The organism is Pseudomonas sp. KNUC1026, assembly GCF_021650705.1.
Lineage (GTDB): Bacteria > Pseudomonadota > Gammaproteobacteria > Pseudomonadales > Pseudomonadaceae > Aquipseudomonas.
Map to the genome: position 1 here is coordinate 4642501 of NZ_CP087138.1, position 230686 is coordinate 4873186.

Consider the following 230686-nt stretch of genomic DNA (forward strand, 5'->3'; position numbering starts at 1 on the left):
GGGAAAGGCGAAAAGAACCCCGGAGAGGGGAGTGAAATAGAACCTGAAACCGTATGCGTACAAGCAGTGGGAGCAGACTTGTTCTGTGACTGCGTACCTTTTGTATAATGGGTCAGCGACTTATATTCAGTGGCGAGCTTAACCGAATAGGGGAGGCGTAGCGAAAGCGAGTCTTAATAGGGCGTTTAGTCGCTGGGTATAGACCCGAAACCGGGCGATCTATCCATGGGCAGGTTGAAGGTTAGGTAACACTGACTGGAGGACCGAACCGACTACCGTTGAAAAGTTAGCGGATGACCTGTGGATCGGAGTGAAAGGCTAATCAAGCTCGGAGATAGCTGGTTCTCCTCGAAAGCTATTTAGGTAGCGCCTCATGTATCACTGTAGGGGTAGAGCACTGTTTCGGCTAGGGGGTCATCCCGACTTACCAAACCGATGCAAACTCCGAATACCTACAAGTGCCGAGCATGGGAGACACACGGCGGGTGCTAACGTCCGTCGTGAAAAGGGAAACAACCCAGACCGTCAGCTAAGGTCCCAAAATCCTGGTTAAGTGGGAAACGATGTGGGAAGGCTTAGACAGCTAGGAGGTTGGCTTAGAAGCAGCCACCCTTTAAAGAAAGCGTAATAGCTCACTAGTCGAGTCGGCCTGCGCGGAAGATGTAACGGGGCTCAAACCAGGTACCGAAGCTACGGGTGTCACTTAGGTGACGCGGTAGAGGAGCGTTCTGTAAGCCTGTGAAGGTGAGTTGAGAAGCTTGCTGGAGGTATCAGAAGTGCGAATGCTGACATGAGTAACGACAATGGGAGTGAAAAACTCCCACGCCGAAAGACCAAGGTTTCCTGCGCAACGTTAATCGACGCAGGGTTAGTCGGTCCCTAAGGCGAGGCTGAAAAGCGTAGTCGATGGAAAACAGGTTAATATTCCTGTACTTCCGGTTATTGCGATGGAGGGACGGAGAAGGCTAGGCCAGCTTGGCGTTGGTTGTCCAAGTTTAAGGTGGTAGGCCGAACACTTAGGCAAATCCGGGTGTTCAAGGCCGAGAGCTGATGACGAGCGCTCCTAGAGTGCGAAGTGGTCGATGCCATGCTTCCAGGAAAAGCTTCTAAGCTTCAGATAACCGGGAACCGTACCCCAAACCGACACAGGTGGTTGGGTAGAGAATACCAAGGCGCTTGAGAGAACTCGGGTGAAGGAACTAGGCAAAATGGCACCGTAACTTCGGGAGAAGGTGCGCCGGCCAGGGTGAAGCATTTACTGCGTAAGCCCCGGCTGGTCGAAGATACCAGGCCGCTGCGACTGTTTATTAAAAACACAGCACTCTGCAAACACGAAAGTGGACGTATAGGGTGTGACGCCTGCCCGGTGCCGGAAGGTTAATTGATGGGGTTAGCGCAAGCGAAGCTCTTGATCGAAGCCCCGGTAAACGGCGGCCGTAACTATAACGGTCCTAAGGTAGCGAAATTCCTTGTCGGGTAAGTTCCGACCTGCACGAATGGCGTAACGATGGCGGCGCTGTCTCCACCCGAGACTCAGTGAAATTGAAATCGCTGTGAAGATGCAGTGTATCCGCGGCTAGACGGAAAGACCCCGTGAACCTTTACTATAGCTTTGCACTGGACTTTGAGCTTGCTTGTGTAGGATAGGTGGGAGGCTTTGAAGCGTGAACGCCAGTTTGCGTGGAGCCAACCTTGAAATACCACCCTGGCAACCTTGAGGTTCTAACTCAGGTCCGTCATCCGGATCGAGGACAGTGTATGGTGGGTAGTTTGACTGGGGCGGTCTCCTCCCAAAGAGTAACGGAGGAGTACGAAGGTGCGCTCAGACCGGTCGGAAATCGGTCGTAGAGTATAAAGGCAAAAGCGCGCTTGACTGCGAGACCCACACGTCGAGCAGGTACGAAAGTAGGTCTTAGTGATCCGGTGGTTCTGTATGGAAGGGCCATCGCTCAACGGATAAAAGGTACTCCGGGGATAACAGGCTGATACCGCCCAAGAGTTCATATCGACGGCGGTGTTTGGCACCTCGATGTCGGCTCATCACATCCTGGGGCTGAAGCCGGTCCCAAGGGTATGGCTGTTCGCCATTTAAAGTGGTACGCGAGCTGGGTTTAGAACGTCGTGAGACAGTTCGGTCCCTATCTGCCGTGGACGTTTGAGATTTGAGAGGGGCTGCTCCTAGTACGAGAGGACCGGAGTGGACGAACCTCTGGTGTTCCGGTTGTCACGCCAGTGGCATTGCCGGGTAGCTATGTTCGGAAGAGATAACCGCTGAAAGCATCTAAGCGGGAAACTTGCCTCAAGATGAGATCTCACTGGGATCCAGAATCCCCTGAAGGGCCGTCGAAGACTACGACGTTGATAGGTGGGGTGTGTAAGCGCTGTGAGGCGTTGAGCTAACCCATACTAATTGCCCGTGAGGCTTGACCATATAACACCCAAGCAATCTGCCCAAGTGCAGATGCGGTGGTGAAGCGACACAGCCGAAAATGCGCACCGATACACACAAACATCACATACCTGAATTCGCTGCAACGCCTAGGCGCGGCAGCTACCGAATTTCTTGACGACCATAGAGCGTTGGCACCACCTGATCCCATCCCGAACTCAGCAGTGAAACGACGCATCGCCGATGGTAGTGTGGGGTTTCCCCATGTGAGAGTAGGTCATCGTCAAGATTCAAACCCGCAGAACCCCAATCGTGAAAACGATTGGGGTTTTGTCTTATTAGTAGAAGCACTAGCTTCCCAAGATTTCGCTGAAGCGCCACGGCGCGGCAGCTACCGAATTTCTTGACGACCATAGAGCGTTGGCACCACCTGATCCCATCCCGAACTCAGCAGTGAAACGACGCATCGCCGATGGTAGTGTGGGGTCTCCCCATGTGAGAGTAGGTCATCGTCAAGATTCAAATCCACAAAGCCCCGAGCGCGAATACGCTCGGGGCTTTGTCATTTACGGGCTAAAGATACCTGAGAACTGGTAACTGAGGGTCACGCTGGCGTTGCGGGCTTCGCCCATGTAGCAGTAGTTCAAGCTGGCGCAGGTCGCGATGTACCGCTCATTGGTGAGGTTATTGGCATTGAGCCTCACCTCCATGCCCTTGATGCCGGCGCGCCCCAGGTCGTAGCCAATGGATGCGTCGTAAAGCGTATAAGCCGGCACCTTGAGTGTGTTTTCGGCATCCACCCAGCTTGAACCGACATAGCGCACACCAGCTCCCAAGCTGAGGCCGGCCAGCGGCCCGCCTTGGAAGGCGTAGTCAGCCCACAGCGATGCCATGTGCCGTGGTGCCTGCGTGGGCGAGTTGCCCTTGTTATCCGTCACCCCATCGACCGTGCTGATCATTCGCTTGGCGTATTCGATATCGGTGAAGGTGTAGCTGCCCACGACTTTCAGCGCATCGGTAATCTGCGCATGGCCCTCCAGCTCGATACCTTGAGAGCGAACTTGCCCGATGGGCCGATAGAAATTCTCCTGCGGCAACTTGGACGCCAGGTTTTCCTGAACCACATGGAAGAAGGACGCCGTGAACAGGTCGCTCGTGCCCGGCGGTTGATACTTCAGGCCAGCCTCCCATTGCGTACCTTCCGTGGGCGCCAGTGGATTACCTGCTGCGTCTGAGTAAGAGTTGGGGTTGAACGACTCCGAGTAACTCACATAAGGCGCCAGGCCATTATCGAACAGGTACAGCACCCCGGCCCGTGTCGTCAGCTTGGTTCGGTCGTCGCTTATGCGTGTACCAACCGGCCGGGCTGCTTCTGCGAGGCGGTTTTCGTCAGAGGTTTTCATCCAGTCCTGGCGCAACCCGAGGGAAAACCGCCAATTGCCAAAATCAGCCAGGTCTTGCAGGTACACGCCGGTTTGCTGGAGGCGGCGAAGGTAACTGGTAGGGCTGCCATACGTAATGGCGCTGTTGCCGTATTGAGGGTCGAAGGCATCAATAGGTGCGAGGCTGCCAGTGGCCCAATCTACAACGGTCTTGCGCCGCTGATAGTCCACACCCAAGAGCGTGGTATGGGCAAGCGGGCCAGTGTCGTACTCAGCCTGCACCATGTTGTCGATAATCCATGAATGCAGTGTTTCATCAGCGCCGCTGTAGTAACGGTTCAACTCGGTGCTGGTAGGGGATGTCCAACCGTAGGCGTAGGTCTGGTCCAGTTTCACCCGTGAATCCAGGTAACGGAAGTTTTGCCGGGCAGTGAAAGTATCGTTGAATCGATGCTCGAACTGGTACCCAAAGGATTGTTGGTCGCGTTTATAACGATCAAGTCCTGGCTCGCCTTCGAAGAAATGCTCCGAGATGCGCTGGCCATTACGCTGATGCAGTGCGCCGTCGGCCGGCAGGCCGCCGTGATAGCCGCCTTCGGGGTCATGCTGCAGGTAAGCCTGCAAGGTCAGCGAGGTATCGTCGGTAAGGTTGATCGCAAGCGAGGGTACCAGGGCGTAGCGTTTTTCTTCGGCATGGTCGAACTGAGTATCGGACCGATGAACGAGGCCGGTAAGGCGATAGGCAATGCGCTTGTCGTCATCGATTGGCCCGCTGAGGTCCAGGCCCATGCTGCGAGTACCCTGCGTCCCTATGGTCGTTTGTACTTGATGATAATCCTCGAACAGCGGCTTCTTGGTCGTGAGAGCAACCAGGCCGCCTGGGGAGCTGCGACCGTAGAGCACGGAAGAGGGCCCCTTGAGAATGTCGATTCGTTCCAGGAAGTAAGGGTCGACCTGCATGGTGCTGTAGGTGCCACTATCGCCCATGGACTTGAGCCCGTCGACGTAGATGTTATCCACAGCCCCGTCATTGAAACCGCGCATGGCCACGTAGTCATAACGGTGCGTTGCGCCATAAGGGTTGGTCAGCACCCCGGGGGTGTAGCGCATGGCTTGAGCCACTGTCTGCGAACCCTGGTCGTCGATCTGCTGCCGGGTCACCACAGAAACACTTTGCGACGTCTCGGCCAGCGCCTTGCTGGTCTTGGTAGCGACCTGGCTGTGAGTGGCGTTGTAGCCGTCGACATGGCCCAAGGCGTTACCCAGGCTGAAGGCGGTTATATCGGTGCCTGGCAGGCTGATAGACGCGGTGTCGGGCATGGCCTGAAGTACGTAGGCGTCGCCTCCCTGAGATTGCGCGTAGAGCCCACTGCCCTGAAGCAATTGATCAAGCCCCTGGCTTACAGTGAACTGGCCGCGGAGCCCGCTGCTCTGCCTACCCTGAGTCAGTGCTGGAGTGGCCGCAAGGTTGATACCTGCCTGCCGAGCGAATTGGTTCAGCGCCTGGCTCAATGGGCCGGGCGGGATATCGAAACGCTGCCCAGCCGGCTGCTCGATGGCAGCGGCCGCGTGTGCAAGGTGAAGAGGTACGAGCGAAACGGCGGTGCCTAGAATGGCCGCCTGGATGGCGCGCTTGAACGGGTGCAGCGGGAAACCGGGTGTCGCGTAAGTGAGCATCGGGCCGAGTCCTTGAATGAATGTCATGAAGCGCTCAAGGACAAAGCCGTATGAACTCACAAAACCCGCCAAAAAGAGTTAGCCTGCCGCTTCGACGCTGACCCACCAGCGAGTGAGGCCACCCACGCGCACGGGCAGGGACTGCGGCAATAACTGGAGCAGGCGGTCGGTGTCCGCCAGCTTGTAGACACCCGAAACCCGCAGCTCTGCAACCTCGGGCGTATAGCGAATCAAACCTTTCCGGTAGCGCCCGACTTCATCCAGAAACGCTCCCAGCGGCATGCCCTGAGTGACGATCAAACCTTCCAGCCAAGCGGCTGGGTCGAAGGCTGGTGTAATCAGGTCGGCTTGCCCTCCGCCGGCACGTGCCACCTGGCCCGCTCCCACACGAAAACCTCCCAGCCAGGCTTCACCATGCAGTACTGCTAGCTGTGAATAACTGGCGCTCTGGCGCACGACCACGCGCGCCGAGTTCAGGCTGATCGACGTGCCGCGGCATTGCACCTGCATGGGCCGCATACTTTCCAGCAGCAGCTCGCCTTCATTGAGCCGCAGGTTGCCTTCGTGCAGGCTGTCTGCGGAGCTGTGGGTATTGAGCGTCAGCAACGCGCCGCCAGGCAGCGTAAAGCGCCCCTGTTGGCCAGTGGAGGTCGCAAAATCAGAAGCCCAGCGTCGCCAGGGTGTTTGCTCGGCCGCCAACCATCCAGCCCCCCCGACGGCAACCCCTCCGATCAGTAGCTTCAGGGTGCGTCGGCGGCTCAGGCGATGTTCACTGGTTTCCAAAGCCTGCCGTGCCCCAGGTGTTTGCCGCAGGCCCTGGTTCAGGTCGGCGCTCAGTTGGCTCACCCGTTCCCAGGCCAGTTGATGATCTGGGGCGGCGCGGCGCCACCGCTCGCACGCCTGCCAAAGCCTTGGGTCATCATGATGTTCACGCAGCCGGACCCACCATTGGGCGGCCTGGCGCACGATATCCGGCTCAGGCGTCATAGCGCAGCTGATAGCAACGAAACAGCGCCTCGGCCAGGTACCGCTCTACCGTGCGCACAGATACACCCAAGTGCTGGGCGATGTCGACATGCGCCCAGCCTTCGCACTGGGCCAGAAGGAAAGCCTGGCGAGCCTTGGCCTTCAGGCCATCGAGCATGCGCGCCACTTGATCGAGCAGCTCCAGTGCCAATTCTCGCGCTTCGGCACTCGGTACTTCACCCGGAGGAAGTGCTGCCAATGTTTCCAGCCAGGCTTTGCGCAACTCTTCGCGGCGCCAGTGATCGATCACCAGGCCACGGGCAATGGTGCGCAGGAACGGCCGTGGCGCCAATACCTGGGCTGGCACAGGCTTCTGCAGCACTCGCACGAAGGTATCCTGCGCAAGGTCAGCGGCATCTGCTGCGTTGCCCAGCCGGCTACGCAGCCACGTATAGAGCCAACCATGGTGCTGGTGATAGAGGGTTTGAACACAGGAAGGCAATTGCGTACCCGTAACAAATGATAATTAGTCTCATTGTCACGGGCGTGCCTGGGATTTGCAAGCGGGGTACTCTCAGGCACTGGCTGCCTGGCCTTTATCCTCGCGATACCGGGTGATCGCGTCGATCGCGCGCTGCAAATGGGTTTCCAGCAGCGCCAGGCATCGCTCGGTGTCATGCGCCTTGGCGGCTTCAAGCTGGTCGCGGTGGTCCTGATGAATGAGGTCAGCCAGGCCCATCTCGAACATGTTGAAACGCAGGTAGCGTTCTTCTTCCTCCAGGCCTTGGTCGATCAGGCGCAACAGGCGGCGATTGCTCGCCTTGGCGTAGAGCGCCATATGAAAATCACGATTCAATTGCGCCATCATGCTGTAGTCCTGCTCGACCTCCAGCTGGTCGATGGCCTGTTGCGCCGCAGCGAAGTCCGCCTCGTCGAGCAGCGGTACCGACAGGCACAAGGCTTCCCGCTCCAGGAGCAGGCGCAGATCGTAGGCTTCGCTGGCGCTATCGTTGATCAGCTCCGCAACTACTGCGCCCTTGTGGTGAGTCACTGTGAGCAGGCCCTGCGCCTCCAGTTGGCGCAAGGCCTCTCGCACGGGCATGCGGCTCACGCCATACAGGTTCGCCAACTCTTGCTGGCGCACCGCAGTGCCGGTTGGCAGGCTACCATCAAGGATGGCGAGTCGGATCCGTTCTTCAATGATGGCTCGAGCCAGGTGTGGTTGAAGCTGTTCGGCTTCCAGCACTGCGCGAACCGGGCTTTTTTCTTGGGCACGTGATTTCACCCCTTCGGGTTGGCGAACGCGGTTGTTTTCGACGGGAGGGGTCATCCCTTGTTTTCACCTGCCGAAACCCTGCCATACAGCAAGGCGATTACCGCTGTGTTGCCATCCTGATGCCAGCGGGCAGAAACGACTAAAAATCGCTACAGGGCGAATCGGCAATTACACCCAAAGTTCAATAACTTGGACAAGAACTTGGAAGTGCCATTCATCGCATGCGAATGATCTGATGAAAAGTGATTGCATCGTGCCATTGTTTTTTGCTGAATGTACACGCACCATGCGCTCCTTTCCAGTGCTGGGCAGGGCGGGCGCCTTGGCGAAAAGTACGAAGTTCACACGCAGGCTGGGCCAATGGTTGCTGGCATTCTGGCTTGGCATTGGGCTGCTGGCCGGCTTGCAGGCCGACTGGGACTTCAACACCATCAGCCGCAAGGCCGAGGCGCTTTACGGCCCGCTCGGTGCTGGCAAACAGCGAATAGATGCCTGGCAGAAGTTGCTGTTGGCCCAACGCCAGAGCAGCGAGATGGAAAAACTCACAGCGGTGAACCTGTTCTTCAACCGACAGATGCGCTACGTGGAAGACATCGACCTGTGGGGCCAGGTCGACTATTGGGAAACGCCGATAGAGGCGCTGTGGAAGGGCGCTGGCGATTGTGAGGATTACGCCATCGCCAAGTACTTCAGCCTCAGGCACCTGGGTGTGGCCTCGGACAAACTGCGCATCACCTACGTCAAGGCGTTGCGGCAGAACCGCGCGCACATGGTGTTGACCTACTATGCGACGCCAGAGGCGGTGCCGTTGGTGCTGGACAGCTTGCAGGACCCGATTCAGCCCGCAACCGAGCGTACCGACCTGTTGCCGGTGTACTCCTTCAATGGCGAAGGATACTGGCTCGCCGGAAGCGGTTCGAACAAACGAGTGGGAGACGCCAAGCGGCTGTCCCGCTGGCAAGATGTCATTCAAAAAATGACCGCCGAGGGTTTCCCTACGCCGGTCGAACAGTAACTGGAGCGTCGATGTCTCTGTTCAAGCAATTGCTGATCGCCATATGCCTGTTCCTGGCCGTCGCCTTCACCGGCAGTTTCATGGTCAGCCTGGAGAGCTCGCGCAGCCAGTACGTCAACCAGCTGCGCTCGCATGCACAAGACGCCGCCACGGCGCTTGCCCTGTCGCTGACCCCCAACATCGACGACCCGGCCATGGTCGAACTGCTGGTCAGCTCCATTTTCGATAGCGGCTATTACGCCAGCATCAAGGTGGTCGACCTGGCCAACAACAAGGTGATCGTCGAGCGCGAAGCCGAGCCCGACCCCAATGGCGTGCCACGCTGGTTCATCAGCCTGATCGGCCTGGACGCCGCAGGCGGCGACGCGCTGGTCAACCGTGGCTGGCAACAGGCGGCCCGGGTCGAGGTGGTCAGCCACCCGATGTTCGCCATTGCCAAGCTGTGGCAAAGCGCCTTGGGCAGCCTGGGCTGGCTGTTGCTGTGCGGCATCATCAGCGGTGTGCTGGGCGCGCTGCTGTTGCGCCGGCAGTTGCGGCCGCTGGACTACATGGTCGAGCAATCCCATGCCATCGCCCGGCGTGAATTCCTGACCCTGCCCCAGTTGCCCAGTACGCCTGAATTGCGCCGTGTGGTGCTGGCGATGAACCAGATGGTCGAAAAGCTCAAGGCGCTGTTCATGGAGCAGGCCGAGCGTAGCGAGAAGCTGCGAGTCGAGTCCTACCAGGATGCGCTGACAGGCCTCGCCAACCGCCGCTATTTCGACATGCAACTGCAAGCCCGCGTCAGCCAGGTCGAAGAAAACCGCCCCGGCTACTTGCTGCTATTGCGAGTCAACGACCTGATCGGCCTGAACCAGCGCCTGGGTGGTGCAAAGGCCGACCAGTTGCTCAAGGCTGTGGCCGAGACACTGGTGCGCCTCTGCGAGCGCCATCCGGAAACGGCCAACCTGATCAGCCGTAGCCGTGGCGGCGAATTCGCCGTGCTCGCCCCCGGCTTGCATGCCGACCAGGCACAGGCCTTGGCCGGTGCGCTCGAAGCTTCGCTGCAGAGCCTCAATGAAACCGGCGCCAGCGACATCAGCCCAGTGGCTCACATCGGCCTTGCCTCCTATGCCGCAGGTGACACGCCTCAGGACTTGCTCAAGCTGGCGGACGAAGCGATCGCCCAGGCCGAGCGCGCTGGCGGTGCGCCGTGGGTATGCCTGGAGCGGCAGGCGGTGGCAGCAGTGGTGGAAGATCATCACAGTTGGCACCGGCTGCTCGACCACGCGCTGGAGAATGGTCACTTCCAGCTGTACTTCCAGCCGGTGGTGAGCAGTGAGGATCGCGAGCGTGTCATGCATTACAAAGTGCTGTCACGCCTGCTCGGCAGCGATGGCAGCCCGATCGTCGCCGGCCGTTTCCTGCCGTGGGTCGAGCGCTTCGGCTGGGCCAAGCGGCTCGATCATCTGATGGTCAAGCTGGTGCTGCAGCACATGCACAGCCATTCCGGCCATTACGCGCTGAACCTGTCTGCACCGACGCTCGCCAGCCCGCAAGGCCTGGCGCGGCTGTTCGAGGTGCTGGGCCAGCATCCGGCACTGGGCCCACGCCTGGTATTCGAGCTGGCCGAAGAGCAGGTGCCCGAGCAAACGGTGCTCGACAACCTCACCCGCCGCCTGCACAGCCTGGGTTACGGCCTGGCACTGCAGCATTTCGGGGGGCGCTTCAGCATGATCGGCAACCTGGCGCATCTGGGCCTGGCCTATCTGAAGATCGACGGCAGCTACATTCGCGCCATCGACAGCGAAACCCACAAGCGCCTGTTCATCGAGGCTATCCAGCGCGCCGCCCACAGTATCGACCTGCCGCTGGTGGCAGAGCGGGTCGAGACCGAAGGCGAGCTGCGGGTCATTGCCGAGATGGGGATCGAAGGCGTTCAGGGCCGCTTGGTGGGTGAGCCTGCCCCCTGGGCGTGAGGCTGCCAGCCGCCACCCAAGGCCAGGAACAGGTTGACCTGCTGCATGGCCACTTGAGTATTGGCAACGGCCAACTGCCCGCGCACTTCGGTGTAGGTGCGGGTGGCTTGCAGATCCTCCAGGAATGATTGGCGCCCGGCGGTGTAAAACCTGTGGGTCTGTTCTGCCGCATCGTGGGCGGAGCGCTCGGCATCCTGCAGGGCCTCACGGCGCTGCAGGGCGGCGGTGTAGTTTGCCAGGGTGGTCTGGGTTTCGCGCACAGCATTGAGCACTACGCCGTCAAAGCTTGCCAGCGCCGCCTGGGTGTCGGCCTCGGCAGCCCGCACTCGTGCGCGAGAGCCGTTGGTGGGAATGCTCCAGTTGATCAACGGGCCGAAGCCCCAGCGGTTGGTCGAGGGCTCGCCCAGGTCCTTGGCAATCCCCACGGTGCCGACCGTCGCACCAAAGCTGATGTCCGGATACAGCTGCCCGGTCGCAACGCCGATCTGTGCGGTCGCTGCCGCCAGTTTGCGCTCGGCCTGGCGTACATCGGGCCGGCGCTTGAGCAGTGCAGCCCCGTCACCCACAGGCAGCGCCTGGGCGATTCGAGGTAGCTCGGCGCAGCTATCGGTGCCTGCGGGCAATTGGCCAACTGGGCGTGCGAGCAGCATGGCGAGCTGATACAGCCCGCCCTGGCGTTCGGCTTCGAATTTGGGAAGCTCCGCGCGCAGTGACTTGAACTGGGTTTGCGTACGGGTGACCTGGGTTTCATCGCCACGCCCGGCGTCACGCAGGCGCTGCGCCAGTTGCACGCCTTGCTGCTGGAGGTCGAGCGAGTGCAGGGCGATGTCGCGCTCTTCATTGGCTGCGCACACTTGAGTATAGGCCCGCACCACGTTGGCCACCACGCTGATGCGCGCGGTGTCGGCGCCCGCCTGCGCAGCGTCGGCGTTGGCATTGGCCGCCTCTACGCCGCGCTGGAACACGCCCCACATGTCGAACTGGTACGAAGTCTTGATCGACAGCGCGGCAATGTTGGCGACTGGCACCTTCTCAGTCAGCAAAAATGCCTGCCCCGACTCCTGCAACCGCTGCGCCTCACCGCTTACGCTGGTGCTGAAGCCGCCCTGGCTCTGGGCGACCTCAACCTGGTTCTGCGCCCGCGCCAGGTTGGCGGCCGCTACCCGCAGGTCGGTGTTGGCGGCCAGTGCCTGTTCCACCAGGCCGTTGAGCCGAGGGTCGTTGTACAGCTTCCACCAGTCGGCCGGCACCGGCGCGGACACCACATCCTGCGACTGGCCGGCCAGCGCGCCCTGCAAATCTGCGCGGTTGACCGCTGCTTGCCGGGGTAGATGGTAATCCGGCCCCATCACCTGGCAGCCGCCCAGCGCCAGCACGCTTGCTGCCAGCAAGGTCAGGCATTTGCTCATTTTGCCGCTCCCTGCGCATCCGGCAGCACCGACACGGTCGCGGTGCGCCCGGCGATCAGGCGAAAGCCTTCCGGCACCTGATCGAAGGCGATGCGCACCGGAATGCGCTGAGCCAGGCGCACCCAGCTGAAGGCTGGGTTCACATTGGGCAGCAGGTTCGAGCCGCTGCTGCGGTCACGGTCCTCGATGCCAGCGGAGATACTCACCACATGGCCGCCCAGGCGGGTGTCATCACCCATCACGCGGATGTCCACGGCCTGGCCCACGTGAATGTGGCCCAGCTTGGTTTCTTCGAAATAGCCATCGATGTGGTACGAATCGCCATCCACCACCGACAGCAGCGGCTTGCCTGCACTGGCGAATTCGCGATCACGTGGGGCGCGGTCATTGATGAAGCCGTTGACGGGGCTGGTGATCACTGAGCGGTCCAGGTTCAGCTGGGCGGCATCCACCGCGACCTGCTCGGCGTTCTGCGCAGCCTGGGCGCGGGCGACTTTCGACTGGCTTTCCTCAAGCTGCTCGCGGGCCACGAGATTGCCCAGCCCTTGGTTGCGCTTGAGTTCGCGCTGGGCCTGGGCCAAGGTTTCCTTGCGGTCGGCCAGAGCCGCCTGTGCCTGGCGCAGGGCCAGCTTGAAGCGGTCCTGGTCGATGGTGAACAGCACGTCACCGCGCTTGACCGGCTGGTTGTCGGTCACCTTCACCTGTTGGATCAAGCCCGAAACATCCGGCGCGATCTGCACCACGTCGGCACGAATGTGGCCGTCGCGCGTCCAGGGCTCGAACATGTAATAGAGCACCATGCGCCAGATGACGACGCAGGCTAATGCCACCACGATCAGGGTCACGACCAGGCGGCCAAAGGTCAGCAAAGGTTTTTTCATGTCATCAGGTTTCGGCAGATTAGGTCGACCGCGCCCAGCAGCACGGTGTAAAGGGCCACGTTGAACAGCGCCCGGTGCCAGACCAGGCGGTAGAAATGCACGCGGTTGAGCAACGCGTGAACCAGCAGGAACAGACCATAGGCCAAGGCCATGATCCCCAGCAGGGTAGGCAGGAAGATCCCGCCGATATCCAGTTCACCGATCACAGCGGCGCTCCGTCCAGGCCTTGCGGCGGCAGTTGGTGGTATTCATCCGGCTCATGCAGCATTTCCAAGCCGGGCAGCAGCGCCAGGCGTAACCCGCTGAGTGACAGCAGCAGTTGCTCGCGTGCGTCTTCAGCGCCGTCGGCCTGGCAGGCGGCCAGGTTCAAGGCTCGGCGTGCGCGGTCCATGGTCATCAAGGTGTTCATGGGCGCGGCCAGGCGTTCGCGGGCTTTGAGGCAGGCGGCGAAGTAGCTGGTCACTTCGACCACCACCTGAGCCAGCAGTGCGCGCGGTGTGCCGTTGATCCGGGGGGCGTAGGCCAGGATGTCCAGCAGGTTCAGCGCCACCCGCACGTCGCGCAGCGCCGCACCGGTGTCCTGGCCGGTATTGGCCAGGCGCGGCAGCAACTGCATCAGCCGGTCGAGCATGCGCACTGCCTTGGCGCGGTGTTCGTTGAGCGTGCCGGCCTCGCCCAGCTCGACGATCTCCTGCCAGCTGAAGCGAGTCAGGCGCCGCGCGGCCAGTTCGGTACCGAAGGGGCGCATGATCAGCGTCCAGCAGAACGCGAACAGCAGCCCCACGGGGCCGGCGATGTTCGCGTTTACAAAGTTCATGAAGTTGGCGTCGTATTCGCCCTGAATGCTGATGAAGGTGGACGTGTTGACCAGCGTCAGCAGGGTGCCCAGGTAGAAACGCGGCTGTACCGTCAGCGCACCGATTGGGATGAACGGAATGGCGAAGGCCAGCACCAGCATCGGAAAGTCATGCAGGTTCGGCAGCACCACGAACAGATAAAGGCTCGAAAGCACAACCGAGACCGAGGTCCAGAAGAAGAACCGGTAGATCTGCGGTGCCGGGTCGTCCATCGCCGCGAAGAAGCTGCACGACACGGCCGCCAGGATTACCGCGCTGCCGCCGTCAGCCCAGCCCATTTCAATCCAGATCACGGAGGCGGCGATGATTGCGGTGACCGAAGTGAGCGAGGAGTAGAGCATCATGCCGCGGTCGAAGGTCGGGCGCAGCCGGCCCAGGCGCCAATGGCGGTAGACCGCTCGCCAGTTGGCGCGGCTCTGGCGGTCGATCAGCTCGTGCAGGACGCGCATGTCCTGCCAGAGGTCGGCCAACTCGCCGAGTCGATACAGCGCGTTGGCGAACAGCAGTTCACGGCGGTCGTCCAGCTCGCCCGGCGCCGGGCGCAGGCGCTCGATGTGGGCATGCAGGTCTTGCCAGGGCCCTGGCGTGGCACCGTTAAAGGTGCCGGCCAGCCATTCACGGGTGTGCTCCAGCAGCGGCGTGAAGCGTGCCACCAGTTCCGGGGTACGCCGCTCCATCGCCACGAGGGCGTCATCGAGGGCATCGATCACCGGCAGTAGGTGAATCATCCGCCCGCGCAGTTCGCGGGTGTTGCGCATGTGATGGGGCGTGGCGCCTTCGTGGGGCAGTTGGCCGATCATCTGTTCCAGGGCGTTGAAATTCACCACCATCGAGGCGCGCAGCGGCCCGACTTCTTCGCCGCTCACACTACGCGTGAGGTAGCGCAGCGCGTAGCTGCTGGCTTCGTTGAACCACTTGTCGTGCGCGCCGCCCACCGCAGTCACCAGGCGGCGGGGCCAGAAGATCGCGCCGACTACTGCAGCGCAGAGAATGCCGATGAAGATCTCCTGGGTGCGCGAGGAGGCCACATCGAACACCGCTGAAGGGTTATCCACTACCGGTAGCGCAATCAGCGGCAGGGTGTAGCCGGCCAGCATCAGGGCGTAGAAGTTGGCGGTGCGCAGGTGCATCGACAGGTACAGCAAAGTACCGGTCCACAGTGCGATCACCGTGGCGAGCAGGTAGGGCGTCTGCACGAACAACGGCACGAACAGCACCGCAGCGCTGGCGCCGAGAAACGTGCCCACCAGCCGGTAAACGGCTTTGGAACTGGTCGGGCCGACGAAGGGGCTGGAGACGATGTACACCGAAGCCATCGCCCAGTAAGGCCGTGGCATTTCCAACTTCAGGGCGATCCACAACGCCAGCATGGAGGCGGCGAAGGTGCGCACGCCGTACCACCAGTCCTGCGCTGGCGGTACGTCGCTGAAAAAAGGCTTCAACCGGCCCATGTGCCAGGCCCTTGGATGGCGGCATCTTCGAAGGCCTGCAACACGCGTTGCGCGGCTTCGAGGTCAGCGGGGTCGATTTGCTTGAAGACGCCTTTACGCAGGCGCACCAGTTCGCCTTCGATCGCCTCGGCCAGACGGCGGCCTTCTGCCGTAAGGCTCAACGCCTTGGCGCGGCGGTCGGCGGGGTCCTCTGTACGCAGCACAAAGCCTTGGGCGCACAACTGATCGAGCAGTCGCACCAGCGACGGGCTTTCCATGCCTGACGCGTGGGCGACCGTCACCTGGCGCACACCGTCGCCCAGACGCAGGATCACCAGCAAGGGCACGGCGCAGGCCTCGGTGATGCCGTAGTTGGCCAGCACGTTCTGGCAGATGCGCCGCCAATGTCGGCTGGCCGTGACGGTGCCGCTGGTGATGATTTGCTGGAGTTTTTCGAGGGTCATCGAGGAGGTAGTACATATTCATAGTTTGCTAACTATTAATATCCTCCCAACCTATTGGAGCGTCAACCGCCGCTTATCCGTCTTCCCCCGTGGCGCCTGTTTGGTAGAGAGCCTGGGGCTTGCATGTCGCGCGGCAAGCCGCCCTCCCACTTTGTGATCTACGCCGTTGCTCAGCCTTCGTGGGAGGCCGGCTTGCCGGGCGACGCCTATTTGGTAGAGAGCTTGAGGCCCGCATGTGCACGGCAAGCCGCCCTCCCACTTTTTGATCTGCGCCGTTGCTCAGCCTCGTGGGAGGCCGGCTTGCCGGGCGACGCCTGTTTGGTAGAGAGCTTGAGGCCCGCATGTCGCGCGGCAAGCCGCCCTCCCGCCAGATAATCTGCGGCGATCCGCAAGCTTGCAGTCAAGGATTTCCAAGCGATCTCAGCGCGCCATCCCCCAGCGCTTCACGGTGTATCTCTCCAGCGTATCGAACACCAGGTTCTCCACCAGCAGCCCGATCAGGATCACAACCGCCAGCCCTGCAAACACTTTGTCGGTATACAGCTCATTACGATTCTGGAAGATGTACCAACCCAGCCCTCCTTTACCGCTGGTGGCACCGAACACCAGTTCGGCGGCGATCAGCGTGCGCCAGGCGAAGGCCCAGCCGATCTTCAGGCCCGACAGAATCGCCGGCAGCGCCGCCGGCACCAGGATCAACGCCACGAAGCGCAGCCCGCGCAGGCCATAGTTGCGCCCGGCCATGCGCAGCGTCTCCGATACGCCCATGAACCCTGAATAGGTATTGAGCGCCAGCGGCCAGAGCACCGAGTGCACCAGCACGAACACCAGGCTCTTTTCACCCAGCCCGAACCACAGCAGCGCCAGTGGCAACAGTGCGATCGCCGGCAACGGGTTGAACATCGAGGTGAGGGTGCCCAGCAGGTCTCGGCCCAGTTGGGTAGAGACGGCAAGCGTGGTCAATCCGAACGCCAGCGCGATGCCCAGCAGATACCCTTTGAGCAGCACCCCGAGTGAAACGATCACTTTCTCGGGCAACTCCCCGCTCAGCGTGCCGCTCCATAACGCCTGCGCGGTCTGGGTAAAGCTGGGCAGCAGCAAATCATTACCCTGATAGCGCGCTGCCGCCTCCCAGGCCAGCGCCACCAGCAGCAAGATCACGCCCTTGCGCAGCCAGCCTTGCTGCCACAGGCGTTGTGCCAATGGGATGTTTCGGGTCAGGGGGAGGTCGTCCAGTGGCGCGAGGGCCACTTCGAATTCCTGGCGCATGTTCTGCACTCCGGGCCGATCAGTAGGAAATGCGCACATCGGCGAAAGCACGGTCGGCGTCGAGTGCCTCGGCCGGGCTTTCGTCGAACAGCAGCCGATGAATATGCCGGGTACTGGCCTGCAAGGCCTCGCTGCCCAGGCTGTGCAAGCCGTAATGATGGCTGTGCACCTCGGCGCGCACGCGCCCGGGGTGGGGCGAGAGCAGCAGGATGCGGCTGCCGACCACCAGCGCTTCTTCGATGGAGTGGGTGACGAACAGCAAGGTGAACTTCACCTCTTCCCACAGCGCCAGCAACTCTTCCTGCATCTTGCGCCGGGTCAGCGCGTCCAGCGCAGCGAACGGCTCGTCCATCAACAGGATCTTGGGCTGCATCGCCAGCGCCCGGGCGATCGCCACGCGCGCTTTCATGCCGCCGGAGAGCTGGTGCGGGAAGGCATCGGCAAAGCGCGCCAGGCCTACCTTGCCCAGGTATTCCAGCGCACGTTCACGCGCCTGAGCCTTGCCCAGCGTGCGCGAGGCGAGCAGCGGGAACATCACGTTGTGCAACACGGTTTTCCAGGGTGGTAGCTGGTCGAATTCCTGAAACACCACAATGCGATCCGGGCCGGGCCCGGTCACCGGTTGGCCCTGCAACTGGATCGACCCGCCCTGCGGCGGCAGAAACCCCGCCACCGCCTTGAGCAGGCTGGACTTGCCGCACCCGGAAGGGCCGAGCAACACGAAACGGTCGCCCTGGTCCACTTCGAAACTCACCTGGTGAGTGGCTCGCACCACGCTTTGTGCGGTGCGGTATTCGAGATCAAGCTCGCGCACTTGCAGCAGTGCGCTCTGGCTGGCCGCGTGGCCTTGCGCATAGGCGTTCATGGCGGTCAGCTTCCGTTGAGCGGGCGGGTGTCCTGGAAGAAATAGTCTTGCCAGGAAGCAGGTTTGTTCTTGATTGCGCCAACGCGGTACATGAACTCGGCCAGTTTGTAGGTGCCTTTGGGGTCGATGCTGAACTGGTATTTCGGGTTTTCGAGGATCTTGAGCAGGTCAGGCTGGCTGATCTTGGCTTTGGTCACACGGATGTAGGTGTCGGCGGCCTGCGCCTTGTTGTGCTCGATGAAGTCAGCGGCCTCGGCCAATGCCTCGATGAAGGCGTGGTAGGTCTTGGGGTTGTCCTCGCGGAATTTTTCCGTGGCGAACAGCACTGTCGGCGAGTTGGGGCCGAGCAGGTCGTAGGTGTCGAGCACGGTGTGTACGTTCGGCGCGGCGATCTCCTGTTCCTGGAAAGGTGGGTTGGAGAAGTGCCCGGTCAGCTCAGTGCCGCCGCTGATGATCGCAGCGCTGGCGTCAGGGTGTGGAACGGCCACGGTGTACTTGTCCAGGCGGTTGAACGCGTCATCGCCCCACTCTTTGGCCGCGGCGTACTGAAGAAAGCGCGATTGCACCGATACCGACACTGCCGGCACCGCGATGCGGTCCTTTTCGGTGAAGTCTGCGATGGTCTTCACGTTCGGGTTGTTGCTCACCAACAAGTAGGGGAAGTTGCCCAGCGATGCCACGCCCTTGACGTTCTGCCGGCCATGGGTGCGGTCCCAGATGGTCAGCAACGGGCCGACGCCGGCGCCGGCGATGTCCACTGAGCCTGAAAGCAGCGCGTCGTTCACTGCCGAGCCGCCGGAAAGCTGGGTCCAGTCGACCTTGATATCCACTCCGTCGGCCTTGCCGTGCTTCTCGATCAGCCCTTGGTCGCGCACCACATTGAGCAGCAGATAGACAATGCCGAACTGCTCGGCGATGCGGATCTGCCCTTCGGCCTGGGCCGCAGCGGGCGCCAGCAGCGTGCTGCCGGCCAGCCCCAGCGCAGCGGCCAGGGTACCTATACGTTTGAACATGACGAAACTCCTGGCTTCAGAACGGGGCATCGCCCTGGATGGTGGTGCGGTGAAGGGTGCGGCGCAGATGGGCCGGGCAGCCGGCCGCCAGGTGGATCACCGAGCGGTTGTCCCAGAACACCATGTCGCCCTCGCGCCAGCTGTGGCGGTGGACGTTCTCTGGCAGCACGCTGTAGCGGTAGAGCTCGGCGAGGATCTGCCGGCTCTCGTCCTCGGGCAGGCCGACGATGTGCGTGGTGAAGCCCTCGCTGACGAACAGCGCCTTGCGGCCGGTCTCCGGGTGCGTACGCACCACCGGGTGATCCACCACCACTACTTGCGCCAGCTGCTCGGCAGTGAGGGTCGGCCGTTGATAGCCATTGATGGCAGGCTCGTTGTAACGGGCGGTGTAGGAGTGCGACGCCTTGCGCCCTTCTACGGCATTGCGCAGCTCGGCGGGCAGGGCTTCAAGCGCCTTGTGCATGTCGGCGAACAAGGTATCGCCGCCTTCGCTGGGCAGCTCCTGGGCGTAGAGCATGGAACCGAGGCTCGGCAGCTCTTTGTAGGAAAGGTCGGAGTGCCAGAACTTGCCAGCATCGGAAAGCCCGATGTTCTGGCCGTTCTCCACCACATTGGACACCCGGAGGATCTCCGGATGGCCCGGCAGCAGGAACTGCTTGAGCACATGGATCTGCAACTCGCCAAAGCGCCGGCTGAAGGCCACTTGCTGGGCGGGGGTGATGTTCTGCTCGCGGAACACCACCACGTGATAGTCGAGGTGAGCGCGGTGAATGCGGGCAAAGTCGCTGTCGTTCAGCGGCTGGGCCAGGTCCAGGCCGATGATTTCGGCGCCGGTACCGGCTGCGAACGGGCGGATTTCAAAAGGCTGCGAAGCGGGTGCCGCGAGATGGGCTGCCGATGGCATGGTGACTCTCCCCACAAGCGCGCCGACGGGCGCGCAACGATTGGACGCTCACGGGGTTTGCCCGTGTGGTTCTTCTCGTGCGGCGCACCGATTGGTCGGCTCGTACGCAGGTAGCAGAGTCTAAAGAAATAAAAACCTAAATCTAAATATCCTTAAGGAATAAGGATATTAGCTTCAAGCCACTAGCTCCAAGCTGCAAGCTAAAGCGAATCTGCTTTTACTTGCAGCTAGAAGCTTGGAGCTTGAAGCTCCTACCGCTCGTGCAGCGCTTCGGCGCGGGCGCGGATGATTGGCTTGAGCAGGTAATTCAGGACGCTCTTGTGGCCGGTGATGATATCCACTGACGCCACCATGCCGGGGATGATCACCAATGGTTTGTCGTCGGTGCCCAGGTGGTTCTTGTCGGTGCGCAGGCGAATCAGGTAGTAGGTCTGCTTCTTGTCTTCATCGGTGATGGTGTCGGCACCGATCTGTTCCAGCTTGCCTTCCAGGCCGCCGTAGATGGTGTAGTCGTAGGCGGTGAACTTGATCATCGCCTTCTGGCCAGGGTGCAGGAATGCGATGTCCTGCGGGCGAATCTTGGCTTCCACAACCAGGGTGTCGTCCAGCGGCACGATCTCGACGATGTCACTGCCAGGCTGGATCACGCCGCCGACGGTATTGACCATCACCTGCTTGATCACCCCGCGCACGGGCGCGTTGACCATGGTGCGATTGACCCGGTCTTCCAGGCCCTTGGCAGTGGCGGTGTACTTGGCCAAATTGGCGCGGGCTTCGTTGAGCTGGGTGAGCGACTCACTGCGGAACTTGCCTTTGGTTTCATCGATCTTGCGCTGCACTTCGCTGATCGCTGCCTGAGCACGCGGAATCGCCAGTGTGGTGGAGTCGAGCTGGCCGCGGGTTTCCACTTCGCTGCGCTTGAGGCGCAGGATGTCCACGGGCGACACGGCGCCCTGGGCCACCAACGGCTCGGACATGCTGATTTCCTTTTGCAGCAGGCCCAGGCTGCTGCGGTACTGGTCGGCCTTGGAGCCGAACTCACGCAGTTCCTGTTGCTTCTGCACCAGCTGCGCTTGCAGGCCACCCACTTCATCGGCCAGCTGCTGCTTGCGGCTCTGGTACAACGCCAATTCGTCATTGGCCTGGCGCGGCACGCTCTTGAGGATATCCGGGCTGATCACCAGCGGTTTATCCTCGATCTGCGCCTGCAGGCGCGCCACGCGCAATTCCATCGCCACGCGGTCGGCCTCGGTTTCGCCCACGTTGGAGGCGAAGCGGGTGTCGTCCAGGCGAATCAGCGGCGCACCGGCTTCCACGATCTGGCCTTCGTGCACGTAAATCTGCGCGACGATGCCGCCTTCAAGGTTCTGGATCTTCTGGATCTTCGACGACGGGATCGCCTTGCCCTCGCCTTTGGTGACCTCGTCGATCACCGCCAGGTGTGCCCACAGCAGCAGGAACGCGAAAAACGCGATCACGCCCCAGATGGTCAGCCGGGCGATGCGCGGTGCATCGTCGATCAGGGCTTTTTTCACTTCCGGCAGCGGTTGGCCGTCGAGGGAGTCGCGGCCTTTGAAATAAGCGCCGATCCCGCTTTTGAGCATGTTAAGCGACATTGACTTGCCCCTTGCGCAGCGCTTCCATTACCGCCGCTTTCGGACCGTCGGCCACGATCTGGCCACGGTCGATGACGATCAGGCGGTCGACCAGCGATAGCAGCGACGCCCTGTGAGTGACCAGTACCAAGGTCTTGTGCTCGATCACCGCTTGCAGGCGCTGTTTGAGGCGCTCTTCACCGGTGTTGTCCATCGCACTGGTGGGTTCGTCCAGCAGCAGGATCGGCGGGTTGAGCAACAGCGCGCGCGCCAGGGCAACAACCTGCCGCTGGCCGCCGGAGAGGTTCTGGCCGCGTTCGCCCACCTGCAATTCATAACCCTGCGGGTGGAGCCTTGCGAATTCGTGCACGCCCGCCAGCTCCGAAGCCTGCAGCACCATCTCGTCCTCGACGTAGCGGGCGCCGCTGACCAGGTTGTCGCGCAGCGTGCCGGCGAGCAGCTGGATGTCCTGTGGCACGTAGCCGATGTTGTGGCGCAACTCGCTGACGTCGATCTGGCGGATGTCCACACCGTCCACCAGCAACTCGCCTTTTTCGGCCTCGAACAGGCCGACGATCAGCTTGGCCAGCGAGCTCTTGCCCGAGCCGCTGCGGCCGATGATGCCGATCTTCTCGCCGGGGCGGATGTTCAGGTTCATCCCGCGCAGCGCTTGGTGCTGCTGGCCGGGGTAGGTGAAGTCGATGTTGCGGAACTCGATGCTGCCTTGGAGTACGGGACGGGTCATCGGCCGTTCTTCGAAGTTGCGCTCCTGCGGCAGCTCCATCATCTGGTTGACCGAGCCCATGGTCACTTTGGTCTGCTGCCAGCGAGTGATCAGGCCGGACAGCGCGCTCAGCGGCGCCATCGCGCGCTGGTTGAGCATGTAGCAGGCGATCAGGCCACCCATGCTCAGGTCGCCGGCGATGATCAGGTACACCCCGCCGATGATCATGGTCACGCCCGCCAGCGCCTGTACGAACGCGGTGAGGTTCATCGATAGGCTGGAGAGCACCTTCACGCGCAATTCGAGGCGGCTCAGCGTGCCGAGGGTTTGTTCCCAGATGTACTGGCGCTCGCTTTCGGCGTTGTTGACCTTGATGCCGTCCAGCCCGTTGAGGGTCTCGATCATGGTCGACTGGCGCTCGGCGCTCAGCGCCATGGTGCGCTCGAGGGTGGAGGTGAGCGGCCGTTGCAACAGGTGAACGATGATCAGCACCAGCGGGAAGGCCACCAGCGGAATCATCACCAGCCAGCCGCCGAGCAAGCCGATCACCAGCATGATCAACAGCGTGAAGGGCAGGTCGATCAACGTGGTGAGGGTCAGCGAAGTGAGGAAGTCGCGCAGGCCCTGGAACTCATGGATGTTCTGCGCATAGCTGCCCACACGCGCCGGGCGCACCTTGAAGGCCATCCCCACCACGCGCTCGAACAGCGTGGCGGAGATGATCAGGTCGGTCTTTTTGCCGGCAAGGTCCAGGCACAGGCTGCGAAGGCCCTTGAGCAGCAGGTCGAACACGTAGGCGCCGCAGATACCGATGGCCAGCACCCAGAGGGTTTCGGTGGCCTGGTTCGGCACAACGCGGTCATAGACGTTCATGGTGAACAGCGGCGCTGCCATGGCGATCAGGTTGATCACCAGGCTCGCTGCCACCGCGTCCATATATAGCCAGCGCGATTTCTTCAGGGTGTCCTTGAACCAGGATTTGGCCCGAGGCACCAGCTCGCCGCGCTGGATATCGAATTTGTGTTGAGGCTGGGCGAAGAACACCTTGCCGGTGTAGTCCTCCAGCAGCACGTCACGCGCTACGCGCACCTCGCCACCATCGCTTTCGCCCAGGAGCAAGCGGGCGTCGTCGCCCTCCCAGCCCACCAGTACCGCGCAGCGCCCGTCCTTGAGCATCAGCAATGCCGGCAGGGCGATGCGTGGAATGGCTTCGAGCTTGCGCACCAGCAGGCGGCCTTGCAGCCCGGCGCGGGCTGCGGCACGGCTGAGCAGCTCAGGCGACAGCCTCTGGCCGGGCAGCGGCAGCCCCGTGGTGAGCATCGCCCTGCTGGCAGGCTTCTGGTGCAGGTAGCAAAGCGCTAACAACCCGTCGAGCAGCGGATCATCGTGCAGGCTCCTGGGATCATGAATGAGTTGGGCTCCACCGGTTTCAGATTCCACGCTGCGCACTCTCTAACTGCCTAATCGGGTTGATGGGGCGGAACCGACCGTGGTCAGTTCATGCCGGGGAGTTTGACCTCCGGCTTGATGTCATGTTGCACAACCGATGCCAAAGGCGCGACGACGCCCTGGCTCTTGAGCAAATCACCCATGGCCGCCTTGATGCGGAACTGGCTGAACTGCTCCAGGTATTTCACTTCTTCCAATCGGCGGCGCGCGGTGAAACTTTCGTTCTCGCTGTCGAGCAGGTCGAGCAGCGTACGCTCACCCAGGCTGAACTGCGACTGGTAAGCGGTGCGCACACGCTCGCTACGGGTCACGTATTGCTCGGCGATCGGCCGCTGTCGCTTGGCATTGTCGTACGCGCTCCAGGCCAGGCCCAGTTCTTCGTTCAGCTGGCGCAGGGCGTTGTTGCGAATGTCCAGTGCCTGGTTGCTCAGGTAAGCCTTGGATTGCAGATCGGCCGAGTTGCTGCCACCTGCGTACAGGTTGAACTGCATGCGCACCATCGCCGACCAGCCATTGTAGTGGCCTTCTTCACCACTGACGTTGTTATCGGCGTTTTTCGCAAGTTCTGCATCGAAGCGCGGATAAAGCGTCGACTTGGCGGCGGTGTACTGCTTTTCGGTCGCGGCGATATCCGATTCGGCCGAACGCAGCACGGGGCTGCTGGAAACCATCTGGGCGCGGGCTTCGTCCAGGCTGGCCGGGAACAGTGCGATGCCGCCCGGCGCCGGGGCTACCAACTGATCAGGCGCCATGCCGACCACGCTGTAATAGGTGGTGTTGGCGTCGTTGAGGTTGGTCTGCTCGGTCAGCAGGTTGTTTTCGGCCTGTGCAACGCGGGCCTCGGCTTGATCAAGGTCGGCATTGCGGCCGATACCGCGGGAAGTGCGCAACTGGATCTGATCGAGAGTTCGGCGGTGGTTCTTCAAGTTTTCGTCAGCCAGGCGGACATATTCACGACGGGCCAGAACATCCAGGTACGCCTGTGCAACTTTCAGGGCAGTACTTTCGGAGGTGCCCAAAGAGAATAGGCACGAGAATTGGCGGTGGATTGTTGACGCGCAACTTCATTCTGCGTCGCAAAACCGTCAAAGATCATTTGTTGCAGGCGAACACTTGCTTCACCCCGGTTTAGGGTGTTGTAGCGGTCTTCGCCGCTGGCTGCGCGCGTGGTAGGGCTGTCGGTGCCTTCGCGGCCGTAGCCGGCCAGCACGTCGACACGCGGCAGGTAGCCGCCCTGGGCGGCTTTCACGGCGTAGTCGGCGGACATGCGCGCATTCACCCCGGCCTGCACCTCGGGGTGCACCTCGAGCGCGTGCTGCATGGCTTCTGGCAGGGTTTGTGCTTGAGCGATTGCAGCGGCGAGGGTCAGTGGAATGGCTGCAAGAAGTGGCGCGCGCATGAAGGTAGATCCCGAGGTTTTTTGTGCTGTTTTCAATCGCGGCCGAACGAGGGGCCGCCATGGGAATGGCAACCGAAATGACCGAATGTCGGAAGTCCGCAGGAAGGGAACTACGCATACAAAGGAAGACGATTCGCCTAAAGCAATATCAATGTGACATCGCGGCGCGGATTGTTTAGGATGGCGCGCAATTGGTCAATAGTTTGTCATCTATATAGCTTGCTAATTAATTGTCGGATTATTGGCGTCATTTAAACTTATATATTGGAACTTGCGCTCCCTCTGAAGTGGCTCGAAAAAGCAGCCAGTCGTAAGGAAGCGACCCAGAAGGTAACCCCCGGAGAAGTCCCCCATGAGCAGTGTTGTTGCCATCGTCAAAAGCATTGTTGGCCAGGTTGTCGCAGTGTCCCCTGAAGGGATCAAACGTGTGCTGGTCGAAGGCGATCGCCTTTTCGCAGGGGAGCAGGTCGAAACGGGGGCGGGCGGCGCAGTCACGCTGCAGTTGCAGGATGGGCGCACCCTTGACCTTGGCCGTGACAGCCTGTGGAGCGCATCGGCGCCGACGCGTGTGGAGGCAAGCCATGACAGCGAGCTGGCCAGCGCCGTCCAGGCGACTTCGGTAGAGGACTTGCAGAAGGCCATCGCCGCCGGTGCCGACCCGACGCAGGATCTGGAAGCGACTGCAGCCGGTAACGAGGCTGGCGACACCGGTGGCTCCGGCGGTGGCGGCCACAGCGTGGTGATGCTCAATGAAACCGCTGGCTCGGTCGACCCGACCGTGGGCTTTCAGACCTCCGGCTTCGACGGCCGTGAGCGCCTGAGCGCCGAGCAGACCGATGGCACGCCCGTGCGGCCTTCCACGCTGACCCTGAGCGCAACCTCTTCGATCACGGAAGACGGCGGCGTGCTCACCTACACCGCGACCCTGACCCAGGCGCCGCTGAGCCCATTGACTGTCACGCTGTCCAATGGCGCGACCATCGTTATCGCTGCCGGCCAGACCACCGGCTCGGTCAACGTGCCGATGGCCAACGAAAACACTCCGTACATCGACGCTCACAATCTCAATGTGACCGTTACCGGCACCAGCGGCGGTGCGGGCCTGGCGGTCACCGTCGACCCGACCCCGGCTACCACTCAGGTCACCGACACGCTGGATACCAGCTACGTGTCGATCAGCGGCTCGGCCTCGGTGAAAGAGGGCGCCGGCGCCACTTACACAGTGAGCATCACTGACGGCAACAACCAGCCGCTGGTGGCCAAAACCGACGTGACTGTGACCGTCAAATACAGCGGCACTGCCGACGGCCAGGACTTCACCGGTGAAACCCAGGTGGTGATCAAGGCCGGCTCGTCTTCGGCACAGCTGCCGGTTGCTGCCCTGAACGACAAGCTCATTGAAGGCACCGAGCACCTGATCGTCACCATCGACAGCGTTTCGCCTGCCACTGGCACTCGCGCAGGCGACTTCGAGCAACTGGCGATCGACCCACAGCGCAACAGCGTCGACACCAGCATCGTCGACCAGACCGCGCCGGCTGCTACCGGCTCGGGCGACACCCCGATCCAAGGCCGCGAAGACACCGCCACCACCCTCACCTGGGACAGCTTCAACGTCCAGAAGGGCAGCAGCAACGCTGACCTGGGTGTGCGCATCGACGGCGTGCCGAGCAATGGCACCCTGGTGCTGACCGTGGGCGGCGTGGAAACCACTCTCAAGGCCGGTGACATCGTTACCCAGGCGCAGTTGGCCAATGGCACGCTGGTATTCACCCCGGCAGCCGACCAGGCCAGCAGCCCAACCGACAGCTCGCTGTTCGGCTCCATCCAGTTCACCGCACTGAACAACGCTAGCTCCAGCGAGCCAGTGGTTGGCGAACAGGCCAAGATCGACCTGACCATCGTGGCCGTGGCCGACGCCCCGACCATCACTGTCGACCACCCGGCAACCGCCCCCTCCAATGGGGCTGGCACGCTGGTGAACGTGGCAGGCGATGAAGGCACCAGCATCGACATCGGCGGCTACGAGGTGAAGTTCAAGGACCAGGACGGCTCCGAGAACCACACCATCACCCTGAGCGGCCTGCAGGCCGGGCAAACCGTCAGCGACGGCACCCACACTGTGACGCTGGGTGCAGGCCAGACCAGCGTCGACGTGAGCGACTGGACGCTGTCGAAACTGACCTTCAACGCAGGTGACTATGTGTCGGGCAGCTACAGCCTGACCCTGACCGGCACTGCGGTTGAAAAATCGAACCAGGACACCGCCTCGACCAGCGTGCAGATCAACGTTCAGGTCAATGCCGTGGCCGACGCGCCGGCTATTCCGGTCGATCGCAGCGTCAATGGCTTCGAAGACAAGCCTATCGCCCTGGGCACGCTTGCCACCTACGCCGACAACGACGGCTCCGAAACCCATACCACGGTGCTCAGCGGCAACGCGCTGGTCACCGGTGCGCAGCTGACCGATGGCACCCACAGCGTCACCATCGGCAGCCAGACCTCGCTGGACGTCAGCGACTGGAACCTCGGTGCCATCCGCTACCAGGCTCCGCAGGACGCCAGTGGCACCTTCACCCTGACCGTCACCGGCACCTCTACGGAAGCCTCGAACAACGCGACCAGCAGCAGCGTCGGCACCATCACCATCAATGTAGCGCCGGTTACCGACATCCCGACTTTGGCGCTCGGCGACCGCAGCTGGGCCATCAGCACCAACTTCGACAGCATCGGCGCGTCGCTGAACGTGCCAGTGCGCAACATCGGTAACGGCGAATGGACCACCGGCAACAGTGGCAATCAGGTCGAAATCCAAAGTGGCAGGGCCTTCGGCCTGCCCACCGATACGCATGTGATCGAGCTGGAGCGCAACCGCGGCGATGCCAGTGACTTGAGCACCAAAGTCGCCAACACTGCGGCCAACAGTGTCTACACCCTGAACTTCGACTACTCGCCTCGCAGCGGCAGCCTGGGCAACGATTCCGAAATCAAGGTGATGTGGGATGGCAAGGTCGTTGCCACGCTCAACACCAGCCAGCTTGGCCTGCAGCACTACAGCCTGGTGCTGCCGACCAACGCCGGCGGCGACAAGACCCTGACCTTCGTGGCCAGCGACCACAACTCCGTGGGTGGCGTGCTCGGCAACATCTCTCTGAGCACTGCCAACAACACCGGCGTGCAAGGCGCGCAGATCGCCTTGCAACCTATTACCGCGCACACTGAACGACATCGACGGTTCCGAGTCGTTGAAGGTGATGATCAGCGGCCTGCCGGAGGGCGCGACCCTGCGTTCGGGCAATGACGTGTTCGTCGCCAGCGCCGGCAATACCTCGGTTGACGTCGCCAACTGGAACCTCGCCACGCTGACCTACCAGGCGCCCGCTGGCGCTGCGACCGGTGACGTGCAACTGACCGTGACGGCCATCGCCCAGGACGGCAACGCCGCACCCGAGGCGGTGAGCACGCCGTTGACCGTGCATGTGCTGGCCAATGCCGATGCCCCGGTCATCACCTTGCAAACCGTGGGCGTGACTGAAAACTCGGCCGTCGAACATCAGGTCGTCGGCAACTTCAGCACCTTCGACGCCAACGGCGACGCGGTGACTGTGCGCTTCACCCCTGGCAGTGCCGGCACTGACGCATCGGGCGCCAACACCTATTACCAGGTCGTCGGCAACACCGTGCAGCTCACTCAAGCGGGTGCCGACTACGTCAATCTGGGTAACAAACTGCCGCAGATTGGCCTGACCGTCACCGACTCGACCCTGCTCACCGGCAACACCACCGGCACCCCGATGACCACGCTGGTCAACGATGCCCCTGTGGTAACCGACAGCGGTAGCGTGTTCCAGGAAAACCACGACCCGGTCGCGCTGGTCAGCCGCCTGAGCATCACCGACGAAGACAGCGCCAACCTGAGCAAGGCCACCATCACCGTCAGCAAGGCGGCCGGCACCGACGTGATCGGCTTCCCGGGCGCCAACGGCACCTTCGAAGGCATCAGCTACAGCCAATCGTTCGCCAACGGCACCTGGACCATTCAGTTGAGCGGTGAGGCCCCGAAAAGCGCCTATCAGGACCTGATCAGCCAGCTGACCTTCAGCACCGGCGACCAGCATCCGCCAAGCACCGAACCGCGCCAGGTCAGCGTCAGCGTGACCGACGCTGGCGGCGACGGCCTGCCTGCGGTCAGCTCCGACCAGCCGGCTGTCAGCACCATCGAAGTACAGCAGCAGGTCACCTTGCAACTGGTCGCCAATGCGCCAGCCAATGCCAAGGAAGGTGACCCCATCACCTACACCGTCAAGCTGATCGACAGCGCCGGCAACCCGGTCGTGGCGACCCAGCCGATCCACGTGACGCTGGAAAAGGGCGGCGACGTGGTGATCCCGGCCGGCGCCAGCAGCTCCGCGCCGAGCCAGCCTGTGGCGGCGCCGGATGACATGTATCAAGGCGGCAGCGTTGCCGAGAACCACATCGTCAGCAACGACGCATCGCAGCCGAACCTGAAGGTCGACGGCCAGGTGAACACCCCCGTTGCCGATGACAACGACGTGACAACCGTCACCCTGACCACCGCGCCGAGCGTGAACGAAGGCCAGGTGGCCACCTTCACTCTGCAGTTCAGCAACGCCGACGGCGCACCGACCCGTAGCGAAACCACCGTGAGCCTGAGCTACTCGGGCAAGGCTGCTGACGGTTCGGACTTCACTGGCGTGACCAGCGTGAAGGTCCCGGCCGGTGTGACCAGCTTCCCGATCGAGCTGCCGATCAAGGCCGACGGCCTCATCGAGGGCGCTGAAACGCTGACCGTGAAGGTCACCGGCGTAGCCGATTCGGGTTACGAGAGCGTGGATTATTCCGCCGCTCAAGCCACCACCACCATCGTCGACGGCGACAAGCCTGTTGTGGCTGGCAATGAAGTTGAAGGTGACGAGGCGACCCCGCTGACCCTCAACTGGGCCAATTTCAACGTCAGCGGCCAGGCGCAGGACGCCTCGGCCTGGACCGTGAAAATCACCACCCTGCCCACCAACGGTGTGCTGGCCCTGGGCGGCACCGCCGTGACCGCCGGCCAGGTGATCAGCAAGCAGGACATCGATAGCGGCAAGCTGACCTTCACGCCCAAGGCGCACGAATCCGGCAGCCCCGACTACAGCGACAGCAGCAGCGAAGGCGACCAGAAGTCGCACTACGACTCGCTGACTTTCGAGGCCAGCAACAACGGCCAGAGCAGTGGCAACGCCACCTTGCTGCTGGACGTCAACCCGATCGCCAACGCCCCGACCCTGAGCGTAGCGCTGCCCGACGCAGCCCCGACCGGCTTCAACAAAGTCACCTGGCAGGTCAGCTCGTCCGATTTCGACACGCTCGGCCATGGCGGCGGCGGTGCCGCACCGCAAACGCTGGTCGATACGCTGCGCACTCCGCCCAGCGATACCACCGTGCAGCACCTGAACGGCGTACCGGCGATCGACAGCGCCGGTAACGTTGCCCAGCAGACCGCCACCAAATACTTCGGCCTGGTCTACCTCGAAGCGGGCAAGGCCTACAGCTTCGGCGGCACCGCCGACGACAGCCTGGCGGTAGTCGTCGGTGGCAAGACCGTCGCTTCGGCGCAATGGAGCTCGGTGGTCAATGGCCAGAGCGGCGGCATCAGCGGCAGCTTCACGCCGCAGGCCAGCGGCTACTACGAAGTGGACATCTACCACTTCAACCAGAACGGCCCAGGCAGCTACAACGTCACCGTTGCAGTCGATGGCGGCGCGGCCAAGAGCCTGGCCGACAGCGGCCTGCTCACCTATACCGGTGCCGATCAGCTGGGCAGCAGCGCTGCCCACCACGTGCTGAACAACGGTGAGGGTTACTACACCGTCAGCACCATCAACCATGGCCTGGAACACGAGTGGATCAAGCTGAGCAACCTCTCGGCTACCTTCGTCGACAACGACGGTTCGGAAATCCACCGGGTCAGCCTGTCCGGTGTACCGGAAGGCACCATCCTCAAGGCCTTCGACACCGCGGGCGGCGAGCACCTGATGACCTCCGACGGCAAAACGCCGCTGGACCTCACCGGGATGAACCTGAACAGCCTGAGCCTGCTGACCAAACCAGGCCAGGCCGGCAGCTTCGAGCTCACCCTCGGTGGCTCCGCACAGGAAAGCGTCAGCCCAGTGGTTGCCGAAGGCCAGAGCCAGACCTTCACCGTGGTGGTCGATGCGGTAAACCACGCACCGAGCATCAGCATCACCTCCACTACGCCAGTGGCCGAGCATGCGGCCCAGGCCGATCAGGTCGTTGCCACCTACACCGCCGCCGACCCTGACAACCAGGCACCTGTCGTTACCCTGACCAACAACGACAAGGGCTATTACGCACTCAAGGACGGCCAGGTCGTGCTGACCCAGGCCGGTGCCGACTGGGTGAATGCTGGCAACAAACTGCCGGACGTCAGCCTGCACGCTGCCGATGCGATGGACCCATCGCTGGGCGCCGATGACCGCGCGCCCGTCACCACCAACCTGGTGAACGACGCCCCGCTGGTGAGCGACGCGGCTACCGTCAACTTCACCGAGAAGCAGGCGGCCGTGGCCCTGTTCGATGGCCTGACCATCAAGGACAGCGACAACAGCACCCTGGACCACGCCACCCTCACCCTCAAAGGCTTCCAGCCGGGTGACGCGTTCAGCTCCAGCTACACCAACGGTGCAGTGCTGCAGCCTTCGGGCAGCGTGACCGTCGATGGCCAGCAGATCACTTACCAGACCGCCGTGCAGAATGGCGCGATGGTGGTGACCCTGACCGGCCCGGCCTCGATCGATGCCTTCCAGAAGCTGCTCAGCTCGGTGCAATTCTCCGTACCGGGCGACGCGCCGAACACCGCGCCGCGCAGTATCGACCTGACCGTGACCGACATCGGCACCCCGGGCGGGGACGGTTCGGACAAGGCCACCTCGCTCGTAGCCCACACCGATGTGACCGTGACCGCCGTCAACGACGCGCCGACCATCAGCATCGTCCAGACCCTGCCAGTCACCGAGCACCAGGCCAGCGCCGACCAGGTGGTGGCTCGCTACACCGCAGTCGACCCTGACGGCCCGACCCCGGCACCTGTGGTCAGCTTGACCAATAACGGCCAGGGTTACTACGCCATCAAGGACGGCCAGGTCGTGCTGACGCAGACCGGTGCCGACTGGGTGAACGCCGGTAACAAACTGCCGGACGTGAGCCTGCATGTGGCCGATGGCACGGACAGCACCTTGGGCAACGACGCCACCGCGCCGGTCACCACCAACCTGGTGAACGACGCCCCGCTGGTGAACGATGCTGCCACCGTGACCTTCACCGAGAAGCAAGGCGCCGTGGCCCTGTTCGATGGCCTGACCATCAAGGACAGCGACAACAGCACCCTGGACCACGCCACCCTCACCCTCAAAGGCTTCCAGCCGGGTGACGCGTTCAGCTCCAGCTACACCAACGGTGCAGTGCTGCAGCCTTCGGGCAGCGTGACCGTCGATGGCCAGCAGATCACTTACCAGACCGCCGTGCAGAACGGCGCGATGGTGGTGACCCTGACCGGCCCGGCGTCTATCGATGCCTTCCAGAAGCTGCTCAGCTCCGTGCAGTTCTCCGTACCGGGCGACGCGCCGAACACCGCGCCGCGCAGCGTCGAGCTGACCGTGACCGATATCGGCACGCCGGGTGGCGACGGTTCGGACAAGGCCACCTCGCTGATTGCCAAGACCGACGTCACCGTCACCGCCGTCAATGACGCGCCGGTGGCCAACGATGACCCGAGCCTGGTCAGCGGCCTCAAGGGCCAGTACTTCAGCTGGAGCGACTCGGCGCAGGGCGCCAACCTCACCAGCGTTGCCCAGGCGGTCAAGTACATCGCCGGCAATGGCCCGACCGCGACCTTCAACGCGACCCTGATCGACTTCGGCAGCGTTGCGCAGACCCGCGTGAACAACGACCTGGGCCGCTCCGACAGCACCACCGACAACCTCAGCAAGTTCCTGGGCGTGAACGTCGCAGGCGTCACGGCGCATGCCACTGACCTGAGCAGCACCCACACCAGCAGCTCGGACGCCATCCTCAAGCTGACCGGCGTGGTCGGGCTGGACGCCGGCAACTACACCCTCAAGGTCACGGCCGATGACGGTTATCAGATCCTCATCGACGGCAAGCAGGTGGCGGTGTTCGACGCCAACACCACCTCGCGCAGCGGCACGTTCGACTTCAACGTCGCCGGCAGCGGCGCCCATGACATCCAGATCATCTACTGGGACCAGGGCGGCAGCGCCAACCTCACCGTCGAGGTGAAGTCGGCCACCGGCAATTACGCCGTATTGGGCAGCAGCGCCTATCCGGTCAGCTACAACCCGCTCAGCACCACCGAGAGCCAGGCGCTGACCATCAAGGCAAGCACCCTGCTGGCCAACGACACCGATGTGGACACCGCCCACGATCAGCTGAAGATCGTCGGCGTGAGCAGCAACGTGGTCGATGCCAAGGGCAATGTGGTCGGCACCGCAGTGCTGAGCGCTGATCAGCAAAGCGTGCTGTTCACGCCGAACAAGACGTTCGTGGGCGACGCCAGCTTTACCTACACCCTGAGCGACGGCGACAAAACTGCCGCCACAGACGCCAAGGTCACGGTGCACGTCTCCGCCGCTGCCCAGCCGACCATCGCCATCACGCCGGTGAGCATCACCGAGCACGCGATGAAGGCCAACGAAACCGTCGCAACCTACAAGACCCTGGACGGCGACACCGTCGCCAGCGCCCTGAAGGTGGCTTTCGCTGACGGCAGCAACAGCAACGGCTACTACCAGCTCAGCGGCAACAAGGTCACCCTGACCGCCGCCGGCGCTGCGTACGCCAATGCTGGCAACACGCTACCAAACGTCAGCCTGGTGGTCAGCGATGACCTGCACACCGGCACTGACAGCAAGGCACCGACGGTCACGCTCACCAACGCAGCCCCTACGGTAGAAATCAGCAGCCTGTCGCCGGCGCCGCATGCGCCGAAGGCCGGCGACACCGTCGCTACCTACCTGGGCAAAGACCAGGACGGTGACAAGGTGACCGTGACGCTGAAGTCGGGTAGCGATTCGGCCAAGTACTATCAGCTGGCCAGCGACGGGGTGAGCGTTGCCCTGACCCAGGCCGGTGTCGACTATTACAACTCGCACAAGGGCGCACTGCCTCTGCTGGAGCTGACCGCCTTCGACGGCCGTGCTACCGGCAATGGCAGCGGTACCCCGACCCTGAGCAACCAGGCGCCAGAGGTGACCGTCACCGCCATCGACTCGCAGCCGCACAACGCTGCCGTGGGCACCGTGGTCGGCAGCTACAGCGCCAGCGACAAGGACGCAGGCGACGCCAGCAAACTGGCCGTGAGCGTCAAGGCCAACGCTGACGGCGTGGTGTACTACAGCCTCGACACCGCGAACCAGAAGATCACCCTGACCCAGGCCGGTGTGGACTACTACAACAGCCACAACAAAACCCTGCCGGGCGTGACCCTGGTGGCCGACGACGGCCGTGCGACCGGTGAGGGTTCGGGCACCCCGAGCCTGACCCTGAGCAACGCCGCGCCGACCCTGACGCTGGACGCCAACCACCTGACCCAGCATGCGCCAGCTGCTGGCGACACCGTGGCCAGGTACAGCGCCAACGATGCCGACGGCGACCGACTGACCGTAGCCTTCAAGGCCGGCAGCAACACCAACGGCTACTACGCGCTAGACACCGCCAACAACGCGGTCACCCTGACCGACAAGGGCGTGGCGTACTACAACAGCCACAAAGGCGAACTGCCGCCGATCACCCTCGCCGCCACCGACGGCCGCGCCACTGCTGAAGCCAGCGACACCCCGACCCTGAGCAACCAGGCGCCGGAAGTCACCGTCACCAGCATCGACTCGCAGCCGCACAACGCTGCCGTGGGCACCGTGGTCGGCAGCTACAGCGCCAGCGACAAGGACGCAGGCGATGCCAGCAAACTGGCCGTGAGCGTCAAGGCCAACGCTGACGGCGTGGTGTACTACAGCCTCGACACCGCCAACCAGAAGATCACCCTGACCCAGGCCGGTGTGGACTACTACAACAGCCACAACAAAACCCTGCCGGGCGTGACCCTGGTGGCCGACGACGGCCGTGCGACCGGTGAAGGTTCGGGCACTCCGAGCCTGACCCTGAGCAACAACCCGCCAGTGGCCAACGATGACTACCTGGTTCAGAACGGCCTGAAGTCCGAGTTCTACAACTATCAGGAAAACAGCGGCCAGGGCCGCCCGAACCTGACCAGCGTGTCGCAGGTGCTGGCGTGGATCGCCGGCAACACGCCCAACGCGACGTTCAACGCCAACAAGATCGACTTCGGCAGTGTCAGCGACAACCTGGGGCACTACGACAGCTCGAACAACAGCCTGGTCAAGTTCCTGACCAACAACTCGGCTGCCAACCAGGGCAACTACGACAGCCTCTCGGGCAAGCAGATCGACTCTTCGGACGCGATCCTGAACATGACCGGCCAGGTACAGCTGAACGCGGGCACTTATGCGCTGCGCGTAACCGCTGACGATGGCTACATGGTGCTGATCGACGGCAAGCTGGCCGCAGTGTATGACGGCATTACCTCGCAGGCGGTGAACAACTTCAGCTTCTCGGTCGCCAACTCCGGGTTGCACGACATCCAGGTGGTCTACTGGGATCAGGGCGGCTATGCCGCACTGAAGATCGAGCTGGGCAGCAGCCTGAGCACCCTCAAAGTGCTGGGTGACACGGCCTCGCCGCTGAGCCACAACCTGCTGACCGTCAGCGAGAACCTCCACAGCGACAACCTGCACAGCCTGACCATCAAGGCCGCAGACCTGCTGAAGAACGATACCGACGCCGATCAGGGCGATGTGTTGAGCATCAGCTCTGTGCACAATGGCCAGCACGGCACCGTAACGCTGGACACCAACGGCAATGTGATCTTCACGCCGGAGGCCGGTTACTCGGGCCCGGCGACCTTCACCTACACCGTGTGGGACCAGCGCACCAATGGCGTGAAAGATGCCACCGTGACTGTGCAGGTGACCCCGGTCGCCCCGGCACTGGACCTGGACAGCGGCGTTGCCGGTACCGGCCACAACGTGAGCTATGCCGCCAACCATGACGGCGTGTCGGTCAGCGACAAGGCAACCATCACCCTGGACGACGCCGGCATCAAGGGCGCAACCATCGCGATCAACAACGCGCAGGTGGGCGACCACTTGAACGTTGGCAGCCTGCCAAGCGGCGTCAATGCTGTGCTGTCTGCCGATGGCAGCCAGGTTGTGCTCAGCGGCACCGCCACCGCTGCGCAGTACCAGGACGCGATCAAGGCGATCACCTTCAGCAACACCGCCGATGTGGCCAGCGACAGCACCCGCACTATCTCGGTGACCGTGCAGGACGTCTTCGGTGCGGCCTCGAACGTGGCTAACACTACCGTTTCGGTGTCCAAGTCGGTCTACACCTACACCGACGGCTCACCGAATGCCGACACCCTCAACGGCACAAGCAACAACGACATCATCGTCGGCGACAAGGCCCAGAGCACGGTGACCCCGGCCAAGGACGCCAACGTGGCGTTCATCGTCGACGTGTCCGGCAGCATGCGCGGCAAGTACACCCAGGAGCAGGATGCGCTGGTGGCCGCGATCAAGCAGCTGCGTAACGACATGACCTCGAGCCAGAACATCAAGGTCGGGATCATCACGTTCTCTGACCATGCGCTCGACTCGACCATCGTGCTCACCAAGAACATGACGGACAGCCAGATCAGCACCGCAGTTGCCAACGCCACGAACAACTCGACCAAGGGCGGCGCTACCAACTACGAGGAAGCGTTCAAGGACACGGCGAACTGGTTCATCAACAACGGCACCTCCGGGGCGGTCAACCAGACCTTCTTCATCACCGACGGCCAGCCCAACCGCTACCTGATCAACGAAGGTACCGCTTCCGGTGGCAACGCAACGCGGGTTGCCGACGGCCATGGCGGCTATCAGATGGCTAACGAGGTGTCTGCTGCAAGTGGTTTGGCCAGCAACACCAAGGAAGGCTGGGACCTGCTCGTGGCGCAGTCGCCGACGGTCAACGCCGTGGGCTTGAGCACCGACCAGAACCAGGGCACCGACCTGAGCTCGTTGAACAACTACGACACCAGTGGCCACGCGGCGCTGAATGTGACTCTGGACAACCTCTCCAGCGTGATTGCCAGCAAGACCGTGACCGCACAGCCGGCCAACGATGTGATCAACGGCGGGGAGGGCAACGACATCCTCTTCGGCGACACGATCTTCTTCAACGGCATCAACCCGGCCGACGGCCTTGGGACCTCGGTGATCAAGGCGTACGTTGCCGAGAAGGTGGGCCACACCGCTTCCGACTCGGAGATCTACACCTACATCAAAGGCCACCTGGGCGAGTTCAACCTGGGCAGCAGCGGCGGTGACGACACCCTCAACGGCGGCAACGGCAATGACATCCTGTTCGGCCAGGCGGGCAATGACACCCTCAACGGCGGCAATGGCGATGACATTCTGATCGGCGGCAAGGGCAACGACATCCTCACCGGCGGTGACGGTGCCGATACCTTCATGTGGCTGCGTGGCGACCTGAACGTCGACACCACCGACAGCAAGGGTGCGGTGCAGAAGGGCGCTGACGTGATCACCGACTTCAGCAATGCCCAGGGCGACACCATCGACCTGACCGACCTGCTCAAGGACCACGCCGACGACCTCACGGCCAACCTCGGCAAATACCTGCAGATCGCCAAGGACAGCAGTGGTGCCACCGAGCTGTTGATCAGCACCACCGGCAAGCTCACCACGGCGGCCACCACCTCTGCCAACGATGTGCAGAAGGCGACCACCGCCAACGAAAGCCAGGCTGACGTGACGATCAAGGTGCATGGTGACGGTGCCGGCTGGACCAACAACTCGCTGGCCCAACTGATCCACGACAGCACCATCAAGGTTGACCATCACTGATGCAACCCACGCCTGGCCTTCACCGGCCGGGCGATTTATCGGTACATCGGCTAGGGCTGTATCATCCGGCCGGCGGCTGGCCTATCCTTCGCGGGCGGCCGATCGCCAGCCGTTTCTTTGAGGGCAAGGCTCATGTTTTACGTACAGCGTGACGCACACGGCAAACTGTCGCGAGTCGAGGCCGAGGCGTTCGCCGAAGCGACCGATACGCTGCTGGCTGACAACGTCGAGATTCAGGAGTGGTTCACCAGCCAGACCGCGCTGCGCAGCCTTGAGCAGCTGCGCCAGAGCGACCTGGAGATGATTCGGGTGCTGGATGACCTGATCCAGCTGCTGGTGGAAAAAGGCGTGATTACCGTCACCGACCTGCCGCAGGCGGCATTGGCCAAGCTGACCGGCCGTACCCAGGCGCGCGAATCGCTGGGCAGCGCTTCGGCGCGGTTGATCAACGATGAGGAGACGCCGTTGATCTGAAGTTTGTGTGTCGCCCGCTGCACGGCGCCCGTTACACGGCGTCCGGCAAGCCGGCCTCCCACTTCAGAACCACTGCAGTTCATCTAGACCACGGCAGTCCACCCAGTGGGAGGGCGGCTTGCCGCGCGACGCGCCGAGCTTCCAGGCACCTACCGCAGCAACCCGAACATCCCCACTGCCGCCTTGCGCACCCGCTCCATCTCGCGGCTGATAGAAAAATCCCCCGCCTCTCGGCGCCGCCGGCCCAGCTGCACATTCACCGCATTGGCATACTGCTCCTGCACCCGCTCCACCAAGCCGTGCAGGTTGAACGGCGCCTTGCCCGCGGGCAGGGCCACAGCCACCATGCCCGGTAATGCCAGCAACTGCTCGTTCCACGCCTTGGCCTCCACCACAGCCTGCGACGCGGCACTGCCGTCACTCAGGGAGAACGGTTCTTGCCAGCTCCCGGCCGGTACCAACCGGTCGATTTGATTGAGCACACCGATCAGAATCGGCGGCGAGGCCTCAGGGTGTTCAGCGAACCAGTCATCCAGCTCACGGCGAAACGCCTGATCCAGCCCACGTGCTGGCTGGTTGGCCTTGAGTACCCAGAGCACCAGGTCGCATTGCCGCACCTGCTCGAACACCAGGTCATGCACCTTCTTGCTGCCATCGAGCCCTGGCAGGTCGATCAGGCGCAAATCAGGTGCGCCCTCCACTGCGCAAGCGTGCACAGTGACGCCATCGGTAGCCGGCAGTGCGCTGATTTCCGCCCTCAAGCTATCGCTCAGCGCATTGACCAACGACGACTTGCCTGCCCCTACTTGACCCAACAACCCGATACGCACCGGGTCGAGCTCGGGCGCCTGGCGCTCCTGATCCTTCTGAGTGACCCGCCCAGGCTTGAGCTGGCCATCGTCAACACGAAAGTGCCCACCGTACAGGTCAACGGCCGCGCGCAGCACTTCGAGCAGCAGCAAATACTTCAAACGGCTCTGCAACTCCGTGCTCAGCCCGCTGAAAACCTCGCCTCGCAGCTGCGTCAGCATCTCCGCCAGCACGCCCTGCGGCGAAAACATCCGCAGCGCCCGGTAGCCCTTGAATACCTTCATCGCCAGCGGCCCGTAGCGCTCCACCTGATCGTTGAGGTTCATCAAGGTCGACAGGCGAATGTGCTCCACGCCCGGCACATGGGCCTGGAGCACTCGCCGGTAGCGGCGGCTGACCTGCTCACAAATGGCCAGCATCTCCGGCGCAGTGAACGCCCATTGTGCGTAGCGCGCATCGTCGTGATAGCGGCCGGCAACTTCACGCACTATCGCCAAGGCATGCTGGGGCAGCGCCTGCCAGGCGGGTTCCTCCTTGAGCAGGCCCGCTACCACGGGCAGGGTTTCGCGCTGGATGGCGCGATCCCGCTCGCGCCAGTAGTCCGGTACCTTGGCCTCTGCCTCCAGCGCATGCTCCACGGCGGGCGCGATGGATTGTTTGACCTTGCGCCGGGCCAGCAGCAGGCCAAGGCTCGACAGCAGAGTGCACACCAGCAGGATCGTGATGAACAGCAGCCAGCGGCCATCGCTGAACAGGCTGTACACACCAAAGCCTGCCAGCACCAGCAACGGAATCACCAACGACAGCAACGCGTAGGGCACGGCCCGGTCGGATAATCGCGCCAGGGCGCCCAAGGCACTAACGGCTCTTTTCATCGCGGGCCACCGGCACGATGTGGTCGAACGCTTGCTTGAAGCGCTCGCGCAGTTCCTGAGAGGTAATCGGCTCGCCGCGCTTGAGGCGGTAGAAGTACATGCACGCCGCCCGCCCCAGCGCGTAGGTGAAGCAGTAACTGGCCACCGCCGCTGAAGCGCCACCGACGGTCTGCCCCCACACCGGAATGAGCTTGGCCAACTGCCGCAGGCCCAGGCGCGAGGCGTACTGCACGCCGAAACCTGTCCCCATTGCAGCGGCGAACTCGCTGAGCAGCCGGCGGGTATATTCCAGCCCGTATTGATTGGCCAGGCTGTGCAGCATCTTCAACTGCACCGTGGGCACAGCCACCAGGCCCACTGCGGGTATCGCGTCGCAGGCACCGGCTGCACCGGCATACCACATCACCTCGCGCTTGAGTTCGCTGAAATTACGCTCCTCGGCATCACTGTGGCCCTGGTTGCGGAACAGCTCGAGGATGATCGGCAAACGCTCACCGAGCTTTTCCTTGAGCGCCTCAAGGTTCGCCGGCACCCCATCTGGGCCATTGAAGTCCACGGCCACGCTGTCCAGCGTGCCCCACACTGCTTCGACCTGCTGCTGGTTGTGGGCAATACAGCGCTGGCGCTCGATCTCGTTTTCGACCTGGTAGATGCCGGTATGCACCAACAGGGCCTCGCGGATGCGTCCCGAGCGTTTGATCTGCTTGAGCGCCTTCAGCACCTGCGACTGTTCGGGGTCTTCGGCTTTCATCACCACCAGCAGCGCATGGCTCGCACTTTCGCAGTTGGCGATGTCGGCGCTGGGGTCGTAGTCGGCTTCGGCCAGCCCGCGTGTGTCCATGAAGGCCAGCACCGGCGTTTGCGCCGGGTAGTCGTACTGCTCGGCTGTCAGGGTGCATGGGCGAAAGCCCGAGCCCACCTCCACCCGGTCCAGCCCTGTCAGCGCACGGATCAATGACGATTTGCCCGCACCGGTCTTGCCCAGCAGCCACACCGTTGGCAGTTGCTGGGCGCTGCGCTCGAACGCCGTTTGCGATGCGGGGTTCGCCTCCGGGTTCAGGCGGCGGTAAACGTGATCAAGGATTTTCATTCAAAGGCCCGTTCTGGCGGCTATTCCCGTTAGGTAAGCACGGCGGCGAAAAAGTCCCTGTGCCGCGCTGCGGCAATCTGACACGTGCGTATCAGGGAACTGATTGACGCTTGTCAACTCTCGGCGGCCACCGGGGAGGACAATCCTTTCAAAACCTGAGTACCCCGGACATGGCCCCGCATTTCAGCTTTCTGAAGCACCCCCTTGCTCGGGAGATAACGCTGATCCTGCTGATCAAGCTCGCCCTGATCATAGGCATCCGCAGCCTCTGGTTCAGCGCGCCGGACACCGTGACCGGCCACACCCAGCCTGTCGCTCAGCACCTGCTGGGCACCTCTTCCGCCCTTCCCGAGAAACCAAAAGATGATCTCTGAATCGGTTGTCGACCTTTCGCGATTACAGTTCGCCATGACGGCCCTGTATCACTTTCTGTTCGTGCCGCTCACCCTGGGCATGGCCTTCCTGCTTGCGATCATGGAGTCGGTCTACGTGCTGACCGGCAAGCAGGTGTACAAGGACATGGTCCGCTTCTGGGGCAAGCTGTTCGGCATCAACTTCGCCCTGGGGGTTACCACGGGGTTGACCATGGAGTTCCAGTTCGGGACCAACTGGGCCTACTACAGCCATTACGTAGGTGACATCTTCGGCGCCCCGCTGGCCATCGAAGGCTTGATGGCGTTCTTCCTCGAATCGACCTTCATCGGCCTGTTCTTCTTCGGCTGGGACCGCCTGACCCGGGTGCAGCACCTGGCCGTGACCTGGCTGGTGGCACTGGGCTCGAACCTCTCGGCGTTGTGGATCCTGATCGCCAACGGCTGGATGCAGAACCCGGTGGGTGCCGAGTTCAACTTCACCACCATGCGCATGGAGCTGACCAGCTTCGCCGACCTGATCTTCAACCCGGTGGCGCAGGTCAAATTCGTGCACACCGTGGCTTCCGGCTACGTGACCGGCGCGATCTTCGTGCTGGCGATCTCCAGCTGGTATCTGCTCAAAGGCCGCGACATCGGCTTCGCCCGCCGCTCGTTCGCCATCGCCTCGGCGTTCGGCATGGCCTCGATCCTCTCGGTGATCATCCTGGGGGATGAGTCGGGCTACGAGATCGGCGACGTGCAGAAGACCAAGCTGGCGGCCATCGAGGCTGAATGGCATACCGAGCCTGCGCCCGCTGCGTTCACCCTGTTCGGCTTCCCCAACCAGGAAACCCAGCGCACCGACTACGCGGTGAAGATTCCCTACGTGATGGGCATCATCGCCACACGTTCGGTGGATAAACAGGTCACCGGCATCAAGGACCTGATCACCGAGCACGAGCAGCGCATCCGTAATGGCATGGTGGCTTACAGCCTGCTGGCCAAACTGCGTGCAGGCGATCACAGCGACGCTACACGTAGCGCCTTCGATCAGGTCAAGGGTGACCTGGGTTACGGCCTGCTGTTGAAGAAATACACAGCGCAGGTCACCGATGCCAGCGACAGCCAGATCAAGCAGGCCGCCCAAGATTCGATCCCGCATGTGGCCTCGATCTTCTGGACCTTCCGCCTGATGGTGCTGAGCGGCTTCCTCATGCTGCTGCTGTTCGTGTGCGCCTTCTACGCCTCGGCCCGCAAGAACGAATGGAAAAAAACCTGGCTGCTCAAGTGGGCGCTGTTCAGCCTGCCGCTGCCGTGGGTCGCCACCCAGACCGGTTGGTTCGTTGCCGAGCATGGCCGCCAACCCTGGTCGATCGGCGAAGTGCTGCCTACGCACTTGTCGGCCTCGAGCGTCTCCAGTGGTGATGTGTGGGGTTCGCTGCTCGCGCTGATCGCCTTCTACACCGTGCTGCTGGTGGTGGAGATGTACCTGATGATCAAGTTCGCCCGCCTGGGCCCCAGCAGCCTGCACACCGGCCGCTACCACTTCGAGCAGGGCGAGCACGCTGCGGCGCCCATCACCGGCCAGCCCGCATCGGCCTGAGGAGTTGAACATGTTCGATTATGAAATGCTGAAACTGGTCTGGTGGGTGCTGGTCGGCGTGCTGCTGATCGGCTTCGCCCTGACCGATGGCTTCGACCTCGGCGCAGCCATGCTGATGCCGGTGGTCGGCCGCACCGACACCGAGCGCCGCGTGGTGATCAACACCATCGCGCCGCACTGGGACGGTAACCAGGTCTGGCTGATCACCGCCGGCGGTGCGCTGTTCGCTGCCTGGCCGCTGGTGTACTCGGCAGCCTTCTCCGGCTTTTACTGGGCGCTGCTGCTGGTACTGTTCGCGCTGTTCGTGCGCCCGGTGGGCTTCGACTACCGCAGCAAGCTGGAGAACACCCGCTGGCGCAGCACCTGGGACTGGGCACCTTCCGCCGGGGCCATCGTGCCGTCGCTGGTGTTCGGCGTAGCCTTCGGCAACCTGCTGCAAGGCGTGCCGTTCCAGTTCGACGACACCCTGCGCGCAAGCTACCAGGGCAACTTCTGGCAATTGCTCAACCCCTTCGGCCTGCTGGCCGGTGCTGGCGAGCCTGAGCATGCTCGCCCTGCACGGCGGCAGCTGGCTGATGATGCGTACCGAAGGTGCCATGGGCGAACGCGCCCGCCGCGCAACCTTCTGGCTGGCGCTGGTGTTCCTGATTGCATTCGGCGCGGCGGGCGCTTGGCTGGCCTTGGGCAACATCCAGGGGCTGGTGATTACGTCCTCCTTCGACCCTGCAGTGGCGCTCAACCCACTGGCCAAAACCGTCGAGGTCGGCAACCCGGGCTGGACCGCCAACTACCGCAGCTACCCGATCACCGCCTTGGCGCCGTTGGTAGGCATGCTGGGCGGCCTGCTGGCTTTCGTCGCAGCTGGCCTTGGCCGCAGCCGTACGGCATTCCTGGGCAGCAGCCTGGCGATCGTCGGTGCGATCTGCACAGCAGGCTTTGCTCTGTTCCCCTTCGTGATGCCTTCAAGCCTTGACCCGGCATCGAGCCTGACCGTCTGGGATGCGGTGTCCAGCCGTACCACCCTGGTGATCATGACCTGCGCAGCGGCGATCTTCGTGCCTCTGATCCTGGCTTACACCTCATGGTGCTACGTGAAGATGTGGGGCAAGGTCACGACTGCGCATATCGATGGCAACCCCCACGGCCTGTATTGAGAGAGGAGATAACACCATGTGGTATTTCGCCTGGATTCTGGGTGTGCTGCTGGCGTGCAGCTTCGGCGTGATCAACGCGATGTGGCTGGAGGCGTCCGGCAGCCTCGACGAGGTGCGCGATGATCGCCGCTGAAGCGCGGCGCCCCTGGCTCGGCGGGGGCGCATGGCGCGCCCTCTCACTGCTGATGGCGGTGCCCTTGAGCCTTGTGCTTTTGCTTCACCCGGTCATGATGCTGGACGCGCAAGGGCACTACAGCCACGGGCTGTTGAGCTTGATGATGTGGGGGATTGCGGCGGGTTATGCACACGGGTCGGCTTCGACCCTCGCGCTCTGGCCTGGCGGGTGGTGTTCCACCCGCTCACGGCCTGGTCATTGATGGCGCTGGGCTACGCCCAGCTCGCCCTCAACCAAACTGCGTAGCCAGCTCGCGCAGCACCTTCTCGGCTTCAAGCACCTTGTTCACGACGTCGTCGGCCTTCTCCCGAGTGAGGCCGACGCGGTCGAGCAGGGCCTGCGGAATCTCCTGCCCTGCTTCAGAGCCGATTCCGCGGCTGCGCAGCAGGCGCACTGCCAGGCACACCAGGTTCGCGTAAACCGAATACTCGCCATCGTAGGTGGGGTCGTTCTGAAAGCGCAGCGCGGTGGCCAGCTCTTCCGGCATGTCCCAATAGCCCATCAACCAGGCGCCGATCTGCTCGCGGCTGATGCCCAGCAGGTGCTGCTCGACATAGCTGTGGTTCAGGTGCGGGTTCACTTCCAGATGGCGGCACACCAGCGAGAAATGCGGCGGGAACACGTGTGCCAGCAGCAGGTAACCGAAGTTGTGCAGCAGGCCAGCCAGATAAGTCAGGCCCGCTTCGGGGCGAGATTCCCGAGGGATGGCGCGCGTAAGGCCCTCGATCACCGCTGCGGTATAGATCGACAGCTGCCAGTAGGGCGTCGCCTGCTGCGGGTTGTCCTTGGGCAGGTTGATCGACTTGCCCAAGGCAAGGCCCAGCGCAAGGTTGATGACCAGATCGAAGCCCAGCACGCGGACAATGGCGTCCTCGACCGAACGTACCTTGCCGGGTGAGGCGTAATAGGGCGAAGCCGCCCAGCTCACTACCTGCGCCGCCAGTGCGGGGTCGGTTTCGACGACGCCAGTGATGTCGTCGACGCTGGCATTGGGGTCGACCCGCAGCTTGATGATCTTCTGTGCGGTCTTGGCCAGCGGCGGGATCTCGATGGTCGACTCCAGGCGCTGCTGGATGCGTTTTGCCGTGAAGCCCTGCACCTTGGCGCCGATCTCGGCGGGCGTACGTGGCAAGGCGTCGTGCACCAGGCTCACACCCTGCATCGACTCGCCGAAACGCGCCGCGCTGCCGTTGCTCAGGGTTTTCTTGAAATCTTCGCTGCTGATTTCCAGCAGCACACCCGGGGTGCCGGAGGCGATCAACAGGCTGGGTTGGTCAAGCACGCGCTCGTCGTACAGGCAGGGTGCGGCCACCAGTGAAGGCAGGCCGGGCAATTGGACCAGGTCGTGCGGGTCGAGCATGCGCCGCAGGCGGTCAAGCGGCACCGCGGTGAGGGTTCGGCCTGTGAGTTCGGCGATGCGGTTCAGGTCGAGCAACTGGTCCTTGAGCAGCAGCACTACCAAGGTGCCTACGGCATCGCCCAGTAGAATGGCCTGGACCTTGCGCCGCTCGGCGATCGCCGGCTCGTCGATGACCTCTTGCCAGGTGATGGCATGTTTTTCCAGCAGTTGCTGGACCACCGGGGGCGCGTGAGGAATTGGTGTATCCAGGGCGACTTCTGTCATGTGCTGTGTCCAAACCTGTACAAGTTCGACAGTATACCCACGCCTGAGGCGCGGGCAGGAAAGCTTTGCGGTTGTAATTCAGCTCAAACCTGCCCGTACTGCTGCCCATGGCGAAGCCAACGATCGAGCAGCGGGTTCACGTGGTCAGGCCAGCGCGCCAACAGGGCTTGCGCCGCATCGCGTACAGAGGGTAGCAGATCGGCGTCGCGCATCAGGTCGGCTACTTCGAACTGTAGCAGCCCCGTTTGTCGGGTCCCTAGCATTTCTCCGGGGCCGCGCAGTTCGAGGTCTTTCTCGGCAATCACGAAACCGTCGTTGGTTTCGCGCATGATGCCCAGCCGTTCTCGGCTGATCTGCGACAGCGGCGGGTGATACATCAGCACGCAGTGGCTCGCTGCGCTGCCACGGCCAACCCGCCCGCGCAGCTGGTGCAACTGGGCCAGGCCCAGGCGCTCGGGGTTCTCGATGATCATCAGGCTGGCATTGGGCACGTCCACACCCACCTCGATCACGGTGGTGGCAACCAGCAACTGCAACTCGCCGGCCTTGAAGCTCGCCATCACTTCGGCTTTCTCGGCGGGCTTCATGCGCCCGTGGATGAGCCCGACCTTCAACCCTTCCAGCATCAACCCAAGGTCTTCATAAGTGGACTGGGCCGCCTGGCAGGTCAGCTCTTCGGACTCCTCGATCAACGTGCACACCCAATAGGCCTGGCGGCCTTCGGCACAGGCAGCGCGCACCCGCTCCACCACTTCTTCGCGGCGCGAATCGGCTACCAGCACGGTGTTGACCGGCGTGCGGCCGGGTGGCAGCTCGTCGAGCACCGAGGTGTCGAGGTCGGCATAGGCGCTCATGGCCAGCGTGCGGGGAATGGGCGTGGCGGTCATGATCAGTTGGTGCGGGCTCAGACGCCCATCCACGCCTTTCTGGCGCAGTGCCAGGCGTTGTTGCACGCCGAAGCGGTGCTGTTCGTCGATGATCGCCAGGGCAAGGTTCTTGAAACGTACCTCGTCCTGAAACAACGCGTGGGTGCCGACTACCATAGGCGCGCCGGCTGCAATGCGCTCGAGTGCCGAGACGCGAGCCTTGCCCTTGAGCTTGCCAGCCAGCCATGCGGTTTCGATGCCCAGTGGCTCCATCCAGCGCTGGAAGTTGATGAAGTGCTGCTCGGCGAGGATTTCCGTCGGCGCCATCAGCGCAACCTGATAACCCGCTTCCAGGGCCTGCAAGGCAGCCAGCGCGGCCACAACCGTTTTACCGGCGCCCACGTCACCCTGCACCAGGCGCAGCATCGGCTCGTGCTGCGCCAGGTCATAGGCCAGTTCAGCGGCCACCCGCTGCTGCGCGCCCGTCGGGGTGAACCCGAGGTTGGCCAGGTAACGCTGCGGCAGCACCTTGGGCGTTGGCAATGCGGGTGCGCGCAGAGTGCGCATGCGTTCGCGCAGCCGCTGCTGAGACAGCTGGTGAGTCAGCAGCTCCTCGAATGCCAGGCGATGTTGAGCCCAGTGATGGCCCAAAGCGAGTTCTTCGATGTTCGCGTCGGCAGGAGGGTTGTGCAGGTAGCGAATGGCGTCGGGCAGCGGCGCCAGGCGGTAATCGCGCGCCAGCTCGTCCGGCAGCCAGTCGGGCAGGCTCGAAGGGCCCAGCAGCGCCAGGCTTTGCTGGCACAGCTGGCGCAATCGCGCCTGCGTCAGGCCCTCGGTCAACGGGTAGATCGGGGTGAGCGTCTGCTCCACCGGAGGCGGCGTGTCGCCGGTGATGGCACGGTATTCAGGGTGGTAGATTTCCAGCCCCGAGGCGCCGGGCCGCACTTCACCGTAGCAGCGCACTTGGGTGCCGCGTTCGAGACCGTCTTTCTGGGCATTGCTGAAATGGTAGAAGCGCAGGCTCAGCGACCCGCTGCCGTCGTTCAGGCGCACCACCAGGCTGCGGCGCCGGCCCATGACCACGTCGGCGCCGCTCACCGTCCCTTCGACCACGGCATCCTGCCCGGGCCGCAACTGCCCGATCGGCACTACGCGGGTGCGGTCCTGATAGCGCAGCGGCAAGTGGAACAATACGTCTTGCAGGGTTTCGAGGCCCACGCGGGCGAGCTTTTCAGCCATCGCCTCGCCGACGCCCTTGAGTACCGTGACCGGTACCCGGGACAACTCGGTCATACCGCAACTTTATCCGTAGCGACGGGCCCCTTGGCCACCGAGCACAGGCGGATGGAGTCGGCGAGGATCTCGATCGCCTTGGGCCGCGGGAAGCTGGCACGCCAGGCGATGGCGACGGTGCGAAACGGCGCGGGCGAAGTCAGCGGCCGCACTTCGATCACCCCAGGTGCGTAATGATGGCTGTGCACCGCCGAGAGCGGCAGCACCGAAACACCCAGGCCCGAGGCGACCATGTGGCGGATGGTTTCCAGCGAGCTGGACTCAACGGTGGTATGCCGCGACGCCTCGCTGCCCTTCACGGTAGGGCAAGCTTCCAACACCTGGTCACGGAAACAGTGGCCCTCGCCCAGCAGCAGCAGGCTCTTGTCATTAAGCAAGGCAGGGTCGATGGCCTCTTCGCGCGTCCATGGGTGGTCGCTGGGCATCAATACCTGGAAGGGTTCGTCGTACAGTTGCAGGGTGAGTACATCGGCTTCGGCGAAGGGCAGGGCAATGACGACCGCGTCCAGCTCGCCGTTGCGCAATTTGTCGCGCAGGACGTGGGTGAAGTTTTCTTCGATGTACAAGGGCATCTGCGGCGCAACGCGATGCAGTTGAGGAATCAGGTGCGGGAACAGGTACGGCCCAACGGTGTAGATGGCTCCCACTTTGAGCGGGGCGGTCAGCTGGTTCTTGCCGGCCTGAGCCAACTCACGGATGCCTTGAGCCTGCTCCAGTACCTTTTGCGCCTGGGCCACGATGCTTTCGCCCACCGGGGTGAGGCGCACGGCGCTTTTGCTGCGCTCGAAGATCAGCACGCCCAGTTCGTCTTCAAGTTTTTCGACCCCCACCGAAAGGGTGGGCTGGCTCACGTGGCAGCGTTCAGCGGCATGGCCGAAGTGCTGTTCCTGGGCGAGCGTGACGATGTAGCGCAATTCGGTGAGGGTCATAACGTGCGTCCGTGTAGCGGCGGCCCCAGCATAGCGGGTGCCGCCGATAGACGCAGCGTTATCAGCGCGGCGGATGCAACACAAAAGACGTCAGCGCATGGCGTCTTTGATGTTGAAGTTGAACGGTGCCTTGATCTTGATCGAATCCTTGCCATTGCAGTGCGTCAGCCGGCGGCTTGGGCATGGGCGAAGCCCGATGCACCTGCGCGATGGCTGGCGTCATCCAGCAAGCTGTTGCCGGAGCTGGTGACGAGTGCGGCATCAAGCACCTTGCCATTGGCGTCGAGGGTGAACTCGATCAGTACAGTGCCTTCGGCTCGGCGCGAGCGCGCGCGGTCGGGGTAGCGCTTGCACTTGCCAAGGTGCGCCAGCAGATCGCTTTGCCAGGTGCGTTTGGCCTGGCTGTTGGCCGGCGGCGAGGGCGGTTGCGGCGGCTGAGGCTTGGGCGCTGCTGCCTTTTCGGATTCGGTGGGCTCGTTCTTGGCCACCTGCTCCGGCACCTCCTTGGGCGGCTCGGGCTTCTTCTCGACCGGCTTGGGCTGCGGCTTGGGCTTCGGCTTTTCGGGTTTGGGCACGGCGATCTTGGGCTTGGGCGCTTCGGCAAGCTTTGGCATCGGCGGTTCTTCGACCGGGGCACTCTGCGGCTGCACCACCGAGGCGGCGGCGGGGGGCCGGCGGCTCCGGGCAATGGCGGCAGCTCGACCATCATCGCCGCCTGCGGCAACTCCACAGGCTCGGGCGCAGGCCAGTTCAGCACGATGACGATCGCCGCGGCATGCACGCCGAGCACCAGGGCCAGGCCGCCTGCGTAACGTAGGATACTTTGGCCGTTGGATGTCATTTCTCGGCAGCCGTCTCCAGCCCTACGAGGCCGACCTTCAGGTAACCGGCCGCGCGCAGGGTGTTCATCACGTCCATGAGGTCACCGTAGTCCACGCCCTTGTCGGCCTGGAAGAAGATCGTGGTGTCCTTCTTGCCCTTGGTTTTCTCGTCCAGGTACTGGCCCAACTGCTCCTTCTTGACCGCGTTGTCGCCGATGTAGAGGCTCTTGTCGGTCTTCACGCTGCAGGAACAGCGGCTTTTCGGGCGCGGCTCGGGCTTGGCGGTGGAGGCGGGGAGGTCGACCTTGATGTCAACGGTGGCGAGTGGCGCGGCGACCATGAAAATGATCAGCAGCACCAGCATCACGTCGATGAACGGGGTGACGTTGATTTCGTGGTTTTCGGCCAGCTCGTCGCCGGCACCTTCCTTGAGATGCAGGCCCATGCTTACCCCACTTTGACCATGTGCGGATGGCTGCTGCGCTCACCGGCCGGCTGGCGATCCAGGTCACGGCTGACCAGCAGCAGCACCTGCGCCGACGCGTCGGCGACCATTGCCTTGTAGTTGGTGATCGAGCGGGCGAAGACGTTGTAGATCACAACCGCCGGGATGGCCGCGACCAGGCCGATGGCCGTGGCCAGCAGTGCCTCGGCGATACCGGGCGCTACCACTGCCAGGTTGGTGGTCTGGGTTTTGGCGATGCCGATGAAGCTGTTCATGATGCCCCATACGGTACCCGAACAGGCCCACGAACGGAGCGGTCGAGCCGATGGTGGCGAGCAGCGCCGGTGCCTGCGCTCATGTTGCGGCCGCAGGCGGCTACCAGGCGCTCCATGCGGAAGCTCACGCGCTCCTTGATGCCTTCTTTTCGCGGGTGTTGCCGAGCAGGTGCATCTCCTCCATGGCGTCGTGCACCAGCAGGTGGGCCAGGGTGCCCTTCTTGCTGGCAGCGTCGCCGGCGGCCTTGAGGCTGGCGGCCTGCTTGAGCATCGCGATTTCGCGGCGTGCACGGCGCTTGGCGCCCAGCAGCTCCAGGCCCTTGGCGATCCAGATGGTCCAGGTGATGACCGACGCGATGGCCAGGCCGATCATCACGGTTTTGACCACTACGTCAGCGTGCTGGTACATGCCCCACGGGGACAGGTCATTGCCCATGCCCAAAGTGCTGTCCTGAGCCTGCGCCGGCACGGTGTCGCTTGCCGCACCATCGGCGGCAGGCGCGTCGGGCGCTGCTGCCTCGGGCGCTGGGGCACTGGCGGCCGCCGGAGTGCTGCGGAGTGTTGGCAGGTTCGTCAGCATGAGCCACGGAAGTAACCGCCATGCCCATCAGCAGCGCTGCGATGGCGCCCCAGGCGCGAGGCTGGCGAAGGAGTAGGGATGGCGAGGCGTTCGGAGTATCGTGGTTCATGCTGGCCGGACCTGATGAGGGAATGAGGTGGCTGTCCTTGTGTGAAGGCGCGCAGAGCTGAGCCGCGGCCCTGGGACAAACGGGCTGGCATTATTGCAATTAATTCTTGTTAGCAAAAGTTGTTAAATGATTTTTTTTCAGCCACCGTCCTGGCGGTGTTAAGCCTTTTCATATCAAGGGGTATTCGATGGCATCGCCAAGTGTGTTGCTGGTGGGGTGCGGCGACGTCGGTGGCCGGCTTGCGCAATTGCTGCAGGGTGCGGGCTGGTCGGTTCACGGGCTGCGCCGGGATATCGCGCGGTTGCCCGTTGGCGTGCTGCCGGTGCAGGCTGACCTGGCCAGCCCGCTCATTCCTTCTGCCTGGCCACAGGGGCCACTGGATTACGTCGTCTATTGCGTGGCCGCCAGCCAGCACGATGAGGCCGGCTACCGGCAAGCTTACGTCGAAGGCCTGCGGCATACGCTGAGCTGGCTGGAACAGGCAGGCCAGCAGCCCCGGCGCGTGGTGTTCGTCTCCAGCAGCGGCGTGTATGGGCAAGTGGCGGGGAGTGGGTCGACGAGCACTCACTGGCCGAGCCTGCGGGCTATTCCGGGCAGGTCATGCTTGAGGCCGAAGCCCTTGCGCATGCTGGCACCTCTCCGGCGACGGTAGTCCGCCTCAGCGGCATCTATGGCCCCGGCCGCGCGCGGCTGCTGAATCAGGTACGCCAGGGTTATGCGGTCAGCGAAAACCCGCCGGTCTATGCCAACCGTATCCATGCAGACGATGCCGCTGGCCTGCTTGCATTTCTGCTGCGCGCCGATGCTGAGGGCAAGGTGCTCGAGGCATGTTATCTGGGCGTGGACGACGCTCCGGAGCCGTTGGCCGAGGTGGTGACGTGGCTGCGTGAGCGCATGGGCGTTACCCAATCCAACGGCGAGCAGAGCATCCGCCGTACCGGCAGCAAGCGCTGCAGCAATGCTCGAGCTCGCGCACTGGGCTGGGTGCCCAGTTACGCAAGTTACCGCGAGGGGTACGCCGAGCTGTTAGCGCTGGAGTAACCAGCGGCGCGCGCCGGGCTGCAGGTTCGGCATTTCGTCGTTGCCGGCGGTGTTGACCGTCTCCAGGATCTCCAGACGCTTGCCGTCGCGGCGGAAGATATAGGCGTTGCCTATCTTGTCGCGCTCCAGCCACATGCTGTCGTATTCGCCGCTCATCGCGGCGCAGTCGCCAGCCAGGCATAGCGCGTAACGGTCGAGACCCGGCAGGCCCTCAACGCGGCCATCCGGGTGGAACACCACGGTAGCACCGGTGCCCTGGCCATCGGCGATGGACCATTGGCCACCCAGAAAGGCCTGGTACAAGCGTGCTTCGAACACGGCACCCGGCGGGGCGTCGGGTTGGTCCTTGGTATCGGCCTTGACGAAGTGCTGCTCCGGCCCGTTGTCGGTGGCGGCCTGTGTCAGGTGGCTGCCATCGATGGTCAGGGTTTCCTGGCCGCTGCCGTAGATGTCCACATTCCACTGATGCGCATCGCCCTGGCTGAGGCTGCCCTCTCCCAGCTCGAAACCATTGCTGAAGGTGGCTTCCTTGGCCTGGCCGTCGATCTTCCATTCCAGGTTCGGGCCATCGGCGAGCAGCGCCTGGCGCAAGTTGCCACCCTTGACGGCATCGTCGATGGCGTTCTGGTTGATCCAGGTGCCGCTGGGGTCGGTCACGGAGTGGCTGGCGCAGCCGCTGAGCAATGCCAGCAGAGCCAGGGCGGGCAACGTATGGCGCATGCGAGGGTCCTTGCGCTTCGAAAGGGGAGGCGGGGCATGAAGCGCCCCGCGCCGGGCTTATTCCAGAACCAGGATCGCGTCCATCTCGACCTGCGAGCCCTTCGGCAGGGCAGCGACACCAATAGCCGCGCGAGCGGGGTATGGCTGCTGGAAGTAACGGCCCATCACTTCGTTCACAGTGGCGAAATTGCCCAGGTCGATCAGGAAGACGTTCAGCTTGACCACATCCTTGAGCGAGCCGCCGGCCGCTTCAGCGACTGACTTGAGGTTCTCGAATACCTGCACGGCCTGGGCTTCGAAGCCTTCGACCAGTTCCATGGTGGCCGGGTCGAGCGGGATCTGGCCAGACATGTAAACGGTGTTGCCGGCCTTGATGGCCTGGGAGTAGGTGCCGATCGCGGCCGGGGCTTTGTCGCTGTGAATGACGCTCTTGCTCATGCGTATCTCCTTGAACGATGGGCACGCGCGTCAGGCGCGCATGCGAGTGATGCGAATCACGCCAGCGAGGGCGCGCAGTTTCTTGATAACCCGTGCCAGGTGCACGCGGTCGTGAACGCTGACCACCAGCTGGACCACGCTGATGCGACCATCGCGCTCGTCCATGCTGATTTTCTCGATATTGCCATCGGCAGCATTGACGCTGCTGGCCAGCAGGGCGATCAGGCCGCGCTGGTGCTCCAGCTCCACGCGCAGCTCGACGTTGAATTCGCCGGTAACGTCCTTGGCCCAGGACAGCTGAATGCATTTTTCCGGGTTGTGGCGAATTTCGCTGATGTTCCGGCAGTTTTCCAGGTGCACCACCATGCCTTTGCCTGCCGACAGATGGCCCACGATCGGGTCGCCAGGGATCGGTGTGCAGCACTTGGCATAGCTGAGTACCAGGCCCTCGGTGCCGCGAATGGCCAGGGGGCCCTCGGGGCTGGGCAACTGGTCGTTCTCGCTCGCCAGCAGGCGCCGGGCGACCACATAGGCCATGCGGTTACCCAGCCCGATGTCTTCGAGCAGGTCTTCGATCACCTCGACCTTGTATTCGCCCAGTGCGACGTTGATGCGCTCGGCCGGGATCTTGTCGAGGCTGCTGTCGAAGCCGCCGAGTACCTTGTTGAGCAAACGCTCGCCCAGGCTGATGGATTCGGAGCGGCGTTGCAGCTTGAGCGCGTGGCGGATGTGCGTACGGGCCTTGCCGGTGACGACGAAATTGAGCCAGGCCGGGTTGGGCCGTGCGCCCGGGGCGCTGACGATCTCGACCGTAGAGCCGCTCTGCAGCGGCTCGGACAGCGGCGCCAGGCGCCGGTTGATACGGCAAGCGATGCAGCTGTTGCCGACGTCGGTGTGCACGGCGTAGGCGAAGTCGACGGCAGTCGAGCCCTTCGGCAGCTCCATGATCCGACCCTTGGGGGTGAACACATAGACTTCATCAGGGAACAGGTCGATCTTGACGCTCTCGATGAACTCCAGCGAGTTTCCGGCGCGCTGCTGCAGCTCGAGCACGCCCTTGACCCATTGGCGGGCGCGGGCATGGCTGCTCTTGGGTTGCTCGTTTTCGTTGGACTTGTACAGCCAATGCGCAGCGATACCGTTGTTGGCCATCTCTTCCATTTCGCGTGTGCGGATCTGGATTTCGATGGGCACGCCGTGCATGCCGAACAAGGTGGTGTGCAACGACTGATAGCCGTTCGCTTTGGGAATGGCGATGTAATCCTTGAAGCGCCCCGGCAGCGGCTTGTACAGGTTGTGCACGGCGCCCAGCACCCGGTAGCAGGTGTCGACCTTGTCGACCACGATGCGGAAGGCGTACACGTCCATGATTTCGGTGAACGCCCGGCGCTTGCCGCGCATCTTGTTGTAGATGCCATACAGGTGTTTCTGCCGGCCACTGACGTCGCCGTCGATACCGTCGACACCCAGGCAGTGCTTGAGCGACTGCTCGATCTTGGCGACGATTTCCTTTCGGTTGCCCCGGGCACGTTTCACCGCCTGGTGAATGCGCTCCGAACGCATCGGGTACATGGCCTGGAAGCCGAGGTCTTCGAACTCCACGCGCACGTTGTGCATGCCCAGCCGGTTGGCGATGGGTGCGTAGATTTCCAGGGTTTCCTTGGCGATGCGCCGGCGTTTTTCGCCGAGAGCACCTCAAGGGTGCGCATGTCGTGAAGCCGGTCGGCGAGCTTGACCAAGAATGACGCGGATGTCGCGCGCCATGGCCATGGCCATCTTCTGGAAGTTCTCGGCCTGCGCTTCGGCCTTCGTCTCGAAATTCATCTGGGTCAGCTTGCTGACCCCGTCGACCAGTTCGGCGACAGTTTCGCCGAATTGGGAGCTCAGGGCTTCCTTGGCGATACCGGTGTCTTCGATGACATCGTGCAGCATGGCGGCCATCAGGCTCTGATGGTCCATGTGCATCTCTGCAAGGATGTTCGCCACTGCCAGCGGATGCGTGACGTAGGGTTCGCCACTGCGACGGCGCTGGCCGTCGTGGGCTTGCTCGGCGTAATAGTACGCTCGGCGGACCAGGTTGATCTGGTCCTTGCCGAGGTAAGTCGACAGGCGATCGGCGAGTGCGTCAATGCCGGGCAAGATCAGCGCTCCTGCCTGCGCGGCACGGTGGCCGGCTGCGGTCGACTGGGCATCGATCAGATGGCCTCGTTGGATTCGTCCTCGAAGGCGGTGAACAGCGGCTCTTCATCGACGATTTCGGCTTCGGCAATTACGTCGTAGTCGATCAGGCCGGCGGCAATTTCGCGCAGCGCGACGACGGTAGGCTTGTCGTTCTCCCAACCGACCTTGGGCTCTTTGCCACCAGGTTGCCAGTTGGCGCGAACGCTTGGTCGCGAGCATGACCAGCTCGAAGCGGTTATCGACGTGGTCAAGGCAGTCTTCAACGGTCACGCGAGCCATGGTGTTCCTCGTAGCGAATACAGTGAGCAGCGCCCAAAGTGGGCGAGCGGACTCGATAGTCTAGAAAAAACCCCGCCATTAATGGAAGGGGCTGCCGCTCGGTGGCGGGGCGCCACCGCCTTACAGCAGTTCGCTCAGCAACGCGCCATGGCGTTGGGCCTGAAGTTTGTGCTGCAGCCGGTTGGCACGGAAGATCGCCTTTCAGGTCTTCCAGCGCGGTGGCGAAATCATCGTTGATCACCAGGTAATCGTATTCGACGTGGTGCTGCATTTCAGTGACCGCTTCGCGCATGCGGCCCTCGATGATTTCGTCGCTGTCCTGGCCGCGGTTGGTCAGGCGCTGGCGCAGCGCTTGCTGGCTGGGAGGCAGGATGAAGATCGAGCGCGTGCCGGGGATCAGCCGCCGCACCTGCCTCGCCGCCCTGCCAGTCGATTTCCAGAATCAGGTCGATGCCGCTTTGCAAGGTTTGCTCCAGCGTGCTCCGGGAAGGTGCCGTACAGGTTGCCGAACACCTCGGCGTGCTCGAGGAAATCGCCTTTTTCTACCAGGCCGAGGAACGCCTCGCGGCTGACGAAGTGGTAGTTCACGCCGTCGGTTTCACCTGGGCGCATGGCGCGGGTGGTGCGCGAGACCGAGACGCGAATGTCGTGCTGAGCGTCGATCAGGGCCTTGACCAGGCTGGTCTCGCCGGCGCCGGAAGGCGCAGAGACGATGTAGAGGGTTCCGGTACTGTGGGTCATGGCTGGGCCTTATTCAATGTTCTGCACTTGTTCACGCATCTGCTCGATCAGCACCTTGAGGTTGACCGCCGCCTGCGTGCTACGTGGGTCGAACGCCTTGGAGCCCAGGGTGTTCGCCTCGCGGTTGAGTTCCTGCATCAGGAAGTCCAGGCGCCGGCCAGCAGCGCCGCCGGCCTTGAGCACTCGGCGTACTTCCTGAATGTGAGCGCCGAGGCGGTCGAGCTCCTCGGCGACGTCGCTTTTCTGAGCCAGCAGCACCAGCTCCTGTTCCAGGCGTTGTGGGTCGAGCTCGGCCTTGAGCTCAGTGAAGCGGTCGAGAATCTTCTGCCGCTGCAGGGCCAGCATCTGAGGGACCAGCGCGCGCAGCGCGGCGACCTCCGCCTGCATGGCATCCAGGCGCTCGCCGATCAGCCGGGCGAGTTCCTGGCCCTCGCGCTCACGGCCTGCCTTCAACTCGGCAAGCACCTGGGAGAACAACGCAGAGGCCTCCTCGCTGAGTGCCTGCATGTCGGCACCCTCGGTTTGCAGCACGCCTGGCCAGCCCAGTACCTCCAGAGGGTTGATCGGAGCAGGCCGCGTGATCAGCGCCGATACCGCCTCGGCAGCAGCGATCAGCTGCGCAGCGCGCGCGGTATCTACCCTGGGCGCGGCACGGCTGGTTTCCTCGGCCAGGCGCAGGGTGCACTCGACCTTGCCGCGCGAAAGCTGCTGGCGCAAGGCGTCACGTACCGGGCCTTCGAGCTCGCGAAAGGTGTCGGGCAGGCGCAAATGGGGTTCGAGATAGCGGCTGATTCACCGAGCGCACTTCCCAGCTGAGGGTGCCGTGGGCGCTTGCGCGTTCGGCCCGCGCGAAGGCGGTCATGCTGTGGATCATGGCGCGGTTCTCCAGCAAGGGCAGGGCCGCGAATCATTCACGGCGGGTGGGTGCGAGGCGGTGAAGTGTAGCCTAATGGTGCATGCCTTCCCAAACCGCGGCATCACAGGGTGTGACCCAGGCGCCATGGGCTCTATACTGTGGGCCCGTTTTCAGCCAGCTACAGGTATCCAGATGAAACGTCCAAGCGGTCGCGCCGCCGATCAACTCCGCCCGATCCGCATCACCCGCCACTACACCAAGCACGCCGAAGGGTCGGTGCTGGTCGAGTTCGGCGACACCAAGGTGGTGTGTACCGTCAGCGTCGAGAGCGGGGTGCCGCGCTTTCTCAAGGGCCAGGGGCAAGGCTGGCTGACCGCCGAATACGGCATGCTGCCGCGCGCCACCGGCGAGCGTAACCAGCGTGAGGCCAGCAAAGGCAAGCAGGGCGGCCGCACCCTGGAAATCCAGCGCCTGATCGGCCGTTCGCTGCGCGCTGCGCTCGACATGTCGAAACTGGGCGACATCACGCTGTACGTCGATTGCGATGTCATCCAGGCCGATGGCGGCACTCGTACTGCTTCCATCACTGGCGCCATGGTGGCATTGGTCGATGCGCTCAAGGTGGTGAAGAAGCAGGGAGGCCTCAAGCATGGCGACCCGCTCAAGCAGATGATCGGTGCAGTGTCGGTAGGTATCTATCAGGGCGAGCCGGTGCTGGACCTGGACTACCTGGAAGACTCGGCTGCTGAAACCGACCTCAACGTGGTAATGACCAGCGAAGGGGGCTTCATCGAAGTGCAGGGCACCGCTGAAGGCGCGCCATTCCAGCCGGCTGAGCTCAACGCCATGCTGGCGCTGGCCCAGAAAGGCGTTACGGAGCTGTTCGCCGTGCAGAAGGCTGCACTGGAGGAATAAGCTACAAGCTACAAGCTACAAGCTGCAAGCTTTGAGCTTGTAGCTTGGGGCTCAGATCGTCAGCGTCCAGTCGTAATCGACGATGAACGGCGCATGCTGGCTGAAGCGAGGTTGGCGCGGCAACCGGGCGTTGCGTACGAAGCGGCGCAGGCCAGGGGTTAGCAGCTGGTAGTCGAAGCGCCAGCCCAGGTTGAGCATCTCGGCCTGTTCGCTGTCTGGCCACCAGCTGTATTGGTCGCCTTCGCGGCTGACTTCGCGCAGCGCATCGACATAACCCATGGTGCCGACGATTTCGTCCATCCAGGCACGTTCTGGTGCCAGGAAGCCGGGCGACTGCTGGCTGTCGCGCCAGTTCTTCACATCAAGCTTCTGCTGCGCCACGTAAAGCGAGCCGCAATACGATATATTCGCGGCGTTTGCGCCGCTGTTTATCCATATAGCGCGCGAAGTCGTCCATCAACTTGAATTTCTGGTTCAGGTCTTCATCGCCACCGCGCCCGGATGGGAACAACAGTGTGGCGATACTGACCTTGTCGAAATCAGCTTGCAGGTAACGCCCGAAGCGGTCGCAGGTTTCGAACCCGAGCCCGTTGATGATCGCCTTTGGCTGCAACCTGGAGTACAGCGCGACGCCACCTTGTGCAGGCACTTCGGCGTCGGCGGCATACAGGAAGTAGCCGTCCAGTTGGTAGGCTGAATCATCCAGTTCGAAGGCGGAAGCGCGGGTATCCTGCAAGCAGATGACGTCGGCATTCTGGGCCTGCAGCCAACTGAGCAAACCGCGCTCGACCGCTGCCTGAATCCCATTAACGTTCACACTGATGATCCGCATAAATGGCCTCGTAAATCTCGTGCGTGTATGATACCCGAGGTCAACTTAATTAGCTAAATCCGTAGTATTCGGGGCTTTTACATGCACGCCTACCAGCGCGAATTCATTCGTTTTGCCATCGAACGCGGTGTTCTGCGTTTCGGTGAGTTCACTCTGAAGTCTGGCCGCACCAGCCCATACTTCTTCAATGCCGGCTTGTTCAATACCGGTAGCGCGCTGGCGCAACTGGGCAAGTATTACGCTGCGGCGGTGGTCGAGAGCGGCCTGGCATTCGATGTGTTGTTTGGCCCTGCCTACAAGGGTATTCCACTGGCCTCGGCCACCGCAGTCGCATTGGCCGAGCAGCACCAGCGCGACGTGCCCTGGTGCTTCAACCGCAAGGAAGCCAAGGAGCACGGCGAGGGCGGCAGCCTGGTAGGCGCGCCACTTACCGGCAATGTGTTGATCATCGATGATGTGATCACCGCCGGCACGGCGATCCGTGAAGTCATGCAGATCATCACTGCGCAGCAGGCCAAGGCCGCCGGTGTATTGATTGCACTGAATCGCCAGGAGCGCGGCAAGGCCGAGCTGTCGGCGATCCAGGAGGTCGAGCGCGACTTCGGGATTCCGGTGGTCAGCATCGTGTCGCTCGATCAGGTACTCGAATATCTGGCCGACGACGCCCAGCTCAAGCAGCATCTGCCGGCGGTCGAAGCCTATCGCGCGCAGTACGGCATCTGATGCGCCGTTGGCTGTTCGCCGCTTTCCTGGCACTGCCGGGCTGGTCGGTCGCTGCGCCCGGTGACGCACCGGGAACGCGGCTTTACCGCTACATCGACAGCCGAGGCATCACGGTGCTCGATACGCAAGGTGTGCCGCCTGAGTACGTGTCCAAAGGCTACCAGGTGCTCAATGCGCAAGGTCGGGTGATCCAGACCGTTCCCCCTGCACCCACTGCTTCGGAGCTGCAGGCCCGCCAGGCTGCACAGGCAAAGGCCCAGGCCGACAGCGAGTTGCTGGAGCGGTATCCGTCGCTCGAAGATATGGACAAGGAAAAAACCCGGCGCCTGGCGGACCTGGATAATCAGGCAAGCCTTGCCAGGAACCGCCTGTCGTTGCTTCAACAGCAGCAAGGCTCGCTGCAAAGCCAGGCGGCGGCGATGGAACGCGGTAGCCAGGCCGTGCCCCCGGCGTTATCAGGCCAGATCGACAGCATACGGCGCCAGCAAGCCGAGATCGGCCAGCAATTGGTCGGGCTCGAGCAGCAAAAGGGGAGTGTTGCGGCGAGCTATGAGCAGCAACGGGCCAGGTTGGAAGCGTTGCTCGGGTAATCAGTAGGGCGTCGCGCGGCGAGCTGCTCTCCCACCGCTCAAGCAGTAGTACTGATCTGCAGTGGGAGGCCGGCTTGCCGGGCGATGCTTCGGGTTCAGCCCCGCTTGCGGTTGCTGATCAGCGTACCTACGCCGCTGTCGGTGAAGATCTCCAGCAGCACAGCGTTGGGCACGCGGCCATCGATGATGTGCGAGCTGTTGACCCCGCCCTGCACCGCTTCCAGCGCACAGCGGATCTTCGGCAGCATGCCGCCGTAGATGGTGCCGTCAGCGATCAGGCCATCGACCTGCTCGGTGGTAAGCCCGGTCAACACCTTGCCGTCCTTGTCCATCAGGCCTGCGATGTTGGTCAGCAGCAGCAGCTTCTCAGCCTGCAGAGCTTCCGCTACCTTGCCTGCTACCAGGTCAGCGTTGATGTTGTACGACTCACCGTTGGCTCCCACACCGATCGGTGCGATCACCGGAATGAAGTCGCCCTTGACCAGCATGTTCAGCAGGTCGGTATTCACACTGGCGACTTCACCCACATGGCCGATGTCGATGATTTCCGGTTTGGTCATTTCCGGCGTCTGGCGGGTTACCGTCAGTTTGCGCGCGCGGATCAATTCGGCGTCCTTGCCGGTCAGGCCAATGGCGCTGCCGCCATGGCGGTTGATCAGATTGACGATGCTTTTGTTGACCTGGCCGCCGAGCACCATCTCCACGACATCCATGGTCTTGGCGTCGGTGACGCGCATTCCATCGACGAAGTGGCTCTCGATTTCCAGGCGTTTGAGCAAGTCGCCGATCTGTGGGCCGCCACCGTGCACCACCACCGGGTTGATACCTACGGCCTTCATCAACACCACATCACGTGCGAAGCCTGTTTTCAGCTCTTCGCTCTCCATGGCGTTACCACCGTACTTGATTACCAGTGTCTTGCCGACGAAGCGTCGAACGTAAGGCAACGCTTCGGACAGTACTTTGGCAACATTGGCGGCGGCATCGCGATCGAGGGTCATGCAGTGCTCCTGGTGAGGGAAAGGTCAGAACGGAATTTTGATGTCGGGCTGCACAGCCTTGAGTTGTTCACGGAATACGGACTTGATCCGCTCGATCTCAACTTCGTCGTCGGCTTCGAAGCGCAGCACCAGCACTGGGGTGGTATTCGATGCACGAACCAGGCCCCAGCCTTTGGGGTAGTCGACCCGCACACCGTCGATGGTGGTCAGGTTCGCCTCGCCCCATTGGGCGTCTTTTTGTAACGCGGCAATGATGGCGAATTTACCTTCTTCGGTCACATTAATGTTGATTTCCGGGGTGGAAACATCATTCGGGAAGGTATCGAACACCGCTTCGGCGCTTTCTTTCTTCTGGCTGAGGATTTCCAGCAAGCGTGCGGCGGCATAGATGCCGTCGTCGAAACCGAACCAGCGCTCCTTGAAGAAGATGTGACCGCTCATTTCGCCAGCGAGCAAAGCACCGCTTTCGCGAATTTTTTTCTTGATAAGCGAGTGGCCGGTTTTCCACATCACCGGGCGGCCACCCCAGCCGCTGATCAGCGGGCTCAGGCGGCGGCTGCATTTGACGTCGAAGATCACGTCCGCGCCCGGGTTGCGCGAGAGCACGTCCTGCGCCAGCAGCATCAGGAAGCGATCAGGGAACACCACGTTGCCTTTGTTGGTGATAACGCCAACACGGTCGGCGTCGCCATCGAAGGCCAGGCCCAGGTCAGCGCCAGTTTCGTTGACCTTGGCGATCAGGTCTTCGAGGTTTTCAAGCTTGCCCGGGTCGGGGTGGTGGTTCGGGAAGTTGCCGTCCACTTCGCTGAACAGCGGAATCACTTCGCAGCCCAGTGCTTCGATCAACTGGGGCGCGATCACGCCGCCTACGCCGTTGCCGCAGTCCACGACTACCTTGAGCTTGCGCGCCAGGGCAATGTCCTTGCGGATGTAGGCTTCGTATTGCGACAGGATGTCGACCTTCTCGACGCTGCCCTGGCCGCTGGCCAGGTCGTTGTCGCGAATACGGTGGTACAGCTTCTGGATCTGCTCGTTGGCGAGTGTGTCGCCGGCGATGATGATCTTGAAGCCGTTGTAGTTCGACGGGTTGTGGCTGCCGGTGAGCATCACGCCCGACTTGCCCTTGAGCACGTTGGCGGCGAAGTACAGTGCACCGGTTGGCACCAGGCCTACGTCGCTTACGTGGCAGCCGGCATCGGCCAGGCCCTGGATCAGTTGCGCGACCAGCTCTGGCCCGGACAGGCGGCCATCGCGGCCCACCGCCACGTTGGGCTCACCCTCGGAAATGCTCTGCGAGCCGATGGCCCGGCCGATCCAGTACGCGGTTTCGGCAGTCAGCGTATCGCCAACGATGCCGCGGATGTCATAGGCGCGGAAATGCTGGCCGGCAGTGTAGGGGCGGCGTTTGCAATGCTGTTCATAGCGGGAGGGTGCTCCATTCGCAGGGGGTCCTGATCGTCGAGAATATCGACGTCGAGAATTTCAGAGTCCTTGAGCGACGGGGTTATCCAGCTGGGAGCCGGTGCGCCCTGGGCATCGCTGCCCGTGTCGCGGGTGCTGCCCGCTTTGGCGGCGGGGCTGCCCTGGTGTTCACGAACGGAGAAGCGAGCGAGGCTCGCGGCCAGGCCGTTCAGCTCTGCCAGGCGCAGACTGAACGCTTTGACGGCTTTACCGCCGGATAGTTCTCGGATGAGTTGAGCCAATTGTCGGGCATCTTCGCGCATCAGCCCGCGCAGCTTGCCCACCGCCAGCGAGGCGCCCAGCCAGAAGGCGCAGAGTGCCACCAGGGCCGCCACGGCCATCAACACCCAGCTCAGCCAGGGCAGTGGTGCATCGAATGCGTTCCCGGCAGTGAAGCGTGCGCTCCAGTTTGCATTGCCCAGTTCATATTGGCTGACCGGGCCATCTGCAGCGTCGCCTCGCTGCAGCAGCGTCACCGGTGCTGCATCGGCGAAGCGTTGCTGCACCTGGAACTGCCCGGCATCGGCTGCCAAGGGCGGCAAGGCGCGGGCCAGGCGCTGCATGTCGAACACCAGCAGCAGGCTGCCGACGACTCGCTCACTGCTGCGCACCGGCGCGGCGCCATAAACGAGCCAGCGCTGGCCCACTTGCCGCGCTTCCAGCGGTTGCGGGCCGCTTTCGGCGCGGCGCATCAGGTCGAGCGTCGCATAGGTGACGGGCGCTGCGCGGGTATCATCGGGCACGCCCTGGCCGCTGGGCGTGAGGATGGCGTCGATTACGCCGTCGCGAAAGCGCAGGGCGGTTTCAGCGTTTCGCAGGCGGGCGCTGTCGCCGCTTTGCAGTACCGCCGCCAGTGCCGGGTCGGCGGCCGCAGCCTGGGTGTCCGCGACCAATTGAGCCAGCGCCTGGCGTACGCTGCTGGCCTGCGCATTGCCGAAACTCTGTGCCAGTTGCCAGCGCCATGCTTGCTGCGATGGGCCTGGAAGGCCCACCCACACCAGTACCGCAGCGATCAACACGCCCAGTACGGCGGTGATCAGGGCCGGGCGCATGAGCGACGCCAGGCTGTCGGCAGGCTCGACGCCGGCCGATGGGGCTTGCTTTACGGCTTTACGTGCGATGCCTTTCACAGAGCGCCTCCGCGAGGATCTACCTGAAAAAAACGCGACTCAATGAGTGCCGGTATGGCCGAACCCGCCGCTGCCGCGCTGGCTTTCGTCGAATGCTTCCACCAGCTCGAAGCGTGCCTGCACCACCGGCACCAGCACCAGCTGCGCGATGCGCTCGCCTACAGGGATGGTGAAAGCGCTCTGCCCACGGTTCCAGCAAGAGACCATCAGCTCGCCCTGGTAATCCGAGTCGATCAGCCCTACCAGGTTACCCAGCACGATACCGTGCTCGTGGCCCAGCCCCGAGCGCGGCAACACCAGCGCGGCCAGGCTCGGGTCGGCAATGTAGATGGAGAGGCCGGTGGGGATCAGCAGGGTCTGGCCGGGTTCCAGGGTTGTGCTCTGCTGGAGCATGGCGCGCAGGTCGAGGCCGGCGGAGCCGGTCGTGGCGTAGGCGGGCAGCGGGAATTCGCTGCCCAGGCGTGGGTCGAGGATCTTGGCTTGCAGTGCGTGCATGTTCTGAAGAGGCCTGGGAGGTTCGTTCGGCGATCAGCGCCACCAGCTGGCGGGCGATCTTGCCCTTGCTGGTCTGCGCCAACACATGGGTGTGCAGGGCACGGTCTATGACGCTGCAGGCGTTTTCTTCGCTGTTGAAGCCGATGCTCGGATTGGCGACGTCATTGGCCACGATCAGGTCGAGGTTCTTGTCCTTGAGCTTTCGCGCCGCGTAGTCGAGCAGGTGTTCGGTCTCGGCTGCGAAGCCGACGCTGAACGGGCGGTCCGTGCGCCCGGCGATGGTCGCCAGGATGTCCGGATTGCGCACCATCTGCAGGAGCATGCCGTCACCGGTGGTGGGGTCTTTCTTGAGCTTGTGCGGCGCTACCACTTCGGGGCGATAGTCGGCCACGGCTGCGGAGGCGATGAAAACGTCGCAGGGCATTGCCGCTTCACAGGCCGCGAGCATGTCGCGGGCGCTGACTACATCGATACGCTGCACACGATCCGGGGTGGGAAGGTGGACGGGGCCGGTGACCAACGTCACCCGCGCGCCAGCTTCTGCCGCAGCCTCGGCGAGGGCAAAGCCCATCTTGCCGGAGCTGTGGTTGGTGATGTAGCGCACCGGGTCGATGTTTTCCTGAGTCGGGCCGGCGGTGATCAGCACGTGCTTGCCGGTGAGTGCCAGGTGCTGGAAGCAGTCGGCTGCGCACAGCGCAAGCTCGGTGGGTTCGAGCATCCGGCCCAGGCCCACGTCGCCGCACGCCTGGCTGCCGGCTGCGGGGCCGAATACCTTCATGCCACGCCCTGCCAGCCTTTCGAGGTTCTCCTGTGTGGCCTGGTCGCGCCACATGGCCTGGTTCATGGCCGGAGCCAGTGCCACCGTTGCGTCGGTGGCCAGCACCAGGGTGGTCAGCAGGTCGTTGGCCAGGCCCTGTGCCAGGCGTGCGATCAGGTCGGCAGTGGCCGGGGCGATCAGCACCAGGTCTGCCCAGCGGGCCAGCTCGATATGGCCCATGGCGGCTTCGGCCGCCGGGTCGAGCAGGTCCAGGTGTACGGGGTGGCCGGACAGCGCTTGCAGAGTGAGCGGCGTGATGAACTCGCTGCCGCCGCGGGTCATCACCACGCGCACTTCGGCGCCGTGCTCCAGAAGGCGCCGTACCAGCTCTGCGCTCTTGTAGGCGGCAATGCCGCCGCCAACGCCGAGTACGATGCGTTTTCGATACAGCCGCTGCATAGGCCTGCCTTGGTTTTGGAGGAGAGGCACGCGGCGCCGGGCGCCGCGTAAAAACCGGGCTAAGATACCACAGCGCCGTTGACGGAACAGCGGCCAGCCCAGTGAGCAAGGAGCGACCAATGAGCATACGTGACTGGCCCGCGCAGGAGCGGCCAAGGGAAAAACTGCTGGCCCAGGGTGCGGCGAGCCTTTCGGACGCCGAGCTGCTGGCGATCTTCCTGCGCACAGGCCTGCCGGGGCGCAGCGCGGTAGACCTTGCGCGTGACGTGCTGCTGCACTTCGGCGGCTTGCGTAGGCTGCTCGAAGCCGACATCACAAGCTTTTGCGCCATGCCTGGACTGGGCAGCGCCAAGTACGCGCAGTTGCAGGCCGTGCTGGAAATGGCCAGGCGGCATCTGGCGACTACCTTGTCACGCAGCGGCGCGCTGGAAAGCCCCGGCGCGGTGCGGGACTACCTCAAGGCCACATTGCGCCATGAGCCCCATGAAATCTTCGCCTGCCTGTTCCTGGATGCACGGCATCGGGTGCTTGCCTACGAGGCGTTGTTCCACGGCTCTATAGACAGCGCCAGTGTCTATCCTCGGCAGGTCGTGAAGCGCGCACTCGCTCACAATGCGGCCGCCTTGATTCTGTGCCACAACCATCCTTCGGGCGTCGCCGAGCCCAGCCAGGCCGATGTCACCCTCACGCACCGCATTCGCGATGCGCTGGGGCTGGTCGATGTGCGTGTGCTCGATCACTTCATCGTTGGCGACGGCGAGCCTCTGTCGATGCTCGCCAAGGGGCTCATGTAGCGAGCCGGGTCACTCAGCCTGCACCGGCGCGAAATACTGCCGGCCGAACGGGCTGGGCACGTAACCCTCCACGTTCTTGCGCTCCAGCACTGTCACGGTCGGGTGCGCCAAGGGCACCCAGAGGGCCTGGTCGGCGATCAGCGCCTGAGCCTTCTGGTACAGCGCCGAGCGCTTGGCCTGGTCGGTGCCGGCCTTGCCCTGGCTGATCAGCTTGTCCAGCTCCGGGTTGCAGTAGCGGGCGAAGTTGGTCCCGGACTGCACGGCCGCACAGCTGAACTGCGGGCTGAGGAAGTTATCCGGGTCGCCGTTGTCACCTGACCAACCCATGAACAGCAAGTCGTGCTCGCCGGCCTTGCCACGGCGAATCAACTCGCCCCACTCCAGTACGCGGATTTCGGCTTTGATACCGATTTTGGCCAGGTCCGCCTGCAGCATCTGGGCACCCAGGCCCGGGTTGGGGTTGAGCAGGCTGCCGGTAGGGCGCGTCCAGATCGTGGTGTTGAAACCGTCCTTGAGGCCGGCCTTGGCGAGCAGGGCGCGGGCCTTGTCGGGCGCGTAGTCGTAATGCGTGGCGCTCTTGGCGTAGCTCCAGGTGGTAGGCGGGTAGATACCGTCAGCGGTGTCGGCGGTACCTTCGAATACGGCCTTGAGATAGCTGGCCTTGTCGAATGCCAGGTTGATGGCCTGGCGTACCTCGGGCTTGTCCAGCGGCGGGTGCTGAGTATTCAACGCTACGAAAGCCGTCATGAAGGCCGGCGTCTTGACCGCCTTCAGGTTGCTGTCCTCGCCGGCAGCGACGATGTCCTGCGGCTTGGGCGACAGCGCAATCTGGCATTCACCCGCCTTGAGCCGTTGCAGCCGCACGGTGGGGTCTGTGGTGATGGCGAAAATCAGCGGGTCCGACGCGGGCTTGCCGGCGAAGTAGTCGGGGTTGGCCTTGTAGCGAATCACTGCATCTTTCCGATACCGGCCGAACACGAATGGGCCGGTGCCGATGGGTTGGGTGTTGAGCTTCTCTGGCGTGCCGGCCTTGAGCAGCTGTGCCTGGTACTCGGCCGAGTAGATAGATGCGAAGCCCATGCTCAACGTCGCCAGGAAAGTGGCATCCGGATGGTCGAGGGTGAAGCGCACGGTCATAGGGTCTGGCGCGTCTATCTTCTTGATCAGCGCGGGCAACTGCATCGACTGCGCATGCGGGTACCCGCTCTGGGCGACCTTGTGCCACGGGTTGGCAGGGTCGAGCATACGCTGGAAGCTCTGCAGCACGTCGCTGGCGTTCAACGCTCGCGTAGGCTTGAAGTACGCGGTGGTGTGGAATTTCACGCCCGGGTGCAGCTTGAAGGTGTATTCCAGGCCATCGGCTGAAACCACCCAGCTGTCGGCCAGGCTCGGCACCACCTTGCCGGCCTGGGCATCGAACTCCACCAGGCGGTTCATCAGCACGTCGGCCGAAGCGTTGGTGGTCGTCAGGGAGTTGTACTGCACCACATCGAAGCCTTCAGGGCTTGCCTCGGTGCATACGCTCAGGGGCTTTGCCTGGGCGGCAAAGGGGAGAATGAACGAGGCCAGCAGCAGCGGCTTGATCGCGAGACGCATGGGTCGGTTCCTTGGCAATGAGATGAACGGCCATCTGCCGGTGCAGTCTGGAAAAGGCTCTACCCTAGAACCGGTGGCGCCGGGCTGTCACGAAAACTTTATGTGCAAGCCACGACGAGCGGTCATCTTTACGCAGCGCCCATGGGCATGGACCGCGCGAGCCTTGAGTAAGTTTTCGATGATAGGCGCAGTTGTTGTACGCCTTGCTTTCTGATATAAAGCAGCGCTCTTTTCCGGGGTCATGGCGTTCGCACAGGTGGCGGACCCTCTTAAGAGCCCCGGATTACGGCGCCTTGGCGCCAATGACTAGAGATTAAGCGGCCAACCCATGCCGGGTTGGGCATGTGGTTTAGAGGGCTGAGGCATGTCGAGAGTCTGTCAAGTTACCGGTAAGGGTCCGGTAACCGGGAACAACATTTCCCACGCAAACAACAAAACCCGTCGTCGTTTCCTGCCGAACCTGCAGCATCACCGCTTCTGGGTCGAGTCCGAGAAGCGTTTCGTGCGTCTGCGCGTTTCCGCAAAAGGCATGCGCATCATCGACAAGCGCGGCATCGAAGCCGTTCTGGTTGACCTGCGTCGCGCTGGTCAGAAGGTTTAAGGGAGAGAATCATGCGTGAATTGATCCGTTTGGTGTCGAGCGCTGGTACTGGCCACTTCTACACCACCGACAAGAACAAGCGTACTACCCCCGACAAGATCGAAATCAAGAAGTACGATCCGGTCGTTCGTAAGCACGTGATCTACAAGGAAGCCAAGATCAAGTAATGGTCTTGCTCTCCAAGAAAAAACCGCTCTCAGGAGCGGTTTTTTCGTTTCTGGCAGGGCCTCAGGCGAAAACGAACCCCAGGATCCTGCCTTCATCATCAGCCTGCACGTGAATGCGCTGCGGGTCGAATTCCATGGTGCTGATCTCATTGGGGCCAACCACGCGCATCCGGCCAGTCAAAGCGGTAACGGTCGCTTTGGTGTGCGTTGTATAGACAGTACCCACCAGGTGAGCCAGCGTTGTGCGAACAGCGTCGTTGTTCATGTGAACCTCCTTGTGCATGAATGCCCCGCCGCCATGGGCCAGGCGAGGCCGAATGCTCAAGGCTGCGGCCAGCTCGCGAGGAAGACTTATTGCTCGTGAGCCTCGAACAGCACGTACACCTTGCGGCAGGCTTCCAGCACTTCCCAGCTGCCACGAAACCCCGCCGGGATCACGAAGCGGTCACCCGCCCGTACCGTGCGCGCATTGCCGTCGATATCGCGGATCACCGATACGCCATGGGTAATCTCGCAGTATTCATGCTCGGTGTAATTGACCAGCCATTTGCCGCATTCGCCTTCCCATACGCCGGCATGAAATTGCGCACATGGGCTGGAATAGTGGTTGCAGACCGCCTGCGTGGGCTGCCCGGAAAGCACTTTCTCCGGTGTCGGGCTGTAGCGCTCGGCGGGCGTCGTAGCACTGGCGAAATCGACGATGGCATCGATGTGCATGGTCAAGGCTCCGTGGGTGTTTAATAAAAAATACGGTTTTGCAAGAATCTAAGCGAGCTGTCAAAAATATTCAAAATCATCATGGCCGTCCACGAGGGCGATCGTCTAAGCTGTGTCAGCCTCTTTTATTCGCCGCTGGCCCATCAGGCGGGCGGCGCCCTCATCACAGGAGACCTCCAATGACCACCTTGACTCGTTCTGACTGGGAACAGCGCGCCCTGACCCTGAAGATCGAAGGCCGCGCCTTCATCGACGGCCAGTACACCGACGCGGCTGACAAGGCTGTGTTCGATTGCCTGAGCCCAATCGATGGCCGGCTCCTGGCCAAGGTGGCCAGCTGTGACCTGGCCGATGCCAACCTTGCGGTCGAAAATGCCCGCAAGGTTTTCGATTCGGGCGTGTGGTCGCGCCAGGCCCCGGCCAAGCGCAAGGCTACGCTGATTCGTTTCGCTGCGCTGGTCCGCGAACATGCCGAGGAACTGGCGCTGCTCGAAACCCTGGACATGGGCAAGCCGATCAGTGACTCGCTGAACATCGACGTCGCAGGCTCGGCCAATGCCCTGGCCTGGAGCGGCGAGGCGATCGACAAGCTCTATGATGAAGTTGCGGCGACACCCCATGACCAACTGGGCCTGGTGACGCGCGAGCCAGTAGGTGTGGTGGCGGCCATTGTGCCGTGGAACTTCCCGCTGATGATGGCTAGCTGGAAGCTGGGGCCTGCGCTGGCGACCGGCAACTCGGTGGTGCTCAAACCTTCCGAAAAGTCCCCGCTCACCGCACTGCGTATCGCGCAATTGGCGGTCGAGGCCGGCCTTCCCAAAGGCGTGCTCAATGTGCTGCCCGGCTACGGCCATACCGTAGGCAAGGCGCTGGCGCTGCACATGGACGTCGACACCGTCGTATTCACCGGCTCCAGCAAGATCGCCAAGCAGTTGATGGTGTACGCAGGTGAATCGAACATGAAGCGCGTATGGCTGGAGGCGGGCGGCAAGAGCCCCAACATCGTCTTCGCCGACGCACCTGATCTGCAAGCTGCCGCCGAAGCTGCCGCCAGTGCCATTGCCTTCAACCAGGGCGAGGTGTGCACTGCAGGTTCGCGCCTGCTGGTGGAGCGCTCGCTCAAGGCGCGCTTCTTGCCGATGGTGGTCGAAGCGCTCAAGGCGTGGAAGCCGGGCAACCCGCTGGACCCAGCCACCACTGTTGGCGCTCTGGTCGACGGCCAGCAGATGAACACTGTGCTGGGCTACATCGACGCCGGGCACAGTGAAGGTGCCAAGCTGGTGGTCGGCGGCAAGCGGATCATGGAAGAGACAGGCGGTACCTATGTCGAGCCAACCATCTTCGATGGCGTTACCAATGCCATGCGCATCGCCAAGGAAGAGATCTTTGGCCCAGTGCTGTCGGTGCTCGAGTTCGACACCGCCGAAGAGGCCGTCGCCATCGCCAACGACACGCCTTACGGCCTGGCAGCAGCCGTGTGGAGTTCGGATATCTCCAAAGCCCACCTTACCGCCAAGGCGCTGCGCGCTGGCAGCGTCTGGGTGAACCAGTATGACGGTGGCGACATGACGGCCCCGTTCGGTGGCTTCAAGCAGTCTGGCAATGGCCGCGACAAGTCGCTGCATGCCTTCGACAAGTACACCGAGCTCAAGGCCACCTGGATCAAGCTCTGAATCACACGCAACGCGCGGCCCTCGGCTCGCGCCGAGGGAATGGCAATGCGTTGGGGGACTTATTTCGCCGTGCTGGCGTCCGTGCTCAGTGTCGGGTTGGCACTGGGCATGAGCATGCCGCTGGTGTCGCTGCGGCTTGAAGCCTGGGGTTACGGGGCTTTCGCCATCGGTGTGATGGCGGCGATGCCGGCGATCGGCGTGTTGCTGGGGGCCTCGCTGTCAAGCCGCCTCGCTGCACGCATTGGTACGGCACGCCTGATGCGCTGCTGCCTGGTTGGCGGTGCTGTGTCCATCGGCCTGCTGGCGGTGTTGCCGAGCTACCCGCTGTGGGTGGTGCTGCGCCTGATGCTGGGCAGCATTCTCACGTTGGTGTTCATCCTCGGTGAAAGCTGGATCAATCAACTGGTGGTGGAGCAATGGCGTGGGCGGCTGGTGGCGCTGTATGGCTGCAGCTATGCCCTGAGCCAGTTGGCTGGCCCCTTGTTGCTGGGCGCTATCGGCACGCGCCATGACTACGGCTTTTGGTTAGCCACTGCGTTGTTGCTGGTTTCACCCGTTCTGCTTGCAGGGCGCAGCGGCGCACCATCGGCTGAAGCTACGCGGGTAACGTTCGGGCAGCTTGCGCGCTTTTGCCAGCGTATGCCTACCATCGCCTGGGCCATCGCGCTGTTCGCGGGTTTCGAGGCACTGATCCTTACGTTGTTGCCTGTTTATTGCCTGCAACAGGGCTATTCGACGCAGATCGCCCTGTACATGGTCAGTGCCGTGGTGCTGGGCGATGCGTTTCTGCAATTGCCGATTGGTGCCTTGGCTGATCGTATGTCGCGCGGCGGCCTGTTCATGGGCTGTGCGGTGACGCTTTCGCTGTCGAGCCTGATGATTCCGATGGCGATCCATCACTGGGCCATCTGGCCGCTGTGGGTGCTGTTCGGCGCCAGCGCGGGCGGGTTGTTCACGCTGGCACTGGTGCTGATCGGTGAGCGCTTCCGCGATGATGAGCTGGTGCGCGCCAACGCCCACGTGGCTCAGCTATGGGGCCTGGGTTGCCTTGCCGGCCCGTTGCTGGCGGGGGCCGGTAGCCAGTGGCTTACCGGCCATGCGCTGCCGTGGATGATGGCGGTGGGTGCGGCCATTCTGGTGGTGTTGAGCCGGGTGAACACTACAGCATTCGCTCCAGCCCGACCGCCTTGCTGACCCAGGCGTTGAAACTGCGCCACCAGCCGCCCGGTTCCTTGGTCAGGGTGTGCAGGTGGCCGCCGTCTTCAGTGACCCACACCAGTTGCCCATGGGCCAGCTTCACCTGGTAGCTCAAGGTCGGCGACATCCCTTGCAACGCCAGTTCCCGCGCGGCTTTCGCCAACTCCGGGCTATCCACCATCACGCCCACCTCGGTGTTCCACAGCACTGAGCGCGGGTCGAAATTGAACGAGCCGAGAAAGACCTTGCGCTGGTCCAGAATGATCGCCTTGGTGTGCAGGCTCGAATCCGAACTGCCATGCAGGCGGTAGCTGAACTTGCCTTCGTCGCCCGGCTGCCGGCGCAGCTCGTAGAGCTTGACCCCATGCTCGAGCAGCGCCTTGCGATAGGGTGCGTAGCCACCGTGTACGGCGGGCACGTCAGTGGCCTCCAGTGAATTGGTGAGCAGGCTGACATGCACGCCCGCGTCGGCCCGCCCGGTGAGGTACAGCAGGCCCGTTTCACGCGGCACGAAATAGGCCGAAACCAGCACCAACTCCTGATTCACCTTCAGTAATTCCGGCGCCAGCTGGGTGGTGAGCAACAGGTGCGGGTCGGGCTCGCCGCGCGAGAGGATCTTGCTCGGCGCATCCCAGAGCACCTGGGCGTTGGCCCATATGAGTTGCTGCCGCCATTGGTTGAGCTTGGGCTGCTGCTGCCAGGCCATGAGCCGGTCATAGAGCTCCTTGCGCTTGACCTGGGCTTCGCTCAGCGAAACCTTCAGGTCACTGCGCAGCCTGGCCAGGGCTTTACTGCTGGAGGGCGCGCCGTACACCTCGCTGATGGGCCGGCTGAGGCGGCTGTTCCAGTACTGATCGAAGCTGTAGCCCAATTGCTGAGCCACGGGGCCGGTGCCCAGCAAGTCCATGTCGGTGAAGTTCAGGTTCGGCTCTGCGTCGAAATACTCATCGCCGATGTTGCGCCCACCGACCACCGCTGCACTGTCGTCGGCAATCATCAGCTTGTTGTGCATGCGCCGGTGCTGGGTCGAAAGGTTCATCAGCCTACCGAGGCCGCGAGTGACGCCGTTGGCACGGCCCAAGTGCAACGGGTTGAACAGCCGCACTTCGATGCCGGGGTGGCTGGCCAATGCCGCCAGCAGGTCGTCGAGGCCATCGCTGGTGGTGTCGTCGAGCAGGATCCGCACCCGTACACCGCGATCAGCGGCGGCGAGCAGCTCGTTGAGCAGCGCGCGGGTGCTGAGGCCGTCATGCACGATGTAGTACTGCAGGTCGATGCTGCGCTGCGCGTTGTGGATAAGTTCGGCCCGCGCGCCGAACGCATCGGCGCTGCGGGGCAGCAGATGAAAACCCGACTGGCCGCCATGGGCCTGGGACTGGGCCATGACGTCTCGCCCCAGTACCGAGCTTTCAGCTGGCAACATCTCGCTGGCCTGGCGTGGGCCATAGTGCACCGAGCAGCCGGCCAGGGCCGTGAACAGCAACAGAAGCAGGGCGATTGGTTTCAAGGGGCGTGATCCGGGCCGGCCAAATGGCTATGCGACAATGCTGCCGGGCACAAGTTACCCCACCTGCGCTTCGGCCAGAAGGCGGCAGGCGGTTTCTCCGACCAGCTTTACCGCGGCCTCCAATTGCGCGCTGGGCTTGGCTGCATAGTTCAGGCGCAGGCAGTTGCGGTATTTGCCCGCCGCCGAAAAGATATTACCCACCGCAATGTGCACGCCCTTGGCCTTGATCTCTTCGTTCAGTGCCACGCTGTCGAAGGGCTCCGGCAGTTCGATCCAGAGCATGAAGCCGCCTTTGGGGCGGGTCACTCGGGCGCTGGCAGGAAAGTAGCGGCGTACCCACTCGGTCATTTCGTCACGGCTGCGCTGGTATTGCGCGCGCATGCGCCGCAGGTGCGGCTCGTAATGGCCGGCACTGACGAAATCGGCGATCGCCAGCTGTGGCTGGGTTGCGGTGCAGCCACTGCCGATGTATTTCATGTGCGTCACCTGCTCCTGATAACGCCCAGGCACCACCCAGCCCACCCGCAGCCCCGGCGCGAGGGTTTTGGAGAACGAACTGCACATCAGCACCCGGCCGTCCTGGTCGAACGCCTTGATCGCCTTCGGGCGCGGATAGTCGTAGGCGAGGTCGCCATACACATCGTCCTCGATGATCGCTACGTCATAGCGCTGCGCCAGGCTCACCAGCTCACGCTTGCGCGGCTCGGGCATGATGTAGCCGAACGGGTTATTGCAATTGGGGTTGAGCTGGATGACCTTGATCGGCCATTGCTCCAGTGCCAGCTCCAGCGCCTCAAGGCTGATGCCGGTGAGCGGGTCGGTGGGAATTTCCAGTGCCTTCAAACCAAGGCCTTGCAGGGTCTGCATCGAGCCGTAGAAGCTGGGCGAATCCACCGCCACGATATCCCCCGGCTGGCAGATCGCGCGAACGCTGCACGAAAGCGCTTCGTGGCAGCCTGCAGTAATCAGGATCTCTTCAGGGCTGACGCGGCAGCCGGCGTCTACCATCAGGCGTGCTATCTGTTCGCGCAAGGCTTCGGTGCCGTAGAGCGTGTCGTAGTAAAGGCCAGGCATGTCCTGGCGCCGGCTCAGGCGAGCGAGGCTGCGCAGCAACGGCTTGAGGGTGGGGCTGGAGATGTCGGGCAGGCCGCGGCCCAGCTGCACCACTTGCTTGCCCGGGGGCTGGCGCACCAATTCCACCACCTGGTCCCACTGCGAGATATCCACAGGCCGCTGCGTGGCCTTGCTGATTGACGGCAGCGACGGCAAGGATCTGCTTGCGGTGACAAAGTAGCCAGACTTTGGCCGGGGTTCGGCCAGGCCATCGTCTTCAAGCACGCGATAGGCCTGCTGAACAGTGCTCAGGCTCACGCCATGCTCCGCGCTCAGCGCCCGCACAGACGGCAGCCGATCGCCCGGTCGATACAAGCCTTGTTCGATACGTTCACGCAGCACATGTGCCAGTTCTGCATACAGCGTCATCAGGCGCGCCTCTGTAGCAATACAGATTCAAATGGGGATGACCGTACAGAGCCTATACCCGGATATCTGTATGCTAAATAATGTCTTTTTGTGAGTCTGTATCCAGTTGCGTCCCGAAGGCATGATTTTTCTCCATACAGATCGAAACGTGGAGGATGCAAACATGCCAAGGGCCGACGAAATCGCGTTACCACTTTCGCCTATCGCTATCGAGCGAGCACCGAGCGCGGCTGCCGAGCCGCGTGTGCCTTACCGCAACCGTTTCGCGCTGTTCGCCTTTCGCTGGCGCAGCCGCCGCCAGTTGCTGGAGCTCAGCGACGGGCAGCTCAAAGACCTCGGCCTGAGCCGCGCTGACGCCATGAGCGAGGGCAGCAAGCCGTTCTGGTTGGGCTAGCCCAAGGATTTGAAGCGATGCCAGAGCATCCCCAGCGCCAGCAGGGGCGAGCGTAGGTAACGCCCACCGGGGAAGGTCATGTGCGGCACTTTGGCGAACAGCTCGAAGCCGCCGCCTGCCCGCCCGCAGATGGCCTCCGCCAGCAGCTTGCCGGCCAGGTGTGTGGCATTGAGGCCATGGCCGGCGTAGGCCTGGGCGTAATGCACGTTGGGGTGTTCTTTCAAGGTGCCGATTTGTGGCAGACGGTTGGCGCCGATGCCGATCATCCCGGCCCATTGGTAGTCGATGCGGGTGCTCGCCAGCTGCGGGAATACCTGCAACATCTTGGGCCGCATGTAGGCAGCGATGTCTTTGGGGTCGCGCCCCGAGTAATGGCAGGCACCGCCGAACAGCAGGCGGTTGTCGGCCGAGAGCCTGAAGTAATCCACAGTGAGCTTCTGGTCGCACATGGCGGTGTTCTGCGGCAGCAGGCTGTGGGCCAGGCTGGCGGGCAACGGCTCGGTGGCGATGATGTAGCTGCCGGCGGGAAGGACTTTGCCGGCAAGCTTGGGCTCCAGATCATCGAGGTAGGCGTTGCAGGCGATCACCAGGTGGTTGGCGAGCACCCGGCCGTTGGCGGTGCGCACTCGCACACGTGGGCCGTGGTCGATGCCGAGCACCTGTGATTGCTCGAACAGCTTCACCCCAAGGCTTTGCGCTACCGCGGCTTCGCCGAGGGCCAGTTTCAAGGGGTGCAGGTGCCCCGACCCCATGTCGAGCATCGCGCCTGCGTAACCCTGCACGCCGATCACGGTGTGCAAATCCTGTTGCGGGATCAGCCGCACTTCATGGCGATAGCCCAGGCTGTGCAGCTCGGATTGATCGGCCGCGAACCCTTCGTACTCCCGCGGCTTGTTGGCAAGGTCGCAGTAGCCCCATACCAGGTCGCAGTCGATAGCGTGGCGCTGCACCCGCTCGCGGACGATCTCCACCGCCTCCAGGCCCATTTGCTTGAGCGCCAGAACCCCTTCGCTGCCCAGGGTGTTGTGGAACTGCTCCACGTCATGGCCCACACCTCGGATCAGTTGGCCCCCGTTACGCCCGCTGGCGCCCCAACCAATGCGGTGGCCTTCCAGCAGCACCACGCTCATGCCGCGCTCAGCCAGCTCGATGGCGGTGTTCAAGCCACTGAAGCCGCCGCCGATGACACACACATCAGCCTGGACGTCGCCGTCCAATGCAGGCCAGGCAGGTGCTTTGCCGACGCTGGCGGCGTAATAGGAGGCGGTATGCTCGGTGGCGGCCATGGGGCGTCCTGGGTGTTTGGAAAATTTAACGCAGGATAAGCGCGAGGCCGTGCGCAGGCAACGGTGTCAATCCGGCACGGGCAGGTTCAGGCTTTCTTTCACTTCTTCCATCACGATGTAGCTTTTCGATTCACGCACATGCGGCAACTTCAGCAGGATGTCCCCCAACAGTTTGCGGTAGGAGGCCATTTCGGAAATCCGCGCCTTGACCAGGTAGTCGAAGTCACCCGACACCAAGTGGCACTCCAGCACGTGCGGCAGCTTGAGCACGGCCCGGCGAAAGTCATCGAAGGTGTCGCCGGACTTGTAGTCCAGGCTGATCTCGACGAACACCAGCAAGCTTGCCTTGAGCTGCTGCGGATTGAGGCGCGCGTGGTAGCCCATGATGATGCCCTCGCGCTCCAGCCGCCGCACGCGCTCGGTGCAAGGCGTGGTCGACAGCCCGACCTTTTCCCCAAGCTCAGTGAATGACAACCGCCCGTCGGCCTGAAGCAAACGCAAGATGTTGCGGTCGATCTTGTCCAGCTCACGTTTGCTCTGATGCTGCGTGCGCATAGGAGATGCCCCTCCGTTGAAGCGGTTTTTGCCGAGAATTATCGCCAAATATAACCAGCTATACAGTGAAAAGCACTGGCTGAGCCTTTCTATACTGCCGCCATTGAACGTTTCAGACCAATTGGCCAGGCGGTGCAACCGCCACAGGGGAAATCATGCGTATTCTGGTGCTGGGCAGCGGTGTGATTGGCGTCACCAGTGCTTACTACCTCGCCCGCCAGGGCTATGAGGTGGTAGTGGTCGATCGCCAGGCCGACGTCGCCATGGAAACCAGCTTCGCCAACGCCGGCCAGGTTTCACCTGGTTACGCCTCGCCCTGGGCAGCCCCCGGCATCCCCTTCAAGGCCATCAAATGGCTGATGCAGCGCCACGCACCTTTGGCGATCAAGGCCACAGGTGATATCGAGCAGTACCGCTGGATGGCGCAGATGGTGCGTAACTGCACCGCCAGCCGCTACGCGATCAACAAGGAGCGCATGGTGCGGCTGTCCGAATACAGCCGCGATTGCCTCGACGAGCTGCGTGCCGACACCGGTATCCGCTACGAAGGCCGCAGCCTGGGGACTACCCAGCTGTTCCGCACCCAGGCGCAGCTGGACAACGCTGCCAAGGATATTTCCGTGCTGGAGCAGGAAGGCGTGCCTTACGAGGTGCTCGACCGCGCTGGCATCGCCCGCGTCGAGCCCGCATTGGCCGCGACCGGCGACCTGCTGGCCGGTGCGCTGCGCCTGCCGAACGACCAGACCGGCGACTGCCAGATGTTCACCGTTCGCCTGGCCGAAATGTGCCGGCAGTTGGGCGTCGAATTCCGCTTCGGGCAGAACATCCAGCGCCTGGAGTTTGCGGGTGATCGCATCAATGGTGTGCTGATCGACGGCAAACTGGAAACCGCCGACCGCTACGTACTTGCGCTGGGCAGCTATTCGCCACAATTGCTCAAGCCGCTGGGCATCCGCGTGCCTGTATACCCGCTCAAGGGGTATTCGATGACTATCCCGATCGTCGACGGCAGCATGGCGCCGACCTCGACCATCCTCGATGAAACCTACAAGGTGGCGATCACCCGTTTCGACAACCGCATTCGCATCGGTGGCATGGCGGAAATCTCTGGCTACGACCTTTCGCTGAACCCGCGCCGGCGTGAAACGCTGGAGATGATCATCAACGACCTTTATCCTCGCGGCGGCAACCTGCAGGAGGCGACCTTCTGGACCGGCCTGCGGCCGACCACCCCGGACGGCACCCCCATCGTAGGCGCCACCCCTTACAGCAACCTGTTCCTCAACACCGGCCACGGTACGCTCGGCTGGACCATGGCCTGTGGTTCCGGCCGCCTGCTCGCTGACCTGATGGCCCGCAAGACGCCGCAGATCAGCGCCGAAGGCCTCGACATCTTCCGCTACGGCAAGCACCAGGAGACCGTAAAGCATGCCCATCCAGCGCCAGCACACCAATAAGCGCATGAGTGAAATCGTTGTTCACAACGGCACCGTGTACCTCGCCGGCCAAGTGAGCAACGACGAAAACATCGGCGTCGAAGAACAGACCCGCCAGACCCTGGCCAATATCGAGCGCCTGCTCGAAGCGGCCGGCACCGATAAATCCCAACTGCTGTCGGTGACCATCTACCTGCGCGACATCGACCGTAACTTCGCCGGCATGAACAGCGTCTGGGACCAGTGGCTGCCTGAGGGCACCGCGCCGGCCCGCGCCACCGTTGAAGCCAAGCTGTGCGAGCCATGGATCCTGGTCGAGATGTCGGTCACTGCGGCCGTCAAGTAAACCGATACGTGCTGCCCGGCCACTGCCTGGCCGAGTGGCACGTAACACCAGAACACCCTGAATTCCGAAACACCAAGAAGACCGCCATGCGCCCAGCCCGTGCCCTGATCGACCTGCAAGCCCTGCGTGACAACTACCGCTATGCCCGTGAACTGGCAGGCTCGCGTGCCCTGGCAGTGATCAAGGCAGATGCCTACGGGCATGGCGCGGTGCGTTGCGCGCAGGCGCTCGAAGCTGAGGCCGACGGTTTCGCTGTCGCCTGCATCGAAGAAGCATTGGAACTGCGCGCCGCGGGCATTCGCGCGCCGATTCTGCTGCTTGAGGGCTTTTTCGAGGCCAGCGAGCTGCCGCTGATCGTCGAGCATCAGCTGTGGTGCGTGGCCCACTCGTTGTGGCAGGTCGAGGCCATCGAGCAAGCGAACCTGGCACAGCCGATCCAGGTGTGGTTGAAGCTGGATTCGGGCATGCACCGAGTGGGGCTGCAGCCGCGGGACTACGCCACTGCCCACCGGCGGCTGCTGGCCAGCGGCAAGGTCAGCAAGGTGGTGATGATGAGCCACTTCGCTCGCGCAGATGAGCCCACCGCCCCCACGACCACCGAGCAGGCAGCGCTTTTTCGCGCCGCTACCGAAGGGTTGCAGGGCGAGGTCAGCCTGCGCATTCTCCGGCCGTGCTCGCCTGGCCGCAGGTGCCCAGTGACTGGGTACGCCCCGGCATCATGCTCTACGGCGCCACGCCCTTCGAGGGCGAGCAGGCTCAGGCTGAGCGGCTCAAGCCGGTGATGAGCCTGGAATCGAAGGTGATCTGCGTACAGGAGCTCGCTGCTGGCGAGCCTGTAGGGTACGGCGCCAGGTTCATCACTGACCGGCCGATGCGCGTCGGTGTCGTCGCGATGGGTTATGCCGATGGCTACCCACGCCACGCACCCACCGGCACGCCCGTGTGGGTAGCTGGCACGCTCAGCCGTTTGATCGGCCGTGTCTCGATGGACATGCTCTGCATCGACCTCACCGATGTGCCCGGCGCTGGCGTCGGCAGCCCGGTGGAGTTCTGGGGCCGTAATGTGTTGGCCAGCGACGTGGCCGCTGCTGCGGGCACCATTCCCTACCAGATCTTCTGCAACCTGCGGCGCGTTCCGTTGACCTGGCAGGGGTAGCACACAGCCCGCACCCGGCGGGCTGTGTTGTAAATACTGAACGGGGTTGCCATGATACCGGCCAATGATCATAAGAAGCCGGTGTAGTGAGGAGGCAACCACAGTGGACGTCGGTGAGCGGCTGCAAGCCATTCGCAGGATAAAAGGCCTGTCCCAGCGTGAGCTCGCCAAACGTGCCGGGGTCACCAACAGCACCATTTCGATGATCGAGAAGAACAGCGTCAGCCCTTCGATCAGCTCCCTTCGCAAAGTGCTCAGCGGCATTCCGATGTCGATGGTCGAGTTTTTTTCCGAAGAAGTGGTTACGCACAATTCGGCGCAGATCGTCTATAAAGCCGATGATTTGATCGATATTTCCGACGGGGCCGTCACCATGAAACTGGTAGGCCGAGCTCATGGCGGGCGGGCGATTTCGTTCCCGACCGAGACCTACCCACCCGGTGCCGACACCGGCGCCGACATGCTCGCCCACGACGGCGAGGAAACCGGCATCCTCATCGAGGGGCGCCTTGAGCTTACTGTCGGCCTTGAAACCTTCGTGCTCGAAGTAGGCGACAGCTACTACTTCGAAAGCTCCCGCCCACACCGTTTTCGCAACCCCTTCGAGCAGCCGGCACGGCTGATCAGCGCCGCCACCCCAGCCAATTTCTAGATCGGATCTCCACGCCACCGGGTGTTTCGCTGATGCTCGGGGCCTGCTTGAACATCCTGGCATGCCGTTCGGTCAAAGCATCATCCCCACCCGAAAGGAGTCACCCTGGTGGCCAGGTGTTCGATCGATCAAGCCGTGGATCAGGTGCTGGAACGCCTGCCCGCGCACATTCGCATGGGCCTCCCGCTAGGGCTGGGCAAACCCAACCTGTTCGTCAATGCGCTCTATACCCGCCTTCGGGAATTGCCGGAGCGGCAGCTGACGATCTACACCGCACTGGTGCTCGGCCGCCCTGCGCTGGGTGATGGCCTGCAGCGTCGGTTTCTCGAAACCCTTCGTGGAAGGCGTTTACGGTGACTACCCGGAGCTGGATTTTCTTGCTGACCTGCGCGCGGACACATTGCCGCCTGAATGTGCGAGTCGAGCAGTTCTTCATGCAGCCGGGAGGCCTGCTGGGCAGCGCGAGTGCTCAGCAGAATTACGTCAGCAGTAATTACAGCCACGCGGCGCGCGACATCAATGCTCAGGGCCTGAACCTGGTGGCTCAGTTGGTGGCTCAACATCCAGAGCGGCCGGGCCGGCTCAGCCTGAGCTGCAACCCGGACATCACCCTCGACCTGTTGCCAATGCTGGCCAAGCGCCGAGCACAGGGCGAAACCATTCTTGTGCTGGGCCAGATACACGAGCACTTGCCTTACATGCCGGGCCCCTCGGAGCTTGGCGAGGATGCCTTCGACCTGCTGATCGATGAGCCCGACCGCAGCACCTTGTTCTCCACGCCCAACATGCCAGTGGGCACGCAGGATCATCTGATTGGGTTATATGCCAGCACTCTGATCCGGGACGGCGGCACCTTGCAGATCGGGATCGGCTCGATGGGCGATGCTCTGACCGCCGCATTGCTGGCGCGGCAAGCGAACAACGGTGAGTACCAGGCGGTGCTAGACCTGCTTCAGCTGGACCCTGCTCAGGCATTGATCGCCCGCCAGGGCGGCACTGGTCCGTTCGCCCAGGGCCTTTACGGCTGCAGCGAAATGTTCGTCAACGGCCTGCTGGTGCTGGCGGAGGCAGGTGTGTTGCGCCGCCGGGTTCACGCAGATGAAGCCAGCCAGGTACGTGCCAACCGAGGTGAAACGATAGCCGGCGGTGCTCTGGTGCATGGTGGCTTTTTCCTGGGCCCCCGGCGTTTCTACGAGCGCCTGCACGAAATGCCGATGGCGCTGCGCGGGCAGTTCGAAATGACGGCGATCAGCTTCATCAACGAGCTGTACGGTGATGAAGCACTCAAGCGCGCGCAACGCCAGCATGCGCGCTTCGTGAACACGGCAATGAAGGTGACGCTGTTGGGCGCGGCGGTATCGGACCAGCTCGATAATGGTGCCGTGGTCAGCGGTGTGGGTGGCCAATACAACTTCGTCGCCCAGGCCCATGCGCTGGAGGATGCGCGCTCTGTGCTGGTGCTGCGCAGCTGGCGCGAGCACGGAGGGGCGGTGAGCTCGAACATCGTCTGGGACCACCCGCAATGCACGATTCCGCGCCATTTGCGTGACATCGTCGTGACCGAATACGGCATCGCCGACCTGCGTGGTAAAACCGATGCTCAGGTGGCCGAGGCGCTGATCAATATCGCCGATTCGCGCTTCCAGCCGGCACTGATCGACCAGGCGCAGATGGCCGGCAAATTACCGCGAGACTTCCGGCTCGACCCTTGTTATGCAGAGAACAATCTGGAGCGCCTGGAAGCGATACGCACGGCCCATCCGCAGTTGTTTCCGGAGTACCCGCTAGGCAGCGACTTCTCTGCGACCGAGCGTGACCTGGTGCGTGCGTTGGCATGGCTTGAAGGCAAAAGCCACCTCACCGAATTGCTGGAGCTTGGCAAGGCCGCACTCGACGCGCCGCAGCCCGAGCTGTTTCCCGAGCACCTTGCGCGGATGCAGTTGGGCAGCCCCCAGGGGCTGCGTGAGGAGCTGCACCAACGGCTGCTGCTGGCGGCGCTGCAAGCTACGCAGCCGGCTGAGCCATTGGTGTTCCTGACGCGCTAGCGCGGGTTGCCGGTCGCACATCGCCCATTGCACGTCGCCCAGCCAGCCGGCCTCCCACATTTTTGAACCAAGCTGATGCTTGAGAAATTTGGCTGATCATGAAGTGGGAGATTCTATGGTTTTTGCAACCCTTGTCTCTGACCATCTTGCAGCCCCGGCGTAGCGCCGGGGTCACGCTGTCAATGGCGTGGGAGGCCGGCTTGCCGGGCGATGCGGGCCCCACAGCTGTACTCGCGCCCAGCCGTAAGCGCCGAGGTGACAGAATCGCCTCGGTTGGTTCTCACCGCTTCAAACCTCCAGCAGCTTTTTCAGGCGCTAACGGTGGCCCCATAACTTCTCGTGACGGCCTGGTACTCGGTGCCACCCTTCATCAACGCGAACGCCACACGCGCCAGCTTTCGCGCGAGCATGACCAGTACCTGTGTCGTTGCCAGCCCTCTGGCCCGGTGATGTTCGTAGAACCCTTTCCACTGTGCGGTGCGGCTGGCACTCATTCCCGCGTTGTGGAGCAGGCGTCTGATCTCACCGCAGCCTCGCTTGCTCAGGCATCGCTGGCCCTGTTTCCTGCCTGAGTCCGACACCCGCAAGTCCAGGCCGAGGAAGGCGATGAAGGCGTCGGAAGACGTGAAGTCGCCGCGGATGAAGGCCATGATCAAGCCAGCAGCCGTCAACGGGCCTATGCCCTCGATGGCCTGAATACGTTTGGCGTGACTCAGCAGATTGGCCTCTCTGAGCGCCTCGTGGATCTTCTTTTCCATGCTGCGAAGCGCAAGCCCCAGCTGCCGCTTGATCTGCGCAAGTTCGGCTTTCAGTGCCGGCTCGCCGTCCAGGCTCAGCTGCATGCACTGCAGGCTTTTAACCACCACCGCGCGCCGGCGCAAGAGGCTTTGAAGCTTGCGGTAGGCCGGTGGGGGTGGCGACCAGGGGCGCAGTTCGTCACCTTCGTTTTTCAGATAACGCGCCAGCAAACGCGCATCGCAAGGGTCGGTCTTGGCCCGCTGGCCGATTCCCTTACGGTAATTGTTCAAGCGGTAGCCATCGATCACAAACACGTCGAAGCCGGCTGCATGAGCCAGTTCCGTCACGTCATAGTGATAGGCATTGGTAGGCTCGAGTGCGATCGCGGTCTGGGCGGGCAGCGATCTGAGCCAGGCCTTGATTTGAGGTTTTGTATTGGGGATGCGCGTCAGGCTGTCGCAATCGCTGCGGTAGATCACCAGTTCGTCCTTGGCGACATCGACACCCAACTCGGTACGTTGCACACGGTTTGCCATGGTCGGCCACTCCGGTTAGCTTTGACGATACTTGAAGGGGGCACCCAGTGGCGCAGCCTTGTCGCTATCGTCGTTTACGACCGAAGCATTCTTTATCGGCGCTTGGGTGAAGGGGGAGGGACGTTTTCTCTCACTGGCTGTATTGCTGGTCAGAGCAATCAGATGGGCGGCTTGTCCCTCCTCCCCCTTCAAGTATCACCATACAAGGGCGGCTTGCCGCGCGACGTGTCCAGCCACTCTCGCGTCATCCGCACCCGGGTTGTGCGATCCTCGCCCAGCATCGATACTCCCTCGCTCACTCCACTGAGCAAGGACCCGCACAGTGCCTCCCGCACTTCCCGACTCTCTTTCCCCTCTCAATGGCATGGCGCGGGCACGCGCTCAAGCGCGTTTCGACCTGCCCAAGATGTTCGCTGCCATCGATGCCGACCCCGGTATCGTCGGTGCCGGGGTGGTGTTCATCGACGAAGAGTTCAACGTCATCACCCTGCGTGAATTCCGGCCGATCTGCAGCATTCTCCCTGAAACGCATCATCCTGCGCGCCACGCCGCGCTACACCTCACCGCAGCAATTCGTTCAGAAGGTGGAGAACAACCCGACGCGAATCACGCCTGGTGGTGGAGGCCGCCAACATGGCGTTGTCGTGCACGGGCGCGGTGCTGAGCTGGCTGGTGGTGTTCAGCGGCACGGTGGCGGTGCCGTTCACTGGCGGGGCCAGCCTGGCGCTGACGTACCTGGGGGCGCGGCTGCAACGGCGGCGACGCTTCAATGTGTCGCAGGAGGCGTACGCACCACAGCGGAGGCCACCGATCCCAGCTTCAACGACGCGCTGGACGACAGCGAGTGGTACACCACCACCATGTCGATCCTGGACGTGGTGTCGCTGGCTGGCGCAGGCGGCTCGGCACTGACTACCGTCAAGTACGTGCGCACGCTCAAGGCCACCACCGGCCGACCGTGGCGGTCGATTCCGGGCACCCTCAACCGTGCCGAGCGCAAGCGCCTCACTCAGGAGTTGCTGAAAATCAAGGACCCCACGCTCACCGGCAAGCTGTTGAAACTCGAACAGCGCGCGGGCCAGCTGCCGGTTCGCCATTCGGCCACCGAGCTGCGTCACGCAACCAAAACGATGATCAAGGACTCGCTCGGCGGTGCGCTCTCGGTGATTGGCAGCGGGGCCAGCGGCAACCTCAACTCCATCGCGCTGGCGCTGTATGAGGAAGTGCAATGATCGAACAACGGCTGGAGCTGCGGCGCTTCCTGCGGCAGCACTTCGCACTGTTCATCGTGGCGTTTTTATGCGGCGTGTTTTCCCTGGCATCGGCCAACTTTCTGCTGGGCCTGCTCCACGCTGCACGGGATGAACTGGCAGTACCGTTCTTCACGCTGATGGGCTGCGCCCTCGCCTGGGTGCTGGCGACCTTCGCGATGGTGAGAGGCTTCACGTGGGGCACGCAGGGCCTGGTGGCCATGCTGTTGCTGGGTGGCGGGGCAAATCTGCTGGCCTGGTGGCAGGCGGGGGCGGCGCTCGAACAGCGCATGGCGCTGGTGGGAATGGGGCTGGCGCTTGTGGCGCTGCTGGCAATCAACAGCCAGCGCCATCGGCAGATGCGCCAGCGCTTGCGTGAGTATCGGGCGATTCGCCAGAACATCGCGCGGCGCGGCCGCCCTCCCACTCGCTGAAGTGGAGGGGCGGCGCCACCGTGCAAGGCGCCGGGGTTACTCCGCCGAAAGGCGCGACTTGCTTGCGATCAACAGGATGAACTGCTCAAGCGTCATTTTCTGGCCATTGAAATCGACCACGCCCTTCTCGTAGTGCAGGTCGCTGCGGATGTCATTGGCATCGACGCGCGCCACCCCTTGCATCGCGGCCACACCGGCCAGCATGTTGGCAGTGCCTTCGGCGTCGCGCGCCAGCGCCACGGCGTCGGTCTGGCCGCCAAGCTGGCCTTGCAAGGTGACGAGGTCCTGGATGGTGCCTTTGGCCACTACCAACTTCATGTCGAGCTGGCTCAGCAGTTGCTCCACCAGTTCCTGGGGCGGCACTTCAACGCTCTTTGGAGCAGTGAAGTCCATGGCCAGGTTGAGGTGGCTCTCTCCATTGGCAGTCTTCAAGCCCAATGGAGCCAGCTCCAGATGGGGTTTTGCTTGCAGCAGCGCCATCACCAGCGCTTGCAACTGGGCCTGGTCCGCGTCATTCAATTCGAGCTCGAACGGTTGCCCTGCCTGGGCAGCCGCCTCGGCCTGCGGAGCGACCTTGGCCTTGTAGAACGCCAGCAGGTCACGGGTGGCATTAACGTCGAAATCGTGGAACGCCCAGCGCATCTGCAGGCTGCCCACCGGCTTGTCGGCAATGCTGCCTTGTTCCAGGGTGTAGTCGACCGAGCCCTTGAGCTTGCCATCGAGCTCCTCAAGAGAACCCAGGCCTACGAGGTTTTTCAGTGAAACCGACGGGGTGCTTGGCGTCTGCAAGCCAATCTCGCCAAAGCGGACTTCGCTGTTGCCGAGGTAGAAGCCGGATGCGCCTTTGATCCCGCCGGTTTTGAAGGTGATGTTTTTCGCCAGCATGCGCACCGGCCTGTCGCCCTCACGCGAAGCCAGTTCGATGTTGTCGACCACACCCTTGGCGTCCATGCGCGTTCCGTCGAACGAGCCATTGCCTTCGATGGTTGCGCCGGAGAAGGTCAGGATGCCCTCTTTGCTTTCCGAACCAGCGGCTGCGCGGTGAAGGTGGACTGCACGTTCTTGTCATAGCCAACGGTGGAGTGCCCCTGCAGTGGCGAAACACCCTTGGTGAGGGTGAACCAGCCCGCCATCTGTGGTGTGTTGATCATTTCGGCATGCACATCGGCCAGCACCGGCAGCAGCTTGAGGCTGCTCACCCGCGACCAGGGGAACGGGCCGTGCTCGATATTGGCGCGGATTTGTACCTCGATCGGTTGGCCGTCGTTGAGCTTGGCGGTCGTGAACGTGGTGGTGTAGTAGGCCGTGCTGCTGAACCAGCGGCGCTCGTAGCCGGTGAGGTCCATGTGGACGGAAATGTCATTGCCGGCCAGGGCCTCGGCCAGTTGTTGATTGTTGCGGTCAACATCGGCGCGCAGCAGCGGCTCGATCTGCGTGCCGGTGTACCAGGCGCCGCCGCAGGCAACGCCGGCCAGAATGACGACAACGCCGCCGATGATCGAAACAGACTTGCTCATGAACGAGGAGCTCCTTGCTGAGGCTTTCCGTAGGCCGTTGCGAACGCGGCCCTGTTTGGGCGTGCTGATTAACCTTTTTCTGGCTTCAGGTCAATGCGAGCACTGTGGCAATAGCGGGACACTCTGCCCCAAGGGCTGTACCAGATGCGCCCCGCACTGGAAACCGTGCTCCCGCAAAGCCCCGCCCCACAGGCCTCGGCGAAACTGGCCCCGGCATTGCTCGGCAGCTTGGGCGTTTGAACGCGCGTTTTTTCCAAACAACAACTTTGTTCAAGGAAAGACCATGAATAAAACAATGAAAGCTGCCGTCGTCCACGCCTTTGGCGAACCGCTCGCCATCCGCGAAGTGCCGGTGCCCATGCCAGGGGCTGGCCAGGTGCTGGTGAAGGTCGCCGCCTCTGGCGTTCGCCACACTGACCTGCACGCCGCTGAAGGCGATTGGCCGGTCAAACCCAACCCGCCGTTCATTCCAGGCCATGAAGGTGTGGGCCATGTGGTGGCTGTAGGCGCCGGGGTCACGCACGTCAAGGAAGGCGATCGGGTGGGCGTGCCGTGGCTGTATTCGGCCTGCGGCTATCGCGAGCATTGCCTGGGCGGCTGGGAAACGCTCTGCGAGTCGCAGCAGAACACCGGCTATTCGGTCAACGGCGGTTTCGCCGAGTACACCCTGGCAGACGCAGGCTACGTAGGCCGCCTGCCGGACAACGTGGGCTTCCTTGAGATCGCCCCCATCCTCTGCGCCGGCGTGACCGTCTACAAAGGCCTGAAGACGACCGAAGACCAAGCCTGGCCAGTGGGTCGTGGTCTCAGGCATCGGCGGGCTGGGCCATATGGCTGTGCAGATCGCCAAGGCCATGGGCATGAACGTGGCAGCGGTAGACATCGACGACAGCAAGCTGGACCTGGCAAAACGCCTGGGCGCTGAGGTGACCGTGAATGCCCGCAACCAGGACCCGGCCAAGTACCTCAAGGAACAGATCGGTGGCGCCCACGGCGCGCTGGTCACGGCCGTGTCGCCCAAGGCCTTCGAGCAAGCCATGGGCATGACCCGCCGCGGGGGCACCATCGCCCTGAACGGCCTGCCGCCAGGCGAGTTCCCGATGTCGATCTTCGACATGGTGCTCAATGGCACCACGGTGCGTGGCTCGATCGTCGGCACCCGCCAGGACCTGCAAGAGGCCCTGGATTTCGCCGGCGAAGGCAAGGTCAAGGCCACTGTGGCCGCCGACAAACTGGAAAACGTCAACGAGATCTTCGACAAGATGCGCGCCGGCAAGATCGACGGCCGAATCGTGATCGACATGGAAAGCTGAGGCCCTGCGCGTGGCAGGCGTACAAGGCCTGCCGCGTTACCCTCTGACGTGAAACCGGTCCACTTCCCGGCCAAGCTCTGTGGCCAGGGCTTCAAGCTCTTTGGCGGTCTGCGCCAGTTCCGACACGACCTGGCGCTGCTCGTCATTCACTTGAGCAACACTTTGCAGGTTGGCGCTGAGCACGGTGGCGGTGCTGCTTCTGCTGGTGAGTGGCGGCAGCGATGCTCGCGAATTGCTCGCCGGCAGCGCGGCTCTGCTGATCGATGTTCGACAGTGCCGCCGCGACCTTGGCATTGCGCTCCAGGCCTTCACGCATCAGCTCGTTACCCTGCTCCATGGTGTGCACGGCCTGCGCAGTTTGCTGCTGGATGCTGCCAATCATCCCGGAGATTTCATCGGTGGCCTGCCGCGTACGCCCGGCCAGGCTGCGCACTTCATCGGCGACAACCGCGAACCCACGGCCCTGCTCGCCGGCACGTGCGGCTTCGATGGCAGCGTTGAGGGCCGAACAGGTTGGTCTGCTCTGCGATCGAGGTAATCACGCTGACGATGCCGCCGATTTCCTGCGAACGCTGGCCAAGGGTATCGATGACTCGGGCGGTTTCGCCCGAAGCGCCAGCAATCTGCTCCAGCGACGAGGACGCCTGCTCCATCGATGTACGCCCTACACGGGTGTGCTCGGTGTTTTCCTGGGCGACGCGCTCGGTGTTGGCCATGTTGGTCGCGATGTGCTGGGAAGTAGCGCTGAACTCCTCCACTGCACCGGCCATGCTGGTGATCTCGCCCGACTGCTGATCCATGCCGGCGTAAGCACCGCTGGCCAGCCCATTCAGCGCCCTGGCGCGGGTATTGACCTGCGCAGAGGCATCGCGGATGTGGCGGACCATGTCTGCCAGCGCCTCGCCCATGTGGTTGAAGCTGTGGCCCAACTGGGCAATTTCATCGTGGCCGGCCACGGTGGAGCGGGCGTTGAGGTCGCCATTACCCAGCGCCTTGGCCTGGGCCAGGAGGGCATTGAGCGGTGCCAGGCGGCGGCGCAGCAACCAGACGGCCACGCCCACCGATACCAGGGTTGCGATCAGGCTGCCAATCACCAGGCGCTCGCCGACTTCCCAGGTCACCTGATCCAGCTCGGCCTTGGGCATTGTCGCTACCGACGCTCCAGGGGCCGGCGGCAAAAGGCTCGGCCAGCGAGTAGAAACTCTCCTGGCCATCGGACCAGAAAGCACCGACACCGGGTTGCTTGAGCAACGGTGCGAGCGTCTGCGCGGCTTTATCCGGCTCACGCGCGCCCAACGGCGGCACCAGCCAATGGTTCTGCGCATCGAGCAAGGCCAGCGAGCCGCTGTCGCCGATGCGGAATTGCTTGAGCTTTTCGAACTGGGCCGTTTGGGCTTCGGTGTAATCAAAGCCCACGAACAGCACCGCAATCACCTTGCCACCCGCATCGCGCACGGGGGTGTACTGGGTCATGTAGTTGCGCCCGAACAGCAGCGCAGCGCCGACGTAGCCCTGCCCCGCCAGCAGTCGCTGGTAGGCGGGGTGAGCATGGTCGAGCTGGGTGCCGATGGCCCGGCTGCCGTCCTGCTTGGTCAGCGAAGTGCTGATCCGCACGAACTCGTCGCCGCTGCGCACGAACACCGTGGCCACGCCTTCGGTCATCTTGCGAAAGTCGTCCACCAGCCCGGTATCGTTGTTGAGCACCGTACCGCCCAACGCCAATGTGGGTGTGGCAACTCCCGCCACATTCACCGGCTGGTCTGGCTGCACGGCCAGGCCCGTGCCGAAGCGCGACTCGAACAGCCCGCTCAGGCGCTGAGTGCTGATACGCAAAGTGCTCTGGAAGGTGTCGAGCTGGTCGGCGAGCAGTCGCGCTTCGCTGGCCATGTGGTCTTCGCGGGTGGCAAGGTTCGCCGCATTGAGCGAACGCAAGGCAAAAACGGTACTCAGGCTGATGACCACCACCAGAATGGCGGCCAGGGCCAGGCCCAATTGTGAAGCGATACGCGCACGTGGCTGGTTCAAGGCAATAGCTCCTGTTCGCACTGCCGGGTGGGCCCGGTCTATGAAGGCTTGCGAAGATGTAAAAATAGATTGAATGGCGCCAGATCGTTCCTGCATCGGCGGGCGCGCATGATACTTGAGTAGGTCGCTTGGAGATAAGTGGTACGCCCGTGCTACACATCTGAAAATGCTGCACATACGGCTCAACGCTTGCGGCTGGCGAAGCTTCGAGCGCAGACTCCAATGCCAGCCGATACCTGCCCGAACAATCAGAAAATGCCTCTGACCAAACGCTCCGAACTGCTTGCCCTGCTGCGCCTGGCGGCCCCTCTGGTGGCCTCGCAGCTGGCGCATATCCTCATGGTGTTGACCGATACGCTGATGATGGCGCGCTTGAGCCCTGAGGCACTGGCCGGGGGCGGGCTCGGCGCGGCAACGTATTCGTTCGTCTCCATCTTCTGTTTCGGGGTGATCGCGGCAGTCGGCACGCTGGTAGCCATTCGCCACGGGGCGGGTGACAGCGCCGGCGTTGCCCGCCTGACCCGGGCAGGGCTTTGGCTGGCGTGGCTGCTGGCGGGAGTTGGGGCTGTGCTGTTGTGGAGCTTGAAACCGCTGCTGCTGGCACTGGGCCAAACCCCGAGAACGTCGAGAACGCTGGGCATTTTCTGCTCCTGCTGCCTCTGGCGCTGCCAGGGGCGATGACATTCATGGCGTTGCGCGGCTTCACCAGCGCCGTGGGCAAGGCATGGCCGGTGATGATCATCAGCCTGCTGGGCGCCGGGCTCAATGCGGTGCTCAACCTGGCATTGATCAACGGCTGGCTGGGCCTGCCGAAACTGGGCTTGCTGGGCATCGGGCTGGTCACGGCGATCGTCTCCAACGCCATGGCCGGCGCACTCTGGCTGCTGCTGGCCAAGGCACCGGCATACCGGGGTTACTCTTTGCGCAAAGGGCTGGCACGCCCGGACTGGCCGAGCATCCGCGAGCTGTGGCAACTGGGCTTGCCCATCGGCGGCACTTACGCTGTGGAAGTCGGGCTGTTCGCCTACGCAGCGTTGTGCATCGGCACTTTGGGCAGCGTGCAGCTGGCGGCGCACCGATCGCCTTGCAGGTGGTATCGGTGGCGTTCATGGTGCCGGTGGGGTTGTCGTACGCGGTCACGCTGCGGGTGGGCCATCACTACGGCGCCGGCGCACCGATGCTGGCGCGCCAGGCAGGCTGGGTCGGCATCGGTTTTGGCGCGGCGATCATGCTGTGCTTCGCGGCCACCTTCTGGGCAATACCGGCACGCATCATCGGTTTGTTCATCGATGCAGCGGACCCTGCCTTCGCGCCGGTATTCGCGCTGGCGATGAGCCTGCTGGCCATCGCTGCCTGGTTCGAGCTGTTCGACGGTGTGCAGACCATCGCCATGGGCGCACTGCGTGGGCTGAAAGAAAGCCGGCTCACCTTCTTCATTGGCCTTTGCTGCTACTGGGTGATCGGCGCACCTACCGCCTGGTGGCTGGCGTTCCATGCCGGCTGGGGCGCCCAGGGCGTGTGGTGGGGCTTGGCGGCAGGCCTGGCCTGCGCGGCAGCAAGCCTGTGCTACGGCTTCACCCGGCGTATCCGGCGCTGGCAGCGTCGCTCGCCCGGCGCAGATACGCCTGCAGCTCCGCCATCGGCAGCGGCCGGCTGATCAGGTAGCCCTGCACCTGGTCACAGCCAAACTCTTCGAGCAAACCCAGCTGGCCGGCGGTTTCCACGCCCTCGGCCACCACGTGCAGGTGCAGGTTGTGCGCCAGGTTCACCATGGCGTGTACCAGCTTGCGGTTCTCTTCGCGGGTTTCGATTTCGGCGACGAAGCTTTTGTCTATCTTCAGCAGGGTGATCGGCAGGCTGTTGAGATGCACGAAGGACGAAAAACCGGTGCCGAAGTCGTCCAGTGAAAAGCGCACCCCCAGCCGGCCCAGAGCATCCATGGTCTGGCGCACCAGGTCGTTGCGCCGCATCACTGCGGTTTCGGTGAGTTCGAACTCCAGCCAGCGGGCGTCGATATCACGTTCGCCGATCAGCCGGCGCAAGGTCGAGAGCAGCTGGCTGTCCTGGAACTGGCGAAACGACAGGTTCACCGCCATGTGCATGGGCGCGAACCCAGCCTCGCCCAGCCGCTGCATGTCGTGCAGGGCCCGGGAGATTACCCAGTAACCCAGAGGCACGATCAAGCCGCTCTGCTCGGCCAGTGGCACGAACTCGCTGGGCGGCAGCAGGCCACGCTCGGCGTGGCGCCAGCGCACCAGGGCTTCGAGGCCGACCAGTTGGCCGCTGGCAAGATCCAGCCGGGGTTGGTAATGCAGCTCCAGCTCTTCACGCCGCAGCGCCCGGCGCAGCTCGCTTTCAAGATCGGCCAGGCTTCGCGCATTGCGGTTGATGTGCTCGTTGAACACGTGAAAGGTGCAGCCCTGGATGCCCTTGGCCTGGCGCATGGCGATGTGCGCATGCCACATCAACGGGTCGGCGCCCAAGGCGGCGCGGCCGTGAGCCAGGCCCAGGCTGCAACCGATAAGCAAGCTTTCGCCGTCTATCCAGTAGGGCTCGGCAAGCGCCTCGACGATACGCTCTGCCAACCGCTCGGCGCGCTGCGCTTCACCGCGCGTGTCGATCAGCAGGGCGAACTCGTCGCCACCGAGCCGCGCCAGCTGGTCGCACGGCTCCAGCTCGCTTTTCAGCCGCGCCACGACTTGGCGGATCAGCCGGTCGCCTGCCTGGTGACCGAGGGAATCGTTGGCATGGCGGAAGTTGTCCAGGTCCAGATGCCCGAGCACCAGGCCCCGGCCATCATTGGCCGCCAGGTAGGTGGTGAGCAGCGCATGAAAGCCTTGGCGGTTGGCGATGCCGGTGAGCGGGTCTTCTTCCGCCAGCCGTTGCAGGGTGCTCTCGAGCGATGCACGTTCACGCACGTGGCGCAGGCAGCGGCGCAGGGTGTCGCTGGTAACGGATGGGCGCACCAGCCAATCGGCAGCGCCGGCCGGGGGCTGTTCGGGTTCGGCTTCGAGCAGCAGCACCTGGGCCATTTCGCAGGCAGAGCCCTGTGGCTGAAGGGCCAGCGTCGTCAGCAGCACCGCGTTGGGGTCATTGGCAAACAAGCTGCTGACCGCCGCCCAGCTTGGCGCGCTGATCAGAACGTAAGCATCGCCCAAAGGGGCCAGGCACTCGTGCAGCAAAGTAGCCCAGGCCGTGTGCTCAGCCAGCAGCAACAGGCGCGTGGGTTGCAAAGGCAACGACACAGAGGCTCCTTATTATTCGAGGCAAACCAGGGCACAAGCGAAAAGCGCGCCAATGGTAATGGTTTTCGTTAACGGAACCAGAAAAATTTCCAATCGGAACAAAAGCGCCCGCCCGCATCCTGATGGAAAGTAACAAATACGGCAAATTTTGTTACAGGATCTTTTGCGCTACGTCAGGCAAACGCGGCAAGCGCAGCAGAGCCTGCTAAAATGCGCGGCCTTTTCTCTATCCCCGAATGTGCCCATGTCCCGACTCAACCCTCGGCAGCAGGAAGCCGTGAACTACGTCGGCGGCCCGCTGCTGGTGCTCGCCGGCGCCGGCTCCGGCAAAACCAGCGTGATCACCCGCAAGATCGCCCACCTGATCCAGCAATGCGGTATCCGCGCCCAGTACATCGTGGCCATGACCTTCACCAACAAGGCTGCCCGCGAGATGAAAGAGCGCGTCGGCACCCTGCTGCGTGCCGGGGAGGGCCGCGGCCTCACGGTGTGCACGTTCCACGACCTGGGCCTGAACATCATCCGCAAGGAGCACGAGCGGCTGGGCTACAAGCCTGGCTTCTCGATTTTCGATGAGTCCGACATCAAGAGCCTGCTCTCGGACATCATGCAGAAGGAGTACTCCGGCGACGACGGCGTGGACGAGATCAAGAACATGATCGGCGCCTGGAAGAACGACCTGATCCTCCCCGAGCAGGCCCTGGCCGAGGCGCGCAACCCGCGCGGCGAACCGCCGCCATCGTCTACGCGCATTACCAGCGCACCTTGCGCGCGTTCAACGCGGTGGATTTCGACGACCTGATCCTGCAACCGGTCAAGCTGTTCCAGGAGCATGCCGATGTGCTCGAACGCTGGCAAAACCGCGTGCGCTACCTGCTGGTCGATGAATACCAGGACACCAACGCCAGCCAGTACCTGCTGGTGAAGATGCTCATCGGCATGCGCAACCAGTTCACGGTGGTGGGCGATGATGACCAGTCGATCTACGCCTGGCGCGGCGCACGGCCTGAAAACCTCATGTTGCTCAAGGACGATTACCCGTCCCTGAAGGTGGTGATGCTCGAGCAGAACTACCGCTCTACCAGCCGCATCCTGCGCTGCGCCAACACGCTGATCGCCAACAACCCCCACGCCTTCGAAAAGCAGTTGTGGAGCGAGATGGGCCACGGCGACGAGATCCGTGTGATCCGCTGCAAGAATGAGGAAGCCGAAGCCGAGCGTGTGGCGATGGAGATTCTCACCTTGCACCTTCGCACCGAGCGACCGTACAAGGACTTCGCCATCCTTTACCGCGGCAACTACCAGGCCAAGCTGATCGAGTTGAAGTTGCAGCACCATCAGGTGCCGTATCGGCTCTCCGGCGGCACCAGCTTCTTCGCGCGCCAGGAGGTGAAAGACTTGATGTCCTACCTGCGCCTGTTGGTGAACCCCGATGACGACAACGCCTTTTTGCGGGTAATCAACGTGCCGCGTCGCGAAATCGGCTCGGCTACGCTGGAGAAGCTGGGCAACTATTCGACCGAGCGCCAGGTGTCGATGTACGGCGCCTGCGACGAGATGGGCCTGGCCCAGCACCTGGATGCGCGCTTCGTCGAACGCCTGCAGCGCTTCAAGCGGTGGATGGACAAGGTGCGTGAGCAGGTGGCATTGGAAGAGCCGATCCAGGCCTTGCGCAGCATGATCATGGACATCGACTACGAAAACTGGATTCGCAGCAACAGCTCCAGCGACAAGGCCGCCGACTACCGCATCAGCAACGTGTGGTTCCTGATCGACGCACTGAAGAACACGCTGGAAAAAGACGAAGATGGCGAGATGACCATCGAGGACGCCATCGGCAAGCTGGTGCTGCGCGACATGCTCGAGCGCCAGCAAGAGGAAGAAGAAGGCGCCGACGGCGTGCAGATGATGACGCTGCATGCGTCCAAGGGGCTCGAGTTTCCCTATGTGTTCATCCTGGGCATGGAGGAAGAAATCCTCCCGCACCGCTCCAGCATCGAAGCTGACACCATCGAAGAGGAGCGCCGCCTGGCCTATGTGGGCATCACCCGAGCCCGGCAGACACTGGCCTTCACCTTCGCAGCCAAGCGCAAACAGTACGGCGAGATCATCGACTGCCTGCCCAGCCGCTTTCTCGACGAGCTGCCGCCGGACGACCTGGCCTGGGAGGGGCAGGAGGATGCGCCGGTGGAGGTAAAGGCAGCGCGGGGGAACACTGCGCTGGCGGATATTCGGGCAATGCTCAAGCGGTGACAGCGAGCGGGGGCTTGTCGCGCGGCAAGCCGCCCTCCCACCTCGAAGCCCACCGAGCGCTCCGGGATCAGCACGGATCAAAAAGTGGGAGGCCGGCTTGCCGGGCGACGTGCAATGGGCGATGTGCGTCGCGCGGCAAGCCGCCCTTGTATGGTGATACTTGAAGGGGGAGGAGGGACAAGCCGCCCATCTGATTGCTCTGACCAGCAATACAGCCAGTGAGAGAAAACGTCCCTCCCTCTTCACCCAAGCGCCGATAAAGAATGCTTCGGTCGTAAACGACGATAGCGACAAGGCTGCGCCACTGGGTGCCCCCTTCAAGTATCGTCAAAGCTAACCGGAGTGGCCGACCATGGCAAACCGTGTGCAACGTACCGAGTTGGGTGTCGATGTCGCCAAGGACGAACTGGTGATCTACCGCAGCGATTGCGACAGCCTGACGCGCATCCCCAATACAAAACCTCAAATCAAGGCCTGGCTCAGATCGCTGCCCGCCCAGACCGCGATCGCACTCGAGCCTACCAATGCCTATCACTATGACGTGACGGAACTGGCTCATGCAGCCGGCTTCGACGTGTTTGTGATCGATGGCTACCGCTTGAACAATTACCGTAAGGGAATCGGCCAGCGGGCCAAGACCGACCCTTGCGATGCGCGTTTGCTGGCGCGTTATCTGAAAAACGAAGGTGACGAACTGCGCCCCTGGTCGCCACCCCCACCGGCCTACCGCAAGCTTCAAAGCCTCTTGCGCCGGCGCGCGGTGGTGGTTAAAAGCCTGCAGTGCATGCAGCTGAGCCTGGACGGCGAGCCGGCACTGAAAGCCGAACTTGCGCAGATCAAGCGGCAGCTGGGGCTTGCGCTTCGCAGCATGGAAAAGAAGATCCACGAGGCGCTCAGAGAGGCCAATCTGCTGAGTCACGCCAAACGTATTCAGGCCATCGAGGGCATAGGCCCGTTGACGGCTGCTGGCTTGATCATGGCCTTCATCCGCGGCGACTTCACGTCTTCCGACGCCTTCATCGCCTTCCTCGGCCTGGACTTGCGGGTGTCGGACTCAGGCAGGAAACAGGGCCAGCGATGCCTGAGCAAGCGAGGCTGCGGTGAGATCAGACGCCTGCTCCACAACGCGGGAATGAGTGCCAGCCGCACCGCACAGTGGAAAGGGTTCTACGAACATCACCGGGCCAGAGGGCTGGCAACGACACAGGTACTGGTCATGCTCGCGCGAAAGCTGGCGCGTGTGGCGTTCGCGTTGATGAAGGGTGGCACCGAGTACCAGGCCGTCACGAGAAGTTATGGGGCCACCGTTAGCGCCTGAAAAAGCTGCTGGAGGTTTGAAGCGGTGAGAACCAACCGAGGCGATTCTGTCACCTCGGCGCTTACGGCTGGGCGCGAGTACAGCTGTGGGGCCCCGCATCGCCCGGCGAGCCGGCCTCCCACGCATTGGCAGCGTGACCCTGGCGCTACGCCGGGGCTGCAAGATGGTCAGAGACAAGGGTTGCAAAAACCATAGAATCTCCCACCATCGGCGATCACCGTTGGTGGAAGGCCGGCTGGCCGGACGCCGTGTAACGGGCGACATGCGGCCTCCCATCCACTTTCAAGGCATCAGATCTTGAAGCCATCCACCAGCTGCTTGAGCCGGCCTGCCTGCTGCGACAACGCCGCGCAGTCACCCAAGGTGGCATTGAGGTTGGCCACGCCTTGCTGGTTCAGCGTGTTGATATGGGTAACGTCCACATTGAGCGTTTCCACCACGCTGCTCTGCTCCTCGGTAGCCGCCGCCACCGACTGGTTCATGCCGTCGATCTGGCCGATGCGCTGGGTCACTTCCTGCAAACGTTCGCCGGCCTGGTTGGCCACTTCCATGCTCGATTGGCTAGAGGCCTGGCTCTGGTTCATGGTCACCACCGCTTCCTGAGAGCCGGCCTGCAGCTCGCCGATCATGCCGTGAATCTCATCGGCCGACTGCTGGGTACGGTGCGCCAGGTTACGCACTTCATCGGCCACCACCGCGAAACCGCGGCCAGCATCGCCAGCACGGGCCGCTTCGATAGCCGCGTTGAGCGCCAGCAGGTTGGTTTGCTGGGAGATGCCTTTGATCACATCGAGAATCTGCCCGATGTTGTCGGTGCTGGCGTTGAGCTTCTCGATATGGGCGCAGGAGTCGCTGATTTTTGCCGACAGCGACGTCATTGCCTGCATGGTCTGCTCCACCACCGAGCGGCCAGCCTCGGCCTGATGACGCGCGCCGCTGGCCTGGCTGGAGGCGTCGGAGGCGTTGCGGGCGATTTCCTGTGCGGCGGCGCCCAGCTCGTTGATCGCTGCCGCCACACTACTGGTGCGCGCGCTCTGCTCATCGAAACCGATGATCGACGCATTGGAAGACTCCACCACCCGCTCCGACAGGTCATGCACCTGGCGCGTGGCCGAGGACACTTCCTTGATCGAGGTGTGTACCCGCTCCACGAACTGGTTGAACGCGCCACCCAATTGGGCGAATTCATCGTTGCCCTGAATGCGCAGGCGGCGAGTCAGGTCGCCTTCACCTTGGGCGATGTCCTGCATGGCGCGGCCCATGTCGGTCAGCGGGCGCATCAGCGCGCTGATCAGCAGGCTCAACAGCAACGCGATCAAGCCCACCGCCACTACCATCGCCACCAGCGCAGAGCTGCGGAACTGGCGCAGCGGTGCGTAGGCTTTTTCGGCATCGATCGACAGGCCGATGTACCACTGCGCGCCCGGCAGGCCTTCGACTGGCGTGAACGAAAGCAGCCGCTTGGCCCCGCCGAGGGTCACTTCATGCAGTGGGCGGTCGAGGGTAATGGCCTGGCCGGGGTAGAGGTCCTTGAGGTTTTTCATCACCTGGGCTTTTTCGGGGCTGACGATCACCTGGCCATCAGCGCTCACCAGGAACGCGTAGCCGATGCCGCCGAAGTCGACCGAGTTGATCATCTTGACCAGGGTATCCAGGCTTACGTCGCCGCCGGCGACGCCCACTACCTTGCCGTTTTCACGGATAGGGCTGGCCACGGTCACCACCAGGCCACCCACCGAAGCCTGATAGGGCGCGCTGATGATCGCCTTGTTGGCCTCCACGGTGCTGGTGTACCACGGGCGCTTGCGCGGGTCGTAGCCGGCAGGCATTTCTACGTCGGGGCGCTGGGTGAACACGCCGTTGTCGTCACCCACGTAGGTGAACTGGAAGGTGGAGGTGAGGCTGGGCTGGCCGATCAGCGTGCCCAGGTTGCTATGCACACCTTGCGCGGCAACGTTCTGTTGAAGGTTGTCCAGCAGCAGCACGCGGCCGCCGAGCCAATGCTGAACGCTGGTTGCGGTGAGTGCCCCCGCCTGGCTGACCGAAGCTTCGAGGTTCTGGTCGATGGTCTTGCGCTGCAGGTAATCGTTGTAGAACGTGAACAGGGCAAAGGCCACGATCACTACTGCCGCCGCGGCCAACAGGATTTTGTGACGGAATTTAAGCGTCATAGGGGGCACTCGATAGGTTTTCTTGGACCTGGCCGTCGGTTTGCGCACGCAAAGACACCGCAGTCAGGCTCAACGGTTTTTCGGCCTGCTTCAACGTTCCTTTAACCTCTTGAGCCGTTCTGGACGAATAGTGGCCAGTATCGTAGAGGCATTATTTGGTTATCGAAAAATAGCCATAAGCTAATATGCAAATGTTGCATTATCTTTTTTTGTCACTGCGCTACCATCGGCTCACTTCTAGCGCCCTGAAACGGGCCCGAGTTCATGGCGAGACCGCGCGCGCGGATCGGCCCAACCTGCCTGCAAAGGCATCTGGAGACGATTCGTGCGTTACTTCAAGAAAATCGCCGCAGGCCTTGCTGCTGCCCTGCTCAGCGCCAGTGCCCTGGCTCAGACGCTGGTGGTCGGCGACCAAAGCTACAACGCCCGTGCGGTGATGGAGGCAGCCGGCGTGCTGGACGGCCTTCCCTACACGCTGGATTGGAAGCAATTTACGGCGGGCTCGCCGGTGGCTGAGGCCCTGAACGTGGGCAGCCTCGATATCGGCCTGTTGGGCGATGCTCCACCCTTGTTCCTTGGCGCGCTGGGCGCGCCGATCAAGGTAATCGGCGTCAGCCAGCAAAGCCGGCAGGGTGTTGCGATTCTGGTGCGCAAGGATTCCGACATCCACGGCCTTCAGGACTTGCGCGGCAAGCGTGCGGCGATCTGGAAAGGCTCCTGGAGCCAGCAACTGCTGCTGACCGCGCTCGACAAAGCCGGCGTGCCGCGCGATGCCCTGCAATACAGCTACCTCAGCGCTCTGGATGCCTCCCACGCACTGGATGGAGGTTCGGTCGACGTGATCGCCACCTGGGAGCCCTACGTCACTCAGCAGGAGCGCCAGGGCGCGCGGGTGCTCGCCACCGCCGAAGGGCTGATTCCGGCGCAGAGTTTCGTGGTCGCCAACGATGGCGCCATCAAGGAAAAACGCGCGCAGATCGAAGACTTCCTCAAGCGCCTGCGCAAGGCCCGCGACTGGGCTCTGAGCGACCCTGCACACACCGCCGCCTACGCCGAGGCCTGGGCCAGGAGCAGCCGCGCCGACAGCGAGATCGCACGCATCTGGTTCGCCCGCGCGCAAACCGACGTCACCGCGCCCAGCGCCGAGACCGTGGCCAACGCCCAGAAGACCGTCGACTTCTTCGGCAGGCTTGGGCCTGATCAAAACCTACTCGGCCGCCGGGCTGTTCGACACCTCATTCTCGGGTGCGCTGGCCGGTAGCCAGGAGGTCCGCCAATGAGCAAGCGGCAGATCAAGCTGGGTGCGCTGACCATGGGGTGCGGCGGCCCCGGCCGGCATAACCTGTGGCTGGACCCCGAGCTGCCCGCCGATGCCAGCGTCAACATCGATTGGTACGTGAGCATCGCTCAGCAGGCCGAGGCTGCGCTGTTCGACCTGATCTTCATCGTCGACAGCCAGTTCATCACCCCCGGCTCGCCCTCGCATTACCTCAACCGCCTGGAGCCGTTGACCTTGCTCTCGGCACTGGCTATGGCAACCCGCCACCTGGGCTTGGTGGGCACCCTCACCACCTCTTACAACGCGCCGTTCAATGTCGCCCGCCGGCTTGCCTCGCTCGACCTGATAAGCAAAGGCCGGGCAGGCTGGAACGTGGTCACCAGCGGAGATGCCGGCACGGCGGGCAATTACAGCCGCGATGAGCATTACGACTACGACACCCGCTACGGCCGTGCCGCCGAGCACGTGAAGGTGGTGCAGGGCTTGTGGCAATCCTATGAAGACGGTGCCTTTGTGCGCGACCGCAGCACTGGCCAGTTTCTCGACCCGGCCAAGCTGCATGCGCTGAACCACAGGGGTGAGCACTTCCAGGTCGTCGGCCCGTTGAACATCCAGCGCTCGCCACAGGGCCAGCCGGTGATCTTCCAGGCAGGGGATTCGGAGCAGGGCCGCGAGCTGGGGGCCGCCACAGCGGATGTGATCTTCACTCACGCTGCAAGCATCGAGCAGGGCCAGGCCTTCTACCGCGACGTCAAAGGCCGCGCCGAGCGCCTTGGCCGAGATCCTGAGCAGTTGCTGGTGCTACCCGGCGCGGAGATCTATGTGGGCGACACCGACGAGCACGCCCGCGAGATCGAGCGCCACTACCATCAGGCCGACCACAGCTTCGAGCTGGCCCTGAAGGAGTTCGGCCGTAACTTCGGCTGGCATGACTTCAGCCAGTACGACCTCGATGCGCCGTTCCCGCAACAAAGCCTGGAGGCTGCGCGCAGCAGCTTTTTCACCAATGCCAAGCGCATTGCCGACCAGGCCCGCGAAAAGGGCTTCACTCTGCGCCAGGCAGTGGAGTTCGGCCGCCAGCTGCGCCCAGGTGCATTCGTGGGCAGCGCCGCGACCGTCGCCGAAAAGATGGCCACCTGGTTCGAGGCGCGTGCGCTGGATGGCTTCAACATCTATATCGGCCATCCTGAACAGTTTCGGCGTTTCACGCAGGAGGTGGTGCCGTTGTTGCAGGAGCGCGGCGTGTACCGAACGGCCTATGAGGGGACAACCTTGCGGGAGAGCCTGGGGTTGGCTCGGTGACCGGCCAAACGCGGCTGTTCAGCCATTTCCGGCAGGCGTGATAGCCAATGGCTTACACGCACTGGTGGCAATGTCCACTATTGCCCGAACGGCTCAGGCCCTGAATCTACACCTACCCAACGCGCTGCCACGGATTGCAGCGCGACGATCAAGGAAGGTCGACCATGGCCAGGAGGCTACCGGCAGGATGCTGGAATGGTGATGGGCACAGAACCCGCTTCGGCGGGTTTTTTTGTGGGCGCGATTTGAGCGCTGATGCTGGATGGCGCTACCTACCGGAATGGATCAGGACGCCCCGGGCGGCAACCACTGCGAACCGCCGTAACGCCGCCGCAGCCACGTTGCTGGCCACATCACCAGGCTCTGCACTGCCAGGTACTCCACGAAACGGAACGGCGCCACTACCCAGCCGCTCAGCTCACGCACCACGGCACCCTGGGCGTCGACGAAACGGAAATCGTAATTCACGGCCGTGGTGCCAGCGGCCTGGCTCACCGACTCGTGCGTCTGCAACACCGCCCCGGCCGGTGCGAACAGCCATTCCAGCGGCTGGTTGTAGAGCGGGTTGCCTCGCATGTCGAGGAACATCCCCATGTACGCGAAGAACACGATCACCAGCGCTGCGGGAACGGGCTTGTCCCAACTGAGCCGGGCTTTCCAGGCGATCAGGCAGAACACCAGTAACAAGGCCGCACTGGCAAAACCGTCGATGAACACAATGCCCTGGAATATGCCGAAGAAGGCCAGGCCGATCAGCCCCAGGCAGGCGATGCCGGCGATGGCGACCATGAAGATCGTCAGCACGGTGGTGAGCGGGGAGCGGGGCTTGGGTGTGGTCATGGGGCTAATTTAGCGTTTAGCGGTGGGTTGTGGTTTCAGTTGAGGAGGGGATGATTGTGAGTGGCGGCCGGCGCGCGGTAGATGGCACGCCGCCAGCCCCATAAGAAGCCAGTGGGCTTTCGTTGATCTGGTGTGCTTTGAGGTGATCACTACTTGCCACTCAGGCGTCGGCCGGACGCTTGCTAGTGCACAAATCCTCAATATGAACCGCGTGATCTGGAAACCTCGCGATGATTTCAAGCTGCCCACCCATCGCCTCGATCACGCGGCGTACAGAGCTCACATACATATCGGCACGCTTTTCCAGCTTAGCGACGCTGCCTTGGCTGATGTCCAGCCGCTTGGCGAGCGTTTCCTGCGAAAGCTGGCGAGCGCGACGCAGTTCGCTCAGGCTCATCTGAAGCTCCATTTGTGCCGCGCGCTCCTGTGCCACGGCACGAGCAGACGCTGGCATTGCGTCTCTTAATTCGGAAAATTTCTTAGGCATTGGATTTCTCCTCAGTCAGGGAAAAGAGTTCGGCAAGATGCTCGTCGTAGATTACGTAATTGGAGAGGTACCTCGCGAGGCCGACAGCTCAGGTCAACGGATTGAGCCTGGGCGCGGATTCCACTCCTGGATCCGCCGCAGGCTCCGTAAGTTTTCCCTTCTAGGTCAAACTGGCCATAATCACGCTCTTTACCTTATTCAGCGGAAAGGCTGCCCTCGCGTGGCGGCGCCCCCTTGCAAGGATCACTCATGAGCTTTTTCCGGAAGTTGTTAGGCCTCTCACCTAAAGCCGCTGAGCAGCCAGCACCCTCAAGTTCACAGGGCGAGCACTCGCCCAGCAGCCACAACGTCTCTGATGCAGCCAATCAGGCCGCCCGTGAGGCCGGCGCTGAATGCCTGGATCGCCACTGGCAGTCGGTGGGCACCGTGGAGCCGGATGTGCTGGCCTACCTGATGAGCCCGAGCTTTTCGGGAGGCCCGCATTGGCCATCCACTCGGCAGGCTTATCGAGTCGTGCGCCGTGGTGATTCGATCATCCTGGCGACCGAAGGCCTTTCAGACCCTTTCGATGATGAAGAAGGGCAGGGCAACGGCTTCGAGATGGAGCTGTTTCTGGAAACCGCAGACATCCCGGAACAGGCTCGCGGCACGCCGGGCGAGGTCGACCCGCTCAAGTACAGCTGGGCTTTCGAGCTGATCGAACACGTGGCGGGCACCGTGGCCGATGCTGGCGGCATCGTCGGGCAGGTCGAGCAATACGGCGCGCTGTCTCTGGAGCTGCCTGGCGTAAGCCAGTCGCGGCACATGGGCGAGCAGATTCCCCCAATGTTCGTGAGCGAAGATGACTCGGTTGGCGTTCTGCTAGGCGGCCCGGCACCTGACTTCGCGACGCGGCTGGACGGCATGCCGTTGTCTCCGGTGACGCTCATCCCCGTCGTGCTGATCACGGCTGCGGAGCTCGACTACGTACGTGCTGGCGGGCGTGCTGCTCGTGAAGATCTGGTGCAGCGCCTGCAGTCGGCCGGTGTGGGCCATCGCAGTAACTTGCTGCGTGCCAGCGTGGTTTGAGCGGGCCCTTTGCTGGTTTCACTCCAGGCCACAACAAGGGCCTACGGATACTGAGAAATGTTATCTGCACAACAAGCCAGCGCCATCGTTCTCGCCCTTTTTGATGGTCGCATCAGAGACGGCCAGCCAGAGCGATTTGTGATTCAGGCTTGCGAGCTTTCGGCGGGTGGCGATTACTGGGTGATTCGCTGCAACAGTGAAGATTATGTTGTGCATGGCAAGGCTGAGTACTGTTACGTCGGCGTCAATGCTCATCTCATCGATGTAGTGACCGGTGAGCATGAGTCAGTGGCCAGTTGCTTTAGTGTCGAGGAGTATCTTCAGGACAAGCATGCCCTCAAGGTCGCCGCCGGCAACAGCTATGTGCTATGCCCGGCCTTCTCGCGCGAAGACAAAGTTGCGCTGCTCAACCTGCGCCGAATGCTTTCGTGTTCATATCCAGAGGTTTTTGCATTGTTGTCGGGTGCCGGTCGGCAGTGGCTGACTGGAATACGCAGGCATATGGAGCATATTCAGCGATTGCTTGAGCGCCAGGGCGTCGCCACGGTCATCGAATTGGTCCCGAGCGCCGCCGGTGCTGTTTCAGTGGGGCCGGAAACCTGGCATATCGAGGCGGTACTGAGAGCCCTTCACAAAAGGTTTGGAGAGGGCGGCTGACCGCTGCACTTCCTGGCCTCTCGAAGATAGAGGCTTGGCCCATCACTCATGTGGGAATCAAGGATGAAATACGAGATACGCCGCGCCATCACCGAAGATGCTGCGCAAATCAGCCGCATCGTGATCGCCGCCCTGCGCCGGTCCAATTCGGCGGATTACCCAGCTGAGCTGATTGCTCAAGTGGAGCGCAACTTTACGCCGGAGGCGGTCTGCGAATTGCTGAGCAGGCGGGCCGTATTCGTGGCATCGCTCGATGGCCAGGTGGTCGGCACTGCGAGCCTTGAGGGGAGCGTGGTGAGAAGCGTGTTCGTCGATCCGGAATGCCACGGGCAAGGTATTGGCCGGTTGTTGATGGAGGCTGTTCACGCCTTTGCTATAAGCGCGGAGGTGAGCCTGCTGAAGGTTCCGTCTTCCATTACGGCGCAGGGCTTTTATGAGGCGCTTGGGTATCGAGCGGTTCGTGAGGTGTTTCACGAGGGTGAGCGCACTATCGTCATGGAGATGCGGTTGGAGGGGGCTCAAGGCTGAGCGGAGAGTGCGGAGAAGGCCCGGAAACGCAAACAACGCCTTGGGGAACCAAATCACGCCGTGGGCGCTTGATAAGTCGAGCTGGCTCTTCGCTGGATCAATGCGCAGCGGTAAGCGAGCTGCGGCGATCATGAGCCTGACCCAACCGGCGCACATGAACGGGCATGATTCGTATGCGTATCTCAAGGATGCACTGATGCAGTTGCCGATGCAGAAGGCTGGCGAGATCGAGCAACTGCTGCCGCATCAGTGGATGCCGGGCTGACCTGCGCGAGGGATATTTCCTTAACGCTTACTATGAACTGGCGTTCAAACATTGTGGGCTAGGCGGTGGGCTGGAGGTTTACCGCGCGTGTGATTCGATCCAGCACACCAGCTAGGCCATGCCTGTCTTGACCACAGCAAGCTTACTGAGCGTTGACAGATCGTCAACCGACGGGCCTTTGAGATCGCACTGTAGGCCCCGGGATAGAAGGGTCTTTAGTGCCTCCCGATACACAGTAGAAGAGGGTGGAACCTGATCGTCCGTAATGGCTATATCAAACCCTATGGTTGGCTAGTAAAAAATGCTAGCCTTCCTTATCTTTCGATATTTATCAATATGAGGTCTTGATGGATCCTTACCGTAACCCCTTTGCTCCCGGTGCTGGTTTTCCTCCACCCGAGCTCGCTGGCCGAGACCCTATTTTGGAGATGGCCCGCATTTCCTGCGGACGTGCAGTGAAAGGGAAGCCTGCACGATCGCTAATGCTCTTGGGGCTGCGTGGTGTGGGCAAGACGGTTCTGCTCAACGAAATCGGGAATATCGCCAGGGAGCGGGAGATGCTGGTATCTCAGCTCGAGGCGCCGGAGAAGAATGCACTCGCCACTCTCCTTTATCCTGAGCTTCGGCGGGTGATGCGTTCTCTATCGGGATTCGAAGCGGCGAAGCAGATTGCCAGCCGAGGAATGGGCGCCCTTCGTAATTTTGCCTCGATCTTCAAAATCGAAATTGGCGGCGTTGAAGTGGGGGTTGAGGCCGCGGAGCCTGGCCTCGCCGATAGCGGCGATCTGCAGCACGACCTTCCCGACCTGTTCACTGTAATTGGTGAGGGCGCAAAAGCTGTTGGTAAAGGATGGGTTCTGCTCATCGACGAGGTTCAATACCTCTCTGAAGATGATTTGTCTGCGCTGATCGTTTCTATGCATCGAATGGCTCAGCGCGGTTTGCCTGTGGTTATGGTGGGGGCAGGGCTTCCACAGGTTGCCAAGTTGGCTGGCGAGGCTAAGTCCTACGCAGAGCGACTGTTCCAGTACCCAGCTGTCGGCGCGCTTGATGAAGAAGCTGCAAAGCTTGCTGTACGCAAACCTGTCGAGGAGGAAGGGGAAACGATAGAGGATGCTGCGCTGGATTCTATTTTCGCTCGAACAAAAGGCTATCCATTCTTTTTGCAAGAGTGGGGTTCTACCTCATGGGATGTTGCAGCTGGCCCTGGGATCACCCTTTCTGATGTTGAGCGCGCTTACCCTGAAACCCTCGCCGGCCTTGATGAAGGTTTCTTCAAGGTGCGGTATGACCGGCTTACAAAGGCCGAGACCCAATTTGTGATGGCTATGGCCGCCCTTGGTGATGGCCCTTATCCCATGGCTGGTATTGCCAAGGAGATGGGACGCGACCAGTCATCGTTGGGCCCGGCTCGGGCCAACATTATTTCAAAGGGCATGATCTACAGCGCAGACCACGGCTACCTTGATTTTTCGGTTCCTCTTTTCGCTGAGTATCTTCGCCGTCGCGGCGAATGAGAGCAGTGAATACGAGGGGGCACCCTCGGAGCGTCTGGTTCGCGCCTTAACCAACGATCAAACGCACATGGATTTAAATGCGCTCAATGGCATCGAGCATGAGTTGGCGAAGCTTTTTATCGAAAAGATACAACGCAAAGGCTGAGTCGGAAGACGCGCCCGCAATGAATGCGTCCTGGCGGAGAGGTTTTTTCGTAATTGAGCAGAGGCTGATGTCGCCACGCTGGCTCCGTAGAAACTGGCGTGCCGGAAACCAGAATCCGCTCAGTCGATAGCAGCCAACCTGCGCAAGCTTGCGCTCAGCCCGCTGGAAATCAGCGACCTCCATTCCTCGGCTCGCCAGGAGTTTGGCCAGGTCGCGGTACGACCGGAACGGCTTCGGTGGAGCGAGTTGTCGCAATACCCATATCCCGGAAACGAGAAGGCCCAACCATAGAGCCGGACTTGCCGGCTCCAGAGGGCTGGGCGCGATTGCTGCAGATGGGCGTTCACATAGCCAGGTTTGTCAATTGTGGAGCTGGACTGCACTAGCCGTCTGGAGAGGGGGAACAGAGGCTGCAATGTCTCGCGCAGGGTACCGCGCACCATCAATGGGATATCTACGGTCACCGCTCGCATGCGGTCGTTTCTGAGCAATAAAAAACCCCGCGTAAGGCAAAAGCTCAGGCGGGGTTGTTCGGAGCTTGCTTTCACCTTGTACCTGCGGTGCAGGATTATGAAGGGTGATGACTCCCTGATTCGTATGGCGCACTCGGCGGGATTCGAACCCACGACCCCTGCCTTCGGAGGGCAGTACTCTATCCAGCTGAGCTACGAGTGCAACGCGGGCGCCATGATACCCATCGCGGCCGCGCGCGTCCATGCCTGAAACCTCTGCAACGTTTTAACGAGCCGGCTGCTTATTCCAGCCCCTACAACAGAAGCGTTTCAGCCGCAAATTCGGGGCCGTTCTTTTTTCGAACACCCTCTTGTCCTTTATAAGCATAGAACCTAGCATCACGTTTGAGATTTCGAACGCCCTTGCGGGCTCTGTGGTGGGCGGTGAATGATTACCGCCCCCGCGGCCTCCAACTCAGGCCCACACAATAAACAGCGAGGCGGCAGCCCCGCCCCAAGGAACCTGACATGCAACTCAAAGACGCGAACCTGTTCCGCCAGCAAGCCTACATCGATGGCGCCTGGGTCGATGCCGACAGCGGCCAGAGCATCAAGGTCAACAACCCTGCCACCAACGAAATCATCGGTACCGTACCGAAGATGGGCAAGGCCGAAACCCGCCGCGCCATCGAGGCTGCCGACAAGGCGCTGCCAGCCTGGCGCGCACTCACCGCCAAAGAGCGCTCGGGCAAGCTGCGCCGCTGGTTCGAGCTGATGATCGAGCACCAGGAAGACCTGGGCCGCTTGATGACCATGGAGCAGGGCAAGCCGCTGGCCGAAGCCAAAGGCGAAATTGCCTACGCTGCTTCCTTCCTCGAGTGGTTCGCTGAAGAAGCCAAGCGTGTCTACGGCGACACCATCCCCGGCCACCAGCCCGACAAGCGCCTGATCGTCATCAAGCAGCCGATCGGCGTGACCGCAGCGATCACCCCGTGGAACTTCCCGGCAGCGATGATCACCCGCAAAGCCGGCCCGGCTCTGGCCGCCGGTTGCACCATGGTGCTCAAGCCGGCTTCGCAAACCCCTTATTCGGCACTGGCCCTGGCTGAACTCGCCGAGCGCGCCGGCATCCCGAAAGGCGTGTTCAGCGTCGTCACCGGCAGTGCCGGGGAAGTGGGCAGCGAGCTGACCGGCAACCCGATCGTGCGCAAGCTGTCGTTCACTGGCTCCACCGAAATCGGCCGCCAGCTGATGGCCGAATGCGCTCAGGACATCAAGAAAGTGTCCCTGGAGCTGGGTGGCAATGCCCCGTTCATCGTGTTCGACGATGCAGATCTGGATAAAGCCGTCGAAGGCGCCATCGTTTCCAAGTACCGCAACAACGGCCAGACCTGCGTCTGCGCCAACCGCCTGTACGTGCAGGACGGTGTTTACGACGCCTTCGCTGCCAAGCTCAAGGCTGCGGTCGAGAAGCTCAAGATCGGTAATGGCCTGGAAGACGGCATCACCACCGGCCCGCTGATCGACGAAAAAGCCGTAGCCAAGGTCCAGGAGCACATTCAGGACGCCCTGAGCAAAGGCGCCAAGGTGATCTCCGGCGGCAAGGCCCACACCTTGGGCGGCACCTTCTTCGAGCCCACCATCCTGGCCGACGTGCCCAAGGATGCGCTGGTGTCCAAGGACGAGACCTTCGGCCCACTGGCGCCGCTGTTCCGTTTCAAGGACGAGGCTGAAGTGGTCGCCATGGCCAACGACACCGAGTTCGGCCTGGCTTCGTACTTCTATGCCAAAGACCTGTCGCGCGTGTTCCGCGTGGCCGAGGCCCTGGAATACGGCATGGTGGGTATCAACACCGGCCTGATTTCCAACGAAGTCGCGCCGTTCGGCGGTGTGAAGGCCTCCGGCCTGGGCCGTGAAGGCTCCAAGTACGGCATCGAGGATTACCTCGAAATCAAATACCTGTGCATCAGCGTCTGATGCGCACGGGCCTGGCATAACGTTCAGGCCCGCTACCCCAGGCGCCAGGGCCCACGGCAGTCGATCATCGTATGCTGCGGTGGCCCACCCTGGCGCTCAATCCTTGAACCACGCCGACGATGAGCGGCGAAAGAGGACTGTCATGAGCAAGACCAACGAATCCCTGATGCAGCGCCGCATGGCGGCCGTTCCACGTGGCGTCGGCCAGATCCACCCGATCGTTGCCGACCATGCGAAGAACTCCACTGTCACCGACGTCGAAGGCCGCGAATTCATCGACTTCGCCGGCGGCATCGCGGTGCTGAACACTGGCCACCTGCACCCTAAAGTGGTCGCAGCAGTCGAAGCCCAGCTGCACAAGCTGACCCACACCTGCTTCCAGGTGCTGGCGTACGAGCCCTACATCGAGCTGTGCGAAAAAATCAACGCCAAGGTCCCTGGCGACTTTGCCAAGAAGACCCTGCTGGTGACCACCGGCTCCGAAGCTGTGGAAAACGCTGTCAAGATCGCCCGTGCCGCCACCGGCCGCGCTGGCGTGATCGCCTTCACTGGCGCCTACCACGGCCGCACCATGATGACCCTGGGCCTGACCGGCAAGGTCGTGCCGTACTCGGCCGGCATGGGCCTGATGCCCGGCGGTGTGTTCCGTGCCCTGTACCCGTGCGAGCTGCATGGCGTGAGCACCGACGACGCCATCGCCAGCATCGAGCGCATCTTCAAGAACGACGCCGAGCCTCGCGACATCGCCGCAATCATCCTGGAGCCAGTGCAGGGCGAAGGTGGTTTCTATGTTGCGCCTAAAGACTTCATGAAGCGCCTGCGCGCGCTGTGCGACCAGCACGGCATCCTGCTGATCGCCGACGAAGTGCAGACCGGCGCTGGCCGTACCGGTACCTTCTTCGCGATGGAGCAGATGGGCGTCACGCCGGACCTGACCACCTTCGCCAAATCCATCGCAGGCGGCTTCCCGCTGGCCGGTGTGTGCGGCAAGGCCGAGATCATGGACGCCATCGCCCCGGGTGGGCTGGGCGGCACCTACGCCGGTAGCCCACTGGGCTGCGCTGCGGCCCTGGCCGTGCTGGACGTGTTCGAGGAAGAAAAACTGCTGGAGCGTTGCGTCAGCGTTGGCGAGCACCTGACCGGCAAGCTGCGTGAGATGCAGGCCAAATACCCGGTCATCGGTGATGTTCGTGGCCTGGGCGCAATGATCGCGGTCGAGCTGTTCGAAGGCGGTGATTCGCACAAGCCGAACGCAGCAGCGGTGGCCCAGGTTGTGGCCAAGGCGCGTGACAAGGGCTTGATCCTGCTCTCCTGCGGGACCTACGGCAACGTGCTGCGCATCCTGGTGCCGCTCACCGCCGAGCAAGGCTTGCTGGACAAAGGCCTGGCCATCCTCGAAGAGTGCTTCGCCGAGCTGTAAGCCAAATGTGATCCATTCGGCAGAAAAGCCCGCCATTCGGCGGGTTTTTTTTGCGCAATGGCAAAATCGGGTCGTTAATGTTCTTACCTGCTGTAAGGGGCGGTAGATATTCGCCTCTCATGGAGACTCTGGATCATGGCCGAACCACATTCTGCAAAGCCCATCGTGCTGATCGCTGAAGCCGACAGCTGGGCCCGCGAGATGCTTACCCAATTGATGCTCGATGTACGCTGCGATGCCGAGCTGCTGGTGTGCGAAGACGGGCACCAGGCCTGGGCGGGCATCGCGAGGAGCCCGCATCTGATCATCGCTGCGCGGGAACTGCCTGGCATCGATGGCCTGGAGCTGTTGCGACGCGTGCGCAAGCAACAACGGCGTTTGCCATTCATTCTGATGAGCGAACGCAGCGATGCGGCAAGCGTGCGGGAAGCATTGCCGCTGGCGCCTACCGCCTACCTCACCAAACCCATGAACGTGGAAGCCCTGCGTGAGCGATTGCATGCGATGTTGCTCAACCCGGAAGAGGAGGTGTACTGCGAAACGCCTTCGCTGATGCCGGGCATTACGCTGGACAGCTACCTGGAATCGCGCCGCGAAATCTCTGACGGTGCCCCGGTGATGGCCGATGTACAGGCCGCCGTGAAGCGCAGTTTGCAGGCGCGCAACCTCGACCTTCGGCAGCTGGAAGAAGACATCCGCACCGATCCGCAAGTGACCGCCGTGTTGATCTCCGCCGCCAACAGCGCCGCGCGTCACCGTGAGGGCGTGGCGCAAACACTGATGCAGGCGCTTACCCGCCTGGGCGCAACGCAAAGCATGAACCTGATTCTGGGCCTTGCACTCAAGCGCAGCGCGCGGCTGACGGATCCGGCGTTGTCGGGGTACGCGGAGACTTACTGGAAACTGTCGCTGCACACCGCTGAATTCGGCCGCACGCTGGCGCGGCTCACGGGCATCGATCAGGAGCGCTGTTATTGTGCGGGCCTGCTCCACTGCCTGGGTGACCTTGCGCTGCTGCGTTGCTTGCAGGAATGGAAGCTGGCCGGTGGCGCGCTGGAGGAGGGGCAGATCCAACCGGCGCTGGACCGATTCGGCGCGGGGTTCGGTTCAGCATTGCGGACTCGCTGGCGGCTGCCATTGGAGCTGCGTGAGCTGATCGCATCGATCTATGCGCTGGGCGGCGGTGTGTACTCCCGTGACAATCTCGTGATGAACCTTGCGGGGCAGATGGCTCGGATAGGGCCGGAAGACGAGCAGCTCGATGCGGTGGCCGGTGGCAAGACTGCGCGGTTGCTCAAGATAAGCCGGGTAGACCTCGGGCGCCTGCGCAAAGCGCCTCTGGTAGGGGCCGCCGCCCAGTCGCTGGAGTGAAGATCAAGGGGAGCTAAGTGGCAGGCCGGAAGCCGGCCTCCCACTCGAATGAATCCCGGTACTGCAGCATTCGACAAGAAAATCGATCAGCCAATGATGATCTGATTCTTGCCCTGCCGCTTGGCCTGGTACATCGCCGCATCCGCACGCGCATAGAGGTTATCCAGCGCCTCATCGGTTTCAGTAAGCGTGGTCAGCCCCTGGCTCACCGTCACGCCGAACTGCTGGCCATCGCAGCTGAACCCCAACCGCTGGATTTCACGCTGCAAACGCTCGGCGATCTGCTGCGCCATTTCCAGCCCGCAGCCTGGGAACACGGCAGCGAATTCCTCACCACCGATCCGGCCAAACACATCGCCCCGGCGGAAGGTAGTCTTGCCGGCCTCTGCAATGTGCTGCAGCACGTTGTCGCCTTCCTGGTGCCCGTAGGTATCGTTGATCTGCTTGAAGTCATCGATGTCCAGCAGCAGAAACGACATGGGCGTGCCGTTGAGCCGCGCCTGTTCGAATTCGCGGTGGGCGCATTCGAAAAAATGCCGGCGGTTACTGCTCTGAGTCAGCACGTCCGTGGTGGCCAGGCGCTGCAGTTCGGCTTCCAGGTGCTTCTTTTCGGTGATGTCTTCGGTGATGCCGACCACCACGACATGCTCGCCGGGCGTTTGCTGCTGGCTGATGAAGCACTTGTCACTCACCCAACGGATCTGCCCGTCGGCGCGGATGATGCGGTATTCGCGATCTTCGATGGAGCCGCGCTCCAGCACCTCAGCCAGGCTGCGCTCGGCGTAATCCAGGTCATCGGGATAGATGCTGTTGCGCCACTCGTTGTAGTCGGCGAGCAGCAGCCCGGCAGAGCGGCCGAAGATGCGCTCATAGGCAGGGCTTACGTAGATCATTTGCTGGAGTTGCCAATCGAACGCCCACAGCACAGCGTTGACGCTGGCAAGCAGGGTGCTGAACAGGTATTCACGCTCACGCAGGCGCGCGGCTTCTCCTTGAGCGTGCATCAGCGCCAGCAGCGTCTCGGCGGCTTCCGGTATCGGGGTCGCGGGCGGTTGTGGCGGATGCTTCTCGACCATCATCACGGCTACTCGTCACGGTGCGGGATAGGCTCACCGGCGGGCGCCTGAGCTCTGGCCCACAGATGTTGCAGAACATGTCGTAAGAGCGGAAAAGTGCCCCGAAGTTCCCGCCTGGCGCCCCCGCCGGGGCGCCATATTGCCCCTGATCAATGCCCTGCTGGGCGCAGCGAATAGCTCTTGAGCTGCTGCGCGAAATCACGTAGCGCCTGAATACCGCTGGCTTCAGCCTCGTGAATCCACTGGCCGGTGGCGCCCAGCAAATCGTGACCATTGGCACTGGCTTTGGCCCAGATCTGTGCCAGGGCCAGGCGCTTCTCGTAGATCACCTTCAACGCCTGGCTGTGCTCGAGCATGTGCTCGATGCGCGCCTGGTGCTGCTCGCTCAGCAGGCTGGTTTCCCGTGCCAGCAGGCGCTTGGCGCGGCGAAAACGATGGCGCACAGAGGCGTCGACCTGGCTCAGCTCCAGGCGCACCGAAGGCGCGATCACCTGGCGGCGATATTGCGCCATCAACTGGAAGCGGTTGTTCACCAGCGCCAGTGCGGTGTCCATGTCCAGCAGGCTCTTGCCTTGCACACGATGCGGCACGGGCGCTATGCGTTGTACCTTGGCAAGGCGCAGGGCGCTGAGCACCCGGATCCAGAACCAGCCGATGTCGAACTCGAAGCGGCGTACCGAGAGCTTGGCGGAGTTGGGATAGGTGTGGTGGTTGTTGTGCAGCTCTTCACCACCAATCAACACGCCCCATGGCACAAGGTTGGTGGCCGCGTCGCGGCATTCGAAGTTGCGATAACCCACCGCGTGGCCCAGGCCGTTGACCACTCCGGCAGCCCAGACGGGAATCCACATCATCTGCACGGCCCACACGGTGATACCCAGCACGCCGAACAGGGCCAGGTCGATCAGCGCCATCAGCACGATCCCGCCCATGGGAAAGCGGGTGTAGAGCTTGCGTTCGATCCAGTCGTCCGGGCAATTCTTGCCGTACATGCGCAGGGTCTGTTCGTTGTCGGCTTCTTTGCGGTACAGCTCGGCGCCGCGCCGCATCACCGTGCCCAGGCCCAGCACTACCGGGCTGTGCGGGTCTTCGGCGGTATCGCATTTAGCGTGGTGCTTGCGGTGGATGGCAGTCCATTCGCGGGTGTTCATGCCGGTGCTCAGCCACAGCCACAGGCGGAAGAAATGCTTGACCGCCGGATGCAGCTCGAGCGAGCGGTGGGCCGAATAGCGGTGCAGGTAAATGGTTACGCTGAGGATGGTGACGTGCGTCATCAGCAGGGTGGCGCCTGCCACTTGCCAGGCGGAAAGGTCGAGCAAACCGTCGTACCACATGGTCTATAACCTCGAGATTGAAGCGCTGGTTGTTGTATCGGCAGCTTTGCCTATTGCAACAGCACGTTTGGCTGATATGGGCTGCGAGCCCAAAAGGCTTATAATCGGGCGCATCTCCGTGAGGGCTTTTCTGGTTTTATGGCTTCTCCCTACCGCAGCGCCCTGCTGGTCGCCGGCTCGTATTTCAGCGCTTCCGTGCTGTGGTGGCTGCTAACCGGCCGGCTATTGAACACTCTTTTCGACGACTTCGCGGCCATTGCCCATGGGCAAATGGTAAGTGGATATGTCTGGGCTGCTGTGAGCGCGTTGATGCTGTTCGTCTGGCGCAGCCGCCTTCTGCGCCTGATGGGCCGGGAGTATCGGGCACGCCTGGCCAACCGTGAACGGCTCAACATGGCCGCCGCCGTGTTCGACAGCACCCTGGAAGGCGTGCTGGTGACCGATGCCAATAATGTCATCGTGCATGTGAACCGCGCGTTCATCGATATCACCGGTTACGGCCAGGATGAAGTGCTGGGGCAAAACCCCAGCAAGTTCAAATCCGGCCGCCACGATGCCGCGTTCTACCACCGTGTGTATACGCAATTGAACGAGCAAGGGCAGTGGCGTGGCGAGATCTGGAACCGCCGCAAGAACGGCGAAATCTACCCGCAATGGCAAACCATCCGCGTAGTGCGTGATGAGTTCGCACGCATCACGCACTACGTTGCGGTGTTTTCCGACCTGTCGATGGCAAAGCGCTCCGAGCAGGAGCTAGCCCACCGCGACCACTACGATGCGCTCACCGAGCTGCCCAACCGTGCGCTATTGCAAGACCGCGTCGAACAGGGCCTGCGCCAGGCCCAGTCGGAAAAGCACGGCTGCACGCTGCTGATGATCGACCTCGATTACTTTCAGAACATCAACGACAGCTATGGCCACGGCCTGGGTGATCGAGTGCTGCGCGCGGTCGCCCAGCGCCTGAGTGTGCCGCTGAGCCCCAGCCAGACCCTGGCGCGCCTGGGCGGTGATGAATTCGCGCTGTTCGATGAGCACTGCGGCCAACTGGCCGAGGCTGCGGCGCTCGCGCGGCGGTTGCTCGACCAGTTGGTCGAGCCTTTCGAGCTGGAAGGGCGCTCACTGTTCGTCTCGGCCAGCATCGGCATCAGCCTGTTCCCCAACGATGCAAGCGACGCCGAACAACTGCTGCGCAACGCCGATTCGGCCCTGTTCAAGGCCAAGCAGAGCGGCCGCGCGGGTTACGCCTTCTACACCGAAGCCCTCACAGCGCAAGCGCAGCAGCGCCTGGAAATTGCCACAGAGCTGCGCCGCGCGATCGAGCAGAACGAGCTGCGAGTGTTCTATCAGCCGGTGGTCAATCTGCTCACGGGCGGCCTGGCTGGTGTCGAGGCACTGGTGCGCTGGCAGCACCCGGAGCGTGGCCTGGTGCCCCCGGGCGAGTTCATTCCGGTGGCCGAACACAGCGGGCTGATCGCCGACATCGACCGCTGGGTGCTCGCCGAAGCCTGCCGCCAGCGCGTGCGCTGGATCGAAGCAGGCTGGCGCGACGGCTTCGTGGCCGTGAACCTCTCCAGCCGCCTGTTCGGCCGGCCGGAGGTGGAATGTTGGGTGGCACAAACCCTGCGAGAAACCGGCCTGCCGCCGGCCCTGCTCGAGCTCGAGGTCACCGAAAGCGCGGTCATGGATGACCCTGACACCGCACTGGAACAATTGCACCGCTTGCGTGCGTTGGGCCTGCACTTGGCTATCGATGATTTCGGCACTGGCTATTCGTCGCTGCTCCGGCTCAAGAACCTGCCGGTCAACAAGCTGAAGATCGACCAGGGCTTCGTTGCCGGCCTGCCTGGCGACGACAGCGATGCGGCCATCGTGCGGGCGGTGATCGTGCTGGCGCGCAGCATGGGCATGACGGTGCACGCCGAAGGCATCGAGCATCCCGAGCAGGCGCGCTTTCTGCTGGAGCACCAATGCGAGCTTGGCCAGGGGTATGGTTTCAGCCGCCCGGTCCCTGCGGATCAAATAGAACTGAAAGGCATATAAGCATTCTTAAACAGTATTTTTAAGAATATTCGCCTCCTCATATAGTGCGCTCATCCCGGCGGTAAACGCCGGCTTTTCCCCGTGAAAGGAGCACCTTCATGAGCGCACCACTGCGTAGCGTCGATGGGCAGGACGAAGCCGCCGTCTTGCGTGAGATCCAGGCCGCCCTGCGTGACCTGCGTTTTGGCGCTGTGGAAATCACCGTCCACAACGCTCAGGTCGTCCAGATCGAGCGCAAGGAAAAATTCCGTTTGCAGAACTCCAGCGGCAAATCGCACTGACCGCTGCTGCCTGTCTTCACGCCTGGGCTGGCCTCATACGCCGGCTGAACACAACTAACTAGAACTGCCCCACGAATTGCCATCAGGAGCAACACACCATGTCTTTGCGCCGTTATGCACTGGCTGCCGCCATCAGTGCGGTTTTTGCGGGGCCCGCCATCGCCCAGGATTACAAACTGCTGAACGTTTCCTACGACCCGACTCGCGAGCTGTACGTGAAGTACAACGCCGAGTTCGTCGACTTCTGGAAAAAAGCCCACCCCGGCGACACCGTTGAAGTGCAGCAGTCCCACGGCGGCTCTGGCAAGCAGGCGCTGTCGGTGATCAACGGCCTGAAGGCCGACGTGGTGACCCTGGCACTGGCGGGTGACATCGATGCCATCGCCGAAAAAACCAAGAAGCTGCCGGCCGACTGGCAGAAGCAACTGCCCAACGCCAGCACGCCCTACACCTCCACCATCGTGTTCCTCGTGCGCAAGGGCAACCCCAAGGGCATCAAGGACTGGAACGACCTGGTGAAGGACGGAGTATCTGTCATCACCCCCAACCCGAAAACCTCCGGTGGCGCGCGCTGGAACTTCCTGGCGGCCTACGCCTACGGGCTGAAGGCCAACGGCGGCGATGAAGCCAAGGCCAACGAGTACATCAAGGCGCTGTTCAAGCATGTGCCGATCCTCGACACCGGCGCCCGTGGGTCGACCATCACCTTCACCGAGAAGGGCCAGGGCGACGTACTGCTGGCCTGGGAAAACGAAGCCTTCCTGGCGCTGGACGAGAACAACGGCGAAGGCAAATCGAAGTACGACATCGTTGTGCCGCCGACCTCCATCCTGGCCGAGCCGCCGGTGGCCGTCGTGGAGCAGAATGCCGAGAAAAACGGCAACGCCACCATCGCCAAGGCCTATCTGGAGCACCTCTACAGCCCGGCTGGCCAGCGCATCGCTGCGCAGAACTACTATCGCCCGCGGGACGAGAAAGTGGCCAAGGAGTTCGAGAAGCAATTCCCGAAAGTGGAGCTGGTGAAGATCGACGACAAGATTTTCGGAGGGTGGGCCAAGGCCCAGCCTAAATTCTTCGGTGATGGTGGTATCTTCGACCAGATCTATCAGCCGCAATAATTCACCGCCGTAGCACGAGCCCGGATCACGTCCGGGCTTCGTTCGTTCGAATAAAGGACACCTATGTCGCGTCGCATCTCTCCTGTCATACCCGGCTTCGGGTTGACCCTGGGCTACACGCTCTTGTACCTCAGCCTGATCGTGCTGATTCCGCTGGCGACCATGTTCATCTTTGCCGCCAGCCTTACCTGGGCCCAGTTCTGGGCCATCATCAGTGCCCCCCGTGTGCTTGCGGCGCTCAAGCTGAGCTTCGGCACCGCACTGTTCGCCGCCGTCATCAACGGGATCATCGGCCTGCTGCTGGCCTGGGTGCTGGTGCGCTACCGCTTCCCTGGGCGCAAGGTCATCGACGCGATGATCGACCTGCCGTTCGCTCTGCCCACTGCAGTGGCCGGCATTGCCCTGACGGCGCTTTACGCGCCCAACGGTTGGGTCGGGCAATTGGCGACCAGCCTGGGTTTCAAGATCGCCTACACCCCGCTCGGTATCACCCTGGCGCTCACCTTCGTGACCTTGCCGTTCGTGGTGCGCACGTTGCAGCCGGTGCTGGCGGATATCCCCCGTGAGGTCGAAGAAGCTGCCGCCTGCCTGGGCGCCAAGCCGTTCCAGGTGTTCCGTCACGTGCTGGCGCCTGCGCTGTTGCCGGCCTGGCTTACCGGCTTTGCGCTGGCCTTCGCCCGTGGGGTCGGCGAGTACGGTTCGGTGATCTTCATCGCCGGCAACATGCCGATGAAAACCGAGATCCTGCCGCTGCTGATCATGGCCAAGCTCGACCAGTTCGATTACCCCGGCGCCACTTCTATCGGCGTGTTGATGCTGGTGGTCTCGTTCATCCTGTTGCTGCTGGTGAACCTGCTGCAGCGCCGTGTCGAAACACCCTGAGGGCCCCGCCATGAGTTCGAATACAACGCTCGCCAACGCGGCGCGCCGCGGCAGCCCGGCAGCCCGCATGACGCTGATCGGCCTGGGTTACCTGGTGTTCGCGCTGTTCCTGCTGCTGCCACTGGCCATCGTGCTGACCCAGGCGCTCAAGGCCGGTGTAGGCACCTTCTTCGAAGCGATGATCGAGCCTGACGCCATCAGCGCGCTGAAGCTCACCTTGCTCGCGGTCGCCGTGTCGGTGCCGCTGAACCTGGTGTTTGGCGTATCGGCAGCCTGGTGCGTGAGCAAGTACCAGTTCAAGGGCAAGAGCATTCTGGTAACGCTGATCGACCTGCCGTTCTCGGTGTCGCCGGTGATCGCCGGCCTGATCTACGTGCTGCTGTTCGGCGCGCAGGGCCTGCTGGGGCCGTGGCTTGAGGCGCACGACATCCAGATCATCTTCGCCTTGCCTGGCATCGTGCTGGCCACGGTGTTCGTGACCGTGCCGTTCGTGGCCCGCGAACTGATCCCGCTGATGCAGGAACAAGGCACCCAGGAAGAAGAGGCCGCGCGGCTGCTGGGTGCCAACGGCTGGCAGATGTTCTGGCACGTGACCTTGCCGAACATCAAATGGGGCCTGATCTACGGCGTGGTGCTGTGTACTGCGCGGGCGATGGGCGAGTTCGGCGCGGTGTCGGTGGTGTCCGGCCACATCCGCGGCCAGACCAACACCCTGCCGCTGCACGTCGAGATTCTCTACAACGAATACAACATCGTCGCCGCCTTCGCCGTGGCCAGCCTGTTGTTGATCCTTGCGCTGCTCATCCTGCTGCTCAAGCAGTGGAGCGAAGCCCGCCTTGACCGCCAGCGCAACAGCGCCGCGGAGGAATGAACCATGTCGATCGAAGTTCGTAACGTCAGCAAACGCTTCAACAGTTTCCAGGCCCTCAACGCCATCGACCTGGACATCCAGAGTGGCGAGCTGGTGGCGCTGCTGGGCCCTTCGGGCTGCGGCAAGACTACCCTGCTGCGCATCATCGCCGGCCTCGAAACGCCTGACCAAGGCAGCATCGTATTCCATGGCGAGGACGTGTCCGGCACTGATGTGCGCGATCGCAACGTGGGCTTCGTGTTCCAGCACTACGCGCTGTTCCGCCACATGAGTGTGTTCGACAACGTTGCCTTCGGCCTGCGCATGAAGCCGCGCAACGAGCGGCCGACTGAAACGGTGATTGCGCAAAAAGTGCACGAACTGCTGAACATGGTGCAGCTCGACTGGCTGGCCGACCGTTACCCCGAGCAACTCTCCGGCGGGCAACGCCAGCGCATCGCCCTGGCGCGCGCTCTGGCGGTGGAACCCAAGGTGCTGCTGCTCGACGAACCCTTCGGCGCACTCGATGCCAAGGTGCGCAAGGAGCTGCGCCGCTGGCTGGCGCGCCTGCATGAGGACATCAACCTGACCTCCGTGTTCGTGACTCACGACCAGGAAGAGGCGATGGAAGTCGCTGATCGCATCGTGGTGATGAACGAAGGTGTGATCGAGCAGATCGGCTCGCCGGGCGAGGTGTATGAAAAGCCTGCCAGCGATTTCGTGTACCACTTCCTGGGCGACTCCAACCGCCTGCAACTGAGCGACGACCGCCACGTGCTGTTCCGCCCGCACGAGGTGTCGTTGTCGAGGCATGAAGTGGAAGGGCACCATGCCTCGGACGTGCGTGATATTCGCCCGTTGGGCGCTACCACCCGCGTGACCCTCAATGTGGAAGGGCAGCCGGACCTGATCGAGGTGGAAGTGGTGAAGGACCACGATGCGCTGGCCGGGTTGGAGAAGGGCCAGGCGTTGTTCTTCCGGCCGAAGGTCTAGCCCCTGAGCACTCTGTTCGAAAAAGTGGGAGAGCGGCTTGCCGCGCGACGCCGATATCAGCACGTCGCGCGGCAAGCCGCTCTCCCACAAAAAACTTCAAAAGCATTTCGGTTATTAATAAATAATTTCTTATTCCTTAACGAATATAAACCCTCTCCTTATACTGGCAACCGTTCCCCCGCATTCCCGGAGACGCTGCCATGCACGCCGACGCCATTCGCTACCTCATCCTGCCCGGCTGGCAAAACTCCGGGCCCGACCACTGGCAAACTCATTGGGAGCAACTGCTGCCCAACAGCGCACGGGTCGAACAAGCAGACTGGCAAGCGCCCGTTCGTAGCGCCTGGGTGCAGGCGCTCGACGATGCGCTGTCGGCCAGTGACCAGCCGGCCATGCTCATCGCCCATAGCCTGGGCTGCATCACCGTGGCGCATTGGGCGGCGCTGGCCAGCCCGGCTGCCTTGGCCAAAGTGCGTGGTGCGTTGCTGGTGGCGCCCGCCGATGTCGAGCGGGCCAACTGCCCGGCCGCGTTGGCCGGCTTCGCCCCCATCCCCCGCCAGCCTTTTCCATTTCCGAGCGTGCTGGTGGGCTCGGACAACGACCCGGCCGCCAGCGCTGCCCGCGCATTGGAGCTGGCCCGTGCCTGGGGCAGTGAGGCGGGCGTGCTGGCCGGCGCCGGCCACATCAACGCCAAGGCCGGTTTTCACCAGTGGGAGCAAGGTTTCGCCTACCTGTACCGCCTGCAAACCCGGCTGCGCCAGCGCGCTGCCTGACCTGACCGGAGCCTGAGATGTCCGTTTTCCAAGCCGGCCAGGAGCCGCTTCTGACCTTTTCCGACACTGAGCGCAGCCCGCTGTCGATCCGTGCACGCGCCCTGGTGTTCATCGACCCGCGCTCGCTGCAATTGCGCCAGGACCTCGAGCGCCTTGCGCCGACCAACGTGCCAGTGCTGATCCGCGGTGAGACCGGCACCGGCAAGGAGTTGCTCGCCCGCCACCTGCATAAAGGCAGCAACCGCGCAGGGCTGTTCGTATCGGTCAATTGCGGTGCGATCAGCCCGCGCCATGCCGAAGCAGAACTGTTCGGCTACACCGCTGGCACTTACGCCAGCGCGGCGGGCCGTACCGGCTGGTTCGGCTCGGCCAACGGCGGCACGTTGTACCTCGACGAAATAGGCGACCTGCCGCTGGGGCTGCAAGCCACGTTGTTGTCGGCGCTGGAGAACCACGAAGTCACCCGTGTTGGCGCGCAACACCCCACGCCGCTGGACGTGCGCCTGGTGGTGGCTTCGAGCATCGACCTGTCGCTGGCGGTAGCAGCGGGCAAATTCAACGCCCGGCTGTTTCGTTACCTGAACGAGGGGCACCTGGCGCTGCCGGCGTTGCGCCAGCGGCCGGGTGACATCCTGCCGCTGGCGGAGTACTTCCTGGGCATCTACTGCCAGCGCCTTGATTTGGCCGTGCCGGTGATCAGCGCTGAGGCGCAGGCGCAGCTGGAGCGCCACCCATGGCCTGGCAATACCCGAGAGCTTGAGAACGTGGTGCACTTTGCTCTGCTGGTGTGCGAGAGCGACCAGATCTTGCCGGAACACCTGAATCTGCTTCAGTTATAACCACAAACGTAAATGTTATTTCGCCAGCATCGAACATGACGGTATCGTTGCCGCCACGCCCGTAACCCGAGCCTAACCACTGGATTTCTCGATGAAAAAAACAATTCTGCTGACCGCCTTCTCCGCCGCACTGTCGTTCGCGGGCCTCACCCATGCAGCCGAGACCCTTAAAGTGGGTGCCACCCCCGTTCCGCATGCCGAGATCCTCGAGCTGGTCAAGCCGGTGCTGGCCAAAGAAGGCGTGGACCTGCAGATCAAAGTCTTCACCGACTACGTACAGCCCAACACCCAGGTTGCCGAGAAGAACCTCGACGCCAACTATTTCCAGACCCTGCCGTACCTTGAGAGCTTCAACAAAGGCAAAGGCACCAACCTGGTCACCGTGGTCGGCGTACACGTCGAACCCTTCGGCGGCTACTCGAAGAAGTACAAGAGCCTCAAAGACCTGCCTGAAGGCGCCACCGTGGCGATCCCGAACGAAGGCAGCAACAGCGGCCGCGCCCTGCTGCTGCTGCAGAAGGCTGGCCTGATTACCCTCAAGGACCCGAAAAACGCACTGGCCACGCCCAAGGACATCGCCGAGAACCCCAAGAAACTCAAGTTCAAGGAACTGGAGTCGGCCGTATTGCCGCGTGTGCTGGACCAGGTCGACCTGGACATGATCAACACCAACTACGCGCTTGAGGCCAAGCTGAACCCGGCCAAGGACGCACTGATCATCGAAGGCTCCGACTCGCCATACGTGAACTACCTGGTTGCCCGCCCGGACAACAAGAACAGCGACGCCCTGCAAAAGCTCGCCAAGGCGCTGACCAGCCCTGAAGTCAAAGCCTTCATCGAGAAGAAATACGACGGCGCGGTACTGCCGGCATTCTGATCGAAACTCCTGCCCCGCTTGCAGGAACCCCATCGCCAGAGCACAGTCGCATGCTCATTGGAACCGGCGTGCAAGGGAGCCTGCATGGGGCACAGGGGTAAAAAAGCAGCAGCATCGCTGCTGTTGATGGCCACAGTGGCGCTCGCCGCCTGTGGCCGCGAAGAGCCGGTAGAGCCGGATACACCGAGGGTGCAGGTGCTGGAGGTCAAACCCGCGACCTACAACCCTCGCGTGCAGCTGACCGGCGACATCCGCGCCCGGGTTCAGACCCAGCTCTCCTTTCGCGTCAGCGGCAAGATCACCGAGCGCAAGGCTGATGTGGGCGACCGCGTCACGCCCCGCCAAGTCCTGGCCCGCCTTGATCCCAAAGACCTGCAGAACAACGTCGACTCAGCCAATGCCGCTGTGCTGGCTCAGCAGGCCCGTGTGACCGAGGCCCGTGCCGCGTTCCAGCGCCAGGCCATCCTGCTGCCCAAGGGCTATACCAGCCGCAGCGAATACGATTCGGCGCAGGCGCAATTGCACGCCAGTGAAAGCTCGCTCGCTGCCGCACAGGCGCAGCTGGCCAATGCCCGCGAACAGCGCGGCTACACCGACCTGGTGGCCGATGCCCCCGGCGTTATCACCGCACGCCACGCCGAAGCCGGGCAGGTGGTGCAGGCGACGGCACCGATTTTCGACCTGGCTCGTGATGGCGCGCGTGATGCGGTGTTCAACGTCTATGAAGCGCTGGTGGGGCAGAGCGCCGAAGGCACGCCGGTAACCGTCAGCCTGCTGGAAAACCCTGCCGTCAGCGTGGTGGGCCAGGTACGCGAGGTGACGCCTGCCGTGTCGTCGCAAAGTGGCACCTTGCAGGTGAAAGTGGCTTTGCCCGAACTGCCGGCTGCCATGCGACTGGGCGCAGTGGTCAGCGGCAGCGTCGAGACGCCTGGCAAGGCCATGGTCGAGCTGCCATGGGCCGCGCTCACCAAGGACGAGCATGACCCCGCCGTGTGGCTGCTCAAGGATGGCAAGGTGAACCTGCGCAAGGTGAGTGTGGCGCGTTACCTCACCGGCAAGGTGATCGTGGCGGACGGCCTCCAGGCGGGTGATACCGTGGTGATCGCTGGCGGCCAGCTGCTGCATCCGGATATGGAAGTGGAAGTCGCCAGGCAGGTGAATCAATGAAGCGCCTATGGCTGATAGGGCTGCTGGCGCTGGCCGCCTGCTCGAAGGAAGAAACCGCCGAGCCCGCGCCGCGGCCCGTGTTGACCGCCCCGGTCGAAAGCCTTGGCATCGCCCATTGGGGCGCTTCGCCGGTGACATCCAGGCCCGCTACCAGAGCGAGGTTGGCTTTCGCATCGATGGCCGCATTGCCCGCCGCCTGGTGGACGTGGGCGATGAAGTGCACAAGGGGCAATTGCTGGCAGTCCTCGACCCCACCGACCAACAGAACCGGCTGCGCGCGAGCGAAGGCGACCAGGCCCGCTTGCAGGCGCAGTGGCTCAATGCCCAGGCCGATGCCCGGCGCCAGCAGGAGTTGTTCGACCGTGGCGTGGGCGCACGCGCCCAGCTCGACACTGCCACAGCCAACCTCAAGACCGCAGCAGCTTCGTTGGACCAGGCCAAAGCCTCGGCCAGCCAGGCACGCGACCAGCTCACCTATGGCGAGCTGCGTGCCGACCACGACGCAGTGGTCAACGAATGGCGTGCCGAGGCCGGGCAAGTGGTTGCCGCCGGCCAGGTGGTCGCGGTGCTCGCCCGGCCCGATGTGAAAGAGGCCGTGATCGACCTGCCCGCCGAGCTGGTGGACCAGTTGCCGCCACAGGTCGCCTTTCAGGTGCAGGCCCAGCTCGACCCGGCCACCACCAGTGCCGCGACGGTGCGCGAGATCGAACCCCAGGCCGACAGCACCACGCGCACCCGCCGTGCACGGCTGACGCTGGCGGAGCAGCCGCCAGGCTTTCGGCTTGGCACGCCAATCCGGGTAAGCCTGAGCAGCGCCATCGCCGAGCGCCTGCAAGTGCCTGCACGCGCGGTGCAGGAGGTCGACGGCCATCTGCAGGTCTGGCGCCTGGACAGCGCCAGCCATACGGTCAACCCGCTCGCTGTGCAGGTGCTCGACCGCACGGCCGACAACGCCATCGTTGCAGGCGACCTCAAGCCCGGCGACCGTGTGGTGACCGCCGGCCTCAATAGCCTCAAACCCGGGCAACCGGTAAAAGCCGAACAAGGACGCGCGCAATGAGCAAGGGTTCGTTCAACCTCTCCGACTGGGCGCTGCGGCATCAATCGTTCGTCTGGTACCTGATGTTCGTGGCCCTGTTGATGGGCGTGTTTTCCTACATGAACCTGGGCCGTGAAGAAGACCCGGCCTTCACCATCAAGACCATGGTGATCCAGACCCGCTGGCCCGGTGCGACCCAGGATGAAACCCTGCAGCAGGTCACCGACCGCATCGAGAAAAAGCTCGAAGAGCTGGACTCGCTGGACTACACCAAGAGCTACACGCGCCCCGGTGAGTCGACGGTGATGGTGTTCCTCAAGGACACCACCAGTGCCAAGGCCATCCCGGAGATCTGGTACCAGGCGCGCAAGAAGATCGACGACATCCGCGGCCAGTTCCCCCAAGGGCTGCAAGGGCCAGCGTTCAACGATGAGTTCGGCGACGTGTTCGGCTCCATCTATGCCTTCACCACCGATGGCCTGACCATGCGCCAGCTGCGCGACTACGTCGAACAGGTGCGCGCCGAGATCCGCTCCGTTCCGGGGCTGGGCAAGGTGCAGGTGATCGGTGCGCAGGACGAGGTCATCTACCTGAACTTCTCCACCCGCAAGCTGGCCGCCCTCGGGCTTGACCAGAACCAGGTGGTGCAGGCATTGCAGGCCCAGAATGCAGTGACGCCGGCCGGGGTGATAGAAGCAGGGCCTGAGCGCATCAGCGTGCGCACCAGCGGGCAGTTCCATTCCGAGCAGGACCTGCGGCAGGTCAACCTGCGGCTAGGCCAGCGCTTCTATCGGCTTGCGGACATCGCCGACATCCAGCGTGGTTACACCGACCCGCCCACGCCGTTGTTCCGTTTCAACGGCCAGCCGGCGATAGGCCTTGGCATCGCCATGCAGGACGGCGGCAACATCCAGACCTTCGGCAAGGCCCTGCATGCGCGCATGGAGGAGGCGACCCGCGAGCTGCCGGTGGGCGTGGGCGTGCACGTGGTGTCGGACCAGGCGCAGGTCGTGGAAAAAGCCGTGGGCGGTTTTACCAGCGCACTGTTCGAGGCGGTGGTGATCGTGCTGGTGGTGAGCTTCATCAGCCTTGGCCTGCGTGCCGGGCTGGTAGTGGCGTGTACCATTCCGCTGGTGCTGGCAATGGTGTTCCTGTTCATGGAATACAGCGGCATCACCATGCAGCGGATTTCCCTCGGCGCCCTGATCATCGCCCTCGGCTTGTTGGTGGACGACGCGATGATCACCGTGGAGATGATGGTCACGCGCCTGGAGGCGGGCGACAGCCGCGCCGACGCGGCCACCTACGCCTACACCTCCACAGCGTTCCCGATGCTCACCGGCACGCTGGTGACGGTGGCAGGCTTCGTGCCGATTGGCCTGAACGCCAGTTCCGCAGGGGAATACACCTTCACCCTGTTCGCCGTGATTGCGGTGGCGATGCTGGTGTCCTGGGTGGTGGCAGTGTTCTTCGCGCCGGTGCTGGGTGTGCATCTGCTCAGTGAAAAAGTCAAAAAACATGAAGAGAAAAAGCCCGGCCGCGTGGCGCGCGCCTTCGATGGCGGGCTGGTGTTCGCCATGCGCCACCGCTGGCTGACCATCATCGGCACAGTGCTGATCTTCGCTGTGGCGCTGTTCTGCATGCGCTTTGTGCAGAACCAGTTCTTCCCGTCGTCTGATCGCCCTGAAGTGCTGGTTGACCTCAACCTGCCGCAGAACGCCTCGATCAACGAAACCCGCCGTGTGGTGGACCGCTTCGAAGCATCGCTCAAGGACGACCCGGATATCGCCCGCTGGAGCACCTACATCGGCCAGGGCGCCGTGCGCTTTTACCTGCCGCTCGACCAGCAGCTGGAAAACCCCTTCTACGCGCAGCTGGTGATCGTCAGCAAAGGCCTGGAAGAGCGCGGCGCGCTGATGGCGCGGCTGAAGAAGCACCTGCGCGACGACTTCGTGGGCGTGAGCGGCTTTGTTCAGCCGCTGGAAATGGGCCCGCCGGTTGGGCGGCCGATCCAGTACCGGGTGAGCGGTCGCGATGTCGACCTGGTGCGCAAGCATGCGATGGAGCTGGCCGCGTTGCTGGACCGCAACGAACACATCGGCGACATGGTTTACGACTGGAGCGAGCCGGGCAAGGTGCTGCGCATCGACATCGCCCAGGACCGCGCGCGGCAACTGGGCCTCTCATCCAAGGACGTAGCCGACCTGATGAACTCGGTGACCCAGGGCCAGACGGTGACCCAGGTGAACGACAGCATCTACCTGATCAACGTGATCGGCCGCGCCGAAGACGCCGAACGCGACTCACCGGAAACCCTGCAGAACCTGCAGATCGTTACGCCCAGCGGCACCTCGATCCCGCTGCTGGCCTTCGCCACGGTGCGCTACGAGCTGGAACAACCGCTGGTGTGGCGCCGTGACCGCTTGCCCACCATCACCCTCAAGGCTTCGGTGCGTGATGCCGTGCAGCCCACCGACCTGGTGACCCAGCTGCAGCCGGAGATCGACCGCTTCGCCGAAGGCTTGCCGGATGGCTACAAGGTTGCCACGGGCGGCACTGTGGAGGAGAGCGGCAAGGCGCAAGGGCCGATCGCCCATGTAGTGCCGCTGATGCTGTTCCTGATGGCCACCTTCCTGATGATCCAGCTGCACAGCGTGCAGAAAATGTTTCTGGTCGCCAGCGTCGCGCCGCTGGGCATCATCGGTGTGGTGCTTGCGCTGGTGCCCACCGGCACACCGATGGGCTTTGTGGCGATCCTCGGCATCCTGGCGCTGATCGGCATCATCATCCGCAACTCGGTGATCCTGGTAACCCAGATCGAGCAGTTCGAGCGAGAGGGTTATCGCCCGTGGGACGCGGTGCAGGAAGCGACTCGCCATCGCCGCCGGCCGATCCTGCTGACCGCCGCCGCCGCGAGTCTGGGCATGATCCCCATCGCCCGCGAGGTTTTCTGGGGGCCGATGGCTTACGCGATGATCGGCGGCATCATCAGCGCCACGGTGCTGACGCTGATGTTCCTCCCGGCCCTGTACGTGGCGTGGTACCGCATCAAGGAGTGATGCGCTTACGCCTTGCGCCAGGCGCTCGCCAGCCAGGGTTGCTGCTCACGTGGCAGCCCGGCGGGGCGGTAGTAGTGCTCCAGCTCCTCGAAGCCGGCGGCCTGCATCACCTGGCGCCACTGCTCGATGCTGTGAAAGGCGCCGTAGCGCTGGCCCTTGAACCCTTCCTGGCCGTCGCCGCGTGGGTTGGAGCTGAGCAGCACGCCGCCGGGCTTGAGCGTGGCGTGTAGCTGCGCGAGCACGCGTGGCAGCTCCTGGCTCGGCACATGGAACAGGCTGGCATTGGCGAACACGCCGTCGAAGCGTTCGGCGGGCAAGTCGAGCGCCAGGAAATTCTGCTCCCACACCTCGCAACCGCTGGCGTCATGCGCCATGCGCACGAACGCCGCGCAGCCATCCAGGCCAATCGGCGAATGGCCAAGCGCCTTGAAAGTGCTCAGGTCGCGCCCGGGCCCACAGCCGAAGTCCAATACCGAGGCGTTGTCGGCCGGCAGGTAGCGCAGCAGGGTCTCGATATTCTGGCTGACATCATGGCTGGCGGTGCCTTCGCGAAACGCCTCGGCCACTGCCTGGTAATCGGCCAGGGTGCGGGTGCTGATGTGTTGCAGGTCGGCCGGGCTGAGCGCCATGGCGAGCTCCTGTGTGTCAGGGGGCGGCCACTATAGCGTGCGCTCAGTGGGCGAGGAACTTGCTGAGAAACTGCCGGGTGCGCTCGTGCTGCGGATTGGCGAACAGCGCCTTGGCGTCACCTTGCTCGACGATACGGCCCTGGTCGAAGAACACCACGCGGTTGGCGACGTCGCGGGCAAAGGCCATTTCGTGGGTCACGATGAGCAACGTTCGTTTTTCTTCGGCCAGCCCACGAATGGTCTCCAGTACTTCGCCCACGCGCTCCGGGTCGAGTGCGGAAGTGGGTTCGTCGAACAGGATCGCCTGCGGCTCCATCGCCAGCGCACGGGCGATGGCCACGCGCTGTTGCTGGCCGCCGGAGAGCTGGCGTGGGTAAGCATCCTCTTTGCCGGCAAGGCCCACCTTGGCCAGCAACGCCACGGCGGCTGCCTGCGCCTGTTCCCGTGGTACGCGGCGCACCACCAATGGCCCTTCCATCACGTTCTCAAGGGCGGTGCGGTGGGGGAACAGGTTGAAGTTCTGGAACACGAAGCCCACCTGCTGGCGCAGCGCACGCACCTGGGCTTGTTGCTGGCTGAGCGGGCGGCTGCTGTCGATTTGCAGGTCGCCTACGCGCACGGTGCCGCTGTTGGGGATTTCCAGCAGGTTCAGGCAGCGCAGGAAGGTGGTCTTGCCCGAACCGCTGGGCCCGATGATCGCCACCACCTCGCCTGTATCGACGCGCAGGTCGATGCTTTCCAGCACGGGCTGGCCGTTGAAGCTTTTGCTAAGGCCTTTTACATCGATCATCGGTCAGCGCTCTGCGGCATGGCGGTTGACCCTGGATTCCAGGCGCTGCTGCAGGTGCGAGAGCACCGTAGCCAGCACCCAGTAGAGCAGGGCAGCGGTCAGGTACATAGCGAACACCTCGAAGGTGCGCGCCGTGACCAGTTGCGCCTGGCGAAACAGCTCCGGCACCTGAATGGTGGCCGCCAGCGCCGTGTCCTTGACCAGCGCAATGAAGCTGTTGCCCAGCGGCGGCAGCGCTGTGCGCGCGGCCTGCGGCAATACCGTGCGGTACAGGGTTTGCCAGCGCGTCATGCCCAGCGAGGCGCTGGCCTCCCATTGGCCTGGCTCGATGGCGCTGATCGCGGCGCGCAGGATTTCGCTGGCGTAAGCGGCCATGTTCAGGGAAAACCCGATCAGTGCGGCCGGCAGCGGGTCGAGCTGAATGCCCAGCGTCGGCAGGCCGTAATAGATCAGAAACAGCTGCACCAGCAGCGGCGTGCCGCGGAAGAACGACACATAAGCCCGCGCTATCCAGCGCAGGGGCGGCACCGACGACAGCCGCATCAAGGCCAGGCCAAAGCCCAGCAGCAGGCCGAGGAACATGCCGCCCAGGCTCAGCACAACGGTGAACCAGGCGCCTTGCAGCAGAAACGGCAGCGATTGCCAGGCGACGTTGAGGCTTTCCTGGTTCACTGAGTGACGTCGGCACCGAACCACTTGTTCGACAGCGCCGCCAGCGAGCCGTCGTCACGCATGGCTTTGAGCGCCTTGTCGAGTTCTTTGAGCAGTTCAGGCTCGCCCTTGCGCACGGTGATACCCGATTCGATGCGCGAGAACGGCTCGCCAGCGGCAGCCAGCTTGTTGTGGGTTTTCTTGACCATTTCAAGCGCTGCCAGGCGATCAACCAGCACCACATCGATGCGGCCGTTGTTCAGATCGGCGATCTTGCTGGGGTCGTCTTCGTAGGTGCGTACATCGGCCTTGGGCACGTTGGCGCGCACCCATTGCTCGTAGTTGGTGCCAAGGCCCACGCCAACCTTTTTGCCGGCCAGGTCCTGGGCGGTCTTGATGGTGCCCTGGTCGGCCGCGCGGGTCAGGGCCTGGATGCCGGATACGGTGTAGGGGGTGGAGAAATCGTATTTCTTGCGGCGCTCATCGGAGATGCTCACCTGGTTGATGACCACGTCCAGCCGCCGCGACTCCAGCGCCGCCAGCAGGCCGTCCCACTTGGTGGTCTGCAGCTTGGCCTGCACGCCGAGCTTCGCCGCGATGGCTTGTGCCAGCTCGACCTCGAAACCGGTGAGCTTGCCACTCTCATCCACGAAACTGAACGGCGGGTAGGTGCCTTCGAGGCCTACGCTGATGGCCTTGTTGGCCTGGATCTGTTGCAGTTGCTCGCCTGCTTGTACCGTGCTGGAAAGCAATCCAGCGATAACCAGAGCGGTAAGGGCGAACGGGCGAAGCGTTGCGGGTGCGGGCATGTTGGCTCCTTGGCATAAATGAATAGGCAGGGCGCCATCCGCAGCGAGGGTAGGCGACTTGCGACTATAAGTACCGGCCACGCACCGGGCAACTGCTATCGAAGCGGAACCCGCCGCAGCTGGCGGCGCTCACACAGGTGTGTGACAGCGATGGCGCGCGCGCGTGCTGGCAGTTTAGAGTGGCCCGCTATCGGCCTTTGATGCAGGAGAACGACCTTGAACGAGCGTGTACCTGGCCAGGCGCCATCGGAGCCTTGGCAATTGCAGGAGATCGTTGGCCAGTTGCGCACGGCTCGCCAGGCGTGGCGCCGGCAGAACGGCCGCAGTTGCGGTAACAGTGGCGGCCGGCAATTGCCTTCTCGCGAAGCGATGGCCGAGATCCTCGAGCAGCTGTGCAGCGCGTTGTTCCCGATGCGCCTGGGGCCTGTGGACCTGCGTGAGGAAAGCGAAGATTTTTACGTAGGCCACACGCTCGATGCCGCTCTCAATGGCCTGCTGCTGCAAGCGCGGCTGGAGCTGCGCTATGCCAACCGCCAGGGCCCTTGCGATGTCGAGTCCCTAGACGCCAGCGCCCTGCGCCTGGTGCAGGGCCTGGCGGCGGCATTGCCCAGCCTGCGCGTGCAATTGGACACCGATGTGCTGGCCGCCTACCAAGGCGACCCGGCTGCGCGCAGCGTGGATGAAGTGCTGCTGTGCTACCCGGGCGTGCTGGCGATCATCCACCACCGCATTGCCCACCATCTCTACAGCGTTGGCTTGCCGCTGCTGGCGCGCATCGCTGCTGAGCTTGCGCATTCGGTCACCGGTATCGACATCCACCCTGGCGCGCGCATCGGCTCGAGCTTTTTCATCGACCACGGCACGGGCGTGGTGATCGGCGAAACCGCGATCATCGGCGAGCGGGTGCGGATTTATCAGGCGGTCACACTGGGCGCCAAGCGCTTCCCGACCGATGACAACGGCACCCTGCAAAAGGGCCTGCCGCGCCACCCTATCGTGGAAGACGACGTAGTGATCTATGCCGGCGCCACCATTCTGGGGCGTGTCACCATCGGTGAGGGCTCAGTGATAGGCGGTAACGTCTGGCTCACGCGCAGCGTGCCGGCCGGCAGCAACATCACCCAGGCCAACCTGCAGCTGGACGACGGCACGCAGAAGTAACCTTCAGCCAGCCCCGGGGCCACACCGGGGCGCTCCCTCCTCACGCGTGCGCCGCTCGTCGGATGTCGCACCTTTCACGAAACCTGACGGCTGGTAGTGCCTCGCCACTGGAATGTCACGGTGAAGCGGCTAATGTCCTTCTGGCATTACGTTAGCTACCCGCAAACGCTGCTCCGAATCGGGCAATCACCCCTCAAGCCGCGCCAGCGCTGGCCGATAGCGCAATCACGTGATACCACTCCTTAGGCCTCAAGGTTCTAAAGGGCAGCCCGCTAATTGCAACAAGAGATATGCTTAGCTCGAAGCGGTTGATGACAACGTTTTTTTAATATGGTTTCTTATGCGCCTCGGTTCTTAACGAAATTGCAACAAATGGTTATTAGATTGTTAAAAAATCTTTAACCGGACGTTGAGACCGGCGGCGCCACAAGCGCCAGGCGACGCCAAGGGGCACAAAGACCCCCCACAACTGCAAGACAAAAACTAGAAAGCAAGAGGAGCAATACCAGTGAACAAGTCTACCTTGGCACTCGCTGTCGCCATGGGCGTGCTGGCCCAGCAGGCAAGCGCCGCCGGTTTCATCGATGACAGCAAAGCGTCCGTTAGCTCGCGCAGCCTTTATTTCGAACAAGATCAACGCCAGGGTGGCGCGGATCAGCGTCAGACCGTCACTGGCCTGAAGTTCGACTTCCTGTCCGGTTACACCCAAGGCACCGTAGGCTTTGGCCTGGACGTGCAGGCCCTGGTGGGCGTTAACCTCACCGGTGGGATCGATCACCAGAGCCCGGCTACCACCAACACCGTGACTCCGGTCGACAGCGACGGTACTCCGGTTCACAACTGGAGCCGCATCGGCGCCAACGGCAAGATCAAGTTCTCGAAAACCGAACTCAAGGCTGGTAACGCCCTGGCGCCGAACCTGCCGATCCTGGTTGCCAACGATGGCCGCCTGCTGCCTGCTTCCTACCAAGGCGCGATCCTGACTTCCAAAGAGCTGGACACCGTGACCTTTACCGCAGGTCGCCTGAACCGCGAAATCGGCCGTGCTTCGAGCAACTGGGCCGGCATCGGCGGCGGCGGTACTCGTGGCTCTGATGGCTTCAGCTTCGGCGGCGCCGACTGGAAAGTCACCAAAGACCTGACCCTGCAGTACTACTACGCCAAGCTGGACGACTACTACACCCAGAACTTCCTGGGCGCTACCCACGTCTTCCAGATCGCACCTGATCAGTCGTTCAAGACCGACCTGCGCTACTTCAACAGCAACTCCGATGGTGCCAACGGCAAAGACAGCCGTTACGCCTACCGCAACGGCTACAACTCCGGTGGCCTGGGCGAAGTCGACAACAACACCTGGTCGGCAGCGTTCACCTACACCCTGGGCGGCCACTCGCTGACCCTGGGCCATCAACGCGTGAGCGACGATGGCGGCATGGCTGCAGTCAACAGCGGCAACATCCAGGACGGCCGCCGCCGCCCTGAAGGCGAGGGTGGTAACAGCTACTACCTGTACACCGACATCATGGCCAACAGCTTCACCCGTGCCGGTGAGAACTCCACCTTCGGTATCTACAGCTACGACTTCGCCAAGCTGGGCGTGCCAGGCCTGAAAGCCACCTGGACCTACGTCAGCGGCCGCGATGCACGTGGCCTGGGTGGCGCTGGCGCCAACCAGACTCGCGCGCGTTACGACGAGTGGGAAAGCGATTACCGCCTGGACTACACCCTGCAGAGCGGCCCCCTCAAGGGCCTGGGCTTCTCGGCTCGCCATGCGACCTACCGCACCGAGCTACCGGCTGCCACTCAGCAGAACATCGACCAGACTCGCTTCTACGTGAACTACACCTACGCCTTCTGGTAACAGAGGTGGGTGTGAGTTGAAGGGAACCCCGCTTCGGCGGGGTTTCTTTTGCCCGAGTTTTTATATTTCTAAAAGTTATTTAAATAACATTATCTATTCTTTTTATTTTTTCGCTGCATCTAGCACAGTACACCCATGCCAACGCGCTCCCACTCAGAGGACACCGCACCATGGGACTCAAACTCGGCGACATCGCCCCGGATTTCGAACAGGCCTCCAGTGAAGGCGATATCCAGTTCCACCAATGGCTGGGTGACAGCTGGGGCGTGCTGTTCTCGCACCCTGCCGACTTCACCCCGGTATGCACCACCGAGCTGGGTTACACCGCCAAGCTCAAGGACGAGTTCGCCAAGCGTAACGTCAAGGCCATTGCTCTCTCGGTTGACCCGGTCGAGTCCCACGTGAAGTGGATCGACGACATCAACGACACCCAGAACACCCGGGTCAACTTCCCCATCCTGGCCGATGCCGACCGCAAGGTGTCCGACCTCTATGACCTGATCCACCCCAACGCCAACGACACCCTGACGGTGCGCTCGCTGTTCGTGATCGACCCGAACAAGAAGGTGCGCCTGACCATCACCTACCCCGCCAGCACCGGCCGCAACTTCAACGAAATCCTGCGGGTGATCGACTCGTTGCAACTGACCGACAGCCACAAGGTGGCCACCCCCGCCAACTGGCAGGACGGTGACGAGGTGGTGATCGTGCCGTCGCTCAAGGACGAAGATGAAATCCGCCAGCGCTTCCCTAAAGGCTACCGCGTCGTGCGCCCCTATTTGCGGCTGACGCCACAGCCGAACAAGTGAACCTGTCTTGCAGGGATTTCAGGGCCGCGAAAGCGGCCCTTTTTGCCTTCCCGTCACGGGATAAGCCGCCCTTGTGCAGGCTGAGGTGCTGCGCCTGGCGGGTGAGACTACGGTTTTGCTGCGCAGGCGTAACCCTAGGGCAGCCCCCGAATGGAGTAGGAGAGCGGCTGTGCCGCGCGACGCGCAGGGTTTGAGGATGGAGCGGGTCTTTTCCTCCGTTGATTCAAGCGCGTACCCGGCTGTTCGGCAGCTCAGTGCGTGGCCCGGCAAGCCACACGCCTTCGTCATGATCAGCGCCATCGCCCTCCCCGAAAAGCCGCTGTGCATGTCCCGCTATTTTCACGAACGTACAAGCAAAGCCTGAGGCCAAGCGCTTATGGTCTTCTCGGGCGCTCAGCAGGCCAATCGGCCTGCCGCATCCACTTTCGCAGCTCGAGGCTTTTTTCAGTGGTCACGGTTTCGACCCGCATCGGCACCACACCTATGCGATCGGCCGCACCCTGGCGGGCGTGCAGAGTTTCCGCTACCGCGGCGAGGCGCGACAGCCTGCCTGGCAGCACGCTGGTACTTCATCCGGATGAAGAGCATGACGGGCATGCCGGCAGCGAGTCGGGCTTTCGCTATCGCATGCTCTACATCACCCCAGCGCTTGCGCAGGAGGTGCTTCACGGCAAACCCCTACCTTTTCTCAGGGCGGCATCTCCGACGACCCGCAACTGGCGGCCGCTGCCGACAGCATCCTCCACTCACTCGACGATTCGGTCGACCCGCTGGCCGAGGATGATGCGATTTTCCAGCTGTTCACCCGGCTGCAAACCCTGTGCGGCGAACGGCCGGCCATCAACGCCAGCTGCTTCACGGCGGCGAACCTGGCGCGCGAATACATGAACGACAACCTCCACTTGCCCGTGAGCCTGGAAGACCTGGCCGAATGCACCGGCCGTGACAAATGGAGCCTGTCCAAGGACTACTGGGTGTTCTTCGGGACCAGCCCCCACCGCTACATCACCATGCGCCGGCTGGACCGTGTCAAAGCGTCGATCCTGTCTGGGCGCCCGCTGAGCGAGGCTGCGCTGGACGCTGGCTTCTTTGACCAGAGCCATATGAGCCGGCATTTCAAGAACGCCTTTGGCATATCGCCGGCTCGCTGGTGCCGCCCCTAGCGCCGGGCAACGTCCGAGAAGTAGAACTTGTCCAGCGTGTGCCGTGATTCGGTGTATTCGAACTGGCGGCCGTCCTGCAGAAAGGTCTGGTTGCTCGCCACGATCACATGGCTCTGGCCGTCCAGGTCCAGGTGCCGCTGATCGTCCTTGCTGCGGGGCATCGCTTCGATGGTGCGGCGGGCATAGCTGATCTGCAGCTGCAGGGTCTGTTCGATGTAGGCGTAGATCGACTGCTCGGCGATCTCGGCCGTCAGGCCCGGGATGAGCTCGGCCATGAAGTGGTTGATGTCGAGGATCTCTCGTTTGCCGTCGATGCGGCGCACACGCTTGATGCGGGTCACCAGGCTGCCTTCCTCGGCCTGGATGTGTTCGAGCAGGCTGCCCTGCAAGGGCAGTTGGCTGAACTCCACCACCTCGGTGCGCACGTCGTTGCCCAGCCGGGGGTAGGTTTCCTGGAAGCTGACGATACCGCCGAGCTGAAACTCGATCGGCGCGGGCGAGAGCACGAAGGTGCCCTTGCCGTGGACCTTCTGCGCGAACCCCCTTTCTTGCAACTGCTCGATGGCACGGCGCACCGTACCGCGGCTGGTCTGGTAGCTGCCCATCAGTTCGGTTTCGGAGGGCAGGCGAGCGCCTGGCTGCAGGCGTTCGGTGGTGATGCTGGCAAGCAGATCGCTGTAGATCTGGTTGTATTTGCTCATGAAGTGGGCTCGGTACCGGGTGCGCGAAGGGGGAACCATAGGGATGGCATGCGTGTTTGTCGATGGCCTTGCGACGGCCGCGTGGTAACTATTGTTGCAAACTCGTCTGTACGAGTTATTGCGCCAGCTCGTACAGACGAGTATGTTGGATGCACACGGTAGCGGCAACGCACCCCAATAACAAAAAAAGCAGGGCACAAGCATGAGCCACGATTACGCGAACATCGCCAGCGCGTTGCTGCAAAGCCTCGGCGGCAGGGCCAACCTCGAACAGGCCGCGCACTGCGTCACCCGCCTACGCCTCTCTCTGAAAGACCCAAACCAGGTAGACCGCGGCACCCTGAACCAGATCGACCTGGTCAAGGGCTCGTTCTTCAGTGGCGGCCTGTTCCAAGTGGTCATCGGCCCCGGCGAAGTCGAAAAAGTCTACGCCGCCCTGCGCGAGCAAACCGGCTTGGCCGCCCTCACCATCGCCGACCTCAAGCAACAGAGCGCCGCCAAGGTCAATGGCGTGCAGCGCCTGGTGCGGGTGCTGTCCGATGTCTTCATGCCGATCCTGCCGGCGTTGATCATCGCTGGCCTGCTGATGGGGGTGAACAACCTGATCGGTGCCAAGGGCATGTTCGTCGAAGGCCAAACGTTGCTGGAGGCCTACCCCGCGCTCGACGGCGTGTGGAGCCTGATCAACCTGATGGCCAACACCTCCTTCGTATTCCTTCCGGCGCTGGTGGGCTGGTCGGCGGCCAAGCGCTTCGGCGGCAGTGAAATCCTCGGCATCGTGCTGGGGCTGATGCTGGTGCACCCCGACCTTCTCAACGCCTGGAACTACGGCAAGGTGGTAGCCGGCCTGGGCGGGCAGGGCATGCCGTACTTCGACATTTTCGGCTGGTTCAAGATCGAGAAGGTGGGTTACCAGGGGCAGATCCTGCCGATTTTGCTGGCCGCCTACGTGATGAGCGTGATCGAGAAGTGGCTGCGCGCCCGGGTGCCCAACGCCATCCAGCTGCTGGTGGTGCCTATCACCACCATCGTGATCACCGGCGTATTGGCCCTGGCCCTGATCGGCCCGGTCACCCGCCACCTGGGCATCCTGATCACCGAGGGGCTGGTGGCGCTGTTCGACCTGGCACCGCTGCTAGGCGGCGGCATCTTCGGCCTGCTGTTCGCACCCCTGGTGATCACCGGGATGCACCACATGTTCCTTGGCGTCGACCTGCAACTGATCTCCACCCAGGGCGGCACCTTCATATGGCCGATGATCGTGATGTCCAACCTCGCCCAGGGCAGTGCCGCAGCGGCGGTGTTCTACATGACCCGCAACGCCCGCGACAAGAGCATGGCTTCCACCTCCGCAGTCTCGGCGTACTTTGGCATCACCGAGCCTGCGATGTTCGGCATCAACCTGCGTTACAAGTACCCGTTCTACTCCGCCCTGATCGGCTCTTCGATGGCATGCATCTTCCTGTCGATGAACAAGGTGCAGGCCTCGGCCATCGGTGTCGGCGGCCTGCCCGGCTTCATTTCCATCATGCCCCAGTACATCCCGGTGTTCGTAGTCGGCATGGTCATCGCCATGATCGTGCCTTTCCTGCTCACCTGCGCACTCAGCGCCAAGCTCATCCGCCCCGGCTACCGGGTGGCCTAAGCCCTGGCTCCAACCACTGAAGGATTCGCGCCATGCAAGCCTGGCAGCATTCGGTGATCTACCAGATCTACCCCAAAAGCTTCCATAGCCACGCCGGCAACCCCGCCGGGGACCTGCTCGGTGTGGTGGACAAACTCGACTACCTACACTGGCTTGGTGTCGATTGCCTGTGGCTGACGCCCTTCCTGCGCTCGCCGCAGCGCGACAACGGCTACGACATCAGCGATTACTACGCCATCGACCCCAGCTACGGCACCATGGCCGACTGCGAGTTGCTGATCGCCGAAGCCGGTAAGCGCGGTATCAAGCTGATGCTCGACATCGTGGTCAACCACACGTCCATCGAGCATGCCTGGTTCCAGCAGGCGCGCAGCAGCCTGGACAACCCCTATCGCGATTTTTATATCTGGCGCGACCAGCCCAACAACTGGGAATCCAAGTTCGGCGGCTCGGCCTGGGAGTACGAAGCCCAAACCGGCCAGTACTACCTGCACCTGTTCGATCACACCCAGGCCGACCTGAACTGGGACAACCCCAGAGTGCGCGAAGAAGTCTTCAAGATGATGCGCTTCTGGCGTGACAAGGGCGTTGGCGGTTTCCGCCTGGACGTGATCAACCTGATATCCAAACCGGCAGACTTCCCGGAAGACGCCACCGACGGGCGCGGCTTCTACACGGACGGGCCGAACGTGCACCGCTACCTGCAGGAGATGCACCGCGAAGTCTTCGAGGGCCATGACCTGGTGAACGTGGGCGAGATGTCGTCGACCCGCCTGGAGCATTGCATCCGCTATTCGCACCCGGCATCGAAAGAGCTGTCGATGACCTTCAATTTCCATCATCTGAAGGTGGACTACCCCAACATGCAGAAGTGGGTGTACGCCGACTTCGACTTCATCGAGCTCAAGCGCATCTTCTCGCTGTGGCAGACCGGCATGCAGGCAGGGGGCGGCTGGAATGCGTTGTTCTGGTGCAACCACGATCAGCCGCGGGTGGTGTCGCGGTTCGGCGACGATGGCGAGCACCGCGTCGCCGCCGCCAAGATGCTGGGCACGGCGCTGCATTTTCTGCAGGGCACCCCGTTCATCTACCAGGGCGAGGAGCTGGGCATGACCAACCCAGGCTTCGACCGTATCGAGCAGTACCGCGACGTCGAAACCCTGAACATCTATCGGCTCAAGCGCGAGGCAGGCGAGAGCGACGCCCAGTGCATGGCCACCATCATGCAGAAATCGCGGGACAACGCCCGCACGCCCATGCAGTGGAGCGGCGAGCCCAATGCCGGCTTCAGCACCGCAGCGCCCTGGATCGACCTGCCGGCCAACGCCGGGCACATCAACGTCGAGCAGCAGTTCAGCGACCCTTCCTCTGTGCTGCACCACTACCGCCGCTTGATAGCCCTGCGCCGGGAAACGCCCCTGATGCAGGCCGGTATCTACCGCGACCTCCTGCCGGAGCATACCCAGGTGTGGGCCTACCTGCGCGAAGGCAGCGGCGAGCGGCTGTTGGTGGTGAGCAACTTCTACGGCCGCGCCTGTGAAGTGGAGCTGCCTGAGCCGGTGATCGGAGCCGCCCAGTCACAACGGTTGCTCATCAGCAATTATCCCGGCAGCGAACAACGCCAGCGGCGGCTGTCGCTCAGACCCTATGAATCGTTCGTGCTGCACCTGGCCGGTAACGGCTGACACCTGCTATCGCACCGGGTAGCCAAGCGGCTGCCGTGGCGTTGGGCCCCTCTGCGGCGGGGGTTTGCCGCAGAGGGGCGCTGGGCCCGCAAGACCTTTTACAACAATAAAAAGACAGGGGTGGATTTTGAAAACAAAGATGACGTTCAAGCTGGCCGCTTCGTGCGTTTACCTGACCTTGCCGTTCTCGGCGCAGGCGCTGGATTTCGCCGGCTACCTGCGCAGCGGCCTGGGCAGTACCGACAACAACCACACGCAGTCATGCTTCGCGCTGCCCGGTGCCCAGAGCAAGTACCGCCTGGGCAACGAGTGCGAGCAGTATGCCGAGCTGGAACTGCGCCAGGCGCTGGCGACCTTCGACGATGGCTCGGTACTGAGCATCGACGGCATGGCGTCGCTGCACAACCGCTACGGCCAGGCCCTGACCTTCCAGGGCGACAACGGCACCGTGCGCCTGCCCCAGGCCTATGCGCAATGGTCGAACCTGCCCAGCCTCAATGGCGGGTCGGTGTGGGCCGGCCGCCGCTACTACAAGCGTAACGATATCCATATCTCCGACTTCTACTACTGGAACCAGAGCGCCACGGGCGCCGGGGTCGAAGACGTTAAGATCGGCGGCCTGAAATACAGCTACGCGTTTTCCCGCAAGGACAACCTCTACCAGAAAGACTACGTGACCCGGCAGGATTTCAACGTCGGCGGTTTCCAGACCAACCCCGGCGGTGAGCTGGAGCTGGGCCTGAGCTACCTCGACAAGCCCAGCCGCCGCAATGCCCACGCCGGCTGGGCGGTCACGGCCCAGCACGTGCAGCAGGACTTTCTCGGCGGCAAGAACAAATTGGCCTTGCAATACGGCGAAGGCCCAGGCACCGGGCTAGGCTACACCGGCGACACTGCGCTGGATGACAGCAACAAGAGCTATCGGGTAGTGGAGTTTTTCGATTGGCAAGTCACGCCACGTTTCGGCGGCCAGTTCGAGGCGGTGTACCAGAAGGATATCCGCCCGGACGGCAGCGACCAGACCTGGATCTCCGTAGGCATCCGGCCGGCATATGCGATCACCGAGCAGTTCAAGCTGGTCGCCGAGCTCGGCCACGATCAGGTCGATGCCCCCGGCGGCACACGCAAGCTCAGCAAGGCCACCTTCGCCCCCACCTGGTCGCCCAAGGGCCCCGGCTTCTGGACCCGGCCGGAGGTGCGCCTGTACTACACCTACGCTAGCTGGAACGCAGCGGCCCAACGGGCAGCCAACGAACTGGCCGCCGGCTCGGCGCTGTCGGACACCGGCGCGTTCGGCACGGCACTGCATGGGGCCAATGCCGGTGTGCAGGTTGAGTACTGGTGGAAATGAACGAAGGTGCCCCCCTTGGCCCGTCGAAGAACAACAACACAGGTGAAACCATGACCGACCCTCGACCCTTGCAACTGATGGCACCGCTGCCTGGGGTGCTGATCCCTCTAAGCGATGTCCCTGACCCGGTCTTCGCTGAGCGGGTGATCGGTGATGGCCTGTGCATCGACCCGACCGGCGAAACCCTCTGCGCGCCCATGGCCGGCGTCGTCAGTGACCTGCAGCGCAGCGGCCATGCCCTCACCCTCACCAACGACCAGGGCGTGCAGGTGCTGCTGCACATTGGCCTGGACACCGTGAACCTGGCCGGCGAGGGCTTCGCCGCCCAGGTCGAGCAGGGGCAAAGGGTGGAAGCGGGGCAGCCGCTGATCCGCTTCGATGCCGACTATATCGCCCTGCATGCACGCAGCCTGATGACGCTGATGCTGGTTGCCAGCGGCCAGCCTTTCAAGGCGCTGGCCAGCGAAGGGCAGGTCGAGGCCTTGCAGCCTCTGCTGCAAGTCGGTGCTGGCGACCAGGCCCCCCTCGCCGAGCAGGGCGCGGAGGAAGCGGTGTTTTCCGCAGCGATTCCGCTGCCCAACGCCAACGGCCTGCATGCACGCCCAGCGGGAACCTTCGCCCAGGCTGCCAAGAGGTTCGAGGCGCGCATCCGCCTGTATACCGAGCAGGGCAGCGCCAACGCCAAATCCCTGGTGGAGATCATGGCGCTGCATACTCGCCAGGGCGATGCGCTGCGCATCAGCGCCGCAGGCCCGGACGCGCAGGCGGCGCTGGCGGCATTGAGCACGTTGCTGGCGGAGGGTAGCGGTGAGGCCGTCGCGCCTGCCGCCGCCGCGCCCAGTGCTGCCCCGGCGGCACCCGGCGAACCTGGGCAGCTGCGCGGGGTCTGTGCCTCGCCCGGTGCAGCCTTCGGCCAGGTGGTGCAAGTGAGCGAGCGGTCCTTGGATCTGCCGGAAACAGCTGCCGACCCGGCCGCCGAGCGAGCCAGCCTGGCCCGTGCGCTTGCCGAGGCGATGCAGGCCTTGCAGGCATTGCAAGACAGCGCCGGTAACGAGGCTCAGGCGCAGATCTTCAAGGCGCACCAGCAATTGCTGGACGACCCCAGCCTGGTCGAGCAGGCGCACGCGCTGATCGGCCAGGGCAAGAGCGCCGCCTTCGCCTGGCGCGAGGTGACCGAGGCCACCGCAGCGTTGTTCAAGGCCGGTGGCAACACCTTCATGGCCGAGCGCGCGCTGGACCTGCAAGACGTTGGCCAGCGCGTGCTCAAGTGCCTGCTGGGCGTGCAGGACAACGGCTTGGCCCTGCCCGACCAGGCCATCCTGATCGCCGATCAGCTCACGCCCTCCCAGACGGCCGCGCTGGATACCCGCAAGGTGCTGGGCTTCGCCACGGTGGCCGGCGGCGCCACCAGCCATGTGGCGATTCTGGCGCGAGCGCTGGGCATCCCGGCATTGTGCGGGCTACCCAAGGCAGTGCTGGAGCTACCAAGCGGCGCCGCCGTGCTGCTGGACGCCGACCTGGGTGAGCTGCGGGTCGACCCCCCGGCGGCCGTAGTGCAGCAGTTCCAGGCCAGGCGCCAAGAGCAGCAGCAGCGCCAGGCCCACGAGCTGGCGCAGGCGCCCTTGGCGGCCAGCACCCGCGATGGCCACCGTTTCGAAGTCACGGCCAATGTGGCGTCGGTGCTGGAAACCGAACATGCCATGGCGCTGGGCGGGGAGGGTGTCGGGCTGCTGCGCTCGGAATTCCTCTACCACGAGCGTGCCAGCGCTCCCACCCCGGACGAGCAAGCCGCGGCCTACGCCGCCATCGCTCGCGCGGTAGGGCCATCGCACAACCTGGTGGTGCGCACCCTGGATGTGGGCGGCGACAAGCCCCTGGCCTACCTGCCCATGGACAGCGAGGCCAACCCGTTCCTGGGCATGCGCGGCATCCGCTTGTGCCTGGAGCGCCCGGATCTGTTGCGTGAGCAGCTGCGCGCCATCCTGGCCAGCGCCGGCCTTGCGCGGCTGCACATCATGCTGCCGATGGTCAGCCAGCTCTCCGAACTGCGCCAGGCGCGGCAGGTGCTCGAAGAAGAGGCCCGCGCAGCCGGGCTGCAGGCACTGCCCAAGCTGGGGATCATGGTGGAGGTGCCGTCTGCGGCGCTGATGGCCGACCGTTTCGCCCCGGAAGTGGACTTCTTTTCGATCGGCACCAACGACCTGACCCAGTACACCCTGGCGATGGACCGCGACCATCCGCGCCTGGCCAGCCAGGCCGACAGCCTTCATCCGGCCGTGCTGCGGCTGGTCGCGCGTACCGTGGAGGCTGCCCACGCCCATGGCAAGTGGGTGGGCGTGTGCGGCGCGCTGGCGTCGGAAACCCTGGCGGTGCCGGTGTTGCTGGGGCTTGGGGTGGACGAGCTGTCGGTCAGCGTGCCGCTGATTCCTGCGGTCAAGCAGGCGATCCGTGAAGTCGAATTGAGCCGCTGCCAGGCCCTTGCCCAGCAGGTGCTGGGCCTGGATAGCGCCGAGCAGGTACGCGAGGCCTTGCGCGGGCAAGCGCAGGCTGCGCGAGTCGTTTCTCACGTAATGGAGAGTCGAGTATGTTAAGGAAGCTGCAAACTGCGTTCTGGAAAGCGCTCACCCCGGACCTGGTACCCGACGGGCCTGGGCCCGTGGCGGCTGCCGCCGATCCCGAGCTGCCGGTGGCCGTGCTGAAGGCGCTGGGCGGTGCGGCGAACCTGGCCTCGCAACAGCGCGTGGCCGTCACCCGGCTGCGGGTGCAACTGCGCGACGCCAGCCAGCTGGACCCGCCGGCCTTGCAGGCGGCGGGTATCGCCAGCGTGATGGTGCTCGCCGAAGGGGTGGTCCACCTGCTTTCCCCTGTCCCCACCGCGGCGGCTGCCGCGCACTGATCCTTCGTCCATTTCTATACCTATTGACCAGATCCGGGGCGGAACCACCGCCCTCGCATCGAAGTTGGCCAACTGCGTGATAGTCAGAAACTTTCTACTGTGTAGAGGTCATGAGTATGCATGCTGGCGCTTTGTTCATTTCGTTCGATGCTGTCGCTGTTTCCGGTATTACTGTCGAAGCGTTGAAAACTGCCAAAAGCCTGGAACCCAAAGGCGTAACTTGTTACCTGGACCTGGGTTACGACATCAAGGTCGACAAAGGCAACTTCAATAAACCCTACGAGGAGGAAAACGCGCTGTACCGAAACGTCTTCACGCTGGTGCGCGTCGAAGACGTCGATACGCTTCCCCACTACAGCGCCGCGTTCATCGAGCAGGTGAACGAGGTGTTGATCAGGCAACGCAAAGCCGTTTCCGAGCAAGAGCGACAGCGCCTGCTCGAGGCCGTCAACGAAAGCGCCCAGGCGCTGGCCGTGCGCATGGTGCAGTTGTGGCAGCGGCTCAATATCCGCTACCTGATCGTCGAAAACGGCACCCTGCCGGAAAACATCATCTACACCCGGGCGCTGTACCTGGCGATCGACATCCACGGTGCGCGCCAGGGCTTGGGCAACTTCGTGATCTGGCGCGATCACGACCTGATGTGGAACAGCGAGCAGGGTGCTCTGAAATACGGCCCGGAGCCCTACCCGCATGCCGTCAAGCCGGTGCCCTCGCCCTATATCACCTATGTGACGCTCAACCAGCACCTCAAGCACAAGCTCGAGGCCTGGTGCGATCAGGCGGTGCAAGTGCAGGTGCGCAAGAATACCTACGACTTCGGTGGCCAGCGCAGCGGCCGCAGCCTGCGCCCGCAGCTAGACATTCGCGACAGCGACCTGCTCATCGCCCGCACCACCCGGATCATCGAGCAGAAGCGCCAGGACCGCGACATTCACCTGGTGGCGCGGCTGAACCGGCTGTTCGCCGAAGCCGGGAGCCAGCGCAAGGTGTATCTGGTGATCGCGGGCGACCCTCAGGAGCAGCCGGCCTATTTCCAGCAACTTCAGGCGCTGGCTGTGCAACTGCAAGTGGAGCCGTTCATCAAGTTCATTGGCTCCTTGCCCCACGCTGACCTGTGCCATGCCCCCGAAGCGATCCGCATCGAAGACCTCTACCACGCCTGCGACCTGGTGTCGTTCCTGACCTCCTGGGGCTACGACAGCTACGGCAACCCGGTGGGCGAAGCGATCAGCCACCAGCGGTGCTACATCACCACCGCCTATGAGTACTACCAGGAGGTGTACGGCCAATATGGTTTCGAAGCACCGGTGATGGCCGTTTCGCAGGAGGCCGATGGGCTGCCGGACGAAGCCTTCGTTCGAGCGGTTTACCAGTTGTTGAATGACCCGCCGCGCCGGCAGGCCATTGCCCAGAAGAACTTCGCCCTGGGCCAGCGAACGCTCTCCAACAACCTCATTGCAATGCTCGACTTCAACGCCGCAGGAGGCACCATGCGTGAACAGGTTTTTGTATCGGTGGTATTGCCGGTCTACAACGAAAGTGACCGCATCGACGCCGTGCTGCGTTCGCTGTATCAGCAGCAAACCCACAATGGGCTGATGACGCATGCCAGCTATGAACTGATCATCGTCGACAACAACTCCACCGATGATTCGGTCGCCAAGGTGGAGGCGTTCAAGGCCGAGCACCCGTCGCTGGATATTCATGTCATCCGCGAGACCACGCAGGGGGTGTCGTCGGCGCGCAAGTGCGGCATGGACTACGCCGCCATCCGCTCACGCGCCCGTGACCTGGCGCTGGGCACCCACCGGCGGCACTACATCGCCTCTGCCGACGCCGATTGCACCGTCGACTCCTACTGGCTGCATGCGCTGATCGAGAAAATGATGGCCGAGCAGGCAGACCTGGGCACCTGCAACTACTACTACGACCCCGCCGCCTTCGCCGAGCGGCCCAATCTGTTCAATGAAATCCAGAAGACCCTGCGTTGCCGGGGGATGTCGTTCTCGCTGTTCGGCGGCTTCCCCGATGGCAAGGGTTTCGCCGTGGAGCGGGAGCTGTACGAGCGAGTGGGTGGCATCGAGATCTTCTACCAGCTCGACCAAGGCCGCTTCGTCGAGCACCTCTCCGATGACTGGGACTTCGGCATCCGCGTGATCGCCTGGGGCGGCAAGCCGGTGTACGCCCACGGCTCGCGGGTGGAGATCAACAGCCGCCGGGTCGACACCCTGCTCGACGAGGTGATCACCGGCAATGCCTATGGGCGCGACGGCATCATCGTGATGAAGGACGTGCGCCCCGGCCAGCAACGCGGGCCGGGCTTCTGCGACACCAGTGCCGAGCAATCGCGGCAGGCCTGGGACTACTCGATCAAGGACTACGTACCCAAGAACATCGTGCTGCCGGTGCTGCTCAACCCGCAGTGGCTGCTGGAGCGCGAGGAGATCCGCGCCTTTTTCCACGGGCCTGTGGCCGACCGCCTCTACGAGCGGATCGCTCAAATCGAGCACGAAACCCGGGTCATCGACTTCAAACCGATCCACGCCTACAAGACCCCCGCCTACCGCCTGTATTTCGAGTTCCGCGACGAGCTGTTCAGTGCGCTGCGCCGCGCCGTGGGCGATGACATCGGCTACCCGCCGCCGCTGCCGGCCTGCTTCGAAGGCGTGGCGCCCGAAGACTTCTCACGGTTCGCCTACTACTTCTGCGAAGACCGCGAATCGGGCGAAGCCCACAACTACTTTGCCAATGGAGGGGTGTTCTGATGAATGCGCAAGCGCTCGGCTCGCTCAACGATCTGGACCCGAACTACCCGGTGCCACGGGTGTATGACTTTCTCGCCGACCCTGCCAACAGCGCGATGCTCGACTACGTGTACAACGACCCGTTCGGCTGCCACGTGTTTCCCGGCGACATCGAAGGCTACCCGCTGGGCCAGTTCTTCCAGGACATGAACCAGGAAATCGGCCAGGCCCGGCAGATCCACCTCTGGGCCTACATTCCCACCTGCCGCTACCGTTGCCACTTCTGCCAGTACCCGACGGTGATCCTCAACCCCAAGGCGCCTTCTTCGCAGCAAGTGTTCACCGATGTGGTGGACTACAACATCAAGGAAGCCAGCCTCTGGTTGCAGAAGGTGCCGGCCCTGGCGCATGCGCAGGTCGGGGAGTTCAACATCTTCGGCGGCACCCCCTCGCTGTTGCCCGAAGCCGAGCTGCGGCGGCTGATGGCGTTCTACCGCAGCCATTTCAACTTCGACGAAGCCACCCTGCGTTTCGAAGGTGAGCCGGGCACGCTCAACAAACCGTACCTGAGCCTGCTCAAGGAGCTGGGTTTCACCAAGATCAGCTTCGGCGCGCAGTCGTTCGACGACCGCATCATCTCGGCCTGCGGGCGCATGCACTCGGCCCAGGAGTGCGTCGACACCATCGAGTACGCCCGGGCGATCGGGCTGGAATGGGTGAGTGTGGACCTGATCTACGGCATGCTCGGCCAGGCGGTGGACGATGTGAAATACGACATGGAGAAAACCCTGGAGCTGGACCTGTCGCACGTGGTGATCGCCAAGCTGCACATGGAGGAGTTCATGAAGACCCGCACCGGGGTGTCGGGCGAGCGGCAGAGCCACTGGCAGCGCAAGGGGCTGATCAACATCGGCGACATGACCTTCCCCGGCCTGGGCAAGCAGTACCAAATGCGCGAGCTGGTCGAGCAATACCTGGCGCCGCGTTACCACGAGCGGCCGACCATGTATTTCCATCAACAGCACCAACCCCGGAAAAATGGAAAGGGCTGATCACCAACCTCGACACCCAGTACCCCGAGGTGGCGATCGGGCTGGGCGGCAGCTCCAAATGCACCCGCGCCGAAGCGATCAACATCACCGGCTACAACGCCTACAAACAGGCGCTGGACGAGGGCCGCCTGCCCATCGACCAGAGCCGCGGGGTGTCGCCGCTGCACCGAGAGGTCAACGCCTTCAAAATGGCGCTCTCCACGCTCATTCCGGTAGACGACCAGGTGTTCCGCCGGCGCTTCGAGGGCCGCAGCTACCACGACAACCCGATCATCAGCCAGGCCCTGCAAGGGCTGCAGGCCAAGCAACTGGTGTGCGTGGAAAGCGACCAGGTGCAGCTCACGCCCAATGGCGTGACCTTGGTCGAGGCCGTGATCAACACCCAATTCGCTGCCGCGCAGGCCTGAGGACCAAAGCCGATGACACATGACGACAACGCCGGCTCGCCGGTTTTCAGCTTCTATTACATCGCCATCGACACCGAGGCCGGTGTCACGCCGGAGCAGTTCGAAACCTTCGTGCGCGAGCAGGGGGTGAAGATCCCCTGCTACCCTGGCTGGAGCTGGACGCTGCTGCGCGGCCTGCGTGCCGAGCGCACCGGGCAGTACCTGATGCTGTTCGAAATCGCCAACGCCGCCCAGCGCGACCGCTATGTGGCGGCCGATGGCAACCAGACGCCGCTGGCCCGGCACTTCTGGCAAGAACATGCCCATGCGCGGCCGCTGATCGAGCAGTGGAAGCGCTACGCCACCTTCAGCGAGCTGCCGACCCTTTTCACCGACTACCGGCTGCTGGCCGAAAACATCCACAGCACCGTGCCGCCAGGGCCGCGCTACCAGGAGCGGCCCGGCCAGGCGCCGCTGGCGCGGGTGATCGGCATCCACACCATCGCCCTGCGCGCCGATGTGCAGCCGCACACCTTCGAAACCTTCATCACCGAGAACCACCACCGCATCGTCGACTACCCGGACTGGAAGTTCCGGCTGCTAAAGGGGGAGCGGGGCAACCGCCTGGACCCTTACGTGGTGCTGATGGAAATCGCCAACCTGGAGGCGCTGGATGCGTTCTACCCCGAGCCGGACATCGCCACCGACAAGGCGGCGGTGTTCGCCCAGGCGAACCGCGACACCAAGCAGATGTACGAAGAGTGGAAGCAGCTGGCGTCGTTCTCCGGCTCGCCCCAGCTCTACACCGATTACCTGGCCGTAGCGCAGAGCCAAGGGGGATGAGCATGGACCGGCCGGTTGTTTCCAACCTTCGCCAGCAGCACGCCACACGCGGGGTGTTCTTCGTCGCCGGGCTGGCCATGGCCGCCTGGGCGCCGTTGATCCCCTACGCCAAGGCGCGCCTGGGCATCGACGAAGGCACCCTGGGGCTGTTGCTGTTCTGCATCGCCGCCGGCTCCATGCTGGCGATGCCGCTGGCCGGGCGAGCCATCGCCCGTTTCGGCTGCCGGGTGTTGATCCTCGCTTGCGCCGTGGCGTTCTGCGCGGTGCTCCCGCTGATGATGCTGGCACGCTCGCCGGTGGAGATGGGCGTGGTCCTGCTGCTGTTCGGCGCCGCCAACGGCTTGCTCGATGTGACGATGAACGCCCAGGCGGTGCTCGTCGAGCGAGAAAGCGGGCAGGCGCGGATGTCGGGCTTTCACGGCTTCTACAGCCTGGGCAGTGTCGCCGGGGCAGGGGGCGTGAGCCTGTTGCTCGCCGCTGGTGCCGGGCCCTCCTTGGCGGTGGGTGTGGTGGTGGCCGTGATCGCGGCGATCGGCATACCGGCCCGTGGCGCGCTGCTGGGCGTGCGCCCTGGTGACAGCGGCACGGCTGGCGGAGCCTGGCAGGCACTGGCCCGGCCGGGGCTGCTGTTCATCGCCGGGCTGTGCTTTTTCATCTTCATGATCGAAGGCGCCATGCTTGATTGGTCTGCCGTGCTGCTGCACAGCCAGCATGGCCTGGCCACGGACCGCGCGGGCCTTGGCTTTACGCTCTACGCCACTGCCGTGGCGCTGGCCAGGCTCTCGGGGCGACCGCCTGGTGAACCGGCTCGGCCGGGCCCTGGCGTTGGGCCTGGGCGCTGGCTGCGCGGCAGCAGGGCTGTTGGTGATCGTGTCGTTCGCCGAGCCCGGGCTAGCCCTGGCCGGTTTCGCCCTGGCCGGCGTGGGCCTGGCCAATATCGTGCCGGTGCTGTTCAGCAGCGCCGGCAACCACCCCGGCTTGCCTTCGAGCACGGCCCTGGCGGCGGTCACCCTGGTCGGCTACACCGGCCTGCTCAGCGGCCCGGCGCTGATCGGCATGGTGGCCCGCCACATCGGCTTGCCCGCCGCCTTCAGCGCCGGCGTGGTGATCCTGCTGCTGGTGTGTGCCAGCAGCCGATTCATTTCCTTTCCTCGCACACAGGCCATGGAGCTTTCATGAACACTCCTTCCCCGGTTTTCAGCCTGCACTACGTGGGCCTGAACCTGAAAAAAGGCGTTACCGCCGATGACTTCGAACAGTTCGCCCGCGAGCAGGGCACGGCCATTCCGGCGTACCCGGGCTGGCGCTGGACGCTGCTCAAGGGCCTGCGCGGGGAGCGGCAGAACCAGTACCTGATGCTGCAACAGGCCCCCAGCGCCGAGGCCTACGGGCAGTACATCGACGCCCAGGGCGACCCGACCCTAATGGCCCGGCAATTCTGGCAGGCAAGGCCGCAGGCCACCGAGCTGATCGCGCAGTGGAAACGCTTCTGCACCTTCGCCGAGCGCCCGACCATCTTCTCCTACTACACCCAGGTGGCCGAGAACGCCGCCAGCACCTTGGCCGACGGCCCCAACTACCAGGCCAGGCGCGGCCAGCCCCCGGTGGCGCGGGTAGTGGGCCTGCACAACCTGGCGCTGCAACCGGGCGTCACCCCCGAGACCTTCGAGCACTTCATCACCAGCAACATCCACCGCATCGCCGACTACCCTGGCTGGAAATTCCACATGCTCAAGTGCCAGGGTGGCAGCCGCCTGGACCAGTACCTGGTGATGCTGGAAATCGAAAGCCTGGAATCGCTCAATGCCTTCCACCCAGAGCTGGACGTTTCCACGCCCAAGGCCTTGGCCTTCGTCGAGGCTCACCAGGATGCCGAGCGCATGAACGACGAGTGGCGTGAGCTGGCCTCGTTCTCCGGAGCGCCGCAGTTGTATACCGACTACATCAGCGTGGCCGGCAGCGCCGATTCCTGAGCAGCTCAGCGGAAGGGGTGCAATGCCCCTTCCTTGACTGTTACGGCCCGCCATTGCGGCCGGCTTCCCCGCCTTGCATCAATCCCTCCCTCACCTGATACGCCTGGCCCGGCGCGAGCCTGCGAACCGGCCGCTCAACGGCGGGGATTGTGCGCCGGTTCTCAATTAGGCGATGCGGCAAATGTATCCACACTGAAACACCTGACGAACGGGCTGGGCCTCCGAAGGACGAGCCTCTAAAATGCCGCCCGCTCAAATGATGACGCTTTAACATTACATGGAAGTAAAATGAAACACCTCGTAGTAGCCGCCGCCTGCCTGCTCGCCAGCCTGGCCGCCCACGCCGCCCCCACTCCCGGCGAACAAGACCTGCTGCTCGAACGCCAGCAGCGCCTGCTTGACGACCAGCAACGCCGCCTCGACGACCTGCGCAACCTGCCCGGCGAAAAAAAAGCCGCACCCGCTGCGCCAAGCGATGCGCCTGCCCGTTGCTTCACCATCGAGGGTGTACAGTTCGAAGGCATCACGCTGCTGCCGCTGGCTACCCAACGCCGCCTGGTCGCGTCGTACGAAGGCCAATGCGTAGGCGTGCCGCAACTCAACGACCTCCTCAAGGCCATCACCGGCGAATACATCGCCCGCGGCTACGTGACCAGCCGCGCCTACCTGCCCAGCAAGATCTGGGCAGCGGCGTGCTGCGTGTGCAAGTGGTCGAAGGCAATCTGGAAGGCGTGGCCCCGGCCCAGGGCAGCCAGCTCTCGCCACGTGAAGTGGGCATGGCCTTCCCCGGCCACGAGGGCGAGCCGCTGAACCTGCGCGAGATCGAGCAGATGGTCGACCAGCTCAACCGCCTGCCCTCCAACCAGGTGCAGATGGACCTGCTGCCCGGCGAGCAGGTCGGTGGTAGCCAGGTACAGGTCAAGAACACTCCGGCCAAGCCCTGGCGCGCTTCGCTGTCACGCAACAACAACGGCCAGCGCAGCACCGGTGAGCAGCAGTGGGGCGCGGGCCTGGAGTGGGACAACCCGCTTGGCCTTGCCGATCAACTGCGCCTGCGCGGCGGCCATGATGCGGTAAGCGACCACACCCGCACCTCCAGGAACGGCAGCATCGACTACAGCGTGCCTTGGGGCTGGTGGACCTTCGACTACAACTACAGCCAGAGCGACTACCGCTCCAACATTAATGCCCAGGGCCAGACCTTTGCCCAGACCGGCGACAGCCAGACCCACAGCGCCCGTGCCGAGCGTGTGATTCACCGCGATGCCCTCAGCAAGACGTCCCTCAGCACCGGGCTTTCGGTGCTGCGCGCCAACAGCTACATCGACGACACGCGCCTGAACCTGAGCAGCAACCGCATCACCGAGGCGCAGTTCGGCTTCAACCACGGCCGGCGCATCGGCACCGCGTTCGTCAACCTTGACCTTGGTTGGCAGCACGGCATCGGCGCCTTCGACGCCCAGGGTGAAGGCGACCCCGGCCCGGGCGTGCCCACCGCGCGCTACAACAAATACACCGGCACCCTGAGCTACCTGCAAGGCTTCGACCTGTTCGGCGAACGCCTGCAATTCACCAGCCTCGGCACCTGGCAGCACAGCGAAGACGCCCTATACAGCCCGCAGCGCATGAGCCTGGGCGGCCAGGCCTCGGTGCGCGGCCTCAAAGACCAGTACCTGACCGGCGACACCGGCGGTTACTGGCGCAACGACCTGCGTTGGGTACGCCCGGTCACCCAGCCTGCGTTGCAGCCGCTGTTCCAGCAGTACGGCGCCGGCATCGGCTACGACCAGGGCGTGATCGAGCACGGCCGCTACAACAGCGGCGCCAGCGGGCGGGTCACCGGCAACGCTTTCGAGCTGTTCGCCCGCGGCCAGCATGTGGCCGTGAGCCTCACCTTGGCCCGCTCGCTGGAGCGCCCCGAGGCGCTACCCAAACGCGAGCACCCGCTGTACTTCAGCGTCGACTTTTACCTGTAACACCGCTTAGCGCTCTTTAAAGGAAACGACATGGACGCCTTCCCTCGCCAGGCCACCTTCTGGGGCCTGCCCACGCGCGGCATTGCACTGCTGCTGATCAACGCCCTGTTCTGGCAACCCATCTGGGCGCAGGCCGCCACCGGCATCGTGGTGAGCAACAGCGCCACCCAGGTGGGCCAGGCTGGCAATGGCGTGCCGGTGGTGAACATCGCCGCGCCCAACGCCAGCGGCCTGTCGCACAACCAGTACCAGGCCTACAACGTCGGCCAGGAAGGGGTGATCCTCAACAACGCCACCGGCAACGTGCAGGCCACCCAGCTGGGCGGCATCATCGTCGGCAACGCCAACCTGCAAGGCCGCGCCGCCAGCACCATCCTCAACGAAGTGAACGGCGGCAGCCCCAGCCAGCTCAACGGCTACACGGAAGTGGCCGGGCAAGCCGCGCGGGTGATCGTCGCCAACCACTACGGCGTGACCTGCAACGGTTGCGGCTTCATCAACACCCCGCGCGCCACCCTCACCACCGGCAAGCCGGTGCTCGACGGCAACGGCAAGCTCGACCACTACCAGGTGGACGGCGGCCAGGTGAGCATTGAAGGCACCGGGCTGGACGCCAGCAACATCGACCAGTTCGAGATCATCACCCGCTCGGCGAAGATCAACGGCGAGATCCACGCGCGCAAACTGGCGCTGGTCACCGGCAAGAACGATGTAGACGCCGAAAGCCTCAACGCCACCGCTCGTGCCGCTGACGGCAATGCCCCAGCGCTTGCGGTAGACGCCTCTGCACTGGGCGGCATGTACGCCAACACCATCCGCCTGGTGGGCACCGAAGCCGGTGTGGGCGTGAAGCTCGACGGCAACCTCGCCGCCAGTGCTGGCGACATTCAGCTCGACGCCAACGGCCACCTGAGCGTGGCCCAGGCCGCTGCCAGCGGCAATATCGACGCCCACGGCCGCAGCGTCGAGCTCAACGGCCCGGCCTATGCCGCAGGCAACGTCAACGCCCGCGCCGACAACGCGCTGGTGAACCGCGGCACCCTCGCCGCCGCCGGCAACATCAACCTCACCGCTGGCGGCACGCTGAGCAACGGCAGCACGGTGGAGGCCGGGGTTAACCCGGACAACAGCCGTAATGCCACGGCTGACGTGGTGCTGCGGGCGGGGGAGATTGCCAATAGCGGGAAGGTGATCGCCAGCCGTGACCTGGATGCCCAAGCCACCGGCACGCTGCGTAACACCGGCGCCCTGAGCGCTACGGGCCAAGCGCGTGCCAAGGCTGCAACCCTGGACAACAGCCAGGGCAAGTTGCTGGCAGGTGGCAACCTCACGGCTGAAGCAGGCACCTTTTCCAACCAGAACGGCCAGGTCATCACCGATGCCAATCTGGCCGTCACCGCTGCGGCCCAGAACAACCAGGCCGGGCTGCTTTCTGGCCGCAAGGGTGTAACGCTCAGCGGCCAAGACCTGGACAATCGCCAGGGCGGTACCGTTTCCAGCCGTGAAGGCAACCTCAGCGCCACCTTCGCAGGCAAGCTGGACAACCGCGAAGAGGGTGCGCTCGCGGCTGGCGGCACGCTTGAGGCCACTGCCCGGCAACTGGATAACCGCCGTGGCACTGTCGAAGCACAGGGCCCGGTTACCCTTGGGCTGGCAGGCGATAGCCAGAACGACGGCGGCAGCATCTACAGCGCCACCTCTCTGAACATCGACAGCAGCGGCCATGCCCTGAACAACCAGGGCGGCAACCTCAAAAGCGCTGGCAGCCTGGGCCTGCTCGCAGGCTCTTTTGACAACAGCCAGGGCGGCAGCGTAGCCAGTGCCGGCTTGCTGAGCCTGTTGATTGCAGGCCAGTTGAATAATCGCGGCGGCCTGCTCTACAGCCAGAGCGCCGGTGTTGGCATCGAGGCGGGGGAGTTGGCCAACCAGGGCGGTACGGCCCAAGGCGAAACCCTTAGCCTCACCGGCACCACCGCCCACAACCAGGGCGGCAACCTCATCGCTCGCAGTGGTGCGGCGCTGGTCACCGTCGGGGCGTTCGACAACGGCACCGGCACACTGGCGGCGCAAGGCTTGCTGAAAATCGTCGGCGACAGCTTTGCCAACCACGGCCAGGTCGCTGCGCACGACATCGACACTCAACTGACCGGCACCTTCGACAACCACAGCGGTGTAGTGGAAAGCGCCGGCAACCTGGACCTTGCAGCCGCAGGCCTGGACAACGCAAACGGCCAATTGCGGGCCCTGGGCGATGGCACCAGCAGTGTCAGCCGTTTCAGCCTCGCCGGTGCACTGAACAACCAGAACGGCAACCTTGAAACAGCCGCGAATCGGCTGGAAGTAACCGCCGCAGGGCTGAGCAACGACGGTGGCAAGGTACTGCATCTGGGCGGCGGTGCCTTCGGCCTGAGCGCAGCGTTGCTTCAGGATGCCGGCGGCACGCTTGCAACCAATGGCAGCCTGCTGATCGAAGCCGATCAATGGAGCAACAGCAGTGCCCTGCAGGCCCGTGACCTGACGGTTCGCGTGAAGCGGCTCACCCAGGCAACCACTGGCAAGCTGATTGCCAGCGGCACATTCACAGGTAGTGGCGACGACTGGGCCAACGCGGGCACCCTCGCCAGCAATGGCGCATTCAGCCTCGACCTCAGCCGTAGCTTCACCAACGCCGGCCGGCTCATCAGCGGCGCCGGCCTGAACCTCGGCGCAGGCAGCGTGCTCAACCAAGGCACCTTGGCCGCCAACGACACGCTCAGCCTCACCGCCAGTGGCATCACCAACGACAAAGGCCTGCTCACCAGCGGCGGCAACATGCAACTGCTGGCCGATACCTTTACCAACCACGAGGCGGACGTCTACAGCCTCGGTGATCTGTTGATCGCCCGGGACGCCAGCGGCACGCGCGCCAGCCTGATACTCAACCAGTCGGGCAACCTCACCAGCGACGGTGCCATGGCCTTGGCTGCAGATACTGTCCGCAACGAGCGCACGGTGCTCGCCGTCGACCCGTCACGCCCGTGGAAAGGCCTGATTACCGAGATCGACTGCAACTATCCTGGCGGCCTGGACTGCAGCGGCAGCCGCCGGGAGCACGTATGGCGCATCGACCAGTACGATCGCCAGACCGTCAGTGAGGCCAGTGCCGCTTCGAGCATGACTGCCGGTGGCAGCATGGGCATTCAGGCCGATACGTTCACCAACAGCAGCAGCTCCGTTGCCACCGGTGGCGATTTCATTGCACGCGTCGGGGCGTTCAACAACCAGGGTGTGGTGACCGGCGAAACGCTGACCTCGCGCATCGTGCGCAGCGGCCGCAAGACCTCCTACGGCGCAGCCAGCGCCCAGGCCCAGGCGTTCAATGATCGCTATTCCGAGAATGGCAGCGCGTTCGACCCGAACGACAGCAGCGGCTATGCCCAAGGCCTGGCAGGTTTTTACTACGAAGGCGAGTACTTCAATTACAAAACCAGCAGTGAACTGAGCCACGACGCGCAAACCTACGGGGCAGTCATCCAGGCCGCCGGCCGAGTCGACGTGCAGGCCAGCAATGGCATCGACAACAGCGTAGTGAAACCGGGCTACCTGTTCGTCAGCCCCGGTACACCGACTGGCACCCACAACCCCGCAGGTGTTTACGGTGTGCAGGTTGCCGTGAACAGCCAGCTGCCCCCAGACCTTGCCCAGCAGCAGGTGAACCCCACCACGCTGCCTGGCTTCAGCCTGCCCGGCAGCGGGAACGGCCTGTTCCACCTGAGCGACCAGGCCGCTGGCAATCAGGCGCCCGCCGGCGCGGGTAGCGTCACCACCGCAGCCAACCCGAACATCCCGCATCGCTACCTGATCGAGACCAACCCCGCGCTCACCGACCTGCGCCAGTTCATGAGCTCCGACTACCTGCTCGGCCTGCTCGGCTACAACCCCGACAGCAACTGGAAGCGCCTGGGCGACGGTTTGTACGAGCAACGCCTGGTGCAACAGGCTGTGATTGCCCGCACCGGCCAGCGCTTCATCGACGGCATGGCCAGCGACGAAGCGCAGTTCAAGTACCTGATGGACAACGCCATCGCGAGCAAGGCGGCGCTCGATTTGAGCGTAGGCGTGAGCCTGACCTCCGAGCAGGTCGCGGCGCTGACGCACGACATCGTGTGGATGGAAGACCAGGTCGTGAATGGCCAGCACGTGCTGGTGCCAGTGCTCTACCTGGCCCAGGCCGAAGGCCGCCTGCGCCCCTCGGTGCTCTTATCCAGGGCAGTGATATGGCCCTGATCAGCGGTGGCAACCTCGCCAACGCCGGCACGTTCAAAGCCGGCAGCACGCTCAACGCCCTGGCCAACGGCAGCCTGGCCAACAGCGGCCTTATGCAGGCCGGCGGTGCCCTGAACCTGGCAGCGAACAACGACCTCAGCAACCGCGCCGGTGGCGTGATCGCAGGGCGTGACGTCAGCTTGAGTGCCGCCACGGGCACCCTCACCAACGAGCGCACGGTTGTCAGCTACCAGAGCCAGATGGGCAACAGCACCTGGCGGCAGGATTTCGCCAGCGAAGGGGCGCGCATCGAGGCCAGCAACGAACTTGCGCTCAAAAGCGGGCAAGACCTGATCAACCAGGGCAGCACCCTGCAAGCCGGGCGCAACCTGGCGGCTAACGCCGGGCGCGACCTGAACCTGACTGCCACGCAAACCCAGGTGAACACCGAGCACGGCGCCAACCTGCGCAGTGGCCAGATCACGCAAACCGGCGGCCAGGTAAGCGCAGGCAACGACCTGGCACTGATGGCCGGTAAAGACCTGAACACCATTGCCAGCGAGATCAAGGCCGGCCAGAACGCCAGCCTCAAGGCGGGTGAAAACCTGTTGGTCGGGTCGGCGGCCAATGAAAGCCACAGCTACTTCAAGGGTGGGCATTCGAGTTCGCAGGAGGATCATCTTCGGCAGGTGGGGTCGGGTGTCAGTGCCGGGGGCAACCTCAGCCTGGCCGCCGGCCAGGACATGGGCGTCGTTGCCAGCCAACTGACTGCGGGGCAGAACCTCAAGCTGGATGCCGCACGCGATCTGGTGATTGGCTCCGCGCAGAACGAAGATTTCTCGGCCAGTGCGAAGAAGCATAAAGGCAGTTTCGGCCGCAGCAGCTCCAAGGAAAGCCAGAGCTATGCCAGTACCAATGTCGGCTCCGTACTTGAGGCAGGCAACGACCTGACCATCAACGCGTCGCAGGGCAGTGACGGCAGTGTCAGCCTCGATGGAGGCCGCAACGTTGCGGTGGTCGGTAGCAGCCTGAGCGCTGGCAATGACCTGTTGGTCGGTGCCACCGGCGATGTGCTTATCGCTTCTGGCCAGAGTGAAAGTGGCTCTTCCAGCCAGAAGAGCAAGTCCGGCACCTTGGGCCTCAACGAAAGTGGCAAGAGCCTGGAGCAACGCCAGCTCACACAGGTGGCGAGCGAGCTGAATGCCGGCAATGACGCCATCGTGATGGCCGGCCGTAATATCCAGATGGCCGCCAGCCAGGTGATTGCCGACCACGATGCGCAGCTCAGTGCCGGCGTAGTCGATGGCACTGGCGATGTGCAGCTCGCTACGGCGCAGAACGAGGCTTATTTCTACAGCAGCGCCTGGAAGAAAAAGACAGGCCTGTTCGTAGGCGGCGGCGCGAGCCTCACCGGGAGTGGCGGTGAAAAAGGCTTCAGCGTCACCTTCAACCAGAAGAACAAAGAAGGCCAGCGAAGCCAGGAAAACACGGCAGTTGGTAGCCTGGTCAGCGCGGGCAACGACGCGACCCTCGAAGCCGCACGCGATGTGAACCTCAGCGGCAGCCAGGTCCAAGCCCTGAACACGCTGGGGTTAAAGGCCGGCCGCGACGTCAACATCAATGCTGCAAGCAACAGCAGCAATGCCAGCCAATGGTCGAGCAGAAGCGCTGGCGGCTTCAGCCTGGGTGGTGATCGCAACGGCTTCACGCTGTTCATCGGCAGTGAAGAGGCTGCCAAGGACGCAGGCCAGGGCCACGTGAGCGCCGCGCCAAGCGCGCTCAGCGGCCGTGATGTGCAGGTCGAGGCGGCTCGGGACATCCACCAGAACGGCTCGGATGTATACGCCAGCCGCGATGTGACCTACACCGCCGGGCGCGATATCCAGGTGGGCGCTGCCGCGCAGCAGGACACCGCCAACGAAAGCGCGCGCCTTTCACGCTCTGGCCTGGGCCTGACCGTCAACCACAACATCGGCAGCACCGCCGATGCCATCAGCGATGCCGGGAAAAGCGAAGACGGCGTCAGCAAGGCTTCAAGCGTGCTGAAGATGTTCGACGCGATCGGCCAGTTCCTCTTCGGCGCGACCTTCGACGGCATGTTGGGCAACAACCAGAACGCCCAACACGCCAGCAGCAGCCAGACCAGCATGCGCGGCTCCAGCCTCGAAGCGGGCAACGACGTGAACCTGGTGGCAGGCAACGACCTGTCGCTCAACGGCACGCGTGCTGGCGCGGGGCGCGACATCAACCTGGCTGGCCGAAACGTTGAGCTTGGCGTCGCGCAGGGCGGCGATGATCACGACGACCAGCAAACGCAGAGCAACGGTGGCATCAAGGGCGGCACCACCAACGGCTTCAAGATCGGCATCGGGGGTGCCTCCGGCATTGCGACCCAGGAAGGTACGCGGCAGAACTCGTTGCCCACCGAACTCAATGCCGGGCATGACATCAACGCAGCCGCCACCAACGACCTGACGCTGGTGGGCACCCAGGCCAACGCCGGACGCAACATCCAGCTCGAAGCCGCCAATGATGTGAACATCCTGGCGGCGCGCAACACCAGCAACAGCCAGGACGCCCGCCATAACGGCGGTGCCGAGGCCGGCCTGATGGTGGGCAGCCAGGGCGTGGGCGTCTACGCCAGCGTGAACATCGGCCGTGGCAACCTCGACCGCACTGGCGAACAGGCGCAAATGGCGCACCTCAACGCCGGCGAGGAACTGGCGGTGACCAGCGGCCGCGACACCACCGTGGCAGGCGCGCGCCTGGAAGGCGACACCGTGAAGGTGGACACCGGCCGCAACCTCACCGTGACCTCAGTGCCCGACACCGGCAAGGTGACGGGCAAGGAGATGGACGTCAGTGCCACGGTGGCCGTGGGCTTCGGCTGGGTGAGCGTGAGTGGCTCGGCCGGTTACGGCCAGACCACGGGCAAGACCAACTGGGTCAATGAACAGACCGCCATCGTCGGCCAGAACGGCGTCGACGTAAAAACCGGTGAGCACACCCAGATCAACGGCGGGCTGATCAATGACGCCAGCGGCAAGCTCAAGATCGACACCCAGACGCTGGGTTACGCGGACCTATCCGGGCTGGATGTCGAGCACGGCTACTACCTCAATGTGGGCGGGAGCTGGACCAGTGGTGGCGGCGGTGGTAGCCAGGACGCCAGCCAGACGGGCAAAGGGGATCCCGGCAAGAACAACTGGAGCGTCCAGGGCTACAACAACACCAGCGACCGCCGCCAGGAAGTGCGCGCCACGGTGGGCCAGGGCGAGATCGTGGTGCGTGGGGATGCGGGCACCGGCAAGGACTCGACAGCAGGGCTGAACCGGGATCCGTCGCTTGCGTATGAAGTGACGCGGGACAAGGAGCACAAGACGCAGGTGTATGCGACGTCGAGTTCTTTGGATGCTGCGCTCAGTCCGGTCAGTACGGCAAGTCAGTGGGGCCGGCAACTTTCGCAGTATGGGGAAAATGCCCAAGCTACGCTGGCCGATGCGGCCTATATGGTGGATAGCGCCAGACGGGTAGCGGAGCTGACGTGGCGGTCGATTGAAGCCCAATCCGTTTCGGTCGATCAAGTCCCAGAAACTGCGCGAGAAAAATTCGGAGACGCGCTCGCTCTTTCAATAGCAAAAAACTTTGTGCGGAATGGAATTGATCCTAAAGAGTTGGGTGCGCTGACAGACGAGGATCTTTTTCAGATTGGCTATATCGCTGAGAAGTTTAGTGAGTTCAGCGCTGCAATTACTCTTTGCTCGAATAGTGGATGTGCTACTTCGTCTTCTCAAAATTCACAGCAGTCGGACGGGGAGCGTATAACCCTTAATGACGATGGCACTCTTCGTGACGTTACGAAAGTCGGCCTTAACCCAAACAGTCCAAGTGAAAAGCTGCTGGCGCAAACTTCACTGGTTGGTGAGTATCTAACTCAGCTTCGGGAAGATAACCCTGTCAAGGCAGAGCTGGTTACTTTGGCAATGCAAGCCTCGATGGGGCCTGCCAAAGCAGCAGTGGGGCTGGCGGGTAACGTTGTCGTAGAGGCCTTGGTTGGGGAAAAGATAAAAGCGTTAAAGGACGGTGCGGCGTTAACAATCGCTGATGAGTTAAGCAGCAAAAGCCGGCAGGAGCTGGCTGAGAGTGATCGCAACTTCCAGCTTGCTCATGAACAAGGCAAGGTCGAGCAGACTCGTAATCCTTATGTCTTGGGCGCTAATACCATTTTGGATGTTGCTCTGAGCACGGGGCTCTCAATAGGCACCAAGGTTGGGGGGCGGATAATCACGTCCTCGGACGCGCCGAAGGTTCCCCCATCGTCGGGTAAGCCTTCTCGTTCAGAACCGGCCCTAGGCGAAGCCGGCACGCCAGTGACGAAGGGCCCTTGTTGCTTTGCTGCGGGTACGAAGATTTCTACGCCTCAGGGCGATCGCACTATCGAGTCGCTGAAGGTGGGAGATGTTGTTTGGAGCAAGCCTGAGAAAGGGGTAAGCCGTTCGCGGCTGCGATTCTGGCCACGCATCAGCGTTCGGATCAGCCGATCTATCGGCTCAAGCTTAAAAGTGTGCGTGGCACGAGCGCAGCGGCAGGCGAGACCTTGCTGGTCACGCCGAGCCACCCCTTCTATGTCCCTGCCAAGCGCGACTTCATTCCCGTCATTGATCTCAAACCAGGTGATCTGCTGCAGTCATTGTCCGATGGCGACAGCGAAAATACGTCGTCGGAAGTCGAGTCGCTTGAGCTGTACCTGCCAAGGGGCAAGACCTACAATCTGACGGTTGATGTGGGGCATACGTTCTACGTCGGCGAGCTGAAAACCTGGGTTCACAACACTGGGCCCTGTGATTTGCCTCCGGATTATTTTGGGGGTGGAGCGAAGGAAGCAGCAGCTAGAGCTGCGACGGGCGGGGGGAAGTTGCTGAAACGACAGGAACGTTTCCAGACGAGGTGTTCACTGGGAAGAAACCGCATCAGACGACTCCTGGAACAGGGAGTGTGACACAGGAAAGGTACAACCCCGCAACTGGAAAACTGGAAGAATCTGTGATCGAGTACGACCAATATGGCCGACAGGTTAAGAGAACGGATTACACCAATCATGGATATGGGAATCCAGAAAATCCTGCGGAATATCATTCCGACCCCCACACGCATACCTATGAATATGGTCCAGGCTATGGGGCCAATGGGAAAGAGACGAGGATCAATAATGAATAATCTTCCAGCGTTGAATGAATTGCTTGTTGCACACAACTGCCTACATGCACTTTCTGTTCAGTTGGACTTTGGCGATATGGCTTATAATTTATCTTTATCAATTTCAGCCTTTGAAAGCTTAGGGGTTGATGTGGTGACTATCAGGTTCATTGATGTTAGCCAATTTACTGCTCATGATTTTGGGGGCGGATTAACTCAACTGATGCACATGCGCGTTGAAAGGCTAAGTTCTGGCTTCGATAGAATGCGTTATCGACTGAGTGATCTTGAAGATAAAAAGCTATCGTTTTGTTTCTCATCATTCTCGATTGAGTAACTGAAGCGCACGTAGCTGTGGGGTATTACCGCTCACGCGGCTGATGATATCAAGTTTTCGCAAATTACCGTTTCATCCAATAAAAGTGACTGGCCAGCAGGTATTGACTACACGTACAACCAGCGGCGCATTGGTGCAGGGCCGCGACGTCAGCGTGACCACCCTGACCGGCGACATCAGCAACACACGCAGCATCACACTGAATGTGGCTGATTAGGAGGAGTGATGCGTGCTGTTATAAAAGGTATTTCTAATGATGTTTTTGATGTTGACACTTACTGCCCTGAGAACGTAGACAATTTTTCTTTGAGTCTTCGTATTCGAGTTGGGCTTGATTGCACGCAAGGAGCAGATGATTTTGAGCTTTTCATCTGCACTCCAAAGTGGCTAGAAGAGACAGTATGGGAGGCTCGTTGGGGGAGAGGCCTATTAATTGTTCGAGAATATAATTTTTCGACTATTAATGGGTTGATTCATGATTATGTGAGCAGCTGCGACGGAGACAGCTGGGAGACTATCGTGATACAGCTAGGAAAGGTATTTTCCTGGGAGTTTGATGATTACCAAAACTAGTCAATAGGGGTATTTATTCAACACCGGCCATGCGTCGGTGTTGTTTTATCTGCTTACTGCAAAACCTCCCGTCCTTCGCTGCTCGCTTTGGTCGTGGCTTGAACGATCAGGGCATCAGGCATCTGCGCAACGAATTTCTGTTGGCTATTGGGTGGTTGGTCGATGGCCTCCAATTGCTGCTGCCATTTCGGAGCCGGGCCACGCTATGTACCTGCCAACCGCGACTTCATTCCGGTCATTGATCTGAAACCGGGTGATCTGCTGCATTCATTGGCCGAGGGCGACACCGAAAATACGTCGTCGGAAGTCGAGTCGCTTGAGCTGTACCTGCCAAGGGGCAAGACCTACAATCTGACGGTCGATGTGGGGCATACGTTCTACGTCGGCGAGCTGAAGACCTGGGTTCATAACACCGGGCCTTGTGATTTGCCTCCAGATTATTTCGGGGGTGGTGCAAAAGGTGGCGCTAAGACTCCAAAAACTGTAGAGGAAATATCAACCCCCCACAGGCACCTATCATTCCGTCGGGCTGGGTCAGCCGACCGGGGCGAAATGGTGGTGAAATTTACTTTTCGGATGGTACTTATCCTGCCAAAGGGGAGCACATTAGGGTCATGCCACCTGGCTCATCAGCTGTTCCAGGATATGAGTATGGATACTGGCGCTGGCAGAATTCCGGCAAGCAACCAATGAATCCGGTGACAGGTAGGCCGGGTAAAGGGCAGGGAGATACACATGTTCCACTTCCACCGGACCTTTACCGCCTGTTCGTCGTTGAAGTGCATTGCTTCAATCAGGAGAAGACATGTACTTATTGCCAGATGATTTTGATTTTCGGCTGCTTTCCGGGTGTTATTTGGAAATGGTTTGTTTTGGTATGCGTGTCACAACGCTGGATTTTCACGCCCTCAAACAGCGCCTGGTGTCCCTCCATATCAGGTTTCCTTCTGTATTGAGGGAGGACTTACGTATCAAGTTGGTAGTGTTTCAGGGAGGAGAGAGTTTGCAGACTCATCTACCAGTACCCCCTTGTTAGATTTCTTGTTGCGAGATGTTGTTTTGGTTGAAAAGGCGGAACGGCTACACTTTCAGTGTTATTTGGGTCGGACAATAAAATCGTAATCGAGGGCTGCGGCGGCTACTACGAATCCTATTCGATTTATTTAAATTCTGGTGACATCATAGTTGTTTAGTTCATGCAAAAGTAGGGGGCGCCACGCCGGTAACGAAGGCCCTTGCTGCTTTACTGCGGGTACGAAGGTTTCTACACCTCAGAGTGACCGCACCATCGAGTCGCTCAAGGTGGGGGATGTTGTCTGGAGCAAGCCTGAGAAGGGGGTAAGCCGTTCGCGGCTGCGATTCTGGCCACGCATCAACATTCGGATCAGCCGATCTACCGGCTCAAACTTAAAAGTGTGCGTGGCGCAGGCGCAGCGGAAGGCGAGACCTTGCTGGTCACGCCGAGCCACCCCTTCTATGTCCCTGCCAATCGCGACTTTATTCCCGTCATCGATCTCAAACCGGGTGATCTGCTGCAGTCATTGTCCGATGGTGACAGCGAAAATATGTCGTCCGAAGTCGAGTCGCTTGAGCTGTACCTGCCTAGGGGCAAGACGTACAATCTGATGGTCGATGTGGGGCATACGTTCTACGTCGGAGAACTGAAGACCTGGGTTCACAATACTGGGCCTTGTGATTTGCCTGCCGGTAAGTTTGATTATTTGTTCGGTCGTGTGTCTAGCAATTCCCATAATGCTCCTCGTTCGAACCAGCTCGCGCTTGAAATGAAAAGACTAGGGGGCCCGGATAATGCAGTTGCCCGTCAAAAGCTGACTGATCATTTAACAATTTCCGCCAAAGCTGAGGAGGATGTGGTTAATGCTCTCACCAATCAGTACGGTAATTTTGAAGTTAGAGAGTCCCTTTTCATCAGGGCCGTCAGGGAAAGCTGCTAATTTTCAAAGTACCTTCCAGGTTCTAGATGATGGGACCTGTAGGCCCAGTACATTAATACCGCTTCGTTGAGGGTTGCTATAATGGTATTTCCAAGCACAAATGATTTTTTAGAGCAGTTTGGTATCGAGCCTGTTGAGGTGGATTCGAACTTGGCTTTTTGTCGTTACATAAAAAAGTCAAAAGATAGTGAGATTGAGGTTGATATTTCCTTCAGCGCTACAATGGCCTCTTTTCAGGTTGTCCTGAGAGTTGCAATGCACGAGTTGGCAGTTATTTCTTCGGAGAGCGTCGAGACTATTGAGTTGTTGCGGGATAGCTCAGAGGCGGGCGTTCGTGTCGTTTTTAATTTGTCCAATTCAACCTCGGAAGCTCGGGTAATATTTGAGCCTGAAGTCAGCTGTCGGTGGTGGACATTGCGTAATATTTAAGCCGGCCAAAAAGCGGGGTGCCGCAGTACCCGACGAGGATGATGGCTTTTTGTGGAGGTCCATTGATGCCTCAAAGCTAGGAAAAGAAGCGTTATCTAAAAGTTTGATTCAATATGGCTCTATTGCAGGGGGCGTCACGTTTAGGGTTTATTTAGATAAGGCCGCAAGGGTTGTGACAAATTTCCATCCTAAGTAAAGGTGAAGTGTTTATGAAAGAACTGTTCGGTCAGCCGTACGATGGGGCAGATCCTTATCGGGCCGTTAAAGGTTATTTTGATAGAATGTATAGCGATGGATACTTTGTTGAGGCGATTGGCTATATCATTAAAAGGTGGGGGTTCAGTACGGATGGGGCTTGCTGTAACTTCCCTGATGAAAATAGTATGTTTGTTGAAGATCATTTTGAGGGGTGGAATTTGCGTATGGCTATTTGCCTACGGATGAAGATACAGTGGTCGTAAGTGAAGCTGTTTGCTCTGAATATATTCGATTAGCTTGTGAGATTTATCTTCAACGCCACCCTGGAGATACTCAAAAAATAAAAGAACTGCTGAGCCATATTCATTTTTGAATTTGAATAAAAACAGCCTGGGCCGAGTGAGCTGTTTGATTTGAAATGTTTGAGATGTGAAAAATCTTTCGTTCGCCGGCCGAGCGCTACAAAAACACGGTGGGCGAGAAGGCAGTGCATTTCCGAGTGCCAAAGGGGTCCCCTCGGAAATAAACAAGCGAGGTCAAAAGGTCGTTGATGATATTCTTAACAACCCTGCTTCTACGGTAACCTTCAAAAATACCAGCAGGTTTGGACAGGTTATGGATATATTCGCTCCTGATGGAAGGGGAGTGCGCTATGATTCTGATGGAAAGTCTATCGGTCTATTGGAGCCTCCGAAGCTATGACAAATCTATCATCATTAGTAACCAGTCCTCCAGATCGCGAGAATCTGGTATTCGAAATTTGGTCGGGGAGAGATCAGATGGCTGAGGTCTCCCGTGAGCCTGGCCAGTCATTTAGAATTGAGATTTACCCGCCTGTCGAGGGAAAGAAGTGGGCTTTGGAACTCAAAGATTTTTTATCTCTCTTGAATCAATCAATGGAGAGCCTGAAATAATATCTGAGGGTTGGCGAATTAAGGCGTCGCCGAAGGTTAGAATTTGTGTGGGATTGGCAGAAATCCAGCTAGCGTAGTGTTTCAAAAAAATGCCACTGAAAATTAATGTGTGGCCGCGTCCCAGTTCAGCAATAGCCTGTACCATCACGCCAACCACAACAGCAGCGGTTTTACCCAGACCTGCTTGACCGTTGTGGCCGGGCAGGGCTTAAGCATCCAGGCCGGCCGCGACATCAACCCAGATCGACGGCACTTATGAAAATGAATTTTCAGTAATAAAAAATATGTTTAGCGCGTATTTGAATCAGGATTTTGATCTGGATTTTGTTAACGCAGATGATGCGATTGCAGCGTTTTCCAGTCATGCCAGTCATATTGAAATAGAGAGAGCTTTAAAAGAGCTGGATATGCTGCTGAACGCTGACATGAATGAGAAGCAGCTAAGAAGTATAATTTTTGACAGATTCGGATGCGGCTATTTTTATCCTGCGGATTGGGTCGGGGGAGCAGTATGGTTAAGACATGTAGAATCATTGCTAAAAAAGTAGGTTGAGGTATCCAGATTTATGCAAAACTTTTAAATTGGAATGGTTTGAGTGTGTGCAGGGAGGGACCTGAAGTTTTTATGTAATTGAGCTAATTATGTTGTTGCAGAGAACCATTGTAAGTTGACATGTCAATAGTTGTGTGGGTTTTCGATAATGGAGTGCGTAAGCCCAGCATATTCCTGCCGTCTCGTCGAGGGTTGCTATGATGGTATTTCCAAGCATAAATGATTTTTAGAGGAGTTTGGCATCGAACCTGTCGAGGTGGATCTAGGCTTGGCTTTGTATCGTTATATAAAAAATCAAAAGAGTTTATTCTACTAATAAGTGGGTGCCGAAATGAAGAATTCTAATTATTTTTCAATATCGTGGACGGCTCCAATTGTGCCATCCATATCTCTTGCAGGCATACCGCTGGGGATCGATGCAGAAGTGCTGGCTCATGTGTTCCTTAATTACTTAATTGATGCATCCACTCAGCTCTATGAATTTGAAAATGCGCCAGGTCTCCGATTAGGGACTCACAGCCTAGATGAGTTCGGAAATGGCGGTTACTCTTTCTCTTTATTCGATGAGTCCGCTATTAATAAGCTGCTAAAGGGGACCCCTGCTTTATCAGTAATGATTAGGAAGTGGAGGGTTCATGCTGTTAAAGTTTACGATTTCAGTTTTCCTGGGGAGGTTTTACAAAAACTCGTTTACAGAGGCCTTCTGCCGGAAGGCATTGGGTTAGGTGATATGGTTTCCAGTTTCTTGGCGTTTACGAATTTGGATTTTGATAGTGCTGAGGATTGGTTCTATACCGACCAGGGCTATGGTGGGCTGAGAGGTCACCGGTTGGGGAGCCCCTCTGGAAGACCATCCAGATCAAATTGTTACTGCTTTATGTGTGATATCAGGAGCGACCGCGAAGGTATGAGTGGGACGTACTTTACTAATACCGATCTTGTACAGGTATTTTTTACAAAATTTTTGCTCCCGAGAAAAAGTACGACCCTGACGCCTATAGGCAATGCTTCGCAAGCACGGAAGGCAACTTTGTAGCGATTGAAAAAGGTCATCAATCACACTCCTATCTATTATCTTTGATGGTTGTTCCGAATATGTCAATGAGCAGGTCTTTGAGCAACTTGCCGAAGCAATTGCACTCTCATGGCGGTTGACGTTACAGGATAGATTTCCTGGCAAAGCCTTCAAGCTCGAATTATCAAACACAGATCAGGATTACGGGCCAGTCGTGACTTTCTACCAGCTTCCCGTGCTTTAGATATGAAGATGGCAGTGCGATTCCTGCCATTTGACTATATGGCCACGTTTCGTTTCTTGCGCCTGAAAGGCTGGAGCCAATGGCTCTTCTACCCTTCCTCAATCCACTCCCCCGGCACCCCATCCGTCAACCAGACCCCATTCTCCGCCCGATAGAACACAAATCCCGCCTCATGCATCCGCCGCGCCGCCACCTTTAGCACCACCGGCTCCCCATACCGCGTACCCACTTCCACCGCAGTCGCAGCCTCTTGCGCCAAATGCACATGGTGCCGCTCACCGGCAATCAACCCCTTCTCCCGGATCGAAGCCAGAAACCGCCTCGCCGTGCCGTGATAAAGCACTTCCGGCGGAACCTGCTGCGCATGTTGCAGGTTGACCGAGGCCGTGGAGTGCCCCTGCACCGCACGAATGCGCTGCCCATCGGGCGAGAGGGCAAAGCGCTTCTTCGCGTTGGATTGCACTACTTGCTCAATGAGTGCCGTGTCGAGTGCGCGGCCTTGAGCCGCCGCCCCCGCAATCAATTGGTCGATGGCAGCCCAACCTTCGCTGTCGAGTTGCAACCCGATGGCGTGGGGCTCGTGCCGCAGCACGTAACTGAGGAACTTGCCGGTGTCGGTAAGGCGTTTGCTTTCCATGGCGCTCGAACATTGGGAATTCAGCTGTTTTAAGGCAGACTCCGCGCGCTCGGGTGCGCAGAGCTGATGTGCGGTGGCACTCTACCATTTTGCGTGGCGGTCACCATGCGCCATCCCGGGCCAGGCACCTCACTTATACGGACATACCCATGCTTCCCCTTCTTGTCACCCTCGTAGCGCTATTACTTCTCGGCTTTGGCCTTTTGCGAGTGCTTAAGGCAAGGCCTCGTTATACCTTCTACGCCCTCATCGCCATGGCCATACCCGCAGGCGCATTCATCGCCTTGGTCGGGGTCTACTCAATGCCCGCCGGCTCGATGGAGCCGACCGTGAAAGTGGGCGATTACTTTGTCGTCAACAAGATGGCCTACAGCACGCGTGCACCTTGGTTCGGCATTCGCCTCGGTACTTTTGCCACGCCACAACGCGGCGATGTGATTGTGTTCGAATTCCCCTCTGATCGAGCGGTCATCCATCTCAAACGGGTTATCGGCGTGCCGGGCGACAGGATCGTTTACACCACAGCCAAGCAGCTCTATATCAACGATGAACTTATCCCCGATATGGCCGCAGGGGAGGCGCGCGCAGGCCTGATTCAGGGCAAGGTACTTGAAGAGCGTATTGGGCAGGCGAGGTTCTCGATCCAGCAACTGGAAGGCTTGAACAGGCAATGGCCAACCAAAAGCTGGGTAGTCCCCGCCGGGCATTACTTCGTGATGGGCGACAACCGCGACAACTCCAACGACAGCCGTTACTGGGACGACGAGGCCATTGCCCCGGAGCTGCGCGCGATGGTGCCGGAGGAAAATATCCTGGGTAAGGCAGTGTTCCTGCCGTTGAAGCTCTCGCGAGTGCATTGAAACCCGCACCACGCTCTACGCCAACTCGCTCTCGGCCCCAAGCTGCTGCCGAGTCCATAACCGCCAGTAATACCCTTGCTGCGCCAGCAATTCTCCATGCGTACCGTCTTCGACCAGCCGCCCTTGGTCGAACACCACGATCCGGTCCAGATGCGCCACCGTCGAAAGGCGGTGCGCAACCACGATGACCGTGCGCTGTTCCATGATCTCGTCGAGCTTCTCCTGGATGTAGCGTTCGGTCAGTGAATCGAGGCTTGAAGTCGCCTCGTCCATCACCAGGATCGGCGCGTTCTTCAGCAACACACGGGCGATGGCGATGCGTTGGCGCTGGCCCCGGAAAGCTTCACGCCACGCTCGCCCACCAGCGAGTCGTAGCCTTGCTCCAGCCCTTCGATGAAGCTGTGCGCACCCGCGCGCTCGGTGGCTGCCAGCAGCTCGGTTTCATCAGCGTCGAGGCGGCCGTAGTGGATGTTTTCACGAATGCTGCGGTGGAACAGGCCCGGGTCTTGCGGAATGAGGCCGATCTGCTGGTGCAGCGATTGCTGCGTCACTTCGCGGATGTCCTGGCCATCGATGAGCACGCGGCCGCTGTCGACGTCGTACAGGCGCAGCAGCAGGTTGAGCAGGGTCGACTTGCCGGAGCCTGAAGCGCCCACCAGCCCGACGCGCTGGCCGGCGGCGATGCGCAGGTCGAGGTTTTCGAACACCGGCCGGCCCGGCAGGTAGCCAAAGCTCAAGTGCTCGAAGCGGATCTCGCCGCGCTCCACCTTCAAGGGCTGGGCCTGGGGTGCGTCGGTGATGTCGTGCGGCCGCACCAGCGTGCGCACGCCGTTGGCGATGTTGCCCGAGGCTTCGAACAGCTCCATCAAGCGGCGGGAGAGGCCGGTGACGTCGCTGATGATCACCATCGACAGGCTGCTGGCCATCACGAAGGTCGCCACGTCGATGCGGCCGGCCTGCCACAACCACAGCGACAGCCCGAGCATGCCGGCCTTGAGCAGCACGCCGCAGAGGTTCTGCAGCCAGCGAATGCGTTCCATGTAGCCCAGCGAGCGGTGTGCGGCGGCGACTTCCTCATCGAGGTAGCCGCCCAGGTAGTGGTGTTCGAAGCGCTGGCGGGCGAACAGGCGCACGTTGCTGAGGTTGGTGACGGCGTCGACCACCTTGCCGGTGGTGGTGCTGCGCGCGGCCGAATGCGCGCGTGCCAGCGGGTGGCTGCGCCGGGCGAGGAACCAGCACAAGGTCAGGAAGCCTGCCGCCCACGCACCCATGGCCAGGCCCAGCCAGCCGTCAGCGCTGCTCAGCAGCACCACCGACAGCACCAGGGTCACCAGCAGCGGGATCAGGTCGAAGATCAGGATCACCAGCGTCTGGCTGGTGCCCATCGACACCTCTGAAATACGGTGCGCGAGGGCGCCGGCGAATTCGCTGCTGATGAAGCGGTGGGAGTGGCGCTGCAGGTAGCCGAACAGTGCATGGGTCACCGCCCGGCGCTGGCGGGGCAGGGTGCGCACGTTGAACCAGCTGGCCAGGCGCAGGCTGCACATCTCCAGCACCAGCAGGCAGACGAAACCCGCCACCGGCCAGGCCAGCGCATGTGGCGCAGCCCCTTGAGTGACCAGCCGGGTGATTTGCCCCAAGGCCCAGGGAATGCCGAGCGTGAAGATCACCGAGGCGGTCTGCAGCAGCAGGATGGCCAGGTACGCCCAGCGGAAGCGCCCTACGAAATGCAGCACGAAGCGGTAGGGTTCGGTGGGCAGGTGGTCGGGCGGTGTCTCGGTCATGATGGGCGCATACGCGGGCTGGGTTGCCGTTGGGCCATGGGCCGGCGGTGGGGTTCAAACCTTGAAGTGCTTGCCCACCGCCGGGGCGAAGTGCGTGCAGTTGATACGCAGGTAGCGCCGGTAGTCCCGCCCCACCGAAAACGAAGCCCCCGGCATCAGCAAAATGTCGTGCCGCTCCAGCCGGGTGATCAACTCGGCCTGGTCCTCCACTTGCGGGTGCCAGGCCCAGAGGAACATCCCGCCCTGCGGCTGCATCTCCAGCTCCCAGCCGTGCCGCGCCAGCGCTTGCTGGGTGCGAACCTGCTGGGCGATGAGCTTTTGCTGAAGCTGCTTCATGTGGCCTGCGTAGGTGCCGTCCACCAGGATGGTGTTGACGAAGCGCTCGCAGAAGGCCGGCACCGCCACGCAGGTGAGCAGTTTCAAGCGCGTGAGCGGCTCGACCAAGTGCGCCGGGCAGGCGATGTAGCCCACCCGCAGCGACGCCGAGAGGCACTTGGAGAAACTGCCCACGTAAAGCGTGCGCTCCAGGTTGTCCAGCTCGGCGAAGGTCTGGCGCAGGTGCGGATTGAAGTCGCCGTATACGTCATCTTCCACCACCATGAAGTCGTGTTCGCTGGCCAGGCGCAGCACTTTGAAGGCGTTGTGCGGGCTGAGGTTGCCGCCGGTGGGGTTGTGGTAGGTGCTGTTGCAGTAGAAGGCCTTGACCTTGTGCCGGGCCAGGTACTGCTGCATTTCTTCGATGTCCGGGCCGTCTGCGGTGCGGCGGATGCCCACCACGTGGCCGCCGGCCAGCTGGATGAGCCGCACCAGGTTGCCGTTGCACGGCTCGTCGACCAGCACGTGGTCACCGGGCTGGATCAACAGGCGAGTGATCAGGTCCAGCGCCTGGGTCGCGCCCAGGGTGGTGAGCAATTGGTCGGGTGGCACGTCCAGGCGCGTCTGGCGCTTGAGGTGCACGCTCAGCTGTTTGCGCAGCGGCAGGTAGCCGGAGATGTCGCCGTATTCGGCCAGCGCGCTTTGCTCAAGGCGCGCGGTGCGGCGGATGGCCTTGGCCAGCAGCTCGGTGTCACGCCAGGCCGCCGGCAGCCAGCCGCAGCCGAGTTTGGTGAGGTGCGGGCCGCCTTGCAGCAGCTTGAACAGCGCATCGCCCTGCATGCGCACCGGCGCTTCGCTGGCGCTGACGGCCGAGGCCTGCGCCAGCGGGGTGACGAAATGGCCACGGCCCGGTTGCGCGCTCAGCAGCCCTTCGCTTGCCAACTGCGCGAAGGCGCGGGTGACCTGGTGATAACTGGCATTGCCCTCGGCCACGAACTGGCGGATCGACGGCAAGCGCTGCCCGGCAGGCCATTCCCCGGCTTGCAGGCGCGCCTTCAACGCGGTGTGGAACGGGTCGGCAAGCATGGGCAGCTCTCACTGTTAGAAGAAACAGCCTAACAGTTCGTGGGAAACGCCGTCGACTGTTCGCCCCGCGCGCGGGCGGCGGTGCAATGATCGCCGGGTCAATCATCCAGGAGCGCTGAGCGTGACCCCGATGCCCGAACCCTGCCGCTTGCCCGGCAAAACCTGGCTGTACTTCACAGCCCAGTCGATCAACCTCACCACCGCCGTGATGTCGGTAACCATGGCCGCGATGGTCGGTGCGGCGCTGGCGCCCACGCCGGCCTTGGCCACGGTGCCGTATGGCTTTCAGTTCCTGTTGCTGATGCTGGCGACCTACCCTGCGGCGCGGTTGATGGCGCGCCTGGGGCGCAAGCGCGCGTTCATGCTCGGGTCGCTCGCGCTGGTGGTAGCGGGCCTGAGCGGCTACCAGGCCGTAAGGCTCGGCAGCTTCGCCCTGCTGGTGCTCAGCCACTCGGCATTGGGCGTGTACGTGGCCTTCGCCAACTTCAACCGCTTTGCCGCCACCGATGGGTTGCCTGCCGTGCTCAAGCCACGGGCGTTGTCGCTGGTGGTGGCCGGGGGTGTGGTGGCGGCGTTCGTTGGCCCGGCGCTGACCGGCCTGCTCAAGGACGCCGGCGGTTACCCGGCGTTTGCGCTGTGCTATGCCAGCTTCATTGCGCTGGCTGTGCTGGCGTTCGCAGTGGCCTGGGTGCAGCCGCAGGCGCCACGCCCGGCGCAGCCCGTTCGGCGCAACGGCGGCAGCCCGCTGCCGGTGCAAGCGAAGTTGGCCATGGCCATCGCTGCCTTGGGCTACGGCATCATGAACCTGCTGATGATTCAGGCCTCGTTGCACATGAACCACATGCACACCGGCTTCGACGACATCCGCAGCGCCATCCAGTGGCATGTGATCGCGATGTTCGCGCCGTCGTTCTTCACCGCTGCGCTGATCCGCCGGATCGGGCTCAAGGCGCTGCTGTGCCTTGGCCTGGTGCTGCTGGCCGGCAGCTCGGCGATGAACCTTGCGGTGCAGCGGGCACCAAGGCCTGGCCTTGGCGCTGGTGGTGCTGGGGTTGGGCTGGAACTTCACTTACGTGGGCGGCGGCGCGCTGCTGGCGCAGGTCCTGGGCAACACGCCCCAGGCCATGGATGCCCAAGGCAAGAATGACCTGGCCATCGCCATCTGCGCGACGCTTGGGGCATTCCTGCCTTCGGTGCTGATCGGCCTGGTGGGCTGGGCGGGCAGCAACCTGCTGTGCCTGATGTTGCTGGCCGCCTTGTTGCTCGCTACCTGGCGTTTGCTGCCCGGTGCGCGAAGCGTCAGTACACCTGCGGCACCAGAATCTGCTCAGGCACCGGCTGGCGCACGTAGTCCTCGTGGCGCGCACGTGGGGGCAGGGTAACGGTGGGCAGCTCGACACCCTCGTAAGGCACCTGGTGCAGCAGGTGGTGGATGCAGTTGAGCCGGGCGCGCTTCTTGTCGTCGGCCTCCACCACCCACCAGGGCGCCTCGGGGATGTGCGTACGTTCGAGCATCACTTCCTTGGCCTTGGTATAGGCCTCCCAGCGCCGCCGCGACTCAAGGTCCATGGGGCTGAGCTTCCACTGCTTGAGCGGGTCGTGGATGCGCGCGGTGAAGCGCAGCTCCTGCTCCTCGTCGGTGATCGAAAACCAGTACTTGATCAGGCGGATGCCGGAGCGAGTGAGCATGCGCTCGAACTCAGGCACCGAGCGGAAAAACTCTTCGTACTGGTGGTCGTTGCAAAACCCCATCACTTTTCCACACCCGCGCGGTTGTACCAGCTGCGGTCGAACAGCACGATCTCGCCCGCGGCGGGCAAGTGCGCCACATAGCGCTGGAAATACCACTGGGTCTGCTCACGGTCGTTGGGCGCAGGCAGCGCGGCCACGCGGCACACCCGTGGGTTCAGGCGTTGGGTGATGCGCTTGATCACGCCGCCTTTGCCGGCAGCGTCGCGGCCTTCGAAAAGGATCACGATCTTTTCGCCGGTTTTCACCACCCAGTTCTGCAACTTCACCAGCTCGCCCTGCATGCGGAACAGCTCGGCGAAGTAGTGGCGGCGCTGGAGCCGCTCGGGGGCATTCGAAAGGTCGGCGCTGAAAAAAGCGTCCAGCTGGAAGCTGTCGTCCGCCAGCTCCAGCTCGAGCTCTTCGTCGAACTGGTCGAGGCGGTCCTGGCGCAGGCGGGTTTGTTGATGATTGTTCGAATCCACGATCTGGCCCTCGGTAAGGTGTCGATAAGGCGAGCCTACGCGCGGCTCGTGTATGCCCTGTGACTAGTCGGTGTCGGTACGTTTTCGAAACGCCAGGCGGCCGGCCAGCAGTGTGAAGCTGGCCACGATCACCACCAGAATCCAGAAACCATGAGGTGAATCCGAGAGCGGGATGCCGCCGACGTTCATGCCGAAAAACCCTGCAACTGATATTTATTGGCAGCGCCAGCACCGTGACCAGGGTCAGGGTGAACAGGGTTCGGTTGGTCTGCTCGTTCTGCAGGGCGGTGATTTCTTCCTGAATCAGCTTGATGCGCTCCAGCAGCGCCGCCAGGTCGTGGATCACCCGGGAGAATTCCTCGGTCTGCGAACGCAGCGCCTGTACCTCTTCCTCGCCGAACCAGCGCGGCGGGCGGTTGAGCAGGCGCATCAGCGAGTTCGGCTCCAGCGCCAGCAGCCGCTGCATGCGCACCAGGGTACGGCGCACGCCGCTGAGCTCGGCGCGGTTGTAGGTCAGGCGCCGGGAAAGCAGCTGGTCTTCGATGCGGTCAACGTTCAGGTGCGTGTCGCGGATCATCTGGGTGAGGATCTCGGCCTGGTCATCGATCAGGTGCTCCAGCAACTCCAGGGGCGAATCGAAGGTTTCGCCGCGCTTGACCGCAAAGCGCAGGCGGTCGGCCGAGCGCAGCGGTTGCAGGCGCACGCTCACCAGCATGTTTTCGCGCACGCACAGCCACAACGTGGCGATGTCCGAGGACGGCTCTCCGAAGCGGAACACCACATCGTTCACCACCGCCGTCAACGCGCCCTCCACGTGCTCCAGGCGCGTGGAGCGCGAGCCTTCGCTGAGGGTTTCGAAGAAATACTCCGGCAGGTCCAGGTGCTGCAGCATCCAGCGCTTGCAGCCGGCATGCGCCATGTTCAGGTGCACCCAGATGAACTCATCACCCACGGGCAGGTTTTGCACGGCGTGCAGGGTGGCCTGGGCGTCCATTTCATCGCCGGCGACGCCGGCACGGAAGCGGAAACCACAGATCAGGCCATAAGGGTCGGCATCGGCTGCCTTGGGCGCGAGGGTCGTTTGCATGATGGCTAAATATCACCAGCGTGTGACAGCTACATGACGAAACCTGAGCCATATATTCGATATGGAAATAAACAAATGAATAAATATGATTTAAGGATATAAAAATCCGTTGTTAAGGTGAGCGCCATTCAGTCACGCAACGAAGTGGAGCAAGCGATGTTGGTCGTAGCCGTCAGGGGGCAGCCCCAGTGCGCGTTCACGTTCCGGAGTGTTGCTGGAGCGGGCGAGCCAGTTGTTGCAGGCACGGGGTGTGGAAGTCGCGACGTTTCAGGTGCGCGATTTCGACCCGGCCGACCTGCTTCACGCCCGGTTCAACAGTGCGGCGGTGCTCGAATGGCAGGATGTGGTAGATCGCGCCGACGGCGTGATCGTGTCTACCCGGTCTACAAGGCCTCGTTCAGCGGCGCATTGAAGACGCTGCTGGACCTGCTGCCGGAGCGGGCGCTGGAGCACAAGGTGGTGTTGCCCTTCGCTACGGGCGGCAGCATCGCCCACATGCTGGCGGTGGATTACGCACTCAAGCCGGTGCTGGCGGCGCTCAAGGCCCAGGAGGTGCTTCACGGCATCTTCGCCGACGACAGCCAGATCGCCTACGGCGAGGGGAGTGCGGCACCGCAACTGGCCCCGGTGCTCACGCAGCGTCTGGAAAGCTCCATCGAAACCTTTCACAGCGCCTTGGCGCGCCGGCCCCGGCCGGTCGAGCCAGGAACGCTCAATGACCGTTTGCTCAGGTCGCGTTTCAGCATCTGAGCCTTTTTATTCCGCCCTGACCTTCTGACCCGATCACGGGAAGCAGGCGCCGGCACCCCGATCAGTATCAGGAGAGCGCAATGCGCACATTCTTTTTGCGTCAGGGGCTGGTCGCACTGTTTGCCGCGACCGTTTCCCTCGGAGTAGCTTCATTCGCACAGGCCGATACCCTGCGTATCGGTTACCAGAAGTACGGCACCCTGGTGCTGCTCAAGGCCCGCGGCACCCTGGAGAAAAAGCTCGCCGAGCAAGGCGTACAGGTGCAATGGACCGAATTCCCCGGCGGCCCGCAGCTGCTTGAGGGCCTCAACGTCGGCTCGATCGACTTCGGCGTGACCGGCGAAACACCGCCGGTGTTCGCCCAGGCCGCAGGCGCCGACCTGCAGTACGTGGCCTATGAGCCGCCAGCGCCCAAAAGCGAGGCGATCCTGGTGCCCAAGGATTCCGCGATCAAGTCGCTTGCCGACCTCAAGGGCAAGAAGATCGCCCTCAACAAGGGCTCCAATGTTCATTACCTGCTGGTGCAGGCACTGGCCAAGGCCGGCATCGCCTACAACGAAATCACCCCGGTATACCTGCCGCCTGCCGATGCCCGTGCGGCGTTCGAGCGCGGCAGCGTCGATGCCTGGGTGATCTGGAACCCTACCAGGCCGCCGCCGAGCAGCAGCTTCAGGCGCGCACCCTGCAGGACGGCACCGGCCTTGTGGATAACCACCAGTTCTATCTCGCCGCTCGCACTTACGCCAAAGGTCACCCCAAAGTGATCGAAGCGGTCGTCGAGCAAGTCCGCGAGATCGGCCAGTGGGCTTCGAACAATCCGCAAGAGGTGACCGATCAGGTCGCACCGCTGCTGGGCCTTCCAGCGCCCATCACGCTGACCTCGGTGAAACGCCAGGGCTTCGGCGCCGGGTTCATCACCCCGGAAGTGACCCAGGCCCAGCAGAAGATTGCCGACGCTTTCTACAACCTCAAGCTGATCCCCAAGCCCTTGACCATCAAGGACGTGATCTGGACACCACCCGCCAATGTGGCGGCCGCCCAATAAGCGTGCCCTCAAAGGAGACCACTTCATGAGCCTCAACATTTTCTGGTTCCTGCCCACCCACGGCGACGGCCACTACCTTGGCACCGCCGAAGGCGCGCGTGCCGTGGACCACGGCTACCTCACCCAGATCGCCCAGGCGGCCGACCGGCTGGGGTTCGGCGGGGTGCTGATCCCCACCGGCCGTTCCTGCGAAGACTCCTGGTTGGTCGCCGCGTCGCTGATCCCGGTGACCCAGCGGCTGAAGTTTCTGGTAGCGCTGCGCCCGGGGATCATTTCGCCGACCGTTGCCGCCCGACAGGCTGCCACGCTGGACCGTCTTTCCAATGGCCGCGCGCTGTTCAACCTGGTCACCGGTGGCGACCCGGCCGAGCTCGAAGGCGACGGCCTGTTCTTGACCCATGAGGAGCGCTACGAAGCCTCGGTCGAGTTCACGCGCATCTGGCGCCGTGTGCTCGAAGGCGAAGTGGTCGATTACGACGGCAAGCACATTCAGGTCAAAGGCGCCAAGCTGCTCTATCCGGCGATCCAGAAGCCGCGCCCGCCGCTGTATTTCGGCGGTTCATCGGACGCAGCACAGGACCTGGCTGCCGAGCAGGTCGAGCTGTACCTGACCTGGGGCGAGCCGCCTGCCGCTGTGGCCGAGAAGATTGCCCAGGTGCGTGAAAAGGCTGCCCAGCAAGGCCGCACAGTACGCTTTGGCATTCGCCTGCACGTGATTGTGCGCGAGACCACCGAAGAGGCCTGGAAAGCCGCCGACCGGCTGATCGAGAACCTCGACGACGACACCATCGCCCGTGCCCAAGCCTCCTTCGCCAAGTTCGACTCGGTGGGCCAGCAACGCATGGCCGCCTTGCACGGCGGCAAGCGCGACAACCTGGAAGTGGCGCCCAACCTCTGGGCCGGCGTGGGCCTGGTGCGCGGCGGCGCGGGCACCGCTCTGGTGGGCGATGGCCCGACCGTAGCGGCGCGGGTGAAGGAATACGCAGCGCTGGGCATCGACACTTTCATCTTCTCCGGCTACCCGCACCTGGAAGAGTCTTATCGCGTGGCCGAGTTGCTGTTCCCGCACCTGGACATCGCCCGCCCCGAGCAACCGGCCAGTGCCGGCTACATCAGCCCGTTCGGGGAGATGGTCGCCAACGACATCCTGCCCAAAGCGGCATCGCAGAGCTGAGGGGGCGAACATGAGCGCAACGAAGCGAACGCTCGAGCGCCTCGCGCCCTGGGCCCTGCCGGTGCTGCTGCTGGCAGCCTGGCAGGGGGCAGTGGCAGCCGGCTGGCTCTCGACACGCATCCTCCCGGCGCCCAGCGCTGTGGTGGAGGCCGGTGTGCAACTGGTGCGCAGTGGCGAGATCTGGACGCATCTGGCCATCAGCGGGTGGCGGGCCGGCATCGGCTTTTTGATCGGCGGGGGCATCGGCCTGGTGCTGGGGCTGATTTCGGGGCTTTCCAACTGGGGCGAGCGGTTCCTCGACACCTCGGTGCAGATGATCCGCAACGTGCCACACCTGGCGCTGATTCCGCTGGTGATCCTGTGGTTCGGCATCGATGAGTCGGCGAAGATCTTTTTGGTGGCCCTCGGCACGCTGTTTCCCATCTACCTGAACACGTATCACGGCATCCGCAACGTCGACCCGGCGTTGGTAGAGATGGCGCGAAGCTACGGCTTGTCCGGTTTTTCGCTGTTCTGGCAGGTCATCCTGCCGGGTGCCTTGCCGTCGATCCTGGTCGGCGTGCGCTTCGCCCTGGGCCTGATGTGGCTGACGCTGATCGTGGCCGAGACCATTTCGGCCAGCTCCGGCATCGGTTATCTGGCGATGAACGCCCGTGAATTCCTGCAAACCGATGTTGTGGTGTTGGCCATCGTGCTCTACGCAGTGCTCGGCAAGCTGGCCGATCTCGCTGCGCGCGGCCTTGAACGTGCCTGGTTGCGCTGGCACCCGGCGTATCAGCCCAAGCGAGGTGCCGCATGACCGCTTTCAATCAATCCAGGCCAGTGCGCGGGGCAGATCTGCGCATCGAGCAAGTGAGCAAAGCGTTCGGCACGCGCCAAGTGCTGCATAACATCGATTTGAGCATTCCTGCTGGCCAGTTCGTTGCAGTGGTGGGGCGCAGCGGTTGCGGCAAGAGCACCTTGCTGCGCTTGCTGGCTGGCCTCGACAAGCCCACCGGTGGGCGCCTGCTGGCGGGCGAGCAAAGCCTGGAGGCAGCCCGCGAAGACACGCGGCTGATGTTTCAGGACTCGCGCCTGCTGCCGTGGAAACGAGTGATCGACAACGTTGGCCTGGGCCTGAAAGGCGACTGGCGGCCCAAGGCGCTGCAAGCCTTGGAAGCGGTAGGGCTGGCGGAGCGTGCGCATGAGTGGCCGGCGGCGTTGTCGGGCGGGCAGAAGCAGCGTGTCGCGCTGGCTCGTGCGCTGATCCACCAGCCCCGCCTGCTGCTGCTCGATGAGCCGCTCGGCGCGCTGGACGCACTGACCCGCATCGACATGCAGCAATTGATCGAACGTCTGTGGCAGCAGCATGGCTTTACGGTGCTGCTGGTGACCCACGATGTTGCCGAAGCGGTGGCCGTGGCTGATCGAGTGATCTTGATCGAAGACGGCCATGTGGGCCTGGACCTGGCAGTCGACCTGCCGCGCCCGCGCCCACGCGGCTCCGCCACATTGGCGGCGCTGGAGGCTGAAGTGCTGGCCCGTGTCCTGCAATTGCCCGGCGAAGACCCTGTCGCCGAGCCTGTGACCCCTCTGCCCACGCAACTGCGTTGGGCTTACTGAACCCTTGTTCCTATCTGGAGTTTTGCCATGACCATCAAAGCCATCAACGTTCGCAACCAGTTCAAAGGCACCGTGAAGGAAATCATCGAAGGGCCGGTGCTGTCGGAAATCGACGTGCAGACTGCGTCGGGCATCGTCACTTCGGTGATCACGACTCGCTCGGTGCGCGAGCTTGAGCTGGGTGTGGGTAGCGAGGTAATCGCGTTCGTGAAATCCACCGAAGTCTCCATCGCCAAACTGTGAGGTTCACAGCCCTGGGGCTGCCTGGCCAGATAAGGCGGCAGGTACAGCCCCAGGTAGGCGTCGAACACGCGCAGCCCTTCCTCCGCCAGCCGTGGCGTAATCACGCCGTGCAGCTGCATTGACCGGGCATAGACCCGGTCGCCCAATTCCATCGCCAGGGCGAACACGTCCACGTCATCCGGCAATGCCGGCAGCATGAAGTACCGCCCGAAAACCTGGCGCATCAGTTGCCCCAGTTCGGCGTCGTGTTGGCGATCCGCTTGCATCACCTCACTCAAACCGTGCTGGGCCAGGATCAACTGCCGTGCGGCAGGGTCCGCCTGGTACACCGCCAGCATGCGCTGCTCCAGCGTTTTGGATAGATCGCGCCAGGTGCTGGCCTCGGCAAGTTCGACCGGCGCCTGCAAAGTTGCCCGGAAGGCGGCGTGCACGTCCTGAGTGAGCGCGTGCAGCAGGGCCGGGACGCTGGCGAAGAAGTGATACACGGATGAAGGCGGCATGCTGGCATGTTCGGCTACGGTGTGGATCGACAGGTTGGCGGCGCCTTCGGTCGCCAGGAGTTGGCGGGCTGCGTCGAGGATCGCGCCGATACGCGCCTGGCTGGTCGCACGAGGTTTGCGGGGAGGGCATATGAGCGTCCAGTGCGTCCGTCGCCCGGCAAGCCGGCCTCCCACGATTTTGCCAAGGTGGGAGGCTGGCTTGCCGGGCGACACGGGAGGTTGCAGTTGGGCGCAGTCTACACGACGGCTACCAGTAATCCGGTTTGATCGCAGGGCGTTTATGCGTTGGGACTTTGTCAGGGGAGTGGCTACGGATGACATGCTTCAGCAGTCCATCGAGGTTCAACTACTCGAACGCCGTACCCGTCGGTAGCCCTTGGAAGAGGTTGTAACCGTTCAGTGCGTCACGTCGCCGGCAAGCCGGCCTCCCACGATTTTGCATAAGTGGGAGGCCGGCTTGCCGGGCGATGCGGGAGGTTGCGATGGAGCGCAGCTTACACCGTATGCAAATACCAGTTGTACTCAAGGTCCGAGATCGAGTGCTCGAACTCCTCCAGCTCGCTTTCCTTGCAGGCCACGAAGATGTCGATGTATTTGGGGTCGATGTAGCGGGCCATGATCTCGCTGTCGTCCAGTGCACGCAGGGCGTCGCGCAGGTTGTTCGGCAGGCTTGGCTCGGTCTGCTCGTAGGCGTTGCCCTCCAGCGGCTCGCCGGGTTCGCATTCGTTGGTGAGGCCGTGGTGGATGCCGGCCAGCACCGAGGCCATGACCAGGTACGGGTTCGCATCTGCCCCCGCCACCCGGTGCTCAACACGCACCGCGTCGGCGGAGCCAGTGGGCACGCGCAGTGCCACGGTGCGGTTGTCCAGGCCCCAGGTCGGTGAGTTGGGCACATAGAACTGCGCGCCGAAGCGGCGGTAGGAGTTCACGTTCGGGCACAGGAAGGCCATCGAAGCGGGCAGGGTCTCGAGCACACCGCCGACCGCATGGCGCAATGCGGCGTTCTGCTCGGGATCCTCACTGGTGAAGATGTTCTTGCCGGTCTTGTCCAGGATCGAGATATGCACGTGCAGGCCATTGCCCGCTTGCCCTGGATAGGGCTTGGCCATGAATGTGGTGTCCATTTCATGGTCGTAGGCGATGTTCTTGATCAGCCGCTTGAGCAATACCGCGTAGTCACACGCCTTGAGCGCATCGGCCACATGATGCAGGTTGACCTCGAACTGCGCCGGGGCGCTTTCCTTGACGATGGCGTCGGCGGGGATGCGCTGCTCCTTGGCACCCTCGAGGATGTCCTGCAGGCAGTCGACGTATTCGTCGAGGTCGTCGATCAGGTACACCTGGGTCGACTGCGGGCGCTTGCCCGAGATTGGCGAGCGCGGCGGCTGCGGCCGGCCGTTCACGTTCTCCTGGTCGATCAGGTAGAACTCCAGCTCGAACGCGGCGCAGATGGTCAGCCCCATGTCGTCGAACTTCTTCACCACCTGGCGCAGCACCTCGCGCGGGTCTGCGAAGAACGGCTCGCCTTCGATCTCGTGCATCGTCATCGACAGCTGCGCGGTCGGGCGCTTCTGCCAAGGCTCGTTGCTCAAGGTATTGGGGATGGGGTAGCAGATGCGGTCGGCGTCGCCGATATCCAGGCCAAGGCCTGTGCTTTCGACGGTGGAGCCATTGATATCGAGAGCGAAGAGCGAGGCGGGCAGGTTGATGCCCTTTTCGTAAACCTTATGGAGGCTGGTGCGCTCGATGCGCTTGCCGCGCACCACACCATTCATATCCGCTATCAGAAGGTCAACGTACAAAACCTCAGGGTGTTCCTTGAGGAATGCGTTCGCCTCGTTGAGTTGAACGGCACGCGGTGGGACCGACATGATGCAACACCTTTTGTTAAAAATCTCAATCAATGACTGACAGCCAGCTCAGTCAATCCGAAACCCGCATGCAAGTCAAGACGGGCAGTTCGTGCTTCCATTCAGGGCAAAAAGGCGCTTGAGGGGCCAAAATGGAGCATTTTCGCGCTAAATAATAATTCAGCTTTTGCGCGTACGAGCAGGGCGTATAAAATTATTTACGGCCTGTTGTGTAATAAATTGAACAGCGCTAAGCTCCGATGCATCCCAAAACAGCAAAAACAACGGGGACCCTCATGGCATGCCAGCACCTTGGCGGCTCTAGCACCGCGCCTGCGAACCGCCTGGCAAAGGTACACATGCCGCAGGCGCCGCTGGCAGATATTCTGACGATGCCAGCGCCTGCTTGCAGCGTGCCACAGTCTTGGCCGTTCATCAAAGCCGGCTATGGCACCTCGACGATCTTTCACAGGCTCGCGATTATCCTCTGCCCAAACCTGCCCGCTTACGGTTCAATGCATCTGTTGTGCCGGCGCTGCGTCGCCGTGCCTCAACTGTAGTGCCTGCTCCGCAGGTTCGCCCCGCCATTGGGGCCACCCCATGCCACGTCGCCTTCTGAGGTATTTATGAGCAGCAACCTCGACCAGCTCACCGATTGGTTGAAAAAACACAAGATCACCGAAGTGGAATGCCTGATCAGCGACCTGACCGGCATCACTCGCGGCAAAATCTCGCCGACAAACAAGTTCATCGCCGAAAAAGGCATGCGCCTGCCCGAGAGTGTGTTGCTGCAAACGGTGACCGGCGATTACGTCGAAGACGAGATCTACTACGAGCTGCTCGACCCGGCCGACATCGACATGTTCTGCCGCCCTGACGAGAATGCGGTGTTCTCGGTGCCGTGGGCGATCGAGCCAACCGCTCAGGTGATCCACGACACCTATGACAAGCAGGGCAACCCCATCGAGCTGTCGCCGCGCAACGTGCTCAAACGCGTGCTCAAGCTCTACACCGACCGTGGCTGGCAGCCGATCGTGGCACCTGAGATGGAGTTCTACCTGACCAAGCGCAGCGACGACCCGGACTACCCGCTGCAGCCGCCGATCGGCCGCTCGGGGCGCCCTGAAACCGGCCGCCAGTCGTTTTCCATCGAAGCCGCCAACGAGTTCGACCCGTTGTTCGAGGACGTCTACGACTGGTGCGAGGCGCAGAACCTCGACCTGGATACGCTGATCCACGAGGACGGCACCGCGCAGATGGAAATCAACTTCCGCCACGGCGATGCCCTGCACCTGGCCGACCAGATCCTGGTGTTCAAGCGCACCATGCGCGAGGCTGCGCTCAAGCACAACGTTGCCGCCACCTTCATGGCCAAACCCATGACCGGTGAGCCGGGCAGTGCCATGCACCTGCACCAGAGCATCGTCGACATCAAGACCGGCAAGAATATCTTCTCCAACGAAGACGGCACTATGAGCCAGCTGTTCCTCAACCACGTGGGCGGGCTGCAGAAGTTCATTCCAGAGGCACTGCCGCTGTTCGCGCCGAACGTGAACTCCTTCCGCCGCTTCCTGCCCGACACCTCGGCGCCAGTGAACGTGGAGTGGGGCGTGGAGAACCGCACCGTCGGCCTGCGCGTGCCGGATGCCACGCCGCAGAACCGCCGGGTGGAAAACCGCCTGCCGGGCGCTGACGCCAACCCCTACCTCGCCATCGCCGCCAGCTTGCTGTGCGGTTACATCGGCATGGTCGAAGGCATCAACCCCAGCGCGCCGGTACACGGCCGTGGCTATGAGCGCCGCAACCTGCGCCTGCCGCTGACCATCGAAGATGCGCTGGAGCGCATGGAAAACTGCCGCACCCTGGAGAAATACCTGGGCAAGAAATTCATCGTCGGCTTCGTCGCGGTGAAACGTGCAGAGAACGAAAACTTCAAACGAGTGATCAGTTCCTGGGAACGGGAGTTCCTGCTGTTCGCGGTCTGATCGGGCCCGGCGCCCGGGGCGCTGGGGAACAGGAGAGAGCAATGAGCGACAACGCAGCGCAAACCCAAGCCTGGCAAGCCCTGAGCGGTGAGCACCATTTGGCCCCTTTCAGCGATTACCAGCAGCTCAAGCAAAAGGGCCCGCGCATCATTACCAAAGCTCAGGGCGTGCACCTCTGGGACAGCGAAGGCCGGCAGATCCTCGACGGCATGGCTGGGCTGTGGTGCGTGGCGGTGGGCTATGGCCGCGAGGAGCTGGTGCAGGCGGCTGCCCGGCAAATGCGCGAGTTGCCTTATTACAACCTGTTCTTCCAGACCGCCCACCCGCCAGCACTCGAGCTGGCCAAGGCAATCACCGACGTGGCCCCGGCGGGCATGAGCCATGTGTTCTTCACCGGCTCCGGCTCCGAGGGCAACGACACCGTGCTGCGCCTGGTTCGCCATTACTGGGCGCTCAAGGGCAAGCCAAACAAGAAGACCCTGATCAGCCGCATCAACGGTTATCACGGCTCTACCGTCGCCGGCGCCAGCCTGGGCGGCATGGCTTACATGCACGAGCAGGGCGACCTGCCGATTCCAGGCATCGCGCACATCCCGCAGCCGTACTGGTTCGGCGAAGGCGGCGACATGAGCCCGGATGCGTTCGGCGTATGGGCTGCCGAGCAGCTGGAGAAAAAATCCTCGAGCTGGGCGAAGAAAACGTCGCCGCGTTCATCGCCGAGCCGATCCAGGGCGCAGGTGGCGTGATCATTCCGCCGGATACCTACTGGCCCAAAATCAAGGAAGTGCTCGCCCGCTACGAGATCCTGTTCGTGGCCGACGAGGTGATCTGTGGCTTTGGCCGCACCGGCGAGTGGTTCGGTAGCGATTACTACGATCTCAAGCCTGACCTGATGACCATCGCCAAAGGCCTGACCTCGGGCTACGTGCCCATGGGCGGCGTGATCGTGCGCGACGAAGTGGTGAAGGTGATCGAGCAAGGCGGCGACTTCAATCACGGTTTCACCTACTCCGGGCACCCGGTGGCGGCGGCTGTGGGGCTGGAGAACCTGCGCATCCTCAGTGAAGAAAAGATCATCGAGCGTGTACGCAGCGAAACGGCACCGTATTTGCAAAGCCGCTTGCGCGAACTTCAGGCCCATCCGCTGGTGGGCGAGGTTCGCGGCCTGGGCATGCTGGGCGCCATCGAGCTGGTGCGCGACAAACAGGCCCGCACGCGTTACGAAGGGCGCGGTGCGGGAATGCTCTGCCGGCAGTTCTGTTTCGACAATGGCCTGATCATGCGCGCAGTAGGCGACACCATGATCATCGCCCCGCCGCTGGTGATCAGCCGTGGCGAGATCGATGAGCTGGTGAGCAAGGCGCACAAATGCCTGGACCTGACCCTTAATGCGCTGCAGGGCTAAATGCTAGGCTGTGCGCCGGCGCGGGGGCAGTGCCCCGCGCCCACACCGCACGCCCGTTGCCAGGGCCGCGCACCGAAGGACGGATTGGTTTAAACACTATTTGGAGCACTACGCATGAATAAGCTGGGCAAATCGCTGCTGGCCATGGCGCTGATGGGGGCGATGGCGGGTGCCGCGCACGCTGACGACAAGGTTCTGCACGTCTATAACTGGTCCGACTACATTGCCCCGGACACCGTCAAGAAGTTCGAAGAGGCCAACCCCGGCGTGAAGGTGGTCTACGACGTCTACGACAGCAACGAGACGCTCGAAGCCAAAATGCTCGCTGGCCACTCCGGCTACGACATCGTGGTGCCGTCGAACAACTTCCTGGCCAAGCAGATCAAGGCCGGCGTGTACGAGACCCTCGACAAGTCCAAGCTGCCCAACTGGAAAAACCTCAACGCCGGCCAGCTCAAGGCCGTAGGCGACGCCAGCGACAAGGACAACGCCCACGCCTTCCCGTACATGTGGGGCTCGATCGGCATCGGCTACAACCCCGAGAAGGTCAAGGCTGCACTGGGCGTCGACAAGATCGACTCCTGGGACGTGCTGTTCAAGCCTGAGAACATCGCCAAGCTCAAGAGCTGCGGGGTGAGCTTCCTTGATTCGCCGACCGAGATGATGCCGGTGGCGCTGCACTATCTGGGCCTGAAAACCGACACCCAGAGCAAGGACGACATCAAGAAAGCAGAAGACCTCTACTTGAAGATCCGCCCGAGCATCCAGTACTTCCACTCCTCCAAGTACATCTCGGACCTGGCCAACGGCAACATCTGCGTAGCCGTCGGCTACTCGGGTGATGTGTACCAGGCCAAATCCCGCGCCGAAGAGGCCGGTGGCAAGGTCAAGGTCGCCTACGCCATTCCGAAAGAAGGCGCTGGCAGCTTCTATGACATGGTCGCCATCCCCAAGGATGCCGAAAACAAAGAGCTCGCCTACAAGTGGATGAACTTCATCCTTCAGCCTGAAGTAATGGCCGAGATCACCAACGCCGTGCGTTTCCCCAACATCAACGACGCTGCAACGCCCATGGTCGACAAGGACATCACCTCCGACCCAGGCGTGTACCCATCAGCCGACGTGAAGGCCAAGCTGTACGCGATCGCCGACCTGCCGCAGGGCACACTGCGCGAGTTGACCCGCAGCTGGACCAAGATCAAATCGGGCAAATAAGCCCGTGGCGAGCACAGGTGGCGGCGCTCCAGCCGCTACCTCGTGCACTGAAACAAAAATTTTTTTTGCTGGGCAGGTTCATCACAGGTAAGTTGCGCGCCGGTTTTGGATTAACCGGCCGGGCTGCTGCCATCCTGGAAACACACTGCGGGGGAACTGCACTTGTCTAAATCTTTGTTCTTCAAGGCCCTGGCACTGGGCGCAGGCCTGTTGGCCGGCACTGCTGCGCAAGCCGCGGGCGAGGTCCATATCTACAACTGGTCCGACTACATCGGCGAAAACACCCTCAGCGAATTCCAGAAGGCCACCGGCATCAAGCCGGTCTATGACGTCTTCGACTCCAACGAAACCCTTGAAGGCAAGCTGCTGGCCGGTCGCACCGGCTACGATGTCGTGGTGCCCTCGAACCATTTTCTGGGCAAGCAGATCAAGGCGGGGGCATTCCAGAAGCTCGATCGTTCGCAGTTGCCCAACTGGAAAAACCTCGACGCTGATCTGATGAAACGGCTGGAGGCCAACGACCCGGGCAATCAGTACGCCGTGCCGTATCTCTGGGGCACCAACGGCATCGGTTACAACGTCGAGAAGGTCAAGGCGGCGCTGGGCACTGACAAGATCGACTCATGGGCTGTGCTGTTCGAGCCTGAAAACATCAAGAAACTCAGCAAGTGCGGCGTTGCCTTCCTCGACTCGCCGGATGAGATGATCCCGGCGATGCTCAACTACATGGGGCTGGATCCCAACAGCACCAACCCGGACGACTTCAAGAAAGCCGAGGCCAAGTTTCTGAAAGTGCGGCCGTACGTGACCTACTTCCATTCGGCCAAGTACATCTCGGACCTTGCCAACGGCAATATCTGCGTGGCCGCCGGTTTCTCGGGTGATGTGTTCCAGGCGCGCAACCGCGCCGAGGAAGCCAAGAACGGCGTTCAGGTGGCCTATGCGGTGCCAAAGGAAGGCGGTGCACTCTGGTTCGACATGCTTGCGATTCCGAAGGACGCCGAAAACGTCAAGGAGGCGCATGCCTTCATCGATTTCCTGTTGCAACCCAAGGTGATCGCCGAGGTCAGCGATGCGGTGGGTTACGCCAACCCTAACCCGGAGGCCAAGGCCGACATGGACCAGAAGGTTGCCACCGATTCTTCGGTTTACCCGACACAGGACGTACTGGCTAAGGCCTATGTGAGCCATGAGTTACCGCCGAACATTCAACGCCTGATGACCCGTTCCTGGACGCGGATCAAGTCGGGCAAATAAAACCAGTGGCCCGCCCGTGCAGCGGGCCACCTGAACCACCGATGGGAGTGTCGTTAATGGCCGTTGCCTCCAGTGCCTACAAAAAAGCCCTCGAAGGCAGCCAGCAGCCTAAGCAGGTGCTGGTGAAAATCGATCGGGTCACGAAGAAATTCGACGAGACGATCGCCGTGGACGATGTGTCCCTGGAAATCAACAAAGGCGAGATCTTCGCGCTGCTGGGCGGCTCGGGCTCCGGCAAGTCGACCCTGCTGCGCATGCTCGCCGGCTTCGAGCGGCCTACCGAGGGGCGCATTTTCCTCGATGGCCAGGACATCACCGACCTGCCGCCCTATGAGCGGCCGATCAACATGATGTTCCAGTCCTACGCCTTGTTCCCGCACATGACCGTCGCGCAGAACATCGCCTTCGGCCTGAAGCAGGACAAGATGCCCACCGCCGAGATCGACGCCCGTGTGGCCGAGATGCTCAAGCTGGTGCACATGAGCCAGTACGCCAAGCGCAAGCCGCACCAGCTTTCCGGTGGCCAGCGCCAGCGGGTGGCATTGGCCCGCTCGCTGGCAAAGCGCCCCAAGCTGCTGCTGCTCGACGAGCCCATGGGCGCGCTGGACAAGAAACTGCGCTCGCAGATGCAGCTTGAGCTGGTGGAAATCATCGAACGCGTGGGGGTGACCTGCGTGATGGTGACCCACGACCAGGAAGAGGCCATGACCATGGCCCAGCGCATCGCGATCATGCACCTGGGCTGGATCGCGCAGATCGGCAGCCCTGTGGATATCTACGAGACCCCGACCAGCCGCCTGGTGTGCGAGTTCATTGGTAACGTCAACCTGTTCGACGGCGATGTGGTCGAGGACATGGAAGGCTATGCGCTGATCTCCACCCCTGAGCTGGAACGGCCGATTTACGTGGGCCACGGGGTGAGCACTGCCGCAGAAGACAAGCGCGTGACCTACGCCCTGCGCCCGGAAAAACTCCTGGTGACCACCGAGCAACCGCAAACCGAGTACAACTGGGCGCGTGGCAAAGTCCACGACATCGCCTACCTGGGCGGCCATTCGGTGTTTCACGTCGAGCTCGCCAGCGGCAAGATCGTTCAGAGCTTCGTCGCCAACGCCGAGCGCCGTGGCGCGCGGCCGACCTGGGACGATGAAGTGTTCGTATGGTGGGAAGACGACAGCGGGGTGGTGCTTCGGTCATGAAAGCGCGAAAAGTGAAGCGGTTCCTCAATCGTTGGGTGCCGAACGGCCGCCAGGTCGTGATCGGTGTCCCGTTCATCTGGCTGTTCCTGTTCTTCATGCTGCCGTTCTTCATCGTGTTGAAGATCAGCTTCGCCGAAGCAGACGTGGCCATCCCGCCCTACACCTCGCTTGTGGAGTTCGCCGAGGACAAGATCAACATCGCGCTCAACCTGGCCAACTACTTGCTGCTGGGTGACGACGACCTGTACTTCGCTGCGTACTTCGGTTCGCTGAAGATGGCGTTCTTCAGCACCCTGATGTGCCTGCTGATCGGCTACCCGATGGCCTACGCCATCTCCGTGGCCAAGAAAGAAAGCCAGACGGTGCTGTTGCTGCTGATCATGATGCCGACCTGGACGGCGATCCTGATCCGCGTTTACGCCTGGATGGGCATCCTCAGCAACAACGGCCTGCTCAACGGGTTCCTGCAGTACATGGGCCTGATCGACCAGCCGCTGCAGATCCTCAACAGCAACACAGCGGTGTACATCGGGCTTGTGTATTCGTACCTGCCTTTCATGATTCTGCCGCTGTTCGCCAACCTGGTGAAACACGACCACACGCTGCTCGAAGCCGCCGCCGACCTGGGCTCCAGCCGCTTCAACAGCTTCTGGAAAATCACTGTGCCGCTGTCGAAGAACGGCATCATCGCCGGCTGCATGCTGGTGTTCATCCCGGTGGTAGGCGAGTTCGTCATTCCCGAGCTGCTCGGAGGCCCTGAAACGCTGATGATCGGCAAGGTGCTCTGGCAAGAGTTCTTCAACAACCGCGATTGGCCGGTGGCCTCGGCGCTGGCAGTGGTGATGCTCGGCATCCTGATCATCCCGATCCTGCTGTTCAACCGCAGTCAGGCACGTGAAATGGAGGGCAGGGCATGAAACAGGGCGTTCGTTTCTCCACCATCATGCTGTGGGTGGGCCTGATTTTCATCTATGCGCCGATGGTCATTCTGGTGATCTACTCGTTCAACGCCTCGCGGCTGGTGACGGTGTGGGGCGGCTGGTCGGTGAGCTGGTATGTGAGCCTGCTGGACAACACCCAGCTCATTTCCGCCGTGTTCCGCTCGCTGGAAATCGCCATCTACACGGCGGTCTCGGCGGTGGTGCTGGGCACCATGGCGGCTTTTGTGCTCACCCGCGTTTCGCGCTTCAAGGGCCGCACGCTGTTTGGCGGCCTGGTGACTGCGCCGTTGGTGATGCCCGAGGTGATAACGGGCCTGTCGCTGCTGCTGTTGTTCGTTGCCATGGCGCAAGCCATCGGCTGGCCGGCCGAGCGCGGCGTTACCACGATCTGGATCGCGCACACCACGTTCTGCACGTCCTACGTGGCAGTGGTAGTGTCGGCGCGGCTGCGTGAGCTGGACCTTTCCATCGAGGAGGCGGCGATGGACCTGGGGCGCGGCCGCTGAAGGTGTTCCTGTTGATCACCATTCCGATGATCGCGCCGTCGCTGGCAGCCGGGGGCATGATGTCGTTCGCCCTGTCGCTGGATGACCTGGTGCTGGCGAGCTTCGTCTCCGGGCCTGGCTCGACCACGCTGCCGATGGAGGTGTTCTCGCAGGTTCGCCTGGGTGTGAAGCCCGAGATCAATGCCATTGCCAGCTTGATCCTGCTGGTGGTGTCGTTGTTTACCTTCCTGGTGTGGTTCTTCACCCGCCGAGCCGAGGAGGCGCGGCGCAAGGCGGTTCAGGCAGCTATCGAGGAAGCGGCTGTAGCCAACTCCTCCGGCATGACGCACACCGGCGCACTGATACGCCGTTAAGCCTTGCCAGTACGGCCCGTGTGACAGAACATTGCGATCACGTTCTGCCACACGGGCCGTTTTCATGTCTGCGATCTTTCAGCCCGATAGCCTGCGCCAGAGCCTCCGGGCCTTGGCCAAGGGCGATGCACTGTCGCGCGACGGGCTGGCTTACCAAGGCTATTACGGCCTGGGCATCGCCGGTTGCGAGGCCCGCCTGGGCCTGTTCGAAGCGGCGGGGTTTCAGCTGGTTGCCCAGCTATGGAGCCCGCCCCGGCCGCGCGGCACGTTGATTCTCCTGCACGGCTATTACGACCACATGGGGCTTTATCGCCATGTGATCGAGTGGGCATTGGGGCAGGGGTTGGCGGTGCTGGGTTGCGACCTGCCCGGGCATGGCCTGTCCAGCGGAGAGCGCGCCAGCATTCGGGATTTTGCGCATTACCAGGCGATGCTCGACGGCCTGCTCGCAGAGGCGAGCGCCAATGGCTTGCCCAAGCCCTGGCACCTGCTGGGGCAGAGTACCGGCGGTGCGATCGCAGTGGACCACCTGCTCAACAATGCCGGCAGCCCGGTGGACGGCCATACCATCCTGCTTGCTCCGTTGGTGCGGCCGCGCGCCTGGGGCTGGTCGCAGTTGAGCTACCACGCCCTGCGGCCGTTCGTGGGCAGCATCGCGCGGCGCTTCAGCGAAAACACCAATGACCCGACTTTCCTGCCGTTTCTGGAGGCTGACCCGTTGCAACCACGCCGGCTGCCTACTGCCTGGGTGGGTGCCCTGGCCAAGTGGGTGCGGCACATCGAGCGCTCGCCAGCCAGCACGCGCAGCCCGTTGATCGTTCAGGGCGAACAGGACATGACCGTCGACTGGCGGCACAACCTTGCGGTGCTTGAGCGCAAGTTCGCCGGCCCGCAGCTGCTACGCCTGCCCGGTGCTCGGCATCACCTGGCCAACGAGTTGCCGGAGCTGCGCCGCGAGTACTTCGACTATCTGGCGCCCTACCTGGCCTGAGCCGGTCAAGGCGCCGGCTGGCCCACCGCCAGCCCGGCCTTCACCGCTGCCAGGGCCGCCTGGTAGTAGGCCTTGCCGTCTGCCGACTCGGCGAAGCTGACGAACTCTTCCAGCTCCGGGTCCGAGAGGTCGCGGTATACGTACAGGAGCGTGTTGTTCATATCGTTGCCGATCTGCTGCATCAGCCGCGCGCGCTGGCTGTCGAGCAGATTCTGGCTCGAGCCGCCGCCCAGCAGGCCCGGAATCATCGAACTGAGGCTATCGGCAGCCACACCTGCGATGGCCAGGCTCACTTCGGCGCCGGCCTCACGGGCGGGCAGGGCGCGGGCCAGATGGCCGATCAGCAGTTGGCGGGTATCGGAGGCCTGCATGTGCGGCAGGCCGCTGGCATTTTTGGCAAGCTGATCCGAGCGAGTAGCCAGCAACTCGGCGCTCACGATCTTGCGCCCCAGCGGGCCCTGGAAAAAGGCCAGCGCGGGTTGGGGGTTACGCAGAGCCTGGCGCAGGCGGTTTTCGGCGCGCTGGTCCATCGCCTGGGCACCAAAACGCTGGTTGCTGTTGTTGACCAGGGCCTGGAACACCGCAGGTGGCAGGCTGTTCTGGTAGCGCTGCTGGGCCGCCCTGAGCGCGTCGTTGAAGTGAGCGCGCTGGTCGGGCCAGCCGGCAGCCTTGTACAACTGATCGTAAGCATCAGCCCAGGCCGGCAGGGCGCAGCAGATCAGCAGGATGAAAAGAAGGCGACGCATGAAAGACTCCTGTCGGCAGGCCGCTATTGTCCGTGGGCTGAACAACTTTTGTCGAGAGACGCGCGATATGCGCGCGCATTTGCATGCAAACAGCGCTGTGGCGGTGAGTGCCGTGAGCTACTATGCGCGCCATGCATACATCCTTCGATGAAACCCTGCCGCAACGCATTGTCGATGACCTGGCTGAATACGGCTGGTCGCGGCAAGACTGCTTTTTGCCTGAGGCTCTGACCGCTGCGCTGGCCCTGGAGTGCCGCCGGCGTGCCGCCGTGGGCGAGCTGGCACCAGCTGCAATAGGCCGTGGCGATGCGCAGGAGGTGCGGGAAAGTATTCGAGGCGACCTGACCCAGTGGATCGACCCCGGGCAAGCGACGTGTACGGATGAATACCTGGTGTTGATGGATGGGCTGCGGGAAGCGCTCAACCGTGGCCTGTTCCTGGGCCTCGAGGATTTCGAGTGCCACTTCGCGTTGTACCCGGCAGGGGCGTTCTACAAGCGGCACCTGGACCGCTTCCGTGACGACGATCGGCGCATGGTGTCGGCGGTGTTGTACCTGAATCACGGCTGGCGAGAGGGTCATGGCGGTGAGCTGCGCCTGTATTTCAAGGACGGTAGCACCCTTGACGTTCCGCCGCGTGGCGGGTGCCTGGTGGTGTTCTTGTCGGGGGAGCTGCCGCACGAGGTGCTGCCGGCAGGTTGTGAGCGGCTGTCATTGACGGGGTGGTTCAGGCGGCGGGGGAGCGAGCCGTTCTAGAAGTCAGGCTCTGCACTCGGATGCGGGAGGCCGGCTTGCCTGGCGGGGTAGCGTCGCGCGGCAAGCCGCCCTCCCACTTCCACTCTGCTTGAGCAGCGAATCCAGGGTGGGCCAGCTTCACACACCTGACCTGCCCTTGAGCATCGCCCGGCAGCTTCCTCCCACTTCAACCCTGCTTGCAGAGAATCGAAGTGGGAGGCCGGCTTGCCGGGCGATTCGGCTTAGAACAACACTCGGCTGCGGATGGTGCCCTTGATGTGCTGCAGCTTCTCCTGCGCCAGGTCCGAGTACTCGGCGTCAACGTCGATCACTACATAACCCACGCTTTCGTTGGTCTGCAGGAACTGGCCGGAGATGTTGATGCCGTTCTCGGCGAACACCTTGTTGATCTCGCTGAGCACGCCCGGGATGTTCTGGTGAATGTGCAGCAGGCGGTGTTTGCCAGGGTGTGCCGGCAGGGCCACCTCGGGGAAGTTGACCGAAGACACCGAAGTGCCGTTATCGCTGTACTTGACCAGCTTCTCGGCCACTTCCAGGCCGATGTTGGCCTGGGCTTCGGCAGTGGAGCCGCCGATGTGCGGAGTGAGGATCACGTTGTCCAGGCCGCGCAGCGGGCTTTCGAAGATCTCGTCGTTGGAGCGAGGCTCTACCGGGAACACGTCGATGGCCGCGCCGATCAGGTGCTTGGCCTTGATCGCTTCGGCCAGGGCTTCGAGGCGAACCACGGTGCCACGGGCAGCGTTGATCAGGATGCTGCCCTTCTTCATGGCGGCGATTTCGGCTTCACCGATCATCCACTGGGTGGACGGCAGTTCTGGCACGTGCAGCGACACGATGTCGGCCAGGCCCAGCAGCTCCTTGAGCGTTGGCACCTGATTGGCGTTGCCCAGCGGCAGCTTGGTCAGCGGATCGTAGAAGTACACCTGCATGCCCAGGCTTTCGGCCAGTACCGACAGCTGGGTACCAATCGAGCCGTAGCCGACGATACCCAGCTTCTTGCCGCGGATTTCGAAGAGTTGGCCGCGCTCTTGATCCAGCCACCGCGGTGGCAGGAAGCGTTCTTCTCCGGAATGCCGCGCAGCAGCAGGATCGCCTGGCCCAGCACCAGCTCGGCGACCGAACGAGTATTGGAGTAAGGGGCGTTGAACACCACGATGCCGCGTTCGCGGGCAGCGTTGAGGTCGACCTGGTTGGTACCGATGCAGAAGCAACCGACGGCGATCAGCTTCTTGGCGCAGTCGAACACCTCAGCGGTAAGCTGGGTGCGGGAGCGGATGCCGATGAAGTGGGCGTCGGCGATCTTTTCCTTGAGCTGGGCATCGGGAATGGAGCCAGTGAGGTACTCGATGTTGGAGTAACCGGCCGCCTTGAGCGTATCGACGGCATTTTGGTGAACTCCTTCGAGGAGAAGGAACTTGATCTTGCTCTTGTCGAGAGAAGTCTTGCTCATCTGCTTTAAACCTGCGCTCCGGAGAGTAAAGTAGCGTTATGAAGGGCTTGCCAAGGGCTGGCCAGAGGCGCTGCGGCCTGCGTGGCGGGCGCCTATGCTAGCATAGTTGCGACATTTGACGGCCAGTATGCGACGTGAAGGCTGTTCATCTGGACGATGAACAAATCACGTGGAAGGCTTGCGCCGGCATCCTCAAAACGAGTGGAGTGGCTCATGAGTTACCAGCATCAATACGTCGATGGCACGCGCATCCATTTCCCCCTCGGCAAGGTAGTGTGCATCGGCCGCAACTATGCCGAACACGCCAAGGAGCTGAACAACCCGGTGCCCAGCGAGCCACTGCTGTTCATCAAGCCTGGCAGTTGTGTGGTGCCAGCCGATGGCGGCTTCAAGGTTCCCCAGGGGCGCGGTTCCGTTCACTACGAAACCGAAATCGCTGTGCTGCTGGGCAAGCCACTTTCCACTGCGCCCAGCGAAGAAGAAGTGCTCGATGCCATCTCGGGTTTCGCACCGGCACTGGACCTCACGCTGCGGGACGTGCAATCCCGCCTCAAGGAAAAGGGCTTGCCGTGGGAACTGGCCAAGTCCTTCGATGGCGCCTGTGTGCTGTCGCCCTTCGTGGCTGCCAGCCAGTTCACCGACTTCACCGACATCCCGGTGCGCCTGACGCTCAATGGCGAAGTGCGCCAGGACGGCAGCAGCGCGATGATGCTCAACCCGATCGTGCCGATGATCCAGTACATGGCTGCGCACTTCAGCCTGCAGGCAGGTGATGTGATCCTTACCGGCACGCCGGCAGGTGTTGGTGAGTTGGCGGTAGGTGATGAGCTGGTGATGGAGCTGCCGGGCGCGGCCCGCGTCGAAACGCGCGTGCTGGAATAACCTGCAGCCTTTACCGTTTTTTTCACACGGCACCCGGATAATGCGCCGCTTCGCTTGACGTTATCCGGTCCCCTCATGCCCGAAAAAACTTTCACCAAAGTACCCGCAGGTGCCAAAGCCAAGCGCAAGCGCTGGCTGGCCGGGGTGTCGCTGGCCCTGCTGGCGAGCTACGCGCTGGCCGTAGCCATGCATTGGGACGACCGTGTGCGCTGGTCTTTGGCCGAGTGGAGTACACCTGCCCAGGAACGGGCTACCGCAGTGTGGCTACCGGCCTACAAGGCCGACATCGACGCCAGGCTCATGCCGGGCCTGGAAACCGACGAAGCCTCCGACCTTTCCTACGACCCTTCGAGCAAAACCCTCTACAGCGTGATGGGCAAGCACCCGTTTCTGGTGCAGTTGAGCCTGGAGGGTGAGGTGCTGCGCAAGATCGAGCTGGTGGGGTGGGCGAATCCCGAAGGCGTTGCGGTGCTCGAAAACGGCCATATCGCCATCACCGATGAGCGCAGCCAGTTGCTCACCATCGTCACCGCGCCTGCCGGTGTTGCGGCGCTGAACATCAAGGATTTCCCGCAGTTTCCGCTGGGCAAGGCCCGTGAAAAGAACAAAGGCACTGAGGCAGTCGCCTGGGACGCGCAGGGCCAGCGCGTGCTGTTCGGCCAGGAGCGGCCGGCGTTTCTCGAAAGCTGGCGCAGTGACGGCACCACGTTGATCGGCCAGCCCATGACGCTGGCAGGTGGCCCGCTGGACCTTCGCAACCTGTCGGGCATGGATGTCGATCGGCGCACAGGGCACCTACTGCTGGTTTCGGCAGACTCGCACCTGATTCTGGAGACTGACTCGGCGGGCAAACCGGTCAGCTACATGACGCTGCTCGGGCACCTCAATGGGCTGAAGCAAACCATCCCCAGGGCGGAAGGCGTTGCCACGGACGAGCAAGGCAACCTGTACGTGATCAGCGAGCCGAACCTGTTCTACCGGTTCAGGCATTGATCTGAAAGCGCCCTGTGGTTGGGGGCAAATTCAACCGCTTGTGCTCAAATCCCGGCCTTCCCCATCCGAGGCCTCGCCATGGCGCGTCTGTCTTCGCTTCACCGGTGGCTTGTGCTGCTGGCACTCTTTCTGATCACCTTGGCCGCCGTTGGCCAGCATTTTCGCTGGTTCGAGCGGGGCTGGTTCAACCTGGTTCATTGGCTTGCGCCCGCCGAGCACGCCCTTGGCCTGGCTGACTACCGTGTGGTGGTGGAAGGCGAGCCCTTGGCGGGCGTGCCTTCGGATGTGTCAGCCCTGACTTACCACACCGAGCGCAAGACGCTGTTCACCATTACCAACCAACGCCCCGAGGTGATCGAGCTGTCGCTGCAGGGTGAGGTATTGCGGCGCGTCCCCGTCCAAGGCATCGCCGACCCGGAAGCGATCGAATACATCGCTGGCGACACGTTCGTTGTCACCGATGAGCGCGAACAGCAATTGGTACGGATCGAGGTGGGTGAAGGCGCCCTTGCCATCGATGCCAGTACCGCCCCGCGCCTGAGCCTTGGGCTGGGCCGCAACGGCAATAAAGGTTTTGAAGGCCTTGCTTACGACCGCCAGGGCCAGCGGTTGTATGTGGCCAAAGAGCGCGACCCGATGCGGATTTTCGAAGTGGAGGGGTTTGCCGAGCCAGGCTTTGCAGGCAGCGTACACATCCAGGAAAACCCTGAGCGTGACGCGCGGTTGTTCGTCCGCGACCTTTCAAGCCTGCAGTTCGATGAAGTCACGGGGCATTTGCTGGCGCTGTCGGATGAGTCCCGGCTGGTGCTGGAAATCGACACTTCCGGGCAGGTGGTTGGTTCACTGGCACTGCATGGCGGCGCCTCGGGCTTGTTGCGTGCGGTGCCCCAGGCCGAAGGGATGGCCCTGGACGAGCAGGGCACCCTTTACCTGGTCAGTGAGCCGAACCTGTTCTACGTGTTCAGGAAGCCTTCAACGCCTTGACGCCTTCGGCCGTGCCCAGCAGCAGCAGGTCGGCCGGGCGTGCTGCGAACAGGCCGTTGGTGACCACGCCGACGATGGCATTGATATCACGCTCCAGAGCAACAGGGTCGGTGATGCTCATGTTGTGAACATCCAGAATGATGTTGCCGTTGTCGGTCAGTACGCCTTCGCGATACACCGGGTCGCCGCCCAGTTTCACCAACTGCCGCGCCACGTGGCTGCGCGCCATCGGGATGACCTCGACCGGCAACGGGAACGCGCCCAGCACCGGCACCAGCTTGCTCGCATCGGCGATGCAGATGAAGGTACCTGCCACGGCGGCAACGATCTTCTCGCGGGTCAGGGCCGCACCGCCGCCCTTGATCAGGTTCAGCCGCTCATCGCTTTCGTCAGCGCCATCGATGTAGAACTCGAGGTCGCCCACGGCGTTGAGCTCGTACACCGGAATGCCATGGCCCTTCAAGCGTGCAGCGGTTGCCTCGGAGCTGGCCACGGCGCCGTCGAATGCGCCCTTGTGCTGCGCCAGGGCATCGATGAAGCAGTTCGCGGTGGAGCCAGTGCCCACGCCGACGACGCTCTTGTCGGTGAGTTTGGGCAGGATGAAGTCCACGGCGGCCTGGGCCACGGCCTGTTTGAGCTGGTCTTGGGTCATGATGCGAGAGTCGTGTGGTGCGAAAGGGCGCGCATTATAACAGCCGCCAGCGCTGCAAGCGCTGCCCCCGGCTGGTAGAATCGCCGTCCCTGCCTTCGCCCAGCCGTGACGTTTTCCGATGCTTGAACAGTACGTAAAGAAAATCCTCACCTCGCGCGTTTACGACGTTGCCGTCGAAACCCCTCTGCAGCCGGCCGGGCAGCTTTCCAAGCGGCTGGGCAACCGGGTGTTGCTCAAGCGTGAAGACCTGCAACCGGTGTTCTCCTTCAAGGTGCGCGGCGCTTACAACAAGCTGGCGCAGCTCACCGACGCTGAGCGCGCCCGCGGCGTTGTAACGGCCTCGGCCGGCAACCATGCCCAGGGCCTGGCCCTGGCGGCGCGCGAAATGGGCGTGAAGGCCACCATCGTGATGCCCAAGACCACCCCTGAAATCAAGGTCGAGGGCGTGCGCTCACGCGGCGGCAAGGTGGTGCTGCATGGCGACTCATTCCCCGAGGCGCTGGCGTACTCGCTCAAACTGGTGGGAGAAAAGGGCTACGTCTATGTGCACCCGTACGACGACCCCGACACCATCGCAGGCCAGGGCACCGTGGCCATGGAAATCCTGCGCCAGCATCAGGGCGAGCTGGATGCGATCTTCGTACCGGTGGGCGGCGGCGGGCTGATCGCCGGCATTGCGGCCTATGTGAAGTACCTGCGCCCCGAGGTGAAGGTCATCGGTGTCGAACCGGACGATTCAAACTGCCTGCAAGCGGCGCTTGCGGCCGGTGAGCGCGTGGTGTTGCCGCAGGTGGGGCTGTTCGCCGACGGGGTTGCCGTGGCACAGATCGGCCTGCATACCTTCGAGATCTGCCGTCACTACGTTGATGAGGTGATTACCGTCAGCACCGACGAAATCTGTGCAGCGATCAAGGACATCTACGACGATACCCGCTCTATCACCGAGCCTGCTGGTGCATTGGGCGTGGCGGGGATCAAGAAGTACGTCGAAGCCCGCAGCGCCAGCGGGCAAACGCTGGTCGCCATCGATTCGGGCGCGAACGTGAACTTCGACCGCCTGCGCCACGTGGCCGAGCGCGCCGAGCTGGGCGAGGGGCGCGAGGCGATCATCGCCGTGACCATTCCCGAGCGGCCCGGCAGCTTCAAGGCGTTCTGCGAAGCGGTAGGCAAGCGGCAGATCACCGAATTCAACTATCGCTACCACACCGGTACCGAGGCGCACATTTTCGTTGGCGTGCAAACGCACCCCGACACCGATCCGCGCAGCGCGTTGATCGCCGGCCTGCGCGAGCACGGCTTCCCGGTACAAGACCTCACTGACAACGAATTGGCCAAACTGCACATTCGCCACATGGTCGGCGGCCACGCCGAGGCGGTTGGCGACGAAATGGTGCTGCGCTTCGAGTTTCCCGAGCGGCCGGGCGCGTTGTTCAACTTCCTGAACCGCCTCGGCGGGCGCTGGAACATCTCCATGTTCCACTACCGTAACCACGGCGCCGCTGATGGCCGGGTGGTCGCCGGTTTGCAGGTACCAACGCATGAGCGTGAGCAGGCGTTGGCGGCGCTCGCCGAGATTGGCTATCCCTTCTGGGATGAAACCGATAACCCGGCCTACCGGCTGTTCCTGGGCTGACTGAACTGCGCGAGGCACCATGGACACTCTGATCACCCTCAAGGCTTTTCATATCGCAGCCACAGCGTTGTTGCTCGCCAGTGTTGCCGCCGTAATGTGGCGCAGTGTGAGTGCCTGGCGCGCCGGTGACCGCCGTCTGTTCGCCAGCTCCCTCGACCGCCCGTGGTACCTGGCTTGGGTAGTGATGGCGCTGTGCATGGTGAGTTTTCCGGTCAGCGGCTGGTGGATGGTGCACACCGTCGGCTGGCCGCTGGGGCAAACCTGGCTGCTGGGCGGGGCGTGCTTCTATATTGTTGGCGCACTTGCCTGGTTGTGGCTGCTGATGCGGGTCCGGCGGTTGCGGGCAGTGCCGGAAGGCACCGAGCCGTCCGTGCGGCATCAACGCTGGGTAGCAATATTGGCGGTGCTGGCCCTTCTGGCGCTGGTGGTGTTGCTGGTACTGATGACCGCCAAGCCGGTTTGAACAGGCGGAAACACTACAGGGCTTTGCATAAACCCCCTACTTAAGGTAGGCACCTCGTTGCTGGGCCGGCGAGCTTTGTGGAACAATGCCCCGACATGCGTTTGCGAGGTTGTTGCTGTGATCGACCCCGATGGTTTCCGTCCCAATGTTGGCATCATCCTTACCAATGATGCTGGCCAGGTGCTATGGGCTCGACGCATCAATCAGGATGCCTGGCAGTTTCCGCAGGGCGGCATCAACCCCGACGAGACACCCGAACAGGCGTTGTATCGCGAGTTGAACGAAGAAGTGGGCCTGGAGCGCCAGGACGTTCAGATCCTGGCCTGCACCCGGGGCTGGTTGCGGTATCGCCTTCCACAACGGCTGGTGCGTACTCATAGCCAGCCGCTGTGCATCGGGCAGAAGCAAAAGTGGTTCCTGCTGCGGCTGGTTTCCAACGAGCAGCGGGTAAGGATGGACCTGACCGGCAAGCCAGAGTTCGACGGCTGGCGCTGGGTCAGTTACTGGTATCCCTTGGGCCAGGTGGTGACCTTCAAACGTGAAGTCTACCGCCGGGCCCTCAAAGAGCTTGCGCCGCGCCTGTTGGCACGCGACTAGACGACGGAGTCCGAACCCCAGCCATGCTCAATACGCTGCGCAAGATCGTCCAGGAAGTGAACGCCGCCAAGGATCTCAAGGCGGCGTTGGGCATTATCGTCTTGCGTGTGCAGGAGGCCATGGGCTCACAAGTCTGCTCGGTCTACCTGCTCGATCCGCAAGCCAATCGCTTCGTGCTGATGGCCACCGAAGGCCTGAACAAGAGCTCGATAGGCCAGGTCAGCATGGCACCCAACGAAGGCCTGGTTGGCCTGGTGGGTACCCGCGAAGAGCCGCTGAACCTCGAAGACGCCGCCGCTCATCCCCGTTATCGTTATTTTGCCGAAACCGGTGAGGAGCGCTTTGCGTCCTTCCTGGGGGCACCGATCATCCACCACCGCCGTGTAGTCGGCGTGGTCGTGGTGCAGCAGAAGGAACGCCGCCAGTTCGACGAGGGCGAAGAAGCCTTTCTGGTGACCATGAGTGCCCAACTGGCGGGTGTCATTGCCCACGCCGAAGCGACCGGCTCCATCCGCGGGTTGGACAGAGGCGGCAAGCGTACTCAGGAAGCCAAGTTCGTCGGTGTGCCAGGTTCGCCCGGCGCGGCGGTCGGCACTGCGCTGGTGGTGCTGCCACCGGCAGACCTGGACGTGGTGCCGGACAAGCCCGTCACCGACATCGACGCGGAACTGGCGCTGTTCCAGAACGCCCTCGAAGGGGTGCGCAATGACATGCGCACCCTCTCGGCCAAGCTTGCGACCCAGCTGCGCCCCGAAGAGCGCGCGTTGTTCGACGTCTACCTGATGATGCTCGACGACGCCTCGCTCGGCAGCGAAGTGACCGAGATCATCAAGACCGGCCAGTGGGCCCAGGGCGCACTGCGCCAGGTGGTCACCGAGCACGTCAACCGTTTCGAGCTGATGGACGACGCCTACCTGCGCGAGCGCGCTTCGGACGTCAAGGACCTCGGCCGCCGCCTGCTGGCTTACCTGCAGCAAGCCCACCAGCAGGCGCTGGTGTATTCGGACAACACCATTCTGGTCAGCGAGGAGCTGACCCCGGCGATGCTCGGCGAAGTGCCTGAAGGCAAGCTGGCGGGCCTGGTGTCGGTGATGGGCTCTGGCAACTCGCACGTGGCCATCCTGGCGCGGGCGATGGGCATCCCGACGGTCATGGGCCTGGTGGACTTCCCGTATTCCAAGGTCGATGGCATCGAGCTGATCGTCGATGGCTACAACGGTGAAGTGTTCACCAACCCCAGCGAAATTCTCACCAAGCAATACGCGACGGTGGTTGCCGACGAGCGCGAGCTGGCCAAGGGTCTGGATGCGCTGCGCGAGCTGCCCTGTGTGACCACCGACGGGCACCGCATCCCGCTGTGGGTAAACACCGGCCTGCTCGCCGATGTGGCCCGTGCGCAACAGCGCGGTGCTGAAGGCGTTGGCCTGTACCGCACTGAAGTGCCGTTCATGATCAACCAGCGCTTCCCCAGCGAAAAAGAGCAGTTGGCCATTTACCGTGAGCAATTGCAGGCCTTCCACCCGCTGCCGGTGACCATGCGCAGCCTCGACATCGGTGGCGACAAGTCGCTCAGCTACTTCCCGATCAACGAGGAAAACCCGTTCCTCGGCTGGCGCGGCATCCGTGTGACCCTCGACCACCCGGAAATCTTCCTGGTGCAGGCGCGGGCCATGCTCAAGGCCAGTGAAGGGTTGAATAACCTGCGCATCCTGTTGCCGATGATTTCTGGCACCCACGAGGTGGAAGAGGCAATGCACCTGATCCACCGCGCGTGGGGCGAGGTGCGCGACGAAGGCACCGACGTGCCGATGCCGCCAGTGGGCGTGATGGTCGAGATCCCGGCTGCGGTATACCTGACCCGCGAGCTGTCGCGCCAGGTGGACTTCCTTTCGGTCGGCTCCAACGACCTGACCCAGTACCTGCTGGCGGTCGACCGTAACAACCCGCGCGTGGCAGACCTCTACGACTACCTCCACCCGGCAGTGCTGCAGGCGCTGCAACATGTGGTCAACGAGGCTCATGCCGAAGGCAAACCCGTGAGCATCTGCGGCGAAATGGCGGGGGACCCGGCCGCTGCAGTGCTGTTGATGGCCATGGGCTTCGATAGCCTGTCGATGAACGCCACCAACCTGCCCAAGGTAAAGTGGATGCTGCGCCAGGTGAGCTATGCCAAGTCCCGCGAATTGCTGGCGCAGTTGATGAAGATCGACAATCCGCAGGTCATTCACAGCTCGCTGCAACTGGCCCTGAAGAATCAGGGCCTTGGCCGGATGATCAATCCTCAGGCGCCCAAGACGCTCTGAAGCGTACGTCAGCCTCGCCCTGGGGCTGGCCGTGCGGCCCGAAGCTGCGTTCAAGCAGGCGCCGATCGCCGTTTTCCCAGGCGTAAACCAAGGTGCTGGCTCGCGTTCCGTAATGTTCGCCCTGAATGAATGCGCTGCTGAGCATGCGCTCACTCTCAAGCCCTATGCCGGTGTCTGGCAATTGGTCGTCTGCTGGCTGCGTGGTATCTGCCAGTAGCCGGAACAACGCCTCAGGTTCGGGATGTTCCAGTTCGGCCTCCAGTGCCTGGCGGGCTTTGGTCAGCTTTGGCCAGGGCGTGCCCAGTTGCGCGTTCGACAGCCCGTAGATGCCTTCAGTGAGCCACGTCAGGCGATGCTGGCTGATCCAGCACAAGCGCTTGCCGTCACCGAGGAGCAGGTTGAAACCGGTGTATTGCTCGCTTTGGGTGAGTACGCGGGCTGCGTAACGGTCCAGCGTGTCGGTGCCGGCCAGCCAGCCACGAGGCAGCTCGCCCCGCGAGCGTGGCCCTTGGGTTTGAGAGGGGTCGCGGACATTGGTTACCGCTGCGAAGCGGCCGTGGGTGCTCAGGCCCAGCCAGGTGCCTCCAGCCTCCAGGTCGCGCCCGGCATAGACGCCGGGCGCATCATCCCACTGCGCCGCCGGGGCGCTGGGGCGCCTATGGAATTCATCGCGGTTGGCTGCCACCAGCAGCGGCAAGGCATGGCCGGGGCGCCATGCAAACACGATCAAGCACATATCACTTCCATGGGTCTAAAAAGTGGCTCAACTCTACGCCAAGGTGACGCTTGGGGTAACATGTGCGCCGGTTCGCAGTCGCAGCCGAGTAACTTTTCTTCATCCAACAACGCTAGGGCCTGGCCCGGCTTGTAGCGCATAGTTTCGGGCTTTGCGCCTGTTCGAGGATTCCGCATGCTGCCTTACCCGCAGATAGACCCGGTCGCTGTCGCGATCGGGCCCCTGAAGATCCACTGGTACGGCTTGATGTACCTGATCGGCATCGGCAGCGCCTGGCTGCTCGCCTCACGCCGCCTGTCGCGTTTCGACCCCACCTGGACCCGCGAAAAACTCTCCGACCTGGTGTTCTGGTGCGCCATGGGCGTGATCGTCGGCGGCCGGCTGGGCTATGTGCTGTTCTACGACCTGCCAGCCTACATCGCGCAACCCACGCTGATTCTCGAGGTGTGGAAGGGCGGCATGTCGTTCCACGGCGGTTTCATCGGCGTGATGCTGGCGGCATTGTGGTTCGGCAAGCGCAACAACAAGTCGTTCTTCGAGCTGATGGACTTCATCGCGCCCTTCGTGCCGATCGGCCTGGGTGCTGGCCGGCTGGGCAACTTCATCAACGCCGAGCTCTGGGGCAAGCCCACCGACCTGCCGTGGGCGATGGTGTTCCCACCCTTCAGCGACCCGGCACAGCTGCCGCGCCATCCGTCGCAGCTCTATCAATTCGCCCTCGAAGGCGTGGCACTGTTCGCTATCCTGTGGATCTTCTCGCGCAAGCCGCGCCCGACCATGGCTGTATCCGGCATGTTTGCGCTGTTTTACGGGCTGTTCCGCTTCGCGGTCGAGTTCGTGCGCATGCCCGACGCGCAGCTGGGTTACCTCGCGTTCGGCTGGGTGACCATGGGCCAGGTGCTTTGCCTGCCGATGATCATCGGCGGCCTGGCGCTGATCTGGCTGGCCTACCGCCGCCAGGGGCAGCTCGCAAAAGCTCATTGATTCACCCGGCGGGGCGCATAGCCCCGCCCATTTTCTGGAAAAACCATGAAGCAATACCTCGACCTGGTCGCCCACGTCATCCAGCACGGCAGCCGCCAGAGCAACCGTACCGGCATCGACACCATCAGTTTCCCTGGTGCCATGCTGCGTTTCGACCTGGCCGAGGGCTTCCCGGCGGTGACGACGCGCAAGCTGGCGTTCAAGTCGGCCGTGGGCGAGATGTGCGGCTTCCTGCGCGGGGTGAACAACGCCGCCGAATTCCGCGCGCTGGGCTGCAAGGTCTGGGACCAGAACGCCAACGAGAACAGCCAGTGGCTGAACAACCCGTTTCGCCAGGGCACCGACGACCTGGGCGAAATCTACGGCGTGCAATGGCGCAGCTGGCCGGCCTACAAGCGTGTGCCGCTGAGCAACGGTGCGGCCATCGCTCAGTGCCTCGCTCAGGGCTATGTGCAACTGGCCGAAGGCGAAGAGGGCGGCTCGCCCTTTGTGGTGATGTACAAGGCCATCGACCAGGTGCGCCAGTGCCTGGACACGATCCATAAGGATCCCGGCAGCCGGCGCATCCTGTTCCACGGCTGGAACTGCGCCCAGCTCGACGAAATGGCCCTGCCGCCGTGCCACCTGCTCTACCAGTTCCACCCCAACCCGCAGACGCGCGAGATTTCGCTCACGCTCTACATTCGCTCCAACGACCTGGGCCTTTTATACCCCCTCCCAGAAACCGCACAGTACGCAATGGCCGCGTAGCAAGGCTTCACCTTCCAAGCTCATTTATTGTGCCCTAATACGAAATGCACATTGTGTATAGTACGGGCCGCTTTGAGGAGGGTGGAAAGCGTGAAAGTCATCGCAGTTAGGGGTAAGCCCCTGGATTTCAGTGAGTCCCCAACCAGGCGGGACGATAAATCCGAAGAATCGCAGGTTCAGGAAGCCGTGAAGGTCACAGGGGCAGCCGTCTTTGATGAGGATGAGCGCCTGATGCCTCTGGTCTCGGGTTACCTATCCCACAGCCTCAAGACCGCCCAGATTGCCGAGCAAACCGCCATCACCTATGGTCGCAACCTTGGGTACACCTGTGAGTACCTGATGCACCGCCCTGAATTTCGGGACTGCGAGCGTGACTCCGCGTTCCTAGAGATCCGAACCCATGTCATTGAGGAGTACTTCGCCAACCTGCGCGAGGCAGAGGGTATCTCCAAGAAAACGGTGCGTAATCGAGATTCGTCGCTTATGGCGTTTTTCAATGATTCACTGTGCAAGGGAGTGGACGATATGCCTGCGCCTCGCACCGCGCCCAATCCCTACACTGGCGGCTATCTGTCTCCCCGCCCAAACAAGGGTCTGGTGGTGGCCTGTTCCCTGAATGACCTCACAGCGCTCATCTTGTCCACGCAAAGTGAGCGTGAGCGCTGCTTGCTCCAGTTCATGTACGACGCAGGCGTGCGACGTTCAGAAGTCCCGCGAGTGACGCTCAAGGCCATTGATGACGCCATACAGTTCCAGGACACTCTATTCATCTCGCCTGGTGTGACAGAGCCGGTGAACGCGGACTACTGCCCCCTGCACATCGATGGCAGCAAAGGCCCTGCAGACTCCTTCAAACCTCGTCAGACGTTGGTCAGCCGAGCCACATTGCTACGCATTAAGAAATACCATGCTTCGCCGCTTTACAAGATGTGCAAGCGGCAGTTCAAAGGCGCTGAGAACACACCTGCCTTCATGAATGCGGAAGGGGGTGAATACACCCCCCGTTCGATCTCCAAGCTTTTGGAGCGGGTGTCCGAGCGGGCGCTGAATCTTCTGAAAATCGACAGGATGATCTCTCCGCACAAGTTGAGACATGGGAACGCCTATGCCCTGCTGAGGACGCCAGACATAGGCAGTGACCACCTTGATCGGCTGGTCACAGTGCAGAAGACGCTTGGCCACTCTCGGCTCAGGACTTCTGAGATCTACACCCAGATTCCCTACGACCTCTATCAGAAGCTCGTACGCCCCGGAACTGAGACCAAGACGAAAGCAGGTGAGATGACTGAGCTTTCTCAACAGACGCGCATAAAAATTGATGCGGGAGATATGAAATGAGTCGGCTTAACAGTCTCGGGGTGGACGCAGTTATTGAGTCGTTTGTGGCACGCGTTACCGATGATCGTGCGTCGTTGCTGAAGGTGTGCCTCAGTAGCGGCGAAGATTTGGCGGTATCCCGCAATTACATCATTGAACAAACCAGTCTAAGCCCAAGTACTGTCTCAAATCGTGCCTCAAGCTTTGAGCTTATCTTAGATGCGATGCGTGCTGAAGGAATCATCGTCCCTGGTCATTCATCCACAGCCTGTGATTGGCGTCGCCGCCTGCTCTATTGGTATGAAGGGATGCCAGTAGAAGAAAAGTTTACCATTCCAACTTTTGGCAACGGCATCAAGGAACGCGGTTTTTTGAGCGAAATCTCTGAGCTGGCGGGTTTCAGTGCGGCGAGGACAAAGTTCGAACTGGTGCGGATCACGTACGAAGAGATCCTCAATGACCTTCGCGAGCTTGGTGTTCTCAAGGCGAACTACCAAACCGTCGAGCAGCGTATTGCCTCCAAAGTAGTAGTCGAAAAGACTGAATCATTGCGAGACGCCTTCCAGGCTTTGCGCACAGTCCACATTCATCGCCTTTCCGACTTGGCAAGCCCGGAACAGGATCGCCCCTTCCAGCACCTACTGCATATCTTCAGTGCGTCATCAATGAAGGCCAGCAGTGCGTCAGGTCAGGGCAAATTCATTGAGGCTTTCAAATATTATCGGGCTTACCTCCAGGAAGCTAATTACACGGGGTTGGAAAGTATCCAAGAGCTCGTAACTCCCTACACCCTTCCAAAATTCAGGGCATATCTACAGGACAAGATCCTCGAACGTTTGCTGTCGACTAGTCATTGCAGTTCGATGATGAGTGCGGCAAGGATGATGATGGCTCGTGCAGTCCAAGTCGAAGGCTTGGGGATGACCGGCTTTGTGAAGACTGCGGGATTCGATACTGAGCGTGAAACCGACCAGTACAAGCCCTATCCGCAAAGCGTGCGTAATCGTATTTCGCAAGCCATTGAGCAAGAGATTGAGGAAACCAATCGACGAGCCCAGCCTTACGTCCGAAGCCATGTAGGGGAAGACCCTATGGGCCCTAATGGAAAGGTACGACGGGGGGCTGGCACGCTTGATAACGCTCGATGGATTTTTGAGAACAAGCTCGACTGCAAGCCACTGAGCTTCGAGTCTGTAGATCGTGATGATCGTTATCAAAAAGCATTTATGAGGATAATTGACAAATCTTCATCTTCCATCTTTGAGATCTATAAATCTTGGGGGGTTCATTATCAGATTGATGGTCGCACCATTGCACCTTATATTGCTCGTCTCGCCCAAATTACCGGCATGAATACTGACACGCTGCTAGGTTTGGAGTTAGATGATTATATTGAGTGCCATGATTTAACCGATCGCCCTTGCCTGTTGTATTGGAAAGAGCGATCTGAAGGCGAGAAGATGCTCCATCTTGACCTGTTCCACGCGGAAATCTCTTGGCTGACAACCTCCCAAGGACGTGCGGTGAAGCAGATATTTGATGATGTAAAACTTCTAACTCATGACGTACGGCTCAATGCTTCGATTGGCGTGAAGAACAAGCTGTTCATTTATCGTTCGAGCTCTCCCAGGCAATATGGTGTCATTAACTCCTTTGAGAAGTCTGGCGATAGGATGCTGCACAAGGCTCTGCAGAAACTCTCGCAGGATCACGGACTGCTCGACGAAGATGGTAGTCCTCTCAAACTATCACCATCGCGATTTCGACCCAGCTTTGTGAGCGAGCTGATTGAGCGTGGCGTCTCTCCTCGCGAAATTCAGGTGCTTCTTGGACACAAGAGCCTCAGTACCACCATGGGCTATCTTGATCGGATGGACTTTAACCCCATGGCGCGCCGGACGCTGAATAAGTTTCTCCATGAAATGCATCAGGACACGCTGGAGGAGGCTCCAAAGCTCATTCCGACCAAGACGATCGAGCCAACACCGAAGGGGATTCCGCTGCAGTCTGGCTTGGCGACCTGCATGAACGTGTTTGACCCACCAGATTTCATCAAGGCCTTGGCAGGGTACGATCCGAGTAAGCCCTGCTCGCTGTTCAACAAGTGCCTTTCATGCAGCAACAGCATCATCACCGTGTCGCACCTGCCTGATTTGTTTGCCATGAGGCGTGGCTACCAGCGAATGATTGAGACCAACCGAGTGCTCGATACGCCTTATGCAATCGTCATCCTGGACAACCTTGATGTGCTTAACAACATCCTCGACCCGGAGACCTCCGACTTTTCTGCCGAAGAGTTGGCCAAGGCTGAGCGTCTCTCTGAAAACGTTCAGCCCAGCATTCTGGCTGAGGGGGTTGCGCTATGAGCCGAGTCCAGACCCAACCTCTGTTGCCTGAGCTGGCTGCATACAAGAAATGGCGGACAGCCGCTCACACCCTCATGCTGGGGGTGCACAGCCACATCGTTGATCCGACCCCAGTGTCGCTGGAGGCGCTCTCCTGGTATCAGGCGCTGATGGCATTACCTGTCAGTAAGACGTCTGTACTGGGTGATCCTGTCTGGGACTTCAACGAGGATTATCCGAACGCTGCCATGAACGTCCAAGGAGCCAAGCTACGGCTAAACTTTGAGTCGTACCCCCTGGTCAATCAGTCCGCGATCCTGGAGGTCAAGGTCGCTCTCTATTGTTGGTTGAAGATGCCGTCGGCACTGCGCACGTTTGCCTCTCCACGGAGCATCAAGGCCAACACCGCCCTAGCGTGCATGAAGGCGGGGCTGGCATTTCTGGAAACGATGTCTGGACAGGCGCGACACCTTCTGACGAATGAATTTTTTGAGGTTGGATATCATGGCCTGATGTACTTCGACGCTGGCATGTACCGCGATGCAGCTCGCATTCATTCGTATGCGTTTGGCCCTAATCTCAAGAAGTTTTTTACCCTACTTAGGTCGCCTTTTCTGCAGGAACAGATCTTCGACAAGCCCTTGCCTTATGTTGAGCTTGAGGCACTAACCTGGGCCAGAGTCGCCAAGTACGTCGATGAGTCCGAGAGGACGTGCAGGATTCTTCCAAACGAAATATTCGAGAAGGCTTCTCGGGAAGCCTCATTCGCAGTCGTCGACTTCCTGAGCGCACTTGGCAAGCCTGTTGACGATCTGGTGGCTCTGACCCGACAGAATGCCAGAGGTTGCTCGCTGGCCACCGATCAAGGATTGTCGACTTACAATTTCGAGTTATACGTCGCGCTGAGGCTGCGTCGAAATGGCTATGATTCCAACGCGATGGCAAATGCACTGTCCGCAGCTTTCGGCTATGTCCCAGCAGACTTTGAGTCTGACTCTGGTCGACACGACTTCAAGGCCGTCCTAACGTTACTCAATCTTTCAGATGCGAATCTGGACAATGATTTTCGTCTCTACATTAATTTTGTCTCCTACAGCGCCTGCTATCTCGTGGCGCAATACACCGGCATGCGGCCCTCGGAGCTTGCCGAGATTTTGGTCGAGTCGTGTTTGGAGCAAGAAAACGACTACTGGCTGCTGATCAGCAACGTGATCAAACACCGCCAGGGCCTAACGAAGCTGTTCGATGACAAGTGGATTGCCATTCCTATCGTTCGTGATGCTATACGAGCTAGCCGCCTCATCGCTAAGGTAAAGCAAAACCCTTACCTGTTCTCGAACGTGGACACTGTCGCACAAGGGGCTGAACCGACTTCGATGGCATCGCTTGGGATTGCTCGCCAGTTCAGCGCTTTCTTCGAGGAGATCCTGACGGACGAGGAGTTCGAGACCCTTAAATTCTCGCCTTACACATTGCGCCATACCTTGGCTTATCACATGGCAAGGGCAGAGCTTGGCCTTCCCTTTGTCTCACATCAGTTGAAGCACTTTGGTGATCTCGTCGGAGGAGCGGGTCAGAATAAGGCGTTCAGCGAGGTAACGTTGGGATATGGAGCGATTGCTGAGATCCTGTCCAAGGGCGGGCGTTCTTCGAGTAGAACGCCGACTCAGATGGCAGAAGAGGAATACATCCTCAGTTACTGCGATCCGGATGGAAACTACGCCGGGCCCAATGCAGAGAAGCACAAGGCGAAGATGCAGAAGGTATTCAACGGGTACATGGCGGCTGGCTATACCAAAGAGCAGATCATCACCCAAATGGCCAAGAGGCGCATGGCGATCATCAACGTCGGAAAAGCCTTTTGCTATGGCGGTCAGCGAGAAGATTTTGATGAGTCTCTACCATGCATTGGGGGCTGCGTTGCAATCCTAATCGCTGCCCGAATGCCGTGGTTACCAAGGTACACGCTCCTAAGTGGCGGGAAATCTACGTGCAGAACAGCTTGGCACTGAACTCTCCAAACTCCGCAGGCGTTGAGGAGGAATTGAAGGCAGCCATGGAGGAAGCCCTAGGGGTGCTTGAACACTTGGGCGAGGAGATCGAGGTATGACCGGCCAGGCGTTTGATGTCAAAAACAAGCTCGACTACGACAAGAATACCGAGCTGTTGGCTCAAGGGATCATGCGGATTGCTGCTGATCCGAAGCTGCGGCCAACGATCGCTGAGCTCAGTCGCATCACTGGCATTCATCGCAACACTATCCGTCAGCGTGACTTTCCGTCGGAGCGGCTTGAGGCGATCAAGGAGAATCGCCGCATTGCAGTGATCGCTCAGAGGGTCAAGGCGGAGAAGAAGCAAGATCCCAAGACGGTTCTGATGCAGCGCCTTGAAAAGAGCCGACTGGAAGTGCTTTATTGGTTCAATAGGCACCAGGAATCTGAGAACACCTGCGCCACGCTCGACAAAAGGTTAGCCACCATCCGCGAGTCCAGGGACTACTGACGTCCAGGTCGTAGATGGGCTGCGCAAGAAGATCAAAGAGCAAGAAACTGAAATTTTGAAACTGCGTGACGCGCTGGACTTGGTCAGCGCGAACCTTGAGGATCCGAAATGAAGATGTACCACGATTTGCTGGCCGACGTGCTGGAGAACGGCGTCGAGAAAGGCGATCGCACGGGCACAGGCACGCTCAGTGTTTTTGGCCGCCAATTCCGCCACAACCTGGAGGATGGCTTCCCGCTTCTCACCACCAAGAAGCTGCATTTCAAGAGCATCATCAATGAAATGATCTGGTTCCTGAACGGTGACACCAACACGAAATGGCTGAAGGAGCACGGTGTCAGCATTTGGGATGAGTGGGCGACCGAGGACGGCGATCTCGGCCCGATCTATGGCAAACAGTGGACGGCCTGGCCTACCCAGGACGGCAATACCATCAATCAGATCGATTACGTGGTTCATACGCTCAAGACGAACCCGAACAGCCGTCGCATCCTCTTCCACGGGTGGAACGTTGAGTACCTTCCCGATGAATCGGTAAGTCCACAGGAGAATGCGCGAAATGGGAAGATGGCTCTTCCACCTTGCCATTTGTTATATCAGTTTTATGTGGCAAATAATAAATTGTCAGCACATTTATACATAAGGTCGTCAGACTTGCTACTCGGAAATCCCTACAATTTAGCAGGGGTCAGCTTTCTAACTCATATGTTGGCCCAGCAGTGTGATTTGGGTGTTGGTGAAGTTGTGGTCACAATGGGCGATGCGCATATTTACTTGAATCATATTGAGCAAGTAAAGCTCCAGCTGACTCGTGAGCCACGTCCGCTGCCTAAATTGGAGTTCAAGCGTAAGCCAGATAGCATCTACGATTACAAGTTTGAAGACTTCGAGATTGCCGGGTATGACCCACATCCCCACATTCCGGCGCCTGTATCGATCTGAATGAGCCAGTACCTGGCCAGCCAAAACTAGGTTGGCCAGGATGGGAGTTCTGATTAGTCGAGGCGAGGTACACCGTTAGAGCATCGGCGAAACCGGCTAAGCTTTTGGGCGGGCGAGGATAGCCAGTCAAAGGATTTGACGGTCGATGTAAACCAAATTTTTTTACCGTTAAACCTTCCAGGGTTACAGCGTAAAAAACTGGGTTACAGCGTTGTGGGCGGGAGGTAAGTCCTTTCAACATCGAATGCTAGCCGCACGGCTAGTAACGTTGATAGGCAGGATGCCTGCTCGATGCAAGCGCGCATTCTATAACAATTACTCCGGTCTGTGGAGCGATATCGACCAACACCCTATTAACGCACATGCTAAGGCCCGGTCGCAAGGTGCGCCCTCAATGCTTCTGCAAGCTCTTCTAGCGCGTTATCAAGACGGCGATCCTCTCGTACATCCCCTGTCTGTGCTTGATAGGACTCGCAATGTCTGAGCAAGGCTTCCGCGTCATTTGTGTTCAAGTCAAATGTGATCATGGGGCGCCTTCATGTGTAGAGTAAGGGGATGTCAGGTTCAACCCGCTGCCGGTGCGCATAGGGCCTGGTCGCCCTATCCATGCTGCCGGTAACGGAGAAAAGTCATGCCGCGGGATGAAGATAAGCCTTCTGAGGCGAGTGCTGACAATGCTGTGCAGGACTCGCGTCAAGATTGGCCGAAAGACAACCGGAGGGCCATAGACCACTACAATAGGCGTGTCGAAGAACATGGGGTCTTCAGCGACGGCCTACGAAGTTTTTGAGGCCTTATCGGCGCAGGCCAGTGAGATCAAACGCCAAGGCGCTTCTCGACTGCACTCCGTTTGAAGAGTGGGTACAGCTATCTCGCTCGTGGGCTGCCTACCCCTAGAGCCCCAATTCGATCCGAAATTTGACCTCAGACAGGCGTGGAGTCAGATGATCCTCCGGTACCCGGCTGAGGATTCCGCCCGCAATCGCAAACCTGATGTCCTTCAAAGCCCGCAAATGCTCACGACGGAATGATCGAAAGTCGTGCAGCAGTGGACGCCTTCCTTGTGTGATGTCTTCCAGCAGATGGCCGGCGACTTCTGACATGCCCTCAGCGCTAGCGAGCCTGGGAATGTCGCAATCGCGCATGCCAGTTTGGATATGCTCGATGCTTTTGAACACGAAGCTCTGCAGCACTGGTACGGAGAATAAATCCAGCGCACAGGCCCAAATCAGTCGTTCTTCCTTGCGATCCATTCACTCATCTACGTTCCGAAGTTCCTACCCTGCAGACCTGTTCCAGTGTCGGCCAACCGTGGATGTCGAAATGCCAAGCGACCTTGCGACCTGTGCCTGGCTAAGACCCTGACCTTTGAGTTCCAAGACTGCGTGGGTGGTTTCAATGCCTCTGGCTGTCAGGGGGTGGACAAAGTCGGGCACCAGAGTCGAAACCTGAATATCCAGGAAATCCTGCAGACCAAGCTCCTCACTGACCAACTTCAAGGCGTCGTGTGGGGTAGAGCCTGCCTTGATCGCGTATGCGAGCGTGAGCAGCGTCAAAGGCTGAATTTCCAGTGCTTGGGCCAGCAGGTCGATTGATTCGAGCGTGGCCGCACTCTGGGCCCTTTCCAGTCGGCTTACCTGGGACGCATCTAGCTCTACGGCGAGCATGCGTTGTGTAACCCCTTTGCGTGTCCGGAGCAGCAGCAGGGCTTCAGCAAGGGCTTGGCGAAGCAGCATGAGGCATTCCTGCAAATCCGACTGTATGCCGCGTTTGAATTGGCCCTCTCAAATGTATATATTCACCAAAGCGGGATGATCCTGCCTGGTGATGCGCGGTATCGTGAGTCGCCGGAGGCGCAGTGAGCAATTTATGCCTAATTCGCGATTCGAAACAGGTGCTGGACTCGCATGAGAATTTTGATTTACTCCGATCTCCACCTGGAATTCGGTGCAGGCTTTGAACCTCCAGATGTAGGGGCTGAGCTAGTGGTCTTGGCTGGAGATATCAGCAAGGGCGTCAAGGCGGTTCAGTGGGCCAACGACGCCTTTGAATACCAAGTGGTGCAGGTCGCGGGCAATCATGAGTTTTACTCAGGTCATCTCCATCGAACCTGGCAAAAAATGAAAGACGCAGCCGCTCCGCACGTGCGGCTCTTGGAAAACGAATCGTTCGTCTGGAAAGGCCTTCGTGTGCTCGGCTGCACTGCATGGACTGATTTTTCGGTCACGGGTGATGCCGTGGCAGCAAGCCGCCAGGCGTTGGAGCAGATGAATGATTACAAGCGTATTCGCATCGACGACAACTACCGCAAGCTACGTCCAGCAGATGTGATCAAGCGAAATCGAGCTGCCTTCACCTGGCTGACCAGTGAGCTGGGCAAGCCGTTTGACGGCCCGACCATGGTGGTGACCCATCATGCGCCTGTGCCTGATGTCATGGGTGACGAGCACGAAGGGCACCTCAGTGCCGCGTACGCTAACGACTGGCCTCAGCTGTTGGCTCAGGCGGACGTTTGGGTGTTCGGTCACACCCATCGAGCGGTCGATACGTACCTACATGGATGCAGGGTGATCTCAAATCCGAAAGGTTACCCAGGTGAGAGCACAGGCTTCAGCCCTGCCTTGGTGATTGATCTTTGAGTTTTGCCAGGAATTGATGTGGTGGATAAAGAAAACATACCTGCTGATGTGAAGAGGGCTGCCTGTATCGAATGGGGCGTGCTGATCGACGGCTACCTCACAAACGCTGCGAGGGTCGGCAGTCGACTCACTGCAACGCTCTTTTTGGATTGCGCCCGTCTGATACGCAACGGAGAGACGGTAGTAACCCCGCCTGTACGCAAGCTAACGTCACGTGGAGATTTCTGCCTGGTGCAGAGCGAGTCCGGAAATGATCACTACGTGATTGTTTCCGAGCTCGCCTCCCTGCGCCTTCAATCAGTCTGAGCAGTCTGGGCGAGGCTGCTGTGTATCCACGACCGCTGTCATGTGCGGCACCCGTTGAAAGCTTGATCAGTACGCAAATTCAAATGAAGCAGGGGGGATAAGTAGTGCTGGACGTAATGAACGCACTGAAGGCTTCGTTATCGCCATCTTTGCACTGCCAGGTGACGGCGGTCATGAGCCAGGTCTATGTCTGGAACGGATACTTATGCGGCGAGATTCATGGCGACAAAGAAAAGCGCCTCCGGGATGGCGCTCGCATCATGAGCTCAAGGATCAATTTTGGGTTTGAGATCGCCGGCCATAGACTTTTTCTCACCCAGTCTCGCAGCCTCTATCTGGTCGCCAGCTGGCGAAGCTTTGACGAAGCCGTAGACGGCCTGGATTTTTCAGAGGGCATCAGCCCCATCGACCTCATGTTTTTGGCTGATCCGGATCGCCAACCTGATTTCTCGAATGAGATCGAGCTTGCAAATGAAGATGAGGTAAAGCTGATCAAGGTCGGACTTCCGAACCTACGCAGCAGAAGGGTAATCCCGGCGTCGGACGAAATGGGCGACCCGCCAGAGTGCGATCGCAACGCGGAGATCTTCAGGCTTGCACATGATCTGATGGATCCGGAAGAGCTGAAGACTACGCTTGAATCTGCCCGAGATGACTTCATGGTGTTGGAGAACACCCAGGTTCTCATCGAATACACAACGCGTCGCGCTGATCCGTTCTTCCTTCGGCTTTTGTCACTGGGCTACCTGCCTGAGTGGCAGTCAGTCCTCGTGCTGGATGGGCAGTTCAACGTTTCCACCAAGGCAACGAATCATGCTGCTATCCGCCTGTTAGTCGCGCTGCCGGCCTGTGCGCTCAGTGATGAGCTCCGCGATCTCAAGTTCCAGGTTGACCTGGGTATTTAAGGGCGCCAAGGGATTCAGGCCTCCATGCGGCCTAAGGCGATAAACAATGCAAACCGCTATCATTTTTGACGTCTTCGGGACGCTCATCCGCATCGAAGACCGGCGGAACCCTTACCTTCAACTGCTCAAGTATGGTCGCTCCCAAGGAGTCTCCCCTTGCGCCGAGCATCTCCAGTTGCTCATGACCCGTGAGCTTGACTGGAGGGAAGCAGCCGAGGCATTGGGTATCCGTGCGGGGTACGTGAAGCTCTATGGCCTGGCTCGGCAGCTACAGGAAGAGCTGTCGAGCATAACGCTTTACCCCGACGCATCCGACGCCCTTGAGCTTCTACAGGGGGCAGGCATCAGAATCGCTTTGTGCTCAAACTTGGCTTCGGGCTATGGCCCGGCTGTTCGTGCGCTGCTGCCAGGTTTGGATGCGTACGGTTTCAGTTACGAAGTGGGTGTGGTGAAGTCGAATCCAATCATCTATCAGTCGGTGTGTCGCGACCTCGGTGTTCAGTCGGGGCAGCAGATGTGGGGTGATCGAGTCTACATGGTTGGGGACTCGATCAGATGTGACCGGGATGGGGCCAGAGCTGCTGGGATTGCGGGGTTTCATCTAAGCCGTACGGGTAGAGGGGATTTTTCTAATCTGGCCAAATTTGCTGAATGGGTGTTGAAAGGCTATCGGTTCGAGCTGCCTTCCTGATTGTATCGATGCTGGTGAGTGTGTCTTTTCAAATTATTCTCTAGAGCATTTGAGCTGCGCTGGGCTAACTGACTTACCTACGGCACTAGATCGTTTTCATTAGGGAGAGCTTGGCAAGTGATGCACTGCAATAGAACCAGTCGAAGAATTTTCGCTGACTCGTCGACAGCGCTGACTGTATTGCTTTTAATTTTTGCTCCATGTACAGCAGCAGAGCGAATATTGTAGAGCTTTTTGATGGTTTCAAATGTGTCCTTGCACTTAATTTGATCTTCATGATGTAAGAAGCGGGCTATGTACAGGCTGAGCCGAAATCTGATTTCTGAGCTTGCGCCAAAAATTCCCTCGATACCTGCCCACAGTATTGCTAGCTTTATCCTGGGCATTGAATGCCATCGATATGAAGCGAGGCAATGTATAGCAGTTTGAAAACGATCATCATCGAGAAGTTTTCTTGCATCCGCGAAATGGGTTTTAATCCAAGATAGATCTTCAGTAGAGAGTTTATATGGTTTTTCGGAGTTTAGCCCTCGCATGTGAAGGCTAGTTGAATTCAAATGACTGTCCTTATTTATTTTGGATGCTGTAGTGTCTGACTGAATATTGAATCCAACCTCTGTGTGAAATATTGCGCTGAGTATGAGGACGTCCCATATGGAGTTCCAGGCGCGTGCAGTCAACTCTTCCTTCGTGTTAGCAGTTATCTTTAACTGTGCTGTAATTCGAGGTATATATGCTGCTATGACGGCTATGTCATCTGGCCTTCTGCAAGTTTTAATGGCTGTATCAAAATCCAAATGAGAGGTGTCTGCAGGTTGCAGGCAAATATTGTCATCGAGCAGTACTTCTTCATGTGCAATTATTCCGTTTAAAAGTATGTAGGTTGGGCTTCCATTTGTTAATATCTGCACCAGTAATCCTCAGTTTCAAAGAAAGTCAGTTTCGTTGATCTTTCACATGTTTATAGGTGGGCTTAGACAAGCAAGGCCAACGGTGTCCATCAGTGAGTAATTATTCAGCATGCTGTCGGCTTCTGTCTAGAGACAATCGGAGGTAGCAAACGCGATGGAGTAGTGGTTTAAGGCAGATTTTGCTGATTTTTAGCAGGCTGCAGGGTCGTCTAAATCGGTTATAGCCCTCATTGTTAAATTGATTGCCCTGTGACCAACTTCGACCATCGGGTTTTAGTATTAGGCATCAACCGGTCGCCGGTATTTACGCATGCTATTGATAAATCATCGAAAAGCCGCAGCACCGAAGATATCATCTCCTGCTCATGTAATCAGAGGTAGATTATGGTCAACCTGCGGACTTCGGGTTGGTAAGTTTCGATAATTGCAGTCATTTCTGAAAAGCTAAATCAGCTAAAGTATCTGATTGAGGGCAAAAGCGACTCTACGGTAAAAGGCGATATCCATGCCCAAATAGACCGGCTCGAAGCCTTCTGGATTAACGTTGAGCACTATCAATACTTTGACCACCCAGGCCGGCCATCAAGCTCTTCCAGAAGGTCATCGTCGTCACTTCTAGCGCGATAGCTGTCCGACACAGGGCGAGTATCCATCTCTTCGAAATTCAGGATCGATTGTGTCTGTCTGGTGGGAGCATGGTAGGTAGCTTGTTCGTAGCAGGCGAACCGCCGAGCATCATTACTGGTACTCCAATCAGTTCCTTCGATGTCTGCCTCATGAAGGCCGCTGATGCCGGCCTTGTGCGCTTTGGCTGCGGCGGAGTTTTGGGGAAGCGGAATCCCCTTAGAGATCCACACTCTTGCATCTCGCAGGGCCTTTGAGCCAATGGAGTATTTGACCACGCCATCTTCTGCGACAACGAAAGCCAGATGTCCCTCTGAGGCCTGTGCGAACTTGGATGCGATGCAGGAGCGGGATGCTTGGAAGTAATCCGCCAGTTCGGCAAGGCTCTCCAAGGAAAAGTCTCGCTCCTCAGTAAATGGCTGGATCATTGCCCAGGGAACCAAGCACTCGGAAGCGAAGAGGTCACACGAAACCTCTTCCGGGTGACGCCCTGTGAAGCGCTCTAGCTCATCACCGGGCACCTTCAGGCCATGTTTGGACGGGAGCTCAAGGACATGGTGCGCGATCTCATGCAGGATCGTGAAACGCTGTCGAACCGGGCTGTCCTTTTTGTTGACGCAGATGTGCTTCTGCCCACGTCTTTCGAAAGTGTTACCTGCTTCACCCTCCTCAAGCTCCACGCGTGAGACCTTGAAGCCCAAGTGGATCGCAAGCGCTTCAACATCAACTGGAGCTGTGTTGATGCCGGCGTCTTTCAGCAGTTTTCTAGCTCGTGAGATGACAACGTTTTCGTCCATGAAACCCCTCGCAGTTACATTTGCTGGATGAGTTGGATCCTCTTGAGCCAAGCCTCTTCCGTGTTCGGGCGTTCACCTCTGAAGCTCATCGTTGCGACGTCTTCAAAGTCCGCCCATGGGATGTCCATTCGAGACACCATCAGTCGGTACAGGGAGTCCTCGACAGTAACTGACTTGGCCAGCAGCTTGAACACCTCACTTTCGCGGTCATCCAGCTCGAGTGCTTGACTCAGGCGGTCGACGACCTCCTCAGAAGGGGCCGCTCGGTCTCCCTTCTCAAGTCTCCAAATGTATGCGTGATCCAGATCGCCTGCGCGTTTCTCCAGGTCACGGAAGCTCAGCTCTTTCGTTCACGCATGGTAGCGATGAACCCGGCCAAATCCATTTTTTCTCCAACCTCTTGCATTGCCCAAACGGGCGGGAGTAGTCTGTTGCCTAGTCAGACAACAGCTCGTGATTCATGATCCATGATAAGCGGCTTTTTTTTGAAGTCCACTGTTGTCTGGATGGACAACGACCGTTGGGTCGTTTTTTTAGGACGGTGGTGTTGTCTGCGTGGACAACAGCTCATTTGGTTCAGATACGAGGATTCACCTATGAGTCAATTGAACGATTTTGAGGTTGAGGACGTGGCTGCCGCCCTCTTGGGGGGCCGCGAGGTGCGTGACCATGGCCCGTACAAAATCCAGCTCGGCAACGAAGCGCTGGAGTACCGGCCACTGGTGATCGTAGATCCTGTTCCGACAGGGCAGCAGGTATTGGAGGCTGCTGAACTCCGTCCAGTGGACGAATACCTGCTGTTCCAGGTACTCACCAACGGCCACTTGGAGCTGCTTAGCCCTGGTGAGACCACTGACCTGCGCCAGGCTGGCATCGAGAAGTTCTTGGCGTTCAAAAGTGATCGCACCTTCCGCTTCTTCATTGATGGGCGGGCACAGGACTGGGGGCACAGCGCATTTCTGGGCGCACCTTGAAAGCGCTCGCCGGCGTCGATCCGAAGCTGTACGACATCTTCTTGGTGATCCCAAGTGATGACGATGAGCTGATCGAAGACCGCGACCTGTTCGACTTGGCGCGCCCTGGGGTCGAGAAGTTCGCTGCGGTGGAGATCAACATCAAGGTCTTCGTAAACACGGAGCCGGTGTTCGTCCATTCGCGCAACCTCACCTACTGGGAAGTAGTACGGCTGGCCTACCCGGAAGCCGTACCGGATCCGAACGCCCAATTCACCGTTACGTTTGCGAAAGGTCACGAAGGTAACTCCATGACCAACCTGGTCGATGGCCAACACGTCCGTATCAAGAAGGGGATGCACTTCAATGTCACACCAACTGATAAGTCGTAGTCCTCACCTCCTGCGCCTGCGTAACGAGGGGTACAACCTGGAGACCAAAGAAGGTTATCTCTTGGTTCGAGATGTGCCCTACGTGAACGCTCAGCGCCAGGTGTGCAAAGGCGTGTTGGTCATGGCGCTCAATCTGACCGCTGATGTAGCGGTCAGCCCGAGCGACCATACGGCACATTTCATTGGTGACTGCCCTTGCTATTCGCAAGGGCGTCCCCTCGAGCAAATCATCAACAGCAGTGGTACCAATCAGCTGCTGTCGGATTTGGTCGTGAACCACTTCTTCTCGGCCAAGCCCAAGACGGGCAACTATGCCGATTACTACGAGAAAGTCTCGATCTACGTTTCGATTCTGAGTGGCCAGGCTCAGGCGATAGACAAGGAAGTCACTGCCAAGACGTTCGCACCGTTCCGATCCGATGTCGAGGATACGGTTTTCGCTTACACCGACACGGCCTCGGCACGTGCTGGTATAGGAGCACCCACCGGGAGGTTCAAGGGGCTGAGGGTAGCAGTGGTTGGGCTGGGTGGTACCGGGGCTTACATCTTGGATCAAGTTGCTAAGACGCCTGTGGCAGAGATCCATCTGTACGATGGTGATGTGCTCCAGCAGCACAATGCGTTTCGCTACCCTGGCGCTGTGTCCTTCACCGACCTTCAGCGGGGAATGAAGAAGGTGGAGTACCTCAATGAGAAATACGGGGTGATGCATCGCAGCATCATTCCCCATCCCTGCATGATCACTGCTGGGAATGTCGCTGAGCTGGGCGCTTTCGACTACGTATTCCTCAGTGTCGATAGTGCTGCCGTGCGGGATTTGGTGGTGAAAGCACTCCGGGGCACGCGAACCTCGCTTCTTGATGTCGGCATGGGTGTACACCTGGTGGGCGATAAGCAACAGGTCTGGGGAATGTGCCGCGTAACGACGCTCACGCCTGGGCATCATGAACACGCGAATCGCACCATGCCGCTCACCGAGAACTCTGCAGAAGATGCCTATCGTTCGAACATTCAGATCGCTGACCTGAATGCCCTCAACGCGGTACTCGCGGTTGGCACCTGGAAACGGCTCTGTGGGTTCTACGTCGACCAAGTCCAGGCCGACCACTTCACCTACTCGACCAACTTGAACGAGATGGGCAACAGCGAGGAGCGCCCATGATCATCAAGAGCCTCACGCCTCAGTTCGTTGAGAGCTTCCCCCAGAAACTGGAGCCAGGTGAGCTTTACCTGGCGATGGAGTTCGCAACCGCAGCGCACCTGTGTGCCTGTGGTTGCGGCAATAAAGTGATCACCCCGTTCTCACCAACCGATTGGCAGATGTCATTCGATGGTGAAACGGTGTCGCTCAAGCCTTCTATCGGCAACTGGTCGTTCAAGTGCCGCTCTCACTACTGGGTACGGTCTGGGCGGATAGAGTGGGCCGGCGACATGTCGCAGGCCGCGATCAACGCCGGGCGCAACCGTGATGCCGAAGCGAAAGCACGGCTGCAATCGAGTAGAACGGAGGAGGTTGTGGCTCGTCAGCCGGCGCCTCAAACCCAAGAGCAAGTCGATGAACCGTCCTTGATCGCCAGGTTCAAGACGTGGCTCGGGTTCTGATCTTGGACGACCAGCCACATGCCTATAAAGGAGGGGGCCCGCACTGGAGGAATAGGGCCCTTCGATGATTTTCATTCCCCCATCTCCTCCTGTCCGCCAAGTCCCGGCATCATAGTCTGAGGCGTAAAAGCTCAGGTTATTGGATGATTTGCACTATTTTGGTGCAAAATTAATGGTAAACTACACTTTAAGTGTATGAGTGCCATATGCCATACTCGGTTTATCCAACGATTTTCGCCCGGCTAGGGCACCTCTGTGATGGAGGTTTTGGCGTTGCAACGCCGACTAGCAGGGGAGAACCGTCAAAATTTTGTTGGGAAGCAAAATTATGATGGTGCTACCGTTTGGCGGATCTTGAGGCTGTTGGCTCATGAACCTTGGAGCTTTAGCTCGGTCTGAACTACAGTCGTGATACCGCTTGTCGGCTGACCACAGGTACTGCTTGTGAGCCTGGCGACCGGAATTGATAATCCGCGCCCCCGCGCAAACGCTTCGGTACGACGTTGCTGTCCAGTGGAGTCAGCGGTCGCGCACTTGGATTCGTTGATGCATCGTGGAGCCAATATTCTTAGAGGATGGAACTATGACTCTGGAGCGTATGATCGAAGAGGCCCGTAACCGGAAGGGTTCTCATGAAGCCAGCCTGAAGGCGGCTCGCGACCGCATGGCCGACACCAACAATCGTCTGGTACGTGAATTCGCTAAGCAAGAAGTCACCGCGACACTGCTGGCCAAGACCTGCAGCCTCTAACAAATCTCTTTATACGAAAGCAGCCTGATGGGCTGCTTTTTTTTGCGCGATCATAATGACTCCATATCTCATCACCAGCTTCGAGGAAGCGACGCTGGCAGCTTTGATTCATGAGCCTTATGGCTACGATCATGCTGACATTTTCGACAAACCTCAGATCACGTACATCTACAACTATCTGAAATCCTTCATGCCAGAGATTCCGAAGGACAAGAAGACAGTAGGGAGCATTCTGCTCGAGCATGAGTATATCGACCGAGATTTCCTTGAGGACTACTCCCGCTTTTATCTAGGGCGTTTCGGCAACGACGGCTATAAATGCGCTCGGCTTCACTTCTTCAATTGCGATCTGACTCATAAGCGGCTTGATGCCTTGCTTGCTGGCGATGCAGGTGTGGTGCTGGCCGATGACGACGATGAGAACGCGGTGAAGACTGTAGAGCAACTGCAATCTCACTACCTCGGCTTCATGGTGATCAAGCCGCTCACTCGAACATTCGTGGGTAAAACCTGCCTGCGTGTGAGCGGTGACCGAGGTGATGGCAAGAAAAAAATCGATAAGCCCTACGATGTGAACCTCTTCGGCATCAAGCTTACGATCAATTCGATTGCCTTCCAGGAGCAGGACAAGGTGGTGGCTGCTTGTGCCACCACCGCCATTTGGACAGCGCTGCACAGCCTGCCAGGTCGAGGGGTCAAGGACATCAAGTCCTGCAGCGAAATCACCACTGCTGCGTTGAATTTTGTGGATGGCTCGAGTAACGGCTTCCCTAACAAAGAGCTGACCAACAAACAGATTCAGCGAACGCTTGACGTTGAAGGACTGCGATATCACAGCAGTAGCCTTGAGGAGTCGAGCCAGAAATCGTTTCGCGAAGCCCTTGTCGCCCATATCGATAGCGACCTGCCTGTCATTTTGACCGGTACCGTATATGGTGTGGAACCTAACGAATCGGGTGAGTATGTCAAAGCAGGGCACGCCATCACCGCCCTTGGCTATGATTTCCGGGGAGACTCAAAGTGGGTGTATGTCCATGACGACCGCCTTGGCCCGTACGCTAGAGCCGAGATGGTCATGGTTGAGGCCATCTTGAAGGAACGTACCCCAGAGGCTGCAAAAGGTCGATGGGGCTTGGCGATGTCTGTTCGCGAGCCGAATGCAACCACGTGGGTTCCCCCCCATGAGATCATCGTTCCAGACATTTCGATCATCCCGGCAGATAGAAAGACCCGTATCGATTTCAAGTTTGCGCACGGCACCGCTGAGCGCATCCGTGACCAAGTCGCAGGCTACCTCAAGGATGAGATGTGTCCCGAACTGGGCATTGAGGTGCCGGACGTCAGCTATAAGGTCAGATTGGCGTCTATTGCTCAAGCGCGGGATGTTGTTCGGTTACATCGTACCCACCGGAAGGTGGGTGATATGCTGGGCAGCTACACTCTTGATGAAGAGAGGATGATTCGCTGGCGGAAGGAGAAACTCAGTTTCCTGACTGGCAACCTGGCGCGCCTGCAGTGGCAAATTGACGTCTACTGGAATTCAGAACCGGCCTTCCGTGTGTTTTTGGATGCCACCGATATCCCATTAGGCAACGCGGTTTCGGGCATTTACATTCTTGACCCGATTTTTGCCGATGCGATGTTGGCCGGATTCATTGGCCAGGAGAGCCAAGTCGCCGGTCTGGATGACCAGCACTTCTTTCCAGCATTCACCAGAGCCGTCAAGCAGCGCCGAGATGACTACGAAAGCCATCTCAACAGCATGTATGGCACGCTGCGTGCGCCCAACCACATTAAACAGAACGAGGTGGCGCGGAACGGGAAGGGTACTAACCCGACCGCGAAAAAGTTCTGGGATCCTCAGCAGATTCGATTGGTTGAGGTTCATGAAGCGTACAAAAAATTGGCTGAGGCAGTGGCCAGCGACCCAAGCTCAAAAAGCCAGCTCATCTGGGCCATCGGCAAGGATGGTGAGCTGTTTATCGCTGAGGACATTCCCAAACCGGATGAGCTCGGCCATCCCAGTATGACTGGTATGCAAGCTGCTCGGATTGCTGGTGAAATCAAGCCTAAGGACGGCTATTGGGAAGTTAACTTCTTCTCGGGTAGATACAGTGGTGACTACGCCGATGCGGAAAGGACGCAGTTCCTGACCAATGCGGTGTACAAGATTCGGTCACTTTTTCCATATGATAAGTTCGAGGCTTTCTACCCTGACGCTCCTGCCTCAAAGGTCTGATCGTCGACTGATCAGCGGTACCGGCAAGCGGTAGCGATGCTGAGAAAAAGGCATCGCGGACACCTAATGTGGAATGAGCCCGCCCCTAGAGATAGGGCTGGCTCAGGGGCTGATTGGTGCGGTACAGGATTGTCCGCTCATCACGTGTGCGCGGACGTCGCCTGTCTTACGAGTCGATCACCGTAGGAGCGAGGTCTGCCAGGGTTAAGCTCGTCAAGCGGAAATGGCACGGCTCACGCCTGGCTTTTCGTCATTATCTTCACGTTGAATCGGACAGGTATCACGCAGGTGTCAGCCCTGAACTGGTCGACGACCGGATGCTTTTTAGCGTGAGAAGCCCCAACTGTCTGTCTATAATCCGCGCATGTTGAATCCGACCGAAATCCGCCCAATCCTCAAGCAGTGGGTCACGAAAGCGATGTCCCACGACGAGAGTGACGTCTTCATTGAGGAGCTGTGCTTCATCGATAAGGCCAGACGCGCCGATCTCGTTCACGCCAATGGGAAGCTGACCGCTTTCGAAATCAAGTCGCATGCTGACACCCTGGTGCGCTGGGAGGGTCAGCAGCAGGCTTACATGGCGTGCTTTGACGAGGTCTGGCTATGCTGCCATTCGAAGCATTTGGTGAGGGCTCTTGAGTCCTGTCTTCCGCATGTTGGCGTACTCGTCGTCGATGACTATTCTGGCATGGCGATGATCCGAAGGGCGAAACCCAACAAGCTCCAGGATAAATTTCACCTGACGGGATTCTTGTGGCGTAGCGAGTTGGACGCACTCGCGAGCCAGAATGGGGTGGCAACGAAAAGTCGCGACCTCATAAAAGAGGTGCGCCGCCAGCTGTGCGACGCCCTCTCCATGAGCGTGATCAGATCACATGTATTGGATAGCTTAAAACAACGTTACCGTTAAATTAGGTCATCGTCGTCAAGGTCATCAAAACCGTCGGTATCTACAATGGACTGGATCAT

General features: G+C 61.7%; 162 protein-coding genes, 1 tRNA gene, 3 rRNA genes and 41 pseudogenes (2 of these 207 running past the window's edge). 126 read left to right on the forward strand and 81 right to left on the reverse strand.

Annotated features, from left to right (window positions below; all coding sequences use genetic code 11):
• The 3 genes from LN139_RS21925 to rrf (LN139_RS21935) all read left to right on the forward strand — a co-directional run.
• Positions 1-2431 (forward strand): 23S ribosomal RNA (locus LN139_RS21925) (it extends 457 nt beyond the left edge of the window).
• A gap of 131 nt (positions 2432-2562) precedes the next feature.
• Positions 2563-2678, forward strand: a 5S ribosomal RNA gene (gene rrf / locus LN139_RS21930).
• Between the two features lie 113 nt (positions 2679-2791).
• Positions 2792-2907 (forward strand): 5S ribosomal RNA (gene rrf / locus LN139_RS21935).
• A gap of 48 nt (positions 2908-2955) precedes the next feature.
• Here rrf (LN139_RS21935) and LN139_RS21940 read toward each other — a convergent pair.
• The 4 genes from LN139_RS21940 to LN139_RS21955 all read right to left on the reverse strand — a co-directional run bounded on the left by LN139_RS21940 (position 2956) and on the right by LN139_RS21955 (position 7744).
• Positions 2956-5448 carry a TonB-dependent siderophore receptor gene (locus tag LN139_RS21940; RefSeq protein ID WP_236356946.1) on the reverse strand — a complete coding sequence of 831 codons (2493 nt, stop codon included), beginning with the start codon at positions 5446-5448 and terminating at the stop codon, positions 2956-2958.
• A gap of 78 nt (positions 5449-5526) precedes the next feature.
• Entirely contained in the window at positions 5527-6435 is a 909-nt protein-coding gene (locus LN139_RS21945) for a DUF4880 domain-containing protein (protein WP_236356948.1), read from the reverse strand.
• The gene (locus LN139_RS21950; RefSeq protein WP_236356950.1) at positions 6425-6916 is read right to left on the reverse strand and encodes a sigma-70 family RNA polymerase sigma factor; all 492 of its coding nucleotides are present in this window, start codon (positions 6914-6916) and stop codon (positions 6425-6427) included. Before LN139_RS21950 ends, LN139_RS21945 begins: the two co-directional genes overlap by 11 nt.
• A gap of 72 nt (positions 6917-6988) precedes the next feature.
• Complete coding sequence (locus LN139_RS21955) at positions 6989-7744, reverse strand: GntR family transcriptional regulator (RefSeq protein ID WP_236356952.1); 756 nt, start codon at positions 7742-7744, stop codon at positions 6989-6991.
• Between the two features lie 199 nt (positions 7745-7943).
• On the opposite strand from LN139_RS21955, the gene lapG reads away from it, so the two are divergent.
• Complete coding sequence (lapG, locus tag LN139_RS21960) at positions 7944-8705, forward strand: cysteine protease LapG (protein ID WP_236356955.1); 762 nt, start codon at positions 7944-7946, stop codon at positions 8703-8705.
• Positions 8706-8716: 11 nt separating this feature from the next.
• Positions 8717-10663, forward strand: a complete 1947-nt coding sequence (gene lapD / locus LN139_RS21965; RefSeq protein ID WP_236356957.1) for a cyclic di-GMP receptor LapD — start codon at positions 8717-8719, stop codon at positions 10661-10663.
• Here the strand turns inward: lapD and LN139_RS21970 are convergent.
• From LN139_RS21970 to LN139_RS22025, 12 genes and pseudogenes are all read right to left on the reverse strand, one after another.
• Positions 10624-12072, reverse strand: a complete 1449-nt coding sequence (locus LN139_RS21970; RefSeq protein ID WP_236356959.1) for an efflux transporter outer membrane subunit — start codon at positions 12070-12072, stop codon at positions 10624-10626. The two genes, lapD and LN139_RS21970, sit on opposite strands and share 40 nt — an antisense overlap.
• Entirely contained in the window at positions 12069-12953 is an 885-nt protein-coding gene (locus LN139_RS21975; RefSeq protein WP_236356961.1) for an efflux RND transporter periplasmic adaptor subunit, read from the reverse strand. The genes LN139_RS21970 and LN139_RS21975 overlap by 4 nt, the downstream gene beginning before the upstream one ends.
• Positions 12950-13159 (reverse strand): DUF1656 domain-containing protein, encoded by a 210-nt coding sequence (locus LN139_RS21980; protein WP_236356963.1) that lies wholly within the window; start codon positions 13157-13159, stop codon positions 12950-12952. Before LN139_RS21980 ends, LN139_RS21975 begins: the two co-directional genes overlap by 4 nt.
• Positions 13156-15261 carry an FUSC family protein gene (locus LN139_RS21985; RefSeq protein WP_236356965.1) on the reverse strand — a complete coding sequence of 702 codons (2106 nt, stop codon included), beginning with the start codon at positions 15259-15261 and terminating at the stop codon, positions 13156-13158. Before LN139_RS21985 ends, LN139_RS21980 begins: the two co-directional genes overlap by 4 nt.
• Positions 15249-15704, reverse strand: a complete 456-nt coding sequence (locus LN139_RS21990) for a MarR family winged helix-turn-helix transcriptional regulator (protein WP_236356967.1) — start codon at positions 15702-15704, stop codon at positions 15249-15251. The genes LN139_RS21985 and LN139_RS21990 overlap by 13 nt, the downstream gene beginning before the upstream one ends.
• Before the next feature lie 420 nt (positions 15705-16124).
• The gene (locus LN139_RS21995; RefSeq protein WP_236356969.1) at positions 16125-16973 is read right to left on the reverse strand and encodes an ABC transporter permease; all 849 of its coding nucleotides are present in this window, start codon (positions 16971-16973) and stop codon (positions 16125-16127) included.
• Positions 16974-16992: 19 nt separating this feature from the next.
• Positions 16993-17838 carry an ABC transporter ATP-binding protein gene (locus tag LN139_RS22000; RefSeq protein ID WP_236356971.1) on the reverse strand — a complete coding sequence of 282 codons (846 nt, stop codon included), beginning with the start codon at positions 17836-17838 and terminating at the stop codon, positions 16993-16995.
• A gap of 5 nt (positions 17839-17843) precedes the next feature.
• The gene (locus tag LN139_RS22005; protein WP_236356973.1) at positions 17844-18851 is read right to left on the reverse strand and encodes an ABC transporter substrate-binding protein; all 1008 of its coding nucleotides are present in this window, start codon (positions 18849-18851) and stop codon (positions 17844-17846) included.
• A 16-nt stretch (positions 18852-18867) separates the two neighbouring features.
• On the reverse strand, positions 18868-19755 hold the full coding sequence (locus LN139_RS22010; RefSeq protein ID WP_236356974.1) for a TauD/TfdA dioxygenase family protein: 888 nt from the start codon (positions 19753-19755) through the stop codon (positions 18868-18870).
• A 251-nt stretch (positions 19756-20006) separates the two neighbouring features.
• Positions 20007-21371 (reverse strand): HlyD family type I secretion periplasmic adaptor subunit, encoded by a 1365-nt coding sequence (locus LN139_RS22015; protein WP_236356976.1) that lies wholly within the window; start codon positions 21369-21371, stop codon positions 20007-20009.
• Positions 21361-23514 carry a type I secretion system permease/ATPase gene (locus tag LN139_RS22020; protein ID WP_236356978.1) on the reverse strand — a complete coding sequence of 718 codons (2154 nt, stop codon included), beginning with the start codon at positions 23512-23514 and terminating at the stop codon, positions 21361-21363. Before LN139_RS22020 ends, LN139_RS22015 begins: the two co-directional genes overlap by 11 nt.
• Before the next feature lie 53 nt (positions 23515-23567).
• Positions 23568-24922 (reverse strand): annotated as a pseudogene (locus LN139_RS22025) (TolC family outer membrane protein).
• A gap of 352 nt (positions 24923-25274) precedes the next feature.
• Between LN139_RS22025 and LN139_RS22030 the strand changes: the two are divergent.
• The 3 genes from LN139_RS22030 to LN139_RS22040 all read left to right on the forward strand — a co-directional run bounded on the left by LN139_RS22030 (position 25275) and on the right by LN139_RS22040 (position 38427).
• Complete coding sequence (locus LN139_RS22030; protein ID WP_236356980.1) at positions 25275-28223, forward strand: retention module-containing protein; 2949 nt, start codon at positions 25275-25277, stop codon at positions 28221-28223.
• Positions 28177-37953: a cadherin-like domain-containing protein gene (locus tag LN139_RS22035; RefSeq protein WP_268944885.1), complete on the forward strand. Its 9777-nt coding sequence runs from the start codon at positions 28177-28179 to the stop codon at positions 37951-37953. Before LN139_RS22030 ends, LN139_RS22035 begins: the two co-directional genes overlap by 47 nt.
• Before the next feature lie 132 nt (positions 37954-38085).
• Positions 38086-38427 carry a tryptophan synthase subunit beta gene (locus tag LN139_RS22040; protein WP_236356982.1) on the forward strand — a complete coding sequence of 114 codons (342 nt, stop codon included), beginning with the start codon at positions 38086-38088 and terminating at the stop codon, positions 38425-38427.
• A gap of 149 nt (positions 38428-38576) precedes the next feature.
• Here LN139_RS22040 and LN139_RS22045 read toward each other — a convergent pair whose 3' ends face one another.
• Complete coding sequence (locus LN139_RS22045) at positions 38577-40112, reverse strand: GTPase family protein (protein ID WP_236356984.1); 1536 nt, start codon at positions 40110-40112, stop codon at positions 38577-38579.
• Positions 40096-41202 carry a YcjF family protein gene (locus LN139_RS22050; RefSeq protein WP_236356986.1) on the reverse strand — a complete coding sequence of 369 codons (1107 nt, stop codon included), beginning with the start codon at positions 41200-41202 and terminating at the stop codon, positions 40096-40098. The genes LN139_RS22045 and LN139_RS22050 overlap by 17 nt, the downstream gene beginning before the upstream one ends.
• A 170-nt stretch (positions 41203-41372) precedes the next feature.
• Between LN139_RS22050 and cydP the strand changes: the two genes are divergently transcribed.
• The 5 genes and pseudogenes from cydP to LN139_RS22075 all read left to right on the forward strand — a co-directional run bounded on the left by cydP (position 41373) and on the right by LN139_RS22075 (position 44733).
• Positions 41373-41576 carry a cytochrome oxidase putative small subunit CydP gene (cydP, locus tag LN139_RS22055; RefSeq protein ID WP_236356989.1) on the forward strand — a complete coding sequence of 68 codons (204 nt, stop codon included), beginning with the start codon at positions 41373-41375 and terminating at the stop codon, positions 41574-41576.
• Positions 41566-43158, forward strand: coding sequence for a cytochrome ubiquinol oxidase subunit I (locus tag LN139_RS22060; protein ID WP_236356991.1), 1593 nt, complete (start codon positions 41566-41568; stop codon positions 43156-43158). Before cydP ends, LN139_RS22060 begins: the two co-directional genes overlap by 11 nt.
• Positions 43159-43168: 10 nt before the next feature.
• Positions 43169-44312, forward strand: a pseudogene (gene cydB / locus LN139_RS22065) (cytochrome d ubiquinol oxidase subunit II).
• 16 nt (positions 44313-44328) lie between these two features.
• Positions 44329-44445, forward strand: coding sequence for a cytochrome bd-I oxidase subunit CydX (cydX, locus tag LN139_RS22070; RefSeq protein ID WP_236356993.1), 117 nt, complete (start codon positions 44329-44331; stop codon positions 44443-44445).
• Positions 44432-44733 (forward strand): annotated as a pseudogene (locus LN139_RS22075) (cyd operon YbgE family protein). Before cydX ends, LN139_RS22075 begins: the two are co-directional and overlap by 14 nt.
• On the opposite strand, the gene LN139_RS22080 reads toward LN139_RS22075, so the two are convergent.
• The 6 genes and pseudogenes from LN139_RS22080 to exbB form a co-directional block, all read right to left on the reverse strand.
• A complete protein-coding gene (locus LN139_RS22080; protein ID WP_236356995.1) occupies positions 44717-46111 on the reverse strand; it encodes an aminoacyl-tRNA deacylase and HDOD domain-containing protein in 1395 nt (464 codons plus the stop codon). The pseudogene LN139_RS22075 and the gene LN139_RS22080 sit on opposite strands and share 17 nt — an antisense overlap.
• A gap of 83 nt (positions 46112-46194) precedes the next feature.
• The gene (gene recG / locus LN139_RS22085) at positions 46195-48270 is read right to left on the reverse strand and encodes an ATP-dependent DNA helicase RecG (RefSeq protein WP_236356997.1); all 2076 of its coding nucleotides are present in this window, start codon (positions 48268-48270) and stop codon (positions 46195-46197) included.
• On the reverse strand, positions 48267-49199 hold the full coding sequence (locus LN139_RS22090; protein WP_236357000.1) for a hydrogen peroxide-inducible genes activator: 933 nt from the start codon (positions 49197-49199) through the stop codon (positions 48267-48269). The genes recG and LN139_RS22090 overlap by 4 nt, the downstream gene beginning before the upstream one ends.
• Positions 49200-49289: 90 nt before the next feature.
• Positions 49290-50040 (reverse strand): annotated as a pseudogene (locus LN139_RS22095) (energy transducer TonB).
• Positions 50037-50465: a TonB system transport protein ExbD gene (gene exbD, locus LN139_RS22100; protein ID WP_236357002.1), complete on the reverse strand. Its 429-nt coding sequence runs from the start codon at positions 50463-50465 to the stop codon at positions 50037-50039. The pseudogene LN139_RS22095 and the gene exbD overlap by 4 nt, the downstream one beginning before the upstream one ends.
• A gap of 2 nt (positions 50466-50467) precedes the next feature.
• Positions 50468-51429: pseudogene (gene exbB, locus LN139_RS25895) on the reverse strand (tonB-system energizer ExbB).
• Between the two features lie 187 nt (positions 51430-51616).
• Here exbB and LN139_RS22115 point away from each other — a divergent pair.
• Positions 51617-52470 (forward strand): annotated as a pseudogene (locus LN139_RS22115) (SDR family oxidoreductase).
• On the opposite strand, the gene LN139_RS22120 reads toward LN139_RS22115, so the two are convergent.
• The 6 genes and pseudogenes from LN139_RS22120 to LN139_RS22145 all read right to left on the reverse strand — a co-directional run bounded on the left by LN139_RS22120 (position 52456) and on the right by LN139_RS22145 (position 57703).
• Positions 52456-53190, reverse strand: coding sequence for a hypothetical protein (locus tag LN139_RS22120; RefSeq protein ID WP_236357005.1), 735 nt, complete (start codon positions 53188-53190; stop codon positions 52456-52458). The pseudogene LN139_RS22115 and the gene LN139_RS22120 overlap by 15 nt on opposite strands.
• Before the next feature lie 57 nt (positions 53191-53247).
• Positions 53248-53628, reverse strand: coding sequence for a RidA family protein (locus tag LN139_RS22125; protein ID WP_236357007.1), 381 nt, complete (start codon positions 53626-53628; stop codon positions 53248-53250).
• A gap of 30 nt (positions 53629-53658) precedes the next feature.
• Positions 53659-55767: pseudogene (spoT, locus tag LN139_RS22130) on the reverse strand (bifunctional GTP diphosphokinase/guanosine-3',5'-bis pyrophosphate 3'-pyrophosphohydrolase).
• A 56-nt stretch (positions 55768-55823) separates the two neighbouring features.
• Positions 55824-56088 (reverse strand): annotated as a pseudogene (rpoZ, locus tag LN139_RS22135) (DNA-directed RNA polymerase subunit omega).
• Positions 56089-56208: 120 nt separating this feature from the next.
• A pseudogene (gene gmk / locus LN139_RS22140) lies at positions 56209-56829 on the reverse strand (guanylate kinase).
• A gap of 9 nt (positions 56830-56838) precedes the next feature.
• Positions 56839-57703: pseudogene (locus tag LN139_RS22145) on the reverse strand (YicC/YloC family endoribonuclease).
• 174 nt (positions 57704-57877) lie between these two features.
• Here LN139_RS22145 and rph point away from each other — a divergent pair.
• Positions 57878-58600 (forward strand): ribonuclease PH, encoded by a 723-nt coding sequence (gene rph / locus LN139_RS22150; protein ID WP_236357009.1) that lies wholly within the window; start codon positions 57878-57880, stop codon positions 58598-58600.
• Positions 58601-58651: 51 nt separating this feature from the next.
• Here rph and LN139_RS22155 read toward each other — a convergent pair.
• Positions 58652-59432: pseudogene (locus LN139_RS22155) on the reverse strand (exodeoxyribonuclease III).
• Positions 59433-59513: 81 nt separating this feature from the next.
• Between LN139_RS22155 and pyrE the strand changes: the two are divergent.
• On the forward strand, positions 59514-60155 hold the full coding sequence (gene pyrE, locus LN139_RS22160; protein ID WP_236357011.1) for an orotate phosphoribosyltransferase: 642 nt from the start codon (positions 59514-59516) through the stop codon (positions 60153-60155).
• Complete coding sequence (locus tag LN139_RS22165; protein WP_236357013.1) at positions 60155-60745, forward strand: DUF4124 domain-containing protein; 591 nt, start codon at positions 60155-60157, stop codon at positions 60743-60745. Before pyrE ends, LN139_RS22165 begins: the two co-directional genes overlap by 1 nt.
• A gap of 95 nt (positions 60746-60840) precedes the next feature.
• Here LN139_RS22165 and argB read toward each other — a convergent pair whose 3' ends face one another.
• From argB to coaBC, 4 genes and pseudogenes are all read right to left on the reverse strand, one after another.
• A complete protein-coding gene (gene argB / locus LN139_RS22170) occupies positions 60841-61746 on the reverse strand; it encodes an acetylglutamate kinase (RefSeq protein ID WP_236357015.1) in 906 nt (301 codons plus the stop codon).
• Between the two features lie 24 nt (positions 61747-61770).
• A pseudogene (locus LN139_RS22175) lies at positions 61771-63167 on the reverse strand (phosphomannomutase/phosphoglucomutase).
• Between the two features lie 1209 nt (positions 63168-64376).
• A complete protein-coding gene (gene dut, locus LN139_RS22180) occupies positions 64377-64832 on the reverse strand; it encodes a dUTP diphosphatase (protein ID WP_236357017.1) in 456 nt (151 codons plus the stop codon).
• Positions 64833-64845: 13 nt separating this feature from the next.
• A pseudogene (coaBC, locus tag LN139_RS22185) lies at positions 64846-66048 on the reverse strand (bifunctional phosphopantothenoylcysteine decarboxylase/phosphopantothenate--cysteine ligase CoaBC); the annotation flags it as partial.
• A gap of 119 nt (positions 66049-66167) precedes the next feature.
• On the opposite strand from coaBC, the gene radC reads away from it, so the two are divergent.
• Positions 66168-66842, forward strand: coding sequence for a RadC family protein (gene radC / locus LN139_RS22190; protein ID WP_236357019.1), 675 nt, complete (start codon positions 66168-66170; stop codon positions 66840-66842).
• Positions 66843-66851: 9 nt separating this feature from the next.
• On the opposite strand, the gene LN139_RS22195 is transcribed toward radC, so the two are convergent.
• Positions 66852-68438, reverse strand: a complete 1587-nt coding sequence (locus LN139_RS22195) for an ABC transporter substrate-binding protein (protein WP_236357021.1) — start codon at positions 68436-68438, stop codon at positions 66852-66854.
• A gap of 364 nt (positions 68439-68802) precedes the next feature.
• On the opposite strand from LN139_RS22195, the gene rpmB reads away from it, so the two are divergent.
• Entirely contained in the window at positions 68803-69039 is a 237-nt protein-coding gene (rpmB, locus tag LN139_RS22200) for a 50S ribosomal protein L28 (protein WP_097084339.1), read from the forward strand.
• Positions 69040-69050: 11 nt separating this feature from the next.
• Positions 69051-69206 (forward strand): 50S ribosomal protein L33, encoded by a 156-nt coding sequence (gene rpmG, locus LN139_RS22205; RefSeq protein WP_012703270.1) that lies wholly within the window; start codon positions 69051-69053, stop codon positions 69204-69206.
• A gap of 61 nt (positions 69207-69267) precedes the next feature.
• On the opposite strand, the gene LN139_RS22210 is transcribed toward rpmG, so the two are convergent.
• Together LN139_RS22210 and LN139_RS22215 are read right to left on the reverse strand one after the other, a co-directional pair.
• Positions 69268-69471 carry an I78 family peptidase inhibitor gene (locus LN139_RS22210; protein WP_236357023.1) on the reverse strand — a complete coding sequence of 68 codons (204 nt, stop codon included), beginning with the start codon at positions 69469-69471 and terminating at the stop codon, positions 69268-69270.
• Between the two features lie 86 nt (positions 69472-69557).
• Positions 69558-69923 carry a cupin domain-containing protein gene (locus LN139_RS22215; RefSeq protein WP_236357025.1) on the reverse strand — a complete coding sequence of 122 codons (366 nt, stop codon included), beginning with the start codon at positions 69921-69923 and terminating at the stop codon, positions 69558-69560.
• 179 nt (positions 69924-70102) lie between these two features.
• Here LN139_RS22215 and LN139_RS22220 point away from each other — a divergent pair, with 179 nt between their 5' ends.
• Positions 70103-71596 (forward strand): aldehyde dehydrogenase, encoded by a 1494-nt coding sequence (locus LN139_RS22220; RefSeq protein ID WP_236357027.1) that lies wholly within the window; start codon positions 70103-70105, stop codon positions 71594-71596.
• A 45-nt stretch (positions 71597-71641) separates the two neighbouring features.
• On the forward strand, positions 71642-72790 hold the full coding sequence (locus LN139_RS22225) for an MFS transporter (protein ID WP_236357028.1): 1149 nt from the start codon (positions 71642-71644) through the stop codon (positions 72788-72790).
• Here LN139_RS22225 and LN139_RS22230 read toward each other — a convergent pair.
• Together LN139_RS22230 and LN139_RS22235 are read right to left on the reverse strand one after the other, a co-directional pair.
• Positions 72756-74300 carry a phospholipase D family protein gene (locus LN139_RS22230; RefSeq protein ID WP_236357029.1) on the reverse strand — a complete coding sequence of 515 codons (1545 nt, stop codon included), beginning with the start codon at positions 74298-74300 and terminating at the stop codon, positions 72756-72758. The two genes, LN139_RS22225 and LN139_RS22230, sit on opposite strands and share 35 nt — an antisense overlap.
• Positions 74301-74354: 54 nt before the next feature.
• Positions 74355-75782 carry an aminotransferase-like domain-containing protein gene (locus LN139_RS22235; RefSeq protein WP_236357030.1) on the reverse strand — a complete coding sequence of 476 codons (1428 nt, stop codon included), beginning with the start codon at positions 75780-75782 and terminating at the stop codon, positions 74355-74357.
• A 163-nt stretch (positions 75783-75945) separates the two neighbouring features.
• Here LN139_RS22235 and LN139_RS22240 point away from each other — a divergent pair, with 163 nt between their 5' ends.
• Positions 75946-76176, forward strand: a complete 231-nt coding sequence (locus LN139_RS22240; RefSeq protein WP_236357032.1) for a DUF1127 domain-containing protein — start codon at positions 75946-75948, stop codon at positions 76174-76176.
• Here the strand turns inward: LN139_RS22240 and LN139_RS22245 are convergent.
• Complete coding sequence (locus LN139_RS22245; RefSeq protein WP_236357034.1) at positions 76173-77462, reverse strand: NAD(P)/FAD-dependent oxidoreductase; 1290 nt, start codon at positions 77460-77462, stop codon at positions 76173-76175. The genes LN139_RS22240 and LN139_RS22245 overlap by 4 nt on opposite strands.
• Before the next feature lie 66 nt (positions 77463-77528).
• Positions 77529-78017, reverse strand: coding sequence for an Lrp/AsnC ligand binding domain-containing protein (locus LN139_RS22250; RefSeq protein ID WP_236357037.1), 489 nt, complete (start codon positions 78015-78017; stop codon positions 77529-77531).
• 155 nt (positions 78018-78172) lie between these two features.
• Here LN139_RS22250 and dadA point away from each other — a divergent pair, with 155 nt between their 5' ends.
• The 5 genes and pseudogenes from dadA (at position 78173) to LN139_RS22275 (ending at position 83652) form a co-directional block, all read left to right on the forward strand.
• Positions 78173-79474, forward strand: a complete 1302-nt coding sequence (dadA, locus tag LN139_RS22255; protein WP_236357039.1) for a D-amino acid dehydrogenase — start codon at positions 78173-78175, stop codon at positions 79472-79474.
• The gene (locus tag LN139_RS22260) at positions 79446-79799 is read left to right on the forward strand and encodes a RidA family protein (RefSeq protein ID WP_236357041.1); all 354 of its coding nucleotides are present in this window, start codon (positions 79446-79448) and stop codon (positions 79797-79799) included. The genes dadA and LN139_RS22260 overlap by 29 nt, the downstream gene beginning before the upstream one ends.
• Before the next feature lie 86 nt (positions 79800-79885).
• Positions 79886-80955 (forward strand): annotated as a pseudogene (gene alr / locus LN139_RS22265) (alanine racemase).
• Between the two features lie 103 nt (positions 80956-81058).
• Complete coding sequence (locus tag LN139_RS22270; RefSeq protein ID WP_236357042.1) at positions 81059-81607, forward strand: cupin domain-containing protein; 549 nt, start codon at positions 81059-81061, stop codon at positions 81605-81607.
• A 105-nt stretch (positions 81608-81712) separates the two neighbouring features.
• Positions 81713-83652: pseudogene (locus LN139_RS22275) on the forward strand (acetyl-CoA hydrolase/transferase C-terminal domain-containing protein).
• A 308-nt stretch (positions 83653-83960) separates the two neighbouring features.
• Here the strand turns inward: LN139_RS22275 and LN139_RS22280 are convergent.
• Positions 83961-84926, reverse strand: coding sequence for an IS110 family transposase (locus tag LN139_RS22280; RefSeq protein ID WP_236357044.1), 966 nt, complete (start codon positions 84924-84926; stop codon positions 83961-83963).
• A 364-nt stretch (positions 84927-85290) separates the two neighbouring features.
• Here LN139_RS22280 and LN139_RS22285 point away from each other — a divergent pair.
• Both LN139_RS22285 and LN139_RS22290 read left to right on the forward strand, forming a co-directional pair.
• Positions 85291-86158: pseudogene (locus tag LN139_RS22285) on the forward strand (NAD synthetase).
• Positions 86155-86610, forward strand: a complete 456-nt coding sequence (locus LN139_RS22290) for a hypothetical protein (protein ID WP_236357046.1) — start codon at positions 86155-86157, stop codon at positions 86608-86610. The pseudogene LN139_RS22285 and the gene LN139_RS22290 overlap by 4 nt, the downstream one beginning before the upstream one ends.
• A gap of 36 nt (positions 86611-86646) precedes the next feature.
• Here the strand turns inward: LN139_RS22290 and LN139_RS24995 are convergent, their stop codons facing one another.
• Both LN139_RS24995 and LN139_RS25000 read right to left on the reverse strand, forming a co-directional pair.
• Positions 86647-87618, reverse strand: a complete 972-nt coding sequence (locus LN139_RS24995) for a YdgA family protein (RefSeq protein WP_329611057.1) — start codon at positions 87616-87618, stop codon at positions 86647-86649.
• A complete protein-coding gene (locus tag LN139_RS25000) occupies positions 87612-88127 on the reverse strand; it encodes a DUF945 family protein (protein ID WP_268944785.1) in 516 nt (171 codons plus the stop codon). Before LN139_RS25000 ends, LN139_RS24995 begins: the two co-directional genes overlap by 7 nt.
• A 283-nt stretch (positions 88128-88410) precedes the next feature.
• Between LN139_RS25000 and adhP the strand changes: the two are divergent.
• A pseudogene (gene adhP / locus LN139_RS22300) lies at positions 88411-89440 on the forward strand (alcohol dehydrogenase AdhP).
• Positions 89441-89582: 142 nt separating this feature from the next.
• Here adhP and LN139_RS25900 read toward each other — a convergent pair.
• The 3 genes and pseudogenes from LN139_RS25900 to LN139_RS25910 all read right to left on the reverse strand — a co-directional run.
• Positions 89583-89970 (reverse strand): annotated as a pseudogene (locus tag LN139_RS25900) (methyl-accepting chemotaxis protein); the annotation flags it as partial.
• A 420-nt stretch (positions 89971-90390) separates the two neighbouring features.
• A pseudogene (locus LN139_RS25905) lies at positions 90391-90447 on the reverse strand (hypothetical protein); the annotation flags it as partial.
• The gene (locus tag LN139_RS25910; protein WP_442964353.1) at positions 90422-91465 is read right to left on the reverse strand and encodes a Cache 3/Cache 2 fusion domain-containing protein; all 1044 of its coding nucleotides are present in this window, start codon (positions 91463-91465) and stop codon (positions 90422-90424) included. The pseudogene LN139_RS25905 and the gene LN139_RS25910, both read right to left, overlap by 26 nt.
• 255 nt (positions 91466-91720) lie before the next feature.
• Between LN139_RS25910 and LN139_RS22310 the strand changes: the two are divergent.
• Positions 91721-93122, forward strand: a pseudogene (locus tag LN139_RS22310) (NorM family multidrug efflux MATE transporter).
• On the opposite strand, the gene LN139_RS22315 reads toward LN139_RS22310, so the two are convergent.
• Positions 93040-94710 (reverse strand): putative bifunctional diguanylate cyclase/phosphodiesterase, encoded by a 1671-nt coding sequence (locus LN139_RS22315; RefSeq protein ID WP_236357049.1) that lies wholly within the window; start codon positions 94708-94710, stop codon positions 93040-93042. The pseudogene LN139_RS22310 and the gene LN139_RS22315 sit on opposite strands and share 83 nt — an antisense overlap.
• A gap of 244 nt (positions 94711-94954) precedes the next feature.
• On the opposite strand from LN139_RS22315, the pseudogene LN139_RS25255 reads away from it, so the two are divergent.
• The 3 genes and pseudogenes from LN139_RS25255 to LN139_RS22325 form a co-directional block, all read left to right on the forward strand.
• A pseudogene (locus LN139_RS25255) lies at positions 94955-95691 on the forward strand (UvrD-helicase domain-containing protein); the annotation flags it as partial.
• Between the two features lie 75 nt (positions 95692-95766).
• The gene (locus tag LN139_RS25260) at positions 95767-96963 is read left to right on the forward strand and encodes a 3'-5' exonuclease (RefSeq protein ID WP_329611058.1); all 1197 of its coding nucleotides are present in this window, start codon (positions 95767-95769) and stop codon (positions 96961-96963) included.
• A gap of 352 nt (positions 96964-97315) precedes the next feature.
• A complete protein-coding gene (locus LN139_RS22325) occupies positions 97316-98281 on the forward strand; it encodes an IS110 family transposase (RefSeq protein WP_236357044.1) in 966 nt (321 codons plus the stop codon).
• Positions 98282-98571: 290 nt separating this feature from the next.
• Here the strand turns inward: LN139_RS22325 and LN139_RS25915 are convergent, their stop codons facing one another.
• Together LN139_RS25915 and LN139_RS25920 are read right to left on the reverse strand one after the other, a co-directional pair.
• Positions 98572-99168, reverse strand: a complete 597-nt coding sequence (locus LN139_RS25915; protein WP_442964458.1) for a methyl-accepting chemotaxis protein — start codon at positions 99166-99168, stop codon at positions 98572-98574.
• 309 nt (positions 99169-99477) lie between these two features.
• Positions 99478-100452, reverse strand: a pseudogene (locus LN139_RS25920) (cache domain-containing protein); the annotation flags it as partial.
• Positions 100453-100777: 325 nt separating this feature from the next.
• On the opposite strand from LN139_RS25920, the pseudogene LN139_RS22335 reads away from it, so the two are divergent.
• A pseudogene (locus LN139_RS22335) lies at positions 100778-101732 on the forward strand (ABC transporter substrate-binding protein).
• Positions 101729-103033: an LLM class flavin-dependent oxidoreductase gene (locus LN139_RS22340; RefSeq protein WP_236357053.1), complete on the forward strand. Its 1305-nt coding sequence runs from the start codon at positions 101729-101731 to the stop codon at positions 103031-103033. Before LN139_RS22335 ends, LN139_RS22340 begins: the two are co-directional and overlap by 4 nt.
• A gap of 285 nt (positions 103034-103318) precedes the next feature.
• On the opposite strand, the gene LN139_RS22345 is transcribed toward LN139_RS22340, so the two are convergent.
• Both LN139_RS22345 and LN139_RS22350 read right to left on the reverse strand, forming a co-directional pair.
• Positions 103319-103873 (reverse strand): hypothetical protein, encoded by a 555-nt coding sequence (locus LN139_RS22345; RefSeq protein ID WP_236357055.1) that lies wholly within the window; start codon positions 103871-103873, stop codon positions 103319-103321.
• A 160-nt stretch (positions 103874-104033) separates the two neighbouring features.
• Entirely contained in the window at positions 104034-104360 is a 327-nt protein-coding gene (locus LN139_RS22350) for a helix-turn-helix domain-containing protein (RefSeq protein WP_236357057.1), read from the reverse strand.
• A 249-nt stretch (positions 104361-104609) separates the two neighbouring features.
• On the opposite strand from LN139_RS22350, the gene LN139_RS22355 reads away from it, so the two are divergent.
• The 5 genes and pseudogenes from LN139_RS22355 (at position 104610) to LN139_RS22375 (ending at position 108395) form a co-directional block, all read left to right on the forward strand.
• The gene (locus tag LN139_RS22355; RefSeq protein ID WP_236357059.1) at positions 104610-105428 is read left to right on the forward strand and encodes a suppressor of fused domain protein; all 819 of its coding nucleotides are present in this window, start codon (positions 104610-104612) and stop codon (positions 105426-105428) included.
• A 57-nt stretch (positions 105429-105485) separates the two neighbouring features.
• Positions 105486-106085 carry a hypothetical protein gene (locus LN139_RS22360; protein ID WP_236357061.1) on the forward strand — a complete coding sequence of 200 codons (600 nt, stop codon included), beginning with the start codon at positions 105486-105488 and terminating at the stop codon, positions 106083-106085.
• Between the two features lie 63 nt (positions 106086-106148).
• Positions 106149-106613, forward strand: coding sequence for a GNAT family N-acetyltransferase (locus LN139_RS22365; RefSeq protein ID WP_236357063.1), 465 nt, complete (start codon positions 106149-106151; stop codon positions 106611-106613).
• Between the two features lie 31 nt (positions 106614-106644).
• Positions 106645-106878: pseudogene (locus LN139_RS22370) on the forward strand (transposase domain-containing protein); the annotation flags it as partial.
• A 347-nt stretch (positions 106879-107225) separates the two neighbouring features.
• On the forward strand, positions 107226-108395 hold the full coding sequence (locus LN139_RS22375; RefSeq protein WP_236357065.1) for an ATP-binding protein: 1170 nt from the start codon (positions 107226-107228) through the stop codon (positions 108393-108395).
• Positions 108396-108468: 73 nt separating this feature from the next.
• Here the strand turns inward: LN139_RS22375 and LN139_RS22380 are convergent, their stop codons facing one another.
• On the reverse strand, positions 108469-108723 hold the full coding sequence (locus LN139_RS22380; RefSeq protein WP_236357067.1) for an Abi family protein: 255 nt from the start codon (positions 108721-108723) through the stop codon (positions 108469-108471).
• 415 nt (positions 108724-109138) lie between these two features.
• A tRNA-Arg gene (locus LN139_RS22385) sits at positions 109139-109215 on the reverse strand.
• 305 nt (positions 109216-109520) lie between these two features.
• Here LN139_RS22385 and gabD point away from each other — a divergent pair.
• From gabD to LN139_RS22400, 3 genes are all read left to right on the forward strand, one after another.
• Positions 109521-110969 (forward strand): NADP-dependent succinate-semialdehyde dehydrogenase, encoded by a 1449-nt coding sequence (gene gabD, locus LN139_RS22390; protein WP_236357069.1) that lies wholly within the window; start codon positions 109521-109523, stop codon positions 110967-110969.
• A 142-nt stretch (positions 110970-111111) separates the two neighbouring features.
• The gene (gene gabT / locus LN139_RS22395) at positions 111112-112389 is read left to right on the forward strand and encodes a 4-aminobutyrate--2-oxoglutarate transaminase (protein WP_236357071.1); all 1278 of its coding nucleotides are present in this window, start codon (positions 111112-111114) and stop codon (positions 112387-112389) included.
• Between the two features lie 135 nt (positions 112390-112524).
• On the forward strand, positions 112525-113760 hold the full coding sequence (locus tag LN139_RS22400) for an HDOD domain-containing protein (RefSeq protein WP_236357073.1): 1236 nt from the start codon (positions 112525-112527) through the stop codon (positions 113758-113760).
• 86 nt (positions 113761-113846) lie between these two features.
• Here the strand turns inward: LN139_RS22400 and LN139_RS22405 are convergent, their stop codons facing one another.
• Entirely contained in the window at positions 113847-114836 is a 990-nt protein-coding gene (locus LN139_RS22405) for a GGDEF domain-containing protein (RefSeq protein WP_236360572.1), read from the reverse strand.
• Between the two features lie 149 nt (positions 114837-114985).
• Positions 114986-116170, reverse strand: coding sequence for a delta-9 fatty acid desaturase DesA (desA, locus tag LN139_RS22410; protein ID WP_236357075.1), 1185 nt, complete (start codon positions 116168-116170; stop codon positions 114986-114988).
• A gap of 138 nt (positions 116171-116308) precedes the next feature.
• Between desA and dibA the strand changes: the two genes are divergently transcribed.
• From dibA to LN139_RS22470, 12 genes and pseudogenes are all read left to right on the forward strand, one after another.
• The gene (gene dibA / locus LN139_RS22415; RefSeq protein WP_236357077.1) at positions 116309-118210 is read left to right on the forward strand and encodes a phosphodiesterase DibA; all 1902 of its coding nucleotides are present in this window, start codon (positions 116309-116311) and stop codon (positions 118208-118210) included.
• A 98-nt stretch (positions 118211-118308) separates the two neighbouring features.
• Complete coding sequence (gene oscA / locus LN139_RS22420; RefSeq protein WP_236357079.1) at positions 118309-118491, forward strand: sulfur starvation response protein OscA; 183 nt, start codon at positions 118309-118311, stop codon at positions 118489-118491.
• 98 nt (positions 118492-118589) lie between these two features.
• The gene (locus LN139_RS22425) at positions 118590-119609 is read left to right on the forward strand and encodes a sulfate ABC transporter substrate-binding protein (RefSeq protein ID WP_236357081.1); all 1020 of its coding nucleotides are present in this window, start codon (positions 118590-118592) and stop codon (positions 119607-119609) included.
• 63 nt (positions 119610-119672) lie between these two features.
• Complete coding sequence (cysT, locus tag LN139_RS22430; protein ID WP_236357083.1) at positions 119673-120491, forward strand: sulfate ABC transporter permease subunit CysT; 819 nt, start codon at positions 119673-119675, stop codon at positions 120489-120491.
• A 10-nt stretch (positions 120492-120501) separates the two neighbouring features.
• Positions 120502-121362, forward strand: a complete 861-nt coding sequence (gene cysW, locus LN139_RS22435) for a sulfate ABC transporter permease subunit CysW (protein WP_236357085.1) — start codon at positions 120502-120504, stop codon at positions 121360-121362.
• A 3-nt stretch (positions 121363-121365) separates the two neighbouring features.
• Complete coding sequence (locus tag LN139_RS22440) at positions 121366-122334, forward strand: sulfate/molybdate ABC transporter ATP-binding protein (protein ID WP_236357087.1); 969 nt, start codon at positions 121366-121368, stop codon at positions 122332-122334.
• A 200-nt stretch (positions 122335-122534) separates the two neighbouring features.
• Positions 122535-123107: an RBBP9/YdeN family alpha/beta hydrolase gene (locus LN139_RS22445; RefSeq protein ID WP_236357089.1), complete on the forward strand. Its 573-nt coding sequence runs from the start codon at positions 122535-122537 to the stop codon at positions 123105-123107.
• A 17-nt stretch (positions 123108-123124) separates the two neighbouring features.
• A pseudogene (locus LN139_RS22450) lies at positions 123125-123934 on the forward strand (sigma 54-interacting transcriptional regulator); the annotation flags it as partial.
• 103 nt (positions 123935-124037) lie between these two features.
• Positions 124038-124823: a MetQ/NlpA family ABC transporter substrate-binding protein gene (locus tag LN139_RS22455; RefSeq protein ID WP_236357091.1), complete on the forward strand. Its 786-nt coding sequence runs from the start codon at positions 124038-124040 to the stop codon at positions 124821-124823.
• A gap of 84 nt (positions 124824-124907) precedes the next feature.
• Positions 124908-125990: an efflux RND transporter periplasmic adaptor subunit gene (locus LN139_RS22460; RefSeq protein ID WP_236357093.1), complete on the forward strand. Its 1083-nt coding sequence runs from the start codon at positions 124908-124910 to the stop codon at positions 125988-125990.
• Positions 125987-127050: pseudogene (locus tag LN139_RS22465) on the forward strand (efflux RND transporter periplasmic adaptor subunit). Before LN139_RS22460 ends, LN139_RS22465 begins: the two are co-directional and overlap by 4 nt.
• The gene (locus LN139_RS22470; RefSeq protein WP_236357095.1) at positions 127047-130088 is read left to right on the forward strand and encodes an efflux RND transporter permease subunit; all 3042 of its coding nucleotides are present in this window, start codon (positions 127047-127049) and stop codon (positions 130086-130088) included. The pseudogene LN139_RS22465 and the gene LN139_RS22470 overlap by 4 nt, the downstream one beginning before the upstream one ends.
• A gap of 5 nt (positions 130089-130093) precedes the next feature.
• Here LN139_RS22470 and LN139_RS22475 read toward each other — a convergent pair whose 3' ends face one another.
• Genes LN139_RS22475 through tcyJ form a run of 4 tightly spaced genes read right to left on the reverse strand, consistent with a single transcriptional unit; the run spans position 130094 to position 132967 of the window.
• Positions 130094-130717, reverse strand: coding sequence for a class I SAM-dependent methyltransferase (locus tag LN139_RS22475; protein ID WP_236357097.1), 624 nt, complete (start codon positions 130715-130717; stop codon positions 130094-130096).
• Positions 130718-130760: 43 nt separating this feature from the next.
• Positions 130761-131507, reverse strand: a complete 747-nt coding sequence (gene tcyN / locus LN139_RS22480) for an L-cystine ABC transporter ATP-binding protein TcyN (RefSeq protein WP_236357099.1) — start codon at positions 131505-131507, stop codon at positions 130761-130763.
• A 3-nt stretch (positions 131508-131510) separates the two neighbouring features.
• Positions 131511-132179, reverse strand: a complete 669-nt coding sequence (gene tcyL / locus LN139_RS22485) for a cystine ABC transporter permease (RefSeq protein ID WP_236357101.1) — start codon at positions 132177-132179, stop codon at positions 131511-131513.
• Positions 132176-132967 carry a cystine ABC transporter substrate-binding protein gene (tcyJ, locus tag LN139_RS22490; RefSeq protein ID WP_236357103.1) on the reverse strand — a complete coding sequence of 264 codons (792 nt, stop codon included), beginning with the start codon at positions 132965-132967 and terminating at the stop codon, positions 132176-132178. The genes tcyL and tcyJ overlap by 4 nt, the downstream gene beginning before the upstream one ends.
• A gap of 216 nt (positions 132968-133183) precedes the next feature.
• Here tcyJ and epsC point away from each other — a divergent pair, with 216 nt between their 5' ends.
• The 4 genes and pseudogenes from epsC to LN139_RS25925 all read left to right on the forward strand — a co-directional run.
• Positions 133184-134128, forward strand: a complete 945-nt coding sequence (gene epsC, locus LN139_RS22495; RefSeq protein ID WP_236357105.1) for a serine O-acetyltransferase EpsC — start codon at positions 133184-133186, stop codon at positions 134126-134128.
• A 508-nt stretch (positions 134129-134636) separates the two neighbouring features.
• Positions 134637-135989, forward strand: a complete 1353-nt coding sequence (locus LN139_RS22500; protein ID WP_236357107.1) for an OprD family outer membrane porin — start codon at positions 134637-134639, stop codon at positions 135987-135989.
• Positions 135990-136159: 170 nt separating this feature from the next.
• Positions 136160-136798 carry a peroxiredoxin gene (locus tag LN139_RS22505; protein ID WP_236357108.1) on the forward strand — a complete coding sequence of 213 codons (639 nt, stop codon included), beginning with the start codon at positions 136160-136162 and terminating at the stop codon, positions 136796-136798.
• A 488-nt stretch (positions 136799-137286) separates the two neighbouring features.
• Positions 137287-137419: pseudogene (locus LN139_RS25925) on the forward strand (AraC family ligand binding domain-containing protein); the annotation flags it as partial.
• A 125-nt stretch (positions 137420-137544) separates the two neighbouring features.
• Here LN139_RS25925 and LN139_RS25930 read toward each other — a convergent pair.
• On the reverse strand, positions 137545-137700 hold the full coding sequence (locus LN139_RS25930) for a hypothetical protein (RefSeq protein ID WP_442964354.1): 156 nt from the start codon (positions 137698-137700) through the stop codon (positions 137545-137547).
• On the opposite strand from LN139_RS25930, the gene LN139_RS25935 reads away from it, so the two are divergent.
• Positions 137683-137961 carry a helix-turn-helix transcriptional regulator gene (locus LN139_RS25935; protein WP_442964355.1) on the forward strand — a complete coding sequence of 93 codons (279 nt, stop codon included), beginning with the start codon at positions 137683-137685 and terminating at the stop codon, positions 137959-137961. The genes LN139_RS25930 and LN139_RS25935 overlap by 18 nt on opposite strands.
• Here LN139_RS25935 and treR read toward each other — a convergent pair.
• The gene (gene treR / locus LN139_RS22515; protein ID WP_236357109.1) at positions 137958-138662 is read right to left on the reverse strand and encodes a trehalose operon repressor; all 705 of its coding nucleotides are present in this window, start codon (positions 138660-138662) and stop codon (positions 137958-137960) included. The genes LN139_RS25935 and treR overlap by 4 nt on opposite strands.
• A 202-nt stretch (positions 138663-138864) precedes the next feature.
• On the opposite strand from treR, the gene treP reads away from it, so the two are divergent.
• The 21 genes and pseudogenes from treP (at position 138865) to LN139_RS22620 (ending at position 170652) form a co-directional block, all read left to right on the forward strand.
• Positions 138865-140307, forward strand: a complete 1443-nt coding sequence (treP, locus tag LN139_RS22520) for a PTS system trehalose-specific EIIBC component (RefSeq protein ID WP_236357111.1) — start codon at positions 138865-138867, stop codon at positions 140305-140307.
• A 32-nt stretch (positions 140308-140339) separates the two neighbouring features.
• Positions 140340-141992, forward strand: coding sequence for an alpha,alpha-phosphotrehalase (gene treC / locus LN139_RS22525; RefSeq protein WP_236357113.1), 1653 nt, complete (start codon positions 140340-140342; stop codon positions 141990-141992).
• A 139-nt stretch (positions 141993-142131) separates the two neighbouring features.
• On the forward strand, positions 142132-143343 hold the full coding sequence (locus tag LN139_RS22530) for a maltoporin (RefSeq protein WP_236357115.1): 1212 nt from the start codon (positions 142132-142134) through the stop codon (positions 143341-143343).
• A 50-nt stretch (positions 143344-143393) separates the two neighbouring features.
• Complete coding sequence (gene ptsP, locus LN139_RS22535; RefSeq protein WP_236357117.1) at positions 143394-145934, forward strand: phosphoenolpyruvate--protein phosphotransferase; 2541 nt, start codon at positions 143394-143396, stop codon at positions 145932-145934.
• Complete coding sequence (locus LN139_RS22540) at positions 145928-146239, forward strand: PTS transporter subunit EIIB (RefSeq protein WP_236357119.1); 312 nt, start codon at positions 145928-145930, stop codon at positions 146237-146239. Before ptsP (LN139_RS22535) ends, LN139_RS22540 begins: the two co-directional genes overlap by 7 nt.
• A gap of 110 nt (positions 146240-146349) precedes the next feature.
• A complete protein-coding gene (locus LN139_RS22545) occupies positions 146350-149007 on the forward strand; it encodes a glycosyltransferase (protein ID WP_236357121.1) in 2658 nt (885 codons plus the stop codon).
• Positions 149007-150038 carry a radical SAM protein gene (locus LN139_RS22550; RefSeq protein ID WP_236357123.1) on the forward strand — a complete coding sequence of 344 codons (1032 nt, stop codon included), beginning with the start codon at positions 149007-149009 and terminating at the stop codon, positions 150036-150038. The genes LN139_RS22545 and LN139_RS22550 overlap by 1 nt, the downstream gene beginning before the upstream one ends.
• A 29-nt stretch (positions 150039-150067) precedes the next feature.
• The gene (locus tag LN139_RS22555) at positions 150068-150445 is read left to right on the forward strand and encodes a hypothetical protein (protein WP_236357125.1); all 378 of its coding nucleotides are present in this window, start codon (positions 150068-150070) and stop codon (positions 150443-150445) included.
• Between the two features lie 12 nt (positions 150446-150457).
• Positions 150458-151267: a hypothetical protein gene (locus LN139_RS22560; RefSeq protein ID WP_236357128.1), complete on the forward strand. Its 810-nt coding sequence runs from the start codon at positions 150458-150460 to the stop codon at positions 151265-151267.
• A gap of 2 nt (positions 151268-151269) precedes the next feature.
• The gene (locus LN139_RS22565) at positions 151270-153240 is read left to right on the forward strand and encodes an MFS transporter (protein WP_236357130.1); all 1971 of its coding nucleotides are present in this window, start codon (positions 151270-151272) and stop codon (positions 153238-153240) included.
• Between the two features lie 288 nt (positions 153241-153528).
• Positions 153529-155216, forward strand: a pseudogene (locus LN139_RS22570) (ShlB/FhaC/HecB family hemolysin secretion/activation protein).
• 30 nt (positions 155217-155246) lie between these two features.
• A complete protein-coding gene (locus tag LN139_RS22575; RefSeq protein WP_236357133.1) occupies positions 155247-159482 on the forward strand; it encodes a two-partner secretion domain-containing protein in 4236 nt (1411 codons plus the stop codon).
• Between the two features lie 239 nt (positions 159483-159721).
• Positions 159722-162301, forward strand: a pseudogene (locus LN139_RS22585) (hemagglutinin repeat-containing protein); the annotation flags it as partial.
• A 1724-nt stretch (positions 162302-164025) separates the two neighbouring features.
• Positions 164026-164460 carry a polymorphic toxin-type HINT domain-containing protein gene (locus tag LN139_RS22590; RefSeq protein WP_236357137.1) on the forward strand — a complete coding sequence of 145 codons (435 nt, stop codon included), beginning with the start codon at positions 164026-164028 and terminating at the stop codon, positions 164458-164460.
• A gap of 63 nt (positions 164461-164523) precedes the next feature.
• Complete coding sequence (locus tag LN139_RS22595) at positions 164524-164994, forward strand: hypothetical protein (protein ID WP_236357139.1); 471 nt, start codon at positions 164524-164526, stop codon at positions 164992-164994.
• A gap of 225 nt (positions 164995-165219) precedes the next feature.
• Complete coding sequence (locus LN139_RS22600) at positions 165220-165567, forward strand: immunity 8 family protein (protein WP_236357141.1); 348 nt, start codon at positions 165220-165222, stop codon at positions 165565-165567.
• A 162-nt stretch (positions 165568-165729) separates the two neighbouring features.
• A complete protein-coding gene (locus LN139_RS22605; RefSeq protein ID WP_236357143.1) occupies positions 165730-166260 on the forward strand; it encodes a hypothetical protein in 531 nt (176 codons plus the stop codon).
• A 755-nt stretch (positions 166261-167015) separates the two neighbouring features.
• Positions 167016-167522, forward strand: coding sequence for a hypothetical protein (locus LN139_RS22610; RefSeq protein WP_236357145.1), 507 nt, complete (start codon positions 167016-167018; stop codon positions 167520-167522).
• Positions 167523-168160: 638 nt separating this feature from the next.
• A pseudogene (cdiI, locus tag LN139_RS22615) lies at positions 168161-168522 on the forward strand (ribonuclease toxin immunity protein CdiI).
• A gap of 816 nt (positions 168523-169338) precedes the next feature.
• Positions 169339-169611, forward strand: coding sequence for a contact-dependent growth inhibition system immunity protein (locus LN139_RS25940; RefSeq protein ID WP_442964459.1), 273 nt, complete (start codon positions 169339-169341; stop codon positions 169609-169611).
• 336 nt (positions 169612-169947) lie between these two features.
• A complete protein-coding gene (locus LN139_RS22620; protein WP_236357147.1) occupies positions 169948-170652 on the forward strand; it encodes a hypothetical protein in 705 nt (234 codons plus the stop codon).
• Positions 170653-170963: 311 nt separating this feature from the next.
• Here the strand turns inward: LN139_RS22620 and LN139_RS22625 are convergent, their stop codons facing one another.
• Positions 170964-171512, reverse strand: a complete 549-nt coding sequence (locus LN139_RS22625; protein ID WP_236357149.1) for an RNA 2'-phosphotransferase — start codon at positions 171510-171512, stop codon at positions 170964-170966.
• A 149-nt stretch (positions 171513-171661) separates the two neighbouring features.
• On the opposite strand from LN139_RS22625, the gene lepB reads away from it, so the two are divergent.
• Positions 171662-172372, forward strand: coding sequence for a signal peptidase I (lepB, locus tag LN139_RS22630; RefSeq protein ID WP_236357151.1), 711 nt, complete (start codon positions 171662-171664; stop codon positions 172370-172372).
• Positions 172373-172387: 15 nt separating this feature from the next.
• Here the strand turns inward: lepB and LN139_RS22635 are convergent, their stop codons facing one another.
• From LN139_RS22635 to LN139_RS22645, 3 genes and pseudogenes are all read right to left on the reverse strand, one after another.
• Entirely contained in the window at positions 172388-172675 is a 288-nt protein-coding gene (locus LN139_RS22635; protein ID WP_236360617.1) for a hypothetical protein, read from the reverse strand.
• Positions 172676-172687: 12 nt separating this feature from the next.
• Positions 172688-174156: pseudogene (locus LN139_RS22640) on the reverse strand (ABC transporter ATP-binding protein); the annotation flags it as partial.
• Positions 174157-174210: 54 nt separating this feature from the next.
• Positions 174211-175557: an aminotransferase-like domain-containing protein gene (locus LN139_RS22645; RefSeq protein ID WP_236357152.1), complete on the reverse strand. Its 1347-nt coding sequence runs from the start codon at positions 175555-175557 to the stop codon at positions 174211-174213.
• 130 nt (positions 175558-175687) lie between these two features.
• On the opposite strand from LN139_RS22645, the pseudogene LN139_RS22650 reads away from it, so the two are divergent.
• Positions 175688-176939 (forward strand): annotated as a pseudogene (locus LN139_RS22650) (MFS transporter).
• Here the strand turns inward: LN139_RS22650 and ppk2 are convergent.
• A pseudogene (gene ppk2 / locus LN139_RS22655) lies at positions 176857-177770 on the reverse strand (polyphosphate kinase 2). The pseudogenes LN139_RS22650 and ppk2 sit on opposite strands and share 83 nt — an antisense overlap.
• Positions 177771-177833: 63 nt before the next feature.
• Positions 177834-178857: pseudogene (locus LN139_RS22660) on the reverse strand (transporter).
• 156 nt (positions 178858-179013) lie between these two features.
• Between LN139_RS22660 and ssuE the strand changes: the two are divergent.
• The 6 genes and pseudogenes from ssuE to LN139_RS22695 all read left to right on the forward strand — a co-directional run bounded on the left by ssuE (position 179014) and on the right by LN139_RS22695 (position 183671).
• Positions 179014-179607 (forward strand): annotated as a pseudogene (gene ssuE, locus LN139_RS22665) (NADPH-dependent FMN reductase).
• Positions 179608-179687: 80 nt separating this feature from the next.
• Positions 179688-180652 (forward strand): annotated as a pseudogene (locus LN139_RS22670) (sulfonate ABC transporter substrate-binding protein).
• 25 nt (positions 180653-180677) lie between these two features.
• Positions 180678-181826, forward strand: a complete 1149-nt coding sequence (gene ssuD / locus LN139_RS22680) for an FMNH2-dependent alkanesulfonate monooxygenase (RefSeq protein WP_236357154.1) — start codon at positions 180678-180680, stop codon at positions 181824-181826.
• A 10-nt stretch (positions 181827-181836) separates the two neighbouring features.
• Positions 181837-182625, forward strand: coding sequence for an aliphatic sulfonate ABC transporter permease SsuC (gene ssuC, locus LN139_RS22685; RefSeq protein WP_236357156.1), 789 nt, complete (start codon positions 181837-181839; stop codon positions 182623-182625).
• Positions 182622-183428, forward strand: a complete 807-nt coding sequence (gene ssuB / locus LN139_RS22690; protein WP_236357158.1) for an aliphatic sulfonates ABC transporter ATP-binding protein — start codon at positions 182622-182624, stop codon at positions 183426-183428. The genes ssuC and ssuB overlap by 4 nt, the downstream gene beginning before the upstream one ends.
• A gap of 27 nt (positions 183429-183455) precedes the next feature.
• Entirely contained in the window at positions 183456-183671 is a 216-nt protein-coding gene (locus tag LN139_RS22695) for a TOBE domain-containing protein (RefSeq protein ID WP_097084437.1), read from the forward strand.
• A 17-nt stretch (positions 183672-183688) separates the two neighbouring features.
• On the opposite strand, the pseudogene LN139_RS22700 reads toward LN139_RS22695, so the two are convergent.
• Together LN139_RS22700 and LN139_RS22705 are read right to left on the reverse strand one after the other, a co-directional pair.
• Positions 183689-184345 (reverse strand): annotated as a pseudogene (locus LN139_RS22700) (TetR/AcrR family transcriptional regulator); the annotation flags it as partial.
• A gap of 320 nt (positions 184346-184665) precedes the next feature.
• Positions 184666-186042, reverse strand: coding sequence for a glutamine synthetase family protein (locus LN139_RS22705; RefSeq protein WP_236357159.1), 1377 nt, complete (start codon positions 186040-186042; stop codon positions 184666-184668).
• Positions 186043-186647: 605 nt separating this feature from the next.
• Here LN139_RS22705 and LN139_RS22710 point away from each other — a divergent pair.
• The 8 genes and pseudogenes from LN139_RS22710 (at position 186648) to LN139_RS22745 (ending at position 195873) form a co-directional block, all read left to right on the forward strand.
• Positions 186648-188006: a glutamine synthetase family protein gene (locus LN139_RS22710; protein ID WP_236357162.1), complete on the forward strand. Its 1359-nt coding sequence runs from the start codon at positions 186648-186650 to the stop codon at positions 188004-188006.
• Positions 188007-188047: 41 nt separating this feature from the next.
• Positions 188048-189411, forward strand: a pseudogene (locus LN139_RS22715) (aspartate aminotransferase family protein).
• A 114-nt stretch (positions 189412-189525) separates the two neighbouring features.
• The gene (locus LN139_RS22720) at positions 189526-190626 is read left to right on the forward strand and encodes a polyamine ABC transporter substrate-binding protein (protein WP_236357164.1); all 1101 of its coding nucleotides are present in this window, start codon (positions 189526-189528) and stop codon (positions 190624-190626) included.
• Between the two features lie 162 nt (positions 190627-190788).
• Positions 190789-191883: a polyamine ABC transporter substrate-binding protein gene (locus tag LN139_RS22725; protein ID WP_329610980.1), complete on the forward strand. Its 1095-nt coding sequence runs from the start codon at positions 190789-190791 to the stop codon at positions 191881-191883.
• A gap of 56 nt (positions 191884-191939) precedes the next feature.
• Positions 191940-193082, forward strand: coding sequence for a polyamine ABC transporter ATP-binding protein (potA, locus tag LN139_RS22730; RefSeq protein ID WP_236357166.1), 1143 nt, complete (start codon positions 191940-191942; stop codon positions 193080-193082).
• Between the two features lie 35 nt (positions 193083-193117).
• Positions 193118-193999 carry an ABC transporter permease subunit gene (locus LN139_RS22735; RefSeq protein WP_236360576.1) on the forward strand — a complete coding sequence of 294 codons (882 nt, stop codon included), beginning with the start codon at positions 193118-193120 and terminating at the stop codon, positions 193997-193999.
• Positions 193996-194882 (forward strand): annotated as a pseudogene (locus LN139_RS22740) (ABC transporter permease subunit). The gene LN139_RS22735 and the pseudogene LN139_RS22740 overlap by 4 nt, the downstream one beginning before the upstream one ends.
• Before the next feature lie 64 nt (positions 194883-194946).
• Positions 194947-195873 carry an alpha/beta hydrolase gene (locus LN139_RS22745; RefSeq protein ID WP_236357168.1) on the forward strand — a complete coding sequence of 309 codons (927 nt, stop codon included), beginning with the start codon at positions 194947-194949 and terminating at the stop codon, positions 195871-195873.
• Between the two features lie 5 nt (positions 195874-195878).
• Here LN139_RS22745 and LN139_RS22750 read toward each other — a convergent pair whose 3' ends face one another.
• Positions 195879-196619, reverse strand: coding sequence for a DUF2059 domain-containing protein (locus tag LN139_RS22750; protein WP_236357170.1), 741 nt, complete (start codon positions 196617-196619; stop codon positions 195879-195881).
• A 122-nt stretch (positions 196620-196741) separates the two neighbouring features.
• On the opposite strand from LN139_RS22750, the gene LN139_RS22755 reads away from it, so the two are divergent.
• Positions 196742-197374 (forward strand): 2OG-Fe(II) oxygenase, encoded by a 633-nt coding sequence (locus LN139_RS22755; protein ID WP_236357171.1) that lies wholly within the window; start codon positions 196742-196744, stop codon positions 197372-197374.
• Positions 197375-197595: 221 nt separating this feature from the next.
• Here LN139_RS22755 and serA read toward each other — a convergent pair.
• Positions 197596-198824, reverse strand: a pseudogene (serA, locus tag LN139_RS22760) (phosphoglycerate dehydrogenase).
• Between the two features lie 213 nt (positions 198825-199037).
• Here serA and LN139_RS22765 point away from each other — a divergent pair.
• From LN139_RS22765 to LN139_RS22775, 3 genes are all read left to right on the forward strand, one after another.
• The gene (locus LN139_RS22765; protein WP_236357173.1) at positions 199038-199706 is read left to right on the forward strand and encodes a fumarylacetoacetate hydrolase family protein; all 669 of its coding nucleotides are present in this window, start codon (positions 199038-199040) and stop codon (positions 199704-199706) included.
• A gap of 75 nt (positions 199707-199781) precedes the next feature.
• Positions 199782-200699, forward strand: a complete 918-nt coding sequence (locus LN139_RS22770) for an SdiA-regulated domain-containing protein (protein ID WP_236357175.1) — start codon at positions 199782-199784, stop codon at positions 200697-200699.
• 78 nt (positions 200700-200777) lie between these two features.
• Positions 200778-201683 carry an SdiA-regulated domain-containing protein gene (locus LN139_RS22775; RefSeq protein ID WP_236357178.1) on the forward strand — a complete coding sequence of 302 codons (906 nt, stop codon included), beginning with the start codon at positions 200778-200780 and terminating at the stop codon, positions 201681-201683.
• Here the strand turns inward: LN139_RS22775 and rpiA are convergent.
• A complete protein-coding gene (rpiA, locus tag LN139_RS22780) occupies positions 201661-202335 on the reverse strand; it encodes a ribose-5-phosphate isomerase RpiA (RefSeq protein WP_236357180.1) in 675 nt (224 codons plus the stop codon). The two genes, LN139_RS22775 and rpiA, sit on opposite strands and share 23 nt — an antisense overlap.
• 118 nt (positions 202336-202453) lie before the next feature.
• Between rpiA and ilvA the strand changes: the two genes are divergently transcribed.
• The 4 genes from ilvA to ptsP (LN139_RS22800) all read left to right on the forward strand — a co-directional run bounded on the left by ilvA (position 202454) and on the right by ptsP (LN139_RS22800) (position 207331).
• Positions 202454-203968: a threonine ammonia-lyase, biosynthetic gene (ilvA, locus tag LN139_RS22785; protein WP_236357182.1), complete on the forward strand. Its 1515-nt coding sequence runs from the start codon at positions 202454-202456 to the stop codon at positions 203966-203968.
• Positions 203969-203987: 19 nt separating this feature from the next.
• The gene (locus LN139_RS22790; protein ID WP_236357184.1) at positions 203988-204431 is read left to right on the forward strand and encodes a DUF2269 family protein; all 444 of its coding nucleotides are present in this window, start codon (positions 203988-203990) and stop codon (positions 204429-204431) included.
• 117 nt (positions 204432-204548) lie between these two features.
• Positions 204549-205028, forward strand: coding sequence for an RNA pyrophosphohydrolase (locus LN139_RS22795; protein ID WP_236357186.1), 480 nt, complete (start codon positions 204549-204551; stop codon positions 205026-205028).
• 23 nt (positions 205029-205051) lie between these two features.
• Complete coding sequence (gene ptsP, locus LN139_RS22800) at positions 205052-207331, forward strand: phosphoenolpyruvate--protein phosphotransferase (protein WP_236357187.1); 2280 nt, start codon at positions 205052-205054, stop codon at positions 207329-207331.
• Here ptsP (LN139_RS22800) and LN139_RS22805 read toward each other — a convergent pair.
• Positions 207303-208067 carry an NRDE family protein gene (locus LN139_RS22805; protein ID WP_236357188.1) on the reverse strand — a complete coding sequence of 255 codons (765 nt, stop codon included), beginning with the start codon at positions 208065-208067 and terminating at the stop codon, positions 207303-207305. The genes ptsP (LN139_RS22800) and LN139_RS22805 overlap by 29 nt on opposite strands.
• A gap of 174 nt (positions 208068-208241) precedes the next feature.
• Here LN139_RS22805 and lgt point away from each other — a divergent pair, with 174 nt between their 5' ends.
• The 8 genes and pseudogenes from lgt to LN139_RS22845 all read left to right on the forward strand — a co-directional run bounded on the left by lgt (position 208242) and on the right by LN139_RS22845 (position 217697).
• Positions 208242-209051, forward strand: coding sequence for a prolipoprotein diacylglyceryl transferase (gene lgt, locus LN139_RS22810; protein ID WP_236357190.1), 810 nt, complete (start codon positions 208242-208244; stop codon positions 209049-209051).
• Between the two features lie 45 nt (positions 209052-209096).
• Positions 209097-209792, forward strand: a pseudogene (locus tag LN139_RS22815) (thymidylate synthase); the annotation flags it as partial.
• 99 nt (positions 209793-209891) lie between these two features.
• Positions 209892-211139 (forward strand): tyrosine-type recombinase/integrase, encoded by a 1248-nt coding sequence (locus LN139_RS22820; protein ID WP_236357192.1) that lies wholly within the window; start codon positions 209892-209894, stop codon positions 211137-211139.
• Complete coding sequence (locus LN139_RS22825; protein ID WP_236357195.1) at positions 211136-213484, forward strand: site-specific integrase; 2349 nt, start codon at positions 211136-211138, stop codon at positions 213482-213484. The genes LN139_RS22820 and LN139_RS22825 overlap by 4 nt, the downstream gene beginning before the upstream one ends.
• Entirely contained in the window at positions 213481-215475 is a 1995-nt protein-coding gene (locus tag LN139_RS22830; protein WP_236357196.1) for a tyrosine-type recombinase/integrase, read from the forward strand. The genes LN139_RS22825 and LN139_RS22830 overlap by 4 nt, the downstream gene beginning before the upstream one ends.
• A gap of 94 nt (positions 215476-215569) precedes the next feature.
• Entirely contained in the window at positions 215570-215965 is a 396-nt protein-coding gene (locus LN139_RS22835; RefSeq protein ID WP_236357198.1) for a hypothetical protein, read from the forward strand.
• Between the two features lie 108 nt (positions 215966-216073).
• Positions 216074-216907, forward strand: coding sequence for a thymidylate synthase (locus tag LN139_RS22840; protein ID WP_236357199.1), 834 nt, complete (start codon positions 216074-216076; stop codon positions 216905-216907).
• Positions 216908-217538: 631 nt separating this feature from the next.
• On the forward strand, positions 217539-217697 hold the full coding sequence (locus LN139_RS22845) for a type II toxin-antitoxin system CcdA family antitoxin (RefSeq protein WP_236357201.1): 159 nt from the start codon (positions 217539-217541) through the stop codon (positions 217695-217697).
• 103 nt (positions 217698-217800) lie between these two features.
• On the opposite strand, the gene LN139_RS22850 is transcribed toward LN139_RS22845, so the two are convergent.
• Both LN139_RS22850 and LN139_RS22855 read right to left on the reverse strand, forming a co-directional pair.
• Positions 217801-218160 (reverse strand): hypothetical protein, encoded by a 360-nt coding sequence (locus LN139_RS22850; RefSeq protein WP_236357203.1) that lies wholly within the window; start codon positions 218158-218160, stop codon positions 217801-217803.
• A gap of 24 nt (positions 218161-218184) precedes the next feature.
• Positions 218185-218643 carry a helix-turn-helix domain-containing protein gene (locus tag LN139_RS22855; RefSeq protein ID WP_236357205.1) on the reverse strand — a complete coding sequence of 153 codons (459 nt, stop codon included), beginning with the start codon at positions 218641-218643 and terminating at the stop codon, positions 218185-218187.
• 171 nt (positions 218644-218814) lie between these two features.
• Between LN139_RS22855 and LN139_RS22860 the strand changes: the two genes are divergently transcribed.
• The 4 genes from LN139_RS22860 to LN139_RS22875 all read left to right on the forward strand — a co-directional run bounded on the left by LN139_RS22860 (position 218815) and on the right by LN139_RS22875 (position 221448).
• Entirely contained in the window at positions 218815-219546 is a 732-nt protein-coding gene (locus LN139_RS22860) for a metallophosphoesterase (protein ID WP_236357207.1), read from the forward strand.
• 21 nt (positions 219547-219567) lie between these two features.
• The gene (locus tag LN139_RS22865; RefSeq protein ID WP_236357209.1) at positions 219568-219852 is read left to right on the forward strand and encodes a hypothetical protein; all 285 of its coding nucleotides are present in this window, start codon (positions 219568-219570) and stop codon (positions 219850-219852) included.
• A gap of 173 nt (positions 219853-220025) precedes the next feature.
• Positions 220026-220757: a hypothetical protein gene (locus tag LN139_RS22870; protein ID WP_236357211.1), complete on the forward strand. Its 732-nt coding sequence runs from the start codon at positions 220026-220028 to the stop codon at positions 220755-220757.
• A gap of 46 nt (positions 220758-220803) precedes the next feature.
• On the forward strand, positions 220804-221448 hold the full coding sequence (locus tag LN139_RS22875) for an HAD family hydrolase (RefSeq protein ID WP_236357212.1): 645 nt from the start codon (positions 220804-220806) through the stop codon (positions 221446-221448).
• Between the two features lie 77 nt (positions 221449-221525).
• On the opposite strand, the gene LN139_RS22880 is transcribed toward LN139_RS22875, so the two are convergent.
• The 3 genes from LN139_RS22880 to LN139_RS22890 form a co-directional block, all read right to left on the reverse strand.
• Positions 221526-222359, reverse strand: coding sequence for a HEPN domain-containing protein (locus LN139_RS22880; RefSeq protein ID WP_236357214.1), 834 nt, complete (start codon positions 222357-222359; stop codon positions 221526-221528).
• 554 nt (positions 222360-222913) lie between these two features.
• The gene (locus LN139_RS22885) at positions 222914-223780 is read right to left on the reverse strand and encodes an ImmA/IrrE family metallo-endopeptidase (protein ID WP_236357216.1); all 867 of its coding nucleotides are present in this window, start codon (positions 223778-223780) and stop codon (positions 222914-222916) included.
• Between the two features lie 14 nt (positions 223781-223794).
• A complete protein-coding gene (locus tag LN139_RS22890; protein WP_329611059.1) occupies positions 223795-224121 on the reverse strand; it encodes a helix-turn-helix domain-containing protein in 327 nt (108 codons plus the stop codon).
• A 255-nt stretch (positions 224122-224376) separates the two neighbouring features.
• Here LN139_RS22890 and LN139_RS22895 point away from each other — a divergent pair, with 255 nt between their 5' ends.
• The 7 genes from LN139_RS22895 to LN139_RS22925 all read left to right on the forward strand — a co-directional run bounded on the left by LN139_RS22895 (position 224377) and on the right by LN139_RS22925 (position 230627).
• Positions 224377-224754 carry a multiubiquitin domain-containing protein gene (locus LN139_RS22895; protein ID WP_236357218.1) on the forward strand — a complete coding sequence of 126 codons (378 nt, stop codon included), beginning with the start codon at positions 224377-224379 and terminating at the stop codon, positions 224752-224754.
• Positions 224751-225125 carry a multiubiquitin domain-containing protein gene (locus tag LN139_RS22900; RefSeq protein ID WP_236357220.1) on the forward strand — a complete coding sequence of 125 codons (375 nt, stop codon included), beginning with the start codon at positions 224751-224753 and terminating at the stop codon, positions 225123-225125. Before LN139_RS22895 ends, LN139_RS22900 begins: the two co-directional genes overlap by 4 nt.
• A complete protein-coding gene (locus LN139_RS22905; RefSeq protein WP_236357223.1) occupies positions 225100-226287 on the forward strand; it encodes a ThiF family adenylyltransferase in 1188 nt (395 codons plus the stop codon). Before LN139_RS22900 ends, LN139_RS22905 begins: the two co-directional genes overlap by 26 nt.
• Positions 226284-226727, forward strand: coding sequence for a DUF6527 family protein (locus LN139_RS22910; RefSeq protein WP_236357224.1), 444 nt, complete (start codon positions 226284-226286; stop codon positions 226725-226727). The genes LN139_RS22905 and LN139_RS22910 overlap by 4 nt, the downstream gene beginning before the upstream one ends.
• 583 nt (positions 226728-227310) lie before the next feature.
• Positions 227311-227478, forward strand: coding sequence for a hypothetical protein (locus tag LN139_RS22915; RefSeq protein WP_236357226.1), 168 nt, complete (start codon positions 227311-227313; stop codon positions 227476-227478).
• A gap of 55 nt (positions 227479-227533) precedes the next feature.
• Entirely contained in the window at positions 227534-229717 is a 2184-nt protein-coding gene (locus LN139_RS22920; RefSeq protein ID WP_236357228.1) for a hypothetical protein, read from the forward strand.
• A 364-nt stretch (positions 229718-230081) separates the two neighbouring features.
• Positions 230082-230627, forward strand: coding sequence for a sce7726 family protein (locus tag LN139_RS22925; protein ID WP_236357230.1), 546 nt, complete (start codon positions 230082-230084; stop codon positions 230625-230627).
• Here the strand turns inward: LN139_RS22925 and LN139_RS22930 are convergent.
• On the reverse strand, positions 230624-230686 hold the end of the coding sequence (locus LN139_RS22930; protein ID WP_236357232.1) for a beta family protein. Its footprint extends 1002 nt past the window's final position; the window shows 63 of its 1065 coding nt (coding positions 1003-1065); the start codon falls outside the window, past its right edge — the gene reads right to left on this strand; its stop codon occupies positions 230624-230626. The genes LN139_RS22925 and LN139_RS22930 overlap by 4 nt on opposite strands.

Bases quoted from the DNA above. Each gene is read 5' to 3' on its own strand.
- LN139_RS22325 (WP_236357044.1), top strand. From the start codon at position 97,316: ATGGCAAACCGTGTGCAACGTACCGAGTTGGGTGTCGATGTCGCCAAG.
- ssuC (WP_236357156.1), top strand. From the start codon at position 181,837: ATGAGCGCAACGAAGCGAACGCTCGAGCGCCTCGCGCCCTGGGCCCTG.
- LN139_RS22090 (WP_236357000.1), bottom strand. From the start codon at position 49,199: ATGACCCTCACCGAATTGCGCTACATCGTCACGCTCGCCCAGGAACAG.
- LN139_RS22455 (WP_236357091.1), top strand. From the start codon at position 124,038: ATGAAAAAAACAATTCTGCTGACCGCCTTCTCCGCCGCACTGTCGTTC.
- LN139_RS22825 (WP_236357195.1), top strand. From the start codon at position 211,136: ATGAGTCGGCTTAACAGTCTCGGGGTGGACGCAGTTATTGAGTCGTTT.
- LN139_RS21990 (WP_236356967.1), bottom strand. From the start codon at position 15,704: ATGACCCTCGAAAAACTCCAGCAAATCATCACCAGCGGCACCGTCACG.
- LN139_RS22470 (WP_236357095.1), top strand. From the start codon at position 127,047: ATGAGCAAGGGTTCGTTCAACCTCTCCGACTGGGCGCTGCGGCATCAA.
- LN139_RS22745 (WP_236357168.1), top strand. From the start codon at position 194,947: ATGTCTGCGATCTTTCAGCCCGATAGCCTGCGCCAGAGCCTCCGGGCC.
- LN139_RS22125 (WP_236357007.1), bottom strand. From the start codon at position 53,628: ATGAGCAAGAGCGTCATTCACAGCGACAAAGCCCCGGCCGCGATCGGC.
- LN139_RS22770 (WP_236357175.1), top strand. From the start codon at position 199,782: ATGCCCGAAAAAACTTTCACCAAAGTACCCGCAGGTGCCAAAGCCAAG.
- ptsP (WP_236357117.1), top strand. From the start codon at position 143,394: ATGACCGACCCTCGACCCTTGCAACTGATGGCACCGCTGCCTGGGGTG.
- LN139_RS22365 (WP_236357063.1), top strand. From the start codon at position 106,149: ATGAAATACGAGATACGCCGCGCCATCACCGAAGATGCTGCGCAAATC.
- lapD (WP_236356957.1), top strand. From the start codon at position 8,717: ATGTCTCTGTTCAAGCAATTGCTGATCGCCATATGCCTGTTCCTGGCC.
- LN139_RS22695 (WP_097084437.1), top strand. From the start codon at position 183,456: ATGACCATCAAAGCCATCAACGTTCGCAACCAGTTCAAAGGCACCGTG.
- LN139_RS22050 (WP_236356986.1), bottom strand. From the start codon at position 41,202: ATGAAAATCCTTGATCACGTTTACCGCCGCCTGAACCCGGAGGCGAAC.
- LN139_RS22060 (WP_236356991.1), top strand. From the start codon at position 41,566: ATGATCTCTGAATCGGTTGTCGACCTTTCGCGATTACAGTTCGCCATG.
- rph (WP_236357009.1), top strand. From the start codon at position 57,878: ATGAAACGTCCAAGCGGTCGCGCCGCCGATCAACTCCGCCCGATCCGC.
- recG (WP_236356997.1), bottom strand. From the start codon at position 48,270: ATGACCGAGTTGTCCCGGGTACCGGTCACGGTACTCAAGGGCGTCGGC.
- LN139_RS22560 (WP_236357128.1), top strand. From the start codon at position 150,458: ATGACACATGACGACAACGCCGGCTCGCCGGTTTTCAGCTTCTATTAC.
- LN139_RS22830 (WP_236357196.1), top strand. From the start codon at position 213,481: ATGAGCCGAGTCCAGACCCAACCTCTGTTGCCTGAGCTGGCTGCATAC.
- treP (WP_236357111.1), top strand. From the start codon at position 138,865: ATGAGCCACGATTACGCGAACATCGCCAGCGCGTTGCTGCAAAGCCTC.
- LN139_RS22425 (WP_236357081.1), top strand. From the start codon at position 118,590: ATGTCTTTGCGCCGTTATGCACTGGCTGCCGCCATCAGTGCGGTTTTT.
- LN139_RS21940 (WP_236356946.1), bottom strand. From the start codon at position 5,448: ATGCTCACTTACGCGACACCCGGTTTCCCGCTGCACCCGTTCAAGCGC.
- ssuD (WP_236357154.1), top strand. From the start codon at position 180,678: ATGAGCCTCAACATTTTCTGGTTCCTGCCCACCCACGGCGACGGCCAC.
- gabT (WP_236357071.1), top strand. From the start codon at position 111,112: ATGAGCAAGACCAACGAATCCCTGATGCAGCGCCGCATGGCGGCCGTT.
- LN139_RS22705 (WP_236357159.1), bottom strand. From the start codon at position 186,042: ATGTCGGTCCCACCGCGTGCCGTTCAACTCAACGAGGCGAACGCATTC.
- LN139_RS22210 (WP_236357023.1), bottom strand. From the start codon at position 69,471: ATGAACAACGACGCTGTTCGCACAACGCTGGCTCACCTGGTGGGTACT.
- LN139_RS22475 (WP_236357097.1), bottom strand. From the start codon at position 130,717: ATGGCGCTCAGCCCGGCCGACCTGCAACACATCAGCACCCGCACCCTG.
- cydX (WP_236356993.1), top strand. From the start codon at position 44,329: ATGTGGTATTTCGCCTGGATTCTGGGTGTGCTGCTGGCGTGCAGCTTC.
- LN139_RS25915 (WP_442964458.1), bottom strand. From the start codon at position 99,168: ATGCAGGCAATGACGTCGCTGTCGGCAAAAATCAGCGACTCCTGCGCC.
- LN139_RS22195 (WP_236357021.1), bottom strand. From the start codon at position 68,438: ATGCGTCTCGCGATCAAGCCGCTGCTGCTGGCCTCGTTCATTCTCCCC.
- LN139_RS22165 (WP_236357013.1), top strand. From the start codon at position 60,155: ATGCGCCGTTGGCTGTTCGCCGCTTTCCTGGCACTGCCGGGCTGGTCG.
- argB (WP_236357015.1), bottom strand. From the start codon at position 61,746: ATGACCCTCGATCGCGATGCCGCCGCCAATGTTGCCAAAGTACTGTCC.
- LN139_RS22235 (WP_236357030.1), bottom strand. From the start codon at position 75,782: ATGACGCTGTATGCAGAACTGGCACATGTGCTGCGTGAACGTATCGAA.
- LN139_RS22010 (WP_236356974.1), bottom strand. From the start codon at position 19,755: ATGCCATCGGCAGCCCATCTCGCGGCACCCGCTTCGCAGCCTTTTGAA.
- cydP (WP_236356989.1), top strand. From the start codon at position 41,373: ATGGCCCCGCATTTCAGCTTTCTGAAGCACCCCCTTGCTCGGGAGATA.
- LN139_RS22765 (WP_236357173.1), top strand. From the start codon at position 199,038: ATGAGTTACCAGCATCAATACGTCGATGGCACGCGCATCCATTTCCCC.
- LN139_RS21975 (WP_236356961.1), bottom strand. From the start codon at position 12,953: ATGAAAAAACCTTTGCTGACCTTTGGCCGCCTGGTCGTGACCCTGATC.
- LN139_RS22885 (WP_236357216.1), bottom strand. From the start codon at position 223,780: ATGGACGAAAACGTTGTCATCTCACGAGCTAGAAAACTGCTGAAAGAC.
- LN139_RS22375 (WP_236357065.1), top strand. From the start codon at position 107,226: ATGGATCCTTACCGTAACCCCTTTGCTCCCGGTGCTGGTTTTCCTCCA.
- LN139_RS21995 (WP_236356969.1), bottom strand. From the start codon at position 16,973: ATGCGCCAGGAATTCGAAGTGGCCCTCGCGCCACTGGACGACCTCCCC.
- LN139_RS22225 (WP_236357028.1), top strand. From the start codon at position 71,642: ATGCGTTGGGGGACTTATTTCGCCGTGCTGGCGTCCGTGCTCAGTGTC.
- exbD (WP_236357002.1), bottom strand. From the start codon at position 50,465: ATGGGCCTGCATCTCAAGGAAGGTGCCGGCGACGAGCTGGCCGAAAAC.
- LN139_RS22400 (WP_236357073.1), top strand. From the start codon at position 112,525: ATGGCCGAACCACATTCTGCAAAGCCCATCGTGCTGATCGCTGAAGCC.
- LN139_RS22355 (WP_236357059.1), top strand. From the start codon at position 104,610: ATGAGCTTTTTCCGGAAGTTGTTAGGCCTCTCACCTAAAGCCGCTGAG.
- treC (WP_236357113.1), top strand. From the start codon at position 140,340: ATGCAAGCCTGGCAGCATTCGGTGATCTACCAGATCTACCCCAAAAGC.
- LN139_RS22250 (WP_236357037.1), bottom strand. From the start codon at position 78,017: ATGCGCACGCAGCATCAGAGCAAACGTGAGCTGGACAAGATCGACCGC.
- LN139_RS22915 (WP_236357226.1), top strand. From the start codon at position 227,311: ATGACTCTGGAGCGTATGATCGAAGAGGCCCGTAACCGGAAGGGTTCT.
- LN139_RS22290 (WP_236357046.1), top strand. From the start codon at position 86,155: ATGATCGAACAACGGCTGGAGCTGCGGCGCTTCCTGCGGCAGCACTTC.
- potA (WP_236357166.1), top strand. From the start codon at position 191,940: ATGGCCGTTGCCTCCAGTGCCTACAAAAAAGCCCTCGAAGGCAGCCAG.
- LN139_RS22540 (WP_236357119.1), top strand. From the start codon at position 145,928: ATGTTAAGGAAGCTGCAAACTGCGTTCTGGAAAGCGCTCACCCCGGAC.
- LN139_RS22120 (WP_236357005.1), bottom strand. From the start codon at position 53,190: ATGCGCCATACGTTGCCCGCCCTGGCTCTGCTGGCATTGCTCAGCGGC.
- LN139_RS22345 (WP_236357055.1), bottom strand. From the start codon at position 103,873: ATGACCACACCCAAGCCCCGCTCCCCGCTCACCACCGTGCTGACGATC.
- cysT (WP_236357083.1), top strand. From the start codon at position 119,673: ATGTCGCGTCGCATCTCTCCTGTCATACCCGGCTTCGGGTTGACCCTG.
- ssuB (WP_236357158.1), top strand. From the start codon at position 182,622: ATGACCGCTTTCAATCAATCCAGGCCAGTGCGCGGGGCAGATCTGCGC.
- LN139_RS22360 (WP_236357061.1), top strand. From the start codon at position 105,486: ATGTTATCTGCACAACAAGCCAGCGCCATCGTTCTCGCCCTTTTTGAT.
- LN139_RS22530 (WP_236357115.1), top strand. From the start codon at position 142,132: ATGACGTTCAAGCTGGCCGCTTCGTGCGTTTACCTGACCTTGCCGTTC.
- rpiA (WP_236357180.1), bottom strand. From the start codon at position 202,335: ATGACCCAAGACCAGCTCAAACAGGCCGTGGCCCAGGCCGCCGTGGAC.
- LN139_RS25935 (WP_442964355.1), top strand. From the start codon at position 137,683: ATGAACGACAACCTCCACTTGCCCGTGAGCCTGGAAGACCTGGCCGAA.
- LN139_RS22030 (WP_236356980.1), top strand. From the start codon at position 25,275: ATGAGCAGTGTTGTTGCCATCGTCAAAAGCATTGTTGGCCAGGTTGTC.
- LN139_RS22340 (WP_236357053.1), top strand. From the start codon at position 101,729: ATGAGCAAGCGGCAGATCAAGCTGGGTGCGCTGACCATGGGGTGCGGC.
- LN139_RS22855 (WP_236357205.1), bottom strand. From the start codon at position 218,643: ATGCTGCTTCGCCAAGCCCTTGCTGAAGCCCTGCTGCTGCTCCGGACA.
- gabD (WP_236357069.1), top strand. From the start codon at position 109,521: ATGCAACTCAAAGACGCGAACCTGTTCCGCCAGCAAGCCTACATCGAT.
- LN139_RS22840 (WP_236357199.1), top strand. From the start codon at position 216,074: ATGAAGATGTACCACGATTTGCTGGCCGACGTGCTGGAGAACGGCGTC.
- LN139_RS22080 (WP_236356995.1), bottom strand. From the start codon at position 46,111: ATGACAGAAGTCGCCCTGGATACACCAATTCCTCACGCGCCCCCGGTG.
- LN139_RS22505 (WP_236357108.1), top strand. From the start codon at position 136,160: ATGGGACTCAAACTCGGCGACATCGCCCCGGATTTCGAACAGGCCTCC.
- LN139_RS22565 (WP_236357130.1), top strand. From the start codon at position 151,270: ATGGACCGGCCGGTTGTTTCCAACCTTCGCCAGCAGCACGCCACACGC.
- LN139_RS22835 (WP_236357198.1), top strand. From the start codon at position 215,570: ATGACCGGCCAGGCGTTTGATGTCAAAAACAAGCTCGACTACGACAAG.
- LN139_RS25260 (WP_329611058.1), top strand. From the start codon at position 95,767: ATGCTCGAGCAGAACTACCGCTCTACCAGCCGCATCCTGCGCTGCGCC.
- dut (WP_236357017.1), bottom strand. From the start codon at position 64,832: ATGCACGCACTGCAAGCCAAGATCCTCGACCCACGCCTGGGCAGCGAA.
- LN139_RS22005 (WP_236356973.1), bottom strand. From the start codon at position 18,851: ATGTTCAAACGTATAGGTACCCTGGCCGCTGCGCTGGGGCTGGCCGGC.
- LN139_RS22040 (WP_236356982.1), top strand. From the start codon at position 38,086: ATGTTTTACGTACAGCGTGACGCACACGGCAAACTGTCGCGAGTCGAG.
- LN139_RS22910 (WP_236357224.1), top strand. From the start codon at position 226,284: ATGATCATCAAGAGCCTCACGCCTCAGTTCGTTGAGAGCTTCCCCCAG.
- LN139_RS22895 (WP_236357218.1), top strand. From the start codon at position 224,377: ATGAGTCAATTGAACGATTTTGAGGTTGAGGACGTGGCTGCCGCCCTC.
- LN139_RS22245 (WP_236357034.1), bottom strand. From the start codon at position 77,462: ATGGCCGCCACCGAGCATACCGCCTCCTATTACGCCGCCAGCGTCGGC.
- LN139_RS22445 (WP_236357089.1), top strand. From the start codon at position 122,535: ATGCACGCCGACGCCATTCGCTACCTCATCCTGCCCGGCTGGCAAAAC.
- LN139_RS22215 (WP_236357025.1), bottom strand. From the start codon at position 69,923: ATGCACATCGATGCCATCGTCGATTTCGCCAGTGCTACGACGCCCGCC.
- LN139_RS22460 (WP_236357093.1), top strand. From the start codon at position 124,908: ATGGGGCACAGGGGTAAAAAAGCAGCAGCATCGCTGCTGTTGATGGCC.
- LN139_RS22240 (WP_236357032.1), top strand. From the start codon at position 75,946: ATGCCAAGGGCCGACGAAATCGCGTTACCACTTTCGCCTATCGCTATC.
- LN139_RS22710 (WP_236357162.1), top strand. From the start codon at position 186,648: ATGAGCAGCAACCTCGACCAGCTCACCGATTGGTTGAAAAAACACAAG.
- LN139_RS22850 (WP_236357203.1), bottom strand. From the start codon at position 218,160: ATGGATCGCAAGGAAGAACGACTGATTTGGGCCTGTGCGCTGGATTTA.
- LN139_RS22045 (WP_236356984.1), bottom strand. From the start codon at position 40,112: ATGAAAAGAGCCGTTAGTGCCTTGGGCGCCCTGGCGCGATTATCCGAC.
- LN139_RS22750 (WP_236357170.1), bottom strand. From the start codon at position 196,619: ATGCGTCGCCTTCTTTTCATCCTGCTGATCTGCTGCGCCCTGCCGGCC.
- LN139_RS22805 (WP_236357188.1), bottom strand. From the start codon at position 208,067: ATGTGCTTGATCGTGTTTGCATGGCGCCCCGGCCATGCCTTGCCGCTG.
- LN139_RS22550 (WP_236357123.1), top strand. From the start codon at position 149,007: ATGAATGCGCAAGCGCTCGGCTCGCTCAACGATCTGGACCCGAACTAC.
- LN139_RS22870 (WP_236357211.1), top strand. From the start codon at position 220,026: ATGAGCCAGGTCTATGTCTGGAACGGATACTTATGCGGCGAGATTCAT.
- dadA (WP_236357039.1), top strand. From the start codon at position 78,173: ATGCGTATTCTGGTGCTGGGCAGCGGTGTGATTGGCGTCACCAGTGCT.
- LN139_RS22925 (WP_236357230.1), top strand. From the start codon at position 230,082: ATGTTGAATCCGACCGAAATCCGCCCAATCCTCAAGCAGTGGGTCACG.
- LN139_RS22905 (WP_236357223.1), top strand. From the start codon at position 225,100: ATGTCACACCAACTGATAAGTCGTAGTCCTCACCTCCTGCGCCTGCGT.
- cysW (WP_236357085.1), top strand. From the start codon at position 120,502: ATGAGTTCGAATACAACGCTCGCCAACGCGGCGCGCCGCGGCAGCCCG.
- LN139_RS22380 (WP_236357067.1), bottom strand. From the start codon at position 108,723: ATGGAGGTCGCTGATTTCCAGCGGGCTGAGCGCAAGCTTGCGCAGGTT.
- LN139_RS22625 (WP_236357149.1), bottom strand. From the start codon at position 171,512: ATGGAAAGCAAACGCCTTACCGACACCGGCAAGTTCCTCAGTTACGTG.
- radC (WP_236357019.1), top strand. From the start codon at position 66,168: ATGAGCATACGTGACTGGCCCGCGCAGGAGCGGCCAAGGGAAAAACTG.
- LN139_RS22600 (WP_236357141.1), top strand. From the start codon at position 165,220: ATGCGTGCTGTTATAAAAGGTATTTCTAATGATGTTTTTGATGTTGAC.
- LN139_RS21970 (WP_236356959.1), bottom strand. From the start codon at position 12,072: ATGAGCAAATGCCTGACCTTGCTGGCAGCAAGCGTGCTGGCGCTGGGC.
- LN139_RS21945 (WP_236356948.1), bottom strand. From the start codon at position 6,435: ATGACGCCTGAGCCGGATATCGTGCGCCAGGCCGCCCAATGGTGGGTC.
- ilvA (WP_236357182.1), top strand. From the start codon at position 202,454: ATGCTTGAACAGTACGTAAAGAAAATCCTCACCTCGCGCGTTTACGAC.
- pyrE (WP_236357011.1), top strand. From the start codon at position 59,514: ATGCACGCCTACCAGCGCGAATTCATTCGTTTTGCCATCGAACGCGGT.
- LN139_RS22595 (WP_236357139.1), top strand. From the start codon at position 164,524: ATGGCCGACAGGTTAAGAGAACGGATTACACCAATCATGGATATGGGA.
- LN139_RS22035 (WP_268944885.1), top strand. From the start codon at position 28,177: ATGATCAGCGGCCTGCCGGAGGGCGCGACCCTGCGTTCGGGCAATGAC.
- lepB (WP_236357151.1), top strand. From the start codon at position 171,662: ATGCTTCCCCTTCTTGTCACCCTCGTAGCGCTATTACTTCTCGGCTTT.
- LN139_RS22000 (WP_236356971.1), bottom strand. From the start codon at position 17,838: ATGAACGCCTATGCGCAAGGCCACGCGGCCAGCCAGAGCGCACTGCTG.
- oscA (WP_236357079.1), top strand. From the start codon at position 118,309: ATGAGCGCACCACTGCGTAGCGTCGATGGGCAGGACGAAGCCGCCGTC.
- tcyN (WP_236357099.1), bottom strand. From the start codon at position 131,507: ATGATCGATGTAAAAGGCCTTAGCAAAAGCTTCAACGGCCAGCCCGTG.
- LN139_RS22755 (WP_236357171.1), top strand. From the start codon at position 196,742: ATGCGCGCCATGCATACATCCTTCGATGAAACCCTGCCGCAACGCATT.
- LN139_RS22645 (WP_236357152.1), bottom strand. From the start codon at position 175,557: ATGCTTGCCGACCCGTTCCACACCGCGTTGAAGGCGCGCCTGCAAGCC.
- LN139_RS21955 (WP_236356952.1), bottom strand. From the start codon at position 7,744: ATGACCCCTCCCGTCGAAAACAACCGCGTTCGCCAACCCGAAGGGGTG.
- LN139_RS22875 (WP_236357212.1), top strand. From the start codon at position 220,804: ATGCAAACCGCTATCATTTTTGACGTCTTCGGGACGCTCATCCGCATC.
- LN139_RS25000 (WP_268944785.1), bottom strand. From the start codon at position 88,127: ATGAGCAAGTCTGTTTCGATCATCGGCGGCGTTGTCGTCATTCTGGCC.
- rpmG (WP_012703270.1), top strand. From the start codon at position 69,051: ATGCGTGAATTGATCCGTTTGGTGTCGAGCGCTGGTACTGGCCACTTC.
- LN139_RS22575 (WP_236357133.1), top strand. From the start codon at position 155,247: ATGGACGCCTTCCCTCGCCAGGCCACCTTCTGGGGCCTGCCCACGCGC.
- LN139_RS22605 (WP_236357143.1), top strand. From the start codon at position 165,730: ATGGCCTCCAATTGCTGCTGCCATTTCGGAGCCGGGCCACGCTATGTA.
- lgt (WP_236357190.1), top strand. From the start codon at position 208,242: ATGCTGCCTTACCCGCAGATAGACCCGGTCGCTGTCGCGATCGGGCCC.
- rpmB (WP_097084339.1), top strand. From the start codon at position 68,803: ATGTCGAGAGTCTGTCAAGTTACCGGTAAGGGTCCGGTAACCGGGAAC.
- LN139_RS22790 (WP_236357184.1), top strand. From the start codon at position 203,988: ATGGACACTCTGATCACCCTCAAGGCTTTTCATATCGCAGCCACAGCG.
- LN139_RS22720 (WP_236357164.1), top strand. From the start codon at position 189,526: ATGAATAAGCTGGGCAAATCGCTGCTGGCCATGGCGCTGATGGGGGCG.
- LN139_RS22260 (WP_236357041.1), top strand. From the start codon at position 79,446: ATGCCCATCCAGCGCCAGCACACCAATAAGCGCATGAGTGAAATCGTT.
- LN139_RS22350 (WP_236357057.1), bottom strand. From the start codon at position 104,360: ATGCCTAAGAAATTTTCCGAATTAAGAGACGCAATGCCAGCGTCTGCT.
- LN139_RS22015 (WP_236356976.1), bottom strand. From the start codon at position 21,371: ATGTCGCTTAACATGCTCAAAAGCGGGATCGGCGCTTATTTCAAAGGC.
- LN139_RS22775 (WP_236357178.1), top strand. From the start codon at position 200,778: ATGGCGCGTCTGTCTTCGCTTCACCGGTGGCTTGTGCTGCTGGCACTC.
- dibA (WP_236357077.1), top strand. From the start codon at position 116,309: ATGGCTTCTCCCTACCGCAGCGCCCTGCTGGTCGCCGGCTCGTATTTC.
- LN139_RS22860 (WP_236357207.1), top strand. From the start codon at position 218,815: ATGAGAATTTTGATTTACTCCGATCTCCACCTGGAATTCGGTGCAGGC.
- LN139_RS22220 (WP_236357027.1), top strand. From the start codon at position 70,103: ATGACCACCTTGACTCGTTCTGACTGGGAACAGCGCGCCCTGACCCTG.
- LN139_RS22845 (WP_236357201.1), top strand. From the start codon at position 217,539: ATGCCGCGGGATGAAGATAAGCCTTCTGAGGCGAGTGCTGACAATGCT.
- LN139_RS22280 (WP_236357044.1), bottom strand. From the start codon at position 84,926: ATGGCAAACCGTGTGCAACGTACCGAGTTGGGTGTCGATGTCGCCAAG.
- ptsP (WP_236357187.1), top strand. From the start codon at position 205,052: ATGCTCAATACGCTGCGCAAGATCGTCCAGGAAGTGAACGCCGCCAAG.
- LN139_RS22620 (WP_236357147.1), top strand. From the start codon at position 169,948: ATGAAGAATTCTAATTATTTTTCAATATCGTGGACGGCTCCAATTGTG.
- LN139_RS22405 (WP_236360572.1), bottom strand. From the start codon at position 114,836: ATGGTCGAGAAGCATCCGCCACAACCGCCCGCGACCCCGATACCGGAA.
- treR (WP_236357109.1), bottom strand. From the start codon at position 138,662: ATGAGCAAATACAACCAGATCTACAGCGATCTGCTTGCCAGCATCACC.
- LN139_RS21985 (WP_236356965.1), bottom strand. From the start codon at position 15,261: ATGGGCCGGTTGAAGCCTTTTTTCAGCGACGTACCGCCAGCGCAGGAC.
- LN139_RS22440 (WP_236357087.1), top strand. From the start codon at position 121,366: ATGTCGATCGAAGTTCGTAACGTCAGCAAACGCTTCAACAGTTTCCAG.
- LN139_RS22920 (WP_236357228.1), top strand. From the start codon at position 227,534: ATGACTCCATATCTCATCACCAGCTTCGAGGAAGCGACGCTGGCAGCT.
- tcyJ (WP_236357103.1), bottom strand. From the start codon at position 132,967: ATGCCCGCACCCGCAACGCTTCGCCCGTTCGCCCTTACCGCTCTGGTT.
- desA (WP_236357075.1), bottom strand. From the start codon at position 116,170: ATGTGGTACGACGGTTTGCTCGACCTTTCCGCCTGGCAAGTGGCAGGC.
- LN139_RS22545 (WP_236357121.1), top strand. From the start codon at position 146,350: ATGAGTATGCATGCTGGCGCTTTGTTCATTTCGTTCGATGCTGTCGCT.